Source organism: Ekhidna sp. (assembly GCF_965221965.1).
GTDB lineage: Bacteria > Bacteroidota > Bacteroidia > Cytophagales > Cyclobacteriaceae > Ekhidna.
In genome coordinates this window covers 2,249,034-2,479,719 of record NZ_OZ244926.1, presented here as the reverse complement: position 1 = coordinate 2,479,719, position 230,686 = coordinate 2,249,034, and the positions used below count along the sequence as shown (strand labels likewise).

Below are 230,686 nucleotides of genomic sequence, written 5' to 3'. Positions count from 1 at the left end.
ATGAGTTAGGATATGTGGTGATTGATAGAACAGGGAATGCGCGATAGTTTATTAGTAATTGTCTTATTTTTTTCTTTCATCGCTTGCTCAGAAGAGGACCTTCCCGAAGGGCTATATGATTATCAGGTTGAACGTCTTTTGACCGGTGGGTCTGCTAAAACCTGGGATCAGGTGGTCGGCTCAACAAATTGTACGGACTCATTAAAGTTGTACTTTGAATTGGTCAATGACTCGGTAGACATATCCCAAATAAACCCGGGAAGTGCCTGCGCTTTTGATGATACACTCTTTCTTGGAAGGGCCAATGCTTCAGGTTTTCCCGATAACAACTTATTTACGGATTCATTGAATTTTTCTGATGGTGATTATTGGATGATTCGGAGGATCACTTCAAGTCTTTTACAGATTGAGGTTTATAATAACACTTCAGATTACAGATACGTAGAATAGTCGCAAAAAAGCTTTTACTTACTTTTGGCCGTTCTATCAACAGATAGCCCTTTTTGAACGAAAAGATTATCAATTGATGATATTCTCTTTGTAATTTGATGCTGTATTTACCAAACTATCAGTATGAAATTGAAAGGAACTCTATTTCTAATAGGAAATCTATGTCTATTAATTTCTGTAATTGCTCAAAATAACCCGGCAGGAGTTGGTAGCAATAATATCATTTGGCTGGAAGCCAATGATCTATCAGGGCCCCTCTCAGATAATTTTACATGGTCTGACAAAACAGCAAATGGATTTGATGCTGTAGAAGTTGCTGGTGGAAGTGTTCCAACAATAGTAACTATTAGTGGAAATCAATATCTAAGATTTGCTGGTTCAGCTGGTGAACAGCTACTTATAGCTGATGATGATGCTACCACCAACCTTCTAGATGGAGCAAGTGAATTTTCAGTGATTGTCGTTTTTAACACTGGCTCAACTGATACAAGAGCTCTAATATCAAAAAGACTGAACTCAGGTGGAGGAAGTAGATCATGGACAATGTTCTACAACTCCGGGTTCAACATGTTTGGCTATGCCGGAGCTACTACTGTGGGAGGATCTGGAAATGTAGCTTCAGCAGGAAATCCATATATCGCTACAATGACAGTAGATGCATCCTTATCTGGTGGATCTGTTAAAATGTTTGTGAATACAGACTCTGAAGGGAGTACGGGTTCAAATGTATCAATCCCGGATCGAACAGAAGATATCCTGATTGGAGAATTCAACAATGGAGATGGAAGATATTTTGATGGTGATATTGCTGAGATAATTGTTTACAGAGACGCTCTAAATGGTGGTGAACGAATTGTATTAGAAAATTACCTTGCTGATAAATATGGTATTTCAATTTCAGCAGATTACTTCGGAAACTACGCCAATTACACGTCAACATACAACGATGATATGCGGGGAATTGGAACCGAAGATGGGAGTGAGATCCATGGGACCTCTGGCTTTAGTAGTGGGTTACAAATAGAGGCCACTAGTGGGCTTGATAATTCAGATGAATTCGTGCTATTTGCTCATGACAATGCAGTAGCTCATGCAGACAATTCTACAGCTAATACAGCAGACGTAGACATATTTAATCGATGGCAAAAAGATTATTTTGTTGAGGCTAGCCAAAGTGGCGTGATTGATGCTGCTTCCGTGGAAACGACATTTAGATTCGATTTTGGTGATGCAGGTCTTACACGAACTGGAAGCGTTACAGATTATGTATTGCTTTACCGATCTACCTCCACGGGTGAATTTTCACGTGTTTTTGCAAACAGCTATGCTTTTGAAAATGGTGATCAGGTTGCCGTATCAGTTCCTGCCAGTAGATTGCGCTCTGGGTATTACACATTAGGAAGAGGAAATCAAATAACCAGTCGCACGTGGTACGTATTACAAAATGGTAACTGGTCAAATCCAAATACGTGGACATTGGATGCTGGTTCGGCCCCTATCCCAAACAACCCATTGAATGAGACCCCAGGAAATGAGGATGAGGTGGTTATTCGCAATGGAAAGACAGTTACCATTCAATCCACTACCAATAATTTAAGTTTATCAAGTATTACGATTGATGGAATACTTAACCTTACTACCTCGTCAAGTCATGACTTTAGCATAATAAATGGCCAGGGCACGATAAGAATGAGCGGAAACGGTGGTGTAAGCAACTTCCCTGATGGAGTTACTACCACTTCAGATGGGTTTGGCAACCCTGCAAACGGAGGGCTATTGATTGTAGAAGACGCGTTGGAGTTTGATCAAAGCGAGACATTTAAGGACGTTAGAATACTAACTGATGCGGCTACAGATATTGTTGCACTAGGCGCCAATTTGACTATCAATGGAGATTTTAATGTCAGGTTTGGTACGCTCCAATTTGGGGACGGAACCACCGCAAACCGTGCTTTCACAGTTATTGGAGATTTTTCTGTCGAGAACAATGGGGGCTCACAAGACGGACGGGTGAGCACTGCTGTTGCGAGTAATACGAGGCATGAATTCAACCTGTATGGTGATTTCCTCAATGAAGGAACCGCTCAATTCTCTGACCGAACCACTCCTACATATGGAAGTGAATCGACCAATGGTGTAGTAGATCTCAACTTGATTTCCACCACTCAGAGTCAGCGAGTAGATTGTAATGGATTAACTTATTTCTATCGTATAGAAATTGATAAAGGGTCAACGGATTTTGTTGCTGATATTCAGGCTGATGATCCTGGAAATTTCATCTTAACAGGTTTTGCTAATGATAATGTGGATGGTGATGTGGATGATCCATCAGATAATGACAATGCTTTTGCGTTAATTACTGGTTCTGCCAGTATCGGAACCAACGTAAGTATTAGATTGAACACTACTGGCAACTACTCTATTGGGACTGGAGCTAAACTCATCGTAAATGGCGGGGAGGTTACAAAAACAGGAGGAGCAGCTATCACTCCATATGGGACAATTGAGGTTGCTGCTGGTATTTTAGAAGTACCTTCAGGAAGTGGTATTACTACCAGAGATGCAGGTCAGATTATTGTATCCGGTGGTGAGGTATGGGCTTCACAAATACGTACTTCCATTCAAGGATCCATAGCGCAAGGAGGGTTCCAACAAACAGGAGGAACAGTGAATGTTTGGGACTATTCTGCCGCGGAGAGCCCTATCCTGGGTCTGGCCGCAGGCTCACCAAATGGCACGTATGCGCGTTTCTGTCTTACTTATGAGGGAAACTCCTTCATAATGACCGGAGGAACCTTGAATGTTAAAGACGATACTGGTGTAGGCTTGATCTTTATTAATTCTGATGCATCGAACATTAACGTATCTGGCGGACAAGTGAATGCATACTCTAGTACTACCGGTAATTCCATCATTGCTTCGAGGGCTCCTTTCTGGAATTTAAATATCATAAATGAAGACCCAGGAACTGGAGGGAGAATTAGTTCGGAAACTGCAACTTGTGGTTCCGGTGGTGCAGATGATCGCACAATTACTGATCCGGATTTGAAAGTTCTAAATGATCTTACTATTGAAACCAGTACCACAAGAACCTCGGGTTCAAACACCTATGGTGCATATTTGGATTTGTGTCCATTAAATAACTGTGTGAACCTGGAAGTGGGTGGTGATTTGATGATCGAGGATAGCGGAGTGCTGGATGTCTGGGCATGGGACGGGAGTGATAATGACGGTAGTGCTACTGTTACAATGAATGGAGATGAGAACTCCATGCTTTATGTGGGGGATATAACGACCTACACGAATGCATTGGTTGAATTCGAATACCCTGGCGCTGGACCATGGCCATCTGGATTTGGAAGCGGGGATGAGACATATGGTATATATACGCTACCGTTCTACAATTGGGTCATAGATAAAGATGACGCTATACTTTATCTGGCAGCTAAATTACCAAGTAAAGGAGATGGTAGTCCAGGTGGGACCGCAAGTCTTTATAAAACGTCCAATGGTGGTAAGAATTTAAGTAGATATGCTCAAAGGCTGATTGTAGTAACCAATGAATTCCAGCTCCTCAATGGTACACTGAATCAGGTAGATCCTTTAAGCACATTGCAATTGACAGAAGGGGATGGAACTGAATTTGGTACCGTGGGCGATCCGGTAGCTTATGGTATGTACTTATTGGGTACCATCACAAATCAGGGAAATTGCTTTGTTTATGAAGATGGAGTTACGAGAAAAGAAGGAACCGTAAACATCCGGGCGAGCAACAATGTGACGATTTCCTCAACCGATGGAGCCACTTTTGGGAACCTTGAAATTAACAACGCAGGCTTTGAAATAACACTCACAAGCGACTTAGAAGTAGGTCGGCTTCAATATGCAGCAGGAATCATTGACATTGGAACCCACAATTTAAAAGTGGATGTATTCGAGTTTCTTGACTTGTCGTCTAGTGGTTTTATACCAGAGGTAGGAGGCCAGGGAGTTTACTCTACGGCTGATTATATTCGAATGGCGGGCAATGTATCTGATGGTGGCCTTTCCATTAAACTTCCAAGATCACTAACCCTGTACGAAAGCAGTACACCATCATTTCCCGATGCGAATTATACAGAAGAATACAACATAGTAGATCGCGCGAGCTATTACGTAGATGGCCAGGTTTACAATACGCCTGATAGACTGTGGTTTCCGATTGGAACAGATGCGAATGCAGTTGAAAGATATACTCCTGCAGTTATGCATGTGGTTGATGATGCCAGTGTGACTTATGACGGAGATGAATATGTGACTGTTAGAATTGCTGATAGTGAACTTCAAACTACCGATCTGGCTGGTGGTGATATATTATCCTATTACTGGAATGTAAGTATGGAGGGCTTTGATGGAGGGGTTCCGGATGTATCATGGATATTTCAGTATGATGACGCTGATGTAGATGCCGGAGATGAAACACTTTATGTTCCTGGAAAGGTTGAAGACGCTGGTAATTATTTAAGATATGATGATGGAACTGACCAGGCGGTTAAAGATGGTGGTGCTGCAGGAAATAACGGAAATATCGTGGGTACTGATCCAGCAAACATTATCATGTTCAATGGAGTGAATACGGATGCGGTTGGTGATGATGCAAATGATGAAATCGATACAGGGACAGGTGATGGTGTCTACAATCAAGGGAATGTTGATAATAATTGGACCACCCCATGGCCGGGTGCAGGTTTTCCGTTGGAGAATGCAAACTATACCGCGGGGGAAAGCACTCGATTTGATGGGGCGCCTACGATCTTCTATTCAAGAGAAAGTGGATCAAATGCAGATTGGGATGAGGGTGCATCCTGGAATAGCGAAGTTGAAATTGCAGCTGACCCTGTTGGAAGCCCTGGGGTAACAGATGAATATGATTCGGGTGTGGATCAAATTGCAGGAAATACAGAAGGTGTCGACTACCCAGGACCCGGTGATATTGCTTTGCTGGGAGTTAATCCTGATAATGGTACGCCACATAGTATCAGAATTGAGCGAGGAATAACGGCCAGTGCAGCTGAGTTTAGATTCGTTATCAATGCGACAATCACACAAGCCGGAAGAGGAGGGTATGCATTCCTTCCTGAATTAACGCTCAATAGCGATGGAGGTATTCCTACAATTGCACTTTCACAAATAAAAGGAGTAGGAGTAATTACCGATCGAAATAATACAGATCCTGATCTATCCAGTGTTGATTTAGGCGATTACATAGATGAGAGCGAATCTTTTTATTTGTTAGAAAATTTTGACCCAACTTTTACATATCAGAATATCCCGAGTAGATTTCCTAACCTAATCGTTACCTCAGATGGCTTTGGAAACAACGATAGGACGACTGTCATAGGAGCTGATATTGAAGTAGAAGGTGATCTAATTGTTGCTGGAGACGCAAATCTTGAATTGAATGATGATATAGGTAATCCGAATGATGGAGATATCATTGTAAATGGAGATTTTTTAGTTACAGCTTCGTATGAGGTATTCCCAGGAACTGACATAGGCACAGTAAATGAACGACCTGAATTAATATTCCCTGGTTCAACGTCCGGTGTGATTCCTTCAAGAACCATAGAAGTTGGTGGAGACCTGATATTGAATTTTGGTGAAGCAAGAGCCTATATTGCAAATAGCGGTTCAAATGATGTAAATCATACACTGATCATTCATGGAAATCTCGCAGATAGCAGTGTGGTTGATAATAGTGGATTCGATTTTTATGAGAATACGGATCGTGTGAATCTGGTCTTTGAAGGAACTTCATCTTCTGCATTTACAAGAGGGAATACCAATGCGGGATCAGTTCCTGACTTATACAGTATACAATTAAACAAGGTTGATACCACCACCAAGTTCACGATTAATACTGAATTTACGATCCCTCTACCTGCTACAATTAGTCAGCAACCCATTGAAATTGTAAATGGGCTTTTGGTATTGGATAATGCAGCAATAGATGTGACCTTAACAGACGAGACAAGGGGCAACTTCTTACTCCCGAATACCTTAAATTCTGATGCCTCTTCTGGATCGGGCGGGCTCGAAATTGCCAATGGAATTGTTCGATTGGGTGGTGATGATACCGGGATCATTTTAGATGGACTACTTAGAATTTCAGGAGGTACCTTAGATATGAGTGATGACTCTGGAGACAATGGAAACAACTTTATTCAATATGGTTCATCCGACGAAGCAGTTATTGAGGTAACGGCTGGGTCACTATTGGTCGGTTCACAAGTTCGAAGAGCACTCACAAGCATGACAGGTCTTTTGAATTATTCACAGACCGGAGGTATTGCTCAGTTTGGTATTACTGCAGCTCCGGAAAATACACGAGGAGTTTTTGAGCTGTTGGGATCCGGAAGTGAATTTACCCACACTGGGGGAGAGTTTACCGTGGTTAGAGAAAATGGATCCGCTACCGTTGGTTCCTTGATTATCAAACCAAATGGTGGTGATATAGATGTATCAGGCTCCATAATTACGATTGGAAGTGCTGACACCCCTGCCAATCAGGATGATATTGGCATAGATGCTAATGTTCCGCTCGGTAATGTTTTGGTAACAGGAAACAATAACCTAGCAGCTAAAATCTATAATGTTCAATTGGGACTGGGAGATCTTACCATTCAAGCCGGAGGGACATTTGATGCCAATGGATTTGACCTCACCATCAATGGAGACTTTGCGAATGATGGAACATATTCAAGCGGAGGAACGGACATCAATCAACAAACAACTTCTTTTCCAACTGTAAGCCCACAAGCAATTTCGGGTACTGGAACTACAAACTTCTTTAACCTGGAGAAAGATGGAACTGATGTTCTAACAGTAGGTAAGGATCTTACAATCGACAATGATTTGACCATTTTAGATGGTACAGTTAGCACAGGAACCTCTGCTGTGAATGTCAAAGGAGATATGCAACATGATGCTATTCATGTAAGCGACCCTACAGGTCCAGGGATAGTGTTCAATGGCTCAGACTTACAAAATCTCGATACTTCAACAGGAACAGCTGAGTTTGGAGTACTTACATTGGATAATTCAAATGGCCTTGAGATACCAGGAGATGGAAGAATATTTGAAGTCAATAATAAAGTTGTCCTTAGTTCCGGAGTTTTCAATATAGGAGGCAATCTTTTGATCATGGATGAAGATGCTGTATTTGAGAACGGAGTAGGGGGCCAAGCAAGAGTTGATTTCAATGTGAATAGCATGATATCAGTTAATGCCAGTATTACTGATAATGGAGTAAGGAAAATCTTTACAGATGATTTCAGCGGTACTTATTTATATCCTGTTGGGTTAAATTATTACACACCTGCTGAAGTAAATATTACAGACTTAACTGGTTCTATTGGTGATGACAATCAAATCACGATTAAACCAATCGAGGATATCGCCGGAGGAATTCCGGATGATGCAGATGAAGTGTGCGATAGCTTTACTCAAGACTATGTGGACGTAGATAATATTTTACAGTTTTACTGGTCAATCAGATCAGAAAACATTGAAGATTTTGATGGGTCGATTTTTCTTTACCACGTAGATGAGTTGGAAGCTTTTGATAACACGGAATCACTTGATCTTACAAACTACGCGCCAGCCAGATTGCTGAATGCAAGTTCGTCATGGGATAAGGGGTATGGAGCTGATCAGTTTGATGAAACGAATAATGTGATAGAGTTTAGGCTGATTGGTGGTGGCGATTATACCGGCTTCACCAGTACTGATATAGCCGGAACATATACCGCTGGAATTTATGTTGAGTCCGAATCCAATACGCCACTTTGTGGTGGTGCAATTCCAGATGTAGTGCCTGAGTACGTTACTCTGTCTACGTCTTCATCAGGTGATGTGGATCAAGGTGGTTCATTTGTCGGTGGTGTTCCACCTTCATTAGGTGAGTCTCCCGATTTAAGAGTTGCAGGTGACTTTACGTTGAATCTTACAAGCGCAATTTGGCGCTTTAGAAAAGTGACCATCGAGACAGGTGCGACGCTTACTGTTTCAGGAGCAGGAGTAAACCTTGGAACGGTTGAAGGAGATGGAACACTCAAGTTAATTAACACGAATGCCTTGCCCGCAGGAGATTATGCTTCATTTGAAGCTGATGCCGGATGTACGACAGGAGGAGGATTTGAAATGGAGGTGATAACTGGAAATAGTGTTGATCTGACACTTCCGTTTTCAAGACTAAGAAGATTGATCTTATCTGGTGATGGGGAAAAGGTGATTACCAATGGCACGACTTTAAACATTTGCGAAAATCTGGAAATTTTAAATGATGGAACACTAACAATGGGTGATAATACTACCTTAAATGTCCGAGGCAATATTATTAAAGCTGCTACAGCCACATTTGATGGGGATTTTAGTGATGCAAGAATTGTAATGGAGGGTAGTTCCATTCAACAAATCGATGGTGATTTTACTGGTCTGGAAGCAATCATGTCACTCGAGGTGGATAATGCAGCTGGTCTAACTGTATTGAATGGGTCTGATGATAATGTGGATATTGAAGACCTTATCATGACAAATGGTAAAATATTTACTGATGACAATAATTCCTTAATTATTCTTAGTACTGGAAGTGTCACAGGTAATTTTAGTAATACCACATTTGTTGATGGACCGCTGGTGAGAAGATTGGAAACCTCTACTGATCGACAATTCTTCCCGGTAGGAGATGGGACGGTTTATTTGCCTTTTGAAGTAAGCAATACCCAAGGCTATGTAGGCACGAAAGACTGGACGGTCAGGTATCACGATGCAGACCCGGGATCTAATACAATTATGACTGGTGAAAATGCAACCTATGACTTTTCCACGTGGGGTGGAGAATCCAACTCAGTCAACTCGACTCTTTACAGAGAAGATCTCTTTGAGGTTGAAGTTTCCTCTCCAGCGACTGCAGATGTTAGACCGTATTGGGATAGTGATTCCAATGTTGGAGCAGATGCTAATTCATGGCAGTACCTAAGAGTAATGGTATGGGATGCGGTTGACGGAACCTGGGAAAGCTATGGAAATGCCAATGCTAATTACAGTGGTATGACAGCAAGTAATGGTTCTGTTGTTTCAGATACAGATCTTTCTTTCAGTACAAACTTTGTGACACTAGGATTCAATGAACCGGTTCCACTCCCCGTGGAGTTGCTGATGTTTAGTGGAAAAATTGAAGACAGCAAAACCAAACTTACCTGGCAAACAGCCACCGAAGTGAATAATGATTACTTTGAAGTTCAACATTCTACGAATGGTGATGATTTTAAAACGGTAGGTACGGTTCAGGGTAATGGCAATTCGAATGAGGTGATTACATATAATTTCATTCATCCTTCTCCGGAGGTAGGTTTGAATTACTACCGATTGAAGCAAGTGGATTTTGATGGTTCTGTCGAGTTTCATGAAATCATTCAGCTTGAAAATAGTGCAGGCCGGATTGTTAATGGAATGGAGGTTTCAACCTATCCAAATCCAACTGATCCGAGTAATCTAAATCTTAGGGTTTTGAGTGGGGATAATAAGTCCAGCATAAGTGTGAGAGTGATGAATTTATCCGGACAACTATTTATTGAGGAGGAATTTAAAGGAACTTTGATGCTAGATGAAAAGCTGGCACCATCACGAAGAATGATCCCTGGAATCTATTTTATGGTTGTGCAGCAAGGGAAAGAAACTCAAAAGCACAAGATTATTATCAGGTAGAGTCAAAACTGATTCACGAAATTAACGATGCAGCAGGCCACAAAGCCTGCTGTTTCTGTTCTCAAGGTATTGTGACCAAGAGATACCGGCTTAAAACCTGATTGTGTTGCTGCCGTCACCTCATCTTTTGAAAAATCCCCTTCCGGACCGATAAGCATGGCTACTGAGCTATTTTTTGTTAGATGATCTTGAATATAGTTATGTGACTTATCAACGTGTGCAATCAACTTACATTCATTTTGGCAACCATTGATGAATGTTTTGAAATCGGTTAGTTCATTGAGCCTCAATAAAAAGGGATTACCTGATTGCTTCATTGCACTAATGGCTTTTTTCTCTAATCGATCCATTCTGAGTTTTTTCCGCTCGCTATGTTTAGTCTGGATAAAAGTCACCTCATCAGCACCTATCTCACAGAGCTTTTCAATGAGCCACTCCATTCGGTCCATATTTTTGGTAGGCGCAATAGCAAGGTGAATACTGAAGTTCTTTCCTGGAGATTCCTCAGTCGAGGTTATTTCAAACTCACACGCCTTTTTAGAAATGCTTGTCAGAACCGCATGATGTTTAGCTCCATTTCCATCGAAGATTAAAATTTCATCACCGACCTGATGCCTTAATACCTGAGCACAATGCTTGGATTCATCTTCTGAAAGCCTATTGACACCTTTTTTTATACCTTTTTCGTAAAAAATGGTCATATGAGTTAAAATTTATTCCTTTTGAATCAATTTTTATGAAAATTGATCATTTTTTGGTGCAAAAATGAACGACAAGATTATCTTTTTGCAAAAATCACTTACTTTTGAGCATCAAAATTGATACCTGAAAATATAAACCATGGCAATTTTACGACACCAAGCACTCAATTTAGTGCAAACCAGAAAGAAGGTAGATGTAAAAGCTCCTTCGAAACGCATCTCTGATTATTTTGGAGAAATGGCCTTTACAAAGGCTCAAATGCAGACGACCCTATCGCCTGAAGTGTATAGTCGAGTGACAGACTGTATAAAAAATCGCAAAAAAATTGATATCGAAACGGCTGATGCTGTAGCGGCAGCAGTGAAAAACTGGGCACTGGAACGAGGTGTTACACACTATACGCACTGGTTTCAGCCTCTTACTGGTGCGACAGCTGAAAAGCATGATTCTTTCTTTGATCCGAGTAAGGGAATTGAGAATTTCAAAGCTGAAGCATTGGTACAGCAAGAGCCTGACGCTTCGTCTTTCCCGAACGGTGGGATAAGAAGCACCTTTGAAGCAAGGGGTTATACAGCATGGGACCCATCCTCTCCAATTTTCATCTACGGAAAGACACTTTGTATCCCGACCATCTTTGTTGCTTATACAGGAGAGGCGTTGGATCACAAAGCTCCACTTTTAAAAGCCTTAGAAGCTGTGGATAAGGCTGCTGTAAAAGTGTGCAGAATGTTCGATCGGAATGTATCTAAAGTAAATGCTTCATTAGGATGGGAACAGGAATATTTTGTGGTGGATAAAGCACTTTATAATGCCCGTCCAGATTTGGTTATGGGTGGTCGCACTTTGTACGGTCACAATCCAGCTCGGGGACAGCAACTGGATGATCACTACTTTGGATCAATCCCAACGAGAATTTACGATTTCATGAAAGATTATGAGATCGAAGCGCATAAGCTGGGTATCCCATTAATGACCAGGCACAATGAAGTTGCACCGGCTCAATATGAAGCTGCACCTATGTATGGCCATGTAAATGAAGCTACTGACCAAAATCAGCTTTTGAAAGACGTAATGGAAAAGGTAGCTAACAAGCATGATTTACGTGTCTTGTTTCATGAAAAGCCTTTTGCTGAACTGAATGGCAGTGGTAAGCATAATAACTGGTCATTGGTAACAGACACAGGGGTTAATCTTTTTCAGCCAAGCTCGAGTGCGAAGGATAACCTGTTGTTCTTAACTTTTTTTGTTACCACCATTAAAGCGGTGCATGAATATGCAGACTTGCTCAGGTCAAGCATCGCTTCTGCAGGAAATGATTATCGACTGGGTGCAAATGAAGCACCTCCGGCCATCATTTCAGTTTTCATCGGCTCTACCTTGACAAAGGTGCTGGACAAGCTGGAAAAGTCGGGAGACATCTTGGTGGAGAAAGGAGAAAACCTCTATATGAAGCTAGGTATAGACCAGATTCCATCCATTATTCTTGATAATACGGATAGAAACAGAACATCTCCCTTTGCCTTTACAGGAAACAAGTTTGAGTTCCGTGCGGTAGGTTCTGATGCAAACGTTTCAGATCCAATGATGGTGTTAAATACAATCATGGCTGAGCAGCTTACCGATTTTTACAAAAAGGTAAATAAGCTGATTGATGGAGGAAGAGAGAAACGTCTTGCCATTATTGATGTGCTTCGAGAGTATATTAAAGAATCCAAGCCGATTCGATTTGAAGGAGATGGATACTCTGAAGAGTGGGTCAAGGAAGCACTAAAACGCAAACTATCGAATGAAAGAGAAACCCCAAGGGCACTCGATTTTTCCGTGACGGACAAGGCTATTAAACTTTATGAGAAGCATAAAGTGATGAACAAAGTTGAAATCGAGGCTCGTCATGAGATCAGATTGGAAAACTACATCATGAAAGTGCAGATTGAATCCAGAATGATGGCGGATATCGCTAGCAACATGATTATTCCTACTGCGACAAAATACCAGACGAAGTTGATAGAGAATGCGAAAGGGTTGAAAGATCTGGGATTAGATGCGACCGAAATCAAAAAAACCATCGAACAGGTTTCAACACATATCAACAACGTGAAAAGACTTTCTCATGAGATGACAGAGGAACGGAAACGAGTCAATAAGATTGAGGATATCCGTGAGATGGCCATAGAATACTGTGATAGTGTAAAGGGTAAATATTTTGAACCCCTTAGATATGCAGTGGATAAGTTAGAATTGTTAGTGGACGATGAAGACTGGCCACTGCCTAAATATAGAGAATTGTTGTTTTTGCGGTAATTATCCAAGGTTAGTAATTAAAGTCCCGGCCAATCACCGGGACTTTTTTTATTATTCATATTTCAGATTTTCTGAGGGATTTACCGTGGCTGCTTTGTAAGCCTGAAAACCAGTTGTGAGCATGACAAAGACGGTTACAATAAGTAACACAACGACGAAAAGCATCAAGTTGATCTCTGTATGATATTCGAAATCCCCAAGCCAATTATTCATGATTTCATACCCAATAATGAATGCTGGTAAGGCACCCACTAACACCAGCCAGATAAAATCCTTAACCAGGAGCATAACCAATCCTTTGACATCAGCACCAAGTACTTTCCGCACACTGATTTCCTTGGTTCGTTGCTCTGCGGTGAATGAAGCCAGTCCGAGCAAACCTAATCCGGAAATGATGATCATCATTAAAGCAAAGCCCAAGAACAATTGACCTCTTAACTGGTCGCTTTCGTAATCTTGCATAAAATTCTGATCCAGGAATTGATACTCGAAAGGCATGTTTGGGAATAGTCGTTCCCAGGTCCCTTCAATGTGATTCAGCCCCTCATCAATGTTACCACTTATTTTCACCATTGCCTGGCGGTTATTTAGGTTTGGAAAGATCATGAAAGATTCAATCGGGTTATAAAGCGATCGGTGATGGAAGTCTTTCATCACACCTATAACTTTATGAAATACTGTACTATCCTGATCAAATTGAAATCGCTTTCCGATCGGATTGTCCCATCCCATACGCTCAACCATTGATTCATTCACAAGTACAGCAGTAGCGGTATCGCTAGTAAACTCACGGGAAAAATTTCGTCCGGCGACCATTTCAATACCTAGCACATCCACATAATCATAATCAACTCCGAACCAATCCACGCCATAGGTTTCCATAACACCGTCATTGGTTTCTACTGACATTACGTTTTTCCCGAACCCATTTCCAGGCACTACCATGGAGGTGGACGCATTGGCGATATTGGGGTTTTTAAGTAACTCCGTTCTTAGGGTTTCCCATCGCTCACTAGAATTTCTATTCAGAGTGAAATTGACTACCTGATCTTTGTCAAAACCTAAATCCGCGTTTCTAACATACTGCATTTGCTGATAGATAACCAGTGTGCCAATCAGCATGAAAATGGAGATGGAAAATTGAATTCCGACCAAAACACGTCTTAGCCAAACATTGCCTGTTCGCTTACTTCCAGATCCACCTTTGATCGCTTTAATTGGACTGAATCCGGAAAGATAAAAAGCAGGGTAAGATCCACTGATCAGACCTGTAAATAATAAAATTCCAATCAAAGTAAGGATGATCTCATTCGACACCAAGTCACTCAAGAGCAACGAAGTGCCCAATTGATCATTGATCACAGGAACAGCAATTAGCAAAAGCAAAATGCTGATGAACATAGAGACCAACGCAATCAGAATCGACTCCACAATAAACTGACGAATCAATGCCCCACGCACTGCTCCCATCACTTTCCTTATTCCGACCTCTAATGACCTGCGCATGGATCGGGCAGTTGCCAAATTCATATAGTTGATGCAGGCAATAAGGACAAGAAAAATTGCCACCGCAAGGAAGATGTAGATATAGTCGATGTTCCCCAGAGCTGAGGGCTCTCCTTCAAAGTCCGAATAGAGGTGAATATCCTGAATATTGATTACTTCGTACTTGACTTTAATGTCGAATTGGTCAAAAACTGTTGCTACATATTTTGGGATAATCTCCTCATTCAGCCGCTGTTCAACATAAGCCGGATCGACTCCATCATTTAGAACGACATAGGTGTAAAGACCAAAACCACCCCAGCTTTGTGAGTTGGCATATTGCTCGTTTGTACTAAAGGAGGACAGAGCGTCTGGTCGCATATGTGAGGTAATAGGCATGTCTTCGTATACACCTGTAACCTTGTATGAAAATCGTTCGGTCTCCAGTAGCTGTCCCATGGCGTTTTCTCCTTTAAAAACCCTTTCTGCCAGTGTTTTGCTTAGCACGATGCTGTTTGGTGCTGCAAGAGCAGTTTCAGGATCTCCCTGAATGAAATCAACTTTGAAAACATCAAATACGGTAGAGTCGACCAGATACCAATTTTCTGCTTCGTAGTTACGGTCGTCAAACCGAAAACGCGTATTTCCACCTCCTGCGAAGCGGGTGAATTGCGTGATCTCCTGGAATTCATCATTGACTGTTTTACCAAGGGGAGGTTGAGTTACAGCCCATCGAAAAGCATTGTCCGGCTCGGTGATGTCTGATGAAATCCGATAAATATTTTCCGCATTGGGATGGTGCTTGTCATAGCTTGTTTCCTGGTTTAGGTATAAAACAATCAGTAATGCAGAAGCAATTCCGATGGTTAGTCCTAAAATATTAAGAAGCGCATAGCCGGGCTGGCGTTTGAGGTGACGAATAGCCACCAGAAAGTAGTTCTTGAGCATGGGTTTTTGAGTTTTGTGACAATAGTATGATACTCAGATTCCAATAGATAGTTTCACCGCTTGCCATAATTAAGACTTTTTAACAGATACTTTACTTTTGCAGCTGATATGAAAACTGCAGAAATACATACCAAAAGAGGGGTCATGAAAATTGAGTTCTTCGAGGAAGACGCTCCGAATACCGTAAAAAACTTCATCGACCTGGCAAATGATGGGTATTACGATGGACTGACTTTTCATCGTGTTATCCCAAATTTTGTAATTCAGGGAGGGTGTCCGAAAGGTGATGGAACCGGAGGACCTGGTTATCAAATTGATTGTGAACTGGATGGGGACAATCAATATCACGACAGAGGTGTACTTTCCATGGCTCACGCCGGAAGAAATACCGGTGGTTCACAATTCTTCATTTGTCACAACCGGGATAATACAGCGCATCTGGATCGAAATCACACCGTTTTTGGAAAGGTGGTTGAAGGACTGGATGTAATCGATCAGATTAAGGAAGATGATGTGATGGAGAAGGTAGTTATAAACTAATCCGAAATAGTAAAAACAGAGGCTCACGATTGTGAGCCTTTTTTGTTTGTCTTCAAACAACTTTAACTTCATGGTGTTCTTCTATCAAACCAGAACACAATGAAAAAGACACTTACCATTCTCACTTTTTTTGCCGTTTCACTTTGTGCCTTGGCACAAGGCAGACCTGCTCCGGATCGAATTCCTACAAGTGATGGAGATCTGACTATCCAGCCAATTATCCATGGGACGTTGGTACTGTCATGGAACGATCAAACGATTTACGTAGATCCTTACGGTGGAGCCGAGCGATTTGAGGGACTGGAAGATCCTACATTGATCCTGATTACAGATATTCATGGTGATCATTTAAACCAGGAAACGCTGGATGCACTGGATACGAAAAGAGCGCAGTTTATTGCTCCTCAGGCTGTAAAGGATAAGTTACCAGATGAAATGAAAAGGAGAACGGCTGCATTGGAAAATGGCCAGTCGATCATTTTTGAAGACATGGAAATTCTCGCAATTCCGATGTACAACTTACCAGATACGACAGACTCAAGACATCCGAAGGGGAGAGGAAATGGTTATGTCTTAACGATTGGGGGAAAACGTATTTATATTTCCGGCGATACAGAGGACATCCCAGAAATGCGAAACCTGGAAAACATCGATGTGGCTTTTCTTTGCATGAACTTACCCTACACAATGGATGTAGATCAGGCGGCTAGTGCTGTAAATGAGTTTCAGCCAAAAATGGTCTACCCGTATCACTATCGTGGAAAAGGAGGATTGAGCGATGTAGCATACTTTCAATCACAGGTGAATGCTAAAAGCCCTGAGGTAGAGGTGCGATTGAGGAACTGGTATGGGGAGTGACGACCAACTATCATCTGTAAGCTGGGACTTTTTAAATATCTCTAAAAGTATCTTGTTCCATGAGCCTTTGCAAATAGCTCAGTAAGCTTATGAATGATAGTGTTTGTTACTGCCAGTTTGTTCAACTTTTCCATCTTTAAGAGTTAGATTTCTAAATTGCTCGTCAGTCAGAAGTTTGTCGACCTTTCCATCTTCTGATTTAATAAGGATTTTAGGTTTGCCGTCTCCCTCAATTGTGAAGGTTGTAGTTGAGCGACCATAAGGAATTTTGTATTCGATACCTTTGATGCCGAATAATTCTCCATCGTACTTAATAAAGTGATCAGTTAGAACCCAACATCCGATACCAAAATCATCGTCCATATTCTGATGAATTGGTTGGTTCTCTCTTGAAAAATCAGACATTAGACACTTGATCGATCCATCAGAATTGTAAAAACGATCTAGCTTCATCGTAATTTCCTTGTTCAAAAGATCTTTTTCTTGGAACTTTTGGATTGCTTCTGAAGTCCAAGCATAATTGAATTCACCTTGAGCAAACTCTGGTACTATCATAGTCATGTTAATTATGAAAGTTTTAATTCGACCTTTCTCATCAAGTTCAGTGGAAGGACGAATATTATATAGAGCAATCTCCTTATGAAGCGGGTTGACGGTACTACTTTCGGAGTACTTTTTTGCAGGTTTGGTATAGTCAGTGGCAGAGGCGAAAATTCCTCCTGAAATGTCTAAATCAGTCAATGCACCTTGAAGCTTCTGTAAATCAGGCCTTCCAACTTTTCTTTTGTCAATTGTGTAGTCCTTTGCTTCTATAACCTTTTGTTCATCAACGTTCAATCCGTCTACCTGGTAACTTGTATCACTATACTCACCCCGTAAGCGCTGGTCGTACTTCAGTTCTTGACCAGTTACGATCTTAAATGCTGCTGCAACAAGGAGTTCATACGCTTGTCCAGCTTTGTTCGGATAATATCCATAGAGTTCATGGAAGAGTTCGTCAATTGGAGATTTCTTAATGCTCATAAGCAGTATTGGCTTGCTAACGGTCGTTTAATCGAGTTCCATTTCTGTATTCTTCTTCAACAGTTCATAAATATCTGGTCGATTCTTTCTAACTACATCGTTCATAATGTTTTGGATGAATGGAGCTACAAAATATTCAGAGTTCTCAGGAGGTTCAAGCCCAAGATCCTTGTGATCCATATAATCACTTGATGTCATATAGTGAGCGTTCAAATAAAACAAATAAGCAAGGTGTTGGATTAAAATATCCCTTAGATCCGTAGAAAATCGATCTAAGAATTTTGTTCGTTCAGGAAGTGGAATCTCGTTATCGTTGATTAAAATATTGTGATAAAAATTATAGTGAGTATGATCGTTACATCTATCTCGGATTTTTTCATAGTTACCTTGTTTGTTAACGAGTTCAGTTACCGATTTAAGTTCAGGTGAGTTGCCAATATATTTCGAAATTTGACCAAATCGTGGCATTTTTTCTGTTCCTTTTCTCCAGTTCTCAATCTGTTCTACTACAAATGAATCAAGGCTGAACTCCTGCTTAAGGTAGATGTTGGTGTAAACGTTGATTACTGTTGAGTCATAAAATTTCCTAAGGAGCGCATATGAATCATTGATTCGTCCAAGCAATAGAATCGACCGAATTGATTCGAGAGTTCCTTGCATTGAAGAAAATACGTATGTGTCCATGTTAACAATTCCTGTTGTTCCCATAGTAACGAAACCCATAGTTGAGAATGACAAGCTGGAATAAAAGTCAGAGTATCTTTTAAGTTGTTCGAAAACGTGGTGAGCCTGATATTCCTTGTCAATTTCGAGGTTCATGAGATTGCGATGTGAAAGTGTTGGCGGTAACATCCAGATATAGTGCACTTTTATGCACTATATCCACCTTATGTCATGGGTTATTTGTTTTGTTCTACTTAATGTAGTGCCATTAAATTTAATCACAATTTCACACAATGATCAGCCAAACCGTCAAACATAAAGATGGATAGCTGCTCTCTCATATCAGAACCGGTCAGGCTTTCGATTTTTCGACCTTCAATTTCCACTACAGGGGTGAGTTCGCCCATGGTGCCAGTGGCAAATACTTCATCCGCATTGTAAAACTCGACCAGGCTCAGGTCTTTTTCATGACACGGAATGCCGTTAGCATACGCCAGATCAATCACGTGTCCCCGTGTGATGCCATGCAGGCAAGCGTTCGCATATGGGGTATAAATGATCCCCTCTTTTACCATGAACAAGTTGGTGTCATTCAATTCAGAGACAAATCCCCGGTCGTCCAGCATAATAGCGGCATCTACGCCGGCAACATTGGCTTGTATCTTCGCCAAAATGTTATTTAGCAAGTTGCTGTGATGGATTTTGGAGTCCAGAAACTGCGGACTATTTCTACGTTGCGTGGAAGTGATTACCCGAATACCGGATTCATTGTCATAGACCAGTGGTTTCCACTCTGCCAAAACGATCAGGCAGCTGCCCTTTTGATTCAGGCGAGGATCCATCCCGGAAGTGACTTTCTCCCCGCGACTCAGGGTGAGACGGATATGTACATCTTCATCCATTTTATTAGCTTCCAGGGTTTTTTTAATCGCCTTTTTCACAAAAGCTCGCTCGGGTACGTGATCAAAAGCAAGTGCCTTAGCTGACTCGTACATACGGTCGAGGTGCTTTTCCAGATGTAGGATGCCGTGTTTATATACGCGCAAACCCTCCCATACGGTATCGCCTCCCTGCACAGAGGAGTCAAAGACGGAAACCTTCGCTTCTTCTCTCGGGTAGAGTTTATCACCAACCCATATCTGGATGTTTTTATTTTTAGGATTGAATTTCTGTAGCATTGCTTTTTTTGTTTTGAAGGACTTAAAGTTAAAGGGTCATTTCCGGCCTTGAGCCCGAATCTTCTCCAAACTTTTGTAGTTTCTTATAGTACTGTAGTGATTCTTTATAAAGTTCTTCGCACTGCTGAGGCAAAGGCCTTTCACTGGTTTTTTGTTTGGCAAAACCACTCGAATTGTGCACATTCTTATACCAATATTTTGCCCACACACCATCCTCCGGAATGGCACCTTTTTCCCATGAAAGCATGCCCTCTTCAAATTTGATCCCTAATTCCTGACAAAGCTGGCTTAACCCTTTTTTTGGTTCTTTCAGGATATCGTTTGAGTCGATTACTATTGGGGTTTGTCCATTTTCAACAAGATAATCCAACAAATCAGCCTCGTGTTTCAAGCCAATGTCCTGGAGGGTAGGCTGGGTGATCACCTGTGCGAATGATGCTATGAGTTGTCTTGGATCGCGAATGAGTAAAACGGTTTTCATTTGGAGCAGATAACCCCAATCCAGCCCCTCATGATGATGTGCCATGTTCTTTAGAAAAACAATCTCGTATTCATTTTCCAATGCATTAATCTCATTTAGAATTTGATCAGCATTTGCTGACATGTTTTGGATCGTTTCCTCCCTTCCCGGATGATCAAGCCCGGTATGGATTAAGTAATGTGCGTAGAAGGGCTCATCCACTACTTTGATTTTTGAATGTTGAGCAAATGAATACATCAACGCAGTGGAAATGTTTCTGGGGCCGGAGATGAGGTTGATGATCATTGAATACCTTTTCCGATTACAATCTTATACCCATTCAAGTCTTCGATCACAAATTCTCTCATTTTATAATCTGTGTCGTTGATTGGCTCATAAATTTTAGCTCCGGATTTCACGTACTCATTGTAAACAGCATCAGTATCATGAACGAAAATATATAGCCGAGGGAGTCGCGTTTTCTCAATAGGGGTATCTGATTTGGTGAGGTGAATCCCTACTGCATCATCCCGTTTCAAAACAGCGTAGGAGGGAGGATCTTCCCAGAGAAACTCGATGGAGAAACCGAGCGTGTCCCGATAATATTCAGCGGTTTGTTTAATGTCGTTAACGGGTAGGATGATGGATGAATGAGAAAAGAGCTTCATCCGATAAAGATCATAAAAAAGCCCTATCCAATTTATGAATAGGGCTAAAAAGATTTTTTTCGAATTGACTTATGCCATTTGAGCTGTTAGCTTATCACTAAGTACATTTTTTGGTACAGCACCGATTTGTTTGTCTACGATCTCACCGTTTTTGAAAACGAGTAGGGTAGGGATCGAACGGATACCGAACTTAGCAGATACTTCGGGATTTGCATCCACGTCTACTTTGCCGATTACAGCCTTACCTTCGAAATCTCCTGCGAGCTCTTCCACTACAGGGCCAATCATTTTACATGGACCGCACCACTCTGCCCAGAAGTCAACCAACACCGGCTGATCTGAATTGATAATTTCTTCAAAGTTGCTATCCGTAATTTCTACTGCTTTTGCCATTGTCTTTATGTTGATATTTTGTCTACTTGTGAATCGAACACAAAAGTAATTTGAATAGTTTATTCTCTTTTGATAAAACAGATGTTTGTTAGGTATTTGACATTTAACCACCAAGATAACTGAGATTAATCGCGGAGGAAGCAGTGAGTTTGAACTCTATGATCTCTGTGACTTCTTCGTGCCCTCTGTGGTTAAAAGGTTAATTTTTTTGCAATAAAACTCGATAACGTAGTTCTTCAATTCCCTCCAATTCTTTGATTAACTCGTCTGATGGCTCAATCGTATACTTTCTGCTAAGCATTTCCAGGTTTATCGCTCGCTCCTCATATACGCCAACAAGCGACATTTTCAATAGCGACTTACCCGGATGCTGTTCTGCAATTCGTTCCACTTCATCTACAATGATGGCGTTTACATCCTCCAGTCTCATCTTAATTTCCAGTCCTCTGGTCATCTTTTCACGGATTTCACTCAGGTGTTCGATGTTTTGGATTTTAAACTCCAACTCCTCACTGTTCCATCTATTTTGGATATTACCTGTCAGGTATAAAAACCATCCTTTCTCGAGCATCGGTTTGAATTTGAGGTAATCCTGACCAAATAGATAGAAGGTATAATTGTCATTGAAATCCTCCAGCGTAAACTGTCCAAAAGGATTCCCTTTTTTCGAGGTTCTGTGCTGCACATCACTCACCACTCCGCCAATTCTGATTTCTCTTCCCTGCAGTTTCTCGGGTTCTGAGAGCTGGTGAATGCCGGCGTTGGTCAGATGATCCATTTCAAACTTGAATTGATTCAGCGGGTGGCCGGAGATATAAAGTCCGACCATTTCTTTCTCAATATTCAGCTTTTCTATATCTCCATATGGTTCAATGCGGCCCACTTTAGGTTTGGCAATGTCAGTACCGGTAGCGCCACCAAACAAGGAGGATTGATTGCTGGCCTCTTCTTCCTGCATGCGATTCGCATATCGGATTGCTTTTTCTATCAGCGAAGAGCCTTCTTCATCTGGCTCCACATACTGCCGTCGGTGAAACTCCTCAAAACAGTCAAAACCTCCCGCTTTTGCCAGACTCTCGAACGATTTTTTGTTAACCGTCCTCAGGTTGACACGCTTTGCAAAATCGAAGATATCTGCGAAAGGTCCTTTTTCATCTCTTTCTTCGATGATCGCCTGAACAGCAGATTCACCGGTTCCTTTAATCGCACCCATTCCAAATCGAATCTCTCCCTCGACATTCACAGCAAAGTCAGATTGTGATTCATTTACGTGTGGACCTAGTACAGGAATGTTCCGGTTCTTACACTCTTCCATAAAGAAGCTCACTTTATCAATACTGTTTTGATTATGTGTAAGCACGGAAGCCATGTATTCTGCCGGGTAGTTGGCTTTAAGGTAGCCGGTGTGGTAGGCTACCACTGAGTAGCAGGTACTGTGAGATTTATTGAAGGCGTAGGCTGCAAATGCTTCCCAGTCGGTCCAAACTTTTTCCAGCTTATCTTCCGGATGACCTTTGGCTTTTGCCTGCTCGATGAACTTAGGCTTCATTTCATCCAGCACATCTCGTTTTTTCTTACCCATCGCCTTACGTAAAACATCCGCCTCGCCTTTGGTGAAGCCTGCAAGCGATTGAGAAAGAAGCATCACCTGCTCCTGGTAAACGGTAATGCCATAAGTCTCAGCAAGATATTCCTCCATCTCAGGGATATCATAGCTGATTTTTTCTTTCCCGTGCTTCCTGGCAATGAAGTTTGGAATGTATTCCATCGGGCCTGGGCGATACAGGGCGTTCATGGCTATGAGATCCTCAAACTTATCCGGTTTCAAAGCTCGCAAATGCTTCTGCATACCGGGGGATTCAAACTGGAAAGTACCATTGGTTTCGCCACGTTGGTACAGCTCATACGTCTTCTGATCATCCAGTGGAATCTTATCAATATCGATTTTAATTCCATGCCGCTTCTCCACATTCTCAACTGCAGTTTTAATAATAGACAGGGTTTTTAAACCCAGGAAGTCCATCTTCAGCATTCCAGCTGATTCAACCACACTGTTGTCAAACTGGGTGACAAGTAGTTCCGAATCTTTGGATTTAGCCAGAGGAACATAATTGCTCATATCTGCAGGGGTAATGATTACACCGCATGCATGGATACCCGTATTTCGAAGAGAGCCCTCCAATACCACAGCTTGATTGAGCACCTGAGAGGGGAGGTCTTTGCCTTTTCGTAGATCTTCGAGCTCCTTCACCTCTTCAAATACCTTGGAGAATTTCGTTCCCGGCCGCTCCGGCACCAACTTGGCGATTGCATCTGTTTCGGGTAATGACAGCTCCATCACTCTACCCGCATCACGAATTGCCGATTTTGGAGCCATGGTGCCGTACGTGATGATCTGTGCTACCTGATCAAATCCGTATTTATCGATGACGTATTTGATCACTTTTTCCCGACCTTCATTATCAAAGTCAATATCAATATCGGGGAGGGATACCCGATCCGGATTCAGAAAACGCTCAAAAAGGAGATCATACGCAATCGGATCTACATTGGTGATGCCAATGCAATAGGCGACCACTGATCCGGCTGCAGAACCTCGTCCTGGTCCCACAGCAACACCCATCTCCCTGGCTTTTGCCGTGAAATCCTGTACAATAAGGAAGTAACCCGGATAGCCGGTGTTGGCTATTGTTTCCAGCTCGAAATCTATACGTTCCCGAATCTCATCGGTGATCTCTTCATATCGTTTTTCTGCACCCTGATAAGTAAGATGTCTGAGGTAGGCATTTTCCCCTCGTTTTCCTCCATCTTTTTCATCTTCAGAATCTATGAACTCTTCAGGTATGCCAAATGCAGGAAGTAATACATCTCGCTCCAGGCTGTACTCTTCTATTTTGTCTACCAGCTCTGATATGTTTTCAATGGCCTCCGGAATGTCTCCGAAGGATTCTTTCATCTCCTGCTGGGTCTTGAAATAGTAGTTGTCGTTTGGTAGACCGGGACGGAAACCCCGACCTCTCCCGATAGGAGTACTCTGCTTTTCATTCTCCTTAATGCAAATCAGCACATCATGGGCTTTTGCATCTTCTTTATCCAGGTAGAAATATTCATTAGCAGCTATTAGCTTAATCCCATGCTTTTGAGAAAAATCTACCAGGATTTCATTCAGCCTATTTTCTTCCTCCAATCCGTGCCGGTTGATTTCAAGATAAAAATCTTCACCAAACAAATTTTTCCAGTAGAGCACCGCTTCTTCTGCCTGCGTTTCGCCCACATTCAGTACTAAATGTGGGATTTCGCCACCCAGACTACCACTGAGTGCGATGAGGTCCTCTTTGTATTCCTCGATCAACGCTTTATCAATTCTCGGGTAGAGTCCATAGTTACCCTCCTTGTAGGCAATGGAGCTAAGTTTAATCAGGTTTTCATACCCTTTTTTGGACTTTGCTAATAGAAGCTGTTTGAATCGTTTATCGGGGTTGTCTTTGGTGAACTGTAGCTTGAGCCGCTCCTCAGCTACATAAAATTCACATCCGATGATAGGTTTAATGCCAGCTCCTTTTGCTGCTTTTACAAACTTGAATGCGCCAAACATATTTCCAAGATCGGTCATTGCCACAGCTGGCATATCATAGGATTTCGCTTTAGCTATGATTGCCCCAACATCCGGGGTTGCTTGCAAAACGGAAAATTGGGAGTGACCATGAAGGTGACAAAAAGCACCTTTAATATCCTCAGCTTTTACTTCCTCAGTTCCGATTTTACCTGAAGACTTTTCTCTCTTAGTGGCAAAATTGGCATCATCCAAATCCGGACTTTCATAACTGATATCATTCGGATCAGTTTCATCGATCGTGGGAATAATGGAACGCCTCAGGCATTCAAAAAATGCTTTTGCAGTTGCATCTACATCATAAGCGGCATCATGGGCATCTGCGAATGGCGCACCGAATAATTTTTCGTAGAGCTCTATAAGTCGAGGAGACTTGAGGCGCCCTCCGGGTCCTCCCTGTAGCTGGCAAAATTCCTTGGTGTCTTCTGCCGTATCTATATTTTTGGCATCAGAAAGCAGGTTTTCTTTCTCCGTTCGGAGGTATTCAGCACCAATGATTTTGTTATCGAACTCAATGTTATGACCGACAAGTACCTCAGCACGCTCCACATCTTTTGAGAACTTATCCAGCACTTCAGACAGGTCTTCACCCACTTCGATGGCACGTTTGGTAGAAATACCGTGGATTTTCTCTGCATTGAAAGGAATGGTAAAACCTTCCGGCTTAATGATGTGGTTGCCTACCGAGAGTAATTTTCCCGAATTATCATGAAGCTGCCAGGCAATTTGAACCAATCTAGGCCAATTGTCCAGGTCCTCTACAGGTGCGGTTTTATTATGAGGTAGTCCGGTGGTTTCAGTGTCAAATATGAGGTACATAGGGGTGGCTTATATTCCTTTTCAAAATAACACAAAGCCAACCGATAGCGAATAAAAAAAGCCCCGAAGAATCGAGGCTGTTGATAACTTGTGGATATGTGGATTGATGTTTAGCTATTGACTAATTACATTAAACAATATTTATTCATCCTTTAATGACTTAGCAGGGTTCACCCGTGCCGCTTTCCATGATTGAAAACTTATTGTCACCCAGGCTATTGCTATCGCAATCAGTCCGGAAATGATATATGTTGAAGGCTTGAGATTTGTTCGATAAGCGAAAGCTTCGAGCCAATAACTCATCGCGAGCGAGGCAATCGGGATAGCAATCACTAATGCCACCACAATCAATTTGAGGAAGTTTTTGGATAACAAATTGACAATGCTTGGAATGGATGCTCCTAGTGTTTTTCGGATGCCGATTTCTTTGGTCTTTTGCTCAGCGGTAAAGGCCGCCAGACCAAACAAACCCAGACATGCAATGAATATGGTAAGCACGGCAAACACAGTAAAAATTTTACCTACTTTGTTTTCAGACTCATACATTGCATTGAATTGCTGATTCATGAATTGATATTCAAATGGCTGTCCGGGAGCAAACTTATCCCAGGTGGCTTCCAGGTAATCAATCGTTTCATCGGCATTCTCCATTTGGATTTTAAACAACCCAAACCCGGCATTTTGTCCCAGGTGCATAACTAATGGTTCGATGTTACTGCGAAGTGATTTAAAGTGGAAGTCACTCACTACCCCGATGATCTTATATCCGTCTACCACCGGATTGTCATTGGAGCCACCATAGTTGTAAATCATTGATCCCACAGGTTCATCATAGCCGAAATTTCTGGCAGCTGTCTCGTTGATTAGTACCGCAGTGGAGTCACTGGCAAAATCTTCTGAGAAATACCTACCTTCTTTGATTTCAATTCCCATCGTATTTGCAAAATCATGGTCCACTACAGCTATGCTGATCACCAGGCTTTCATCAGAAGCCGCACTGGCATTTTTAAAGTACAGGTCTGAGTTGTTGGTGTTACCCATAGGGGTGAAGCTGGCGATTGTGCTACTGATCACATTCGCATTTCGTGAAGCTTCGTCCTTGTAAGCATTTACCTGATCACGTAGGATCCATGCGTCATTGACCATCAGAATTTGATCTTTTTCGTATCCCAGTTTTTTGTTTTGAATGAAGGACAACTGATCAAAAACAATGGCTGTTCCAATGATCATGATAATGGAAATGGCAAATTGAAAAATAACGAGTGCGCTACGAATGGGTCCACTTTTCATTCCATGTCTAATCGTCCCCTTCAGCACCTCTACAGGCCTGAACATGGACATGTAGAATGCGGGATAACTTCCGGCTAGTAGCCCTACCAGAATCATAACGCCCAGCATAAACAAAACGAATGAACCGTCAAGAAGACTTAAGAAACTTAGTTCTTTAGAGGCTAATGTATTGAAAGAGGGGATAGCTAAAAATGAAATTAGAAACGCAATAAGGAAGGCCAAAACAGAAATCAATAAAGCTTCGGATACAAACTGATTGATGAGTTGTTTTTTTCTGGCACCCATCGCTTTCCGTACCCCTACTTCTTTGGCCCTGTTAGCTGATCTTGCTGTAGCCAGATTCATGAAGTTGATACAAGCCAGAATCAATATAAAAAGACCAACAGCGGAGAAGATAAATACATATTTAAGATCGCCATTCGCCTCCAAATCGCCTTCTTTATTGGAGTTCAGGTGAATGTCAGTCATTGGAAAAAGTGAAAAACCCACTGCATTTCCACTATTTCTGAATTCCTCCATGTTCATGTTGAGAAACTGCTCAATTAATGGCGCACAATACGTTTGGATCATACCGGGAAACTTAGCTTCAAGTACTTCTCCGGGTGTGCCTTCTTTCATCTTTACATAAGTATTGAAATTAGTGCTTAGCCAGTTTTGATTATTCGCCCAGTCAAACGTGCTCATCGATAGCATCATGTTGTGATGAAAGTGAGTGTTTTTTGGAATGTCCTGATAAACACCTGTTACTTCATAGTCCGTTTGATTATCAAGCACCAATACCTCTCCAATGGGATTGATGTCACCAAAAATCTTTTTTGAAGTGGTGAGATCAATGACTAATGTATTTGGTCTGTTTAATGCCGTTTCAACATCTCCATATACCAGGTCCAAAGAGAAAAATTTGAACAAGTTTGAATCAGCCATTAAGACATGCTCCTCCTTAAAAGTTTCTGTCTGACCTTTTCGTTTCACAAACCAATTTCCAGTTTCTCTAAATCGCACAGCATCTTCTACCTCAGGGTAGTCTGTTTTTAATGCGAGTGCAGTGGGAGCCCCGACTTGTGCTGAGATATGGTCTGATCCGTTAAGGGTTGCACCAAAATCTACCCGATAGATTCTTTCAGCCCCTTCGAAGTGTGTGTCATAGCTCAATTCATCTTTTACAAAAAGTGAAATGAGCATGAAACAGGCTAGGCCGATGGATAATCCAATTACGTTGAGTAATGAATAGAATTTATGCTTTAAGAGATTTCTTAGTGCAACGTTGAAATAGTTTTTGAGCATAGTAGTAGGTGTTAGTTGTGTTAATGATGCCTTTTGAGACAGATGGTTGCTTTCGGTAAAAAAGCCTATCCGCCAGTTGGCGGACAGGCCTTATAGTAGAGTAGGTGAACTTATTCGTCCTTTAATGATCTGGCAGGGTTGACCCGTGCCGCATTCCATGACTGGAAGCTCATGGTGACCCATGCAATCACCAGAGCCACTACTCCAGCCAATATGAAAACCATAAGATTGATATTGGTTCTGTTCTCAAAATCCTGAAGCCACTCACTCATAAAGTAGTAAGCAATTGGAGCAGCAATTAAAAAAGCAATTCCGACAAGCTTCAAAAACTCTTTTGATAACAAAGTGATGATGCTTGCAATGGATGCTCCCAATACTTTTCTGACACCTATTTCTTTTCTTCGTTGCTCTGCTGTAAAAGCAGCCAATCCATAAAGACCTAAACAAGCTATAAAAATGGCCAGGAAGGCAAATACACCGAAAATTTTTCCGAGTTTTTGCTCATTCTCATACATCTCATTAAAACGATCGTCAAGGAAGCTATAAGCAAATGGTTGACTAGGAGCAAACTCATTCCATTTATCTTCCAAGTAGTTGATTGTTGCAGGAATGTCTTCACTTGAAATTTTGAAGGACACGAATCCACGACTTCTCCCGAGTTCAAATATGAGTGGTTCTATCTTCTCTTTGAGAGAGGTGAAGTTGAAATCTTTCACAACTCCAATGACCTTATACGAAACGGTATAAATACTATCCTGGAAGCCGTCAAATGTGGATAGAGTTTTCCCAATGGCTTCCTCTTCAGACCATCCAATTCGATGCATGGCTGCTTCATTAATAACTACCGCCAAGCTATCACTCGGAAAGTCTTTTGAAAAGCTTCTTCCGGTTTTCATTTCAATACCCAGCGTTTCCATATAGTCATGGTCTACCCGGTATTCATGAAATACATATGTTTCGCTCTTCGTAGAATTAGAGCCAGGAAACCAAGCATTATTGTTATCTGCAGTATTCACAGGCAAGAAACTAGACATTGTACCAGTCAGGATATTGGAAAATTGCAAAGCTTCGTTTTTGTATGATTCAGCTTTATCTCCCATCAACCATGGGTCGTGGATCATTAAGATATGATCTTTACTGTATCCAAGCTTTTTATTCTGAATGTAGGAAAGCTGTTGATAGACAATGGCTGTGCCAATAATCATGATGATGCTTACACAGAATTGCAACACAACTAATGTACTTCTAAGTCCACCACCTTTAAGTCCCAGGTTGAGCTTGCCTTTTAAAACTTCAACCGGTCTGAAACGGGAAAGAAAGAATGCCGGGTAACTTCCAGCCAGAAACCCCACGACGATTAGCACACCGGTCATAATAAGTATGAAGGCAGGGGATAGGAGGCCATTGAAAGCCATCTCTTTATCTGCTAAAGTGTTGAACTGACCAAGTAGCAGGAATGATAGACTATATGCAATGACTATCGATATAAATGTGATCAAAAAAGCCTCTGTTAAAAATTGTTTCCTCAATTGGCTTTTATACGCTCCCATTACTTTTCTCACACCAACTTCTTTGGCTCTTCCAGCGGATCGGGCAGTGGAAAGGTTCATGAAATTGATGCATGCCAGGATGAGGATGAACAGAGCGATGGCGGTAAAGATCAATACATATTTGATGTCGCCATTCACAGCAAGTTCTCCCAACTTATCAGAGTAGAGGTGAATGTCTAACAAAGGGAATAGGTAAAAGCCAGCATCGTTTCCTGCTTCGTAAAACTCTTCCAGAGAAGCCCCCATGAAATTCTGAATTTCAGGGCCAATGTATTTTTCAATTAAATCCGGAAATTTCGTTTCTAATAAAGCAGGATCGTATCCCTCCTGAAGTTTCAGATACGTGTTAAAATTGAAACTCATCCACATCTTGGATTTTGCCTCTTCTCTGCTTTCCATGGAAAGTAGCATTTCATAGCTGAAGTGTGAATTTTCAGGCATATCCTCGTAAACCCCCGTAACTTCCCAGTCGTCATTGTTGTCCAATACAATGATCTGACCGACCGGGTCTTCATCTCCGAAAACTTTAGTTGCTAGAGATTTACTAATTACAAGGGTGTTGGGGCGTTCCAGACACGTTTCCGCATTGCCAGTTGTAAGGTCGAAATCCCAAAATGTAAAGAAGTTTTTATCGGCAAAGATTACCTTGTCCTCGTTATAGGCATCTTCTGTGTTCTTTCTTTTAATGATCCAGTTACCTGTGCCTCTTAGCCTTACTGCATCTTCTACTTCCGGAAATTCTGCCACCATCGTTTCGGCTGCTGGTGCGCTGGCGAGCGCCGTTATGAACTCCGACCCATTGATGTTTCCACTGAAATCCATCCGGTAAATCCGTTCGGCATCCGTGTGGAAGTTGTCATAGCTGAGCTCATCCACAACATAGAGAGAGATCATCAAAAAGCACGTTAGTCCAACTGATAGGCCAAGTATATTTATCAGCGAATAAAACTTGTGCTTAAACAGGTTGCGCAGGGCAACATTTAAATAATTTTTTAACATGGTATTGAGTTTTTGTCCTTTGAGTTGGTTTTAGTTCGTAGTTAGTCCAATGAGATTTTCTTTACCCGATCCCATGGAACGTACACTCTTTCCGAGTTGGTTTTAATTAGCACACCCAGATTTTTCTCACTTACATCCTGTCCATTTTCCAGTGTAATCCGATCGTCACTTTTAAGTGTAATCTCCGACTCATCTGATCTGATGGGTTTTATCTCAGAAATGTTGCTAAATGGAATAATAAATTTTGTATCATCCTTTTCGCCATTAAGTAGTTCAAAAGTGTACTCTTCATCCAGATCGAAAATAATTTCACCGGAGTGACGATCTCCATTATCAACTTCCACGGCTCCCCGTATTTTCTTTGGTGATGCGAAAGAGTTGTATGATGGTCCACTATTGGGAGCATCCCGAAAGGTTACACGATCAAAATCATCCCACTCAATATCTACTCTTCCAAGCCCTTTTACGGTTACAATGATTCCTTTATTGTCGTCATCCACATCGTTGGTACCTCTGAGGTCAAGGGTTCGTCCTGATTTTAATCTTACAATACTGCTGCTATACCCATCTCTTTCAATTGATTCGATTTTGTCGAAAGCAATCTCATAGTCATTGCCATCTTCCTCACCGTCCAGTACATCTGTACCAACACGCTCATCGTGATCCCACTGAATAAATCCGGTGAATTCTCCCAAATCGCATATTATCGTTCCGTAAAGTGGCTCTCCAAACTTTTCATTCAGGGAGGAAGGAGTGGGTAAAAATTCAATTTCTTCCAGGCTACTCCAGGAAAGTCGAACACTTCCCAATTCGCGATCCAGTACAGTGATTTTAGCTCCAATGTCATTATATCCCGATCCATCTACTTCTATGTAGTCCCCGTTCTTTAGTTTCACCTCTACACGGTCACCGGATCGAATGCGCAAGGCTGCTAAATTTCCGAATTCTGTTGAAAATTCATGCACAAAACGATTGTCATCATCGTCCCAGGTGATGTTGATAAATCGAGAAACAAGGTTATCGTTATTATCATATCGATCCTCTAATCGATCCAGTTCTCTGCTTGTTAGATAATCCAGATTTTTATTTTCCTTTTTTGAAGCATTGAACATGTCTGTCCAGTAGACTTCTTCTTTACCCCATCTTAGGGATCCTTCATACACCTCACCATCTTCGGTGGTTACTCGTCCGTAAATAAATCCATCATCCTGAGCTTCTGCTGTTAGAAAAAATAGGATTGCAAGCCCGGTTATGGGAAATTTGAAGTAATTCATTAGTCCAGTCATAGTTTTGAGTTTAGGTTTTCTTTTTTGGTTTGATGCCACCTAAAGACAAAAGGTTGCATCGAAGGTTAACTTTTAATGTATTGATTAGTACTTGTTAATACATAGTACGTACGCAGATCGGGTATTTGGGTTTTGAACCGACCTGATCTTTTTTCTAAAACGGTGAGGGAATAGGAGCTATTTCAATATACCGATGATAATCGGTTCACCATCAGGGGTAAAGTTTCCATCTTGATCATAGCCACCCCATGGACTATTCATAATAAAATGAAGAGAGCTATTAATCCATACACCCTGGGTAGGTTCTCCAAGTGCACCGGCCTGTACCAGTGTTTCTTTTTTAGTGAGGGCATCCCCATCTTCGGAGAGGAAATACCGAACGACTCTGTTGGGCTTGGTGCCATTGTGCATTCCAATAAGCGAGTTGTTATCAAAGTAAAGCCCATCAATGCCTTTAATCAGGATATCCTCACTTTGGATTTCCAGCTTTTTTGCTTCTTTCGTTTCTATGTTTAGTTTGAAGATTCCATCAATGTAGTCACTGAGATAAATGTTTTTCTGATCGGAATCAAATGTGAGCCCCTGAAGGTTGAAAACCTGATCTGATAAATCTGCAAAAACCTCGAGTTTTGGATTTTCTTGGCTAATCCAGTAAAGCTTATTCGAATTTCCATCGGAAATAAACACGTTACCATTACGATCTGTAATCAGGTCGCCAAAATTGTGTCCACCCGGAAGAACAAATGTTTCTAAGAGCTGACCGCTTTTCAAGTCGTATTTAAGGATACTGGCATACCCTTCCTCGCTTTGATTGTAATCCTTGTAGTTCTTCATAGAGGAGGTGCAAGCCCAAAGGACTTTGTTGTTTGAGGAAATTGCAAGTCCCATTACAGACCATGAATTTTTCTTGGACTCAGCCCAAACCTTTGGTTCTTTTCCTTCCTGGATTTTCCAAATATTTCCATCTCTAACGCCTCCGAAAAAAAATGCTTTTTCCTTTTTGGAATATTCGATGGATTCAGGATGTGAGTCCAGAATAGGATATTTCAAATTGTCAAACGGTTGTATTTCAGCGGTTAGTTCCTTTTGTTTTTCAACTATTTGAAGAAACGAGGGATTTTTTAGAATTGAATTAAAGTCCTGATCCTGTGAAAAATCCTGAATCGCATCCATTAGGATGTACTTGTTTAAAATCTCAAGTGATTTTTCCGGATTTCCCGTAAGCGCATACCCTCCAGCCAGATTATAAACAACCGCCGGATAGTTAGGTCGCATGCTATCTATGGTGGACATCTTTTGTCTGAAGAGTTCATAATCCTTCTCTTCGTATGCCTTTAGTCCTTCCTGATAAATCTCTCGGAGACCCTGCGCTGAACCAATAATTGTGGATAGTAGAAGTAGTGAGTAGATAAAAATTTTCATAGTAGTTTTTAAAATACATCACCACAACAGGTTTCAATAGAGAAACCATTAACCGCCTGTAAAAATGAATTAAAACTCAATGTCAAAAGTTATTTCTTCTCCTTCGCGGTTTACTTTAACCGTGGTTTTATCCCCCTTTTCAAAAGTAGAAAGTGCTCGCATGTAGCTCATCATATCAGTAATGGAACTATCTCCAAGTTGAATGACAACATCGCCTTTTTGAATACCAGCATTGATGGCTGGCTTATCCTCACTTACCCCGTCGATACGCATGCCTTCTCCATCAAACATGTAATCAGGAACAACACCGAGGGTGACGGTGAATCTAGGATTGTCCGATTCGTCTTTGGTTTTGGTGAAAGCTATTTTCTCATCATCATCCATCAATACAACCATACGCTCAATGATTGAAGCGACTTGAAGTATACCTTCTTCATTTATCTTTTCTGGATCATCCCCTGGCTTGTGGTAGTCTTCATGCTGACCAGTGAAAAAATGTAGAACCGGAATATCCTGTAGGTAAAAAGAAGTATGATCAGAAGGACCAACACCGGATTCGCTTTTAATAAGCTTTAAACTATCTGCATTCACCTCATCCAAAAGCCAGTTCCAAATAGGAGATGTGCCTGTTCCATTTACTGCCAGCCCCTTTGATTCATCTAGCCTTCCAACCATATCCATATTGATCATAAAGTTGACTTTGGTGAGATCAATGGTTGGATTCTTCGAGAAATAGTTCGATCCCCAAAGTCCTTTTTCCTCGCCTGAAAATCCTATGAAGAGTATGTCTCTATTCAGTTCTTTCCTTGAAAGCACACGTGCCAAATGCAACATCGCAGCAATACCACTGGCGTTATCATCAGCTCCATTATGAACAGCAGCCTCTCCTCTGTGCAAAGAAGAGAAGTCCCCCATTCCGAGGTGATCATAGTGTGCACCAATCACCACTAATTGGTCGCTGGGATTATCAATCATTCCAACGACATTATATCCGGTGATTCCATCCTCACCTGACTCTTCCGATGGTTGAGCGTGTGGGTTGTCCTCATCTTTCACAAAAAAGGATTGATAAAAGCCATCTGTGCCTTTTTGCTGAATACCTGCTTTTTTAAGTTCAGAAACGATGTAATCAGCAGCCATTTTTTCACCTTCTGTGCCTACCTCTCGACCTGAGAGTGAGTCGCTTGCCAGAACAGAAATATCAGAAGAAATAGCTTCAATGGGTTGGTACTTTTCGGGTTGCTGACAAAAACAAAAAATGAATATCAGGATAAGAGGGGATAAATGCTTTTTCATACAATTGGATTGTGAGTTAGATTCGCGACTCTAAGTTACCAATGATGAAGAACATTTTTATTTTATTCCTATCGCTGGCTATCATTTCTTGTCAGCAAACTACCAATTCGAAAGAAGAATCGGGTATCTCTAATGAGATCAAGGACACGTTGAAATATGAGCAAGAGGTGCATTTAAAAAATGTACGCCAGCTTACCTGGGGAGGTAATAATGCGGAGGCCTACTGGAGTTTTGATGGGAATAGTCTGGTTTTTCAATCTGATTTTACAGAATGGGGGGTGGAATGTGATCAGATATTTACCTTGAATGTAAAAGAAAATAATGAAGAGGATGAGCCTAGCATGGTTAGTACAGGTTTAGGACGAACAACATGTGCTTATTTTCTTCCCGGGGATTCTTTGATTGTTTATGGGTCTACCCATCTGGCAGACAGCCTTTGTCCTGCCACTCCTGATAGAAGTAGTGGTAAATATGTTTGGCCGATCTATGCGGGTTATGACATTTTTGTGACTGATCTGAATGGGAATATTGTTAATCAATTGACAGATGAAGAGGGGTATGATGCGGAAGCCACCGTTTCTCCAAAAGGAGATCGAATCATTTTTACATCCACACGATCAGGTGATTTAGAACTATATACTATGAAGCTGGACGGTTCAGAAGTGGTGCAAATCACTGATGAACTGGGTTATGATGGAGGTGCCTTCTTTTCTCCTGACGGTAATAAAATTGTCTGGCGGGCTTCTAGACCCCAGACCGAAGAAGAGATTGATGAATACAAAGAATTGTTAGATCAGGGCTTAGTTCAGCCGACTAAAATGGAATTGTATATAGCCAATGCTGACGGATCTGATGCGAAGAAAATCACCAGCCTGGGCAATGCCAACTGGGCTCCATTTTTCACGCCAGATGGTCAGAAAATTCTTTTCTCTTCCAATCATAAATCCAAAAGAGGATTCCCATTTAACCTATTTATGGTGAATGTGGATGGTAGTGGTCTAGAACAAGTCACTTTCGATGATACTTTCGATTCTTTTCCGATGTTTAGCCCAGATGGTAAATACCTGGTTTGGGCTTCTAATCGCAATAACGGAGGCACAAGAGATACCAATCTTTTTGTCGCTGAGTGGGTGGATTAAATAAAAAAAAGTCGTCCCATCAATTGAAGTGGTAGGACGACTTAGTAATGCTTTAGTTATTTAGTTTACATTTCTTCTGAGCCTGCTTCCAATGTGATCGCTCTTTCTACGGAATTAAATGGTCCTGGAATTAGATTTCCTTCAGCATCGATCAGCTCAAGTTTGATTTCATTTCTTCCCATTGGTAATCCTTCGATGTAGTAAGGCGCCCACTCATCGATTACGAACTCATTTCCGTTGATGGTAGCTCGAACTTTATTGCCATCCACTGAAAGTGAAGTATTTAGGAGATAGAAATCCAACATTACTTTTTCCGTATCAGCACCTGTATATGTTCCTTTTGGTCTGCTGTAGAACAGGTGAGGATCTGTTAAATCAGCAGAGTCTGGTTCCACATCTCCTACTACCAGGTTTTCTACGTGATATGCATCAGGGCTTTTTACACTCTCATGGTATGAACGAGATAAGAATGCAAGAACCACATAATTGCCGGCATCTAATTCATCATTAATGCCCGGCATGTAGTGTGCAGCATAAGGTCCATTATTCACAATGAAATGTATGTGCTGTCCTTTTGCGGAATTAGCAATACCTCGGGTTTCATAATCCTCAGTAGGCTCACCCAAATCGTACTCTTGTACGTCAAATGTATAGTTAACCACAAATGAGCTGTCTGTCGGGGTGATGGCAGCATCGCCTCTTTTGATCAGATTTGCAATAGGAAATTCAGGAGATGGAGGGGCTTTTGTCAGCGTAATTTCCGACTCCATCGCCTCACTTCCTTCATCTGCGCTTTCTTCTGATTTCTTAGTGTTGGTACATGAAAACCCGATTAGGGCTATCATTAAGAATGATAATAATGTCAGCTTATTCGTTTTCATATTTAGGTTGTTTCAGTTTGTTTAAAGTTACTATCTGTTAATAACAACAAAAAAACCGGACTTTTGATCCGGTTTTTTTTGATTCGTTATTTTCTGATTAATTATCCTTCAAGAAATTTCTAAGTACGTAGTTAAGTATTCCTCCATGTTTATAGTACTCTACATCTACGCCAGAGTCTAGCCTAACAAGTGCTTTGAATTCAACTTTTGATCCATCCTTCTTCGTTGCTGTCACATCTACCAGTTTACCAGGAGTCAGATCATTTGCAATCCCGGATATATCGTATGTCTCTTCGCCTGTCAGACCTAATGTATCTTGTGTTTCACCCTCCTGAAACTGTAACGGAAGCACTCCCATTCCCACCAGGTTAGATCGGTGGATGCGCTCATAGCTTTCAGTGATAACAGCTTTTACTCCGAGAAGTGTAGTTCCTTTTGCAGCCCAGTCTCTCGATGATCCTGATCCATATTCCTTACCTCCGATCACTACTAATGGTGTTCCTTCTTTCTGGTATTTCATAGATGCATCAAACACTGTCATTTCTTCGCCAGTCGGCTGGTAGGTAGTCCACCCGCCTTCTCTGGAAGCTAGCTTATTCTTAATTCGGACGTTGGCAAATGTTCCTCGCATCATCACCTCATGGTTTCCTCTTCTGGATCCGTATGAGTTGAAATCTTTCTTCTCGACACCATGCTCTACCAGGTATTTACCTGCTGGATGCTCAGGTAGAAATTTACCTGCTGGCGATATGTGATCAGTAGTCACCATATCTCCAAGCTGAAGAAGGACCTTGGCTCCTGAGATATCCTTAGGTTCAGGCACATCCTCTGAAATATCCTTAAAGAATGGCGCCTCCTGGATATACGTTGACTTGCTGTCCCACTCATAGGTTTGCCCTTTAGGAGCTGCTAGTTTTTGCCACGTATCATCACCATCAAAAATTGTTTCGTAATTTGATTTATAGTCATCCGGGCTAAGCACAGAAGTCATCACCTCTTCAATTTCTTTTGATGAAGGCCAAATATCTTTCAGATAGACGTCTTGGCCATCTTTATTCTGTCCCAGAGGCTCATTGTTCATATCAAAATCAGTATGACCTGCAATGGCATAAGCGACCACCAGCATTGGAGAAGCCAGGAAGTTCATTTTAATATTTGGGTGGATACGTGCCTCGAAGTTCCTGTTGCCGGAAAGTACAGAACTAACGATCATATCATTTTCTATGACTGCCTTTTGTACCGATGGGATCATATCTCCTGAGTTACCAATACAAGTTGTGCATCCATACCCTACTGTGTAAAATTTAAGATCTTCAAGGAAAGGAAGAAGCTTTGATTTCTCCAGATACTCAGTCACAACCCGTGAACCGGGTGCTAATGATGTTTTTACCCATGGTTTTACTTCAAGACCTAATTCAACAGCCTTTTTAGCAACTAATCCTGCCCCAATCATCACACTTGGATTGGAAGTGTTGGTACATGAGGTAATAGCCGCTACAACGACAGACGCATCAGATATACAATGTGTTTGACCGTTTATCTCGACATCTACACTTCTCACACCGTTTTTGTTGCTCACTGTTGGTGCTGGCTGACCACCTTCATTTGCCCAGTCGGCAACTCGTTCATTTATAGCGATGTATTCTCTTCCTTGTTGTTTAAGGAGTTCAACCATTTTGCTTTTAGCTTCCCTCAAAAGGATTTTATCTTGTGGTCGCTTAGGACCCGAGATCGTTGGTTCAACTGTTCCAAGATCCAACTCAACCACATCCGTGTACTCTATCTCTGCATTGTCATCCCTCCATAGCATATTTTCCTGAGCATACGCCTTTACCATATCAATGTGATCTTCAGGTCTGCTCGTATTGCGCATATAGTCAAGTGTGCGCTCATCAATAGGCCAGTGAGTATCTGTACATCCAAACTCCGGAGACATGTTTGAAATAGTAGCTCTGTCAGTTACCGCAAGATTTGCAAGTCCAGGACCAAAAACTTCAACGATTTTTCCTACCACGCCATAGTCTCTTAAAAGTCTTGTGATAGTCAGTACTAAATCTGTGGAGGTGGTGCCCTCCCTCATTTTTCCGGTGATTTTTAAGCCAATCACTTGAGGTAAGATCATATAAATAGGTTGTCCTAGCATGGCAGCTTCTGCCTCTATACCTCCAACACCCCATCCAAGCACGCCAATACCGTTGACCATTGGTGTATGGGAGTCTGTTCCTACAAGTGTATCCGGAAACAGATAACCATCTCTTTCGATGACTCCTTTCGCCAGGTATTCAAGGTTTACCTGGTGGCAAATCCCCATACCCGGAGGCACTACGCTAAAGTTTGTGAATGCTTGCTGGCCCCATTTGAGCAGCTTGTATCTTTCTTCATTTCTTTCGTATTCAAGATCCACATTCTTTTGATATGAATCTGCCGCACCAAAGTGATCCACCACCACAGAATGGTCAATAACCATATCTGCAGGAACAACCGGGTTGGTTTTGCTTGTATCTTTACCCTTTCTTGCTACCTCAGCTCGGATAGATGCAATGTCAACTACTGCCGGCACACCGGTGAAGTCCTGCATTAATACTCTTGCTGGGCTGTAAGGAATGTCTTTGACCCCAGCGGTCTCTTTCCAATTCAGAACCGTTTCAATATGTTCCTCAGTTACAGCAAATCCGTCATAGTTACGGATTACATTTTCTAAAAGGATTCTAACGGAGTATGGTAGCTTTTTTACGACAGACTTATTCTTAGCCAATTCTGACAGACTGAAGTATTTGTGTTCTCCTAGTTGACTGGATAGTTGTTTTTCGATTCCTAAAAAATCCTGAGGCATATTTTAATGGTTTAAGATTGAATAAATGTCCCTCCTCAAGAGGGTTGACAAAGATAATTGATTTAAGGATTGCTCAATCATTGCCTAATAAACAAAAAAAACAATGAAATAGGTCACTCTAAAGCCGTTAGAAACTTCATGGTATCAACATTGTCTGCATAGTCCCATAATTCCGGTTGCTGAGCCTTCCCAAATGGAATATAATCCTTACCAACAATACATTGAATTTTATCTTCCTGGTCTTTTAATATTTTCTGAAGGGTTTCTAAACTGTTGTATGCTTGGTGAAATAAAACACTAATGGGGGATACCAATTCATCTGTGGAATTTACAAGAAGGTATCCGGTATCTAAATGTGGTGTCTTATTTACGAGGTAAATGGATTTATAATAGTCGTAATTGTTTCTATACTTATGATGATTAATCACCTCCTGAAAGTACTCAAAATGAGGAAAAGCTTCTCGGAAATCATAACCTTCCGGAGTAAACACTTTAGAAACATTTCGGCATCCCAGTCCATAATAAGAGAAAATATCAGCCCCTAAAGCATTCAATTCCTCATGTGACTCCATACCAGTCAGTATGGCAATTGAAGTGCGGTTCTTTCTTATGATGTTGGGGATATCTTTAAAGTAATACTCAAAATAACGAGCGGTGTTGTCGCTTCCGGTTGCGATCACGGCATCTATATTGGTTAGCTTTTCCCGAATCTCTATATTCTTTTTAAACCGTGGTTCGATTTCTATTATCCAATCAATTATCGTTCGAGTAAGGAACTGATCTTCACTACTGGGTTTTATGGCAGCAAAATGACCTGATATTAAAGCCGATAGAAGATCATGAAATCCGACTAGCGGAATGTTGCCTGCCATGACAATACCAACAACCTTGGGAGTTACATCGTCAATATCGTATCGAGCAATCCAATTGGATAGTTTCTCTTCATCTAGCATGTACTTGATGCCATCCATGGCCTGTGTTACACTTTCTTTAGTAAACCATCCGTTCAAATTTTGAGCTGAGGAAGCCAAAATCTCAATTTCATCAGCTGAAAGTTGTTGAATTTTCTCACCCAGCTTTGAAAAAGCATTGATTCTATCTACGATTTGCATAAAAAATAAAATTGTACGGCATTGCCAGTTGGGCTGCAAACTTATTGGGATTAATTTTGTTCACTCATTTAGAACACGACAAAAAAAGCATTTTATGGCTATAATGATCACCGATGAATGCATCAACTGCGGTGCATGCGAACCCGAATGCCCAAATACAGCCATTTATGAAGGTGGAGTGGAATGGAAGTGGGCTGATGGTACCGATCTTCAGGATATTGAAATGGAAGATGGGTCTAAGGTTGATGCCAAAGAAGTACAGGAGCCTGTTTCGGATGAATTCTACTACATCGTCCCTGGAAAATGCACGGAATGCACGGGCTTTCATGAAGAGCCGCAGTGCGCAGCTGTGTGTCCGGTAGATTGTTGTGTTCCTGATCCTGATTACGTAGAGTCTGAAGAAGAACTAACAGCTAAAAAAGAATGGTTGCACTTGTGATCATCGCATCTTTTTGCGCTTGATCAGGTATGCTCCCAGGATTTTATCGAATGAGTCGTTGGTATTTACAGGAACGAAATCAACTTTCATCATACCGCATTTAATCTTCAGGTCCTGATAAAATTTCGCCATTTCTTTCCGGTAAGCATCCTTCACGTCATGGGGATTTACCTTGATTGATTCATTGGTTTCCATGTCAATGAATTTGTAAGGTCTATCCTCAAACTCAAACTTTAACTCACTGGAGTAATCAGAGACATGGAAAAGTATAACCTCATGTTTATTATGCTTGAGGTGCTGCAATGCGCTAAGAAGATCATCCTCATTGGTATTTTGAAACATGTCAGAGAATATGACTACCAGTGATCTTCTATGGATTTTGTCAGCCATTTCATGCAAAACCGATGATATATCTGTTTGTGAGGATGGGGTAGAATCCTGAAGCTCCGAGAGTTTAGTGAGAATTGTGTTCAAATGTGCTTTCGTACTTCTCAGATCTGTTTCGTGTTCTATTTTGTCAGAAAAAACCGAAAGTCCAACCACATCTCGCTGTTTGGTTAGGAGGTATGAGAGAGCAGATGCCGCAAACACTGAAAATTTCAGTTTGTCTTTTCCAGGCTTGGGATAATGCATTGAGGCAGAATTATCTATTAGAATGCGGCACCTGAGGTTGGTTTCTTCTTCGTATTGTTTGGTATAAAGCCGGTCGGTTCGCGAATAGACTTTCCAATCGATGTGTCGGGTACTTTCTCCATAATTGTAGAGTTTATGTTCAGCAAATTCGACTGAAAATCCGTGATAAGGAGATTTATGTAGCCCGGTGATAAATCCATCAACCAGCTGCTTAGCAATGAGCCCAAGATTATCGTATTGATTAATTTCTGAAATGTTTGTGGTCATATATGGATATTCAAACGGGGAATCAGCTTCATGTTTGCAGATAAAAAATATAAAGCACTATATTTAGCCCCGATTTTAGTTAAAACTAACACCTAACACAAATTTTAAGCAAGTGGAAGATAATAACGAAAAAGGAAGAGACGAGATCTATTCTGAGAGAGTAAAGGCGGGAAAGCGTACTTACTTTTTTGATGTGAAAGCGACACGGTCGAATGATTATTACTTGACGATTACGGAGAGTAAGCGAAAGCCCAAAGACGATGGGTTCTATTACGAAAAGCATAAAATTTTCTTGTACAAGGAAGATTTTCATAAATTTATAAATGCACTGAATTCCACAGTGAGCCATGTGAAGGATGAGTTAATGCCTGAAGTGGATTTTTCACAGTTTGAAAGAGAAAATGATTCTGAAGAGGAAGTGGCGAATGCTGAGGTTTCAGAGTCTGACTCTGAGCTAAAGTGGGACTGATAAGATAACTTTTTTTATAAGTATGAAGAGAGAGGCTCCTCAGCGATATGCTGGGGGGCTTTTTTATTTTACTTTTGCGCCGAAAATTGAAGAGCTAAATTTTATAATAGAATTTTATGGGATTACAGTGTGGAATCGTAGGGCTACCCAACGTAGGTAAATCTACTCTTTTTAATGCCCTTTCAAATGCAAAGGCAGAAGCAGCGAACTTTCCATTTTGCACCATCGAGCCAAATGTTGGGGTCATCACGGTTCCGGATGACCGCCTGCAGGTGCTGGCTGAACTTGTAAACCCTCAGAAGATTCTACCAACAGTAATCGAATTTGTGGATATTGCCGGATTAGTGAAGGGAGCGAGTAAGGGCGAGGGGTTAGGCAATCAGTTCTTGGCCAATATTCGTGAAGTTGATGCAATCATTCATGTAATCAGATGTTTTGACAATGATAACATTGTTCATGTATCAGGAAAAGTTGATCCCATAGAGGATAAAGAAGTGATCGATACGGAACTTCAGTTGAGGGATCTTGAGTCCGTGGATAAACGTATTGAGCGTGTTCAAAAGATAGCTAAATCCGGAGATAAGGATGCGAAAGCAGAATACGATGTTCTTGTAAAATTTAAGTCTCACCTGGAGAGCGGTCAAAATGCTCGTTCATTAGAAATGGACAAAGAGCCCAGGGCCTGGATAAAGGGACTACAGCTCCTTACTGATAAGCCTATTATTTATGTAGCAAATGTAGATGAGGAGTCTATTAATTCAGGCAATGAGTGGAGTAAAAAGCTGGAAGAAAATATTAAACATGAAGATGCCCAGTTGATTTTGGTTTCGGCCGGGTTAGAGGAGCAAATTGCTGAATTTGATGATCCAGAGGAAAAGCAGATGTTTTTGGAAGAGTACGGACTAAAGGAATCAGGTTTGAATCGATTAATTAAGGCATCTTATTCCTTACTTAATTTGATAACCTACTTTACTGCAGGAGAAACAGAGGTTAGGGCCTGGACAATAAAAAAAGGATGGAAAGCGCCTCAAGCTGCAGGTGTCATTCATACGGATTTTGAGAAAGGCTTCATTAAAGCTGAGGTGATAAAAATCCCGGATTATCAACAGTATAAGACTGAAGCTAAATGTCGAGAAGCAGGTAAACTATCTATTGAGGGGAAGGAGTATGTTGTGGAGGATGGCGATGTGATGCATTTCAGGTTCAATGTCTGATTACCGTTCGATAGATCTGAATTTTTTATAGCCTATCAACTCATCATTGATATTCCCCGGCTTTCTGTAGTAGACCAAAATTTCATACTCGTTTTCGGTCTGAAAGTGACTGCCTTCAAAATAATATGGAGGTAGCTGGTCGCTTTCTACATAATACAGATATTCATAATAGCCCTGTTTTAATGGGATAGTTGTTTGATATCTGCCACGTCCATTCTGATCAATATATTTCATTCGGTTTAGGTCATTCATCCTCCAATTATTGTAGCGACCCATTACATACACGTCACCATTTAAAGGCTCAGACTCTAAAGCAAAGGTTACATCAGCATAATCCGCATTTAGGATGGATTCGCCTGGATCATTATTCTGAATAATAAAGTAGCCATTAATATCCTGAAAATTTAGTGTGTATGGGACGTTTTGTCTGGTAGCATCCAACCTGAGTGGTGCGATAATCTTATTGCCTGTATTAACAATTCTTCCGACGTTTCTTCCTGAAACGTTGAGTGTTCTCAAATCAGCAAATCGATATTCATTCCATCCGTAAAAATTTGTTTTTAGATCCAGATGTCGGTATTCGAGGTAACCTTCATTTATTCTCATAAGTGTAGGGGGGATGTTTGATATTGCTGTTTTCCAGTTGTGATTTTGAAGAATAACAGGTGAAATATCCTGAGCTGGCGCATTTACCTGAATATTACCATAATTGATACTAAATTCAATTTGATGATTTTCCTCCCTTTTGTTTATTGTGGTGCTCACGCGCACAGTATGGCTGATATTTGTTTTGCTGTCTACAACCAAAAACCGACGGGTCAAGATTAAGTCATCAGGATTGGCTCTCCTAAAAACGGCGACTATATAATTGCCTGAAATAATCGGCTTAGGGATATCAAAACGATAATTGATATAAGGCTGAACAGTGTTAACCGAGTAGTCAAAATCTGTAATGCGGTAATTGTTGATTTGTGATAAGAATTCCATGTCTCTTAATCTAGATCCGGTCCAATCTTTATTACAGTGATAGATTTTCGCACCTAAATTTTCAAACTGATCGGTTAACAAATCAAATGTGAGGTGTAGTTGATCATTGTCATTCAGGCTGACAACCTGGTTCTCAATTTCTTTTATTTGACCATTTTCTACTGGAACAACCTTGGATATGCCCACAAAGTCCTCGTAATCATAATTGTCGAAAATTATTTTCTTATTTAATGTCGATTGTTGAGGGACAATGGGTTCGCATTGTACTAATAGAAAAGAAATTGTAATTATCGCGAGGTTCTTCATAACTTTAGTGGTACGAACGACCAAATTAGAATTTACAACTATAATATTCGGTATTGGGTCTAATTAAATGCCAACATGAATGTCATTTTCTGAAGAAAAATTGATTAAGGGCTGCCAGAAGGGTAAAAAGCAATTCCAACAAGCACTTTATGATAAGTATTGTGACGGAATGTATCTGGTAGCACTTAGATACTCTAAAATGCAACAAGAGGCTGAAGATATCATTCAGGAAGCATTTATTAAGGTATTTAAGAATATCAAAAACTTCAGAAAGGATTCATCGCTGGCATATTGGATTAAACGAATAGTTGTGAATACAGCACTTAATCATCAACGAAGTAAGCTTTATCTCTATCCAATGGTGGATGTGAATGACCTTGATGGTTGGAGTGAAAAAGAGAGCGCAATTTCTTCATTGAGTTATGAGGAGCTTTTGGAATTGATAAGGGATTTACCAACTGGATGTCAGGTCATTTTTAACCTTTTTGCTATTGAAGGGTATAAGCACCATGAGATTGCTGAGAAGTTGAAGATTAGTGAAGGGACATCCAAATCACAATACTCGAGAGCAAAATCACTTTTGGCAGAAAAGATCATGCAGCGAGATCAGGTAAGGTATGGATCAGGGGAAGTTTGAAGATAACGTAAAGAGTAAGTTTGAAGGACAAACGATTAAGACACCTGAAGGTATTTGGAGTGGAATAGAGAACTCTCTGAATGCTGAACTGGTGACAGTTTATGCATCACAGCATCTAATGTATAAGTGGGTGTCTGTAGCAGCTATGCTAATTGCTGTCGTTCTTCTCGGTGTGTTGTATTTTCCATCCTCTCTAGTCCAATCATACCAAGAGGACGTAGCTAGTTACAATGCTTTACTTTCCAGTGATATTGATTTCAATGATTATTACAGCCATCAATTTAATGGACTATCAGGTAAAGACTTTTCATTTAGTCCATCCGATCGATCGAATGTTGTTTCTAAAAAAACACCTGATAATGCTTCTCACAACTCCACCAATGAAATCTTTCTTTATGGAGAGATCGATGAGATTAAAGGGAAGCGTCCCAACCTATCATTGGCAAACGTTTCTGGAGATATTTACCGGTACAGATCATCTGAGAGTGTTCCACGAAACGTTAATGAGGAAAAGTCGGGTAAAAAAGTGTGGGCTGGAGTAGAGGCTGGAGCAGGAAATTTTAATGCTGATTTTGGAGGAGCCGGTACTTTAGCCAATTCGTTGAATCCGGCAGGATTGGCATCTGCTATTGGTTCAGGAAACTTTGTCAATCCAACAACAAGTGTTTCACAGAATATGAATGAAGCTATTGCTACGACGGTCGGATTAGATTTTGGTGTTCAGTTGGGCAAAAAATGGACGTTGGAAAGTGGAGTTGCTTATACATCTGTTGAAAATAGTGGTACCGCATCTATAAATGTCCTTGATATTTATACTGTTGATAATACTAATTTCATTAGTGAAGGCGGCATAAACGTTCCTTCTGTTGCTCCAGGTAGTTCTGCACGTGAAGCAACTATCGAAGTAAGAGAAAATTATGATTATGAGGTTGCGCTCAATAATAGCGTCCAGTTTGCTTCCATCCCTATTAAGGCTGGTTATTTTATAGTGGATAATAAATTCAGCCTAAGAATTAATGCTGGACTCTCTGCAAATTATTTAGTCGAGGGAAATATTTCAGATCCTACTCGACAAATTTTGAATAGTGATGAGCTCAACCTCTATAATGATTGGTCATTTGATGGAATTAGTGGTTTGGAGTTTGGTTATTCCATCTTTAATAAGTTCGATTTAACAATTGAACCAAATTATAGACACTCTATTACTCCAATAAGTAACTCCTCTAATTCACCTTCAAGATTCCTTGTTCAGACAGGTCTGAGATATACACTCAAGTAGCCTTCTATCATTGAAATAACCTGTTTCGCATAAAAGATGTAACCATTCATCACGGAGGGGGTATTGATTTGCATGTGCAAATGGTAGCAGTTTGCACTTTTTACTCGTCAACTAACTCCATATCATGCTAAGAGGACTTCTTTGTGTCACTCTATTATCTATTCTTTGTCAACTCTCTTTTTCCCAGGAATTTGAAGATCGAAAATCATACACTACAGCCTGGCGTGAAGGTGAAATCATTCTGGATGGAAAATTAAATGATGAAGCCTGGAGCCAGGTAGAGTGGGGAGGTGACTTTGTTGGGCATAGGCCGGACTTTAACGTTGAACCCACACAGCAGACAAAATTCAAGATCTTGTACGATGCTAAATTTTTGTATGTTGGGATTAAAGCTTTAGATACCGACCCGGATCAGATCGTGAAGCGAATGTCTCGAAGAGATGGATTTGACGGTGATTTTGTTGAGATAAACATTGACAGTTACAATGACAAGCGAACGGCGTTTTCATTTACAGCGTCTGTTTCTGGAGTTAAAGGAGATGAGTACGTTTCAAATAACGGAAATGACTGGGACTCTACCTGGGATCCAATATGGTACTTAAGAACTAGCGTGGATGATGAGGGGTGGATAGCTGAGTTTAAAATCCCTCTTTCTCAATTGAGATTTGCTAATAAAGAGAATCATGCGTGGGGTATTCAATTTACTCGACGGATTTTTAGAAATGAAGAACGATCTACCTGGCAAGCAGTGGATCCAAATGCCCCCGGGTGGGTTCATTTGTTTGGGGAGCTAAATGGCATTTCGGGCATTAAGCCGCAGAAACAGCTGGAAATTCAGCCGTATGTTCTCGCTTCCCTTGAAAAATATGAGAAGGAAGAAGAAAATCCTTTCAGAGATACCGGACAAGAATTTAAAGGTAATGTGGGCCTGGATGCAAAAATTGGAATTACCTCAGATATTACGTTAGATCTTACATTTAATCCGGATTTTGGCCAGGTGGATGCTGATCCGTCAGCAGTTAATCTGTCTGCTTTTCAACTCTTTTTTCGGGAAAGAAGGCCGTTTTTCCTGGAGGGGAGCAATCTACTGTCATTTCGCACTAGCGGAAGCTCTAACAACCTCTTCTATTCTAGAAGGGTAGGTGGACGTCCTAACGGGAGCCCAGATAATGTTGAGTATATGGATTTTCCCAATAACACTCGAATATTAGGAGCAGCTAAAATCACCGGGAAAAATGCGAAAGGTTTTTCATGGGGAGTGTTAGAATCTTTAACAAATAGAGAACAAGCGGATGTTCTTTATGAAAATGGAACCAGAGGGGAGGAAGTAGTAGAGCCTTATACGAATTTCCTGGTTGCCAGAGCACAACAGGATATTGACGGTGGTAAAACGGTGGTTGGAGCGATTGCAACCAATGTCAGAAGATTTAATAATCGAAAAAATGGTTTAGAACTTCTGCATGATCAGGCTACCAGTGCGGGTGTCGATATTGATCACAATTTTAGGGGCAGAAAGTACGGAATTGAATTGCGAGCCATGTTTAGTCATGTTGATGGAACGATGGGAGCGATATATCAAACTCAGACAGCTTCTGAACGATTTTTCCAAAGACCGGATAATAATTACAAAGAAGTTGATTCCACCCGAACGAGTCTTGTGGGCTCTGCAGCTACACTTGCTTTTGGTAAACGAAGTGGTAACTGGAGGTGGACCGTTGGAACAAATTATAAATCACCAGAACTGGTGCTCAACGACGCTGGTTTCCTCAGACAGACTGACGATATAAACTACTGGGCATGGACCTCATACAGAATTAATAAAGTTACTAATCTCTTTCGTTGGCAGAATTATAACATCAACCTAGAGTACAACACAGATTTTGGAGGAGCGGTCACAAATCAGGGAGTGAACGTTAATATGAACTGGGAATTCAGCAACTATTGGGGATTTAATCAAGGAGTTTGGGTAGGAGGAACGAGTGTTTCCAATGCTGATTTACGAGGCGGGCCTTCCATTAGATATCCCGGTAATATCAATTACTGGTATTGGATAGGCACCAATAGTCGTAAGAAAGTGAGGGTATCGTTTAATAATTGGTTCAACTGGGGTCAAAATGATTACAACAAAAGCTCAGGTATTTCATTGAACATCAATATGCGTCCAATGGATGCATTACAAATATCTGTTTCTCCAAGTGTTGACTGGAACAGGAATGAACTCCAATATATCACACAAAGAGAATTTGCAGGTGATATCAGATACATATTGGGTAAGGTAGATCAGGAAACCTATGGCATGTCATTAAGAGCGAATTATAATATAACCCCTAATCTTACGCTGGAATTCTGGGGGCAACCATTTATATCTGCCGGTGAATACAGTAAATTTAAACGAGTACACCTACCGAATGCTGAAAGTTATTCAAAGAGATTTCACCTTTATGAAAATAGTCAAATCCTTTTTGACGAAGAAAATAGCTTGTATGAGGTTTTTGAAAATGGAAATTCAGAGCCTGACTACACATTTGATGATCCTAACTTCAATGTGGTTCAGTTCAGGTCAAACTTTGTAATGCGATGGGAATATATTCCGGGCTCAACCTTGTTCATGGTATGGGCAAATAATGGTTCTTATTTTGATCAGTCGAGAAATAACAATTTTAGTGATTTAACCTCGCGTCTTTCAGGACTTACGGGCAACAATACCTTCTTAATTAAATACACCTATCGATTTATTTTGTAAGGAATCTTCCTACTAACTTTGGGACAAAGAAAATAAGCAATATGTCCAAAGTAGTAATAATAGGCGCAGGTGGAGTTGGTCGTGTGACTGCTTTCAAATGCGCACAAAACCCTGAAATCTTTTCTCAAATTGTTCTGGCATCACGAACAAAATCAAAATGCGATGATATCGCCACAGATATAAAAAAGAAGCATGATGTAGTTATTGAAACCGATCAGGTGGATGCAGATCATGTTGATCAGGTAGTTGCGTTATTTAAAAAGCATAATCCTAAAATGGTAATAAATGTGGCACTCCCATACCAGGATCTTACCATTATGGATGCCTGTCTTGAAGCTGGTGTGCATTATCTGGATACAGCGAATTACGAACCACCTGAAGAAGCCAAGTTTGAATATAAATGGCAATGGGCTTATCAGGATAAATTCAAGGATGCAGGTTTGACAGCCGTGCTGGGATGTGGTTTTGATCCGGGAGTTACCGGTGTTTTTACCAATCGTGCTGCGAATCATTTCTTTGATGAAATTCATTATTTGGATATTGTAGATTGCAACGCCGGCGACCATGGGAAAGCGTTTGCTACCAATTTCAACCCGGAGATAAACATTCGCGAGATTACTCAAAAAGGCAAGTACTGGGAAGATGGCAAATGGGTGGAAACCAAACCCTTTGAATTCAGAAAAGACCTGGATTATCCAAACATTGGAAAGCGCCCTTCTTACTTGCTCTATCATGAGGAGCTTGAATCACTGGTTAAGAACTACCCGACGATTAAACGAGCACGATTCTGGATGACTTTTGGTGATGAATACCTTACTCACCTTCGCGTAATTCAAAACATAGGAATGGCTTCTATTGACCCGGTAAACTATGAAGGAAAACAAATTGTACCTCTTCAGTTTTTGAAGGCTGTACTACCTAACCCAGGTGATCTGGGTGAAAATTATGAAGGAGAAACCTCTATAGGATGTCGAATCAAAGGTCTTAAAGACGGAAAAGAAAAAACGTATTATATCTGGAATAACTGTAGCCATAAGGCCGCATACGATGAAACTGGTGCCCAGGGTGTTTCCTATACAACAGGTGTGCCGGCTATGGTAGGTGCGGCGATGATGGTAACCGGCAAATGGACTGGAGCTGGCGTTTTCAATGTGGAAGAGTTCAACTCTGACCCTTTCCTTGAAAAACTAGCAAAATCCGGCCTCCCATGGCACGAAAAAGAGGATATAGAATTAGGAATGGATTGATATGATTGATTTGGTCAATGTTCCTGAATTCTACCAGGGGTATGTGAAGTCTCTAGGTCAGGGGGATCTCGTGCCTCTGTTATTGAAAACCGGAGATGAATTCATTGAATTTGGACGAGGGTTATCCGAAGCACAAGGAGCTTATCGGTACGCTGAAGATAAGTGGAGTATCAAAGAGGTCATCCAGCATGTAATTGATTCTGAGCGCATTTTTGCTTATCGTGCCCTTCGTTTTGCCAGGAATGATAAGACAGAGATTCCGGGTTTCGAACAGAATGATTATGTCCCTGAATCCAATGCCGATAATCGCCCCATACATGGACTGATGACCGAATTCACGAATGTCCGGGCCTCAACGGTAGATTTGTTTACTTCATTTACGAACGAAATGAAACAGCAGACGGGGGTTTCAAACAAAGTAGAAATGTCTGTCGAAGCTTTGGGCTATATTATTTCCGGCCACCAGAACCATCATTTAACCATCATTTACGAAAGGTACTCAAAGTGAAAATTCCATCTCCTTGTTTTGTTCTGGACGAAAAGAAACTTATCCGAAATCTGGAACTGATTGATAGTGTTCAAAAGTCTGCCGGGATAGAGATCATTATGGCATTCAAAGGGTTTGCAATGTGGAGTGCATTTCCGATTGTAAAACAATACATTCAAGGAGCTACGGCCAGCTCACTTAACGAAGTGATGCTATGCAATGAAGAAATGGGTGTAAAATCTCATACCTACTGTGTGGCTTATATGGATGATGAATTCGATGAAATTGTTTCCCGATCATCTCATATAACATTCAATTCACTAACTCAATATCACAAGTTTATTGATAGGGTACCTTCTGATATAAGTGTGGGTCTAAGAGTAAATCCTGAGTGGTCTGATGTGGAAACTGACTTATACAATCCATCCAGTCCGGTTTCAAGGTTGGGAATTACCAGCCCGAATATCACCGAGCTCCCAGAAAGAGTTGAGGGCCTTCACTTTCATGTGCTATGCGAGTCAAATTCAAAAGCACTTGAGCATGTGCTGGAATCTTTCGAGCAAAAGTTTGGGCACCTGTTAGCTCACATAAAGTGGGTGAATATGGGTGGAGGGCATTTGATGACGCGAGAGGGTTATGATACAGACCACTTAGTTAGGCTGTTAAGTGACTTTAAGAAAAAACATAATGTTCACGTGATTTTGGAGCCTGGCAGTGCTTTTGCCTGGCAAACCGGTGATTTGTATACAACCGTCCTCGATATTGTGGAAAATGGAGGCAAAAAGACAGCCATATTCGATGGCTCTTTCACCTGTCATATGCCCGATTGTCTGGAAATGCCTTATCGACCTAAACTTGAGAATGGGTCGGATACTGAGCAGAATGGATGGTACCCCTATCGTCTTGGAGGTGTGAGTTGTCTTGCAGGAGATTTTCTTGATGACTATTGGTTTGAGAAACCACTTAGCCCAGGGGATTCAATCATATTCAAGGATATGATTCATTATACAATGGTAAAAACAAGTACTTTCAATGGAGTGAAGCATCCCTCTATTGGAATACTTAGAAAGGACGGATCACTTGACTTGATCAGAAAGTTTGGGTATGAAGATTTTAAGAATCGCCTGTCCTAGTTTTTTAGTTTCGGCTCCAGATCTCCACGCATAAATTGATTGTATTCTTCACATGAGAGGTACCCTTCCCCTAAAGAATAGGGGCAGGTTTTATACACTTCATCAAAAATTCCTGACTGAACAACTACGCCGGAACCGTGACAAACTGGACAAAGCATTTTTTCAAGTCCTCCACAATCATACTCAGCAGTTTCAAGATCCTTCTCAAATTGTTCAGCCTGTGAGCGCTGAATTTTTAGATATTCGTCTTCAGCATATTGCAAATACTGAATAGCAGGTTCATAGTACATTCCTTTTGTTCCTTTTAATTGAATGTATTTATTCAACCAATTGATGCTTTGCTTGTACTTGCCAAGGTGAAAACTATTTCTCCCAAAGAAGTACGCCATTTCAGAAGGAAGCTTTTCCATATTTTGAAGCACATATTGGAAAAGTACTTGCGCACTGTCATAATTACCTGTTGCCATGAGATTAGCACCATCTTCGATCTTTTTTTGCAACTCATTCTCACGGATAACCTGTCCATGCCCGATGAGAAATGAAATAAGAAATAAAAGGAAGAGAATTTTTCTCATAAACATTGAATAACGACCGGAAAATTAAAATGGTTTGATCACCCAGCCCCTCATTACAGCAAAAGATTAACCAATTTTGTGATAGGAACGAATCTTTTATGACTTTTGACAATAATTTGTGTCTGCGTCGTTTGTGGAGATAGGTGTTATGAAAAGAATTTTACTTGCAATTATTATTAGTCTATTCGGAGTAGGACTACTATTAGCTCAGAATACCCGAACTGTAGAAACTCCCAAGCAGCCCAGACCTCAATATCAAGCGGCTAAGAAAGAGAAAAAGGGTTTGTTTTCATTTCTTAAAAAGAAGGATAAACCACAACTGAAATTCTCAGAAGAAGAAAGATTGGCTTTCAGAAAACGTGTAAGTAAAGCGTATGCTGAAAATGCGAAGATCGAGAGGAAAGCCGATAAGATTAAGCGAAAAGAAGCTAAAAAGGGAGAAAAATTTCATGGGCATAAACGCCCGCCCAAAAAGCGACCTCCTGGTAAGCAGAAGTTTTGCAAAATCTGTCGAATTAAGCACTAACTCGATAGAGGGTCTGAGCTCGCATCCGTAACCCAAAATGGGAAAGTATTGCTCTCCTGATGCTTTGTTTTAAAAACTGATGGTTTACACCTGACTCAGACACGACAAATTTGATAATGGGTCGTCGGATTTCTTTAATCTGAGAAAGGGTTGATATCCATATCGAATACATTTCCTTCCAGTCACTGTCATAGGCTTCCATGTGTGAGCGGCCATCCCACATGATTTCCAACTGATTATCAGCATGATTATGGCGGTAGATAGCTGCCAGGATATCGTAATTATCCTCTAGTAATTCTTTTCCGAGATGAATTTTCTCTCTAAGCTCGATAATAAAATCATCCACCAGCCCCATAGGGTTATGAAGAAGATGATATGCATTTAGAATTTCTTCAAGCCACTGGTTTAACAATGCTTCCTTGGAGAAAGCTTGAACGGACTTTAATAGATAGTTCTTATCCTGGGGGAAGTATTTTTCTTCAATAAGCATAAAAAAAGGGTAACTCAAAGTTACCCTTCAAAATTTAAAAATCTTAATCGATTAGTTACTGAATTCAAATAGCCAAGGCTCATCATATAACCCGGATGTTCTGGCATTTGGATCAGGAACTGTAAATTCCAAGGACAAAGAGGTACCTTGATTATTTACTGTGTAATCCATGGTAATACCATTATTTCCATCTCTTTGGATTGCAGATGCCTGATTATCTGTAAATTCCCAGGAACCATTGGAAGGCCATACATCCTCATATCCTGTTGGAACACCGTTGGTGCTATAATTTCCATTGGCAGTAAAGGTTAAGGTAAACCCTGACCAATCACCTTCTGGTCCCCCATCATATGTGACTTTACTAGCGTTAACAGACCATTGTTGTGAAAGTAATTCTGTTTTTTCTTCAACAACTGTAGGGCCATCATTACCACCACCACCGCCGCACGACATAAAAATAACTAAGGAAGCAAAAACTAAGGCAGCAAGTAAGTTTGATAATCGTTTCATAATTCGGTTTAAAATATTTCTACTATTTGAATCAAAAGTAGGACTTTTTGACTTTTATACCTACTAAACTGAAAAATCCTATCGAAATTATTCAAGTGCCTATCTTTTTTAAAGGTCGAGACGCATTTCACATAAATCAATTTCGCGTCTGTCATTTGAGGCGATAACTCGAATGCTGTCTGATTTTTTTAAAATTTGCTTTTCCCACCAATCGAATCCTTCTCGATCAAGATTTGAAGTTGGTTCATCCATAAAGACTAACTCATTCTCGAAAAAGAAAGCAGTCAACAGCTTAGAACGCTGCTTCATTCCTGTAGAAAATTCAGCAATATGTTTATCTAAAGGTAAAGATGCAGATTCCGCCATTTCATTAATCGGAATAAGGCATTTTTTGAATTTGGAATGGAATTCAAGAAACTCTTTCAAAGTAAACTCTTCAGTGATCTCAGTGTAAGGACCAACAAAAACAGCTTCATGGTAGCCTTCGTCGATCTTTGTCTCATTAACATAAATGTCCCCTTCACTAGGCGTGAGGTATCCGGAAAGGATCTGTAACAAAGTAGATTTACCTGCACCATTTTTTCCGGTTATTGCTGCCGGAGCTCCTACTTCTATTTCAAAATTTTGATGACGAAAGATCCAGTTTCTTCCAAATTTTTTACCAATATTCTCTCCTCTTATAACCATGTGGCTAATGTTTTAGAAGTTCCTTGGGAGCACATAAATAGTGTTTCGTTACAATCTTGCTCATTGCTTTGATGTTTGGGAGGTCTGAGGCATCTGCCACATCTACTACGTTACCATGTTTTCTTAGTATTCTAATAGACTGACCGGAGGCGATATAAGCTGAGTTACTAACGGATCCGATTTTAATGAAGTAGTCTGCTTCTTTTTCACTGATTCCGTATAGCTTTTTGATTTTTTCAATCAAATCATCAGTTACAATCCTGCCTGTTGGCTCATTGGAAAATGAAATACCAAGGAGTTTTCTGTCTAATATCATCTGACTCAGTTTTCTCAAAACCTCATCCTTATGTTCTTGCCAAAATTTAATGGATCCCCATATATCCGCGTCATCCAAAAGGGCGTAGACTTCCAAAATATCCGGGTCTTCCTCAAAGTTCTTATCAGTGATATTTCTTTCCAGAAAAATCTTTAGGGCAGGGGTGGCCATTAGTTTTTCCCCTTGCTGAGTCAGCACTTTCGCTCTTTTAATCAATTCAATGAGCATCACTTCTGCACTGACCGCTGTTTTATGTAGGTACACTTGCCAATACATTAATCGACGAGCACTCAAAAAGTTCTCTATACTATAAATGCCTTTCTCCTCTACGACCAGATGTTCATTGGATACATTCAACATTTTAATAATACGCTCAGATCCGATAGCACCCTCATATACCCCTGTAAAAAAGGAATCTCTTTTCAGATAATCCAGTCGATCAATATCCAACTGGCTAGATACCAACTGATGGAAGAAGGGTCGTTCATACTTGTTTTGGAATATCTGAATAGTTAAGTCAAGTGCACCATCAAACTCTTTATTCAGCCGATCCATCATCCACAAGCCTACTTGCTCATGGTGTACACCTTTGAAGAGTGAAAACTCCAACGTGTGAGAAAAGGGTCCATGTCCTACATCATGCAATAGGATTGCCAGCATGCTAGCTTGTTTTTCCTGATTTGAAATTTCAATGCCCTTATCCTGAAGGGCATTGAGCGCTCTTCGCATGAGATCCATAGCTCCAAGCGCATGGTGGAAACGTGTATGAAGAGCACCCGGGTAAACCAGGTCAGTGAGTCCAAGCTGCTTTATTCTTCTAAGTCGCTGAAAATAACGATGCTCGATGATGTCAAAAATGAGATCGTTGGGTATATTGATGAATCCGTAAACCGGATCATTGAGAATTTTCTTTTTGTTCAACAGCGTTTGTGATTTACTTAGCAAAAGAATGCCAAAACTGAATTAATGCAGCAATTTAAAATCTTATGGGCTGACGATGAAATTGAGCTGTTGAAGCCGCACATTTTGTTCCTTGAACAGAAAGGCTACCTGCTTACTCCTGTCAACAGTGGGGCTGATGCGTTAGAAGAAATTGACCACAATCACTTCGATATTGTATTTCTGGATGAGAATATGCCTGGAATGACTGGTTTGGAAACGCTGAATTATATTAAATCCACACATCCAAATCTACCAGTGGTGATGATCACTAAGAATGAGGCTGAGGAGATCATGGAGGAGGCGATTGGGGCTAAGATTGCCGACTACCTTATAAAGCCACTCAATCCAAATCAGATACTGCTTTCAGTTAAAAGGATTCTTGACAATAAGCGTATAATCTCCGAGAAGACCAATTTGGGTTATCAAAAGGAGTTTCAGCAATTAACCATGAATGTGATGGATGCACAGGATCATCACGAATGGATGAATATCTACAAAAAATTGGTGTATTGGGAGCTAGAGTTGGATGAGACGCAAGATAAAAGCATGGTGGAAGTACTGAATGCACAAAAGGTCGAAGCTGATGGGAACTTCTCCTCGTTTATCACTTCCAACTATCAGGACTGGATCACGGATCCGAATATTGATAGGCCATTGCTCTCTCATAACCTCCTGAAACAGAAAGTTTTTCCTGAAGTAGGTGATGAACCTATTTTCTTAATAGTGATTGATAATCTGAGGTATGATCAATGGAAAATAATAGAACCTGAAGTAGCAGAACTGTTTAGCATTAATTCGGAAGAAATGTACTTTTCAATCTTGCCAACCACCACTTCCTATGCGCGAAATGCCCTTTTCGGAGGGATGACTCCTTTAGAATTGTCGAAGCGATACCCCGATCTATGGGTGGATGAAGAGGAGGATGATGGAAAAAATTTGAGAGAAGCTGAGCTGTTGGAAGCCAACATGGCGCGTAATCAGATACGGGAAAAATTTAGCTACAACAAAATTCTTCGAGCTGAAGAAGGAAAGCAATTGAGTGAAAGCATTCCTAATCTTATGAGCAACGGACTAAATGCTATTGTATTCAACTTTGTTGATATGCTCTCGCATGCTCGTACTGACATGCAAATGATCAGAGAGCTCGCTCCTGATGAATCAGCCTATAGGTCTATTACTAAATCTTGGTTTACGCATTCATCACTTTATGATATGTTGAAAATTCTGGCTGAACAGAAAGTAAAAGTGATGATCACCACCGATCATGGAACGATTCGGGTAAATAAAGCTCAGAAGATTGTCGGTGATCGAAAAACAAATACCAACCTTCGATACAAAGTTGGGAGAAACCTAGCCTTTGATGAAAAATCGGTGTTTTTTACTCGTGAGCCTGAAAATTTCGGCTTACCCAAGCCGCATGTGAGTTCCACCTATGTGTTTGCTATGGATGATCATTTTTTTGCTTATCCAAACAATTTCAATCATTACGTCAGACACTATAAGGACACTTTCCAACATGGAGGCATCTCCATGGAAGAAATTATTATTCCATTTATCACCCTTGCAAATAAATGATCATACCCAATTACAGTGAGGATGAGCTTCAGGAGGTTGCCCGGAAGCTGCTGAGCAACTTTGGAAATATTGATGTTTGGTGCTTCGATGCAGAGATGGGTGCCGGTAAAACCACCTTGATCAAAAAAATCTGTAAGGAAAAAGGTGTGCAGGATGAAATGAGTTCACCTACATTTTCGATAGTAAATGAATACCTGACGGACAAAGGAGAAGAAATCTACCATTTTGATTTTTATCGATTAGAAAATATTGAGGAGGCCATTGATATAGGATTGGAGGACTATCTATTCTCGGGGAACCTTTGTTTACTCGAGTGGCCTGAGATCATCGAACCACTTCTGCCTGATGAATACCTGCAAATAAGCATTAAATTAGTAGGAGATAACACCCGATCACTAACTGCACAACCTAAATGAACGAAACGTCGAAATCCGGATTTGCGGAATTGGCTAAAGAACAGACCCTTTATCCAAAGGAAGCACCTGCGAAAATCTCTAAAAGGCATCAATCCATGCAAGTTGGGGTTCCACAGGAAATAGCCGATCAGGAGAAACGCATGCCAATCAAACCCTCCTCCGTGGGTGTATTGGTGGCAAATGGACATGAGGTGATTATTCAGTCTGAAGCAGGCGAGTCTGCCAATTTTTCTGACCAGGAATATAGCGAGGCAGGTGCCAAAATTGCATATAGCGCGAAGGAGGTTTTTGAATGCAGTACGATTCTTAAAGTAGAACCACCCACCATAAAGGAAATCGATATGATGAAGGCGGGAAGTACCCTTATTTCAGCATTTCAGGCGGGAAAACAAAATGTGAAATACCTGGAAGCAATCAATAAGAAAAAGTTGATCGCGATTGGATATGAGTTTATCCAGGATAAAGTTGGTGGACTTCCACTGGTACGCGCGATGAGTGAGATCGCCGGCAGCACAGTCATGGTCATAGCTGCTGAATGTCTCAGTAGCTCAAATAATGGAAAAGGCATCACACTCGGAGGAATCACTGGAGTACCTCCGACAAGGGTTGTCATCATCGGGGCTGGCACAGTAGCGGAATTTGCCGCACGCGCAGCTCTGGGACATGGTTCGGAAGTGCGGGTATTTGATAACCAGATTTATAAAATGCGCCGACTGAAGCATGTGTTGGGACAGGAAATCTATACGTCTACCTATGATGAAGCGCTGCTAAAAAAAGAAATTCAGGAAGCGGATGTGTTGATAGGAGCTGTACGGTTTGAGAAAGGAAAGCACCGGATGTTGGTAACTGAAGACATGGTGATGAGTATGAAACCCGGTTCTGTGATTATTGATGTAACGATCGATCAGGGTGGGTGCATTGAAACTTCTGAGTTGACGGATCACAATAATCCGACTTTCATCAAACATGACGTAACGCACTATTGTGTGCCGAACATTGCCTCGAGAGTGGCCCGAACAGCTTCATTGGCGATCTCCAATATCTTCACACCTATTTTGCTTGAAGCAGGAGATTGTGGAGGTTTTGATGAAATGATCTACACGCACCCATGGCTACAAAAAGGGGTCTACTCCTATAAGGGCACCCTAACAAATCTCAACCTCGCCAAGCGCTTCAACCTGGCGTTTAAGGATATCAGTCTGTTTATGGCGGCCAGGATTTAGCGTGGGACTTGTCTTTGTCATTCAATCAATACCTTTTGACTTTGAGTCTTTGACTTTTGCCATCCAGCGATAGGTCTTTGACAGAGACTCCTAGCTCCATTATAAGGGATACATTGTTAGTCTGAAATTTTGAGTGATTGGTCTATTATATACCGAATTAGGAGTCTTTTTGATCGTCCTCTGGAGTATTTTTGAATACAAACAATTTTATTAATAATAAATAACCATGAAAAAAATTTCACTACTGTCACTAATCATTGCTTTGATGATTTTCACCAATTGTGGAAGCGATGATTCGGTAACAATCAATCCAGTTGATTTAAATTTCTCAGATTCGGACCTTACGGTTGATGAGTCTGCAGGAACGCAAACGATCACAGTCTCTTTAGGAGATGTTGCTCCCATTGAGGGAACTTTCACAATTACTTTGGGAGGCACTGCTACCTATGGAACAGACTATAGCACTACACCTGCCGCTGAAGATGGAGTAATTACTATTTCTGTTGAAGAGGGTGATGAAAGCAAAGAGCTTACTGTTGAATTAGTTGATGATACTGAGCTTGAGCTTGATGAGACAATTACTTTGAGCATTGCTTCAGACATTGAAACGTTGGAGCTTGGCGCTAATTCTACAGCCACAGTTACATTAACAAGTAATGATCAGGCATTGGTTGCGGTTGAAAGATCATCAGGTAAAATGTATATGGTGAATCTTGAAGATGGGTCTAAAACTGATCTGCTGACTATTACGGGTGTAGAAAGTTCGGGTGGTGAGTTTTTGAGAATGGAAGAATCTAATGTTAACATCAGAAGTTTTGTATATGATCCTTCTTCTGAAAAGGGATACATCGGACAAAATAATCAGGGAGGTTCTAAAATTTACTCAGTAGATATGTCAAGCGGCGCAGCGACGGTTCTATATGGTAATGATAAGGAGGAGTACGATGTGGCTGGAATTACAGACCTTCACATTATGAATAGCGTACTTTACGGTTCTGGTCGTTATTTTGACAATGCTGAGGAACAAAGCGCATTCGGATATTTTAGAGTGAAAAAGAATTCAGATGGACTTAACAATTTTGAAAGCATCATAAATAATCCTGAATTTATCGGTGGAGGTGCTTTTTTACTTGATGATGAATCCGCTTACATGACTCAAATTTTAATGAATTACGGGGAGCTTGCAAGACAGCAAGAAGTGGAAGGATCTGCATTGATAAAAATGGCTCTAAGTGATAATGAAATCACTGAGACTGCCTGGACTACTGATAATATTTCTGCATTCACTGATGCTTTTGAGTCTTTTACTATTGCGGACGTGTACGTTCAAAACTTTGCTTCTTCCGATAACGGAGATGTGTATGCGGTGATCTATCACGAGGGTGAGGGAGAAAGAGCTGCAATGCAAGAGACTGAGGTTTGGATGTTAGCAAAGGTAGATCTTGAAAACGCAAAACTTTCTTATGTTTCAACACTTACAACTGATGGTTCTTTGCAAGTACAAGCTGCAGGATTCCTTCCGGAGGAGGTAGTACTTCTTTTACTTAGCGAATAAGATTAAGATTTAATGAAGATTAAACCCAACCAGAAGCGGTTGGGTTTTTTGTTTCTATTTACAAAGAAGCCAAACTCTCCTCCAGCGTCTTGATCTTCGCCTCTGCATCGGCCAGCTTCTTGCGCTCCATGTCTACTACCTGAGCTGGTGCATTATTCACAAAGCGCTCATTTGATAGCTTTTTCTCTACCGACTTCATGAAGCCTTTTGTGTAGTTCAGTTCTTCCTCAATTTTCTTCTTCTCGGCCTCCATGTCCATATTGTCAGAGGCAGGAATGAAAAACTCATCCGAACCTACAACGAAACTGAATGCATTCTCCGGCTTGTCTCCAGATTTAATATCCGACAGGTTTGCCAATTTTTTCAGTGACTCACTGATAGAACTGACAGCCTTTGCATTGGTGGTCAGGTCTACCGCTTCCTTCGGTGAGATGCCCTTCGAGCTTCGGATATTTCGTATACCTGAGGTGATCTCAAAAAGAAGATCAGCTTCTTTGAGGATGTTGTCATCATAGCTAGCCTCTTTTGGCCATTCAGCCACGATGATGGCCTCACCGTCTTTTCGGTCCTTTAGCTCGTGCCACAATTCCTCCGTAATGAACGGCATGAATGGATGCAATAGCTTCAATACCTGCTCAAACAGCTCGATGGTTTTAGCCTTGGTTGCTACATCAATCGGCTTGCCGTACTCAGGTTTGATCCACTCGAGGTACCAGCTGCAGAAGTCGTTCCATACCAGCTTGTAGGCGGTCATCAATGCATCCGACATACGGAACTTGGAAAAATGATCTTCCAGTTCGGTCAATGCTTTGTTGAGCTTACTTTCAAACCACTTAATGGCTTGCGCATTCACCTCAGGTTGTGCTTCATCGGTTGTTTCCCATCCATTGACCAGCCGGAAGGCATTCCAGATTTTGTTAGAGAAGTTTCTTCCCTGCTCACACAGCTTCTCATCAAACAAAAGATCATTTCCAGCAGGCGAGCTAAACAACATCCCTGTTCGCACCCCGTCTGCTCCGTATTGCTTGATCAAATCAAGTGGGTCAGGGGAGTTACCCAGCGACTTAGACATTTTACGTCGCTGCTTGTCCCGAACGATCCCGGTCAGGTAAACATTTTCGAATGGTTTTTCATCCAGGTACTCATATCCGGCAATGACCATGCGTGCCACCCAGAAGAACAGAATCTCAGGAGCTGTTACCAACGTGTTGGTCGGGTAGAAGAAGTTAAGTTCTTCATTCTTGCTTTTGTCAATCTTCCCGGTGGCCGGATCATAGCATTTTTCGTTAAAGCCATCGAACACCGCGATTGGCCAAAGGTTGGAAGATGCCCAGGTATCCAGCACGTCTTCGTCTTGTTTCAGATCATCGGCTGTCAGGCTATTATTTCCGGTTGTTTTTCGTGCTTCTTCTACAGCCAGCTCAATATTTTCAGCAACCACAAACTCGTCCTCCCTATCACCATAATAGTAAGCAGGAATTCGCTGACCCCACCACAGCTGACGGGAGATACACCAGTCGCGTACATTCTCCATCCAGTGGTTATAGGTATTCTTAAATTTTGAAGGGAATAACTGAATCTCATCACCCATCACTGCCTTGTGGGCCCGTCTGGAGATTTCCTTCATTTTGATGAACCACTGAAGGGAAAGCTTAGGCTCTACGACAGAGTTTGTACGCTCGGAGCGACCAATTTTGGTAATGAATTCTTCCTCATGAACTAGAATACCGGCTTCTTTCAGGTCTTTTACGACCATCTTACGCACTTTGAAACGGTCCTGCCCAACGTACTTGTCTACTTCACACTTTTCATTGAGGGTGCCATCCAGGTTGATGGTATCAATAGTTTCCAGATTATGTCGCTGACCGATCTCATAGTCATTCGGGTCATGTGCAGGTGTCACTTTCAGACAACCGGTACCAAAGTCCAGCTCCACATAATCATCACCGATGATCGGGATTTCACGGTTGATGAAAGGAACCAATGCCTTCTTTCCGATCAGGTGTTTGAATCGGTCATCGTTTGGGTTTACGGCAATACCCGTGTCACCCATGATCGTTTCCGGCCGCTGTGTGGCGATCGTCACAAACTCATCTGAGTCTTTGATTTGGTATTTTACGTGATAAAGGATCGCTTTCTCTCCATCCTCATTGTATATCACTTCCTCATTGGAGATGGTTGTTTGCGCTTCACAGTCCCAGTTGACCATGCGCAAGCCACGGTAGATGTACCCTTTATTGAAAAGGTCGACAAATTGTTTGATTACTGCATCATGATAGCCTTTGTCCATTGTGAAAGCCGTACGCTCCCAGTCACACGAAGCACCTAGTTTCTTCAGTTGCTCCAAGATGATGCCGCCATATTTGTCTTTCCACTCGTAGGCGTGCTTGAGGAAATCTTCTCGTGATAGGTCAGACTTCTTGATGCCTTTTTCACGCAGCATCTTCACCACCTTCGCTTCAGTCGCAATGGAGGCATGATCTGTACCTGGCACCCAACACGCTTCTTTGCCTTCCATGCGGGCCTTCCGAATCAAAACATCCTGAATCGTGTTGTTGAGCATGTGACCCATGTGGAGGACACCCGTGACATTCGGAGGAGGAATGACGATGGTGTATGCTTCTTTGCCGGTTTTAGGAGTGGCGTGAAAGAAGTTTTGATCCATCCAATACTGGTACCATTTGTCTTCTACCTGCGTCGGGTCATATTGTGTGGAAATGCTCATGAGCGCGCTACTGTGTCTTTAAAATTTTAAGAAGCCGCAAAGTTAGTAGCTCTCAAGCTTCTTTTCCCTTTGTCAAAGGAATTATGCCATGCATATTTGTAGAAATGAATCAAAAATTGAAAAATGGAAATAGCTGCAAATAATCCAAAACTAAAATCCTGGGTAGAGGTACCCGCCAATTCTGACTTCCCTATTCAGAATTTACCGTTTGGTATTTTCAAAAAGGAGGGAGTTAAGCGCGTAGGAGTAGCCATAGGAGAAAAGGTTTTGGATCTCGCCGCACTGCAGAATCATGGATTGTTTGATGGGATGGGATTGCCTGATGGGATCTTCGATAAAGAATACCTCAACGATTTCATGAACCTCGGTAAACCGACCGCTCGAAAGGTGAGGGATCGTGTGTCTGAATTATTGCAGGAGGGCAATGAAGAGTTGAAAAACCACTATGCACTTCAGGCAGTATTGAACGACATGGATAAGGTGAAGATGTGCCTGCCAGTACAAGTTGGAGATTATACTGATTTTTATTCGAGTGAGCAGCATGCGTTCAACGTGGGCTCCATGTTTCGTGATCCGGACAATGCGCTGATGCCAAACTGGAAGCACATTCCTGTCGGCTATCATGGTAGAGCGTCATCTATTATTGAGTCAGGAGTACCTATTCACAGACCAAAAGGACAGCAGAAACCCAATGATGATGAGCCACCGGTTTTTGGCCCTTGTAAGCTATTAGATTTCGAATTGGAAATGGCGTTTATCACCTGCGGTGAAAATCAACTCGGAGATTCCATTTCAACTGAGGAGGCCGAAGATCACATATTCGGTATGGTGCTATTCAATGACTGGTCGGCCCGGGATATTCAGAAATGGGAATATGTGCCGCTTGGACCATTCCTTGCTAAGAATTTTGCCTCTTCCATCTCACCATGGATTGTAACACTAGATGCATTGGAGCCATTCCGAATTCCGGGACCGAAGCAAGACCCTGAAGTGCTTCCTTATTTGAAATACAAAGGAAATAAGCATTTCGATATTGATTTGGAGGTAGCAATTCAGCCGGAGGATAGCGAAGAGAAAGTGGTTGGAAACTCCAACTTCAAATACATGTACTGGAACATGGCGCAGCAGCTGGCTCACCAGACGGTAAATGGGTGTAATATTAGAACGGGAGACATGTACGGTAGTGGCACCATCTCAGGGCCGGATGCAAGCCAGTTTGGCTCGATGCTGGAAATCTCCTGGAAAGGAACCAAACCGGTGAAAATGATTGATGGAAGCGAACGTAAGTTTATTCAGGATGGCGATACCGTAATCATGCGTGGACATGGAGAGAAAGATGGTGTGCGCATTGGTTTTGGTGAGGTGAGTACGCAGGTTTTACCAGCTAAGTAATAATGTCATCCTGAGCCTGCCTGCGGTAGGCAGGCTTGTCGAAGGAGACATTGGAAAAACAGGTTTCGACAGGCTCAACCTGACATCTAAAGAGAAATACGTAAATGACAATAGACCCAAAAAAAATACCTGTACCGGAATTACATGGACACCTGCTGGGAGCAGTGGCGCCACGCCCTATTGCCTTTGCCAGCACCGTAGATAAGGAAGGGAAAGTCAACCTGAGCCCCTTTAGCTTTTTTAATGTGTTCAGTGCCAATCCTCCAATCATGATTTTTTCTCCGGCACGGAGAGGGCGAGACAACACGACTAAGCATACGCTGGAAAATGTCAAGGAGCATCCTGAATGTACGATCAATATCGTTTCTTACAACATGGTGCAACAGATGTCGCTGAGTAGCACGGAGTACGAAAAGGGGGTGAATGAATTTGAAAAGGCAGGCTTTACTGAAGAAAAATCACAGCTTGTAAAGCCACCAAGAGTGAAAGAGGCACCCGTTTCTTTTGAGTGTAAGGTCATCGAAGTGAAATCGCTGGGAAAGCAGGGAGGAGCCGGACAACTGGTCATCTGTGAAGTCCAGCTCATGCACATTGCTGATCGGATTTTGGATGAAAATGGAAAAATTCACCCGAACAAACTGGATGCTGTGGCAAGAATGGGAGGAAATTGGTATGCCAGAGCGAGTGGAGATGCTATATTTGAAGTAGCCAAACCTCTGACAACCATGGGAATAGGAGTAGACCAAATACCTGATCAGATTAGAACAAGTACCGTACTCACCGGTAACCATTTAGGAATGCTTGGCAATGTGGAATCACTTCCTTCTGAGGAAGAGGTAAATGATTTTGCAAATGAGCCTGAGGTGCGATCGATCTTGGATTCGTTTGACGATGAGGAGAATATCCAATTGGAACTACATAAGCTGGCCGCAGACCTTCTGAATGACGGAGAAGTGGATACTGCTTGGAAAGTCTTGATGATGGGATAGCCTAGTGATAAGTTTCAAGCTGTAAGAAGAAAGTAACTTGCGGCTCGGAACTCGCAGCTTTTATGAAAGACAACTTTTCCACCCAATCCGCAGACTATGCAAAGTTCCGACCGGTCTATCCACAAGAGCTGATCGATTACCTTATTACGTTGACACAAAGCCACGAGAATTGCTGGGATTGTGGAACGGGGAATGGACAGCTAGCAGTGAAACTCGCTGATACTTTTCAGGTAGTTTACGCCACAGACATCAGCGAGAAACAGCTTGCTAATGCTGTTCAAAAAGCGAATATTAAATATTCAAAACAAACAGCTGAACAAACCAACTTTCCTGATCAGCATTTTGATCTGATCACCGTGGCGCAAGCAGCACACTGGTTTGATCATGAACGATTTAACCAAGAAGTGAACCGAGTGCTTAAACCAGGTGGAGTCATTGCGTTAATTGGATATGGATTGGTTCAGGTTGAAGGTAGCGTAGGAGAGATTATAAAAGAATTTTACTGGAATGTCACTCATCCGTATTGGGATCCTGAGAGGGATCACATTGAGGCTGCCTATCAAACGATCCCGTTTCCATATAATGAAATTGAAGATGTGCCCTCATTTGAAATGAAAAAGGAAATGATGCTGGATGATCTGGTAGGTTACATTAGCACCTGGTCTGCTGTTCAGCACTTTATTAAACAGAATGGTCACTCACCAGTCGATAAATTACATCAAGATTTGAAAGGAGTGTGGAATGGTAAGTTAATCGATGTTGACTTTCCGATTTTCACACGAGTGGGAAAGTCTAGAAAGCAAACCTGCTCTTAAATTCCTCTAACTCTTCTTTAAGCTCACGTGATTGGAATTGATCGATGTGATCAAAAAGTTTACTGTCAGGATTGATTTTCAATTCCCGTAAATTCATGTGCTGATTGGTAAATAGAAATTCCAATGTGGGATAGATTTCTTTGAGTACATCTACTAAATCCAGAATCTGGAGATTCTTATCCACCAGGTTATAGGTTCCGCTTGGAACTGCTTTTGTGATAACCTGAGAAAGTGCGGCACATAAGTAATCCACATGAATGAACGCTCTGGACTGCTTCCCATTGCCATTGATCTGGATGCGGTTGGTGAAGTTGGCATCAAACATAAATCGGTTAATGACCGCATCAAATCGCATGGATTTACTGTAGCCATACACATTTCCACCCCGGATGTTGATGGCGTTCTTTTTTTCAGCCAGACGATTCACGTGTTCTTCTCCGCGCAACTTTGAGATGCCATAAAAGGTCGATGGAGAAGGAGTGGTGGTTTCATCTGATACCTTATCACTCGCCCCATACACAGAAGTACTGCTGAGGTATATGAACTTAGAAATGTCAGATTCCTCAGCACAATACACCACCTCAGCGGTCCCCCAGTGATTGACTTGTTCATAAAAATGAGGATCGGTATTGGCGAAAGGAGTGGTGACAATTGCTGCCAGGTGCACCACCACATCTGCATCTTTCATCAATTTTCGCAACTGCCGGGTATCGAGGATGTCACCGCGCACGGATTGGATTTTCTCTTTATGCTCATATGCTTTACCTAGGAAAAAATTGTAATGCGCTTTACTCAGGTTGTCATAAACAATGACTTTTTCAATTTCTGGGTTTGAAACCAGGTGCTTGACCAGCTTGGTCCCTACATATCCGGCTCCACCGGTGATTAGTACTTTCATGTTTTTGTGTCAGGTTGAGGTTCTTGAAACCTGTCTTTTGAATGTCCATTTCGACAGGCTCAATGTGACAAATTATTTTACTAAATCCGTATGCAAGCCACACTCCACTTTATTTAAGCCAAACCATCTGGCCTCACGCTCTTGCATTTCCAGATCCATTTTTCGGGTACACGGCTCACATCCAATACTGATGTATCCCTGCGCGTCCAGCGGATGTTTAGGGAGATCATGTTCTTTGATGTAGGCAAATATTTTTCGTTTGTCCCAGTCCAGCATGGGGTGAAAGCGAATGCTATCGAATGGAGCTGGCTGCTCTATTTTCATGGCTTTTCTTACAGCGCTTTGATCTCCTCGCACACCATTGATCCACACATCATGGCTTGCCAGCACAGATTCCATAGGCTGTGTTTTATTTAGATAGCAACAATGGTCCGGGTCGGTGGTAAACAACAATTTCCCATTGGTATCACGCTGCATGTATTTAGGTGTATTGGGCTTCAGGTCTACAATTTCTAACCCCAATCGATCAGCAACTTCATCTCTAAAAGAGATTGTTTCAGGAAATAAATATCCGGTATTGATAAAGTAGACGGGGATTGAATTGTCAATCTCACTCAGAATATGGAGCATGGGTATACTGTGTGTCTGGAAAGAGGAGGTGGTGAAAAGACGTTTTCCTTCACGCTTGTATTCTTCGATTTTTTGTTTGATTTCTGGTATCTCCATCTGGTGAGGTTTGAGGCAAAACAAACCCACAAAGAAATAAATTCATAGCAACGCGAAACATCTTTATAAAAGCTGTTGTTATGAGTTCCAGTAATTTTGCTCCATGCCAAGAGTTACCGTAAGTAGAAAAGAACATTTCAATGCAGCACATAGACTGTATAATAAGTCATGGTCTGATGAAAAAAATGAAGCTGTTTTTGGAAAGTGCAATAACCCAAACTGGCATGGTCATAATTATGAAGTGATCGTAAGTTTGACAGGTGAACCGGATACAGATACCGGTTACGTGTACGACATGAAAAAATTGAGTGACCTTATTAAAATCAAAGTACTCGATAGGTTCGATCATAAAAACCTGAATTTGGATGTAACCGAATTCAAAAATTTGAATCCAACAGCAGAAAACATCGTCAAAGTCATCTATGATTTGTTGCGTCCTGAGATAGAAGACGAGTACGAGATGAAAATAACATTATATGAAACAGAAAGAAACTACGTCGAATACCCGGGTTGAGCTTGATGAGTTTGGCGATGATCATGTAGGGACCTCCTATGATACCCCGCTGCGTCCTGATGCATTTGAGCAAGACGATGAGCTAAAAATCGAGTTAATCTCTAAGCACTTTAAAGAGATTATGCAGATTTTGGGTTTGGACCTGGAAGACGATAGTCTCGCAGGTACACCTAAACGTGTAGCGAAAATGTACGTGCAGGAAGTTTTTTCAGGATTGAATCCTGCAAATAAGCCAAAAATCCGCCTGTTTGATAATAAATACAACTATGATCAAATGTTGGTGGAAAAGGATATTACATTCTATTCTCATTGTGAACACCACTTTGTGCCAATCTATGGCAAAGCACATGTTGCTTATTTCTCGAGTGGGAAAGTGATTGGACTCTCGAAGATCAATCGCATCGTTCAGTATTTTGCTAAACGACCCCAAGTACAGGAAAGACTAACTGTTCAAATTGGTAATGAATTGAAATCTATACTGCAAACTGAAGATGTTGCGGTTGTGATGGATGCCTCTCATATGTGTGTATCCTCAAGAGGGGTGAACGATACCAATAGCCGAACAGGAACAGCTTTTTTTGATGGAAAATTCAAAGATCAGGATATCAAAAAAGAGTTCCTGAATTACATCAATACAGAGACAAAAGACTAATCTGTAACTCCATGATTTCTTAATCGCATATTGGGTTTTCTATAAAAGCCTTATACCCTATCTTTGCGCCCTGTTTTTGAAAACCATTTAAAAAATCATGGATAAAATAATCTATTTAGTGCCTGCCCTTGGGCTTCTGGGGCTTCTAGTGATGATCATTAAATCCCGCTGGGTATATAAGCAGGATGCAGGTGATACCAAGATGCAAGATCTTGCAAATCACATTAGAGAAGGGGCATTGGCATTTCTTAGTGCGGAATACCGAATCCTGGCCATCTTCGTTGTTTTGGCAGGTCTTCTTTTAGGAGTCATCTCCTCACTCGTTGAAACCACTCACTGGTTCATTATAGTAGCCTTTGTGATTGGAGCATTTTTCTCAGCATGGGCCGGAAACATTGGTATGCGAATCGCTACTGCTGCGAACGTGAGAACAACCCAGGCGGCAAGAACCAGCCTTCCTCAGGCATTGAAAGTATCATTTACTGGAGGAACAGTAATGGGACTTGGCGTTGCAGGTCTTGCTGTTTTCGGACTAAGTGTCCTATTTATCTTGCTATTCCAATTCTTTATGGGTGGCGAGTGGACAGCCAATGGAGTGAATGACATGACTGTAGTGCTTGAGGCGCTAGCAGGTTTCTCCTTAGGTGCTGAGTCTATTGCTTTATTCGCCAGAGTAGGGGGTGGTATTTACACCAAAGCAGCTGACGTAGGTGCTGACCTTGTGGGTAAGGTAGAAGCGGGAATTCCTGAAGATGATCCAAGAAACCCGGCAACTATCGCTGACAATGTAGGTGATAATGTAGGAGATGTTGCAGGAATGGGAGCTGACCTTTTCGGTTCTTACGTAGCAACCGTATTGGCTTCCATGGTGCTTGGTAACTATGTAATCCGAGACATGGGCGGATCAATCACAGATGAATTCAATGGAATCGGTCCAATCTTGCTTCCGTTGGTTATTGCTGGTCTTGGAATTGTTTTCTCAATTTTTGGAACCATGCTTATTAAAATATCCAGCAATGATGCCAAAGAATCACAGGTTCAGGCAGCTCTAAATAAAGGAAACTGGGGATCAATCATTTTGACAGCTATTGCGTGCTGGTTCGTGATTGACCTTTTATTGCCAGCTGAAATGACTATGGCTTTCTTTGGTGAAGGAAATATTACAGTTACTTCAGGAAATGTATTTGGAGCCGTATTGGTTGGTTTATTTGTAGGAGGAGCTATCTCTTACTTCACCGAATATTATACTGGTTTGGGTAAAAAGCCAGTTTTAGATATTGTTCAAAACTCGGCGACAGGTGCCGCAACAAACATCATTGCCGGCCTTTCTACCGGTATGATTTCAACATTTGCTCCAATTCTTCTTTTCGCAGGTGCGATCTGGGGAGCCTATGAATTAGCAGGATTCTATGGGGTAGGTATCGCCGCATCTGCGATGATGGCCACTACAGCTATGCAATTGGCAATCGATGCATTTGGCCCGATTGCGGATAATGCCGGAGGTATTGCTGAAATGAGTGAACTGCCGGAAGACGTAAGAGAAAAAACAGACATCCTTGATTCAGTGGGTAATACGACCGCTGCAATCGGTAAAGGATTCGCGATTGCTTCTGCAGCATTGACTGCTTTGGCATTATTTGCTGCATATGTAACCTTCACGGGCATTGACGGAATCAACATCTTCAAAGCGGATGTGCTTGCCGCACTCTTCATCGGAGGGATGGTTCCTGTGGTATTCTCTGCATTGGCGATGAGATCCGTTGGAAAAGCCGCCATGGAAATGGTAAAAGAGGTGAGACGCCAGTTCAAAGAAATTCCTGGTATCATGGAAGGAACGGGTAAGCCAGAGTACGGCAAGTGTGTAGACATTTCTACCAAGGCTGCACTAAGAGAAATGATGTTGCCGGGAGCGATTACCATCATTGCACCAATTCTGATTGGATTCTTCATGGGTCCTGAAGCACTTGGTAGTTACATGGCGGGTGTTGCAGTGTCCGGAGTGCTTTGGGCGATCTTCCAAAACAACGCAGGTGGCGCATGGGATAATGCGAAGAAGTCTTTCGAAGCAGGGGTAATGATTGATGGTGAAATGACGTACAAAGGTTCTGAAGCGCATAAGGCTGCAGTGACTGGAGATACCGTAGGAGATCCTTTCAAAGATACCTCCGGTCCTTCCATGAACATTTTGATCAAGCTGACATGCCTTGTTGGTCTTGTCATTGCTCCTATTTTAGGTGAGGTTTATGGATCAGGCCATGGTTCAACAGAAGAAGCGGCTATCGTTGTTGTTGAAGAAGCTGAACCAATCAAAGAAGTATCTAAAGAATTTAAAGTGATGATGGAGTCATTGGAAGATGGGCAAGTGCAAGCAATTGTAACTTCTACCATTATTGAAGCTGGGGAAAGCATGGTTAAAGTTGACACGCTTGTAGGTGAGAAGTCAGCTATTGAAGAACAAATCAAATCAATGAAATAGCCTTCATTCCGAAACAATATTTAAAACCCCGGCTTATTTAAGTCGGGGTTTTTTTGTGCCTTTGCTTAACTTCCTTTTCGTGTCAGATCAAGAACTATTTCAGGTAGCAGAAGAGTGGTTTCAATCGAAGGGTTGGAAGTCATTCGAGTTTCAGCGAAAGACATGGAAAGCGTATTTATCTGGTAAGTCAGGTTTACTGAATGCACCGACAGGTTCCGGGAAAACCTATGCACTCTGGATACCATGTGTGCTTGAGTTCTTGAAAAATCATGAACCTCACGACGTACGACCGGAAGTACAGGTGTTATGGATCACGCCACTCAGAGCTTTAGCCAAGGATATTCAAAGTGCCATGCAAAGTTTTTGTGATGATCTGGATATTCGATGGAAGGTAGGATTGCGGACAGGCGATACCACCACTTCGGAACGGCAGAAGCAAAAGAGGTCTGCTCCGCAGGCACTTGTAATCACCCCGGAAAGCTTGCATGTCTTGCTCAGCCAGAGTGATTATCCGAATTACCTGAGAAGTGTCAAAAGCATCATCGTGGATGAATGGCATGAGCTTATCGGAACCAAACGCGGAGTAGCTACAGAGTTAGCCATCTCTCGACTGAAAAACCTTTCTGTAGGAAAATTAAAAATCTGGGGCATTTCAGCTACCATCGGAAACTTACCACAGGCGAAGCGGGTCTTGCTGGGTGAAGACTTTTACAAAGAGGCCGTTTCAATCAAGTCAGATGTTGAGAAAAAGATCATTGTTGAATCAATCATGCCGGATGAGGTGGAGAAATTTCCATGGTCCGGATATCTGGGGGTAAAGCTAATAGACAAGGTACTGCCCATCATAAAGGGGAGCAACACCACACTTTTATTTACTAACACCCGATCACAGACGGAGCTATGGTATCAGGCTATTTTAAAATCAGCGCCTGATCTTGCGGGTATGATGGCAATGCATCATGGTTCGATGGATCAGCATATTCGAAACTGGGTGGAGGATGCATTGCATGAGGGAAAGCTCAAACTGGTGGTATGCACATCCAGCCTGGATTTAGGAGTGGATTTTCGTCCGGTCGATACGGTGATTCAAATCGGTGGACCGAAGGGAGTCTCACGCTTTCAACAGCGTGCAGGAAGAAGCGGGCATGGCCCGGGGGAAGTAAGCAGGATTTACTTTGTTCCAACGCATTCACTGGAACTCATTGAAGGTGCAGCCCTACGAACAGCGATAGCAGAAGGGAAATTCGAGCAACGCAAACCACTGGAAAAGAGTCTTGACGTATTGATACAATATCTGGTGACACTGGCAGTCAGTGGTGGATTTAGACCATTGGAGCTTTTGGAGGAAATTAAGCAGACGTATTGTTTTCGGTTACTTACTGCAGAAGAATGGAACTGGACGTTGGAATTTATCACAACAGGCGGAAGTACGTTAGGAGAATACGATGAATTTTCTCGTGTGTACAATGATGATGGGGTTTATAAGATCATCAATAAACGAGCGGCACAGCGGCATAAGCTCTCAATCGGAACGATTGTTGGTGATCCTGCCATGAGTGTCAAATTTATTTCGGGTGGGCACCTCGGCACTGTGGAGGAAAGTTTTGTTTCAAAACTTAATCCCGGAGACACCTTTTGGTTTGCAGGCCAAAATCTGGAGTTTGTACGCATCAAGGATTTGACGGTTCTCGTCAAAAAATCAAAACGAAAAAGTGGGCTTACTCCATCATGGGGTGGGGGAAGACTGCCCCTTTCTTCGCTTCTTTCTGATCAAATCCGAAATAAACTTCAGTTAGCGATAAGCGGTGATTATTCAGATCCGGAATTAATGAAAATTAAGCCCATTCTCGATCTGCAGTCACGCATGTCTATGATTCCGGATCGAGACTCATTGCTCATAGAAAAAGTGGAGACAGAGCACGGATATCACCTGTTTTTTTTCACATTCGAAGGCATGTTTGTGCATGAGGTATTAGCCGGACTAATTGCCTATCGCATGAGCAAACTTCAAAAAATCACTTTTTCCATTTCCATGAATGATTATGGTTTTGAATTATTATCTGACCAGGAGATAGCAATTGAAGAAGCATTGGAGCTGGACCTTTTTAGCGAGGAAAATATCTATCAGGATATACAGGAATCCATCAATATGACCGAGATGGCTCAGCGTAAATTTCGAGATGTTGCCACAATTGCCGGGCTAATCTTTCAGGGTTACCCGGGGAAAAATATTCGGGCCAGACACCTTCAGGCATCCTCTGGTATTCTATACAAAGCTTTTAAGGAGTATGATCAAGACAACTTACTAATCAAACAGTCTATGGATGAGGTGATGACATTGCAGCTCGATCAGTCAAGATTTATGGAGGCGGTCCGAAGAATTAACAAGCAAAGGATTATCTTGAAAGAAACCGAAAAACCCACACCTTTTGCATTTCCAATACTTGTGGACATGATCAAAAGGGAGCGGCTAAGCTCCGAAGGTGTGACAGATCGCATTTTAAAAATGCAGATGCAGCTTGAACGATCAGTATCTGGCAATTAAATTTGGAAAATGAAAATATCAATCACTCTCCTTGCACTCATTTGTGCATCGGCTCTTTACGGTCAGTCCATTGTTGGTCAGTGGAAAACAATAGATGATGAATCCGGTAAACCGCGATCTATAGTAGACATCTATGAAAAGGATGGTAGGTATTTTGGAAAGATTATAAAGCTTTTCCGAGAGCCGGGTGAGGAACCTGATCCGGTTTGTGAGGAATGTGATGATCATCGAAAAGGCCAAAAGGTTATTGGCATGGAGATCATTACCGACATGAAATATGATAAAGGAGATGATGAGTACCATAAAGGTGAAATACTTGATCCTGAAAATGGAAATATATATGACTGTAAGCTTTGGGTAGAAGGAGGTAAGCTGAAAGTAAGAGGGTATCTATTATTTTTCTATCGTACCCAAACATGGTTACCATATTTGGAGGATTAACTATGAATGTGAAGTTAGCAGGTGAAGTACTTACACTACTTCCTGAGCGAGCCATACTCTGGGAAAAAGAAAAAACGCTAATCCTCTCAGATCTTCACCTTGGAAAAGCGGGTCATTTTCGAAAGCACGGTATTCCCGTTTCAAGAAAAATTCATTTAAATGACCTTCGAATTCTGGAGTCTCTCATCAAAAAGCATGTGCCCAGGAAAATATTACTATTAGGCGACCTTTTCCATAGCTTTGAAAACAATGAATGGCAGGATTTTTTGACTTTCCTGGAAATCTTTGACGCTATTGATTTTACTTTGGTTGAGGGGAATCACGATATCTTATCAGAATACCCACCTTCACTTTTTACCACTCCAAAGCTGGAAACAGGACCATTTTCATTCACTCATGATAGGATGTCCTCTGAATTGTACAACATATCCGGCCACATCCATCCTGGAGTATTGGTCAGGGGTAAAGGAAGGCAAAGTATTACTATGCCATGTTTTTACTTTGCAAGTGATTTTGGCGTATTGCCTGCCTTCGGTCAATTTACTGGAATAAAGAAAATAAAGCCTAAGGAAGGTGATCGGGTATATGGGATTGCTGAGAGTGAGGTGATTGAATTAACGTGAGTTTTATCGTATTTTACAATTGTAAACCACCCGCTCACCAGGGAAGGGGTTACTTAATGGATATTAATCGTATTAAAAACTGGCTTGGTGTATGAAGGACAGTGAGATACTGGAGCGAATTAGTCGCGGAGATGAGCGCATGCTTGATCATCTGTATAAGAAATATTACAGAATGATGACCAAGATTGTACTCAGTAACAACGGAACTGAGGATGAGGCGAAAGACGTATACCAGGAGGCCTTACTCGCTTTTTGGCAGAAAGCTGTCAGTGGGAAATTGGTCTTGACATCCAAGATCAGTACCTATTTATATAGCATCTGCTTAAATCAGTGGAGGAAGGAGTTGGACAGAAAGAGTCGTTTGAGCAGTGAGGAGGTTGACAGGGAAGAGTTTCAAACGCACGACGCGAAAGAGCGGCTAAAGATTGTGATGGATTGCATCGCTCAGTTGGGTGATGTGTGTAAGAGTGTACTTACCCATTATTATTTCGATGGGATGGGCATGCAGGAGATAGCCGAAAAAATGAATTTTGCCAATACAGATACGGCAAAAACGAAGAAATATAAGTGTAAGAAGAAATTAGATAGTTTAATAAAGAGTAAATACACCACCGAAGACTTTTTTGATTAGACATGACAAACCAACAACTAGAGCAAATCGACAAGTATCATTCCGGTAGGATGAGTGAGTCAGAAATGGCAAGCTTTGAAAAGCAACTGGAGTCAGATCCTTCATTAAAAGCAGAAAGTGATCTGCAAGCAGATATTACCAGTGGCTTGAAGGAGTATCGAAAACTTGAATTAAAAGCACGCATGGATGCCATCAATGTAGGCCCTACATGGATGGAATTTGTTGGGCAATCTGCTTTGATGAAATCAATGGGTGGTGTGATTGTGGCTTCTGTTATTGGTACTGGCATCTATTTATACGGTGATAAAAATGAGGAGACGCAATCCACTGATCCGGTGGAGATCAATGCACCGGTGGCTGAATCCATTGAATATGTTTGGGAGCTAGGAGAAGAAACTGGCAACTCAGAAAATGTGAAACTGGATAAACCAGTAGTAGCGGATGAGGGATCTACGGTGGTTGCAGACCAAATTGCTAAGACAGAAGTTACGCCTGCTGAAAAATCAGAGCTTGTTTCAGAAAAAACTGAAAGTTTCAAGCCAACTTTTGAAGCACCAGTTGTAACAGATGTGGAGGAGAACAATAAGTTCCAGGCATCAGGATTAGATAAACTTCCGGAAACTACAGGAGTGGTGAAATCTGAGGAACCTATTGATGTGGTGACAGAGAGTAATCGCAGCAATACGATCAAATACAAATATTATGATGGTAAGCTCTTCCTAAGTGGAGATTTTGATAAAGCACCATATGAAATCCTTGAGATAAACAGCGCTACAGGCAGACGCATATATGTTCACTATCTGGATACTTATTACAAGGTTGGTGTTACAGACCGGTTGTCTGAGCTGCCGGTAGTTAAAGATCAGGATGTGATCAAGGAACTCAAGCTGCTAAGAGAAAACAAGTAGTATTCCAAAGCATTTCCATTTTGCCTAAATTCGTGGCTCAATGGAAGACAAGAAAACCAGAAAGAAACGTAAGCTCGGAAGCTATCCCTTTGCCAGTGTGGTATTCAGTATCACAGTGGCATTGTTGGTTTTAGGACTTTTCGGATGGTTACTGCTTCATAGTTCCAGGTTGGGAGCACGTATTCAGGAAAACATTGAAGTTCAGGTTTACCTCAACAAAAACATCTCCCAGTCTGATATCACTAAAATCAGAACAGCTATTGCGGCTAAGCCTTACACGTTAGTTAAGGAGACACCACAAATTTCACTCATTACGAAAGAGGAAGCTGCACAAGAATTTGTGGAGGCAACTGGAGAAGAATTTAAAGATTTTCTTGGAGACAATCCACTCCGCGATTTATTCACGGTTAAAATCAAAGGCAGTTACCAGGCGCTTGACAGCTTAAATCAAATAAAGGCGGAGATTGAAGGAATGCGAGGCGTATTTGAAGTCGAATACGAAGAAAGTCTGATTGAAAGTATCAATCAAAACTTGACGAAGATCGGATTTATCCTTTTAGGCATTGCCATTTTTGCCCTTCTTGTGGTAATTATTTTGATCAATAATACGATCAAGTTGGCACTCTTTTCCCAGCGCTTCCTTATTCGAAGTATGCAATTGGTTGGAGCCACCAGCTCCTTTATCCAACGACCTTTCCTTTACCGGTCCATGCTGTATGGATTTTTTGCGGGTGTTTTGGCGTGTGGAATCATCTATGGTTTCACCATGTATATGAACAATATGATAGAAGGGTTGGAAGAGTTGCAGGATGTGAACGGGTTTATTTTACTTTTTGGACTCATCCTTGTAATGGGAATTATCGTAGGATACTTCAGCTCTTTACGGGCAATCAGAAAATATTTAAAAATGTCATTGGACGAACTTTATTAAGACATGTCAGAAAAAAGAAAACTTGCTTTCTCAAAAGTTAATTACATCATCATGATAACCGGGGTAATTGTTTTAGCTCTGGGCTTCATTATTATGACCATGGATTCAGAACCTTACGGGTTTGGATTCCTCGGACTTACGCTTGGACCTATTGTGGTGATGTTAGGCTTTCTTATCCAGTTTGTGGCCATCTTTTATAAACCAAAATCAAACTCAGATTCTAAATGAGTTGGATTGAAGCCCTCATTCTGGGTGTAATACAAGGACTCACAGAATTTTTACCAGTTAGCAGTAGTGGACACTTGGAAATAGGTTCTGTTTTACTAGACGCTCAAAGTTCTGATAACCTTCTTTTTGCAGTTACTGTTCATTTGGCAACTGCCTTAGCAACCATCGCCGTTTTCAAAAATGACATTTTAGAACTTCTGCGTGATATGCTGAAATTTCAGTGGAATGAATCCACGCAATTTGCTGCAAAGATTATTGTATCGATGATTCCGGTTTTTGTGGTTGGTATTTTTTTCAAAGATCAAATTGAGGCATTGTTTATAGGAAACCTCATTTTGGTAGGATCGATGCTGCTAGTAACGGGTGGCTTGCTTTTGTTTGCTCATTATAAGAATAATGGAACTAAATCCGTCGGTTTTTTTAGCGCAATCATCATTGGGATGGCGCAGGCTTTTGCTGTGCTTCCCGGTATTTCCCGCTCCGGGTCAACGATTGCCACAGCTTTGATACTAGGGGTAGAAAGGTCAAAAGCAGCGCGATTTTCCTTTTTGATGGTATTGATTCCCATTCTTGGAGCCAGCCTTCTTGAAATTATTAACTATTCAGAAAATATCGCTGCGCATGCCATTAGTGTTTCAAGTTTGATCATTGGGTTTATAGCAGCTTTTATTTCAGGCTTCATAGCTTGTAAATGGATGATTAAAATAGTGAAAAGGGGTAAGCTGACCTATTTTGCTGTTTATTGTTTTATCGTGGGAATAATTGCGATTATCGCGGCATAAGATGGAAAACACCTACGCCGAAGGAAGACTCTTACTTATCAATAAGCCGGTTGACTGGACCTCCTTTGATGTAGTAAAAAAGCTGCGTTATACGCTAAAAGTAAAAAAAATTGGTCATGCCGGAACGCTCGACCCTTTAGCAACGGGATTACTAATCATTGGGACCGGTAAATTCACGAAGAAGCTCAATGAGCTTCAGGGCCTTGATAAAACCTATGAGGGCATTATTGAAATTGGAAAAACCACTCCTTCCTATGATCTGGAAACGGAATTTGATTCTGAGCAAGGCTGGACAGGAGTAACCAAAGATGCGCTTGAGGAGGCCAAAGAAAAGCTGACGGGAGATATCCAACAGATACCGCCAGCTCATTCCGCCATCAAAGTGGGAGGAGAGCGGGCATATAAGAAAGCAAGAAAGAATAAAGAAGTAAAGCTGGAACCCCGTTCACTGACCATTCATGATTTTCAGATAGATTACTCAAACCTTCCGGAGGTGAAATTCAAAGTGTCTTGCTCTAAGGGAACTTACATTAGGAGTCTGGCACATGATTTTGGACAGCTAATAGGCGTGGGGGCATATTTGAAGAAACTGGTTCGAACCAGCGTTGGAGAATATCAGTTGTCAGATGCAGTAGATTTGAATGAATTCGTTCAACAGCACAATGAAGGTAGTTGATCACTTAGAGTCGTTTGAAAAGCCAACCTATGCGGTGGTTACCATCGGAACATTTGATGGGGTGCATATAGGGCATCAGACTATTTTAAAACGATTAGTTTCCGAGGCAAAGAAGCATAATGGGAAAAGTATCTTAATCACCTTTTGGCCACACCCCCGCTTTATTCTTAATAAAGATGCTGATAAGCTGAAACTGCTTTCCACGTTTGATGAAAAGGTAAATATGGTGGCTGATCTTGGGGTCGATTACATTTTGAAGATTGCCTTTACGCCGGAATTCTCAAACCTCAGTGCTGAAGAGTTTGTGAGACAAATCCTGGTAGACAAGGTAGGCACCAAAAAGCTATTTATTGGCTATGATCATCATTTTGGAAACAATCGGGAAGGTAATATTCACTTTCTTCATAAGCACGCTGATGAATATGGGTTCGAGGTAAATGAGATTTCCAAACAGGAGATTGATCATATTGGGATTAGTTCTACTAAAATCAGGAATACACTGGAAAGTGGGGAGATTCATTTAGCGAACTCACTGCTGGGTAGAAATTACTCCATTAAAGGCAAGGTGATTGATGGGAATAAAAAAGGAAGGTCGATTGGTTTTCCAACCGCAAACATTTCGATTCCGGAATCATATAAACTATTGCCGGCCGATGGCGCATATGCGGTAAAGGCCGTGATTGACTCACAATCTTTCAATGGAATGCTGAATATTGGCTTTAAGCCTACTGTGGATGGTAGTAAGCGAACGATAGAAGTTCATCTGTTTAATTTTGATGCAGATATCTATGGAAAGGAAATTGTCGTTGAATTTGTGAAAGCTTTAAGAAAAGAGCTGAAATTTGCGAGTATTGAAGATCTAAAACTCCAGCTTCAAAAGGATAAAAAAGCCGCAATGGAAATATTATCATGAGGGTTAGCTACTGTATCATATTGATTTCACTTGCATTTGTGTCTTTTGTTGGATGCAAGAAGACAGAGGATCTCATCGATTTCACAGAGGAGGATGAGGTGCTTTTGGGTGAAAAGCTTGCACAGGCAATTTCGGAAAATGCTAATTTCAGCCTTATTCCTTCAGAAGGCAACTCCCTTGCATACGGGTATGTAAATTCCAGGCTGAGTGAAATCACCAATGCTGCATCGATTTCCAAAAGTGAAGATTTCACTTGGAGCGTAACTTTGTTTGACGATGAAACCAGACAGGCCTTTGCATTGCCAGGCGGATATATTTATGTCAGTACCGGGATGATTTTTTACCTGGCAAATGAGGATCAGTTTTCGGGCCTGCTTGCTCACCTTGTCGCACACATAGATCAATCACATGTTACTGAGCGACTTTTCTTTAAATACGGAGTAAATGGTTTGAAGTCCATTACTACCGGCGGAGATGCAGAAAGTCTGAATCAGATTATCGGGGACCTGGACCTACGAGGCACGTATTTACAACTTTCCCGCGCGAATGAATTAGTAGCAGATACGCTAGCCATTTCCTTGCTGACAGGTTCCGGTCAGGCATGCAATTCAAATGGATTGTTCATGGATCGGGCATTGAATGTTCAGGCAGAATTAATCACATCGTTTACAGGTGCTCATAGGCTGGACACAATACGGCTGGGAATCATTGAAGAAACAGTGATTGGGCGAGGTTGTGATACTACTGTAGATGGCGAGTCAGACAATCGTTTTATTTCTTTCAGAAACTCACTTCCTTAGAATCAATCTCCCCCTTTGGAGGGGGTAGGGGGAGGAGGAAAAAAATGCATTAATTATTTATATACATTAACCAAATGAAGAAATCAGAAATCAAATTCGTCGTAGAATTAGACAAGGAGAACATTCCGGAGAAAATCATGTGGGATGCAGACGAAAAAGATCAACCGGGCCTCTCAGAGACCAAATCCATCAGTTTGTCCCTCTGGGATCATGAGAATAAAAACACCATGCGTATTGACTTATGGTCTAAAGACATGCCAATGGATGAAATGAAACACTTCTACATCGATTGCCTGGGTGGTTTGGCACAAAGTGTTTTGAATGCCACCGGTGACGAATATATGAATCAGGAAATTTCCGCATTATGTGATAAACTGGTAGAACATGTAAAAAATGAAGGATAACTCTCTTTTTAGATTTCGATAGCAATTCCTTCTTTTCATGTGATTTTAATTTTTATCATGGCTAAAACCGAACCCCGAGTGGTTCCTTTACGCAGTAGAACCTGAATATTCTTTCAAGCATTCGGTACTGTTGGTATTCATAACTTTTATTGACATTTCATGAAAAATCACTAATATTATGCATGCATAATATATTTCCATTGAAATATTTGTATATGCCGCTTGTCAATTAGTTGGTTTTAGCTGGTTAATTGTGGCCATTTTTAACTATTATTATTATCAAAATTTTAAATCACAAAACATCAACCTTATGATTAGGAATTTGACAAAGATGATTTTTGGGTTGGTCTTAACCGTATGTACGGTTTCGGCTTATGCTCAAACCACTGTGAGTGGAACCATCGTAGACAGTGAGGGCGAACCGCTAATTGGGGTTAACGTTCTCGTTCAGGGTACTGTGCTTGGTACCATTACTGATATTGATGGAAAGTTCACATTGACTGTACAATCTCAACCACCCTTCAATTTGGTGATTTCATACGTTGGTTATGAAACACAGCGAATAGAAGTTTCAGCAAGCACTACTCAAATCGATATACAACTTGAAGAGTCTACACTTCTGGGACAAGAAGTGGTCGTCTCAGCATCGAGAGTAGAGGAAAGCTCACTAAAATCACCTGTTAGTATTGAACGTATGGACATTCTTGATATTCAGAGTGCTCCATCTCCGGATTTCTATTCCGGAATAAAAAACTTAAATGGGGTTGATTTCAGTACACAGAGTTTGACCTTCAAATCTGTGAACGCAAGGGGCTTTGGATCAAACGGTAACACAAGATTTGTTCAGCTTATTGATGGTATTGACAACCAGGCACCAGGTCTAAACTTCCCGGTAGGTAACGTTGTAGGTATCAGTGAATTGGACCTGGAGAGTGTGGAATTGATCCCGGGTGCTGCTTCTGCATTATATGGTCCTAATGCCATCCAGGGAATCTTGCTTATGAAAAGTAAAAGCCCGTTTGACTATCAGGGCCTGGATTTCTACTCAAAGGTTGGTGTAACCCATATAGATGAAGAAGATCATGAAATGTCTCCATACACGGATATAGGCTTACGCTACGCCAAGGCGATTGACAATAAGTGGGCATTCAAGATCAATGCCTCATGGTTAAGAGCGCAGGATTTCATTGGTGTGGATTACAGGGACCAAAGCGGAGCAACAGTAGAAGGAAACCTGGCAAGCAATAGAGAAAACAATAGAACTTATGATGGTATAAACGTCTATGGTGATTTCTTAATTGATGTTGGTACTATTGCAGATTTAACAATAAACAATCCTAATACTGATCCCGGAACTGCTGCAAGTTTGTCTGGCATTAGAAGTTTACTGCCGAATGGTGCTAATGGTGCATTCTCCCCGACCGGTTATAGAGAGTCGGATTATGTAGACAACACCACTGAAAGTTTGAAATTGGGAGGCGCGTTGCATTACCGATTAAATGATAAAATAGAAGCAATCGGTCAGGTAAACTGGGGTCAGGGTAGCTCAGTATACACTGCTAATGACCGCTTTATTCTTGATAATTTCTCTATCTGGACAGGAAAATTGGAGTTAAGAGGTGATAACTTCTTTGTAAGAGGATACACCACTCAGGAAAATTCGGGTGATACTTATGCAGCTAATACTGTTGCATCACTTATCAATCAAAGAAGATATTTGCCTGCTTATTTTGGTGCATATGTTGACTTCCTAACAGGAGGTAACACAACAGGAGCTAACCCTGGTGGTACTCAATATGCACCTAATAATTACACTGCGTTACATGGGGCAGCTCGCGCTGTTGCTGATGCAGCCCAGCCAGGAGCAAACTCAGAAACCTTTCAATCAGATTTTGATGAATTTAGAGGTCGTTCTATAGCAGAAGGTGGAGCCAAGTTTTTAGACAAGTCCGCACTATGGCATTATGAAGGAAGCTATAATTTCAAAAATGAAATTGATTTTGCAGATGTAGTGGTTGGTGCCAATTTCAGAACCTACGCACTAAACTCAGAAGGTACGTTGTTTACTCTTGATGAGAGCGGAGACGAGGTATCCTTTAACGAATTTGGAGGGTATGTGCAAATTTCTAAAAATGTAATCGATAATGTGAAACTTCAGGGTTCCGTTCGATTCGATAAAAACGAAAACTTTGATGGCCAATTCTCACCAAGACTTTCAGGTGTTTGGGAGTTCTTAGCAGATCAGAACCTGAGAGCTTCATTCCAACGAGGATTTAGAATTCCTACTACACAGGATCAGTACATAGATCTTGATGTGGTAACCAGAAGGTTGATTGGACGAAACGATATACTTACTGAAAAGTATAATATTGAAGACAACACCGTTTATACTACACAAAGTGTAATGGCTGCACAGGCAAGCGGTGATGTAAATGATCTGGTTGTCGCAGCAGATGCTTATAAGCCTTTCGAAACGGAGAAAGTAACCACTTGGGAAGTAGGTTATAAAGGCTTACTCCTGGATGGTAAGTTATTGATTGACGCATTCTACTTTAACAGCACTTATCAGGATTTTGGAGCAGAAATCGACATTACTCAAGCGGTAGTTACCGGTGATATCCAGTCTGTTCCTAGTGGATACGATGTTGGTTCAGCAGGTGCCAGACATGACGATGCTGAATTGCAAGCCTTTGTTGACGGAGGTGCTACGGGTGTTAGCCTTCAGCGTTATGGATACGATACCAATATTGATGAAGACATTAATACATATGGTTATGGTTTTGGAGCAGAGTACACGTTCCTTCAAGGATTTAACTTTGGTGCGAATGCTTCCTACAATAAGCTGGAAGATTTGGATGATCTAACAGCAAGAACCTACAACGTGGCGTTCAATACACCTGAGTGGAGATACAACATTACGTTTGGCAATAGAAAAGTAACCGAACGAATTGGATTCGGATTAACGTATAGATGGCAGGATGCATTCTTGTGGCAATCAGCGATTGGATCCAGTGTGATTCCGGATTTCGCAACGTTAGATGCGCAGGTAACATACAGACTTCCAAGTATCAATGGTAGAATCAAGATCGGTGGTTCCAACATTCTCAATGAGCGTTACACCACTTCTCATGCGAACCCGCGAATGGGAGCGTTGTACTATGTACAGTTGAATCTTGATAACATCCTTAGCAACTTTTAAAAAGTACGAAAATGAAAAGCTTATATAATAAATTAATTATTTCAACTTTTGCTCTGGCTGCTTTGGCTTGTAGCAGTGAAGATGATTTGATAGAAGATTGGATTGACGTAAATGAAACGGAGGAACCAGCACCGGGGACATCTGGTGATTTGGATCTTTCCAGTTACATTTCAATTGGCAACTCGCTTACAGCTGGTTTTGCCGATGGAGCTCTTTATAATCAAGGGCAAGAAAATAGCTTTCCTAACCTCCTGGCTGGCCAATTTGCAATGGTTGGTGGAGGTAACTTTAACCAACCGGATATCAATTCTGTGGATGGGTATCATACTTCCTTAAATCCATCGGGTGTGGAAGGATTGATTTTTGGAAGAACTGTTCTTGATCTCTCTGCTCAAGCTCCTGTTCCTACCACGACTGGTGAGGAGATTGGTGCATATACAGGAAATAAAGCTAATCTTGGAAATTTTGGCGTACCGGGCTTAAGACTATCTCAGCTTGAAACTGCTGGATACGGTTTCCCTGGTGCTGGTAATGCATTTTTTACACGTTTTGCAACCGATCCAAATACCTCTAGCGTTCTTGGGGATGCATTGGCTGTGGATCGTTCATTCTTTACGCTTTGGCTAGGTGCCAATGATTATTTGGGTTACGCTACTTCAGGTGGACAGGGAAATACCCCATTGACGGACTTTAGTGGAACCGACTTTGGAACTGCTTTAGGATCGGCTCTAGGGCAGTTGACTGCTGATGGAACACCGGGAGTTGTTCTTGACCTACCTCCGGTAGTTACATTACCATTTTTTCAGGCAATAAGCTGGGATAGAATTGAGTTGGATGCAGCAACTGCTGAAACCCTGAACAATGGTCTAGCATCTGTAAATGGAGCCCTGCAAGGAACTTTAAGTGCTGGATATAGCGATAGTGATGATATTGCTCGTAGACTTATATCATACTCAGAAGGTAATAACCCAATACTTGTTCATGATGAGGAGTTGGTTGATTTGGAGCCATATTTTGATAATCTTGAAGCAGGAATGGCAATTACAGCTCAGCAACGCGCTGCTTTGGTTCCTTATGAGCAATCAAGACCTTTGGTAGATGGTGAGTTGGTGCTTTTAAGTGCTGGGGCTGTTTTGGGTACTGAAGCTGATGGAGATGATACGGTTGAGGATACACCGATTGGTGTAGTGATTCCACTAGGATTTTCGTTTACAGAGGCTGCAAATGGAGATCAGTACTTCTTGAATGCCGCTGAGCAAGCGGCTATTGTTACGGCAAGAGCTACCTATAACGGTGCTATTTCAGCAACCGTAACTGCTCTTAACGATGGAGGTGCAGATATCGGATTGGTTTCTGTTCAGCCTTTGTTTGTTGATATGCTTGGTTTGGATGCGGCTACTGCAACTGCGTTAGCATTGCCGACTGGGTCAGCCGATGGTGTTCAAGGAATTGAAGTTGATGGAGTGACTTTAACTCCTGATTTTGCTCCAAACGGTGTATTTTCATCCGATGGAATTCACCCGAATCCAAGAGGCCATGCCATTGTTGCAAATGAAATCATAGCAGTAATGAATGCCAGATGGAATGCAAACATTCCTACGATCAGTGTTTTGGAGAAACTCGGAGTTACATTTCAACCATGATGTTTTAAATACATTTTTTTCAAACCCCGCTTTTAGCGGGGTTTTTTGTTTAAGTATATTTAAGCCATGTCTCATCCCGACTTCAAATTTCTACCTAACCTCCGTGATCATCTGTTCGAGGTTGTTTTTGGTACGGAAACACGTGCAGGTAAGCTTTTTGATATAGTATTGCTTTGGGCGATTGTACTGAGTGTATTGGCTGTAATGCTGGAGAGTGTTACTGAAATCAGGCAAAGTTTCGGAGATGTTTTTTTAATCCTTGAATGGACCTTTACTGTTCTTTTCACGATAGAGTATCTGTTACGGCTTTTTATTACGGCAAAGCCAGGTAGATATGCTTTTAGCTTCTTTGGGATCATTGATTTGCTGGCAACTGTGCCCACTTATCTAACCTTATTTGTTGCTGGTGGTAGCTACCTGGTGGTGATTCGTTCTATCCGTTTACTTCGAATTTTTCGAATTCTTAAGCTCGGTCGATACCTCCGGGAAGCTTCCGTGCTGTCGAGTGCACTTGTGGCAAGTCGTCATAAGATTTTCGTTTTTTTAGGTGCTGTATTCACTTTGGTCATGATCATGGGCACATTGATGTACATGATTGAGGGGGGTGAGAGTGGCTTTACCAGTATTCCACGGAGTATTTACTGGGCCATCGTAACCATCACCACGGTAGGTTATGGTGATATAGCACCTCAAACGGTTACAGGGCAGGCTGTCGCATCCATGCTGATGCTAATGGGCTATGCAATAATAGCGGTACCTACTGGAATTGTGACATCAGAAATAGCACAAGCGGAGAAGAATAAGAAAACAGAAGAATCAAATGTTCGGCAATGCGTGGCATGCGGTAAAAAAGGTCACGATGAAGATGCCATCTACTGTAAGAATTGCTCAGCTAAGCTTTAGGCAGAAGGTTTGTTTCTGAATGTTCTCACTACCAACCAGATAATGACAATGGAAAAAACAACAATCAGTGTAACGTTAGATACATCTGCCACTGTCAACGAATCAGCCCAATCAGCAAACTTTGTTTCTTTTTCTTCCATTCCTTTTTTTGGCATAAATATAGCATTGATATAATCAACTGACCGAATAGTTTTTGTAACTTACGTATGAAAAATTGTATTAATCTATGAAGTTGATTTTAATCGCTATACTATTTTCGTTTTTTCAATCTCCGGTGACCGTAGTTAAAAACAATGGTGATCAGGTGGTCTTAAATAATCCTGTTTTTTATCAAGACCAAGAGTCCGGAACAAAAGATTCGATTGTCTATTCCTATCGTGGACAGCCCGGAAGTATAAAGATTAGAGAAATAAAGCGAATCAGTTTTAAAGAAACCGTCAGCAAGAAAAAGGGGGTTCCAACATATCGCGTAGTTCTGGTTAGGAACAACAATTCTAAAATCGAAGTTGAATTGGATCTCGTAAAAGTAGAAGGAATAACTTCTGACGGTAAAACTGAATCCATGAACTTTAGTTCTGTCGATAAGATTTCGTTTTAGTCCTGATCATTCTATATTTGCGAACCCAAAATTGCACTCGTAGTTCAACTGGATAGAATACCAGATTTCGGCTCTGGGGGTTGAGGGTTCGAATCCTTCCGAGTGCACATTTAAGCATCTATCAACTGGTAGATGCTTTTTTTATTTGAGATTATTTCAATAAACGCTACAGGAAGGATGAGAACACCGGTTCTAAACCCGTAGGGTTCATGAGGGGCCGAGCGTATGGCTTGGCGAATGAGTAATCCTACCGAGTGCACAAACAAAACAAAAGCCCTCTGACAATCGTCAGGGGGCTTCTTTATTAGCGGTGATTATTTCGATTTTCTTTTAGTTTTTTAGCTCAGCATGACAAGCAAAACAATCACCGTTAATACAGATAAGAAGAATCTAACGTAACTCATAATTGATTTCATTTTGTTGTCATAGGTATGTCCATTGACAAATTAGAAACCCCCAATCGTTTCTTTGAATAGCACAATTAAATCGATGAGTACCTTTATTGGGCTTTTAGAAAGTTCGAAACTCTCCAAAAACTGATCATAAAAAAAGCCTTGATGGAATCCCATCAAGGCCTTAATTAGTTTTCTTTTTTATCTTTTAAGAAAGCACTTCTTTCACTTTCTCTGCTGCGTCTTTCAATACAATAGCAGAGGTTACTTTTAATCCGGATTCTTCAATGATTTTAGCACCTTCTTCTGCATTTGTTCCTTGTAGTCTCACTATGATTGGAACGTTGATGTCTCCAATGTTTTTGTAAGCTTCAACCACACCATTTGCTACTCTGTCACATCGTACAATTCCTCCGAAAATATTGATCAGGATGGCTTTTACATTCGGATCTTTCAGGATAATCCTAAACCCTGCCTCAACCGTTTGAGCATTTGCCCCACCACCTACATCAAGAAAGTTTGCAGGTTCACCACCGGAAAGCTTGATGATATCCATGGTAGCCATTGCCAAGCCGGCACCATTTACCATACACCCGACGTTACCATCTAATTTCACATAGTTCAGCCCGGATTTTCCAGCTTCAACTTCCAACGGATCTTCCTCAGTAAGATCTCTTAGTTCTGCAATGTCTTTGTGTCTGTAAAGTGCATTATCATCGATATTCACTTTTGCATCAACAGCTAGAATTTTATTGTCGGATGTTTTTAGAACCGGGTTGATCTCGAACTGTGAAGCGTCAGTTCCTTCATAAGCTTTGTAGAGGGCGAAAATAAACTTCACCATTCCTTTGAAAGCCTCTCCTTCTAAACCAAGTGCAAATGCCACTTTTCTTGCCTGGAAACCCTGAAGTCCTACAGATGGATCAATCCATTCCTTTACGATTTTATCAGGTGTTTCCTCTGCCACTGTTTCAATGTCCATACCACCTTCAGTGGAAGCCATGATCACATTTTTACCGGTTGCTCTATCAAGTAAGATAGACAGGTAGTATTCCTTCGGATCTGATTCACCAGGATAGTAAACATCCTGGGCAATCAATACTTTGTTTACTTTCTTTCCCTCTGCACCTGTCTGGTGAGTTACTAATGTTCCACCCAGAATATCTTTTGCTTTTGGCCCCACTTCATCCAGGCTTTTAGCCAATACCACACCGTTTGATCCTGTCTCGTTTACCTTTCCCTTACCTCGTCCACCTGCGTGAATTTGAGCCTTGATTACATACCATTCGGTACCTGTCTCTCGATTCAGTTCTTTTGCGGCTTCAATCGCCTTATCTGCAGTATCGGCAACCACACCTTCCTGGATGGTAACGCCGTATGACTTTAAGATTTCTTTGGCTTGGTATTCGTGAATATTCATCTGTTCAGGGGTTTCTTAAATAAGCACTTCGCTACAACTCCAATCTTAGGATTAAGCATCATGCTCATTCATGGAAATAAATTTTCTGCGAAGCTAAATCATCAGGAACGTATAACCAAGTTGAAACCTCTCTGATAGCGTATTTCTGAATGATAAGCATATCTTTGCCGCCATGCTTAAAGCGGAAAATATTCATAAGTCTTACAATGGTCTGGATGTGCTCAAGGGGATCAATCTGGCTATTGATAAAGAGGAAGTTGTGAGCATAGTAGGTGCCTCAGGAGCAGGAAAAAGTACGCTTTTGCATATTCTTGGAACATTGGATTTGCCTGACAAGGGTAAGGTGAGTTTAGACGGGGTAGAAATCTCCTCACTCTCACAGAAAAGAATGTCCAAATTTCGAAATGAAGAGATTGGCTTCATCTTCCAGTTTCATAATTTATTCCCTGAATTCACAGCGATTGAAAATATTTGCATTCCGGCTTACATAAAAGGAGACAGAGGAGCAGAAAAACGAGCGGAAGAGTTACTGAGGGTTTTGAATCTGATTGATAGAAAGGATCATAAGCCGTCAGAGCTTTCGGGAGGTGAGCAACAACGTGTGTCTGTTGCACGTGCTCTCATTAATGACCCATCCATCATATTTGCCGATGAGCCCAGCGGTAATCTGGATTCTCAAAGTGCGGATGAGTTACACAAACTTTTTTTTGATCTGAGAAACAAAATGGGACAAACTTTTGTCATAGTGACTCATAATATGGAGCTCGCAGGCATGGCAGATCGAAAGCTTGAGATTAAGGACGGAATCATAACTTCTTGATAGGTATTGAGTCAGGGAGTTAAATACATGTTATTTGCTTCATTCACTTTCACTATCATGAAAGTATGTGTGAAATTGGTGCCACATATTCCGGCCATCGAAATCATCCTTTTTCGTTCCATTATTTCATTGGTTATAAGTATTCTATTCCTGAGTAAACAACGTGTCAATATTTGGGGGAATAATAAGAAATACCTGATTGGCAGGGGAGTGGCCGGAGCGTTTGCTTTGGTTATATATTTTAGTTTACTGCAACAGATTCCACTTGCCACCGCCTCAACGCTGCAATATCTCGCTCCGATATTCACGGCCGTTTTAGGTATTTTCATCGTAGGTGAAAAAGTAAGAAATATACAATGGCTCTTCTTTGCTCTGAGCTTTGCCGGAATTTTAATTATTCAGGGATTTGATCCTCGAATTTCTTTTGTCCACCTGGTTATGGGTATTACAGCTTCTCTCTTCATGGGACTCGCTTACAACTTCATACGAAAGTTGAAAACGAGTGAGCATCCGTTGGTAATTATCTTCTACTTCCCACTGATCATGCTTCCGATTTCGGCCGTATGGTCTTCATTCGTATGGGTTCAACCGGTCGGCTATGATTGGTTGATTCTAATCATGGTGGGTATTACCACACAAATAGCTCAGTTTTTGATGACCAAAGCGTATCAAAAAGAGGAGCTTAACAAAGTATCTATTCTTACTTACATCGGCATTATCTATTCACTTGCATTCGGCTTTATCATTTTTGATGAGACCTACAATCTGGTAACATATGGAGGTATGGCACTTGTGCTAACAGGTGTCATTTTGAATGTTGTCTGGAAGAAACAGACTGCTTGATTTTGATAGTCCCTTCTGCTTAATTTGCACTCCAAAATCTAACATAGAACATCATGGGACGAGCGTTTGAATATAGGCGTGCAGCCAAAGAAAAGCGATGGGACAAAATGAGCAAAGTGTTCCCCAAGCTGGCAAAAGCCATAACTGTGGCTGTGAAAGAAGGAGGAGAGGATCCGGAAATGAACGCCAAGCTTCGTACAGCTATTCAAAATGCCAAGGCGGAGAACATGCCGAAGGATAATATCGAGAATGCGATCAAACGTGCTTCAGGAAAAGATGTAGATGAAATTCATGAGGTAACATACGAAGGCAAGGGCCCACATGGGGTTTTGGTTTTTGTTGAGGCGGCCACCGATAATACAACCCGTACCGTAGCGAACGTGAAATCATATTTCAATAAGGCTGGTGGCAGCTTTGTTCCCTCCGGATCACTTGAATTTATGTTTGACAGGAAAGCCGTTTTTGAATTTGAAAAAATGGAAGGGATGGACAGGGAAGAACTCGAACTGTCGCTGATTGATGGTGGCCTGGAGGAGCTGGAAGAAAATGAAGGTGTGTTTTATGCCTATGCAGATTATACTCAGTTTGGAGCAATGAGCAAAGTTTTGGAGGATTTGGGCATTGAGGTTAAGAAAGCGACACTTAAGCGGATTTCAAACAACCCTGTAGAGTTTTCAGAAGAAGAATTGGAAGAAATTGAAAAGATGCTCGATAAAATTGAGGATGATGATGATGTGCAGGCGGTTTATACCAATATCGCTTAAATGTTATTGATATTATCAAAACAAGAAAGGGACTCAATCGAGTCCCTTTTTTTGTGAATTATGTTCTACTTATGCAAGCTTAGCAATCAAATCTGCAGCTCTGTTTGAGTAGCCAGCCTCATTATCATACCAGCCGACAACCTTCACAAGATTGCCCTGGCAAGAAGTCAATTTCGCATCAAAGATGTTTGAGTGAGGGTTCCCTACGATATCGATTGATACTATTGGATCCTCTGTGTACTCAAGGATGCCTTTCATAGGACCTTCTGCAGCTGCTTTCATTGCTGCATTCACTTCCTCGGCAGTTACATCTCTGCTTACCGTACACGTAAGGTCAGTTAATGAACCGGTAGGTGTTGGTACTCGCATCGCGATACCATCTAGTTTTCCATTCAGGTGAGGAAGAACTAAACCAACAGCTTTTGCTGCTCCTGTAGAAGTTGGGATAATGGAAACGGCTGCTGCACGTGCCCTTCTCAAATCCTTATGAGGAGCATCCTGAATTCTTTGATCAGCTGTGTAAGCATGCACAGTGGTGATATAACCTTTCTCCAGGCCAAAGGCATCATCAAGAACCTTAGCCATCGGAGCAAGGCAGTTTGTGGTGCATGATGCATTTGAAAGAATCGTTTCATCTCCGGTAAGGATATCATCATTCACTCCCAAAACGACTGTTGGGATGTTGCCTTTTGCTGGTGCTGAAATCACAACCTTTTTTGCGCCAGCTTTAATGTGCTTTCCAGATCCAGCTTCGTCAACGAAAATGCCGGTAGATTCTAATACGATTTCTACTCCCAAGTCGCCCCATGGTAAGTTTTCAGGATCTCTTTCTGCATAAACCGGAATGGCTTTCCCATTCACAATGATATTTTTATCATCAGCTTCTACAGTTCCCGGGAATCGTCCATGATTCGAATCGTATTTTAAAAGGTGAGCCAAAGTATGCGTATCAGTAAGGTCATTGATCGCAACTACATCTACATTGTTTTTTTCAAGGAGCGCTCGGAAACTAAGTCTACCGATACGTCCAAATCCGTTAATACCAATTTTCGTCGACATGTGATCTTGCTTTGATTTTTGAGGTGCAAAAGTAAACCTACTTTTTGAGGTAATCAATTTTAATCCAATACCTCCTTTCAAAGGCTAAGAAGAACCTTTCATATTAAATATCTTCATTCTGTACTTTCTTATGACTATTATGCGTTTTGATAAAAACCTATTTAACTAAAAATGAAAAAATTTAAGAACCTATCTATCATGTTTGTTGCCATGATCGTGTTCATGTCGTCATGTGCACCTTCTGGTGATGGTGGGAATAGTGATGAGCTTTCCCTTGATTATGAAAAGTTTACGCTTGATAATGGACTGGATGTAGTTCTTCATCAGGATGAATCGGATCCGATTGTGGCAGTTTCTATTTTGGTTCATGTCGGCTCAAACAGAGAAAAGCCAGGGAGAACCGGTTTTGCTCACTTCTTTGAGCATATGCTTTTCCAACGTTCAGAAAACGTTCCTGATGGTGGATTTTTTAAGAATATCAACGAATGGGGCGGAACCTTCAATGGCGGAACATGGACAGACGGAACCATATACTACGAAGTGGTGCCTAAAGATGCGTTAGAAAAAGTATTGTGGATGGAGTCCGACAGAATGGGCTTCTTTATCAATGCCGTCTCTCTTGCCAGTCTGGAAGGAGAAAAACCAGTTGTACAGAACGAAAAGAGACAAAGAGTTGATAATCAACCCTATGGACATACTCAGAGCGTGATTTTAAAGGCAATGTACCCCGAAGGTCACCCATATAACTGGACAGTTATTGGTGAGTTGGAAGATCTTCAGAATGCGACACTGGAAGATGTGAAAGATTTTTATGAGCAGTGGTATGGACCAAACAATGCTACATTAGTCATCGCTGGAGATATTAATAAAGAAGAAGTCAAGCAAATGGTTGATAAGTACTTTGGTGAAATTCCTTCCAGAGGGATAGATACACCAATGGACCCTCAACCTGTTACTTTGGATGAAACCAAGACCTTTTACTATGAGGATAATTTTGCTCAATTACCTGAATTAAGAATGACTTATCCTACGGTTGAGCAGTATCATCCTGATCAATGGGCGCTAGATGTTTTAGGTCAGATCCTTGATGATGGTAAACGAGCACCGCTCTACAAGGCAATCGTGGAAGAAGCAAAGGTTGCGCCTGATGTATCTACTTACAATAGCTCAAATGAACTTGCCGGTACATTTACTGTGCGTGTTAGAGCAAATGCAGGGACAGATCTTGATTCTGTACGAACAGTGATCAATCAAACATTCTCGAAATTTGATAAGGAAGGTTTTGATATCAAGGATTTAGAAAGAATCAAAGCTGGTCTCGAGACTAATTTTTACAATGGCATTAGCAGTGTTCTTGGAAAAGCGTTTCAGCTGGCTAGTTACAATGAATATGCAGGAGATCCAGGTTTTATTGAAAAGGATATCGCGAACATTAAAGCGGTAACACAGGACGATGTGATGCGGGTATTTAGGAAGTACATTCTCAACAAGAATCACGTTGTTACAAACTTTGTTCCTAAAGGGGCGGCTGATCTAGCTATGGAAGGAGCTGCAATGGCTGATATCAAAGAGGAAGGAATAAATGAATATGGTCAAAGTGAAGTGATTGAAGAAGAAGGTGATTTTACAATCGTAAAAACTGAGTCTTCTTTTGACCGATCTAAGGAACCAGCTTTTGGAGAAGAACCATTGGTTACACCGCCAGCTATTTGGACAGCTCAGACCGAAAACGGTATAGATGTTTATGGGGTTGAGGCAAATGAGCTTCCGCTTGTTAACTTTTCTATGCGAATTATGGGTGGTCATTACCTTGACAATATGGACAAGGTTGGAGTTGCCAACCTTATGACTGATATCATGATGGAGGGAACGGCAAATAAAACTCCGGAAGAATTGGAAGATGCCATTGGTCAGTTGGGTGCTAATCTCAACATGTTTACAGCAGATGAGTATATCCAGGTTTCAGGGAATTGTCTATCCAGAAACTTTGAAGCAACCATGGAGCTTGTTCAGGAAATCCTTTTAGAGCCTCGATGGGATGAAAAAGAGTTTGATCGCATTATCAATCAAACCCTTCAATCCATCAAGCAGCGAGAGACGAATCCAAATTCTATTGCTACTGTGGTGATGGATAGAAAATTGTATGGTGAAAATCACATTCTTGGACATCCATCTATAGGCTATGAAGATCACGTAAGCAGTATTACGATTGATGATCTGAAAAACTTCTATAACAACTATTTTGCTCCGAATGTGACCAATTATCATGTTGCTGGAAATGTTACTCAGGAAAGAGCGATCCAAGCACTTGGAAGACTGAGAACAGAGTGGGGGCAAAAGGAAATCACCATGCCTTCTTATGAGGTGCCTCCAGTTCCAAGTGAACCTGAAGTTTACTTTGTAGACGTTCCTAATGCTAAACAATCCGTCATTAGAATCGCTCGATTGACAGTACCTTCCGATGATCCGGCATACAATGAGATCATGGTTGCAAATGACCGATTGGGTGATGGCTCTTCAGGTAGACTCTTCCAGATTCTACGTGAAGAAAAACAATATACTTACGGAGCATACTCATTCCCTGGTAGAAACTCGATGACACCAGGTACTTTTACGGCTTTCTCCAGTGTGAAGTCCTCCACAACCAAAGATGCACTTGATACATTCAAGGATGTCATTGGAAACTATGCAGAAACTTACACCGAGGAGGATCTGACTAAGACAAAGACTTCCATGATCAAGGAGAATGCAAGAAACTTTGAGACTTTATTTAACCTTTTGGGAATCCTACACAACATCAGTACGTATGGGCTTCCCCAGGATTATATTGATCAGGAGCAAAAAACAGTGACCAGTGCTACTATTGAGAGTATTCAGGCGACTGCAGATGAATACTTTGATTTAAGCAATTACATATTTGTCATTGTAGGTGACAAGGCAACACAGTATGATCAGCTCAGAGTTGATGGTCCTGGAGACCCGGTACTTGTTGATAAATATGGAAATGAAGAAGGAGTGATGTAATTACTTTTTTAGTTAAAATAAATCTGAAACCCGTTTGGCAAAATGCTGAACGGGTTTTCTTTGTGTTTTAGAATAGAAGGCAGCATGTTTGAAAACCTGAATTTTCCCATTTCTCTTGATGAAGATCGATTTGATACATGGCTCACTGAGGGCAGAGAGAGTCCAATCAGGTATGACTATCTGGTGGTCTTGTGGGATGAAATGGAAAAGGATTACCGTCCGGTCTATGTATCTAATCGTCAGGAGATGAGTAACTACCTGGATGACCCGAGCAAAGTGAGCGTGGTATTTGTGGCTGGTTACGATCTCTTTTCAGAGAGTAAGATTTTATAGTGTCATTCCGATTTCGAATCTACGGTTCTCATCCGCTACCCAATACAAACAAAAAACCCTGATAAATCAGGGTTTAGTTATGAGGCGCTGAGCGGATTATTCATACGCGCAAGTCATGCGCACACCCCCTCATGAAACCTTCGGTTTTCGAACCTACGGTTCTCATCCGCATAAAGCATAAAAAAAGCAACCCTTAAAGGTTGCTTATCTTGAGGCGCTGAGCGGATTCGAACCGCTGTAAAAGGTTTTGCAGACCTCTGCCTAGCCACTCGGCCACAGCGCCATTAAATATGATTGCAAAAGTATAAAAAACGAGTCACCAACCATTGGTCGGTGACTCGTAAATAGATTATTAGTCTTCTTTTTCTTCCTCTTTCTTGGTTTTCGCTTTAGTCGTCTTTTTTGCTGACGATTTTCCAGCGTCTTCCATTTTGTCCTTCAATGCAGAGAGGGCATCCAGGTCACCAAGCGTAGACTTCTCAACTTCTTTGTTGATCTTATCTAGCGTATTGCCTTTCTTACCTCCACCAGACTTCTTAGCAGAAGCTGCTTTAGGCTGCTCGGCATCTTTGTCCCATACAGAAGTGTGTGAAAGAACAATTCTCTTATCATCTTTTGAGAAGTCAAGCACTTTAAACTCAAGTGTTTCTCCCTCAGCAGCGTTTGTTCCATCTTCTTTCTTAAGGTTCTTAGGTAATACCTGACCCTCAAGTCCGTAAGGAAGCTCCACTGTTGCGTTCTTATCGCCTACACTTGTAATTGTGCATTTATGAGTTGATCCTTTGGTAAATACAGTTTCGAATGTATCCCATGGATTCTCCTCAAGGTGCTTGTGGCTAAGAGCAAGTCTTCTGTTCTCAACGTCAAGCTCCATTACTTTCACTTCAAGCTCATCACCAACTTTTACAAACTCTGATGGGTGCTTGATTTTTTTCGTCCATGAAAGGTCTGAAACGTGAACCAACCCATCGATACCTTCTTCAAGTTCAATGAACAAGCCGAAGTTGGTAAGGTTACGTACGGTTCCTTTATGCTCTGTACCGATCGCGTACTTAGTCAGTACATCTTGTTTTGTCCATGGATCTTCAGTAAGCTGCTTGATACCAACAGACATTTTTCTTTCTTCTCTATCGATTGTCAAAACAACCGCTTCGATCTCATCTCCAACATTGATGAAATCAGACGGATTTCTCAAGTGCTGAGACCATGACATTTCAGAAACGTGGATCAATCCTTCTACTCCAGGAATGATTTCAAGGAATGCTCCATAATCAGCTACATTCACAATCTTACCTTTCACTTTAGATCCAACGTCGATATCCTTATCCAGTGAATCCCATGGATGATCAGTAAGCTGCTTCATACCTAGTGAGATTCGCTGTTTGTTGTCGTCGAAATCCAACACAACAACATTTACTTTCTCGTCTAGTGATAGCACTTCTTCCGGATGGTTGATTCGTCCCCAGCTGATGTCTGTAATGTGAAGTAGACCGTCCACACCACCAAGGTCGATGAATACACCGAAGTTGGTCATGTTCTTGATCACTCCTTCCAGTACCTGACCTTTTTCCAAGTTGTTCAGGATTTCAGCTTTTTGCTCTTCAAGGTCTTTCTCGATTAGTACTTTGTGTGAAACAACTACGTTATCGTTGGTGTAGTTGATCTTCACAACTTTCACCTCCATAGACTTTCCAACGAATACGTCAAAGTCTCTGATAGGCTTCACATCGATTTGTGAACCAGGAAGGAAAGCTTCAACACCATACACATCTACGATCAGACCTCCTTTGGTTCTTCTCTTTACGAATCCTTCGATAACAGAATCATTGTCAAGCGCACTTTGGATAGATTCCCATGCTTTAACAATCTTCGCTTTTCTTCTAGAAAGAACAAGTTGCCCGTTCGCATTCTCTTGCTCCTCTATATAAACCTGTACTTCGTCTCCTGCTTTCAGATTTGGCATATCTCTGAATTCTGATAGAGAGACCAGGCCGTCGGACTTGAAGCCGATGTTTACGATCACTTCTCTGTCAGTAACACCTACTACTGTACCGGTAATTAATTCTTTTTCAGTGATTTCTGTGAGAGTATCTTCATAAAGCTTCTCCATAGCCTTACGATCTTCTTCAGAATACTCATCTTCAAAGCCTCCCTCTGAGTCGAAATCGAAATCATCATTTTGTGGTTCGATTTCAGGAGTCTTCTTTTCAGCGACTTTTTTCTCAGCTTTAGGCTCTTCTTTTTTCTCCTCTTCCTTCTCAGCCTTAGACTCCTCAGCTTTCGCTGCTTTCTCCTCCTTCAATTCTTCTTTCTTAGTTTCTGCTTTCGCTTCTTCTTTTTTCTCAGCTTTTGCTTTGGTTTCTTTCTTCGCAGTTGTTTTGGAAGCTTTCTTTTCGTCTTTTACTTCCTCTTTTTTGTCATCTGCTTTTTTGGTTGCTGCCTTTTTTGTTGTGGTTTTTTTAGCAGCAGTTGCTTTTGCTTTGGTTTCTTTTTCCTCCGCTTTAGCAGTTTCTTCTTTTTTTGCCATAATAAAAAATGACTCCCGTTTGGTACACTGTGTCAGTTGGAGTCAGCACTGACCAGCATTTTGGTTTAAACATTCTCTGACGATTTTCGTCAAGAGCCTTCCTTTTGGAAGGGAGCGCAAATTTAGGGAATTTGATTTATAAAACCATTGATAGGCTTAACTTTAAAGCTTAATTCTAAACCATGTCAATCTGATGAAGTACGCATATCTATTCATACTGGTGTTTTCAATATTGTCCTGTCAAAAGCCTGAACCTGAATTGGCAGCAGACACTATCTACTTCAATGGGCCTATCTACACCATGGATGATGCCAATCCGAATGCGGAGGCAGTGGCGATTAAAGCAGATACTTTTCTATATGTAGGCACAAAAGAGGGTGCGGATGCATTTATCGGAAAAGAGACACGAGTTGTAGATCTTAATGGACAGACAGTAATTCCGGGATTGACAGAAGGTCACGCCCATATAATGGGGGTGGGATACAATTTATTAAATGTGGATTTACGTGAAGCAAAGAGCTATGCAGAAGTTGTGAGCATGGTGGCTGAAAGAGCTGCGAATACTCCAGAAGGAACCTGGATTACCGGTAGAGGATGGCATCAGGATAAATGGACGGAAAAGCCGGAAATGACCAATGGGTTTCCAACTCATGACTTATTAAGTGAGGCTGTTCCTAATCATCCTGTCTATTTGAAGCATGCAAGCGGGCATGCTGCACTGGCAAATGCCAAAGCTATGAAGGTTGCTGGAGTAGATGGGAGTACGCCACAACCTGATGGAGGCGAGATATTTATGAGCGTAAGTGGGGAACCAACAGGAATTTTTAATGAGACAGCTCAAGGTCTAATCACTAAAGAGATACCTGATGCAACAAAAGAAAGTGATCAACAAGCATTAAAACTGGCTCTTGAGCAGTGTTTTAAGTATGGTATTACAGGGTTTCATCAGGCAGGTTCGGGTTGGGATCATATTAACCTCTTTAAAGAGTTTGCCGAACATGGTGATTTGAAGCTGAGGCTCTATGTAATGCTGAATGGTAGAGATCAGGATTTGCTGGATGAGTATTTCAAAAACGGCATTGAAGAAGATATTTATAACAATCAATTAACCATTCGATCGGTGAAGCTTTACGCGGATGGTGCCTTGGGCTCACGTGGTGCATGGCTGCTTGAAGAATATTCTGATGCGCCTGGTGTGCATGGGCACAACGTGATGCCAATGGAGGATATTGAAGTGATCACAGCTGAAGCATATAAGGCAGGGTTTCAGGTGTGCATACACGCTATAGGAGATCGAGCGAACAGAGAGGTCTTGGATATTTATGAACGGACATTCAGGCTTTACCCTGAGAGTGCACCGAAAGAACCAAGATTTAGAATTGAACATGCTCAACACTTTCATCCTGATGATATCCCACGATTTGCTGAAATGGGCGTGATTCCTTCCATGCAGGCGATCCACATGGCCTCTGATAGACCCTGGGCCATAGACAGATTAGGGCAACAGCGAATTGAATGGGGCGCGTACATGTGGCAAACGTTGTTGCAGTCAGGAGCGCGAATTGTAAATGGAACGGATGCGCCAGTAGAGCCCATTACACCATTGGCTAGTTTTTATGCTTCAGTGAGTAGAAGGACATTGGAAGGGAATCCAGAGGGTGGCTATGAGCCTTCAGAAAAAATGACAAGAGAACAAGCTCTTCGCTCTTATACATTAGATGCTGCATATGCTGCTTTTAGAGAAGACCGAAAGGGAAGCATTGAAGTTGGAAAGTGGGCTGACCTTACCATTCTTGATAAAGACATCATGACCATTCCGGAAGATGAAATTTTGGATACCAAAGTAACCATGACGGTTATTGGTGGCGAGGTGGTCTACCAGGAATAAAGCACGTGTACACCATTTGTCAACTCACCTTTAAGAACCCAATCCTTCCTTAGCGCGTAATCTTGCTCCATTGAAAATGGACTAGATATGCAAAATGATTTTATGATCAAGTGTGGAGATGGGAAGCTCATAGCAGCCACACATTATGGGGATGAAGGGTTGCCTATGGTTATTGTTTCTTCTGCTCTCGGAACCTCCAGGAGGTTTTATGATGCATTTGCAAAGTTTCTCCTGCAGAAAGGATTTCAGGTATTAACCTTTGACTATCGAGGAGTAGGTGATTCAAAATCCAGAAAGGATGACCCGGATGTAAAAGTATCGAAGTGGGGTAGTGAAGACCTCACAGCCGTTATCAATTGGGTGAAAACTTATGAGCCTGACCAATGGATTGCCCTTGTCGGACATAGTATTGCAGGTCAGATCTTTCCGTTGGCAAAAAACAAAAAGGAAGTGCAGGCGGCCTACTTTGTGGCCAGTCAGACAGCATCTGCCTATTACTGGGATAGTGCACATCGGTGGAAGGTTGAGGTTTTCTGGAACTTACTTTTTCCTGCGACAACTAACCTCACAGGAAAGTTGCCTTCATGGGCGTATGGGGGTAAATATGACATTCCCAAATTTGCTGCAATGGAATGGGCTGAATGGGGTAAACATGTGAACGGTGTACTTCAAAATTCAGAAAACAGAATTCGTGCATTCAGGGATACTCAAATCCCGCTTCGTTTTATTAGCATGGATGATGACAAGATTCTGGCGCCTAAAAGAGCAGTGGAGAGGCTCATGGAGCAGTATGGGGGATCCAGGAAAGAACATCATCATTGGTATGCATCAGACTTTAATAAGCGAAAGATCGGTCACTTTGGATTTTTCCAAAAGGAAAATTTTGAAATGTGGGATGATGTACACCTTTGGTTGAAAAGATATGTTTAAAACTTGGCTATGGATTACTTTCGTGTGAAATTGATTGAACATTGATTGTACAGCAAAACGTATCTTTAAAACCATACAACACATTTGGCCTGAATGAAAACGCAGGTTTTTTGGCAATTGTTGATTCAATTGACGATCTGGATGAAATTTATCAAACGGGGCGTTTTCGGTCACAAAAGAAAATGGTTCTGGGAGGGGGCTCTAATGTACTCTTTACCCGTGGCTTTACAGGTGTAGTTGCCAAAAATGAGATTCGTGGGATTCAGGTTCAAAATGAGACCGAAGAAGATGTGTTGGTCTCTGTTGGGGCCGGTGAGAACTGGCATCAGTTCGTGCTGTGGTGCGTGGAAAGAGGCTATGGTGGAGTAGAAAATCTTTCTTTGATACCGGGGACTGTTGGGGCAGCTCCCATGCAAAACATTGGTGCGTATGGAGTGGAATTGAAAGAAGTCTTTCATTCGCTGGAAGCCTATGAGATCAAAAGCGGAAAGACGGTTCCATTCTATAAGGAAGACTGTAAGTTCGATTATCGATACTCGGTGTTTAAAGGAGAGCTTAAAGATGAGTATGTCATCACAAAGGTTTTTTTCAAACTGTCAAAAAAGCCCAGCTTCAATATTTCATATGGTGCGATTAAAACCACTCTCGAAGAGATGGGCGTTGGTGAACTCACACTCAAAAACGTCAGTCAGGCGGTGATAAATATTCGCCAATCCAAGTTACCTGATCCAATGGATATTGGAAATGCCGGGAGTTTTTTTAAAAATCCAATCATTGAGAAACTTCATTTTGAAGCATTAGAAGCTCAATTTCCAGATATTAAATCATATCCCCTCGATGAGGATCACATAAAAGTACCGGCAGGTTGGTTGATCGAACATGCTGGATGGAAGGGCTACAAAGACGGAGAAATCGGGGTGCATGATAAGCAGGCCCTTGTATTAGTGAATTTTGGTCAGGCTCGAGGAAAGGACTTGTTTAAACTATCACAACACATTCAGAAGTCTATCCAGCAAAAATTCGGTATTGAGCTGGAGCGGGAAGTAAATGTGATATAGTCCTCAAAATTATTTAAGCTAAAATAAAATCAACTGCCATTTCAATATGTAAGTCCGTGGTAGCCAGAGGCGGTAAAGCCAGGTCTGCATCTTTTAATAAAATGGGTAATTCGGTGCAGCCCAGAATGACTCCATCGGCACCCTTGTCTTTAAGGCGTTCCGTCTGCTTAATGAAAAAACCCTTTGCCTCTTTAGAAAAGGTCCCCTGAGTTAGCTCTTTGGCGATGTAGTGGTGCGTTTCTTCAATGTACGCATCGTCCGGAATAAGGGTATTGATGCCAAACTCTAGTGCAAGTTGATCTTGAATAAAGTCTCCAAGCATGGTTGGTCGTGTGCCAAGCAAACCAAGCGTTTTGAGATTCTTAGCTTGAGCTTCTTTTCCGGTGGCATGTGCGATATGGAGAATGGGAATATTGATTTTTGGTTGAACAAAATCATAAACCAGGTGTGGAGTATTGGCACAGATCATAATTCCATCTGCTCCTGCTTGCTCCAGCTTCTTTGATACTTCCAGGTATTTAGCGCGAATTTCGTCCTCATCATGCCGTCTCATCACTTCAATATTGATGCTGTATAGTATGAGCTCCGGGTTGGTCTGTTTTCCCATTCTATCACTGTACACTGAATTGATCCCCTGATAATATTCGACTGTTGAAAACCAGGATGTCCCACCGATTAATCCGAGTTTTTTCATTTGTCCGATTGTTTCTGTTTAGCTTAAATCTAAGCATTTTGCCTTTTAGTACCGACCCGTGGTGATGCGCGATTTGATCATTTCAATCTCATTTTTCTCCCTCTAAATCACTACTTTTGCGCTTGAAAAATTAATCTCAATTCATATAAATAAAATAGATCATGAAGGTAACTGTAGTAGGCGCTGGAGCCGTAGGCGCAAGTTGCGCTGAATACATCGCAATCAAAGATTTTGCAGCAGAAGTTGTTCTTATTGATATCAAAGAAGGCTTTGCTGAAGGTAAAGCCATGGACCTGATGCAGACAGCATCACTTAATGGTTTTGATACAAAAATCACAGGAACAACTAACGACTACTCGAAGACGGCTGGAAGTGATGTTGCAGTTATTACTTCCGGTATTCCAAGAAAGCCTGGAATGACTCGTGAAGAGTTGATCTCGACAAATGCAGGAATTGTAAAATCAGTTGCGGAAAACCTTATCAAACATTCTCCGGATGTTATCATCATTGTGGTATCGAATCCAATGGATACCATGACGTACCTGGCGCATAAAGCTCTAGGTCTTCCTAAGCATCGAATCATCGGAATGGGTGGGGCGTTGGATTCTGCCAGATTCAAATACAGACTTTCAGAGGCATTGGATTGTCCGGCATCTGATGTGGATGGTATGGTAATCGGTGGACATAGCGATACGGGCATGATCCCATTGACCAGATTGGCTACCAGAAATAGTGTACCTGTTTCTAAGTTCTTGAGTGAAGATAAGCTAAACTATGTGTTAGAAGAAACCAAGGTTGGAGGTGCGACACTTACTAAACTTTTAGGTACTTCTGCATGGTACGCCCCAGGAGCAGCAGTTTCAGCTATGGTTCAGGCGATTGCGTGTGATACAAAGAAAATGTTTCCATGCTCATGTATGTTGGAAGGTGAGTACGGGCTTAATGATATTTCAATCGGAGTACCGGCCATCATCGGTAGAAATGGAGTAGAGCAAATAGTGGAAATAGAGCTTGATGATACTGAAAAGTCAAAACTAGAAGAAAGTGCAGCGGCGGTGAGCAAAACCAATGACGTACTCTCTGAGATGAATATTATCTGATAAATATTAAAAATGATAATATAAGCCTGTTTCACATCTGGTGGGGCAGGCTTATTTTTGTTTGACACCCCAATGTATGCAGAATACCCAGGACCTCATAAGCAAAAGCGATCTCATTAGTCGCGATTTAAGCTGGCTCCAGTTCAACCATCGCGTATTGGATCAGGCAAGAAAAGAGAAGCGAAATCTTTTCGAAAAACTGAAATTTCTTGCCATCACTTCCAGTAACGGTGATGAGTTTAATATGATCAGGGTAGGGAGTTTGTATAATTACCTGGATTATGGCAATAGCCGTATAGACTATTCAGGTCTGCACGCAATACCGTTTAAAAATGAACTTCTCGCCGGACTTAAAGAATTTGGAAAGCAACAAAACCAGTTATTTCTGGATTTAAAGCCTTCTTTTAAGAAACATAATTTCGAAATAAAGGGCTTTGAAGAGTTAACGGATAAGCAAAAGAAAACGGCCAGTAAATACTTCGAGAAGACTATCTTCCCAATGCTTACTCCCATGGTTTTTGATCCGTATCATTCTTTTCCGATACTGATGAATAACATCTTGATTTTTGGGGTAGTCACCAAAGCATTACGTTCGAAAGAAAAGAAAAAAATGTCGTTCATTCAGTTGCCTCAAAATCTGCCACGGTTTTTTGAGATCACTGAGAAAGAGAAAGTAATCTTCGTCCCAATTGAGCGTATTGTTCAACAGCACTTTGATCGCGTATTTAAAAGTGTAGATATTATTTCCAGCTCACTTTTCCGGGTAACAAGGAATGGGGATTTTACCCTGGAAGAGTCTGAGGATATAGAGGCAAACTTCCTGGAAGAGATGAAAAAGAAGCTCCGCACCCGGAAGACTGGAAGAGTTGTGAGGATGGAGGTAGAAGAGGGTGGAGATCCCTGGTTGATCAAGCAACTGAAGAAGCGATATGAGATTGGAAATGAAAACATTAAAATTACTCCGGAAGGATCCCTGATTGATTTTACTTGTCTTTGGCAGATTGTGAACCACGAAGAATTTCGGTCTTTTTTGCCGGTTCGACCGAAACCCGTTCCGCCGGTCAGCATGACAGATGTTGAGCATCAGGATATGTTTAAAATCCTGCGGGATCGAGATATCTTGCTACATCATCCGTATAATACCATCGAGCCATTATTGGATTTGCTGGAGCAGGCAGCAGATGATCCATACGTACTTTCTATCAAGTTGACCATTTATCGATTAGCCAAGAATAGTCGAATCGTAGAGGCATTATTGAGAGCTGCTGAAAATGGAAAGCACGTATCCGTCCTCTTTGAAGTTAAAGCTCGCTTTGATGAAGAGAACAACATGAAGCAGGCACAGAAGCTTCAAAAGGCAGGTTGCTTTGTCATTTATGGAGTTGGGTCTTTGAAAACCCATACGAAGTTGCTTTTGATTGTACGAAAGGAAAAAGAGAAGGTAAATCGCTTTGTGCATATGAGTAGCGGAAACTACAATGAAGCTACCGCAAAGCTCTACACAGATATGAGTTTACTTACATCAGATGAGTCATACGCTAATGATGTACAGGAGTTTTTCAATGTGATCACCGGACATTCAATGCCCGAAGATTATGATAATCTTATCACAGCACCTACTCAGATGCGACGCGAATTGATAGCATTGATTAACAGGGAGCGTGAAAATGCTCTGGCGGGTAAGACTAGCGGAGTTGTGATTAAACTCAACTCGCTGCAGGACAAAGATGCTATTTTGGCATTATATGAGGCCTCTAAAGCTGGAGTGCCTATTAAACTAATTGTTCGAGGCATCTGCTGTTTACGACCTGGAAGGCAGGGGCTTAGTGAGAATATCACGGTTCGTTCGATTGTTGGTGAATATCTGGAACACTCACGTATCTTTTATTTCCATAACGAAGGTGATCCAAAAGTTTACTGTGGGAGTGCAGATATGATGGTTCGTTCTTTTGATAGAAGGTTGGAATCACTTTTTATCATTCGGGATACGTTGCTGAAGCAGCAAGCCATTAATATTTTGGCTTATAATCTGAAAGACAATGTAAATACATATGAGATGAAGGAGGACGGCTCCTATGTCCATTTGTCGCCGAATGGTGCGCCACCTTTTGATATTCATCAGGAGTTTTATAAGGTTAAGCGGGAAGTGATTATGAAGGCCAGACTTTTCGACTAGAATTTGGAGAAATCAATCATGCGATTGATGAATCGCTCATTGTAAGGTCTATCAAAACGAATGTATTTGCCTTTGCTTTCGAACCGCAGAGAATGCTCATATTCGATTTTTAAGTCGTTGTAAGGCATTATCCAGGAATATACCTGAAGCTTGTGCCTGAAATGAACAATAATTCCTTTGGGTCGCAATTCAATGCTTGCCGTAGAGACGTAATGATCTGCATTCATGTAGGGTTTGAGGTCTTCACTTATTGCACTCACGGTCATTCTTCTTGATCCGATTCCACCCATCTTCCACCGTTGTTTCCATGAGAATGGAGGACCAACGGAAAGGTTGATTTTTCGGGTTGTTTCTTTGTCGGAATAGGAGGTATCGAAGATCATTTGGCGTTAAATGCAATGGAAGGGATTTCATTCCAGATTGCGTTTCGTTGCTCTTTCACCTGCTCCAACACTTTTTGTCCGGATTTTGTTACCTGGAACAGGTGTTTTCTTCTTCCACCACGTTCAGGAGTTGCACCATCATATCTGGAGTCGACATACCCCTTTGATTGGAGCCGTGCCAGCGCAGCATGAACCGTACTGATGGTTATGGAGCGATTGCACCGCTTCTTTATTTCTTTTTGAATGGCTACACCGTAGGCTTCATCATAGAGGACAGCCACCGTTAGCATGATCAATTCTTCCAGTTCACCAAGGTTTGTTCCCTTCATATTGTCGTATTTTTTTATTCATTGCTTAAGGTTTCAGATGGATTTGTATTGGCTGTTCGTATCGACAGTCCACTAATGATCAGCGTGCTTACTACAATTGTTACTCCTCCGGCTATGATAAACGCAAACGCATTGAGAGAAATCCGATATGCAAATTGATCCAGCCAGTTAGTAATTAGGTAATATGCTACCGGAACGGCCACTATGAAGCTGATAACAATGACTCCAATAAATTGCTTATTAACCAACTTAATCAATGAGGAAATGGAGGCTCCAAGCACTTTTCTGATACTTAACTCTTTCTCTTTTTGCTGAAGCGCAAGGGCGGTCAATCCAAATAATCCTAAACTGCAGAGCACAATGCTGATAATGGAATACATGGTAGCTATTTTGAGAAGCTTTGTTTCTTTTCGATACAGCCCATCGTACCACGAATCAAGAAAATAAAAGTTTATAGGCGTACGATCTGCCAGTTTATCCCAGCTGTTTTGAATGTGGTCAATGGTGCTCAGCACATCTCCGCTCCCGATTTTTATGGAAGTATTTTCATGCCTCGTTGGGTTTAGGAAGAGTATCATGGGTTCCACTTTGCTGGTAGCCAGGGAAAAAATGTGAAAGTCATTTACTACTCCAATAATGGGCAGTGGTTGACTGTCGGGGGACATGCGAATATGCTTTCCGATGGGGTCTTCCCACCCCATAAAGTTGATCATTACCTCATTCACAACAATATTCATTGAATCAGCTGTGGAACCCTTAAGGAAGGTTCTTCCATACTTGGTTTCTATCTCATAGGTTTCAAAAAACTCCTGATCTACCTCGTAGATTCTGGTTCCTAATTCATCAGTATATCCCTCGGGGATGACGGTGGTGGAGTAGCTCCCTGCTCCAATGGCCGACCGGGCGGTAGAGACCTGAAGTATGTTTGGATGTTTGCGAAGCTCCTCTTCAAATACATCACCTTTTTCCAGCATCTCGTTATCCAGCTCCACTACAAGCACACGATCTTTATTGAAGCCTAGCGGACGATCTTTCAAATACTTATTCTGTTGTATAATGATGATTGTACAGATCAATAAAAAGACAGATATCACATATTGAATGGTGAGCAATGATTTTCGGAACCATCCGATCGAACCTAGCTTAGCGGATTTTTGGAGTATGGATGATACGGGAGGAGCCGAAAGTACAATTGCCGGATACAGACCTACAACTAAACTTGTCCCAATAACAAACCCCAAAAGACTTAACAATACAAGGGGCTGTATCACCACATTAGAAAACAGCTCTTTACCAGTCAGCGTGTTTAAATAAGGCAGCAGCAATAGGAGTATTATTACACTGACGATGCAGGCAAAAGTGGTGGTGAGAAAAGTTTCAGTGATAAAGCGCCCGATCAGTTGTGATTTGGTAGAGCCCATCACCTTTCTGATTCCTACTTCGGTTTGTGTCTGTGTGGCTCGTGAAAGCATCATGTTCACATAGTTGAAGCTGGCAATAACGAAAATGAGGAGGGCGGATAGGCCGAGTGTCAAGTCAAATGTGTAACTACCTCTTTTTGTTTTTGATGATCCTGCCGGCATTATTTCTTTGCTGGTCAGGTACATTTCATTTAGTGGCATGAGCTTGAGGAAGTAATGATCTGCTCGTTCTGCAAAGTGGCGCTCCATCATTGCAGGCAGCTTGTTCACCACCACTTCAGGATCTGCTTCAGGCGCAAGTTTTACAAACGTAGAAATCCCTTGTGCCAGCCAGTTATTCATCCACCTGTAGTTAAGTGGGCCAACATCAGGAACGGTCGTACTCCAGGATATCACAGCATGGTATTGTAGAGATGACTGCCTGGGAGGAGCTTTAAAAATTCCTGTAATGGTAAAATCTAAATCATTGATACCAACAATCGTTTTCCCAATCGGATCTTCCTTACCAAAAATTGATTTTGCAAGTTCTTCACTGAGTGCTACAGAAGAAGGAGCATTAAGGATGTTTTTAGCATTGCCCTGAATAATCTCAACATTGAAAAAATCAAAGAAGTTGGAGTCAGCAAAGTATAAATATGGAGTGGCAATATTAGATTTCTCATAACTCAATATCTCCTCGTCCCACCACGGCAATACCCTTACAAAATCGATGATTTCCGGATATTCTTCCCGCATGGTCGGCCCCATCATGCCGGAGGTTTCATAGGTAAGATGATCTACCCCCTCTGGTACATTAATATGGCGTTTGTAAAGCCTGTAAGTCGATTCCGTATCTTCCAGGTGCTTATCAAACTGTAGTTCGTCATTGATAAAAATCAAAGCATAGAGTCCACAGATAATTGCTGTAATTAGCCCCAACAGGTTAATGAATAGGAATGCTTTGTGCCTCTTAAGAGATCGAAAGGAAGTCAGGAGATAGTTGTGCCAGATTGCTTTCATGTTTGATGCTTTTTTTGAACGTTTCTTAAATCGCATCCTGAAAAAGCCGAGCGCCTGAAATAAATAAATGACCTTGGCTTTGGCAGGACCTTTCAATTCTACATTTTCAAAAAACAGCTCTTCCAGATCGCCTGAAATACCTTCAAACAAATATGGCTCACAGTATTTCTCCACCAGTCGTTGTATCCACCCCGGAGGTTTAATTTCATGATTGCTCATAATCCGTTTAACTCACTATCTCTGGCAAGGTTACTAAATCTTTCGTATATGTAGAAATTGAATGTAAGGAAGGAGAAACGGAGATTGGTTTAATATGTTTCGTTTTTGTAGAAATTGATAACAAATTAACTCAAAATGTGAATTACCCCGTTTGCATTAGGCAAATATGTCTGTGACCAGAGAAATGATCAGGAGAATGATGAATATGAAAAAAAGGAATCTGGCAATTCCTGCCGCACCTCTTGAAATTTTAGAGAATCCAAATAATCCGGCTACTATAGCCACAATTAAAAATACTAATGTCCAGGTAAGCATATTAATCTGTTTTGTTTAACTATCTCATTAGTTAGAAAAGTCATACCAACAGGTATTATTATACTCATGACGGTTTTGATTAGGTCGATATTCTCTTATTGACTTGCTATTTCTCAAAATGAGAGCATAATAACTTATTTAACCTGCTTTATTTGTTTGAAGGGCATGTTTTTAAGATTGGTATACTTTCGGATCAATAGATTTCAAAACGTTCATTAATTATTATAACCATGAGATCTATAAACAGCTATTTGAAACTTACAATTAAATCAATTCCTATTCTTACGCTTGTATTCATTATGGCCTGTGGAGGGGCAGAAGAAAAGGAAAAAAGTGAATTTGAAAAGCAAAAGGAGGAGGTAGTGGAAGATTTAGAAAATATGAAATCCAGTATCAATGATGCGATTGAGGACATTGAAGATAAACTAAATATCAATGAGGGTCCTGTAGAGCGTACGCTTGAAGAGGCCAAGGCTGATCTGGAGGAGAAGAAGAAGAATTTGGAAGATTCCATTGAAGAAACCAAAAATGCAACTGAAGAAAACTGGGAAAAAGTAAAAGCCAAGACCAATAAGGCTCTGGAAGATATTGAGAATGAATATAAAGAGTTAAAAGCTGACCTTGAGAAATTGTTTTCGGAATCATAATCGCCAGATAGCGGTTATGTTTGTTGATATGGCAGTACACATTACTAAATCCGAAGTACATACTACTTGCAGAGCATACCTGGAGCAAAAAATTGAAGGTTTGAAAGAAGAATTAGAAGCCGTCAGAGAGTCAGCTATTGCTGAAACCAAAAGCAGCATGGGTGATAAGTATGAGACTGGGCGTGAAATGATGATGCAGGAAAGAAACCGGCTCGGTAAGCAATTGGATATATATACAGATCAATTGACAACCCTTGAATCAATTGATCCTGATAAATCGCATGATGAGGTTAAGCATGGATGTATTGTTTTTACCGATAAGTCTACCTTCTTTATAAGTTCTGCAATTGGTCAGATTGACGTGAATGATCAACAAATTTTCGCTATTTCAAATGAAGCGCCCATTGCAAAAGCGATGAAGGGTATGAGGGCTGGAGATATATTTAATTTTAATGGAACCTCACAGACTATTAAAAAAATTGAATAAAAAAAGCCGGCTAGCGCCGGCTTCTTGGTGAGGGCAATTATTTGCAATTAATAAAGGTATTCAAGTGCTACACGATCATAGTAGCCAAATTCACCATCTTCATTAGCGCTAAAGCAGCTAAGCATCAGTGAGTTAGCATCGAAACCAGTAGGTGTTCCCGGAATGTGAACAGCTCCCACACCTCCTGAACCTTCATTTCCTCCGGATCCACATGAAAGGGAACGGTTGAAGTAATCGGTATGACGAAGACCCAGACAGTGGCCGATTTCGTGACCAATTACGTGTTCAGTAGTGTTAGTACCATAGCTGCTGGTTCCGGACTGAATTTGAACGAACTTGTAAGGATCTCCTCCTGATGGGAATCCGGCAGATCCTCCACCTCCACCACTAACTCGATATACTACGATATCGTAAGATCCGTAGTTTGTGCCATACGTTAGCGTGAAATTAAGTCCGATATTGAGCGCATTGTAGTTATCAATGGCCCATGATAATGCAGTACGCATTGTATTGTCTAGTGCATTAGACCCTCCGGTATACCCAATTACTCGGATTGTCTGATTGTTGCTTACTAGGTTGTTGGTTCTGTACTGCTCACCCATAGCCCCAATGTGAAAAATGTCACTGTCTAACATCTCTCTCATTTGTTGCTCAGGAACCAAGATATCGCCCTCCAGCTGATATTGCTTACTTGATAATCCTGTTAAAGGGTTAAAATGATTGACCATTTGGATGTCACTCACATCGAATCCAAGGTCAGAAAATTGAGCTAAGACTTCATCAGAAATCTCGTCAACTTGTGGCTCATCCTCAGTAGAACACGAGGAAAAACCGAATGCTAGAAACATTACTAGCACGCTCCATAGCGCATAATTTAATCTTCTCATAATAATATTAGGTTAAACATTTACTGCCAATATAAAAAATTCTGTTTTAATAATTGAAAGCAATATTCTGTTTTTTTATCAACATTATCAGTTGATAAACAAAATATAATTCTGGTTTATATGAGAAATATCCAATTTTTATATCATTGCTATGCATTATTGCCATTGTGAATATTGAAAATGTACATTTATCGACGAATAATATTTTTTCATCGATGATATCTTGTGTTTTGTCTAATTTGGCAAATCTATGAGAGGGATAGTTCTAGGTGTATTACTGATTGTTTCGATTTATGGAGCTTACTCACAAAATCCGAGCCGGTGGCGAACATTTATAAAGGAGACCTCCGGCCAAAAAGGACGTGGTGAAACAGGAGTTTTCATGGTGGAAGCATCAAAATCTGAGTTGATTAGAAATCGGTCAATCAGTATTCTAAGGTCTTTTGATAATGAGCATCACATTATTCTGGGATCAGCAGATTCATATGATAAATTATGGGAAGTAGACCATTCGTGGAAACTGAATGTATCTGATAACAATAGTGGAGACAACTACTACATTGTTACTAACTCAGGTTTCAATCTCGATTTGCTAAGTTCTTTCAATGTGGTACGTGCGTATCAATCCAGTCATACTTACTTAATCCAAGGAGACGTAGAAAAAATAAAGAGTCAGTTATTGTCTGATCCGAATGTGATTCATATCACAAATAGAATTTCTATTCCTAAGACAGAAGGTAGAGTCATTGACCTAAATCTTAACCCTAACAGGGTAAATAAAATTCATCATTTTTTCCCGGCTCTTAATGGGTCTACAGAAACTGTCTCTATACAGGAAAATCGATACAATACTGAAGATATTGATCTACTTAACAGAAGTATAGCTTCTGGTTTAGAAAGTGAAATAACAGATAATCATGCCACCGAGATGGCTACAATTGTTGCGGGTAAGGGAAATTCTTTTATTACAGGAAAAGGGGTTGCACGGAGTGTGCAAATCAGTTCTTCAGACTTTTCTGATGTTATGCCTGACCCTGATGATTCATACACAACCTTAGGTATTTTAACACAAAATCATTCATATGGAGTCTCTGATGATAGTAGCCATTATGGTGTCGAGGCAAGAGCATTTGACCTAAGCACTGTGAATAATCCTTCATTGTTGCATGTGTTTTCCAGCGGAAATCAGGGAACAGGGGTTCCTAATGGAGGAAATTATGATGGGTTGGAGGGATTCGCCAACCTCACAGGAAATATAAAAATGTCCAAGAATTCATTGGTGGTAGGTTCTGTAGATACCGTAGGGAATGTGCCTGCTTTTGTTTCGCGAGGGCCAGCCTATGATGGTAGGATAAAGCCTGAAGTAGTCGCATATAGTGTGGTAGGCAGCTCAAATTCTGCAGCACTTGTTTCCGGGGTTGCGACCCTTTTGCAGCAACAATATCGTGAAGACAATGCGGGTTCAGATATGCCATCCGCACTTACAAAAGCTCTATTGATTAACAGTGCAGAGGATGTAGGTCCGGAAGGACTGGATTTTATAACCGGGTATGGAAGCTTGAATGCCTGGAAAAGCTTAGAAGCACTTCAAAATAACCAATACTTTCAAGGAACTGTCATCAATGGAAATGTCGAATCTTTCGTATTGAATATTCCCCCGGATGCTGTCAATTTAAAAGTGACTCTGGTGTGGACCGATCAGGCTGCCAATGTTGATGACTTTACCGCTTTGATCAATGATTTGGATTTGAGACTTGAGGATGGTGGATCAATAGTTACATTACCGTGGGTGCTGGATGCAAGTCCTAATCCAACTGATTTGCAAAAACCTGCTACCAGGGGAGTGGATAATTTGAATAATGTAGAGCAGGTAACTATACCCAATCCATCTACTACTTATACAATCGAAGTGGAGGGAGCCACAGTTTCTGGTTCTCAAGTATTTTACATCGCCTGGCAGTACGACATAGAGGACACTTTCGAGTGGGACTACCCAACTGGCAGTGATAACATGCCCTACAATGGAGAAACCGGATCCTATTTCAGATGGACTACCACCAAATCAGGAACAGGAGAGCTATCTTATACGGAAGATGATATCAATTGGACCGTATTAGACCCAGATGTTGATCTTACATTAGGAAGGTGGCGCTGGAATAACCCTCCGACTATCAATAATTCGGTAAAGGCCAGGATGACAATTGGTGCTGAAGCATTCGAAACTGATTTTTTTACAGTTTCTGAGCCTTTGTCAGCCTCGGTGGGTTTTAATTGTGCTGATTCGTTGATGTTACGCTGGAACCCATCCCCAAATGCGGCTGACTATACAGTTTACAATTTGGGAATGGAGGAGTTGGAGGCTTATGCAACAGTAGCAGATACTTTTTTGGTAATACCTGATACTAGTGTTTTTCCAAATAGACAATTTTCTATTCAACCAAATCTTCCCAGTGGCAGTAAACTCTTACCTGCACCTACTTTCAATTATTCGTTACAAGGGGTAAACTGTTATGTCTTTTCATTTTTCCAAACGGTTGCTTTGGATACAGGGATATATCTGGATTTAAGATTGGGAACAACCTATGGAATGGAGGAGATCGTCTTTGAACGCAATGAACTGGATGATTATGTCGTCATTGAAACCATTAATAATCCGGATAAGGAGGTGATCAGTTTTTTAGACGCATCACCCAATCAGGGATACAATCAGCACAGAGCTACCATACGATTTTCTAACGGTGAGACATTGGTGCTCTCAGCGGGTTCTACTTTTTATCTTTCGGATGTTCCACTTCGCGTCTTTCCTAATCCAGTCATTGCCGGAAATAACCTTCGCATCATTACAAGAGATTTCGAAGATTCCAGTCCACTCTTCGAACTTGTTGATGATAGAGGTGCATTGATACATAAGCAGGAAGTTTTAGGTAATCTGGACAATATTCCTACTGTCGGTCTTCAACCCGGTATATATTTCTACAGACTTTATGCCGATGGAGAAGTATATGTAGGTCGGTTACTTGTTCGCTGAATGGCTACATTATGATCTGATAGACAGATGGTTATGAATTTATTTATAATTTTTTCTGTCTATTAAAACTATTTTTAGCTGAGCATCATCATTGAGGAAACCGAACCAAACATGATGGGAATATTTAAACTAATAATCCGGGGTTATGCAAGTCAATCAGGTGAATGAGACGATGATGTCAGTGGATACCCTGATTGAAAATGCTCAGGCGGGTGATGAACAGGCATTCAATCAATTGGTAAGCTTGTGGTACAAGCGTATTTACAATTACAGCTTAAAGCAATGCTCACATGATGAGATAGCCTCGGAGATCACACAGCAAACGTTTATAGCTGTATTCAGGAGCTTGCCTAAGCTGAAAGAGGTCAAGGCATTTAAGTCCTGGATATATCGAATTGCTACCAATTTCTGTCATGAAGAGGGCAGGAAAAGAGCGAAGGCTAAAACGGTTCCTTTTACAATGACTAAAAATGAAGAGGGAGAAACAGTTATCGCTGAGGAAGGAGAGGCAATGGGAATACTTTTTAACCCTGAAATGTCCTTAAGGCAAATTGAATTGGAAAATATTTTATTCGGCTGCCTTCAGGAGCTCCCTAAAGATCAACGTACAGTCATCATTATGAAGGAATACGAGGGAATGAAATTTAGGGAAATAGCTGAGGTTATGAGTACCTCAGAGAATACGGTTAAAACATGGCTTTACAGAGGATTGAAACTGCTTAAAGCCAAACTTGAAGAAAAAAATATAACGAAAGAAACATTGAGCTATGAGTTATAAACCAGAAGAATCGACACTTATTGCTTACCTGTATGGTGAGCTGTCGGAGGAGGAAAAGGATCGTGTAGAGCAATACCTGTCAGAGCATAATGAAGCTCGTATGGAATTGAACGGCATGAAGGAGGTTCTTGGAATTATGGGACATGCAAAAGATCGTGAGGTAGAAACCCCGGTATTCTCTTTTAATAACCCATCGAAAGTAATTATGGATACAAACAGCAATGGGAATTGGTGGCGATATCCACTTGGTATAGCTGCCAGCATAGCATTGTTGATGGTTGTTGGATATCTCACCTCATTCAAGGTCTCTTCTGAGGAAGGACATGTGAAGATAGCTTTTGGTGAACAAGAGAGTGTGCCGGAAGAAATTTTTACAAAAGATCAGGTGAAGGAAATGATATCACTTGCTTTGAACGAGAACAATAAGCTGGTAAATCAAAAACTGGCAGAGGCTAAAAGTGACCTGATCACTCAGGCCAATCAACAGGCACCTATTGAACTCGATCAACAGCTTTTAAATAATTACATTCAGCGTTTACGACAATATAATGCCGAAACCATGGCTGGACTGCTGGAAGAGTCAGAGCTTGAGCAGCGTAGGTATACCGATCAGGTCTTACAAGATTTTGCAATCTTTCTCGACTTACAAAGACAGGATGATATGGAGCTCATACAATCTCGCATTCAAAATATTTCTGAGGATACGGAAAGATTCAATAGGCAAACCGGTCAAATTTTGACCAGTTTACTTTCAACAGATGAAACTCAAAATAATAATCAATACTAAAATGAAAAGGACAGATATAATAAACATGCAAACACTAAGTAGATTATTTCTGCTGGTAAGCTTCACGGTAATGTCTCTTGGTGCTATGGCGCAAATAGATGAGGAGCGAATGGCTAGAGACTTAAAAATAGCTGAGGATATACTTAGTACATTATCCAATCAGGATAGCAGGGTATGGTACAATGATAATATTGAAAGTAACTACGTGCCGGATTATGGTGTGATCTTCACAATACCACTAAAGCCTTTTGTTATCAAGGCGACCGGAACAGGCAGAGTGGCGTATTCTACTGGCGGTAGTGCGGTTACCATTGTAGATAGGAGGGTAAGACGTGATCGAGATGATGATCCTGACGTGGAGGTAGAAGTCGAGGCAGAAAATGATGAGGAGTCTGAGCTTGACGAATCTGAGATTATTGAGGAAATGGAGTCAGCAACCCGTGATCAGATCATTACTTTTTTAGCAGACTATGCCGATCTAATTGGTCAACTAAAGCCAAGTGATAGAATAGTGGTCCAAACAAAGAGTAGAAGTGAGATCTATTTCTATAATACGCGAAGTGGTAGTTCTAATTCTTCTTCAGGTTTGTCCGCACAAGTTCTTAAAAGTGATATTTCATCTTACAAGCAGGGAAAGCTGGATCGTGATGCATTTGTACAAAAAATAGAATTCACTGAGGGCGGTGAGAAAGCCGCAAAGGATATTGAGCTCTTTGCGACCATTTTTGCCCGCCTATACGAGCCAGACCTTTCATCCACTTATTATTTATCCTCTCGCAGGATTGGGTACACCAGTCTAAAAAATATGGGAGTCACCTTTAATATGAAGTTTTATTCTTCCTCCAGTGATGAGGGGCTACATACCATAAGGACAACTGGCGAGTCTGGATTAACGCAAGAGCAACGAGATGAAAAAGTGAATGCTATGTATCCGGAGTTTGAAAAATCATTCAAAGAAAACCTACTTGATTATGGACGCACAATCAAAAGCCTGGAATCAGATGAAATGCTGATTTTTAAGGTAAGACTTACAGAGTGTCGCAGTTGTGAAATGCCGCAGGAAATTAAAGTCTCTGTAAAAATGAAAACCCTTCAGGATTACGACAAAGGATCACTTTCCAGGAGTAAAGCACTTGAACAGATTCAAGTCTCAAGAAATTAGAATATCCGGATACAAAATAAAAAGCCCGACTGTCTGTGGACGGCCGGGCTTTTTTTATTGCTGAGTGATTTCAATCTTTCTTGCCTAACATTTGGAGCTCATTGAGATTAATCTCAGTGATGTATTTTTTCACGCCATCCTTTTCATAAGATCGGTTGATGAGTTTCCCCTCCAAGGCAATTTCACTCCCTTTCTTGAGGTAGTTTTCCACCACATCTGCCTTCTTACCCCATACCACAATGTTGTGCCATTGGGTATCTGTTACTTTTTCACCTTTATTGTTGTAATATGTTTCGTTGGTGGCGAGTGAGAATGTGGCCATTTTCTTTCCACTGTCGAAAGATCTCACTTCTGGTTGGTTACCTAATCTACCAATTAGTTGTACAGAATTTTTTAGACTTGTCATAATAATAAAATTTAAATTGTAAATGATTCACCTGTTGGTAGATGAATGTGTCGTTTGACGATTGCAAAGGTTGGGTTGTAGTAAATCAGGATTCGGTTTTTAAATGTTTGTAGTCATTTAATATCCGTTTGTAGTCGTTTGTAATTGGATTAATGTCTGTAAATCAATGTTTTATAAAAATGGAGAATAGAGAATGTCCTGAATGTGGGCGACCCGTTCATGGTCGGGTAGATAAGAAGTTTTGTTCCGATGCGTGTCGAAATGCCTTTAACAATAAGGTTAATTCAGTATCAACGAACTACATGCGGAATGTGAATAACACCCTTGCTAAAAATCGTCGGATTTTGGTAGAACTCAATCCAAATGGAAAGAAGAAAACACATAAAGACAAGCTCCTGAAAAAGGGGTTTGATTTTGATTTCTATACCAATACATATACCACAAAAGCAGGAGATGAGTATCGATTTTGTTATGAGCAGGGATATCTATTATTGGATGAGGGTTTTGTTTTGCTAGTAGAGAGAAAGGAAAACGATTAGGTATAATTTTAGTTTTATCTAAACAAATTGCTCGGTTTGGACTTTTTATTAGTAGCCAACAATAACACCAATGGAAAAACCTATAATCGCCGACGTAGCTCCCAAGCCAGTTAAAATAGAAGAGGGGAAGACATACGCGTGGTGCGCATGTGGAAAGTCAGATAATCAACCGTTTTGTGATGGTTCACACGGAGGGACAGCATTCACACCGGTTGTTTTCAAAGCAGGTGAAACTAAAACAGCTTATCTATGTATGTGTAAGCACACCAGTAATCCGGGGTTTTGCGACGGAAGTCACAAATCATTGTGATCACCAGGTCGCATGATCCAGATTCGCATCTACCACAGTGGTTGAATCTGCAACGATCTTAAAAGGTTGACAGTAACATTGATCAGGGCATTGTAATACGTCGCATACCACACTATCACCATCTCGCAGAAAGAGACTATAGGTGCCTGCTCTTAAAATAATGGTATATGATCCGTTTTTATCTGATCTCACACTGTCTATTAACAGTTCCGGTTGGAAATCTTTGCTCAGCTCGGTAATTAATACTGTGTTGGAAATAGGCCTGGGCTCACAAGGTGGTATGCCTGGTCCGGGCATACAGTTACCCTCATAAATTCCAATTGTGCCCTTAAGCTCTCCATATTGCTCATTACTTTTTTGAGCCACACATGATTGAATGGTAAACAAGGAAACAAATAAAATTGTAGTTAACTTCTTAATCATCTTTGCTTTTGCTATTTCGATTGATTATTTCACAATTTATCAATATTCATCTACTAAATTCTAACATTGGTCGATAGAACGAAACATTTATTATCATTTGATAATACAGTTATGTCTTCAATAAGTACAAATATTAAATCTCTCATTCTGTTTCTGATGATTTAAAGGAATATTATTCTTTTAATATTTATTATACGATATAATATATCGATTTTGATTTTGTTAATCAAAGTTTATTGGAAGTCCGAAAAATAATGCCTTATATTCGTCGGATTAATTAGAAACCTAATCGTATTATTATGAGAAGATTAAAGCGATTGGTGAGGGCTATGATCAGTCCTTTCACCTCTCCTCCCTGACATGTATTGTCCTCTTGCTCCAGAGTCAAAAATGGAGCTTCAGCCAGCCCTGAATTTTATTTTTTAACTAATCGTATTACGTATTATGAGAAGAACCGAGCGACTCGTAAAGGCATTGTTGCTAGCCTTTATTGCGTCCACTACTACAACTTTTGCCCAAACCTTACAACAGCGGCAGGAGATCAGCAGCAAGTATGACAAATCAAAACTCACCCAACTAAAACAAGATTTCCGACAGAAAGAGGAAAATCGAAGATCTCAAGCCATTAATATGGCTTCCATGAGAGGTTGGGAAATTTTAAAACCTAATTCGGATGGATCGGTAGATGAATTGGTAGCTGTTTCAAAAGATGGTCACCCAATTTATTACTCCATTTTTAATGCAGATGCGGCCCGATCCACTCGAGCAAATCACCTGAACATTGGTGGCTCACTGGGTCTAAATCTTGACGGTCAGAATATGACTGCTCATGTTTGGGATGGTGGTCCTACCAGGGTTACGCATCAGGAGTTTGACGGTCCTGGGGGAAATAACCGGGTGTCTATCAATGATGGAGTAACAGGCTTAAATGGAAATAGTTTCCATGCCCAGCACGTAACGGGAACAATCGTTGCTTCTGGTGTGCAAGCACAAGCCAAAGGAATGGCACCACAAGCAGATGCACTGACGCATGACTGGAACAACGACCTGTCTGAAGCTACTGCTGAAGCAGCTTCTGGAATGTTGATTTCCAATCACTCTTATGGATACAGGGCCGATCTTGTACCTGATTGGTACTTTGGAGCCTACATAGATGAAACCAGAGACTGGGATAATTTGATGTATAACTCGCCCTATTACCTGATGGTGGTGGCAGCAGGAAACGACGGAAACGATAACTCATCTAACGGAAGTCCACTCGCAGGTGCATCATCTTATGACAAGCTAACAGGACATTCTACTGCTAAGAACAACATGGTAGTGGCCAATGGTCAGGATGCCAATGTGAATAATGATGGTAGCTTCAATTCTGTTACTATTAACAGTAGCAGTAGTGAAGGTCCAACTGATGATTATCGAATCAAGCCGGATATTACCGGAAACGGTACTGGTGTTTATTCAACTTATGACAATAGTGATCAGGCGTACAACTCCATCAGTGGTACTTCCATGGCATCTCCAAACGTAACCGGAACCTTGCTACTTCTACAGCAGCACTACAACAATGTGAATGGATCATTCATGCGTGCGGCCACTCTGAAAGGACTTGCACTCCATACGGCCGATGATGCTGGTATTTCAGGTCCTGATGCCGTTTATGGCTGGGGGCTTTTGAATGCAAAAGCAGCTGCGGAAGTGATCAGCTCCAATGGAGGAGCATCAATTGTTTCTGAGCTTACACTAAGTCCCGGACAGACCTATACACTGAATGTTGATTCAGATGGTAGCAGCCCACTTTTAGCTTCCATATCATGGACAGATCCAGCCGGAACCGCAAACAGTGGTACTACTAATGACGGTACTCCCGTTTTGGTAAATGATTTAGATATCCGAGTTTCTCAGGGAGGAACCACCTACAATCCTTACCGATTGACAGGTGTGAACTCTAACGGAACTGGAGACAATACAGTGGATCCCTACGAGCGAATTGACATTGCAAGTGCTACAGGATCATACACGATTACTGTTACTCACAAAGGATCATTGAGTGGTGGCAGCCAGGATTACTCGTTGGTAGTAACCGGACTGGGAGCATCACAACCGTGTACCGCTACTACGCCAACCGGATTATCTGCTTCCAGCGTAGGATCATCTACAGCATCACTTTCATGGAATGCCGTATCAGGTGCAACATATGATGTGAGATATCGTGAATCAGGTACTTCAACCTGGACAACAGAATCTTCTTCAGGTGCATCGGCTAGCCTTTCCGGATTAACTCCAGAAACAAGCTATGAGGCACAGGTGAGAAGTAAGTGTTCCGATGGATCTAATTCATCTTATTCCAGCTCTGTAAACTTTACAACAACTGAAGTTCAACTGAACTATTGCTCATCCAACGGAAACAATACTAGTGATGAGTATATCAGCAGGGTACAAGTTGGGTCAATTGACAATAGCACTGGAGCTTCATCAGGTGGCTATGGCGACTTTACTGGTCAGTCTACTGATCTGGCGAAGAATGCTTCTGTAAGTATTACTATAACACCAACCTGGACAGGAACGGTTTATAACGAAGCTTATAGTGTATGGATTGATTACAACAAGGATGGTGATTTTACTGATTCTGGTGAGCAGGTGTGGACACAAAGTGCGACACAAAATTCTCCTGTATCCGGAAGCTTTACCGTGCCAAGTGGTGCCACTGAAGGAAACACCCGAATGAGGGTTTCTATGAAGTACAATGGTATTCCAACAGCATGTGAGTCTTTCCAATATGGAGAAGTTGAGGACTATACTGTGAATATTACAGGAAGTACCGGAGATACACAGGCACCAACTGTGCCGACCAATCTTTCTGCTTCCAATGTGACTCAAACTTCCTTAACACTAAACTGGACAGCTTCTTCTGACAATGTAGGAGTTACCGAGTATGATGTGTATCAGGGTAGCTCGAACATTGGTTCAGTTACCGGCACTAGCGCGAATGTCACTGGTTTGTCTGCTGGCACTTCATACACATTCACGGTAAGAGCGAAGGACGCTGCAGGTAATGAGTCAGCAGCCAGCAACCCATTGAATGTAACCACTCAGAGTGCAGGTATGACCTGTTCTTCCACTGTGACCCTTCCATACGCTGAAGGATTCGAAAGTGGTGACGGGTGGACTCAGGTTTCTGGCGATGATGGAAACTGGGTTCGAGATGCAAACGGCACACCTTCATCAGGAACAGGACCAAGCTCAGCTACAGAAGGATCATACTACATGTTCCTTGAAGCATCTACTAATGGAAGTACCGGACAGATTGGTAGCAATGCAACTGCTATCCTTGAAAGTCCATGCATTAATCTATCAGGTGAAAGCGCAGCTACATTCTCATTCCAATACCACATGTATGGAAACAACGTAGGCTCTTTGGTGGTACAGGCTTCAACTGACGGAAATAACTGGACAAACATTTGGTCACTTTCTGGTAATCAGGGTAATTCATGGCAAGGAGCAAACATCAACCTATCTTCTTATTTGGGAGGTGATGTGAAGCTGCGAATGGTGGGAACAACCGGAAACGGATGGTCTAGTGATATCGCCATCGACGATCTTTCTGTAACAGATGGCACGGTGAGTGATACTGACGTAACTCTGACTATTGTACTAGACAACTATCCGGAAGAAACCAGCTGGGAGATTCGAGATGGAAGCACAGTCGTTGCTTCTGGTGGAACATATGGTTCTCAGCCAGATGGATCTACAGTGACTGAAGTGATCACTCTGGCGGATGGTTGCTATGATTTCGTGATCAATGATACGTATGGAGATGGTATTTGCTGCTCTTACGGAAGTGGATCTTATAGTCTTACAGATGGTAGTACGACGCTGGCATCAGGTGGAGCCTTCGGTTCTAGTGAGACGACCAACTTCTGTGTAGGTGGAGCAACTTCATCTTACGCTGTGCAATCATCTTCTTCTGTAGGAATGGCGGTGAGAGTAAGTATGTATCCAAACTATCAGGTAGAAGATCGATTGACCATTTCATCTACTCGAAATGAGGTTTCGTATACGATTACCAACTTGAATGGTCAGGCGGTTGACAGAGGTCAGCTATCTGATGGCAAAGTATATGTTGGTAACCTAAACGCAGGTATGTATATGATTCATCTTAAGGATGAGGGCGGAAAAGCAATCATGAAGAAGTTCGTGAAGAAATAATTCAGTCATAACCTAGTCGTATAAAAGCCCTGTTCCGTTCATTCGGGATGGGGCTTTTTTTAATTGTGCATTCTGATGGTAATCACAATCCGACCATGTGTTGTATCTTCATTGTATGAATTTGAAAGTGCCTCCTGTCGTTATCTTTTTTCTAGGCCTTGGGATCATTTTTGGTGTCTATTATTTGATGCCCAATTTGACATACTCCTTCCCTTACCAAACATTAATATCCAGAATCTTTCTGGCGTTGGGTGTGCTGGTAGTATTTTCCGGAATCATTGCGTTTCGAATGAAAAGAACCACTGCAGATCCTTTACATCCTGAAAAAGCTTCCTTCCTGGTTACAACTGGGATTTATCAGTACACCCGAAACCCGATGTATTTGGGGATGGCATTTGTGCTGATTGGAGGAATCATTCGAATTGGAAATCCACTTAGTTTAATAGGGGTGATTTTTTTTATCTGGTATTTGGATCGGTTTCAGGTCAGGCCAGAGGAAGAGGCACTGAAAAAACACTTTGGTGAAGAGTTTGAGCAGTATCGCGAAAATGTAAGGAGGTGGATGTAGCCGTACTTAATTTCACATCAAAACAATTTATTCAAAACATAATTCTCTATCAATATGTGACCCATAATTTCATGGCTTGTAAAAAGAAATAGCCGAACTAATAAGCTCGGCTAAGTTCATTTTTTAAGCTGAATCACTCCATTCTCAAGGCCTCTGATGGGTTTATGTTCGATATTTTTAGTGACTGAATGGTGATAGATACAAATGTCACAGCCAGTACTGCCATGCCGGAGGTAATGAACATCCAAACTCCTAAATTAATCTTATAAGCAAAATCATTTAACCAATCATGTAGCAACCACCATGCAATAGGGGAGGCAACAAGCGTAGCAATACCTATTAGTATCAGGAATTTTCTAGCCACAAGGAAAATGATGTTTATGGAGGAGGAGCCAAGGACTTTTCGAATCCCCATCTCTTTAAATCGTTTTTGGATGACCAGCCTGGTTAATGCGAGCAAACCCAGCCACGCGATGAAAAGTGAAAAGCCTGCAGCGTAGTTAATAATGGAACTGTACCGCTTTTCTTCTTTATATTTATCATTCAGGATATCATTGACATATTTCATTTCAAAGGGTAAATCCCCGAGCGTAGTTTTCCAAGCTTCTTCGACAGCATCTGCTGTACTGGCTGCATTTCCGGGAGCCACTTTGATCATCACAGTAAAGAGTTGAGGAGGCCATACGTAGGCAGAGATTCCAGACACTCCTTCCCAGATGTAATCAATATCGGTGGCTAGAATCAGCGGAGCTACTTCCGTATGGAGTGAGTTGAAGTTAAAATCTTTTACCACACCGATAATTTCATGGCTTCTTTTGAAATCTTTGCCAGGAATCTGTTTGCCAATCGGGTTTTCCCATCCCATTTTCTTCACTAATGCTTCGTTAACGATGATAGCTTTACCATTATCGTCAGTTCTAAAATCCCGACCGGCAATTAATTCCATGCCCATGGTTTCGAGGTATTCGGGGGTTACAAGGTTGAAGTTGGCACTAAGCAATGATTCATCCTCCTGTTCGAAGCGGAAAGTCGTCCAGCGAACGGATAGGGTAGTCATGGTTGCCGCGGTACTAACAATATCTGTGCTTTTGCTTAGCTCATTTCTAAATAAATCGTAAGCTTTGGCTGCATTTTCTTCATCAGCATTGCTCGGGAGTTCTACTTCTATCAGTTGATTTTTATCAAATCCTAGCAATTTATTTGTCACAAAGTTCATCTGACTTTTAAAAGCGATTGTCCCAATGATCAGTGCTACGCAGAAAGTAAACTGAATAATAATCATTACATTCCTTGTCAGGCTGCTGCCACCCACAGAAAGTGTCCCTTTAAGTGCATTAGTTGTTTTTAGTCTCAGTATGACTCCAGAAGATATGCCACTCGATATGATGGAAACTGTACCAATGAGAATAAGTATAAAGCCAATAAGCTCAGCACTTAACCTGAAAGCGAGCGTGCCGTTTGTCAGTTGGTTGAACGTGGGGATGAAGTGGTAAGTAGCCACGAGTGCCACAAGCGTAGCAATAGTTGCTAAGACTAGCACTTCTAGTAGTAGCTGTGACGATAGTTGCCTTTTGTGGGCACCCATGGTTTTGCGAATGCCAAATTCCTTGATTCTATTGAGCGACTGGCTGCTGGTGAGCATAATGAAATTCAGTACCGCTATCACCAAGACCAACAAGCAAAGTCCTATTAGAATATAGACATAATCGGGATTGTAGGTTTTGGCTTCACCATCTCCATCGTATTCATTGCTCAACCAGTAGAGTGAGCTTATAGGCTGCAACTTAATTTCTACGCGATCTTCTTCAGGTCCGACATTGGCAACTCTTTCATACGTCTCAGTGAGAAGTTCTTCCAGTGCCGTGACATTTTCTTTCGGGTCAAATTTTATGTAAGTCTCCAGGTATGAAACATCGTAATTATTTAGAAAGGACTTGTCTGTAATAAGGTTGTCAATGTGATCCATGTGGATTGCTAAATCAAAGGGGATGCTACTCAAGTCTTCTATAGGATCTGCAACCGCAGAGACAACAAAAGTGTATTCATTATTACCCACAATTAGGTTTATTTCTTCTCCTATGGGGTTGGATGCACCGAAATATTTCTCGGCCATTTTGGGACTCATTACTACTTGTGAAATGTTGGTGAGGGGTTGTTCTTCATTTCCTTCAACGATCGGGAATGAAAACATTTGGAAGAAGTCTGGATCCACGAGAGTTATCCTTTCCGTGAAAGTTTCTGATCCTTTCCTTACATAGCCAGAGCCAGACAAAAGACGTGTAATGTATTGGATGGAAGGAATCTCATTTTCAAAATCAATGGCGAGCTTATTACTTGTAGTTACACTTTTGGATACGACCTCATTCGTTTCTCGGTTTATTTTCTCTTTTGTAAAACGGAAGATGGACTCATGTTCATGGTGAAAAGAGTCATGTTCCACTGCATTTTGTACATAGAAAAAGACTAGCAGACCAAACATGATGCTGAGAGCCAGACCCAACACATTGATTAGTGAGTAAAACTTGTATTTGCGCATGTTTCGTAGCGCCAGTAGTAGATTGATTCGTAACATAGCCTTATTTATTAATTGAGTTTTTGAGTTTCGTAATAGAATTCCAGGTCTGAAAAAGCGAACCGCATTCCATAGCAGCCTCCGGTTCGATTTGATTCTTGAAAAGCGCTCTTTGTCTTTCAGGTATTGCTCCCAGATGTCTCCGACGATGCTTTCAACAAGCTGCGGTGGACAATAAAAATTAATCAACCTGATGATCCACTTTGGTGGCTCCATGCTAAAAAGCGGTGAACTTCAGGTCAGGAATCAAGGACCATAATTGCTGACGTTGCTCTTTCAGTGATTGAAGCATTTCCAGGCCAACATTCGTCACTGTGAATATCCGCTTTCTTCTTCCTCCACGCATGTTGGAAGCGCCCCCCATCTCTGAGGTAACATAGCCCTTGTCTTCCATCCGGTAGAGGGTTACATGTACAGCACTTAGGTTTACCTCGCGCCCGATCTTTTCACTGATTTCATCTACGATTGCATTTCCATAGGCATTTTCTCCCAGCAAAGCCACCATTGTCAGCACCAGTTCTTCAAATTCACCCAGGTATTCTTTTTTCATTACTATATATTTTGTCAAAGTTATACGCATTTGTATATACTTTGTTTAAGAAATATGTTTTTATGTATAAAAAAAGCCGAACCAACTGGTCCGGCTGTAATTTTGGAAATGTCTCAGAATGCCATAAGAGACTATTCCTCTCCCGGCAAATTCAAGGTATCGGGTCCTTCTTTTACCCAGTAGAAATCCGGCGCTTTCTTTTGACGAGGATACATCTCGTCAAGTGTGTTTCCGTTATAAAGCCTACCGTTTTTCATTACATGTGTGATGGTATTAGAGTTTCGGATATTCTCCAGTGGGTTCTTATCCATAATGACCAGATCAGCAAGCTTCCCTGCTTCAATAGAGCCAAGATCCTTACTTAGTCCAATGGCTTTTGCACCCAGAATGGTAGCAACCTTTAATGCATCAAGCTCCGGCATGCCCCCAGACTGTGTAGCCCATAGTTCCCAGTGGTAGCCCAGTCCTTGTAGTTGTCCGTGAGAGCCAACTCCGGCAATACCTCCTGCTTTCACCAGATCACCTACAAACTCACTGTGGCGAGGAAAGATGTGTTCTTCTTCTATGAACCAGGCTCCTCTTCTGCGTGACTTCTGATCCAACTCTCGTTTCGGAGTAAAGAAGTTGATTTTTGCATCTCCCTGTACGTCTTCCGTAGAGTAGTAGTATTCCTCAGCCCACGGTCCTCCGTAGGATACCAAAAGGGTAGGGGTGTAAGCCATTTGTGCTTCAGCCGTCAATGAAAGTACATCGTTATAGATTGGATAGATCGGGTAAGAATGTTCATGCCCGGGGTATCCATCGATCAACTGGGTCATGTTGAGTTTCATATCCAATGCTCCTTCTGTGGTAGGCATCAGCTTTTGTTCTTTAGCTGCCTGGATGATCCACTGTCGGTGCTGACGGTTACCCGTGATGTACATCTTAATCGTTTTGGTATTGAAATATTCAGAGTATTGCTTCAATACATTCTGTGCATGTTCCAGGCTTTTGATATTGTAATACCAAAAGCCAACTCCCGGTCCGGTAGAGTACACTCTAGGTCCCAGAATGTCTCCGGTCTCTACCATGTCAGAATAAGTAAGTACATCCGTTGTTGCTGTTTGGGGATCACGTGTAGTGGTCACGCCATAGGCTAGATTAGCTGCATACACCCACACCTGGTTTTTGTGTAGTCCCCAATTGGGCCACATGTGTGCGTGTGTATCTACAAAACCCGGAGTAATGGTTTTTCCACTCATATCCATTACTTGTGCATTTCCGGCATCAATAGACCCGGAAGCTCCCACAGCTTTGATGCGGGCATTCTCGATCAGGATATCTCCATTCTCAATTACCTCATCACCATTCATAGTAATGATGCGTGCTCCTTTAAGAAGAACAGTTCCCTCTGGAACATCCTTTTCAACTTCTACTTTTATACGAATTTCATTTGGCTTGTAGCCTTCGTCCTCTTCCTCGTCATCGCTGTTTTCTTCATCATCGCCTTCTTTGTTTTCATCTGAGGAGTTATCCTCATCTTCCTCACCATCTTCACCTTCCTCATCTTCTCCCTCTTTCGATTCTTCCTTCTTTTTCTTTTTCTCTTCTGCCTCTTTTTTCTTCTTCTCCTCCAGTTCTTTATTTACTCGCTTCGCCTCTTCCAGATCATAAGCGAAATAAGCATTGCCAAGAGTGAAGTTTACCGTGTTTCCGTCACTATTCCAGTGAGCAAATTCTCCACCGAAAGTGGTGAGCTTCCAGCTTGGGAAAGCAGCATTGTCAGGACTAGAAACTGAGATTGAAACAGTTTCGGCACCTATTGGAGGCACAGTTACCACATATACATCATTGTTGATTTTTGCCAATGCTTTATCACCTCGTGGAGCCATTAAGATGTATTCTGCATTACTTGGTTTACGTCGTGGCTCAGTAGGTCCACCATTCATGAGCATACCGTGATCATGGATCAGCGCAGGGTAAGTCATGATTCCGGAAACTTTTAGATGCTCTTTTTCATCGGTACCATCCCAACGCATGGAGATCAACCCTTTGCCACCGTGATACATATAAACCCGATTATCACTTTCAACGAAGTGAGGTAAGTCTCTGCCACTGGCTGCTTTGATCTTGTTTACATTTCCACCATCTGCACTAATCCAGCCAATGTTTTCCTGGGCCCGGAATGCAAACGGACCAATGGCATCCTCATATGCTTTGGATGTACCATATAAGAAAGCAATTCGATTGGACTTTTTATCCCATGTCAGGCTGGTATACACTCCACTTTGATTGGTAAGCTTCGTTTGTCTACCACCGGAGGCTCTTACCTTGTAGATGTATCCTTTGTCTCCTTTCCAGGTAGAGAATGCGATCATGGATCCATCCGGTGACCAGGTAGGCATGGCCTCTGTAAAATCGTTTTTGGTTACACGCTTCGGTGTGCCATTTGGGTAATCCATCACATACAGTCTGTTCAAAACAGTAAAAGCGATTTTGGATCCGTCTGGTGATCGCTGTGCATCACGAATCTGATTGGCAATCATTTTGGCACTATCATAAATTGGATAGTCAAATTTGACTCTTGGCCCAAAGTCTAGCTCTTCATCTACTTCAAATGGAATTTCAGTTGCTTGACCACCATTGATAGGGATGCGCCAGATTTTGCCTCCGTATGAAGCAATCACAGCTTGGTTATCAGGAGTAAATGACATGGCCGGGTACACACCCAGTCTGGCTCTGGATTCCTGGTCATCTCTTCGAACCGGATATGCGAGCCAGCTTTCTTCTCCGGTTTGCAGGTTTCTTTTTCTAAGTCCTGTTTCGGTATTGTAACGTGATGCATACACCAGCCACTTACCGTCTGAGGATAGCGTGGGAGCGAATGCAGAACCGTATTGATTGGTTTGTGTCGCTATTTCACCGGTTTCTCTGTCATAGGTAGCGATTTGATATTGAGGCATCTGTGCATTGTAATTCCAAGCACCATTTCTTCGTGAGAACCACAGGTAGCGGTCATCGTTTCCGAATGCCGGCTCTATGGTCTGTAGTCCATCCGGCTCTTTTATGATTTGGATACCACCACCACCGTCTTTGTGGTACATGTGCATTTTCAATGTTCGAATGCCTTTTGCTGCAAAAATGTATTTCCCGTCATTTGACCATTCGGCAGCCTGATAGTATTTGTCTGAGTCTTTAGTTATCTGATTAGGCTCGGCTTCTTCATCCGTCAAATCCAGTGTCCAGATATTTTCTGATCCACTTCTGTCTGAAGAGAAGACAATCGAATTTCCATCGGGACTATATCTTGGATGATCATCAAAAGCCATTCCCTCAGTAATACGTGTAGCTTTTCCTCCGGTGATTGGAAGCGTATAAAGGTCACCCATCATATCGAAGATGATTTCCTGTCCGTTAGGATGAACGTCCAATGAGATCCAGGTACCTTCGGTCGTTTTTAATCGAAGGGATCGCTCAGGTTCAAGCGGAAGTTCTTTGGTGGCTTTCTTTTCTTTCGTTGAGTCAGATTCAGATTTTTTGTCCTCTTGGGCAAATAGGATAGTCACACCCAGAATGAGTAGGATTAATAGTAAATTTCGCATAGGTATTATGTTGGATTGGGTCTCAAGATATTTGAAAATGTTGGATAGCGCTATAAAAGTTACATGAGCGGATGGATTAAGAAATTATCAAATACTAGCTACAATGTTTATCAGAGTGTACTTATTCCTATTTTAGTGATAGGTAATATTATGACATGAAAAACATTGGAGTATTTACTTCCGGAGGAGACGCACCAGGCATGAATGCCTGTGTAAGAGCAGTCGTTCGTTCGGGAATTAGTCTGGGATTGAATGTATATGGCATCCGCTATGGATACAACGGCATCATCAGTGGGGACATGAGTCTTATGAAATCTCATTCGGTGAGTAATATCTTGCAAAAAGGGGGAACGATCCTGAAGTCGGCCCGCAGTGAAGAGTTTAAAACGAAAGAAGGACGCAAGAAGGCGTACGAGCAACTCAAAGCCAAAGGCATTGACGGCCTGGTGGCTATCGGAGGGGATGGGACGTTTACCGGGGCGAATATTTTTTATGAAGAATATGGAATTCCTACAGTTGGTGCACCAGGCACGATCGATAATGATCTGTATGGGTCGGATTACACCATTGGGTTTGATACAGCCGTAAACACTGCACTGGAGGCAATAGACAAAATACGAGACACGGCTAATTCACATGATCGGGTGTTTTTCATTGAAGTGATGGGACGTCATTCCGGGTACATTGCGATCCATTCTGGAATAGGTGGGGGAGCGGAGCTGGTAATGGTGCCGGAAACATCTACTACGATTCAGGATGTAATCGATACACTGAATAAAGGCAGAGACAAGGAAAAAACCTCTGCAATCGTGATTGTAGCAGAGGGCGATGAGCAGGGCAATGCGCACGAGATCGCTAATAAGGTCATGCAAAAGCTTCCTAAGTTGGATATTCGTGTATCCACATTAGGACACCTGCAAAGAGGAGGATCGCCTACCTCATTGGATCGGATTCTGGCTTCCCGATTAGGTTTGGCGGCTGTAGAAGGGTTGGTAGATGGAAAATCCAATGTGATGGCAGGTATCATCGATGACAAGGTGGTTTACACCAGCTTCAAACTGGCCATCAGTAAAACCAAGCCGATCAATAGCGAGCTCATGCGATTGGTCGAAGTGATGAATCATTGATTTTTCTGTTAGGCTGCTTCATTCTTATTAAATTGGCTTTATGAAGCATATTTTACTTTCTGCACCCGTTCTGTGTCTTGCATTCCTGGCCATCCTTTTCCTTCAGTCTGGGTTGGATAAAGTGTTCAACTACAAAGGCAATAAGGAATGGCTTTCGGGTCATTTTGCAAACAGCCCTTTGAAAAATATGACTGGACTGATGATTCCGCTCATTACGCTGCTGGAAACCGCATCTGGTGTTTTCTGTGCGGCAGGGATTTACTTTATCATTTTTGAAAATAGCACACAGGTAGGACTGATCGGCGCACAACTTTCTACCCTTTCCATTTTGGCGTTGTTCTTTGGTCAGCGGGTAGCGCAGGATTATGCAGGTGCTGCTACACTCACTTCCTATTTCATCATCTGCATCATGACAATCTACTTGCTTTGGCCGCAGGTCTATTAGATGCAAATCAACCAGGACGTACTTATTCCAATAGCCATTGCCGTTATAATGTGGGGCATTGGCTTAAACCTCACATTCACAAGTTTCAAAAGAGTCTTCATTGAGCCTAAGGCCATTCTGACCGGACTTTCACTCCAGCTTATTATGCTGCCCTTGATTGGTTTTTTGATAGCTTTCGTCTGGAATCTAGATTCGGCGTATAAAGTAGGAATTGTGCTGATAGCCGCTTGTCCGGGCGGTACGGCTTCCAATCTGGTCACGCACATGCTCAACGGCAGAGTAGCACTTTCCATTTCCATGACGGCTTTCAATAGCTTTCTGATCCTGTTCACCATTCCGCTGATCACCAGTGGAGCCATGGAAGTATTCATGCATAGCGAACAGGAGGTGCCGCTTTCATTCTGGCGTACTTTCACGAATATTAGTACTACGGTCATTGTTCCGGTATTGATTGGATTGCTGATGCGTAATTACTTTCCGGATTTTGCGGACAAGCTAAAACCATACTTACGGTTTGTGCTTCCTGGCATTTTGCTGGTAGTGTTCCTGATTGTAGGATTGGACTCCCTGGGCGGAGAAAGTGCCCGTTCACTGACCGAGAAGCTTGTCATTGCCATTCCACTCTTACTGCTCAACCTGGGTACGATCCTCATAGGCTACTGGATAGCCGGACGCTTTCGGATCAACCACGATGGACGATACACCATCGCGATTGAAATGGGATTACAGAACAGTGCATTGGCCATTTTCATCGGCTCACAAATCATCCAAAACCCGCAGGTGGTGCTGGTAGCAATCATCTACAGTAGCTTCTCTTTTTTCACTACGCTGGGGATGGGATACGTGTTAGGGAAGAGAGGTTAGCAATATTATTGATTGTCACCCTGAGCCTGTCGAAGGGTAGACAATCATTTTAGACTCCTTTCATTTTTGCAGCTAACAAAACCAGAACGCCATTCCGGCCCTGCCTACCGCAGGCAGGCTTGAGCCGGGATCTTCAAGATTCTCCACGCCATGGTTTGTGTCTCCACAAACCAAAAGCACATACTTCGTTCTGTGAGGATACAAACCGAGACAGTCGGGATAATGAGCGTTGCTGTGTTGTTAGCAGTCTTCGCTTTGATGTAAGTAGCCATTGTTACGCTGCAAGTAGTCTTTGCTTTGATGTAAGTAGCCATTGCTGCGATGTGAGGGGACATTGCTTTAATGTAAGAGGTCATTGCTGCGCTGCAAGTGGTCATTGTTTTGATGTAAGAGGCCTTTGCTTTAATGTAAGTAGCCTTTGCTACGATGTAATTCCAAAAAATAGTTTAGGATTGTAGCTCAGATACTTTAGTCATGCCAGTCACCATATCCCAAGCTCAACCGGAAGATCATGCAGCCATCGGACAACTGATGGTGGGGGTCTATTCCAGCCTTCCCGGGTTTGCTACACCGGAAGAGCAACCTGCGTACTATCAAATGCTCGCCAACATTGGCGACTTTACCGTAAAGGAAAGTGTAGAGCTGTTGGTGGCAAAGAATGAGGGTGACATACTGGGAGCGGTCGTCTACATTGGAGATATGCAAGACTATGGTGCGGCGATAAACATCGAGGATACGAATGCAGTAGCATTTCGTCTGCTTGCTGTTTCTACAAGTGCCCGTGGACTAGGAGTAGGGAAGTTGCTAACCAACGCATGCCTGGATAAGGCCAGATTACAGGGAAAAAAGCAAATGATCATCCACACCACAGAATCGATGAAGGTGGCCTGGGGCATGTATGAAAAGATCGGGTTTGTACGGTCTACCGCTCTGGATTTTGTGCAAAGTGGACTGCAGGTGTATGGGTTTAAGATGGGGTTGTAAATAAGAAAAGTAAATCAAACCTTACCGTCATCGCGAGCCTGCCTTGGCAGGGTGAAGCGATCTCATTAATACAAGATTGCTTTGGTCATGCTTCCCCGCTTCGGCGGTTCGATCGCAATGACGTAAATAATTCCACTTCGAACCAATTCCAACACACTCCGACCTTATTCGATTGCATCCCGAGGTTTATCCATTACGCTTCGGACTAATTCCAATACACTCCGAGGTTATTCCATTGCATTTCAGGGTTATTCCAACACACTCCGACCTTATTCCATTGCATTCCGGGGTTTATCCATTACACTTCGTGCTCATTCCAGTGCACTTCGGACTTATTCCAACACACTCCAGGGTTAATCCATTGCATTTCGGGGTTATTCCAATGCACTCGGAGGTTATTTCAGTGCTCAACGGGGTTGTTTTAGTGCACTTTGAGGTTATTTTCCGTGCTGTCGGGTGTTTCCACCCGACATAATTAAACGAATTCCCTCTTGGCTATGGTTTGTGTCTTCACAAACCAGCATGCATTTCGTTTCGTGAGGACACGAACCGAGGCTGTTGGGATTATGTAAGCCCATACCCGCGTAAATATATCATCTGAATGTCAGGTGGAAACACCTGACATCACAGTAAATATTACTAAAGTATCGAATTGTAGAGACAGTTGAAAATAGCTCGATGGCGCATTAGCAATACATTTTGTTGGTGATCGTATTATCCTACTTAATCTTTTTGAGTAACCTCCCAATCGATATTGAATCTCTCCTTTAAGTAAGTCTTCAAAGGCCCTAATCCAATTTCTGCCCTTCGTTTGTCTACGTATTCAGGTTCTTCAATTGGATGAGGTACTCGTTCTGAATTCTCAAATTTCCATTGTGTACCAAAAAGTTGTTTTTCACCCTTTTCCACTAACAGGCGATCCTTCATCTTAGCATATCGTAACGGTTGTGCTTCTCCTTTCTTAAAAGCTTCCTCCAGCATAGGAAAATACTTTGATCGAAGCTCGTAAGTAGTATGATTTATAATGAGTGCTGCTCCTGCTGCTGCATATTCAGTCACCTCTGATGCCGTAGGCCAACCATATTTATCCAGAAGTTTCAGCAACATCTCTTCATTTTCTTTCATGTTTTTTTCCTCCATCGCAAGAACAGGAAAGATGGCAGGTGTACTAAAATATCCCCCATTACTCATGTATTTTCTTCTTTCGATATTTCCGACATACATAAAGCCCTGGTCTTTTATGATCATCCTGAACAATTCCTTAGCAAATTCTTCATTTCGAATAGGTTGATAATTAGATTCATATTTTTTGATCTGGGCAGCTTCCACATCTTCCCACCTGGGATCATCGATGAGGCTTAGAAAATCAGGGTCATACAAAGCCTTTAAGGTTGAATCATTTTGGAGAGCATGGTTGAGAAAATAGAAGGCAGTGTCTCTCATTTGAGTAGTCCATAATAGTGCAGCTGTTGAAGCAAGTTGGTAAGACACTTCACTGGAAGGATTCTGTCTCATTGTTTCAGCATATTTCATTAAAGCAGGTACCAGAAGCCCTTGATTTTTTAGACTGTCTGCCTTGATTAAATCAACTTGCCCATATGCAAATTGAAAAAAGACGAGAGATAAAAAAAGTGTGATTATTTTTTTCATGACATATAAATTTTTGACAAGAGTATGACAATTCTGTTATTAAAAATCTAAAAGTAGATGAACAACAGGTTTAACATTGGATATAACAACCTGGCCAGACAAGGCTTGCCAAAAATGGTTTCAAATCAGTAGTTGGTCACTTTCCCTTAATATATCTGTGAGAATTTGTTGCTTCTTTATGATCACCAACATTTATGTAACGCGCACAAACCGCGCAAATCGCTGATTGATGAGCGTTTTATCTGATTGCTATTCATATATACCGTTTTCTGGAAAAGGAGGTTTTTTGGAGAAAACTACCCCTCCGTACTCTTCGAGTTCATCTCCCGAACCGCTCGCTCTATACCGTGGGGGGTGAGGGGGAACATCGGCACCAGCTGTTTCATCGCCTGGATGGTGTAGGTGCCGGGCCAGTATTTGAGTGGCTCTGGGTTGAGCCAGACAGACTTCTTGAATTTCTTTACAATCGCCTGGATGTTTTGGATACTCAAGGCACTCAGCTCATAAGGCGCCATGGCCGAATCCCCTATGAAGAACACCCGGTAGTCTTTGCTGTGCTTCAGTAGCTTATCCACAGAGATGTAGGTAGACCTGCGCTCATCAATCCACACCCGATCGTAAATGGTGTTGTGGAAGTAGTACACCTCCAGGTCATGCGCAAAGCGGGTTTTCATCTTACGGAACAGCTGCTGTACGGTCCGCACATAGGGGGCCATGGAGTAGCCGCCATTGTCTATCAGGACGATGATCTTCAGCTCTTCATTTTTCTCGCTCATCAGCTCGGGGATGAACAGTCCGCCGCGTTTCAGTCCGGACTTGATGGTGTGGGGCACATCCAGTTTTTCGATTGCGCTCTCCTCAATCACCCCTTTGATGGAAGCCAGTGCGGCATCCACGTTGTTGTCATTCAGGATCGCATCCCGGTCAATGGGGAAGTAGTTCTTGTCACCCATGACCTTTCGGGCCATGCGTCCACCCCCTTGTCCGCCAACCCGGATGCCGTTCTTTGCTGCTCCGCCATGGCCATAGGGAGAGATGCCTCCGGTCCCGATCCAGTGGCTTCCGCCGCTGTGCCTCGTGCGTTGCTGATCTTTGACTTTCTCCATGCGTTCCAGCAGCTCCTCCAGCGTGAGGTCGGAGTAGTCGGCCATTTTATCCAGCATTCGTTCGGCCGGTTCGCCATCGATATCTTGTGCGTCTTCATCTTCCAGATCGGGATTGTCTTTGTCCCAGATCTCTTTTCCGTTGATCACTTCTTTGATATCGTAGGAGGTGAGGTGCACCTGATCGAGGAAGGTATTTACCAGCTCCTCTTCCGTCAGATCTATGTCTTTGTCGGCTTCATCGATGTATTTGGTCTTCCACTGTTTGAAGGTCTCTGAGCGCAGAATGGCATCTTCCAGCGTTTGTCCGGGAGCAATGGGGACGTGCAGGAAGTATTCGTAATACGCTTTCGTGAACGGCCCGATATCGGCCGGCTCTTTGACGACAATACCTTTCAATGCATTGTGCAGGTCACCCAGCGTTTTGACCAGCCCTTTCTGCATCGCCTTTCGCAGGATGAGCAAGGTGCGTACGTCGGCCTGGAGGCCGTGCTTTCGAAACGCATGTGGGAGTGAGCTTAACATTAAATATCCTTTCTTCTAATAATGTGTCCCCTTGAGGGGACTATAGGGGTGATTTTCACCCACCTAACCTCCCTCGAGGGAGGGACGACCTCTGGTTAATTCCACGAAGGTCCGCCAAAGTTGTTATCTGCGCCGATCATTCGGTTGACGCGTTCCATATCCGTCTGAGTCTTGATCAGCGCGCCAATGCCTTCCAGCCCTTCGATTTTTTCGATCGCTTTTTTAGGCGCAATATCACTCATGTATTTCAGCCAGTTCAGAATTTCCCTGGTCGTCGGAGAGCGCTCCAGCCCCAGTCTTCGCAGGTGGTAAAATACATCCAGCGCTACTCTCACTACCTTCTCATCGATTCCCGGGTGATGCTTTTCCACGATTTTTTCCATCACATCCTTTTCAGGAAAGTGGATGTAGTAATAGATACACCGTCCCTTGAAAGCGGTCGGGAGTTCCTGCTCCCGGTTGGACGTAATTACGATCGCAGGCATGTCTGCTTCTGAAACTTCGATCACCTCGCCGGATTCCGGCATGATGAATTTTCGGTGACTCAATGCATATAGCAGGTCATTAGGAAACTCTCTGGGTGCCTTATCGATTTCGTCAATCAGTAAAACGGAGTTGGGTTTGCTGTAGGCAACCGCCGCAGGACCTTTCACCACATAGTCTCCCAGGTTTTCCGGGTTTCGGTCGCTAGTATTTCTGGGTTTCAGTCCTTTCTCTTCCCGCTGCGCATTGAGTATTTCAATCTGCGAGTCCCTCAGGTACTTCACATGATCGAAGCGCGCAACAAACTGTTCGACATTACTTTTTGATCCCACCGGATAGACCTCTATATCTAACCCTCTGTCTTTTGCATAATGGATCGGAAGCTCAGTTTTGCCAGTGCCGGGTTCCCCTTCAATGAGTAGGGGCATACCCAATGTACGCGCCATATGAAAGGCCTGTGCCAACTCAGGGTCGCACAAGTATTTATCTGATCCGGTCCAGTGTTTGGTTTCTGCCATGTTTCGTCTCTACTTAACTAATGAGATAAGCATAAATTTTTACAAGTATCGTCATGCTGAATTTATTTCAGCATCTAATTTCACTATTTAAACCATAGACCCTGAAACAAGTTCAGGGTGGCTATCATAATAATATTCAGTGCTGTCATGCTGAGCCTGCCCGCCGGCAAAGGCAGGGAACGAAGCTATTTAGTACTAGCATCTTTTTTAACACCCCTATAATCCCCTCAAGGGGATAATTCCCCCTTTGAAACGGTTCGACGCTTCGAGGGGGTAGAGGGATGTTGTAAAATATCTAATAATTAAAGTTCTTCTCAATTCTTTTTACAACTTTAGTTCACCCGCCTCATTTAGCAGACTTTGAAGCTTAGGATAGTTTTCCTTCATATTCTGCTCAATGAAGTCCAGCGGGACATCCTCGAATGAACCGTAATCATCCAGGTATTCCATAAACTCTTTTCCCTCCTGGTTGAATTCCTGAAAGATCGAATCCCCGGCACCATCAAATTCCAATGGCTCAACACCGGTAAGTCTGCAAAGCTCCTGATTGAATGCAGGTGTGGCTTTGACCCATTTACCATTTAAATATACATCTACCATGCCATGAGGTGTGAGTTCATTGGTGCCAAACTTTTCCGTAAGGCGTTCCACTGCAATGTGGTTTTTCACTTTGGCCAGATGAAGTTTAGCAGGTATCCCAAGCGCCCTGAGTCCGGAAATGTATAAGATAGATTTATCGATGCAATGGCCATGATCCTTTTGAGCAATATGGCTGGATTTTAATGCCTCTTTTCGAAAGCTGATATCGTAGGGATTGTAGCGCCAACCGTCCCTGACTTTCAGGTAGAGCTGCTTCGCTTTTTCCTGATCAGACAGTGAATCAACCTTAAATTCGGCAATTAGGTCCTGAATGACCGGGTGGTCATAATCAAAAAAATAAGTGCTTTCTAAACTCTTAGTCATTCTGAACTTGTTTCAGAATCTATGAATAATAGATCCAATCCATACATCAACCCTTCAATCTCATTAAACGTTCTCCGGCCGCCTGAATGGTTGCTTCGTTTTTAGCAAAACAAAGCCTGATCACTTTATCTCCCGGAGGATTTGTATAGAATGGAGACATAGGAATAGCTGCTACTCCAATTTCAGAAGTCAGGTATTTGGCGAACGCCAGGTCATCCATGTCGCTAACATCCGAGTAATTGTATGCCTGGAAATAGGTGCCTTTTGCCACCTTCGGAGTGAGCGGAACATCCTTTAATAGCTCATTCATTTTGTCGCGTTTCTCCTGGAAGAAGGAGGGCAAGTATTCGTAATTCTTTGGTTCAGCTAGGTAATCCGCTATCGCAAACTGTACGAACGAATTGGTGCAGAAAACATTCCACTGATGAATGGTCTTAAACTCTTTGATCAGGTACTCCGGCCCGACAATGTATCCCATTTTCCATCCGGTGGTATGGAGGGTTTTTCCAAACGAAAACACCGCCAGCGACTGGTTGAACAGTTTTGGAAACCGCATAATGCTTTGATGTTCCTCACCATCGAAGATCAGGTGTTCGTACACTTCATCGCTCAGCACAATGATATTTGTATCCGAAACAATCTCCTCCAACGCCTCCATATCCTGTTTGTTCAGCACTGTTCCACTCGGATTATGTGGGGTATTGATGACAATCATTCGTGTTCTATCATTCACCATTTCCTTTACCTCATCCCAGTCAATGGAGTAATCCGGATAGGTCATGTTGTAGGGCTTTACCACACCGCCGGCCAGCTGGATCTGTGGGGTATAGCAATCGTATGCCGGCTCGAAGATGATAACTTCATCTCCTTTATTTACAAATGCCATGATGGCGGTGTAAAGGGCCTGGGTCGCACCGGCGGTGACACATATCTGTGTTTGAGGATCAATGGGCATGCCATACACACGCTCCATTTTTTTACTCAGTGTTTCATTCAGTTTGGGTAGTCCGGCGAGTGGTGCATACTGATTTTTCCCTTCATTCAGGTGTTTGGCTACCAGTTCCTTGAGCTTTTCATCACACTCAAAGTCCGGGAAGCCCTGTCCCAGGTTGATTGCTTTGTGTTCGGAAGCCAGCTTGGACATCACCGAAAAAATGGTAGCTCCACCACTGGCCAGTTTTGATTGTACCGATACGTTGTTGTTTGACATAGCTTCAAAAATAGGTGGAATGGAAGGATATGAAAAGCCATCCTTGATAAAGTTATTGCCGCCAAAAAAGTGCTTTTAAGAAGCGTCAGAGGGGTTGTGTAACAACTGTTACACACCTCGATTACCCAGCCCCGTACATTTGCTTAAAATCAAAAAATTAAATGAAAAAGTACTATTTGATAACGTTGGGATTGGTGTTTTTGACACTTCAGGGAGTGAGTCAGGATACCCTTCTCATCTCACGATCACAGGTGCTGGAACAAGCGTTGGAGCGTAACCATGAGTCGAGAATATCTGACATGGAAACGGAGATGGCAGCCGCTGATTTCAAGCGATCCAATTCATTGTACCTCCCGCAGGTCTCAGCATCTTATACGGGGATTACGACCAATAATCCATTGATGGCTTTTGGGTCAAAATTGAATCAGGAAATTCTTACACCGGCAGATTTTAATCCGGCATTACTTAATGACCCGGATAATGTGGAGAATTTCGCCACTGAGATATTGGTGCTTCAGCCATTATTGAACCTGGATGGGGTGTACGGCCGGGATGCGGCACGGATCCAAAAAGAAGCTTATGGATTAAAAGCGGAACGATACAGGGAATATCTGTCTTTGGAGGCAACCAAAATGTACATGCAGCTTCAGCTGGCATATCAGGCTGTCAACGTGCTTGAGCGCGCGAAGCTGACCTCTGAAGAAGCACTTGAAATGGTCAATGACTACTTCGATCAGGGGTTGATTCAAAAGGCAGACCTATTGGATGTTCAGGTGAGAGCGAGTGAAGTGGCAAATCAGCTGAGGTATGCTAAATCTAACGTACAGAATACCTCTGATCAGTTGGCCATTTTTATGGGTGAGAAGCCCGGCCTCTCCGTTTATCAGCCAACAGAAGGAAGCCTGCAGGCTGCTCCTCAAACTTCATTTCCGGTCATCCTGCCGGAAAGCAGAAAAGACCTTAGAGCGATGGAAATGTCTGTTCAGGGATATGAAAGCATGCTGAAATCCTCCAGGAGTAAGTTTTTACCTCGAATCAATGCATTTGGCAGCTTTCAGATTTACGATAATCAGCCACTGGGCTTCAATGCCAATGGATATGTAATTGGTGCTAAGCTGTCATGGGAGCTATTCAATGGCTATCAAAACATTGCTAAAACGTCGAAAGCAAAAGTAGAGGCAGAAAAAGCACGGGTGGAGCAGGAGCAATATACGCTGCAGCAGCAGGCGGAGCTGAACAAAGCCAACCGCATGTATGAAGACGCCACCCAAAAGGTTGAGTCATTCAAACTGGCATTCGATCAGGCACAGGAAGCCTACCGGACACGAAAGGATCGATATGAGCAGGGGTTGGAGAAAACCACTGATCTGTTGTCGTCAGAGACGCAGATGTATCAGAAAGAATTAGCGTATCAGCAGGCCGTGTTTGAATTCAACTTCAGCAAGGAATACCTGCAATTTTTAACAAGGCAATAACAAAAAATTCAAAATAGAAAACATGAAAAAATACCTATATAAATTATTGATCGTACCTGTTGTCCTGGGATTGGCGACAGGGTGTGGCTCTGGAGAAGAGCATGTCGCAAATGACCTTCCGGCTGTTCCTGTGAAGGTAGCAACTGCCAGCTCTGTAGAGATGGTGAATGCTATCTCGGTTAGTGGGAAAATAGAAGCAAGTAAGAGTGCCAATATGAGTACTCGAATGATGGGGAACGTGAAGACGGTAAATGTGAAAGCAGGATCACAAGTATCGAAAGGAGACTTGCTGCTGACCATCTCCAGCACTGATCTTTCCGCGAAACAAGCACAGGTAGAAGCCTCAATTACTCAGGCCCGAAGTGTCTATGAAAATGCGAAGAAGGATTTGGAACGATTTGAAGTGCTATTTGAAAAAGGGAGCGCTTCTGAAAAGGAACTGGAAAACATCAAAACCCGATTCGAAATGGCAGAAGCCGGACTAGAGGCTGCTGAGCAGATGAAGCAGGAAGTGGATGCTCAATTCGCTTATACACACTTGAGAGCTCCTTTTTCAGGAGTAGTTGCCAACACGTTCGTAAAAGTCGGTGATATCGCAGCGCCCGGAATGCCACTGGTAACAGTGGAGGGTACTGAGAGCTATCAGGCTGCTTTGCTGGTTCCGGAATCAAGTATTGCAACGGTAAAGGTTGGTGCAGATGTGACCGCACATATCAAATCCCTCGGCAAACGAGTGAAAGGAAAAGTAGTGGAAGTAAGTCCTTCGTCTAAAAATACCGGTAGTCAGTTCATTGTGAAAGTAGACCTCATGGATAAGGAGGGCATCTATCCCGGCATGTTTGTAAGTGCCAGCATTACCACAAAAAATGATGAAGCGTCCAAAAGCCCGCTCATGATCAGCCAAGACGCATTAGTGACTAAAGGTCAGTTGACGGGATTATACACTGTAAGCGCAGATAATAAAGCTGTCCTTCGATGGGTACGAACCGGAAAGTCGATGGATGGAAAAGTAGAGGTACTTACAGGCCTGACAGAGGGAGAGAAGTACGTGGTGAAGGCTGACGGAAAGCTCTTCAATGGTGCGATGGTACAATTGAATTAATCAGACAGTAAAGCTAAAGATCATGCAAGAAGGAATTTCAGGTAAAATCGCCAATTTTTTCATCCATTCGAAGCTGACAGTGCTTCTGATGGTTGCGCTGATGATCATTGGGGTTTACAGTTCTTTTCTCATTCCGAGAGAAGAAGAACCGCAAATCATTGTGCCGATGGCGGATGTGATGATAGGCTATCCGGGTGCTAATCCGGAGGAGGTGGAAAGTCGGGTCGTGGAGCCACTGGAGAAAATCATTTCCAACATCAAAGGAGTGGAACATGTGCACAGTATGTCCATGAATGGGATGGCTGTGATGGTGGTCCAGTTTTATGTAGGAGAAGATACAGAACGCTCTTACGTCAAGCTCTACGATGAGATGATGAAGCATAAGGGAATGCTTCCCGAAACCGTTTATGAGCCGATAGTAAAGACCCGGTCCATCGATGATGTGCCGATGCTTGGTCTGACACTATGGAGTAAAAACTACAGTGATTTTCAACTGAGACAGCTGGCAGAGGAAGTAACGGGTGAAATCGAAAAGGTAAATGATGTGGCCATCACCAAACAAATAGGTGGCCGCCCGCGACAGCTGCGGATCGTGGTTGATAAAGACAAGATGGCTGAAAATGGGGTGGATGTGTTGAGCATCATGCAGATGGTTCGCGCCAGCAACAGTAGCTCACAATCAGGAACGTTTGTCAGTGCAGATGAAGAATACCTGCTCACAACCGGTCATTTTTTATCCTCTGCCGAAGATGTTGAAGGAATTGTAGTCGGGACAAACAGTGGAACACCCGTTTACCTTCATCAGGTAGCTTCTGTTTTGGATGGCCCCTCCAAGCCGAAAGATTATGTAGCCTTTGGTTACGGAAAAGCCAACGAAAGTTATTCAGAAAGCCCGTCTTCATACCCTGCTGTGACCATTTCGATCGCGAAAGTGAAAGGAGCTGACGCCATGAAGGTATCGGATAAGATCCTGGATAAGGTGGAGGGTTTACGCTCGACGTTGATACCCGATGAGGTACAGGTAGAAGTCACACGAAACTATGGGGAAACCGCATCGCATAAGGTGGGGGAGTTGTTGCTACACCTGGCAGTGGCCATCGTAGCGGTTACGGTTTTGGTGATGCTGGCGATGGGATGGCGTGGAGGTTTGGTGGTGTTTTTATCCGTGCCACTCACATTCGCACTGACCCTGTTCAGCTACTACATGCTTGGGTATACACTCAACAGGATCACCCTGTTCGCCCTGGTGTTTGTGGTGGGTATCGTGGTGGATGATAGTATCATCATCGCGGAGAATATGCACCGACATTTCAAGTCGAAGCGGTTGCCATTTGCTCAAGCAGCGATATATGCAATCAACGAGGTAGGGAATCCAACGATTTTGGCCACCTTCACGGTTATTGCGGCCATTCTACCGATGGCATTCGTATCCGGTATGATGGGGCCATATATGAGTCCTATGCCTATCGGAGCTTCGATAGCTATGATGCTTTCGCTTTTCGTGGCATTGACAGTTACCCCGTTTTTGGGTTATCACTTTCTGCGTGAAAAAGATAAAGGCGATAAAAAAGCACATGATGAGCATGGACCGGGATGGATCCATCGCATCTACAATAAAATAGAAAAGCCTTTCCTTGAGAGCGGCGTGAAACGATGGGTGATGCTCGGCATCACAGTGGTTCTGCTTTTTGGATCGATGGTGATGTTCTTCACCAATTCTGTGGTGGTGAAAATGCTGCCTTTCGATAATAAGAATGAATTCCAGGTGGTGATTGATATGCCGGAAGGCACCACGCTAGAGCGGACGTCTGCAGTAACTACGGAAATCGCTCATTTTCTTTCAGAGGTGCCTGAGGTGGTAACCTATCAAACCTACGCCGGAACATCCGCACCGATTACTTTTAATGGGTTGGTTCGGCACTACGACCTGCGAGGGGGCAGCAACATGTCGGATATCCAGGTGAATCTTTTGCCTAAAGAAGAACGATCAGATGATAGTCATACGATTGCGAAACGTGTGCGCCCCGAAATTCAGAAGATTGCGAAGCGATATGGAGCAAACGTAAAAATCGTAGAGGTGCCACCGGGTCCTCCGGTACTTTCTACGCTGGTAGCTGAAGTATATGGACCGGATTATAATGAGCAAATAAAGGTCGCACGGCAGGTGAGGGATATTCTGGAAAACACCCGTGATGTCGTGGATGTGGACTGGAATGTGGAAGCGGGTCAGACGGAATACAGGTTGGATATAGATCGGGAGAAGGCCATGATGCATGGAATCGTTCCTCAGCAGGTGGTGGGTAACCTTACATACTTGCTGGGTAATCATCCGATTTCTACCATGTACGACCAGGATGCTTACAATCCGGTGGGAATGGTGATGGAATTGCCGGATGCAGATCTTGATGGTATGGAGGCCATCCAAAACCTGAAGATCAAGGGCATGAATGGACAGATGGTGCCGCTGGCAGACCTGACACATGTAGAGGAGGACACACTTCATGCGACCATCTACCGAAAAGATCAAAAAAGAGTCGTCTATGTATTGGCCGACATGGCAGGGGAGCTGGAGAGTCCGGCCTATGCCATTTTGGGTATGACAGAAAAGCTGGAGCAGATGAACCTGCCCAAAGGATATACAGTGAGTGAGTTGTACATGAGCCAGCCCACTGATGAGTCAGATTTCACCGTGAAATGGGATGGAGAGTGGCAGATTACCCTGGAGGTTTTCAGGGATCTGGGAGGTGCATTTGTGGTCGTGATTATTGTGATCTATATGCTCATCGTGGGTTGGTTTCAAAACTTCAAAACGCCGATCGTGATGATGTTGGCTATCCCGCTTTCCCTGATCGGCATTGTGCTGGGGCACTGGCTACTGGGCGCATTCTTTACTGCAACCTCCTTTATTGGGATGATTGCCCTGGCAGGAGTGATGGTGAGAAACTCTGTCTTATTGATCGATTTCATCGAAATACGATTGAAAGACGGGATTGATCTCAAGACCGCCATCATAGAGGCAGGCGCAGTACGTACGACTCCTATTTTACTCACCACCGGAGCGGTAGTGATCGGTGCTTCGATCATTTTGTTTGATCCCATCTTCCAGGGATTGGCCATTTCACTTGTGGCAGGAGCCATCGTATCCACGATGCTTACGCTCATCGTGGTGCCGCTGATCTATTACATGACGGAGCGAAAGAAGTGGGAGCAGGGAACAATTGATAAAAATTAAATCCAATGAAAATGGAATTATTGATAATCACAGCGGTGCAGTCATTCGAAAAGGATGTCAAGAAGCTGCTCAAAGAAAACGGAGTAAAGGTTTACTCACATATGGATGTGACAGGTTTCAAGGACCTGTCGGATGAAGCGCAGAATGCCAACTGGTTTGCTTCGGATTCGGGCGAACACCGATCGGCGCTTTTCTATGCTTTTGTGGAAGAGGCGTTTGTAGACAAAGTATTGAAAGCGATAGAAGTGTTGAACAGCACACAGGAGACGAGCTCTTATGTGCATGCGGCGGTATTGAATATTAAAAAGAGTGTTTAACAATTGAGATTATGAAAAACAGATTGATTCGTGCGATAGCAGGTACGTTTATTTTAGTCAGTTTGCTTTTGGCGATTTATGTCAATCAAAACTGGCTGTGGTTCACGGCCTTTGTGGGTGCCAACTTGCTTCAATCTTCGATCACCAAGTGGTGTTTGATGGAGGATATTTTGGCTAAACTTGGTGTGAAAGATTAACAGTAGTGAAAAAGAACAACATAGGAGTGGCGCTGATGCTTTCGTTGACGTTAGGGTTGGCGCCCTTTTTTCCTGAGCCTCACATCTGGGGAAAGCTGAAATGGATTGCCGGTGGAGCAAACGGCATGCAGTTTATGGACTGGTTTGATATCCTGCTGCACGGTGCTCCCTGGGTGTATCTGGTTTGGGTGGTGATTGGGAGGTGGAGGAAGTAGTTCGGGAATAAAAAAAGCACTTTCTAAATCGAAAGTGCTTTTTATTTTGTGGTCCCACCAGGGCTCCCCGTGCTCGTTGCACTCCACGGGGCAGGCTTCTCGCCCGTAATGAGGCATAAAAAAACCCAACCTTACGGTCGGGTTTGAAAGTGGGCCCACCAGGGCTCGAACCTGGGACTTACTGATTATGAGTCAGTTACTCTAACCAACTGAGTTATAGGCCCATTTAAAAGGTTTGGTAGGGACTTACTGATTATGAAGCTACGCGCTCCGGACAGTGACCCTAACCAACTGAGCCTGCCTACCTGCGGTAGGTTATAGGCCCATGAAGAATCGTTCAATAAAGAATATTCTTCTTTTAAAACGGAGCGCAATATTACATATTTGCCATTTAATAGCCAACGAATGTCAGACCTACTGCAAGGCATTGATGCCGTAATTTTTGATTTTGGAAATGTACTCATCGATTTAGACTATCCGAAAGTCATTCGGAAGTTTTCTGAGGTAGCTAAAAAGAACCAGGAAGAGATTGAAGAGCTGGTGGTTACTGCACCTGTACTTCAAAAATTTGAGATGGGAATGATCGGTCCTGAGGAGTTCCGGGCAAATATCAATAAGCTCCTTGGCACAAACATGGGAGAGCGCCAGTTTGAGAGCATCTGGAATACCATGCTGAAGTCCATCACCAAAGAGCGAATGGACAAGGTGTTGAAAATAGGAGAGAAGTTTGATACCTACATCCTGTCCAACACTAACATGATCCATGAGATTGCTTATGAAGAAATGATCATGGAAGAGACGGGGCGAATGAGCTTGCGGGATTTTGTAAAAGAGGTGTATTATTCCCATGAAATTGGCATGCGAAAACCAAACCTGAATTGCTACAAGTTTGTTATAGACGACATTGGAATTTATCCTTCGAGAATGCTGTTTTTAGACGACCGATTGGATAACGTAGAAGGAGCACAACGTGCAGGAATGAAAGCCGTACAGATTTTTGACCCGGACGCACAATTAAACAAAATATTTGGGCTTGAATAAACAACAGAAGACACATTTAATTCAGCTTGGTTTATTCATTGTCACTGTCATCACTACCACATTCGCTGGTGCAGAGTGGACGATAGGCAAGTTTGTCATCATGGGAATGACCTGGGATGATTTTCTGTTCGGGTTCAATTTTTCCATTCCTTTTCTCCTCATCCTCACTGTTCATGAATTTGGCCATTATTTCACGGCTCGGTATCACAAAATCAATGTAACGCTTCCCTACTACATACCCATGTGGTTTGGGTTTATTGGTATGGCTTCCATCGGCACGATGGGAGCTTTCATCCGAATAAAGGAAACCATTTTCAGTAGGGTCAAATATTTTGATGTTGGCGTTTCAGGCCCGATTGCCGGATTTGTATTAGCGATTGCATTTTTAATTTATGGATTTCAGACACTTCCGGAAACGGAATACATCTACGAAATTCATCCGGAATATGAGGTGTTTGGCGAAAACTTTGAGGAGCGGATGGACGGGTTGGATACGCTTATCCTAAAGAAAGATTTAAACCCTGAGCGTATGGCCTATGAGACGCTGCAAGACACTATTGATACCGGCAGGGCAGGAGCAGTTTTCTTTGGAGACAATATTCTGATGAATCTGGGAAGGCAGTACCTGGCTCCCGATGATCGCTATGTACCCAGCTCGAAGGAGCTGATGCATTATCCGGTTTTGCTGGCTGCTTACCTGGCGTTCTTTTTTACTGCACTTAATTTACTTCCCATTGGGCAGCTGGACGGAGGACATGTCCTTTTTGGTTTGTTTGGAGCGAAGAACCATGCGATCATTTCACGTGTGCTGTTTACGGGATTCCTTTTTTATGCTGGCCTAGGGTGGGTCACTTCAGCTGACCTGGCAAACACTTCACCCGAAGGGATTTTCGATTTTGTGATCAGCATTGCCATCTACATAGTTGTAGTTTATTGGAGTGCGTATAGTGTATTCAAACAAAAAAGAGATCGACTGCTTTATGCGACCGTCCTGTTTACGGTGCAGTTCTTTGTCGCCTCTACCCTGAAAGTAGAAGGTTACACAGGATGGTTGTTATTTTCAATCCTGATCGGAAGGTTTATTGGAGTGGATCACCCTCCGGTGGTGGATAACTCTCCTTTGACAACCGGAAGGAAAGTACTAGGCTGGGTCGCACTCATCATCTTCATTTTGAGTTTTAGTCCACAGCCCCTTGTAGTGGAAGGGCTTTAAAGCTCCAGGTAGGCGATAATGCCACCTTCCATGTTACGGACATTGGAGAACCCCTGTGAATTGAGAAACTTCTTAGCTCTTCCTGATCTTGCACCGGACTTGCAATGAACAATCACTTCCTCGTCTTTCATATGTTCTATTTCAGACAGTCGGGCAGGAAGATCGCCTAGAGGAATCAGTTTCGCACCGATATTAGCCTCTTCAAATTCCCATTCTTCCCGCACGTCTATGAAGTGAAATTCTTCTCCGTTCTCCAATCTTACCTTTACTTCTTTACACGTGATATCCTCGTTCATTTTTTGATGATTTTTATGGTTTGATCACCTTCTTTTCGGTGAATAGTGAGCAAATATAAGCCCGCCTCCAAACTTGTAAAATCGTGAACGGTTTGTGTTTTCTGTGAGAGTATTTTTTTGCCGGAAAAATCAATAACGGTGATGGATATATACTCACCATCTACTTTAACTAAACCTGTTGTTGGGTTAGGGTATATTTTTAGCTGTTCCGGTGATTTTGGTGCGAGAATAAAGTCACCAACTTTCGCAAAAACCGGTCGTATCATCAATGCTCCTTTGAGTCGAACGTTTTGTTCCCACTGGCCGGACTTATTTTCATAAATGTATGGGGATGCATCGGGATTGCTTCGGTCAAAACCTACACCGATGTATTCATTTTTACTTTGCTGATAGCCAAGGTAGAAAGTATCAGAAAGCACCAGTGGCCTGTTTAGTTCATATCGTGTGAATTGGTTGATAGCCCCGGCGTTGATTACTGAAATGCCTTGCGTTTGTATGGGATCATCGTCCAGGTCTTCAAAAATCCGAAGCTCAAGTGAACTCCCATTACTTGGGGGATCAATATTTGGAAAGTGAATGTCTACATGCGTAAGGGTATCTTCCTGTTCGAGCCAAAATTTCACGGCAACCTGTCCTCCGTTGATGTTGGTTCCGGCTGCATATTCTGCCGATCCATCATCATATGCGTAGTAATTGTGAAGGAGGTATTGCGTGCGGAGTGTATCATTTATTCGCAAATCAACATTTGTTCCATCCAGGAAATCATCCTTTGAGCTTTTCAGGTATACTTCTGATGAAATAACTAGCGAATCGATGAGAGATATGCTTGTGATATCTATCGAGTCTAAAGTGATGAAACGCTTGTTTGTTATTTTCAAAGGATTTTGATTGCCACTCAACTCTGGTAGATCACCATATTCTATAGAATCAATAATAACATTTGAGTTTAAATCCCTGATTACCAAAATATATTCAGTTGGTTGAAAAAGTCTATCCAAATTGAACGCCTGAACAGCCTGGGTGCTGTATTGTGGTTCATTAGCTTTGAACTGTTGTAATGGCATAGATTTAAAAGGTGTCAGAGGAGATGTGAGTTGTCCGGTTAATCCCCGGTCTAAATAGTAGTAGTCTTCACTTCCTCTATTTTCATTCAGATAAACCCAATCCACATGCCAGGCATCAAACGGGCCGTCCTTATCCCCATAGGATTGATATCTGAAAACAAAATCCTGAGTGAGAAATGTGGATGTTACATTGATAGCCTCCTGAGTGAAAACAGAATCCTGGTCAGATTCCAAATCACCTCCGTCTTTTAACCAAACGGTTCTCCAGCCTTCGTTTGTTTCAATGTTCGGGCTGTAAAATTGGAGTACCAGAGAATCACCCTCATCCGGAATTTCTACATTTCCCCCGGCCTGCCAGTAAAAGGATAGTACAACGTTGGCTTTGCCTTGTAGATCGATCGTGTCAGAAACCAATTGATCAGCCAGGCCAATATCACTGCCTGCATGAAACCCGCCATTAGCATTTAGTCCATCAAATGTTGCGACTTTATAGGAAGGGGGATTTACTGCTAACGTGGCATTCACATACACGTCTTTGCTGAGATCATAATTCCATTGCAGCGTCGTGTCATTTCCCCAGACCCTAATACTGTCCGGGGAGTCTGTTGTGATGGAAAAGTCATCCCAGAAGGGAAGCGCGGCAGGGTTGATGTCCTGAGTTGCGGCTGCTCTTGCACGGCTTTTTTGATTCTGCTCCGGTTTTATGATAGGCTTAATGGTCAGCTGAGAAAAGCCCAACTGAAAAACCATAAAGAAGATCACAAAAGCATACTTTCTCATTGATTATCCAAAATCGTTGCAGTGTTGCTCACTGAGTCCGGTTTGTAAATCCATATATCTATCGGATCACCAATTTTTACACTACGCTCAGGACGTGGATATTGCTGCTGGACCGTTCCCGGCGCGATGCTCCGATACTCCAGGATGTCATTACCTGCCGAATCAAGGGCAGCAAAACCGGCCAGTGCTTTGTCGGTGATTTCAATTTTTCCGATTTTCAATCCGGAACCAATGATCGCCACCTCTGCCTCTTCCTGATCCAAACCAATCAAGTTAGGCGATTGAAATTGTGTATTTCCGTATCCGTCTCCAGCAACCAAATCGATAACTGACCCTTTTTCGATTTTTTCTCCTTCCAACACTGTGCGCCCATTCAGTTTTGCTTCGTGAACCACTCCAAAAAACACATCAGCTACATATTTTACTTCTCCGAGTTTCAAATCATATGATTTTAAAACCATCATGGCGCTCTTGAGTGACAAGTCTTCTACTTTTGGCATCCGCACTTTAGGTGGGCTTTCTGCATTGAGTGTAACGTAGATTTTTCGATTTTCTTTCACCTTGGTGTTTGGCTTGGGCACCTGTCTCAATACCGCCAACGGAGGATGATCGGGTGAGTAGCTGGAGTCAGCAGTCGCCTCAAATCGAAGGTTTCTTTTTCCAAGGAATTCATCCAGTTCATCTACGGTCATCCCTTTGATATCAGGAACAGTAATTGTTTCACCGTGATTCGTAGAGATCGGGAGCCAAACGTAAAAAACGATAATGACAATTAAAGCCGAGCTACCAATAAGCACGCCGAGGTGCAGAAGGAAGTCTTTAATACTGGTTGGTTTTCGAAATGACATAAAACTTATTAATGAGAGGATAAACCTAATGAATTAGCGACTAATAAACAGCTTTTGTGAATGACTGAACCCTTTTCCAATTACTGTAAGGAAATACAAACCCTCTTGATTGGGAGCCATATATTCCAGGATTTGATTCAAGGCATTATCTATTCGTTCCTCAAAAACGATTCTACCACTGATATCTTGTAATCGGATGAGCACAGATTCTTTTTTGGGCAGATTTAATCCAACATTGAATCTTGAAATAGCCGGGTTCGGATAAGTCCTTACAAAGTCTTCATAAAATGGAGGTTCATTGCCTCTAATACTGATATCGTCGATGTAAAGATCATTTCCTCCGCCAGGTGTAAAGACAAAGGCAATTCGAATGTCATCATCAAAGAAAAATGTTGTTGAGAGGTCTATCCTATATTCTTTCCAGTCGGATGCACTGTTTGGTATCCATCTCTCCTCTGATTCTGTTACAGCCAGGGAGTCAGCATCTGCATTCAAAAGAGGTGTGGGGTAGTATGTTTGGCCGCAATCAGTTGAGAGGAGCACTTGAAGATGATCGTCAAAGGTAGACCTGGAAGCATACGATGCTCTGAAATACAGCCCGGCACTATCCAATCCACCTGTATTCAACCGGGGACTTATAAACCAACTTTTTTGACCCAATTCACTGGCGTTAAAACCATTTGCTCGCAATGCTCTGCCAGAAGAGAGGTTAACTCTTCTCCAAAGCGTATCCTGACCACTTGCTGCGAGTTGCCAATTATCAGCGGATTCAAAATCAACCGTCAGGGGATATTCATCCTCAATATCATCTCTATCCAGTATTATCTCAATGATATTTTCATCCACAGATTCATCTTCTGTACCATTCACCCTTGTTACTTTGACTCCAATTTCATTTTCACCCTTTACCAACTCACCTATAAAAAAAGAGAAGACTTTCTGTTCCTTAGATGAGAGGCTCAGGTTGTCAAAGGTGGTAATAGATGTATCTCCATTGACGGAGTATTTGATTTCAAACGAAGTAACCACCTCTGAACCATTATTTCGAACATTCAAGTTTACATTGGATGTCTCTGAGCAGGTGATAAGTGGTGCCGAAAGGGAAATGGGTTTGATGTCGTTTTCAAATAGGTTAGTTTCTACTATCTGAATATCATCCAGATAGATATTATTACCACTTCCATTAATACCCACAAAAGCAAATTGAACCCCGTCGATACCTCTGTAATCCGTAATACTCACCAATGAATCAATCCATTCCAGTTGGTTAGCGGGTGTGAAATAAGCATCAGTTTCCGGAGCAGTGGCTAAGTCAGGACCAAAGCCTGAGAAAAGAATATCCGGAAAAGTTTCTCCACAGTCCACACTCGCTTTGATCATAAAGCCATCGTAAAACCCATTAAGCTTGTTTGCATGTGCATAGCTGAAGCGGATTTCGCCGGAAGAGATGTTGGTCAAATCAAATACTGATGTTTTTAAAATGGTTTCTTCACCAAACCATTGCGTATTGTTGTGAGCTTTAAAGATCAAAGCATTATTGGAGGGCGTCTCTTTCGGTGCATTTACAATCTCCCATGGGTAAGTACTTCCAATTGGCCCGTGCAATGCAGGTGTGGTTTCCATATCCTGATTGAATGGGAGTGAGGAAGAGGAGGTAGCGGTGAGTGTTCTGCTAATTGAGTTATTACTAAGGTTGCCATCGGTACCACCATTTACATTACTTATTTCAAAGGAGATAGATGAGTTAGGACTTATTGATTGCGCACTAAATGCTACTGTATCTGAAGATAATGGCGGTAAGCTTGTAGAAATGGTCTGAGGGCTGCCAATAGGGCTGGAATCTATCAGAAGCTGAACATCATATGAAGTGACTTCATTTATCCCATAGTTTATGACCCTCAATTCGGGAGTAATAAGATTATCACATTCTGCATAATCAGGGCTCAGGATATTCGCTGCAGCCAAATCATCTGAAAATTGGGTGGGTTCTGATAGCCCCGGGCTGGAGATCAATGTCATACGGTTTGGTGCATTGTCCATCACCGTACGCATTCTTGTTTTTTGACCCTCTGTAAACAAATTCATACAGATGTCATTAGTATAGTCCATGTAGTTTTGGAACATTTCTGGATCATCCATTATGCAAATGGTATTGTCATCTTCGTTGGGCCAATCACAAGGAGAACCATATCCTCCATTGTCATCGTCTGCAAGCGGCGTATCATCAACGAAATCATCCACAGAGCAGCCTCCATCGCCCCATATGTGCCTCAGGCCAAGATAATGACCCACCTCATGTGTGAGGGTTCGTCCATAACTATCAAATGAAAGTTCTGGATCAATGTTTACACCAAAGAATTCATAATCAACAAGCACACCATCGAAAGTGAAATCGTCGGAGTTGTTAGTGATGCCTTCTAACGAGGTTAGTGGAAATGATGCAATGCCAAGAAAAGATTGGAGGTCAAGTACAAAAACGTTCAGGTAATGCTCAGCCGGCCAGTAGCTTTCTGATCTTAGTAGTGCCTGATCTGTATTAGCTCTATAGATATTCTTGGATCCTTGTAATCTTACAATTCCATTTGTAGGCTTTCCAGCCGGATCCTGTTTTGCTAAGACAAATTCAATTTCAATGTCAGCGGCAACTGGAAGAAATTCTGCAGGCGTATTTATAGCATCCGCATTCATCCTTCGAAAATCTGCTGTCAGAGAGTCAATTTGAGCCTTAATACGTTCTTCGGACAGGTTTACCCCTGTACCTACAGATTCTCCTTTATGAAATACGTGAACGACAACAGGAATCTGATAAAGTGTAGCCAGTGGCTGTTCTGCTCTGGCTTTTCTTTCTGCTATTTTGGTGCTTATCCAGTTTTCGAACTCACCGGTAGTTGGAGCTTTCGTGCCACACCGCTCTTGAGATTTAAGATGTGTAGTGAACAGGATGGATATAAAGAAGAGTAACCCAAGTCGCATGGGTTCATTAGTTAGCGAACGGAAGCTTAGCGTTCGGATCATCGGGGGAAGTGATATTGACCGCATGTACACTTTTGATTTCCGGTACTTCACGTTTAATAGCTTCTTCTACACCAGCCTTTAGTGTCATTGTAGACATGGGGCATGAGCCACAGTTTCCCATCAACTCTAATACCACGTTCATATCTTTATCTACCTCAAGCACTTTCACATCACCACCATCAGCTTCCAGATAGGGTCTGATGTTATTTAAGGCTTTTTCTACTCTTTCTACTAATTCTGACATATCCTAAACGGTCACTTCTACTTTTTTAGTCTCTGGTGCTGATGCATTTCTGATTGCTACTTGTCTGGCCACATTTTCTGCCAGGTTCCTAAACGCATCCGCAAGCTCTCCATCTTTCATAGCTGCCGGATATCCATTATCCCCACTTTCTCTGATAGACTGTACAATCGGAATTTGCCCGAGCAGCTCTACTTCATTCTTTTCTGCCAGTTTTCGACCTCCACCTTCTCCAAAGATAAAGTATTTATTATCAGGAAGCTCATCCGGAGTAAACCACGCCATATTTTCTACAAGCCCCAGAATTGGGACATTGATTTGAGGTTGCTTGAACATGGAAATACCTTTCTGAGCATCAGCTAGAGCCACTTTCTGTGGAGTGGTCACAACCACAGCACCCGTTACAGGTACCGCCTGTACCAAAGTCAGATGGATGTCACTGGTTCCGGGAGGCAAGTCTATGACCAGGTAATCCAATTCTCCCCACTTTGCATCAGATATAAACTGTCTCAATGCAGAGCTGGCCATTGGACCTCTCCAAACCACAGCATCTTCACTATTAGTCAAAAAGCCAATGGAGATCAATTTGACTCCATACTGTTGGATAGGGACAATTTTATTTTTTCCATCTTCCTGTACGATTCCGGGCTGCTCAAATTCACAGTTGAACATGGTTGGAATGGATGGACCGTAGATATCTGCATCAATTAGCCCTACATCTGCTCCGGATCGTGCTAAAGCAACCGCCAGATTCGCTGCAACGGTAGATTTGCCAACCCCTCCTTTACCGGAAGAGACAGCAATGATATTTTTAACCCCGGGTAAAACCGGTCCTTCATCTCGTTTGGTGGTCACATTGGAAGTCATATTGATGATGGCTTTCACATCACCCAGATGCTTCTGTATTTTTTCCTCACAGTCTTTTTTGATGACTTCCTTTAACGGACAGGCCGGTGTGGTGAGCACCACATCAAAAGCCGCTTTGTTACCGTCAATGTGAATATTTTGTATCATTCCGAGTGATACCAGATCTTTTTTAATATCCGGATCTATGACTTCACTCAGTGCTTTTAGTAGATTTTCCTTCGTCAATTCCATTCGCGCCGCAAGTTAAGATTTATCCTTCAAACTAGCTCTCTCTGAGGTACCCCCAGGCATGTAACTTGTCACTATCTTCAAACCAACGATTACCAATATCAGTTCGGTAATACATGTTAGGAATCATAATATTTTTTATTCTGGTATATAATTGTTGCTGAGCCTGTTTCATGGTCAGTCCCATTCCCGTGACAATCAGGGCAACACCAGTTCCGCCGGTGATGAGCCACTCATTGTTAACCAGTTTGACGTCTTCGATATGCACGCCATCTGTCATTGGCTTTTTAAATATGATTGCTGCGTTTTTTGAAAAGGCTTCAAAAGTTTTAGGGTCTTTATATGGAAAAGGAGGAACCACGATACGTGCTCCAATCTGAAACCCGTTTTTTGTTTTTAAGTTGATCTTCTCACCTTTAGCCAGCTGATACAGAAAATCTCCGATCGGGTTTAACATTCCTTCAGCCTGAATGGAAATGGTAGGATAACCAAATCGAGAGGTAAACTCCAATGGATAAATACCATTGCTGTTTACAATGCAATTCACATCTATGTATCCAACATATCCCTCCTCAGCGAGTGTTGGTTCCATCTTTTTCAGCGTGGAGTTGAAAATTTTATTTGGGCCGCTCCAAAACATGCTGGTACCCATCTCACCTGTTGCTACTCCCAACTCTCCGGGGAATAATTTCTTATGTTCAAAATTGATATTGATGGGATAGATGAATTCCTTTCCATTAAAAAAAGCACCGACACCCACTTCGACACCAGTATCCACTTTCTTTTGTAACTGATAGACTTTCACCTCTTCACTCCATGCATTCTTGTATGCCTCCAGAATTCGCAATACATCGCTACCGTCTTCTTCCTGACCTACAAACAACAACCTCTTAATATTCTGAGCTTCTCCACTGGGCTTCAAGACGTACTTGCCCGGATTGGATCTTATGTGTTCAATTCCTGCGTCGAAGGAATCAAATTCATGATAATTGAGAATGTTGACTTTGTGCTTTTTCAGCTCTGCCTGTCCAAATGAACGGTCATCCTCCAGTTTATCGGTGTATGGAGTGCCACCAACCACGTATTTTCCTTTTTTTCTAAGATTACTGGCCTTTTCTCCCTGACCTAGCACATCATCGAAAACAATTAAGTCAGCCCAGTCAATTTCTGCTTCCCAATCATTTGTTTTAGGCACAAAACCATTTCCAATTTCTTTTTCACTTTCATCTCCAATGAAATATTTGACATTATGTCCTTCTTTGCTGCACATCCATGCGATATCTGTGATTAGTGCAGAAATGGAAACAAAGAGAATATTGATAGGATTTGACGTTTGTTTTGGCATTGAATATTTAGTTTAAAGTCTCTTTCTTGTTATAACTCGGTATCTTATTAATCGGGTAATTTTGCAAACCATTTAGGCGTATGATCCATCCCTCTACCATCGAAGAAATCAAAAACCGAATCGACATTGTCGAGGTGGTAGGGGATTTTGTCACCCTCAAGCGATCTGGTTCAAGTTATAAAGCCCTGAGTCCATTTACCAATGAAAAGACCCCTTCTTTTTATGTAGTTCCATCAAAAGGGATATTTAAAGATTTCAGTTCAGGTAAAGGAGGCGATGCTATTTCATTCGTCATGGAGGTAGATGGCCTCAGCTATGTGGAGGCCCTGAAATACCTGGCAGGAAAATACGGGATTGAAATAAAAGAGGAGGAACAATCAGATGAAGCTCAGCAGGCACAGAACAAGCGGGAGAGTTTATACATCGTTCTCAATTTTGCCAACGAGTATTTTCAGGACGTACTTCATAATACCGACGAAGGCAAATCAATTGGGCTATCCTACTTCAAAGAACGTGGGTTTACTGAGGAAACCATCAAGAAGTTTGAGCTGGGGTACTCAAAAGAACTATGGGATGGACTACTAAATGAGGCAATCAAAAAAGGGTACAATAAAGAGTTATTAGGCGAGGCAGGACTTGTCATTGACAAGGACGGGAAAAACTATGACCGTTTTCGTAGCAGGGTGATGTTTCCCATTCACAATGTGTCAGGGAAAACGATCGCTTTTGGTGGAAGAAAACTTTCAAGTACAGACAAGTCCGCCAAATACATCAACAGCCCGGAAACAGAGCTATACCATAAAAGCAAGGTGCTTTATGGAATGTACCAAAGCAAAAATGCCATTCGCAAAGAGGATAACTGCTACCTGGTAGAAGGGTATACGGATGTAATTTCCATGCACCAGGCAGGTGTGGAGAACGTGGTTGCATCTTCGGGTACTGCATTAACTGAAGATCAGGTAAAACTAATCAGGCGATACTCCGAGAATGTCACGGTTATTTTCGATGGAGATCAGGCTGGCATTAAGGCATCCATGCGTGGAATTGACCTGCTTTTAGAGGGAGACTTGAATGTCAAAGCCGTTGCATTGCCGGAAGGTGAAGACCCTGACAGCTATGCCCGACAGCTAGGAGCATCAGGTTTCCGCGAGTATGTGGGTGAAGAGGCTCAGGATATTATTCGGTTTAAAACGAAAGTTTTGCTTAATGATACGGGCAATGATCCGGTAAAAAAAGCCGGGGTAATTAAGGATATTGTTTCGAGTATTACCAAGATCAATGATCCGGTTAAACGAACGGTTTACATCAAGGACTGTAGTGATCTTCTTGGGATTGCTGAGTCCGTTTTGGTTGCGGAGCAAAATAAGATTCTTATTGAGAATCGAAAGAAACACGGATCTGACCACCGTGCTCAACCAGAGGTTGAGGCACCTCCATTTCCGATGGAGTCGCAAGACGAGTTTATTGATAAGCTCGATATTGGAAAGATCATCGAGTTTCAGGAAAGAGAGAGTATCAGGGTTTTGGTGAACTATGGTAAGAATAAGATTCCAACCAGGGAGATGCAGGATCAGAACCTTATTGATTATTTCCTGAACGAAGCTGACGAAATACAGTTTACCAATCAGACCTATCGGAAAATCATAGAGATTTTTCGTGAGAAGCTAAACGAAGGAGAAGTGATAGATGGTGAATATTTGCTAAGCCACACGGATGAGGATGTTCGGAAAACCGTGATTGATCTTAGTGCGGAAAAGTATGAGATAAGCGAGAACTGGAGCGAGAAATATCACATTCATGTACCTCGTGAGACAGAGTTTCTGCGAGATGTAACTTATACAAATGTGCTGCGGTTGAAATTCAGAATCGTGCAGCAGTTGATTCAGGAGGAAACGGAAAAGTTGAAACATACAACGAATGAAGCCGAAGTAGATGAACTTTTGGATGACATAAATGAGTTGAAGAAAGTGTCGGTGGAGATCGCTAAAATATTAGGGAACGTATTAGTAGGATAATGCTAGATAAAATAGAGGAAGCCATTGAGGCTATAAAAAATGGAGAAGTGATCATCGTGGTAGATGACGAGGACAGGGAAAATGAAGGGGACTTCATTTGCGCTGCAGAAAAAGTCACTCCCGATATCATCAATTTTATGTCCAAAGAGGGCAGGGGTCTCATTTGCGCTTCGTTATTGGAAGACAGATGTAAGGAGCTGGATTTGGATCTGATGGTCGGAAAAAATACTGCCACATTCGAGACACCATTTACTGTTTCAGTTGATTTAATTGGTCATGGGACTACCACAGGAATATCCACATCTGATAGAGCCAAAACTATCCAGGCATTAGTAAATCCTGATACCAAACCAACAGATTTGGGACGTCCGGGACATATTTTCCCATTAAAGGCCAAGCAAGGCGGAGTGCTGAGAAGAGCGGGTCACACAGAAGCGGCTGTTGATTTTTCACGTTTGGCAGGACTTACCCCAGGTGGCGTTTTGGTAGAAATTCTCAAAGATGATGGTACCATGGCTCGTCTGCCTGATTGCCGAAAAATTGCTGATAAGTTTGGATTGAAGCTGGTCTCAATTGCAGACCTCATCGAATACCGCATGGATAAGGAGTCGATGGTGGAGGAAGAAATAGAGGTGAGCATGCCTACCAATTGGGGTGATTTCCAATTGAAAGCATTCAAGCAAAAAAACACAGGTGAGGAGCATTTGGCACTGATAAAAGGAAGCTGGAAAGAAAATGAGCCGGTAATGGTACGCGTACACAGTTCATGTGTAACCGGAGATATTTTTGGTTCATGTCGTTGCGATTGTGGAGGTCAACTTCATGGTGCGATGCAGATGGTGGAGAAAGAAGGTAAAGGAGTAGTGCTTTACATGAATCAGGAAGGACGTGGAATAGGCCTGATGAATAAGCTGAAAGCTTACAAACTTCAGGAAGAGGGGAAAGATACTGTGGAGGCTAATCTGGAACTCGGCTTCAAATCTGATCAACGGGATTATGGAGTGGGCGCACAGATTCTCAGAAAGCTGGGAATTTCTAAATTGCGGTTGATTACAAACAATCCTAAAAAACGGGTAGGTTTGATGGGTTATGGTCTGGAAATTGTAGAAAATATTGCAATAGAAATAGCTCCAAACCAGCATAACCAAAAGTATCTTGAAACTAAAAGGGATAAACTGGGGCACGAAATTTTAAAATGAGAATACGGTTTTTTTTCGTTCTGTTCATCGCTGTGCTTGGTTTGTCCGCACAGCAATTTTCATCTGAGGTCTTCCATGAGGGATTCATGGTCACCACGGATAAGGACACCATCAAAGGTGATTTGAAGTATGATCTTGACGCCAATATCCTAACGGTAATAAATAAAGGTCGGACCAAATCGTTTTCCAGTCATAAGGTATTTTACTTTGAGATTTTCGATAAGATTCTAAATAACTATCGTCAGTTCTATTCGATTCCGTATACCGTAAATGTGGACTATAAGATTCCGGTCTTTTTTGAATTGGTGTATGAGGGTAAACTATCCTTATTGACTCGTGAGCATATTGTGAGTCAGACTGTTAATAGCTCTTCCGCATATTGGGGAGGGGGAACTACCTCCAGATTAGTCATTAAGTATTCATACTATTTCATGGATAGCGAGGGGCACATTACCTTCTTCAATGGGAAAAAGAAAGAGCTGCTTGCTTTCATGGCAAAGAAGCAATCTGAAGTGAAAAAATTCATCAAAGAAAATAAGCTGGACACAGATGAGATGGCGGATCTGGTTCGGATTACTGCATTTTATAATTCAATCTAATTTATGGCTAAACCTCTGATTTTAGTAAGTAACGATGATGGTATTACCTCACGCGGTATCCGAAAGCTGGTGAATGTAGTAAAGGAATTAGGTGAGGTGGTCGTCGTTGCACCCGATAGCCCTCAATCAGGTATGGGTCACGCGATTACGGTTGGGGATACACTAAGACTGAAGAAGAGTGAGTTATTTGAGGGTATTGAAGCTTACGAATGTACCGGAACTCCGGCTGATTGTGTGAAGCTGGCCAAACACTACGTACTTAAGGACCGAAATATTGACCTGGTGGTTTCCGGTGTAAATCATGGAAGTAACAGTTCAATAAGTGTGCTTTATTCGGGCACTATGAGTGCCGCTATTGAGGGAGCGATTGAAGACCTTCCGGCCATAGGTTTTTCGCTTTGTGATTATGATCCGGCTGCCGAAATGGACCATATTGATGAGTATGTGAAAAAGGTGACGCAAGAGGCGCTAAAGAATGGAATTCCAAAGGGGATTGCTCTGAATGTGAATTTCCCTGTTCATCGTGCTGAGCCTATCAAAGGCATAAAGGTGTGTCGCCAGGCCAACGCGAACTGGGAGGAGCAGTTTGATGAGCGAAAAGATCCTTATGGACGAACCTACTTCTGGATGGTGGGTAATTTCGTAAACCACGATAAAGGAGAAGATAATGATGAATGGGCATTGGCAAACAACTATGTCTCAATAGTTCCTTGTCAATTTGATATGACCGGACACCATGCCATTGCTCAGATCAATGAGGAGTGGGATATATAGTCATTTCAAATGCAGTTGACTCAGATCGGATATTCGGTTTTAATTGAGCCTTCTGGATATCTTGCTCATAAATTTTTGCTGCTTTCTTTAGCCTTTCATTCGCTACTATAGACGTTATTAGTCCTGCGATCAGAAAAGTTCCTCCATAAAACCCCGTAAGCACCGCATTTTTTTCATTAGATGGGTCTTGACTGACAAGGAGAGCAAGACCACCACCAAAAAACACATAAGAGACTATTCTTGAAGTATTATGCTTTTTAATCATTTCAAGAGCCATTTCAGACTCGGATTGTGTAATCAAAAGTTTCCTAATTTCCGCAGATGTCATACCTTCAAGACTCTGTGTTTTTTGACCAAAAGCAGGGAAAGTAAAAATTATAATAATTAGTGTAGTGAATAGGTTCTTCATAATTAAGGTGTATGTGATTATTGTATGTTAGTCTATCACATATGTCTATTCCCCTAAAAATGATCCATGCTTACTTCTTCTTCAATTCATATACATCCTTCCTTCGATCCTTGAGATTGTTTACACTCCCAAATTCATGTAGCTCTCTAAGGTCGTCCACATCTACATCTGCGATAAGGATCATCTCCGTGTTTGGCGTGGCTTCTGCTTTGATGCCATTTGTGGGGAAAGCAAAATCGCAAGGGGTAAATACCACCGACTGAGCAAACTGAATGTCCATGTTGTGCACGTTTGGAAGGTTTCCGACACTACCAGCTAATGCCACATAACATTCATTTTCAATAGCCCTGGCTTGTGCGCAGTTTCTCACACGTGAATATCCATTCTGGGTGTCGGTAAGAAATGGCACGAACAAAATGTCCATCTCTTCTTCAGCAAGCAACCTGCTTAGCTCAGGAAACTCCACATCATAGCAGATTAACACGCCAATTCTTCCGCAATCCGTTTCAAATGTCTCTACCGTGCTGCCACCTTCCATTCCCCATATTTTGGATTCGTCAGGGGTGACGTGGATTTTCTCAAAGCGATCAATGGAACCGTCACGGTGGCATACGTACCCAACGTTGAATAGGCGTTCGTCTTTCATCTCCGGCATACTTCCCGTGATGATATTGATATTGTAAGAGACGGCCAGCCTTGAAAAGCGACTCACAATTTCATCGGTATGCCTGGCCAACTCTCTAATGGCATCAGGCTCAGCCATGTGGTTATTTTCTGCCATTAGCGGAGCGTTAAAAAACTCCGGAAACAGGGCAAAGTCAGACCGATAATCGGACACTGCATCGATGAAGTACTCTGCTTGCTGCATGACATCATCCAGGTCTTTATATGGTCGCATCTGCCACTGGATTAATCCTAATCTGACTACCCGTTTGATGCTGCTTGCCTGATCGGATGGCTCCTCATAGTAGATATTGTCCCACTCCAACAAGACCGCATAGTCTTTGGATTCTTTGTCGCCCTCCAGGTATCCCTTCAGGATTTTAGAGACGTGAAAGTCATTGGAAATCTGAAAGTTAAGTACCGGATCGTCGATTTCCTTTTTTCTTACCTTGTCGATATACTGACGTGGCGTATGATCCTCAGCAAACTTGTGATAATTGGGAATACGACCACCGAATGCAATTCCCCGCAAATTCATCCGTTCACACAACTCTTTACGATAGTCATAAAGTCTACGACCTAACCGCAAACCTCGAAATTCAGGTTTGATGAAAAGATCAACGCCATACAAAATATCACCGTTTTTTTCATGCGTGCTAAACGTGTAATTTCCGGTAACCTGTTTATACGTGTGTCGCTTTTGGGCCATGCGACTATTGGTGATCATGGCGAGTGCACACCCCGCAATATCTCCATTTACTTTAATGACAACCTGTCCCTCAGGGAATAGTGAAATAAGTTTTTCCAATTCATGCTTTTCCCAAAAGTTGTCTTCTACCTTTTGGTAGGAAGCGATCATTGCGCGCTTCAATTCCTGGTAGTCATTCAGGCTTAGGTATGACAATTCAATGTTATCAATGTCCATATCTTGCATGTTGCAAAGGTAGGGTGGGAACAGGTATGTTGATAAGGAGTCTTCTAAGTTTGTCCTTGTAAACTGCATTCAGGGACGATGAATAGGTTGGATATAATTGCTTTAAACCTGTTATTTTGGTGTCATAAATCGTAACTATGGAGCGCATCGAATACCAAATTACATTCGTGTCTTTTTTTATTGGTCTTGGCGTAGCAGATCTTTTCACTTCTTTGGTTCGAATGATCAAAGAGAAACATAAAGTCCAATGGCATTGGTTGCCACTTTTTTGGATCGTTATCGCTTTTATGGGACTTATTATTGGCTGGTTTGCCTTTTTTGCAATGTTTCAAAATGAACTTACACGATATGCCTGGGGATTCATTTTTGCAATTGCACCTGCTATTTTCATATTTGCTTTTACTGTAAGTGTGGTTCCGCATAAAATACCGATGGAGGGACTGAATCTTAAGGAATATTACTTTCAGCACCAAAAATTAATCTTCACATTCCTCTCACTGGATTATTTGTTTAGAATACTTACATGGTATTTTATTATTAATCCAATGTATGCCAATTCCGATATTTTGTCACAGCTTATTGTATTTCTAACAATTGAAGTGCTGGTTGTAGGATTGATCTTTATTAAGAATCTTAAATATCATGCTTTTGTGGCAACAGTTGTCTTCTTGTTTTTACTTCTCCAATTAGTGTTCCAGCAAGTTTGATTTTCTAATAAATCACTTTCAAAACCGCTGATTCATTCGTATTCCTACATACTTATGAAAAGTAGCTTCAGTGGTTTCTTTCGTACGCCTGTAATAGAGAAGGGCGAAATCAAACTTGGTCCAGCTGGCCATAATGCCCGCCCGCATCTGGTAGATCCATGGTTCTCTCGTTTCAGTGTATATGGATGCTTCACCAAGCCAGTTGCCCTCTATCGTTGCATTATAGACGGCATACTCTACTCCCGGGCTTAGAAAAAAGTAGAACTCATGATTGCCTGGTCCGGTATTTTCTATACCCAGTACTCCGTTGTACTGAGTTGAGCTTTGAATCGGGTTAAACGTACCGAAACGTACCATGAATTCTTGCCTCACATGCGTGAAGGTGGTACCGAGTGCAAGGTTTGATTCGGATGTGAGATCCAGAATTTCTCCTCGTAGCAGCGTCTGTGCATAGGTTCCATACGCATTAACAATGGGCGCATCATTTATTTCAAATTCCCACCCCAGAGGTAGTTGCATTCCAAAAGCCTTGTGCCACTCATATTGTAAGTCACCGGTTCGTAGTTTTGGTCCCATCCAACCGAGTTCCAATTTGGCTTTGAGGTAAGCGCCCTGTTTGTAGTAATACTCATTGGAAGCAGCTATTGTGATCTGCCCGGCGTAGGGACGATCCATTTGTGAAGAATCTTGCCAAAAAAGATGTCTTGGGCTATATATTCGATGATTCAAATCATACGAGCGGACTACTTTTTCATGATTAGTACTCCACCTCGAGGAGTCCGTAAGCGAGCGGAATCTAAGCGCAACGCCATTGCTGTAGTACTGGTCTCTGGTTCGGTTGAGTGTGTAAGCATCATTATCATTTTCTACCTGAAGTTCTCGGTTGAGATACTTCTTTTGACTGATACAAACGGATGATGTAAGAATTAACAAGAGGGCAAACCAAAACTTCATTATGGCGAAATTAACAAGGTTCGCATTCTTCATCCTGTGTTTCGAATTCAATAGTTGTGTGATTGATACCCAATTTTGAGACGCGTTCCTTGGTTTCCTTTTTGATATTTTCCAGTGCTGAAAGTGGAAGGTCTTCTGCAATGACCAAATGAATAGACAAAATATGATATTCCCCATCCATCGACCAGGTGTGACAGTCGTGAACATCTAGAACTTTAGGAATTGCTGTAATGGCTTCATGTATTTTCCTGATGTTGATATCTGAGGGTGTTCCTTGTAAAATGATCCGAAAGCTCTCTCTTAAATTTTTGAAGACATTGTAGAGGATAAATGCAGCAATTAAGATAGATAGGATAGGATCTATAATTGGCAGATCCCAGAAGTTCATTACAACTGCTCCAATGAGCACAGCTACCCACCCAAGAATATCTTCCAGGAGGTGGGTGTAAACAGCTTTTTCATTCAGGCTATGGCCTTTACTTAGTTTAAAGGCAGCTGCACCATTTACGATTACACCGCCGATGGCCAGGTAGATCATGCCTTCAGTGTTTGGATTGACTGGGTCAAATAATCGTGGAATGGCTTCAATGACAATAAATACGGACCCTGTTACCAGCACAATTGAGTTGATAAGAGCTCCCAGAACAGAAAACCGCTTGTATCCATAGGAGTACTTTCGGTTTCTATCCTTTTTGGCCACTTTGGCAAAGTACCAGGATACGCCAAGGGTCAGGCTGTCGCCGAGATCATGAAGTGCATCGGATAATATGGCAACACTGTTGGTCCACAGTCCACCTATGAACTCGATGATTGCAAAACCGAGATTAAGAAAGAAGGCAACTTTGATGTTGCCTTCCGAATGATCATGATGGTGGTGCGAGTGCCCCACGTAATATTATTATATTCCTCTGTTTAGATCGTATTCTTCCAGATAGTCCGCTACTCTTCGAACAAACATACCTCCGAGTGCTCCATCCACTACACGGTGATCGTAACTATGAGAAAGGAACATTTTGCTACGGATACCAATCATATCACCCTCTGGTGTTTCCACCACAGATGGCTTTTTCTGAATCGCTCCGAGCGCCATAATAGCCACCTGAGGCTGCATAATGATTGGAGTGCCCATTACATTACCAAAGGAACCTACGTTAGAAACTGTGTAAGTACCTCCTTGCAGCTCATCCGGCTTCAATTTGTTTTCTCTGGCTCTTTTTGCCAGATCATTTACCTTCTTAGTAATACCTACGAGGCTTAGTTGATCCGCATTATGGATAACAGGTACGATCAGATTTCCTGAAGGCAGTGCAGTAGCCATTCCAATGTTGATTGCTTTTTTCTTCACAATATTATTTCCATCTATCTGCACATTGATCATAGGGAAATCCTTAATTGCCCGTACAATTGCTTCGATCAGGATAGGAGTGAAGGTTAGTTTTTCGTTTTCTCTGCTAAAGAATTCGTTCTTCACTTTGTTTCTCCAGGCTACCACTTTAGTTACGTCCGCTTCCACGAAGGAGGTAACATGCGGAGAGATATGCTTGGATGCTACCATCCGCTCAGCAATCATCTTGCGCATTCTGTCCATCTCGATGATCTCATCACCACCATCCACAGCAACAGGCATTGGCTGGTGTGAAGCCGATGGCATAGTCGGCGCAGCAGCAGGCTGAGAGGCAGGTGTTGGAGCTCCTCCGGACTTTCTGTTTTCTACGTAGTTCAGAATGTCATTTTTAGTAACTCTTCCCTCTTTTCCTGACCCGTTTATTGATTCAAGTTCGGCAACTGAAATTCCTTCTTCCTTAGCTATACTGCGAACAAGAGGAGAGAAGAATTTACCTGAATCAGAAGTCCTTGGAACAGCTGTTCCATTGCTGGAGGATGCGGTGCTCATGGCCGTTTCAACCATCGCTTCTGCCTGCTCTACCGGTGCAGGCTCTTCTTTTGGTGTTTCTGCTGGTGCCGGGGCTGCACCGTTTGAGTCACCTTCTGTTTCTATGATGGCAATTGGTTTGCCTACTTCCACCACATCACCTTCTTGTGCCAATACTTCTTTCAGCACTCCGGCATGTGTGGCAGGAATTTCAGTATCTACTTTATCTGTAGCCACTTCAAGGATCGATTCGTCTTCTTCTATGGTTTCGCCCACATTCTTCAACCATGCAAGCACGGTCCCCTCCATCACACTTTCGCCCATTTTAGGCATTACCATTTCTACAGTTGCCATATTATATTCTGTTTTAGGTTGTTTATTTAGCTCTCAAAGATAATAATTTTGTTAATCCTTATCTAAGTTTATTCTAATCATGTTTAATGCAGCAATCGCACTGAATTGTATATTGATTGCTCTATCCTTAGTAAACTGGAATTTCTTCGCAACAGTTTTGTCTTTATCAGAATATCCTATCCAGACAGTTCCGACCGGTTTTTCATCCGTGCCACCCGTGGGGCCAGCTACTCCGCTGATAGAAACTGCAACATCTGCGTTAAATTCCTTCCGTACATTTTCTGCCAAAGCTAAAACAACAGGTTCACTGACCGCCCCATGTTCCTCAATGATTTTACTATCAACTTTTAGTTGTTCATTTTTCAATTCATTGGAATAAGGCACAAAACCACCATGAAACCAGGCAGAACTCCCGGCAACAGATGTGATTTTGTGCGAAAGGAAGCCACCCGTGCAGCTTTCAGCTACCGCTAATTTTAGTCCCTTTTCTTTTAACATTCTACCGATCGCTTCTTCGATTTCTTCATCATCAAAACCATATACGTATTTTTCAATTTGAGGCAGTACTTTATCTATCTGCTCTTGTACTTCCTTCTTCGTCGCTTCATTTTCTCCGGAAGTGGTCAGTCGAAGTTTTACGCTCCCCATGGTTGGGAGATAAGCGAGTTTAATGTGCTTGGGTAGATTGTTCTCCCAATCTTTGATTTTTTCAGCTAACACTGATTCGGGAATGCCAATGGTTCGGATCATACGGTGATAGATTTCATCACCAGTAAACATCTTTTTGATCTTTGGAAGAATGGCCTCCTCCATCATCCGCTTCATTTCATAAGGTACACCGGGCATGGAGACAATCACCTTTCCATTTCTTTCAAACCACATACCCGGAGCAGTCCCAAGGGTATTTGGAATAGGTGTGCAGTTAGCTGGCATATCAGCCTGCTGCTCATTCAGTTTTGACATTTCCCTCCCTGCTTTTTCAAACAACCTCTGAATATTTTTCAACATTTCTTCACTTCTTTCCAGATGAGTGTTGAAATATTCTACCAGACACGGCTTGGTAAGGTCATCATTGGTTGGTCCCAGACCACCTGTAATCAACACCATATCAGCCAGATTTTCCGACTCTTCCAGGTAATGAAGAATCTCTTCTCTCGTATCACCAATGGTGATTTTTTTCATTACACGGATTCCAAGACTATCTAACTCGCCACTTATCCAGTGAGAGTTGGTGTCGAGTGTTTGACCGTAAAGAATTTCGTCCCCGATGGATATTAGTATGGCTTTTGCAGGCATGTGATATACTTATGACAGTGAAGAATATTCACTACTTTTATAAAGACTCAAAAATACGATTAAGCAAATGAACTCACGAGTGAAAATCCTACTAATAGCCATCCTTTTTTTTGGATGCACTGCACAACAAATTCAATCCATATCTGATGTAATAGGATATGAAGATGAATTGACAGCTGATCAGGTAGCGAGTGGACTGAAAGAAGCATTGGTAAAAGGTGTTTCGACCGGCACACAGAAGGTTGGGAGAATTGATGGGTATTTTAAGAATCCAAAAATTAAGATTCCCTTTCCGCCTGATGTACAAAAGGTAGAAAACACCTTGCGAGATATTGGTCTGGATAGTGAGGTAGACCGATTTGTAAAGACACTCAACAGAGGTGCAGAAGAGGCGGCAAAAGAAGCTAAACCGGTTTTTGTAAGCGCAATCAAACAAATGACGATCAATGATGCCTGGGATATTTTAAAGGGAAGTGATAAGGAAGCTGCTACGAATTATTTGAGAAGAACAACCAGCGATGAACTTCGAAAAAAGTTTTCACCCATAGTAAAAAGGGCATTGGATCAAACGAATGCAACGAAATACTATTCAGAAATTATTACCAGGTATAATACAATTCCATTAGTCGATGATGTAAATCCTGATCTGGAAAGTTACGCAACACAAAAAGCGATGGATGGATTGTTCGTGATGATTGCGGATGAAGAGAAAAAGATACGGGCTAATCCTGCTGCACGAACTACAGATCTGCTTAAACGAGTCTTTAAAGAACAGGATTAATTATTTTCGCACAAAATCACTGCTTATGCTAACTGAACTGCAAATCAACAAGTTAGAGCGATTTTTCTACATCCTAGACTATGATAGAAATGGAATTATAGAAAAGGAAGATTTTGTAGGAATCGCAGAGAACCTATGCATTTTGTGGAGAATACGTGAAGGTGACTCGAAGTATAAAGAGATCATGCAAAAGTTTGAGACCGGTTGGGATCACTTCAATTTGTTTGTCAACAATAACGATGGTAAAGCCAACTGGGATCACTGGGTTCATTTTGCAGAGGAGGTGATTGTCAATGGAGATGAGGCTGTTTTCAACCAGTATGTGGATGAGTTTGTGGGTGAAATTTTTGACAATTTTGATACAGACAATGACGGATACATAGATTTGGATGAATACATAGACCTGCTTGTCGGTTATCGCATCGAAGTGCGTTTTGCAGCCAAGTCATTCAGAAAGCTTGACCGAAACAAAGACAATTTGATTAGCAGGGGAGAATTAATCAGTGCGGTAAAGGAATTCTTCCGAAGTGATGACGAAGATGCTCCGGGCAACTGGTTATTCGGACTTACCACACTTCCAAACTAACATCTGGTGTAATGGATCTTAATTGAAAAAGGTCGTCAACCATATTCTCAAAACAGTAGCTGGCTTTATCCTGCTATTTAATATTCTGGCTCTTTTTTGGGTCATCATTTATGCCTTCATTCCAATTCCCGTGACAAAACTCATGGTCATAGAAGGGCAGGAAAAGGAGATTAAATATGAGTGGCGTAATCTTGATCATATTTCCGGTCGACTGCAACTGGCCGTGATGTGTGCCGAGGATCAATATTTCCTTCTCCATAATGGCCTGGATTTCAGGTCGATCAAGCAAGCAGAGGAAGTGAATAAGCGAGGAGGAAATATGCGTGGAGCCAGCACGATTAGTCAACAGGTAGCAAAAAATGCATTTTTGTGGCCCGATCGCACATATGCGAGAAAAGCCTCAGAACTCTATTTTGCGCTCCTGATCGAGATGGTATGGAGTAAAGAACGCATCATGGAGGTTTACTTAAATATTGCTGAATTTGGGGATGGGATATTTGGCGCTGAGGCAGCCTCGCAAGCGTATTTCAAACGATCAGCTGATGGCATCAGCATTACTCAGGCAGCCCGACTTGCAGCAATCTTACCTAGCCCAAAACGGTATTCAGCAGTGGCCCCCAGTCCATATGTCCAAAGGCGGGTAGAATGGATCAAGAAACAAATGTGGTATTGGGGATATGAAATGACCTATGAAGAAGAGTTTGTTACAAAAATGACCCAGTGATTACTTGAGTACTAAAGCCGTTTCAAATTCACCTTCATTTGTGTTGATTTTCACTATGTAAAGACCCTTCGGTAGGTTGGATAAGTTAATTTCTTTTGCCGGCTTCTTACTTTTCCAAAGCTCCTTCCCATCAAGGCTTATGATTTGAACTTCTTTCACCGCCGCATTTATTTTTAGTTGAATGAGGCCAGTTGTAGGGTTGGGATAGATAAATTCAGCGGATACATCATTAAATCCGAGGGGAGGCGTAAGATCAATATTCAGCGTGTCTCTTTGGATACATCCTGCATCAGTCAATACCTCTAAAACGATTTCGTTGGGCTGATTATCCAGAAAGAAAGTCGGGTTGTCAATGGTTTCCGAAAGCTGCCCATCTATAAACCATTTGTAAGCGTTGATCGGATTATCGGTAATTGGGAAAAGCTCAATTTCGAATTTGCTACCAATTGGGTTAATGGTGTGGGCAATATCCAAATCATCGTTTTCCTGGTCAATATTTACCTCTATTGGCATACCAGGTAATCCATCATCCAGGCTTACCACATACACCTTATCATATTCACTGGCTGTTAGTTGAGTTCCCTTCTTAATTAGCTGTGTCAATTCTGGATCAGCATAGAAGCCAAAATAAGCCCCATTCTCAGGTGCGATAGTTATAGGGGCACCTGAACACGAAATAACATCCGGATGTGAAGCGAAAGGAGAGGAGCTTATAGATAATGTTTTTTCAACGATTTTTATGCAATTATCCTCACTGGTAATTTCAAGTGAAATGTCAGTTGTTCCTTCTGTTGCCATAATAGCTATGGAGTTTGATGTCCCTGCTAATTCATCATCGACAAACCATCGAATGGATGATCCGTCATCCAGATTGGATGAGGACAGTAGCATTTGATGAGTTTCGGAAGTCGTGTCAGGAATGGCTGTGAAGGTGCCGCTAACCTCCAAAACATCAATTGTTAGAGGCACTTTTTCGCTTTCAAAGGAACTGTAAACCCCACTTACATAAATGGTTGTATCATGGAGAATTGCGTTGATCACCAGGTTGCTTCCGCTAGCAATTGGTTCTTCCTGATTTTGAAAGCGGTAAATATGGATCTTGTCTGCGGTGGGATCATTAATGGTGATGCTTTCGCCTGGACAAATGATTCTGTCTGATAACGTTGGTGCATCTGGTCGATTGGCAACCACCAGGTCTTTGGTGATCATATCTGTACAACCCTGAGCGTTTTCTATTGAAAGTGAAATTTGGTATGTACCAACTTCAGAAAAAGACAAAGAGGGATTTTGTAGCAAGGTAGTAGTGCCCTGATCAAAATTCCATTCCCAGGATATTGCATCCAAGCTTTGGTCTGTGAATTGCACTACATTGGTGGTTGGGTGATCCAGGTATAGTGTATCTGTTGACATCTCAAAATCGGCAATCTCACTCAGGAGCTTCACACGTATTTCGAAAATGTCTGAAGGGTAATTATTGTCCGTATTCTTGACATAAAAGAGGGTGTCTTTTGTGATAGTACCTGGATTAAATGAAGAACTGGAAGTGATAAAATCCTGCGCGAGTGGATCTTCATAAAAGTCATAGTTGGTGCCATCTGCCGGATCTATGATTATTGAAGTGCCATCACATGTAAAATAAGTTTCAAGCACCCTTGGTTTTTGAATGAAATCATTCAGGCGACTCACGGCACTTATAAACTCCCCATCCAGATTTGCTTTGGAATTAGCTACGGCATAAATGACCGAAATATAGATTTCGTCATAAGCGTCTAGTTGGGTGATAGTTGTTCCATTGATGGTGGCAACATCATTGCCTGCGCCAACACCGCCAGCAGAGACTTTATTTTGTGTAACCAAATAGTCATATTTTAATTCGTCAGTGAATGCATCATCAATGTCCTGTGTGTTTCCATTAAAAGCACCCATATCCAGGGCGCTGTATTCAGGGTTATCACCTCCAATGACCTTTACCCCTGCAAATAAATCATTGGTTTCATTTCTTGCATACGTATAATCATTTGCAGGATCGTATTCAGCGAAATTGTTAGTTGGCACATCCAGATCCCAATCAGCAAAAACTCCAAATGACAGATCGTCGATTGCCGAGGCTGAGTTATTCACTATTCGATAACGAATAATTAAATAATCATCACCGTCCCAGGTAGCATTCGATTGTTCAATGATCAGTGGATAATTTAAATCGGTAAACTCAGAATAGCCGAAATGATCCGCTTCCTGGTGGTGGTAGAATTTGTAGTACTGTTGTACCTGGAAATCCTGATTGCGCGATTGAGTACTGTAGTTACTGATGATGTTGTCAGATACGGTGGAGGGGTTTGTCGCCAGCATAACCCCCGAATAGGTCATAAGTGTATCTAGCTGGTATTGAAATCCGGACCCTTCGAAGTTGGGACCATATTCGTTGTAACCAAGGTCTCCGTCACCGCTTATGGTCATGCTTATCTTCTCATTACCAAAATCAGCATAGTCAGGAGATGTTGTGACTGATAAAAACTGAAAATCAGTATAGCCAGCTTCAGCATAATCTATTCGAAGATCAATGGTGGTTTCCGGCTCCAGGTTCTCATCAAGGATGATTTCAAATGATACATCTTTGTTTTCCTGGCTGCCGAAATATCCTGGGAGAATGGTTCCTTCTGTAATAGAAAAATCATCGTTGGGTGAAGAAATGGTCAGCGTTGGATTATTGATGGCAGAGAGATAATTCGTTAAGGTTGTTGAGACATATACGGTATCACCAAAAAAGGCGACATCTCCATAATTTGAGCTTAAAGATGGATTCGAAGCTCTTAATGATTTCACATTGGACTGACTTACAGCACGATATACATTTAATCGTCCTTTTCCCAGTTTACCATCATAATTGTCATTATTCCCAACATCATAAATATCGTCAGCAGTTGCCCGTAAACGTTCCATGATTTGCAGAGCAGAGAGGTTTGGAAAAACATCTTTCACCAGTGCGGCAGCTCCTCCTACCAACGGAGCTGCATAAGAGGTGCCGGGACCACCATTTGCATACCCGTTATTATTGACGGTGGAATACATGGAAACCCCGGGAGCTATCAAATCTACGGCATAGTTGAAGGTAGACCCGGAAGACTTATTGTCATTGGCATCTGATGCGCCAACGGAGAGCACATTGTCATAACTGGCCGGATACCATTTATTTTCTTCTGTGGATTTACCACCCTCATTTCCTGCTGCCGCAACAATAACCACGTCGTGGTTTAGTACTGCATCATTTATAATGTCCTGCTCAGATTGAAGTGGCACACCCATTCTTCCCCACGATAAATTCAGGATTGCAATACCATTTTCAGCGGCATAAGTGATAGCTTCATATAGGCCGCCATCAGTACCTGAGGAAGACTTAAAACCTTTCAAAGCTGCTAGTTTAGTTCTGTATCCCACACCTGCTATGCCCTTGCCATTGTTCGCTGAGGCAGAGGCAATACCACCCACAATCATTCCATGGTTTCCATTCTGAATACTGGGATCATTGTCCAGGTCTGCAAAGTCATAGCCGTAATAATCATCGATATATCCATTTGCATCATTATCTGTCCCGTCAATTGGATCGGCGGTATTTAACCAGAGATTGTTGATAATATCTTCATGATCCAGATCTAGTCCGGAATCAACAACGCCAATCGCAATGTCATCATCTCCTTGGGTAATCTCCCACGCCTCAAATGCATGGATGTTTTCCAAATAATATTGGTTTTCAATCAGTGGGTCAGAGGTACTTAAGAGCTCGTATTTTACTATTGGATCAGCATAGACCAAGTCATTTTTTCTACGAAGTTGATTGCAAAATGTGATTGGATCCATGCCTTCTGGCACACGTAATTTCACCAGATTCTTAATCGGACTTTCTATTCCGGAATTACTTAGTTTCTGAGTTTTGGAAGGCGAAAGGGCAGGATCAATTCCTTGTTTATATTTCACATAAACCCACTCTTCTTTTAATTCCTGACCTTTAAAGTCAATAGGTTTTAATAGTTTCTTATTTTGAGAAAAACTCACAGAAACCACTAGACCCAACACCAATATAGCTAGTAGTTTTTTCACGTCACACGAAGTTTTCTGACTGCTTTCGCTGCTGCTTTTGGCCAGAATCGCTTGAGGTAAATGCCCATTTTTTCTTTTAATCCACCCACATAGAGCTCGTTCTTATTAGCTTCAATCGCTTTAATAATAAGCTTTGCACATTTTTCAGGCGACATACCTTTTTCCTGTCCCGGATCCATTTTGTTTTGTTGACTTCCATCACCCACCAATGCATTGTAGGAGATGTTTGTCTTAATATATCCGGGGAGTACAATGGTAACCTTGATATTATCTTCATGATGTTCAGCTCTTAGCGCATCATAGAAACCGTGAAGTGCATGTTTGGATGCGCCATACCCCGATCGAAAAGGGGTATTGATAATTCCCACGGTTGATGTAACAATAACATGATGTCCTTTCTTTCGCTTCACCATTTCAGGTAGTAACTTTTTTGAAAGTGTGATAGATCCGAAATAATTGATTTCCATTAACTTTCGGTCCACTTCCAGACTGGTGTTGAGGATTGTATCGCGTTGACTGATACCTCCGTTATTAATCAAAATGTCCACCTCTCCATAGATGGTAGATGCTTCTTTCGCCCGTTGCTTCAGCGAAAAGCTATCTTCAAGGTCGAGTGTTAGAATGGTAACATTCTCAGAATTACATTGTGCTTTCACACGTTCGAGTTCCTCTTTTCTTCTGGCAGAAATGATCAGTTTGGCACCTTTTTCAGCCAGCTGATAGGCCAGATGCTCACCAATGCCTGAACTGGCTCCAGTGAGCCAGACCACACTATCCCTGATCTTGGTCATTCTTTTGTTTATTATTTTCTATAAACACATAAATGCTGTATACACCGACTGCTGTACCGAATGGAAAGCTAAAAATGGATACGCATCCAGCAATCAATGCGATCACCACACCCCAGCTTTTCTTTTGAAGGAGACCAATACCACCAATAATGGATGGTAGTGCAGAAAAAATCAATAATAGAACGAATATGACTCTTATGATGGAACTAACCATAAAGAGGATTTCGTCAGCATCTTGCCCTGCATCTTTTGCAATCTCCTCGGAGATAAACGGATAAAAAATGGATACCAGGCTCCCAATAAAAATGAAGGTGATGGCGATCAGTGATCCATAAACAATATGTATAATACCGAGTGTTCTTTTGTGTGATTGAATGTCCATGATTTTGATTATTTCTTTGAATATACAACGAAATCAAATGAATATTTGTGTCGTTCGTCTACCGGGTGATGTTCCCTTGATTCTTCTTTCCAGATATTCGTATCAAACTCCGGGAAGGTTACCTGACCATCAAATGCTCCATTGATCTCAGTGAGGTATATGCGGTCAGCATATTCAAGACCCATTCGATAAATCTCTCCACCTCCTATGATGAAAGCCTCTGGCTCTTTGTTTTTTCTGGCTATATCTAACGCTTCTTCGAGGGATTTGACTACTTGAGCTCCTTCCGGTTGGTAATCTTCCTGACGAGTGATAATGATGTTGGGTCGTGCGGGTAGGGGCTGGAAGGAACGAGGTAGTGACTCCCAGTTTTTACGTCCCATAATCACATGATGACCTTTGGTGGTATTTTTGAAATATTTGAAATCATCCGGCAGATGCCATGGAATGTCATTGTCTTTTCCTATTACTCGGTTGCTGCCCATTGCAGCTATCATAGATATAATCATGTGGGATAACTTTTTAAACTTTCGCTACGTTTTGGAAATAAAACTGACTGAAATGGAAATACTACTTATTGTCTTAATCGCTACTATTTTTCTTAATGTAGTAATTTCTACCCTCAAGAAAGATGATTGGTTTCGTTGGATAACTTTATCAATAATTATTGGTCCACTAAGCCTCCCTTTTCAAATACTCTCATCAAGAGCCTAATTATTAAACTGGTAGCCTCTCAGGAAGTCTTCGACATTCATTCTTTTCTTTCCCTCAAGCTGAAGGTCGAGAATATTCAATGTTCCATCCTTTGTATTTACCCGGATGTAATTTTTCCCGTCTGAGTAAAATTCCCCAATGGGCTTATTGGTTCCTTCTTTGGCTTTCCCAACCTCAAAAATTTTTAGCGTTTTTTTGTGAAATTCTGTCCATGCGGCCGGGTAAGGAGACAGGCCTCTAATGAAATTTCGAATAGTTTCTGATTTTTGCTGCCAGTCAATTTTACAATCCTCCTTGAAAATCTTCGGTGCGTGTTTAATTTCCTGATCCATGTTTTGAGGGAATCGAGGGTTATCCCCCGCCTCAACAGCTCTAACTGTTTTTAAAACCAGATCAGCTCCTTTCTTCATCAATCTATGGTATAAGGTGCCAACATTATCGTCTTCATAGATGGGCTCTTTTTCCTGGAAGATAATCTCTCCGGTATCTATCTCATGTTTGAGGAAGAATGTGGTTACTCCGGTTTCTTTTTCTCCATTCATAATTGCCCAATTAATAGGAGCAGCGCCGCGGTACTGTGGTAAAAGTGAGGCATGGAGGTTGAAAGTTCCTAATGGCGGCATATCCCAAACGGCTACTGGGAGCATGCGAAACGCGACCACAATCTGGAGGTCAGCACGGTAGCTTTTAAGTTCTTCCAGAAATTCATGAGACTTGAGGTTGGTGGGCTGGAGGACAGGAAGCCCAGCCTCCAGCGCATATTCTTTAACAGCGGAAACGCCCAGCTTTTTGCCTCGGCCTTTTGGTTTGTCTGGTGCGGTAATCACTGCTACAACATTCACCTGACTTTCTACTAGCCTTTTGAGACTGGCCGCTGCAAAATCGGGTGTTCCCAAAAATATAATTCGAAGTTCTTTGCTCATATACATGCAAAGAAATCAAACCCTGGCTTTAATCAATCAATGATCGTAGTTTCAATGAGACTGTTTTTTCAGTTCCTCCTTGATTAACCAGTAGCTCGACGGTTTCCCCTTCTTCTTTTAGCATCTTTTTAACCTCAGCCAGATTTACTTCCAACATTGACTTACCGTTGATTTTTACCAATTCATCATTCAGTTTAATACCGGCCTCAGCAGCAGGACTGTCATCAAATACCTGGTGTATCAGCACTCGTTCTTTGTCTTTAGAGAGTTGTACATCTATGCCGCTGCAATTCACTTTGAAGTTTGCATCATATGTATGATCACGTTCCAGGTAAAGCATCTTTGTTCCATAATCAATGGTCATATTGTACATCCGCAGTATTTGAGAGCCAATAATACCAGCTACTTTCTTGTCTGCCTGTATTCCTGAGGTAGCAGTACTTATGCCAATCGGCAGGTCTTCAATTGTTTGGTTTCCAAATTTGAAAGATTGAACGTGCCCTTCGTAATGGGGATTTTCCTCATCGGAAAGACCTTTAACCAGATAGGAGTAATGCTTTCCTGTTTTATGGATCACATCCCATTCCTCGGCATATGGTGAATTAAAATCTAATGTGGTTCCAGCACCTGTCATTACAAAAAAAGTACCATCATGTGGCTCGCCGTTATTCAAAACCACAGTTCCTTCGATAACTGGAATGGAAACATGAAGAGAAAAAGGAATAGCATCTCCACGTTTTGGCGAGTTACTGTGATCGTAAATATTCATTGTTTTCGAATCGAAATTGATATAGACAGAGTGATGCCTTAATAAATCATATCCAATGATTCCATCCAGGTCCATACCTAAACTTATCTCCAGGTGATCAAGGTCAGTGGAGTATACTTTTGTGTTTTTTTCCATAAGGAAATGATTGATGGCGATGGTGTTATGCTTAATTAGATGCCAGGCAGAGGAGGTTTGATTCATCTCAATCTCTTTGCCTGACAGACTTAGCTTTTCAGCAACATCATCATCAATGACTGTGTATCCGGAACCAGTATCGAAAATAAAATCAAGAGGTTCCGAGTCATCTACACTCACCTGAATGATGATGTGATCACCAAATAATTCAAATGGAATTGTGGTGATGGGCGCTTGTGCAAAAACAGTAAAGGATAAGGCCAGAGTTAGTAGATAGGTTAGTTTCTTCATGATTGGTTATTTGAAATGACTGGATGAAGTTAAAAAGTTTAGCTGACAAAGATTATAAAATCAGGCCATTAAAAGTGAATAAAGATTTTGGCTGAACATTTTGAAGGTCATGGATGTTGAGCGATGAAACAAAGATATATATGAGTAAGCGTGTTTGGTTAGTCACAGGATGTTCAACAGGTTTTGGAAGAGAACTGGTGAAAATTGTAGCGGAGAGGGGAGAAATTGTGATAGGGACAGTCAGAAAACAAGAGCAAATTGCAGAGTTAGAGGCGATCAATCCTGATTTGGTTAAAGGTGTGATTTTGGATGTACAAAAGCAAGAGACAATTGATCATACCAAAAATATCATAGAGAAAAATTACGGTCGATTGGATGTGCTGGTAAATAATGCCGGATATGGAACATTAGGTCCAATTGAAGAAACATCCGAGGAAGAAATTCAAAGACAGTTTGATGTGAATGTGTTTGGGTGTATTCGAATGATGAAGTTGGCCTTGCCTTTTATGCGGAAGCAGCGAAACGGAAACATATTGAACATCACGTCCATTGCCGGGCTGAATGGGTTTCCGGGAGTCGGTATTTACAATGGGAGCAAGTTTGCGCTGGAAGGAATAGGAGAAGCTCTAGCAGCGGAAACCAGACACATCGGCATAAAGGTGACTAATATTGAGCCCGGACCTTTCCGGACAGACTGGGCAGGAAGGTCGGCCACATTTAATGAGTCTTCTATTGAAGAATACAATGAAACGGCCACTAAAAATATGGAAAGCATTCGCGAAGTGAGTGGCAACCAATTAGGTGATCCAGTGCGTGCGGCAAAAGCAATGTATGAAGTCACCACTCTGGAAAATCCTCCAGTGCATTTACCGCTAGGTCGTCCAGCGTACAAGCGTGTGGGCATACGATTGCAAGAGTTCAAAGAAGAGATTGAGACGTTCAGAGATTTAGGCGAGCCTACTGATTATACGGAAGAGGAATTGGCTAGCATGGACTAGCATGTCCAGTTATCTCATCAAATTTTAGATTTCAGAAAATTCTCTATTGATTTCTGATCGAGATTCAATGCTTCAAGCATCTTAATCGCAGAAGCTCTATTCTTTTTCAGAGCTCGTTTGAAAGATTCGTACTGGCCGGTGACTTTTAATCGCTGCATGATAGTCATACCGACGTAATTGGATTGTATGGTGCTCATATTTTCTTTTTGTTTTACAGTTAATTAAAAATGAGCTGGTTGTGAAAGTCTATGTAAATAGACACCTAATATAACGAGGTAGTTTGATTCTTGTTGGAAGTTTTTTCAGGTAGTAGATGACATGCATGTTTTGATCGATTAACGTGCACTTTCTGCGTCACTTAATAATACCTATTTACTCATGAGGCTGACTGGTGAAATGCCACTCTGTTACCTTCACTATCTTCAAAGTGAGCAACGAACCCATGTTCACCAATACTCATTTTTTCATTTAGCACTTTACCTCCATTGGAGCTGATTCTTGGAAGCACATCGTTGATTTCCTTCACGGAAAAATAGATCAATGCCCCCTCATGAGAGGGTATGTAGGTTTCCTGTTTTATTAATGTACCGGTAGCCCCACTCTGATCAGTTTCAAAAGGGAAGAATGACATAACCGATGTGCCCATAGCAAAATCATCACCCATGTTTATATCAAATATGGAAGCGTAGAATTTCTTTGCTCGGTCCATGTCGTTTACGGGAAGTTCAAACCAATTTGCTCTCATGGAATTGTTTTTAGGGTAAAGGAATATAGGTGTCATCATTTGGCACCTTAGGGAATTGTTTATTACGCCATCGCTCTTTTGCTTCTTCTATTTTTTCTTTACTTGAAGATACAAAATTCCAGAAAATATGTCGCTCCTCGGGGAAGGGCTTACCTCCAAAAAGGAGCACTCTCGAATTTGGAGCTATCTGCAATCCACATTCATTATCTGTTTTTGAAACGAGCATATTTCCTTTTTCTACCACCTGATCGCATGCGTTGATGCTCCCTTCTACAATGCAAAATCCGATTTCACCCGACAATTGATCTTTCACATGAAGGTCATATGTATCATCCGTTTCTATCTCTATCATGAAGAGGTCTGAATGAACGGGTAGCGGGGATTCTTTGCCAAATCCTTTTCCTGCGACGAGTTTAAAGTGGGCCGTACCATCTTTCCAGGTGGGTAGTTCTGCCCCATCGAGGTGATGAAATACTGGCTCCATCTCTTCTTTTTCTTTGGGAAGAGCTACCCAGATCTGGTATCCATGCATGGTAAACTGCTGCCCATGCCTAAGCTCTGCTGGCGTTCGTTCCGTATGTGTTACGCCTTTACCAGCCGTCATCCAATTGACAGAGCCGGGCTTGATATGTTGATCAGATCCAATGCTGTCTTGATGTCGAGCTTCACCATCAAATAGATAGGTTAAGGTTGAAAGCCCGATGTGCGGGTGTTGATCAATATCGAGGTATGTACCCGGTTTTATCGTAGTGGGGCCCATGTGGTCTATGAAGATGAACGGTCCTACCATCCGCTTTTTTCGAAAGGGGATCAGTCTGCCTACTAAGAAGTCGCCAATGTCACGACTTCTTTCTTCGATGATCATATCTGTATTTGACATATTAAAAAATTGAAGATCCAGTAATCTCAGTCAATAACTCAAGAGCTCGCATACCGGCGGTACTGTTTCCTTTTTCATTGAGCTTCGGACTCCATACAGCCACGCTATACATGTTTGGATAGACCGCTACTATACCACCTCCAACACCACTTTTGCCTGGTAAGCCTACGCGGAAGGAAAACTCTCCAGCCTCATCATAGAACCCACATGTCTGCATGATGGCATTGATACGCTTGGTATGTACTTCGCTTAGTACTCGTTCCTCATCTCTGAGTAGTTTTCCCTGATTTGCAAAAACCACAAATGTCTGAGCTAACTCCCGACACGACATACTTAGTGAGCAGGTATCAAAATAGAAGTCCAATACATCTTCAGGGTCATTATGAATGTTTCCATAGCCTTTCATCAAATTGATCATGGCTCGGTTGCTATAGCCTCCGGCCTTTTCTGAAGCTGCTACCTTTTTGTTGTAGTTGATTGTAGAGTTGCCAGCCATTCTTCTTACAAAGTCCAGGTATTCTTTTTGTGGATCTTTTAGGTGAGTCATCAAGATATCACAGATGACTAATGCACCGGAATTGATCAATGGATTTCGAGGAATCCCATGTTCGTATTCCAGCTGTACCAGGGAGTTAAACGGATCGCCAGAAGGCTCTACATCCACACGTTCCCAGATTTTATCATCTTCTTCTTTGAGTAGTGCCAGCGCGAGTGACATTACTTTTGAAATACTCTGTATCGAAAATCGCTCCTCAGAGTCGCCGAAATGAAACTCTTCACCAATCACACTGTTCAGGTGCATACCTAGTTTATCCGGATTGACTTTGGCTAATTCAGGGATATAGGTGGCCACCTCTCCCTCAAGCTTTTCTCCTGCCAGCTGATCTTCGATTACATTTAATATGCCTTGATAATCCATTTAATCTTTATAAAGCAAATATTGTTTTCTCTTCTTTTTAAAATTCGAAAGTGCTGGCTCCCACGAAGCTCTGACCTCCTCCTCTGTCTGTCCTTCTTCTATCTGTTTTTGCAAGGAATTAGTTCCGGCAAGCCGCTTAAAATAATCATTGAAGAAATCATCACGATTCATTTTTTTATATGCCTCAATTAAAGGCTGTAGCGAAAATGCATAACTCGGTTGCTTTCCAATCCAGGAAAGACCATAGCATCTTTGATCTTCATAAGGTGGCCATTTGGCCCCTTCTCTGGAAACAGGAGTAAATGAATGAGTTGTGTCCGGGTAATCCGGGTGGCCGATTTGCTGAAAAGCATAATCGGTTCCTCGTCCCACGGACATGATGGTTCCCTCAAATAGGCACAGACTGGGATAAAGTGCGATACTTAAATCGTTGGGCAGGTTGGGCGAGGGATTTACTGGTAAGGAGTATCTTTTCTGATGATTCCAGTTTCTTGTTTTGATAATTTTCAGGTCAGTTTTTACTTGATTTTTTAACCACCCTTCTTCATTAATCATTTGCGCGAGCTCACCCACTGTCATGCCATGAACAATCGGAATCGGGTGCATCCCAACAAACGAACTCAAGGCAGTATCTAAAACAGGTCCATCCACATAACTTCCATTTGGGTTGGGGCGATCAAAAATTAGTAACGGGATATCGTTTTCAGCACATGCTTCCATCACATAATGCATGGTGCTGATATAAGTATAAAACCTGGTTCCCACATCCTGGATATCGAATATCATAATTTCTATTCCGTTCATTTGCTCGGTGGATGGCTTCTTGTTTTCACCATAAAGCGAAATCAATTCAAAGGAGGATTCCGAATTTTCGTATTCTACTTTCACTCCATCACTGATCGTTCCGGTGAAGCCATGTTCCGGTGTAAAAACCTTCTTAATGTTGATTCCAAGGCTTTGAAGTGAATCTGTAAGGTGGGTGCCTTCAATGAGGGAGCTGTGATTAACAGTCAGTCCTACTTTTTTGTCTTCAATTAAAGGCAGGTAATCATCCGTTTGATAAGCTCCCGGAAGAATGCTCCTTTGTTGCTCCTGGGCTTGATTGGAACAGCCCAGAGTAATAAAAACAAGTAGAAAATAAAGTCGCTGCATATTAATTCGCCAAGTTAGCTTGTTCTTACAGTATTGAAAACCCTATTTTGCAGTCAGACAATGAACCTTCCTTTTTTCATATCAAAGCGCATTTCAAAAGAAGCCTCGGGTTCTTTTTCGAGTATCATCAATCGAATTGCGGTGGTGAGTATCGGATTGGGTCTGGCTGTTTTGATTTTGGCATTCATGGTGCTCTTTGGCTTTAAAAAGGAAATCAAGGATAAAATTTACAGCTTCAGTGGACACCTGATTATCAATAAATACACATTGTCAACCTCATTTGAAGAGAGCTCTATCACTGTAGATGATTCTTTAATTCAACAATTGAAAAGCTACCCACTAACTGAGCGCATACAACCGTATGCTATGAAGGCAGCCTTGTTGAAAACAGATGAGGAGGTACAGGGGGTGATCGTTAAAGGGGTAGATGAATCCTTTGATACGCTTGGTTTCAATAAACACATGGTAGAGGGAAGGTTTCCCAATCTCACGGGGAAAGAGTATTCCACTGAAGTAGCGTTGAGTAAACGGGTATCCAACTACTTAGAATTGAATGTAGGGGATGAGGTCTTGATTTACTTTGTGCAAAATCCTCCTCGTTTTAGAAGGTTACTGGTAACAGGAATTTATGAGACGGGTTTGGAGGAATTTGATGAAAAAATCATTTTAGGGGATCTGGATTTAGTTAGAAGAATCAATAATTGGCCCGACTCACTTGCGGGTGGAATCGAGGTTTTTCTTACGGATACAGATCAAATAGATAGAGCTGGAGATGACCTTTTCAATAGTCTCGATATTGATTTGTATGTAGATAAAGTTACGAATAGGTATGTTCAGATTTTTGATTGGCTCAACCTACTGAATCGGAATGTGATCATTTTGCTAACCATCATTTTGTTCGTTTCCGGCACCAGTATTATCTCTATTCTTTTGATCCTGATCATGGAGAGAACCCAGATGATTGGTGTTTTAAAATCACTTGGAGCTCAAAACAAATTAATCCGACGAATTTTCATTTTCAATGGGTTTCAACTCATCGTCAGGGGGCTTTTCTGGGGAAATTTGATTGGACTTTCGCTAGGATTCATTCAGTATTATTTTAAAGTGATCCCTCTTGATGCGGCTAATTATTATATGCCTCATGTTCCCATTCAGATCGATGTAGGTACGATCATTGGTTTGAATCTGTTAGTACTGACATTGATCGGGCTAACACTTTTGATTCCGGTTGCTATAATTTCCAGAGTAAGGCCGGTGAAAGCCATTCGGTTCGATTAGTAAACCGGATCGTATTTCTTGAATAGGCTTTTGATTTTCATTTGCAGGACTCCAAATACAGCCTCTTTAAAAATGCCTTTAGACATCTTAGAAGATCCTTTTGTTCGATCAGTAAAAATAATCGGAACTTCAACGATTTTAAATCCGTGCTTCCAGGCATTGAATTTCATTTCGATCTGAAAAGCATATCCAATAAACCTGATCTTGTTCAGATCCAGTTTATCAAATACATGTCGGCTGTAGCATTTGAACCCGGCAGTGCTATCCCGAAACGGCATCCCTGTGATGATGCGGACATAAAAACTTGCGAAGTAGCTCATTAGCACACGCCCCATGGGCCAGTTTACCACGTTTACTCCCGTCACATACCTGCTTCCAATTGCTACATCTGCGCCATCCACACAGGCAGCATGTAGGCGAACAAGATCGTTGGGATCGTGAGAAAAATCAGCATCCATTTCGCAGATGAAGTCATAGCCTTTCTCGATTGCCCACTTGAACCCTGTAATATAAGCTGTACCGAGACCAAGTTTACCTTCACGCTCAATCAAATAAACTCGGTCAGGCGTTTTAGCCATCTCCTCTTTCACAATGTCGGCGGTCCCATCAGGCGAGCCATCATCTACAATTAGGATATCAAACAGTGGAGACAGCACCCGGGTCACATTGATGATGTCGCGGATATTTTCGCATTCATTGTAGGTGGGTATGACAACTAAATTTTTGGACATTCAATGAAATTCAGGCTGATTGAAGTTTAAAAATAACTGGTTTTGATTAACGCACTTTCCTGGAAAAGTGTTTAAAAATCAATACCCTAAAATTTTCATCATGGCCTCACTTTTTTGTTCTGGCGCAAAAAGCTCATGGGTAATATTTCCATCCTCATCTCGATCGATGATAATGTGTTTAGGGGCCGGAATCAGGCAATGCTGAATGCCTCCATATCCACCCAAAGATTCCTGGTATGCTCCTGTATTAAAGAAGCCGAAATATAATGTTTCGTTTTCATCATATTGGGGTAAGAATACTTCACCAATGTGTGCTTCAGAATCATAATAGTCCTGGCTGTCACAAGTCAAACCACCCAGATTCACACGGTGAAATGGGTTTTGCCAATGGTTGATTGCCAGCATGACATACTTTTGATTTAACCCCCAAACATCCGGCATATGTGTGATAAATGAGCCATCCATCATATACCATAGCTCTTTATCGTTTTGTAATTTCTGATCTAGTACAGAATAAATGGTAGCGCCACTTTCGCCAACTGTAAAACTTCCGAATTCAGTAAAAATGTTTGGAACAGGGACATGATTCTTTTTACAAATCCATTGAATGTTTTCGATGATCTGTTCGGCCATGTATGGATAGTCAAACTCGAAGTGTAGTGAGTTTTTAATAGGGAATCCACCGCCGATATCTACGGTATCCAGTTCCGGACAAATCTTTTTCAACTCGCAATACTTATAAATAAACCTGCTCAATTCGCTCCAGTAGTAAGCAGTATCCTTTATGCCGGTATTGATAAAGAAGTGAAGCATTTTGAGCTTTGCTTTAGAATCTTTAATCTGCTCCTTATAGTATGGAAGGATGTCGCTATATCGAATACCTAGTCTGGATGTATAAAAAGCAAAGTTTGGTTCTTCATCAGCTGCGATTCTTATTCCAACCTGAAATTCATCTTTCACATTGGCTTTGTAGTGCTTTAGTTCGTTCAGGTTATCCAGGATAGGAATACAATTTTTGTAGCCTTCATTAAGCAAGGCGGCTACTTCCTGAAGGTAAAGCGGTCGCTTGAAGCCATTGCAAATAATGTAGTGATCCTTGGTGAGTTTACCAGCCTTTAGCATGCTCCTCACAATTGGAATGTCATAGGCGGATGAGGTTTCGATATGAGCATCGTTTGAAAGTGCCTCTTCTACCACAAAGCGGAAGTGCGAGCTTTTGGTGCAATAGGCATAGGTGTAGCTGCCTTCGTACTTATGCTTTTTGATAGCATCATTGAAAATCTTATACGCGTATTTGATGTTTTGCTCAATCTTAGGGAGGTAACTGAGCTTAAGCGGTGTGCCATACTCTTTTATGATTTCCATCAGGTTTACCCCATGGAAGTGCAGATTGTCGTTTTCTACTTTGAATTCTTCAGTGGGGAAATAGAACGTTTGATCTATTAGATCGGCATATTTTCTCATCGGCTTTTAGAAAAATTGGGATGCAATTATCCATTAAAAACAGGATTCATAAAAATAAATACCTTTTGATTTTAGAAATGTTAGGATTAGAGTTTCTACACACTTAATCCTTTGCCATTGGATACTGATAACCTTGATTATTAGCGTTAATTTTGCGTCAATTTTCTAATTGCATGATCACCGTAAGAGTTTTAGACGAAACAGCGCCTCTTGAGGCGGTTATTTTAGGCATTGCTGACAGCATGGGACCAGTCCCAAAAATCGAGGAGACCTATGATCCAAAGTCAAAAGAGCACATTTTGGCTGGCACTTTTCCCAAAGAGCCTGACCTAATCAAGGAAATGGATGGTGTGGTCAAAGTGTTGGAAAAACATGGTGTGAAAGTGTACCGGCCTGAGAATATTTCTGAGCTCAATCAAATTTTTGTCAGAGACATTGCTTTTGTCATTCAGGATAAACTGGTAGTGCCTTGTGTAACACCAGAACGAAAACTTGAATCAGATGGGATTCAATATGTAATAGATGAAGTGGAAAGTGTGTTGCTTCCTGATGAGCATGAGCGCATGGAAGGAGGAGATATTATGCCTTGGAGGGATCATATTTTTGTTGGGTATTCCAAAGCAGAAGATTTTGATAAGTACACTGTTTCCCGAACCAATGAAGCTGCTGTAAACTATCTAAAGAGAACATTTCCTGATTTTATTGTTAAAGCATTTGAATTAAAGAAATCTGATGATGATCCTCGGGAAAATGCACTGCATCTCGATTGTTGTTTTCAGCCGGTTGGAAAGGACAAAGCGGTGATCTATCGCGGCGGATTTAAAAATCCGGAAGATGCAGATTTTTTGATCAACTTTTTCGGAGTGGAAAATATCTTCGAGATCACCAAAGAGGAGATGTATGAAATGAACTCCAACTTTTTTTCCATTTCTCCTGAAGTTGTCATTTCTGATAGCAGCTTTAAACGATTGAATGAACAGTTAAGAAAATGGGGATTGACAGTGGAAGAAGTTTATTATCGAGAAACAGCCAAGATGGAAGGTTTGTTGAGATGTTCAACTATGCCATTGAGAAGAAAATATGAGTAAGCAGATCACCAATCATATCATGATGATTCGTCCGGTTGCATTTTACATGAATGAGCAAACGGCCGTGAATAACTATTATCAGAAAATAGAAGAGGGGGTAAGCCCGGATGAAATTCAAAAACAGGCCGAAAGTCAGTTTGATGGTTTTGTGGAAAAATTGCGAGCTGAAGGAGTGGATGTAACTGTTTTTGATGACACAAAGGATCCTGCAACTCCGGACTCCATTTTTCCAAATAACTGGATCTCTTTTCATCAGGATGGAGTGATACGCCTGTATCCCATGTATGCAGAAAACAGAAGGCTGGAACGAAGGGAAGATATTGTATCCGGACTTAAAGAGAAGTTCAAGGTCACTGATGTAGTTAGCTACACTGACTGGGAGTCTAAAGCAGCTTACCTGGAGGGTACAGGCAGTTTGTTGCTGGATCGTCAGAATAAGATCGCTTATGCAGCAATCTCAGAGCGAACCATGCCAGATGTACTTGAGGACTTTTGTGATGAGGCTGGTTTTGATCCGGTGACTTTTCATGCACTACAAACAGTGAACGGAAAACGGCTTCCAATCTACCATACCAATGTGATGATGTGCTTAGGCGAGGAATTCGCTGTGGTGTGTCTGGATAGCATTGATGATATAGATGAAAGGGAAAACCTACTTGAAACCCTAGAAGAAACCGATAAGGAGGTTATCGAAATATCAGAAGAGCAAAAGGAACAATTCGCAGGTAATATGCTGCAAGTTCTTGGTAAAAACGATCAGCGGTTGATCGTTATGTCTTCAGCAGCTTTCAATTCATTAACGGATGAACAGAAAAAGCAACTTTCCAGGCATGGCAAATTGGTGCATAGTGACATCCACACCATTGAAAAGTTAGGAGGAGGAAGCGCAAGATGTATGATGGCCGAAATTTTCAATCCAACAAAATAGAACCAGGCAGAAAAAATGCTGGAACAAAAAATACAAAAAGCAATTTCCAAGGCTTTCGCCGAGCTGTATGATCATGAGCTAGTGGCAGCACAAGTCAGCTTGCAGCCCACCCGAAAGGAGTTTGAAGGTAGCTACACCTTCGTGGTTTTTCCTTTTCTGAAGATCACCAAAGGAAAACCTGAAGATTCAGGAGCCCAGATTGGAGACTGGTTGAAATCCAACACAGATTTCATCCAAGACTTCAATGTGGTGAAAGGGTTCCTGAATCTGGAAGTAGCAGATTTGACATGGGTGAGTACACTTCAGGATATTTCACTCGACAACACATTCGGGTCACTATCCGCTAATGGACAGAAGGTGATGGTGGAGTTTTCCTCTCCCAACACAAATAAACCGCTTCATTTGGGCCATTTACGTAATAATTTCCTTGGAGATTCTACTGCCCGAATTTTGGCTGCAAATGGCTTTGAAGTGAAGAAAGTGAATTTGGTAAATGATCGTGGAGTTCACATCTGCAAGTCCATGCTGGCCTATCAAAAACTCGGAAATGGAGAGACCCCTGAAAGCGCCGGAATAAAAGGCGACCATCTGATCGGGAAGTACTATGTAAAGTTCGATCAGCTATACAAAGAAGAGATCAACACGCTGGTACATCAGGGGATGGATCCGGAGGAAGCCAAGAAAGAAGCACCATCGATCAAGGCAGCACAAGAGATGCTTCAGAAGTGGGAGAGTGGGGATAAGGAAACCGTGGCGCTTTGGGAAAAAATGAATAACTGGGTTTACGAAGGGTTTGACAAAACCTATGAAACCATGGGCATCCGCTTCGACACCATGTACAAAGAGTCTAACACCTATTTATTAGGTAAAGAGCTGGTAGAAGAAGGACTTCAAAAAGGTGTTTTCTTCAAAAAAGAAAATGGGTCGGTATGGGTAGACCTCACTGACGAAGGGATGGACGAGAAGCTCGTTCTCCGTGCAGATGGTACTGCTGTTTACATGACTCAGGACATGGGAACCTGCGACATGAAACATCAGGATTTTCCGTTTGATAAATCGGTATTTGTGGTAGGCAATGAGCAGGATTATCATTTCAAGGTCTTGTTTGCCATCATGAAAAAATTAGGGAGGAAATATGCTGACGGGTTATACCATTTGTCATACGGCATGGTAGATCTTCCTTCAGGCAAAATGAAATCCAGGGAAGGGACGGTGGTAGATGCTGATGATTTGCTACAGGAGATGTTTGATACAGCTGAACGACATACCAAAGAGCTTGGAAAAATTGAAGGAATGGATCCCGAAGAAGCACAACAACTCTACCGAATGCTGGGGCTGGGTGCTTTGAAGTATTTCCTTTTAAAAGTGGACCCAAAGAAACGCATGCTTTTCAATCCACAGGAGTCCATTGAATTTCAGGGCCATACGGGACCTTTTATTCAATATACACATGCACGTATATCGGCTATTTTACGGAGGGCGAAATCTCTGGAGGTAAGCACATCGTTTGATACGGGGAAAGTTGGAGCGCTCAATAAGCGCGAGGCAGATCTCATTTTCAGAATTACCGAATTCACCAAGGCATTACAAGAGGCAGCCAAAGAATACTCTCCGGCGGTGATAGCGCAGTATGCTTATGACCTGGCAAAAGAATACAACGGCTTTTATCAGGAGGTTCCAATATTCAATGAAGATAACAAGGACAAATTAGCTTTCAGAGTGGTGTTGTCATCATTAGCAGCCAAACTCATCAAGGAAAGTATGAGCCTACTTGGCATTGAAGTACCGGAACGGATGTAACATGAAATCCTGGATCAAAGCTTTTCGATTAAGGACCTTACCACTGGCTTTTTCAGGCTGGCTGGTAGGAGTTTCGCTAGCTGCATCCACAGCAGATTTCAGCTATACTATTGCAGGGTTGACTTTGCTTACAGCGATTCTGCTGCAAATCCTTTCTAACCTGGCAAATGATTACGGAGATGCTTCATCAGGTGTTGATGAAAAAAGGACAGGTGAGCAGCGGATGGTAAGCTCAGGACAGATATCTCCGTCTGCGATGCGAAAGGCCATGATCATATTTTCCATTCTTTCCTTACTTTCCGGATCACTTTTACTTTATATCGCATTTCCTGAAGACTTTATTACGGCAATGGTATTTCTCTCTATTGGACTAATTGGCATTGGAGCGGCGATAAAATATACGGTAGGGAAGAACCCGTACGGTTATGCCGGATTTGGAGATGCATTTGTTTTTGTTTTCTTCGGTGTTGTTCTGGTCTTTGGCACTTACTACCTGCAGGTTCAAAACCTCAACTGGGAAATACTATTGCCGGCAGCCTCCATGGGTTTTTTTAGTGTGGGTGTTCTTAATGTGAACAACATACGTGATATTGAATCAGATCGAGCTGCAGGAAAAAACTCCATCCCCGTTCGAATAGGGAGGAAAGCAGCTGTGCGTTATCATACCTTTCTTTTGGTGTCAGGATTGTTATTTAGTGCTGTTTATGTCCACTTAAACTTCAGCACCGTTTGGGGATTTTTGTTCCTGATGGTTGGTTTTCTGTTCCGGAAAAATATTCGGGCAGTCAATACGCTATCTTCAGCTAAACTTGACCCTTACCTCAAGCAGATGGCTATTTCAACGCTGCTTTTTTCGATTCTTTTTTCCATTGGTCAGCTGGTGCCTTTATTGGCATATTAACAAAAGTCCGTTGTGATTATGATTTTCATCAAAAAAGGAAGATGAAAGTCATTTTTCATTAAATTGGGTGTATTAAAACTCACGACCACATGAAATCGGCTTTAAAAATTTTGTACGAGGCTCACATCTGCCGCAAATGAATTTTTTTCAAAGATTTCGCGTCACTTAATAAAAGATAAACTACATAAAAATGAAACAAATATTAGTACCCTACGATTTCTCAAAAGTGGCTGAGCATGCCCTTGATTTCGCATGCCAAATAGCTGATAAATCTGAAGGAAATATCATCCTTTTGAATGTCATTGAGCATCCTACGGCAGACTCATTCAAAACGATGGGCATTCAAAACGAGGATCCTATGGAGCAACTTTACATCAAAAAGATGTATGAGAAGGTGCAGGAAAAACTCAATAATGTGGTGTCAAATGCAAAGCATTCTGATGATAAAATAGCCACAAAGATTCAGCTTGGTAATGCGTTCAATACAATCATCGATCAGATTACAGAGGAAAATGTGGATTTGCTGATAGTTGGAACCGAGGGTGCCGAAGGATTGAATGAGTTCTTCGTAGGTTCCAATACCGAGAAAATTGTGCGAAAGGCACATTGTCCCGTGATCTCTGTCAGTGAAAAATTCGAACTGGAACCGATTGAAAAAATCGTCTTCGCTTCTGATTTCATGAATACAGATGACTTCCTGATCGAGAAGATAAAAAGTCTGCAAGCTATGATGGATGCGCAGCTAAAGATTGTCAAAATCAATACTCCTGCCAGTTTCACTTCAACAAGACATGACCTGAAGCAAATGAATGAGTTTGTGGATAAATATGGCATTGAGAACTATACCATTGAAATATACAATTACAAAAATGAGGAGGATGGTATCATTCTATACGCTGAAGACTGTGGCGCAGACATGATCGCATTGGGCACCCATCAGCGTAAAGGAGTAGGGCACTTCCTTGCGGGCAGCATTGCCGAAGATGTGGTGAATCATGCCGGTGTTCCGGTTTGGACGGCACATATAAAAGACTAATTTGTGAAAAGGACATTTTCATTTTTGATATTGTTTTTGAGCCTCTGTTTTGCAGAGGCTCAGTCATTTCAGGCAGTCATCCAAAAAGGGCACGGGGAAGCGGTGAAATCAGCACGTTTTTCTCCAGACGGGAAATACCTGATCACAGCCAGTAGAGATAAGACGATTAGAATCTGGGACGCATTGACAGGGAGAGAGATTCGATCATTGGTGGGGCATGATCATACCGTAAATGGATTTTCTCTTTTTAACAATAAACTGGCTTCCAGCAGTGCTGATGGTACCGTAGGGGTGTGGGATATTACCACTGGTGAGATGCTGAAGCAAAGTGGCAAGCTGAAGGGTTATGTAACTTCAGTAAGCTTTAGCTCAGATGGAAAACTTCTGGCTGTAGGAAGCTATGCCGATTCTATTTCTATTTATCAGGTGAGCGATTATTCACTGGTTCAGAAGCTCAAAGCGAACGCAGATAGAGGCGTTGGATATGGCGTAAGTGTTTCGTTTAGTCCGGATGGTAAATACCTGGCGGTGGGAGAAGATAATAGGACAGCCAAGGTCTATAATGTCAAAGATTGGAGTCAAATACACGAACTAAAACCTGAGAAAGGATGGTGCGGTGGTTGCGGAACGCTGACCGATTTTTATGAGGATGAAATCATTAAGCTTTCCAATAACACAACCCTCACTAAATACAATCTCGCTACAGGTGAGCTGACTTTTGAAAGCACTCGAGAGTACGATGATATCGCTTCCGTACATTTTCAGCCGTTAGGCATGCACTTTCTCGCAGCTACTGAAGACTCTGTTTTTCTTTATCATAACAAAAGCGGAGACCTCATCCACAAATGGTCAATGGGGGCTGAAATCAATGATGCGGCTTTTCATCCAACCGCAGAAGAAATTGTCATCGCAGTTGACAAGGTGGTTGTTGTAACGGACTTTGAAGGGAAGGAGCTTAGAAGGTATGATGGTATTCTCAACCGATCCAGCACGGGACTGGATTATGATCTTGGTAGTTATTGGGAACATTACATCGCTAAATGGGTAAAATATAAATCGGCCAGGGCACTAAGTGATAAGTCATTCCTGGTGGGAAAAACTGGAAACAAAGCTCGAAAATGGAATATTAACAGTGCCTCGATTGATATGGAGTATTTAGGCCATGAAAAGGGTGTGCTTTGTTTTGAAGAGCTCGATGAAAATACGATTGCCACTGCAGGTGGAGATGGAAAGATTATCATTTGGGAAAAATCTTCTGGCAAACAAATCAAAATAATTGCTGCCCATCGGGAACCGATATTTGATCTGGAGCTAAGCCACAATGGAAAATACCTTGCCAGCACAGGCTGGGATGGGGTGATTAGTTTGTGGAATACCAGCGATTGGTCACGATATAACTATGTCTACAATGAAGGATCATCTACTTATTCCCTGGCATTCACAGAAAATGATGCATATCTGGTGGTTGGGATGCTGGATAAGACCCTAAAGCTGTACGAGGTAGAGACCAAACGATTTGTAAAGGAGTTTGTCGGGCATACGGATAATGTGACCACTGTTCAGGTTATTGGAAATGAAGTTGTTTCAGTCGGATGGGATGGTAAGGTCATCATCTGGGATCTTCATAGCGGTCTGATCAAAAATCGCATTGATACTAAAAAGCCAGTTTTCGGTATAGCACTTTACAAAGAGCTGTTGGTCTCCGTTGGAGCTGATAGAAAAATTACTTTTTGGAATAAAGATACTGGCGGATTTGTGCGTTCCCTGGGAGGACACCAGGCTGAGATCAATGGGGTAGATATTCAGGAGGATTTGATGCTAACTGCAGATGTGGATGGCGTTACAAAGTTTTGGGACTTAAAAGAAAGTAGAGAACTGTTCGAGCACATTCAGATTGGTAAGAATGACTGGATGGTGAAAACCCCAGAGGGCTACTTTGATGCCACCGATGATGCGATTTCAAATATTCACTTTGTCAGAGGCATGGAAGTGATAGGAGCAGATCAGTTGATGGATGAATTTTATGTACCGGGTCTTGTCGAAGAGATTTTTACTTCTTCCCGATCGGGGAAAAGCTCAGTGGGAAGTATCATGGATAAGGCACCACCGCCAACATTAAAACTCTCAGGTCTTTCAGAAAATGAGATTGCAAAGCTCTATTTAAAAGCAACTGATGAGGGAGGTGGAGTTGAGAATGTGAGACTCTATCATAATGGACGCAGGGTTTCATTAGAACCTCAAATCCAAAAGGTGCGATCGGACAAGAACGCGAAAATTTACAGCATCGAGTTTCCATTGGTAGCTGGCCACAATGAATTTGTAGCTGTGGCGTCTTCCAGTTCCAATTTGGAGTCAAACCGGGCTTCTGTCACCCTTTTTTCAGATTCCAAAGTACCAGGAAGTACCTGTCATATTTTGGCTGTGGGAATCAATGAGTATGAAAATCAGGCCTTAAATCTGAATTATGCTCGCACAGATGCCAGCTCCTTCTCTGAGCAGATGAAGCAACAGGGTGAGGCTATTTATTCGAAAGTAGTGTTGCACCAGGTGTTTGACAGGGAAGCTACGAAAGAAAAAATCTTAAAGAAGATTGAGGAACTAAAGAGTCAAATTTCTGTGAATGATGTCTTTGTCTTCTACTATGCCGGGCATGGGAGTATGGTAGATGGAAATTTTTATTTGGTTTCTTCTGGGGCCAGCAGACTCTATGATAATAGCAGGATAGATGAGTATGGTATTGATGCATCTACTTTGCAGCAGGCCATGCTGGAGATAAAAGCTTTGAAGCAGTTGATTGTGATGGATGCCTGTCAATCCGGTGGGTCAGTGGAGGTGCTTGCGCAACGAGGAGCACCGGAGGAAAAAGCCATTGCACAATTGTCCCGTAGCTCCGGCATTCATGTAATGGCGGCAGCCGGGAGCGAACAGTATGCAACGGAGTTTGAATCACTGGGTCATGGGCTATTCACTTATGCATTATTGAAAGGTCTTTCCGGAGAAGCGGACGGAGCTCCAAAGGATGGTAAGGTCACCATTTATGAACTTAAATCTTACCTTGACGATCAGGTTCCTGAGTTAAGCATTCTATATAAAGGAAGTCCACAATATCCTCATACATTCTCCAGAGGGCAGGATTTCCCTATTGTCATAGTAGGGGGTAAATAAGGTAAATGCAGCTTTTTTGATTTTTTTCGTAAGAAGTGTAATAAATCGGTACATTTTTGGTACTAATTACACCAAACACTGAACGTATTATTATGAAGAGATCTGTCACCAAACCATCGTCACCACTTAAGATCGCATTGCTAATTATCGGTTTTATAGTCAGTGGGTTGATTCTTTCTGAAGGACTTGTTAAAGATGAAAGTCTTGCCGATAAAAAAGGGAAGCACGACTCATTAAAAGAAAACATCGAGTCTAAGAAGAATTTGATAGTAAACACCTATTTAATTGGTGTTTCGATCTATCAGGAGGCGGTAGATTAAGCCGCTGCTAAAGAGACATTTTAAGGGCGAGGAAAAAATCTTCGCTTTTTTTATTTCACTTTTTTGCTAAAATGGGGTGACGGTCTATATTTGCACTCCCAAAACAAACACGGTTCAACAAAAGCCTGTTTATTTGAGGGAATTTTATTGAAACACGGTCCGTTCGTCCCTGCCTACCGGCAGGCAGGTAGGGTTAGGAGATCGAGTTTCTTAAAAAAGAAATGAACAGCTAAAAGAAGTTGTATTTAAAAATATTCGGTCCGTTCGTCTAGGGGTTAGGACGCCAGGTTTTCATCCTGGTAACAGGGGTTCGATTCCCCTACGGACTGCATTATAAGCCTGTAAGTATCTGACTTACAGGCTTTTTCGTTTTAATACTGTCGCTATAACTGTCGCATTAGTTTTTCTTAATTAATCTACCTTTAAATAAGGATGGTGGTGGTTTGTAATCAGTAGGTCATTGGTTCGAATACGACTAAAGGCTCTTGACTAGTCGACAAAAAATCCTCAACCTCAAAATTAAGTATTTGAGATACTAATAAAGCGTAAGATTGGTTGGGCTTGTCTTACTGTTTTCAATGCGAGTGTATTATCTCTATCCATTAACTCTCGAACTCGCTTTGAAAGAGTTTGAATAATCGCATTTTCAGAGGGTATTCCTAGCATTAAATATAAGAAATAAATAGGGGTTTTAGACTACAATCACCTGTTTGTATCCTTCATGGATGGATAAGCAAGCGCTGAGTAAAGTTTTGCTTCTCTGTAGGCAGCTTGAAAGCGAACTCATAGCTAGGAAGAGCCAAAAGTCTGCCCATTATAGGCAAGTCATTCGAAATCCCCAATCAACAGTATGGTCATTTCCGATCACTAATTCTACCTCTAAAGATGCTTAATACTGCAATCTGTTCATTCAAATAATCATCAAACCATAAACTTTAATAAAAATTTCGTAACTTTTTCATGAATACATATAACTAATTTTACGTTGGTGTAGCTAGAAATAGAAAATACTACGTGAAAAGATTTTTAGTAATATTCTTCAGTTTCCTTATCCTCTCTTCATCAGGGGGGTTGGTACTCGCCAAGCATTTTTGCGGTGGAGAACTGATAGAAGCTGGACTTTTCAAAGAACTTCATTCCTGTTGTGGTGGAGAGACGGAAAAGCCATCAGGTTGCTGTGACTTGGAACAAGAGATACTGCAGCACGATGAAAACACCCAAATATCTTTTCAATCGATAGACCCTCCTGAACAGGTATTACTTCAAACAATTGAAATTCCTACACTCGTTCAGGTATTCATTCAAGACAATTTTGTAGACCACTCCTATCTTATTCACCCGCTGACTGTTCCTGACAGACTCGCCAGGCATCAGTCTTTTCTACTTTAATAGTTACACACAATTAAGATGCATCACTGTTCTCCACTTAAGGAGGCCTTAGATTGCACTATTTTGTCTAGTTCTTCTAACTGTTAAAACATATTTCATTATGCTTAATAAACTGATCAGGTTCTTTTTAGAGAACAAGCTGGTTACAGCACTAATTGTGCTAATCTTTGTAGGATGGGGGGTGGCAACTGCACCATTTAACTGGAAGATGGAGAATTTTCCTCGCGACCCGGTACCTGTTGATGCCATCCCTGACATTGGGGAGAATCAGCAAATTGTTTTTACTACATGGATGGGAAGGTCTCCGCAAGATATAGAAGACCAGATTTCTTATCCGTTGACCACTGCGCTTCTGGGTGTGCCCGGAGTAAAAACTATAAGGAGTAATTCAATCTTCGGACTCTCTACAATTTATATCATTTTCGAAGATGATGTAGAATTTTACTGGAGTCGTACCCGAATATTGGAGAAATTGAATTCGCTTCCTGCAGGGACATTACCTCCTGAAGTTCAACCTGCTTTAGGTCCGGATGCTACGGCATTGGGACAAATCTACTGGTACACACTGGAAGGACGAAACCCTGAAACTGGTGAGCCGACAGGTGGTTGGGACCCTCAAGAACTGCGAACCATCCAGGATTTTTATGTAGGATATGCCCTCACCTCTGCTTCGGGGGTATCAGAAGTAGCAGCTATCGGAGGGTTTGTAAAAGAATATCAGGTAGATATTGATCCGGTAGCGATGAAAGAGTACAACGTAAACGTGGCTCAAATCATGCGTGCTGTAAAGGAAAGTAATCTGGATGTGGGTGCCCGCACTATTGAATACAACAAAGCTGAGTACTTAGTCAGAGGTTTGGGGTATATCAGAACCCTGGAAGACCTTGAGGAAGCAGTAATCACGCAGCATAACAATACACCCATTCGAATCAAGGATGTAGCTGTTGTCAATTTTGGTCCATCTACTCGAAGAGGTGGTCTTGATAAAGGAGGGGCAGAAGCTACTGGAGCAGTTGTCGTTTCACGGTATGGTGCCAATCCGCTTGAGGTAATAGAAAATGTAAAAGAAAAAATCAAAGAGATATCTCCGGGGCTGCCATCAAAGGTTCTTTCCGACGGTACTGTTTCAAAAGTGACCGTAGTTCCATTCTATGACCGTACCGGGTTGATTAAGGAAACCTTAGGTACACTGGAAGAGGCACTAACCCTGGAAATACTCATAAGCATCATTGTGGTAATCATTGTTGTTATGAACCTGAGAGCCTCTATTCTCATCTCCAGTTTACTCCCGATTGGAGTTTTAATGACATTTATAGTGATGAGATATGCTGGAGTAGATGCTAACATTGTTGCTCTTTCGGGGATCGCAATTGCCATTGGGGTAATGGTGGATGTTGGAGTTGTATTTACTGAAAATATCCTCCGACATCTGGATTTGCCAGAAAACAAAGGTATTTCGAGCAAGCAAAAACTAGAGGTTATCTATACGGCCACTGCAGAAGTAGCATCGGCGGTTATTACTGCCCTTACCACCACTGTGGTGAGTTTTCTTCCTGTTTTTGCCATGCAAGCAGCAGAAGGTAAACTTTTCAAGCCTCTGGCTTTCACCAAGACATTCGCAATGCTGGCTGCCCTGTTTGTAGGACTCGTTGTGATACCCGCTGCGGCGCACTGGTTGTTTTCCATAAAGGTCGGAAAGGAAAGGACAAAAAGGATATGGAATTCAGCCCTTATCGCACTAGGGTTACTCATTTTAATCTTCGCAGGAAATTGGCTCGGAATGGTCCTTATGGCTCTTGGAATCAACAATATTGTAGAGAAGTTCATCCCTGAAAAATGGACTTGGCTTACTGAATATCTCAATATTGCCATCATTATGCTGACAGTTGCGGCCTTTTTAACTCGTGAATGGCTGCCGCTTGGCGCACAAAATAGTCTATTTACAAATTTTCTGTTTGCTGGAGGAGCAATATTGCTCGTACTTGGTTCATTACTATTGCTGGTAAAATACTATACCCCTATTCTTAGGTGGTGCCTTGACAATAAGTGGAAATTTTTCATACTCCCAATCTTCGTCTTTTTATTCGGAATACTTACCTGGATTGGTTTTGAGGGTGCTTTTGGTGCCATAGGTAATTCCATTGAAAAAACAGGCTGGGAAATTCGACAAACTAGTTTTTGGCAGTCTCTCAATAAAACCCTTCCTGGAATTGGAAAAGAGTTTATGCCTGCTTTGGACGAAGGTTCGTACCTCCTAATGCCCACTACCATGTCCCATTCCGGTATTGAAGAAAATATTGACGTGATTCAAAAGGTAGACGGATATGTGGCCCAGATCCCTGAAGTCCAATCGGTTGTAGGTAAGTGGGGACGGGTGAACTCAGCTCTTGATCCGGCACCCATTTCCATGTTCGAGAATACCATCAATTATAAACCCGAGTACATGGTTGACGAAAATGGGCATAGGATGCAATTTAAAACCGATAAAGAAGGGAACTACTTGTTAAAAGATGGAAGTACCTATCACCCGGAGCGAGATGGTTTTAGAAAAGTCGAGAAAGACGAACTGGTAATTGACAACAAAAAAGGTGAATATTTTAGGCAATGGCGTGATCATATCCGGTCTCCTGATGATATATGGGCAGAGATTGTGAAGGCTACCAATATACCAGGCATGACCTCTGCACCTAAGCTCCAGCCTATCCAGACCCGATTAGTTATGCTGTCCACAGGAATGCGGGCACCCATTGGTATTAAGGTGTTTGGTCCAGATCTGGAGACTATCGAAAGTGTAGGACTTCAACTGGAAAAAATACTACAGCAGGTACCCAGTATCGAGGCTTCATCAGTCTTTGCAGACAGAATTGTGGGCAAGCCCTATATGGAATTTGATGTAGATCGTAAGGCCATAGCGCGTTATGGGCTGACAATGAAAGACTTCCAGAACTATGTGGAAGTAGCCATAGGGGGAATAAAGCTGACCACTACTGTAGAAGGCAGAGAACGTTTTCCGGTTAGGGTAAGATATGCACGTGAGTATCGAGACAATCCGGAGGATGTAAAAAAAGTATTGATCCCTACCCCTTCAGGAGCTCAAGTTCCATTGATAGAGTTGGCGGACATCACTTATCGAAGAGGCCCACAGGTAATCAAGAGTGAAGACACCTTCTTGAACGGTTATGTCATTTTTGATAAAAAGGCAGGTGAAGCAGAGGTGGATGTGGTTGAAGAAGCCCAACGCTTTATTCAGGCAAAAATGGATGCCGGTGAGTTTATGCTTCCTGCTGGTGTGTCTTATAAATTTACCGGTAACTATGAAAATCAGATCAGGGCGACTAAAAGACTTGCTCTGGTTGTCCCGATATGTCTGCTTGCCATTTTTCTTATTCTTTATTTCCAGTTTGGAGATGTCTCTACCACCATGATGGTTTTCTCTGGAGTGTTTGTGGCATTTTCAGGGGGATTCCTTTTGATATGGCTGTTCGGACAAGGTTGGTTTCTAAACTTCTCCCTTGCTGACATAAACCTGAGAGATCTCTTTCAGATAGGCACAGTAAACTTAAGTGTGGCTGTGTGGGTAGGTTTTATTGCCCTATTCGGTGTAGCCTCCGACAATGGCGTCATAATGGCAACCTATCTGAAGCAGATTTTCAAAGAAAGGAAACCGAGTGATGTGGCCGAGGTAAAAGAGGCAGTGCTTCACGCTGGTAAGCTGAGAATCAGGCCGGCCATCATGACAACCGCCACTACACTCATTGCTCTGCTTCCCATCTTTACTTCGACTGGTAAAGGTTCTGATATAATGGTTCCTATGGCCATTCCCACTTTCGGAGGAATGTTAGTCCAAGCCATTACCGTATTTGTCGTACCCGTATTGTATTGTATGTGGCAGGAAAGGTCATTCAAAAAACAATCAAAATCAGTATAACATGAAAACGAAGATAAAAATCAATATAATCATGCTTTTGTGGCTGCTGATCCCGATTGGCAACACAATGGCTCAGACCCAGCAATTAGAGGAACCTTTACAAGGTTATCTCAAAATTGCAGCCGAGAACAATCCTGAGCTTAAGTCGATATTTAATAGCTATCTGGCTACTCTCGAACGTATGCCACAAGCCAGGGCTTTACCGGATCCAACTGTAATGTTCAACATCTTCACCAGTCCGGTAGAAACACGGGTTGGAGCACAGAATGCAGGCATATCACTAAGTCAGGCTTTCCCATGGTTTGGGCAATTGAAGTCTCAGGAACAAGCAGTAGCCATGCTGGCAAAGGCTCGTTTTGAAGCATTTGAAGATGCTAAGAACAGCATTTTCTTTGACGTACGCTCAACCTATTATGATTTATATGTACTTGAAGCAGCGATAGCCATTACAGAGGAAAATGTAAGGTTACTCGAATCATTTAGGGAACTGGCTAATGTCAGATTAGAGTCTAATACAGGAAGTGCGGTTGACTTGCTTAGAGTTGAAATGGATTTAGACGAACTGAATAACCAGTTACTTTACCTGGAAGATTCGCGAATACCGATCCAAGCCAAGTTCAATGAACTGCTCAACGAAGAAACACCAATACGCATAGAGGTGCCGGATACACTGGAAACAATTTTGATTGACGAAGGGAGAAACGTTTTGCTGGATTCAATCATCACACATAATCCAACATTAAGAGGTTTTGAATTTGAAATGTCAGCTTTGGATGCAGAGATTGATGTAGCACAAAAAATGGGCCTACCTTCTTTTAATCTTGGACTTTCGTACACCAGTATCTCTCCAAGAACGGATATGGATGTTCCTGATAACGGAAAAGATGCATTGATTTTCCCTCAAGTTGGGGTCCGTATACCCCTAAACAGGAACAAATATCGCTCGATGATCAAGGAGAAAGAGTTGCTTAAGACTTCTGTGAATTATCGCAAGGAGGACAAAGAAAATGAGTTAGAAACTGTATTAGAGCGAACCTGGCGTGATTACGCAGATGCTCAACGAAGAGTGGCTCTTTATAACAGACTCATTGCCTATGCAACCCAGTCGCTGGACATACTCGTTGCGCAATACACCACTGCGGGTGCAGATTTTGAAGAAGTGCTGAGAATGGAACGACAGCTGCTTAGGTACGAACTCGAATTGGAGAAGGCACGTGCCGATCAAAACACTTTTGTAGCATACATCAATTATATCACTGGAAAACAGCTTTAAAAATGAAGATTCTAGAAATAATAAATAGTAAAAAAACAATTTCATACCTGGGGGTACTGATTGTTGGCATTCTGATTGGCTGGTTGCTCATTGGGGGAAGCGGTAGTGAAAGTCTGGAAGAACTCCCTACTGATCATTCGGCCATGGACCATGCAGATGGGACTACATGGACGTGCTCCATGCACCCACAGATACAAAGGGAGGAGCCGGGAAATTGTCCAATATGTGGCATGGAACTTATCCCAATGAAACAAGATGAGGACGATGGAGAAGCTGGTCAATATTCAGTCAAACTTTCCAATGCAGCCATGAAAATTGCCGAAGTAGAGATGAGCACTATTGAGCGAAAAGCCCCTTATAAGGAAGTGTACTTACCTGGGAAGGTAATGGCGGATGAGCGCAATATTGCCGAACTAACTGCCCGCTATCCGGGTAGGATTGAGAAACTCATGGTAAACTTTACGGGGCAGAAAGTGCGCAAGGGGCAGGTGCTGGCCAAAATCTACTCTCCGGAGCTAGTAACTGCTCAGCGTGAGTTATTTGAAGCGATGAAGTTTAAAGAAACGAACCCAAGCTATTATCGGGCGACAAGAAATAAACTAAAACTATGGGACCTTACGGAAGCACAGATTGACCAAATAGAGCAATCCGGAGATGTAGATTTTTATTTTGATGTGCTGTCACCCATTACAGGTACAGTCACCATGCGTCATGTGACATTGGGCGACTATGTAAAAGAAGGTACGGCACTATTTGAAGTAGTAGACCTCAGTCATGTTTGGGTCATGTTTGATGCGTATGAGTCAGATATTCCATGGATAAAAATGCGTGATAAGATCAAATTCTCAATCAAGTCCATTCCGGGACGTGAGTTTAATGCAACCGTAACATTTATCGATCCGGTACTCAATCCTATGTCAAGAGTTGCCAAAGTAAGGGCAGAACTGGATAATCCTAAAGATCTCCTCAAACCAGAAATGCTTGCAGATGGAATACTAAAAACAATGCTTCCGGGATCAGGGGATCAATTAGTGATACCAAAATCAGCCATTCTATGGACAGGTAAAAAGGCAGTGGTATACGTGATGACCGATGATCACAATAATATGTTTCAGTTTAGGGAAATTGACCTGGGAGCTGATGCAGGTGACTACTACGTGGTAGAATCCGGACTAAGTGAGGGGGAAATGGTAGCTACAAACGGAGTGTTCAAAATTGATGCGGCCGCACAGCTTAGAGGAGAAAAAAGCATGATGAATCCGGAAGGAGGCAAAGTATCTATGGGTCATAATCATGGAGGTTCGAGCGAAGAAAAGAAGCCTGCATCCGGGAGTGAACATGAGGGCCATGATGAGAGCTCTTCAGAAAACACCAAGAAAATGGACATGTCAGTCGATGAAAACTTTAAGCAGCAACTAACCAATGTGTACCAAGTACATCTTGATTTGCAGAAAGCATTTTTAGCAACAGATGCTACGGCAGCCAAGAAACAGGCTGGTAGTGTTAAATCGGCTTTGGACAAAGTGGATATGAGCCTGGTTAAAGGAGAAATGCACAACCAGTGGATGAACAGTCTAAAAACGCTGAAAACAACACTGGGTAACATCGAGTCAGGCAGTGCCATAGAAAAGCAGCGCCTTGCCTTTGCGGATTTTAGCGATGCGCTTTACAGTGCTATCAAGATGTTTGGTACAACTGGTGAAACGATTTATTACCAGTATTGCCCAATGGCCAGGGATAACAAAGGGGCCTACTGGTTGAGTGCGGTAAAAGAGATCAAAAACCCTTATTACGGAGAGGCAATGTTGACTTGTGGTGAAAACAAGGAAGTTATTGAGTGAGTGGTGGTGAGTCCCCGGTCACTGGGTATTCATACCGGGGATTTCACTTTTGAATTAAAAAAGATAAATGAAGGAGTGTTGCAAAACAGGAGATGAAAAGCCTTCGGGACACAGAAAGATCCTGACCCGGGTTTTTTGGGGGATTATAATTTCCATCGTTCTTCTTATTGCGCTGATGGATATGCTCTGACAGCCAGGAAAGGCAGCCTTTTTAAAAATAAGTCCATTTGATAGGCACGAGGATCAGGTCATGGAAAAAAATAGATACGCACCGAGTTTTGCAAACAATCTATTGAATGGAATGAGCCCTACCATCATTCTGGTGGGAGCGGTAACCTTGCTGTATGTGTATTTGATGCAATTTATAGATCATAAACTACTCTGGGTTCAATATGTTGTGCTTTTGTTTGCGATGGTCAAGGCATTGTTTTTTACCTTCTTCACTATCAAGCAAATAAAGCGGTCTATTTTCCAATGTTATTCATTGTACCGATTGATTTGGATATTCGGTCTCTTGGTATCCCTCATCATATTTTCTTTTGCCAGTGATTTTGTGTGCCTGTCCGGTTTTGATAAAAACGCTTTTGCGGGTATTGAGCAATCTGGCTTTCTCAACGATTTTTTTGAGTACTTCTACTTTAGCACCGTAACGTTTGCTTCTATCGGATACGGGGATATAGTTCCGGTTAGCGGTTTAGCCAGAGTGCTGGTCATCATGGAGATCGGACAAAGTTTTATATTGATTGTTTTCGGATTGTCAAACATCAACAATATGCAAATTGATAAAAATTAAAAAACATATAAAAATTACCAGAATAAATTAAAAAACTATTGATAATACTTCGTTTCACTAGTAGGTACTCAAAAAAAACTTATACACATGAAATCGAAAATATCAAGATTGGAATACAGTAAAATAATTCTGGAGAAAGTAAGCTTTAGTCAAGGACTTATGTTAAAAGAATTTCAAAAAGCAATTGGCTTGCTCCCTGAACATGAAGTAGAGGAGCTACAGGTTTGGTTTCAGACAAATTTTAGTACCAGCCTTAGAAGTAATGGAAAATTTGGCTGACACCTTTAATAAACATGTCCTAAAAAACATCATAAACCTAAATCAAAATTACATCAAAATAGGAGCTGTACGACTCGTACTATTAAGCATGTCAAATCTAAACATTAAGAAAATGAAAAGTAGATTCAGTATTTTAAGTATAGCAGTGATTACTCTTTTTGCAATTGGCTGCTCAGTGGTAAAGCCCGGTACACACGCTATGAAATGGAGCCCGTATGGAAATGGATTGAAAACGGAGCAAGTATATAAAGATGGTATTGTGTGGCATATGCCCTGGAATGGGGTCGTGCGTTATAGTGTGCAATGGCAAACTTACACGGAGAATGTGGCTGTTCTCACCAAGGATGAACTCCATATCCCAATCACTGTCTCAGTTACTTTAAGACCGATTGAGGCTGAGCTGGCTCAATTGGAATTAGAGGTTGGTCAGAACTATTACAAGAACGTAGTAAGACCTGAATTTGTGAGCCTTACTAGAAATATTTTCGCGAGTTACGATTACAAAGTAGTCTCGCCAAAGAGCCCGGATATTGAAAAGGAAATTTTCAGGCAGTTGGTCACTAAAATAGAGGGCAAACACCTTGAGATCGATAATGTAACCATCGACCATATTAAATATCCACAGGTTGTTACTTCAGCTGTGGATAGAAAACTGGCAGTTGAGCAGGACATTCAGCAAAAAGACTATGAAATAAAAATTGCGGAGAAGCAGGCAGAGATCCAACGTATTTTAGCAAAAGGCCAGCGAGATGCCCAGCAGATCATAGATGCTGGGCTCACCCAAAAATACCTTCAGTATAAGGCATTGGAGGTACAGGATAAGCTAACGAACAGCCCTAATACCAAATTTTTCTTCATCCCTATGGGCAAAGATGGCCTACCAGTGATAGTGGATACGGGAGGAGATGGAAACTAAAATCAATAATATAGAAAAATACAAGATAATATGAAAAAGCAATTAATAATGATAGTAGCCCTCTTTGTAGCATTGGGGGCTGCCAATGCGCAGCATAATCATGGATCAAATGACAAAAAAGAAGGTTCTAAAATGGATCATTCCATGCATTCAGGGATGAAAATGGAAGAAGGGAAGACAATGTCCTATGATGTAAGCACTGATTTTAAGAAACAGCTTACAAAGGTTTACAATACCTCGTTTGAGTTGGCAGACAGTTTTTTAACCGGTGAAGTGGAAGGCATTTCCAATAGCGGCTTACAGGTAAAGGCGACATTAGGAAAGATAGACATGGGCTTACTCAAGAGCTCCGAAGCGCACATGGAATGGATGATGAATCTGAAGGTGATGAATACAGCTTTGGATAAAATGACAGAATCTAAAGATACCAAAGATCAAAAGGCTGCTTACGATTCTTTTAACCAGGCATTATTTAAAAGCATCAAAACCTTTGGCATAATAGGGGCTTCAGTGTATTACCAGTACTGCCCTATGGCACTTAACAATCAGGGAGCTTATTGGCTAAGCGATACAAAAGAAATACGAAATCCTTATTTCAGTGGCAATATGCTCTCTTGTGGCAGCACGAAAGAAATTATCAACTAAATACCTATAACCATGAAAGCCACAAAAATTATAACGACAGTATTGTTGGGCTTGGCCATTGGCCTCTATTCCTGCAATGATGACGATATGCACAACGGACTTTCTCAAGCAGATTTGGAATCACTGAACGGCTTGAGGGAGGCCTACACAAATGCTGTCAATGAGAATGAAGCCTTCAAAATATCTATTCAGGATGACGATTTGGATGGCATTCATTTGCATGACTCACTGTTTCACCATTTTCAAAACCTTTATGAAGAACATCATGAAAACTATTCGCACGAAAATGGACATGATGACCATCATCACGATACTGATGGTATGCATATGGGTTCAAATGGGATGAACGGACACGATGATCAGGACGGTCATCATGCCGAAGATCACGAGTTAATGGATGGCTTGATGGGCGACCATGAAGCCATCTCTCACTAGAATATTTAAAATCCTGATTAGGGGATGCTTCAAATAGACCAGAAAGAATATGGTTTACAAGCACCCCCTTAGACAGGACAAAAGACACCTGTTATGAAGCGAACAAAACGTTTAAAACAAAAAGAGAAAGAGGTTAAATTGGACAAACAGTCAATCATAGTGCTAGCCTTCTTTGGTATGGTAGTCCTAAGTATAATTGCCTATAACGTATGGAACAATACTTCCCCAACTACATGGGTATCCATAGATGAACAATTACCAAACAACAAAGTGTGCATGGTAAATGACGCCTACATGGGAGTAAATCAGATAGAGGTACCTGTGGAGGGAAAGATATATTACGGATGCTGTGAGATGTGTGTAGACAAGTTAAATAACTTGGAGTCTGTGAGGTATGGGACTGACCCATATACCGGACAGCCGGTGGACAAAGCAGACGCATTCATTGTATTAAAATCAAAAGCTACAGGCGAGGTTTTTTACTTCGAGTCAGAGGAAACCTACACCAAATACAAACAAGAAAAAGGTGAAGGATCTTAACCATGGTCGATAGAGCGGCACATACCAAAATCAAAATTTCGAACATGAAGAAAAAGCATAAAAAAGAAAAGGAATTTATTCCGGCATTAGGTTTTAATTTCCTTACTGGGCTTTATGATTCCACCATCAAACTCACCATGCCGGAGAAGAAATTCAGGAGTCTACTTATCGAAAGGATTGATCCTCAGCCTAATGAAAAAATTCTTGAATTTGGCTATGGAACAGGGACTAACCTAGTACTAGCAACTCAAAAGTCACCTCAGTCACATTTCCATGGATTAGATATTGACCCCAAAGTAAAAGAGATCGCTAACTCAAAATTGAAGGGAAAAGACATTCAAATGGATCTTCAACTATATGGAGGATCGGCCTTTCCTTATGAAGACCATACTTTTGACAAAGTCTACAGTTGCCTGGTCTTTCATCAGTTGAATGAGCAAGCCAAACTGGAAAGCTTAAAAGAGATACACCGTGTTTTGAAGCCAGACGGCAGGCTCATCGTTGGGGATTGGGGCAAGGCAAAGAACCGATGGATGCGCATTTCCTTTTATATTGTACAGTTACTGGACGGTTTCAAAACGACTACTCCCAATGTAAAAGGATTACTGCCTGAATATATACGGAAGGCTGGCTTTACCGATGTAAAGGAGACTGGTTTTATCAATACACGTATCGGGTCGTTCTGTTATTACGTGGGAACAAAGAAAAAATAATGAAGCGCAACACCAACTACTACATCAGAAAAGCACATCGGTATTTAGGTTTGTTTCTAGGCATTCAATTTTTATTTTGGACACTTGGCGGGCTCTACTTTAGTTGGAGTGATATTGATAAGATACATGGAGAGCACTTGGTGATGGAAAAAAAAGGCTTCTCTCCCACATCTGGTCTAATCGCTCCGGATAGCATACTCATTAAGATAAATAGTACGCAACCCTTGAAGCCAATAGCCAAAATCGAACTAGTGGAGGCACTTGGTGAACCCTATTATCAGCTCCAATTGATGACAGGGGAATACAGGTTATTCTCCGCAAAAACGGGGCAAGTAAAACCGCAATTCACTGAAGACGAGGCGAAAGAAATTGCCAAGTCCTATATCACATTCAAAGCGGAAATAAAAGAAGCTCAATTATTGGCAGAAGTAGGTGATCATCATGAATATAGGGAACGCCACCTTCCGGTATGGTCCATTGCATTTGATTATGAGGGAGACCCGGTTGTGTATGTGGATGCTGTCACTGGACAGTTTGAGCGCATCAGACACAACAACTGGAGAGCATTTGATTGGCTCTGGATGATGCACACCATGGATTATGAAACCAGGGATGATTTTGGTAATGGGTTACTCAAGGCGTTTTCAATCCTCGGGCTGATCACTGTACTATCCGGATTTTTTCTTTTTGGAGTTTCATATAACAAAAGAGAATTCAAATTTTTTAAGGTCAGAAAATCATGAAAGCGACAGTAAAAATTCAGCCTGATCTTACACCAACCTTGGATGAATTTTTAATCAAAGATTCCATCGGTAATAGAAATTGATGTCCTTATAGATGAAGGTTTTGGCATTCTCACTGAAATGGTGTAAGAGCTACTCTAAAGAGAACTAGATGTGGATTTCAACCTCTGCCACATCCTGGAATCCATCGTATGCACACAGGCTCTCAGGGCTGAAGACTTTATCTGGTTAATGCTCCTTTGCAACGTGATCGTAAAACAGGAAGCTAATCATATTGATGTAGCCTATGTCCGCTTTTGTCTATGGAAGCTGTGGAAAATGAAAACCTTGGAATGATAGCACTGGAGATTAGAAATAGCTGGAAAACGTTATCAACCATTTGAGCAGATCATCCAGGGAGTTAACAGGGGCTTAATGCCCATTTCTCTCACTAGTAATAATGAATCGGAGCATTCAAAATTCACTAGCAATGGCTATTGTAGGATAATAACTAAAGTCTGTACTTTGTACTATTAAGAATAATTATAAATAACAATTCAAGTCAATGCGAGGCATATATACATTCTTATTAATGATAATATCAGTCTACTCTTTTGCTCAAACCAAAACAATCGAAGGTAGAGTTACTGAAAAGGGAACAAGCAAAGGCATTCCTCATGCAAATGTAAGTGTTGAAAATACCCAAATAGGTACCAGGACTGATGGACAGGGGTATTTCAAAATCGAATATGCTCCGGCCACTTCTGAGGAAATTACTATTTCCTGCATAGGCTTTAATTCGCTGACGATAGCTATTGATAAAGTTGGTACAGGTGATAACATAGAACTAGAGGAAAACATACTCGTCTTGCCTCAATTAGTCATAGAAAGCCAAAGCCTCACGCTCGGGAGAGTTGGGTTAAAGGAAATCCCTGGATCAGTACAATACATTTCTGCTGTAGAGCTGAAAAACTATAACTACACCAACGTGAATGACATCATGAAAATGGTGCCCGGTGTAAACGTCCAGGAAGAAGATGGTTTTGGCCTAAGACCTAACATAGGTCTTAGGGGCTCCAGCCTGGAAAGAAGCGCTCGCATTACCATTATGGAAGACGGGATATTGGCTGCACCGGCACCTTACTCATCACCCTCTGCTTATTATTTTCCCACTATGGGCCGTATGAATAGTGTGGAAGTGCTCAAAGGTGCCAGCCAGATCCGGTTTGGTCCGTTTACAACAGGTGGGGCCATCAACTTAATGTCCACCCCGATTCCAAATCGGTTTGCAAGCAAATTTCAATTGACAAGCGGGAGCTATGGATACAAAAACTTACACGCTTACGTAGGTACCAAATCAGAGCAGGTAGGCTTTCTTGTCGAGACTTTTCAATACGGTGCAGATGGGTTTAAAGAACTTGAAAATGGAGATGATACCGGGTTCGATAAGAAAGACTATCAAATAAAAGTAGGGATTAATACCAAAGCGGATGCTAAGGTGTATCAGTCTTTGAATATGACCATGGGCCAAACATTTGAAGACGCCAACGAAACCTACCTGGGGTTAACTGCATCTGACTTTGATGACAATCCGTATCAGCGATATGCGGCCTCACAGTTGGACAATATGGATGCTGAGCAGTCCAGGTTTTCACTTCAGCATTACATAGAAATGCCCGGTGGTGTCAATATTGTAACTACTGCCTATCGAAATGATTTTGCAAGAAACTGGTACAAATTGCAGGGTATCGTTGATGGCCCCTCACTCTCCTCAGTACTTGATAATCCGGAAACCTTCCCAGCCGCATACCAACTGCTGAGGGGGCAAAGTATTGCTGATACGGCTAGCCTAAGCTTAAGAGCTAATAACAGAGAATACTATGCTCAGGGAGTTCAGTCAGTAGTGGATTATGAATTTGAAACCGGGAACGTTTCGCATGATATTCATGTAAGTGGCAGATGGCATGAGGACGAAGAGGACCGCTATCAATGGGAAGACCTTTATGCCATAAACGATGGTACCATTAAGCTAATACAGCCTGGAACACCCGGTACACAAGCAAATAGAGTAGAATCAGCAAAAGCTTTTGCCGGCTATATACTCTATCAACTAGATGTAAACCGATGGAGTTTTACCCCGGGTATCCGTTATGAGAATATAACTGTGAGCCGGAAAGACTATGGGAAAAATGATGTGGAGAGAACTGGTAGTGATCTACAGACAAGATCAAATAGCTTCAGTGTTTGGTTGCCTGGCGTAGGTGTAAATTATCAGTTATCCGGCCAACTCAATTTGTTCAGCGGTGTGCACAGAGGGTTTGCTCCGGCTGGCAGCTCAGATGATACTGACCCGGAGTTGAGTACGAACTATGAACTGGGGATCAGGAAAACCAATAGTAAAGTGGAAGGATCAGCAGTGTTGTTTTATACAGATTACCAAAGCTTACTTGGCAGGGATATTGCTGCCGCAGGTGGCATAGGTTCAGGAGATGCGTTTAATGCAGGAACGGCCATAACTAGGGGTTTGGAGTTTCAAGTTGGGTTTGATGCGGTAAATACAAGTAGCACTATTTCATTGCCGGTGGTAGCTGCATATACGTATACGGATGCTTATTTTAGTAAGAGTTTTGAATCTGAACTTGAACCCTGGGGAATGGTTAATAAAGGAGATCAGCTGCCCTATATTGCTAATCATCAGGTATATGTCAACGTGGGCATCCAGCATAAACGAGCATCCTTATTTTTTAATACCAAATATCAGGGTGATATTGGTACTGTTCCGGGTGCTGAGGACACAGTTCCCGGTGAGCGCATAGACGGGTTCATGGTTTTTGATCTTTCAGCCAATGTTATTATCAATAAATTTCTTTCAGCCAATATTTCGGTAAGCAATGTTTTTGATAATAAATATGCAGTGGCTGCCCGTCCTGCCGGCCTTAGGCCCGGAGCTCCAAGAATGATCAATTTTGGTGTGAGGGCAGACTTTTAGTCATTAGGTTGAGTGAGGTTTCCCGATCTTTATGGGAAACCTCTTTCAGTTTATTAGGTTTTATTTTTTTCACCAGTGTTCTCAGTATGCTGTAAAGAATCCGTTGTTTTTTCAAAACAAGAAGGGTTTTGAATATTGAGTGATCCTACTTACCTTTAATAAGTAGAATTGAATCCAAAGTGGGAACTTTAAAAAATCGTATTTTCTCCTTTTCCCTGCTTAGTACCTATTTGGGTGCCTTTCTGGTTTATTTTGTCTGTAATCTGGGTGATGTCGCAGGGTTTGACCACAATTACACTCATGAAGAAAAGAGCCATTCAGAAGGCCACCATTCACATGACCATGGTCATGATGCCCATAGTCATGACCATTCAGCATCAGAAGGAGAGGAATGCTGTGATGATTTTACCGCCCAAGTCGTATATGATGCCAAAATTCTTGTTAAAGAATTACAAGTTTCGTTTTCCAATTTTCAACTCAATCAGGTTGAGCATTTTATTGCTCAATTTACCAATAGCTATAAAGAATTAACCACTCTATTATACGAAATAGATAGGCCGCCTCCCCGGCAGGCTTCTATCCTTATTTTATTCCAGGTCTTCCGGATATAATACCTTTATATAAGGTCACTTTTACGTGCAAGGCTTTAGTAATCCACAACTATAAGAACGTTGTGTATCATACCTTTTTTAAAACGTTGGGACAAAAGGTAAGCCTTTTCATATTTTCCCTTTAATCTTTTCAACCGTAAAATAATATTCCAATGAAAAAATCAATTCTATTGGTCTTTCTGACTGTAAGCAGTTGGGGGACTTTCGCACAGCATAGCCATGGAAGCCATGGCAATGAAACTAAAAAAAATACAGATCAAATGGGCCCAATGTTTAAGAGCCAGGAGATGGGTGAAGCATACCTGAAGTATACAGCATTGAAAGACGCCCTTTTTGCGTCAGACGTTTTGAAATCAAATGATGCGGCAGCACAGCTCGTCCTTGCCCTCCAAGAGGTGAAAAATGGCAACAAAGCATTCACTGGCGCAAAAATGGTTTCAGAAGCCAAAAGCATTGAAGATAAGCGAAAGATGTTTGCCATGTTGAGTGCTGAAATGATCGAGTTGGTAAAAAACTCCAAATTAACCATGGGAGCTATTTACGTGGATTATTGCCCCATGGCCAATGACAATGCGGGTGCTTCATGGCTATCAAATGATGCTAAAATTGCAAATCCATATTTTGGTGATAAAATGCCGTCGTGTGGAAGTGTAAAAGAAACCATTGAATAAAATGGAAGCGCTTTTACCGGAATGGATGCCAAATATCCATCCATTGATTATTCACTTTCCTATTGCTCTATGGGCTGTTGCTTTGCTGTTTGATGTGGTTTTTGTCATCAAAAAAAGCACCTGGACACGAAATGGAGCGATGAGTTTGTATGCTTTGGCTGCTGTCAGTGCTTTTGCTGCGTATCTCTCTGGGGACCAGGCCATCGATATGGTTTCCGTCCCATTTCAGGGAGAAGTCACAGCCAGCCAGCACTCAGATTGGGGGCATTACACGCTTTACTTTTTTGCAGGATATGCTGTTTTGCGAGGATTCCTCTATTGGAAAAGCCTGGATACCAAAAAATTGATGGCGATTGGCCTGCTGATATTGGGACTGGTCGGAATGGGCATGGTGGCTAAAACAGCGGACCTTGGGGGAAAGCTGGTTTACAAATACGGCGTGGGAACAAAAAAATAATTATTGAACAATTCAAATAATATAAAAAATGAAAGAACTGAAATCAACAATTTATTCCGCTATCCTCTTCATGCTAATGTTGGGTGTTGCGGCCTGCTCAGGTGGGAAAAAATCTGAAGAGGAAGAATCCGGACACGATCATTCTGAAATGACCGAAAGTGAGGATGGTCATGACCATGGTGAAGCATCAGGGGGTCATGATCATGGTAGTCATGGTGAGGCATCTATGGATGAAGGTGAAGGAAAAACATGGACACCTTCCGGTAACGGCGAGGAGCTCATCCGATCTGACTTTCACTTCATAGCCGGGGCGATGGAAAATATAGCCCCTGAAGTAACAGAGGTTGCAAGCGACAATGTCTTGAAATTAACTGCAAACGGTAAACCAGTGGCGTTTGTATTTCATCAGTCGTATGGAAATATCGGAATGGCTGTCAGTTTAAATGCCAGCTCCTTTCAGGGAACCTATAAACTGATACACCATGCCAGTAATGCCGACAATCATGAATTTGTGGCGGTAAATGGAAACAATATGAAGCTGGGAAGGATCGTGCAGGGAGATGAAATGGTTTTTGACGAGTCAGAATTCGAATCGGATGAGGATTGGATCAACCTTCGTGTGTCAGCTGCCGGAACCCACTATAAAGGATACATCGGAAATAAGACAGTAACTCATGGTCATGGGGACAAGATGAAAAATGGATACGTAGGTATCATGCTAGACGGAACAGGTGAAATCCTGATCAAATCAATAGAAACTGTACCCCTTGAAGACGAATGAGTTTTAAATCAATTATGAATTAACCTATGATTTTGGGAAGCTATAGAAATGCAGTTTGCCCAATCATATCAACCAAAAACAAACATGAAATTTCAAAAGAAAATAATACTACCTGCAGTGCTTATTACATTCATTCTTAGCGCTTGCAATACTTCCACTGACCAGTACGGAAATGTGAACTTGTCGGAAGAAGAAACGAAGGTGAAAGAAGTAATAACTACATACAAGAATGGTATAGAGGCACTAAGCGTGGAAGGTTTAAATGAACTCTTCCTGAAAGACTCTGAAGTATTTGAATCGGGTGGTTCGGAAGGTTCATTTTCGCACTATTTAGATCATCATCTGGCACCAGAGTTAGAAGCTTTTGAGTCATTTGACTTCAATGATCATAAAATCAAAGTGAAAATTGATATGCCGTATGCCTTTACTACGGAGACTTATACCTTCAAAATCGTGGTGAAATCGGATGAACCTGAGGGCCAGGTAATTGAGCGTAAAGGAGTAGCTACATCGGTTTTGAAGTTTGAAAACGACCAATGGAAAATCATGAAGACACACTCTTCTTCCCGGGGGATGAGTAGTTCACATTGATGAATCATTTGCATAAATAACCGATCAAATGGGCGAGAAAAAAATATATCCTTTAGATGTACACAAAGCTCCATCTTTGAAAAAGAGCAAGCAGAGATTTTCTGATAGAAAAGATGAAGAAATTTGGCAAGCCTATTGTGCCGGAGATGATGAAGCATTCGTGTATATCTATAACGAATATGTCCACCGGTTATTTACATTTGGTGTCCAGTTTGCATCCAGGGCCATCGTTCTGGATGCAATTCAGGACCTTTTCTTGTACCTGAAACAAAGGCAAGGTAAAGAACAACGAGTGGAAAAAATTAGGCCATACCTGTACAAGGCCTTGCATCGTACGCTCATGTCCATTCTTAAAAAAGAAACACGACTAAAGTCGTTTGAACCGTCGAATGACCCTCCTGCCAACTGGGCGATAAGCCTGACCAGTGATGTGAAGCTTATTGATGAAGAAAATACCAAGATCCAACGTGGAAGATTAACCAAAGCTCTTAATCAGCTATCTGAAAAGCAAAGACAAGCTATCATTCTTTACTATTATGAAGGGTTCACGTTTGAAGAGATCAAAGACATTATGAATGTGAGTGACAAAAGCTCTGCCAGAAAGTTAGTTGGGAGAGCACTGGATTCTATACGCCATATATTCGTTTAGTATTTGTAAATAATTCGGAATAATGTTCTTTTTTTTATTAAATAGTTGAAGTAAGAATTTTTTCTCTTCAAAAAATGGACACTTTCATTTGGTTTATTCTACTAGATAGGTAGAAACGCATGAAAACCAATGAAATACCGTGACTACAGCGTAGTTGATTTTGTTACAGATGATTTTTTTGTTGCTTGGGTGAAGCACCCAAATGAAGAATCTTCTCTATTTTGGAATGAATACATTATCTCAAACCCTGGCCAACGTCAGGTTATTTCAGATGCCAGATCGCTTGTTTTATCTATTTCGTATGCGAAACCAGAACCTCTAACGTCAGACGAATATTTAGAGACCTTAGAAAATATAATTAAAGGGGCCCCTCGATCTGGTTTTAGGTGGAAGAAGATTATGCTTCCTGTAGCTGCCACAGTAGCATTGATTGTTGCATTCACCTTGATATTACGTCCATTTAATGCGGCAGATGCATCTCCTGCCGAAGAAAAAAGGGTTTTAGTAACCAAAGAAAACCCACGTGGGCAAAAATCCATATCCATTCTGCCAGACGGTACTAAAATTCATCTGAATGCAGAAAGTGAATTAATCATTGATTCACTTTTTGGGCATAGTGAAAGAAAAGTTTATTTGACCGGCGAAGCTTATTTTGATGTCGCTGAGAATAAGTCAAAACCATTTGTTATTTGGACTAAGGAATTAAAGACTACTGTTTTAGGTACCTCCTTCAATATTAGATCCTTTGAAGAAGAAGGGGAAGCAAGCATAGTGGTTGTTAGCGGTAAAGTAGAGGTATCGCATTCCATGGGTGATTCTTACCAGCTTAGACCCTATGACCTGCTCAGGTATGAAAAGAAGAATAACCGGTTTAAAGCGGACAAAACCAATAACCTAACCAGTCATGTTGGTTGGAAGGACGGGATACTCACTTTTGAAAATGACACCTTTGATCAGGTGAAAGAGAAAATAGAAAGGTGGTATGACGTAACTATTCAGGCAGATTTTGGTCACGAAGCAGGAGGGCTGTATTCTGCCAGCTATGACAATAAATCGCTCATAAAAGTATTGGATGGTTGGAGTTATACCTCCGGATTTTCTTATAAAAAGAATAAAGACAATATCATAATATTAACCTTAAAACCCTAACGTGATGGATGCATATGATACAAGTTAAAAAGGAGTTCGTCATCCAATAAGGATGACGAACCAAAAAGGGATTGAGGCATACATCTCCGTCTGCAAACAAAAGATAGTCTACCTCAAAAACCCTGAGCATTGATAAAAACTATGTTTTACCAATAATTAAAAGTATGAACAAGTATATACTAAAACAAACGATAGAAATGTCAAAGACCATGTTTTATGCTTTACTCGTAAACTGTCTCCTTAGCATGACAGTCTATGCAGAAAAAGCTAATGGCCAGGTTAGTTTAAAAGAGATTCCGCTTTCAATTTCAAGTGATAACGTTGAATTGAAGGAAGTGTTCAATTTTCTAAATGAGAAAACAGGATTTTCTTTTTCTTACAATGACAGCAAGGTTGACTTAAAATCAAAAGTCAGCGTCCATATTGAAAATGGGTCATTGTTGGATGCTTTAACGTTGCTTTCACAGCAAAAGGCATTGAATTTCAAACGAATAGACAATAACATCCACGTGCAGCGAGCAAAGAAGAAGTCTGAAGTTGGAGTTTTTGTGATAGAGTTGATTCCGGTTAGTGGAAGAGTCACTGACAGTGAGGGCAATGGTCTTCCCGGCGCAACAGTTGTTATAAAAGGTACAACCAATGGAACAACAACGGATATAGATGGAAATTTTAATCTTGAAGCCGAAGAGGGGGAGACATTAGTGATCAGCTATCTGGGTTTTGAGACAGTTGAAGTTACTGTGGGAAATCAACAAAATTACAATGTCGTTTTAAACGAAGACGTGAGTAACCTTCAAGAGGTGGTAGTGACAGCAACAGGAGTACGAAGAAAGGTTGAAATTGGAAATAGCATTGCTCGACTGGATGTGGATGAGGATGTCAAAGTAAGACCAATAAGCAACGTGTCTGACTTGTTACAAGGACAAGCATCCGGTGTTCAAATCTTCGGAAGTGGAGGATCAGTGGGAATGGGTTCAAGAATAAGGGTTAGGGGATCAAATAGTGCCTCATTGTCCAATGAACCAGTTATTTACATTGATGGAGTGTTAATTAACAACCAGCCCAACTCCATATCTTTTGAAACCGGAGGTCAGTCGCCTTCCAGATTGAATGATATCAATCCTGAGGATATTGAGTCTATTGAGGTAATAAAAGGCCCATCTGCCGCTACACTATACGGATCAATAGCTGCCAATGGGGTGATAAGGATCACAACCAAGAAAGGAAAAAAAGGCAAACCGCGATGGACAGCCTACACGGAAAGAGGTTTTGTAGAGGATGTAGGGAACTACCCTGCCAACTATCAGGCTTATGATGCAAGCGGCAATCCGGGGTTTAATTTTGAAGCAGCGGAAGGTAGTTTTGTTCCTACAAGAGTAGAATCTTACCAGCCATTAAATGATTCAGAAACATCTCCGTTCAGAAAAGGACAGTTGTTTGGATTTGGTGCCAGTGTCTCAGGGGGTAGTGATGCCCTGACCTATTACCTTTCAGGTAACGTAAGTGACAATGAGGGGGTACTTCCGGTAAATAATATCAAAAGGATGAATTTTCGTGCAAACTTTGGTGCCAAAATTACCGAAAGCTTGCAGGCAAATTTCACTAGCGGATACACCAATAGCGACCTGGAACTTCCACTAAATGATAACTTTTCATTGGCCCTTATGGCACAAGGTCTCAATGGTACAGCTGATCCGGAAGTCAATGATGGATGGGGTGAATTTACGCCGGCAGAATTATTTACCATAGATACCAGACAAAGGATTAATCGATACACTACAGGCCTTAACTTAGAGTGGACAAAAGTTGAAAACTTAAGAGTAAGACTTGCAGGGGGTATTGACTACACTAATCGATGGGATACCCAGTTTTTTCCGACCGGTAAAGCTCCGGATTTTCTTAACTATGATGAAGGAGCTCGATTTTCAAACAGGTTTAATGAGTTTGTGTACACCCTTGATGCGGTGGCCACCTATACGAATAAGCTGTCATCTAGTGTCGGCTTAAGATCCTCTGTTGGATTTCAATACCTTGGAAATCTATCCCAAGGGACATTAAGTACCGGACTTCAATTGGTTGCGGGTAGTAGCTCCATTGCCGGTGCAGCCACGACTTTTAGTACCGAGGAAACTATTGAACAAAGAACTGCCGGTGTTTTTATCGAAGAGCAGGTAAGTTTTAATGAGCGACTGTTTGTTACAGGTGCTATTCGTTCAGACAGAGGTAGTTCGTTTGGCTCAGCACTGGATGCGGTTGTTTACCCGAAGGTAAGTGTTTCGTGGGTTCTTTCTGATGAGTCTTTCTTCAATGTCAGTAACAATATAGTGAGTTCACTTAGGCTGAGAGGGGCTTGGGGAGCCTCGGGTGTACAACCAGGTACAAACGATGCACTAAGATTTTTCAATCCTATAGCTGCCACTGTAGATGGAGGAAGTGATGTGACAGGTGTTACGTTTGGAAGCGTGGGTAATGAAGACTTAAGGCCCGAAAGATCTAGGGAGATTGAGTTTGGATTTGATGCCGGGCTTATTTCTAATCGAGTGGACCTTGAAGTAACTTATTTTAATAAGCAAACATCTGATGCACTTATTTTTAGACAACTTCCACAATCATTAGGAGTTGGAACAGGCCGATTTGAAAACCTTGGATCCGTTCAGAATAAGGGGTTAGAAGTGTCACTGAATGCCAGAATATTTGAAGTAGGGAAAACAGCTTTCGACTTAAATTTTGTAGGTGCATTTTTGGACAATGAATTGAAGGAGCTTGGAGAGGGAATTGAACCAGTAATCTTTGGACAGCAACGTCATGTTGAGGGTTATCCGCTGGGAGGTTATTGGGATGAGCCTTACACATTCAATGATGCCAATGGAGATGGGTTTATAGCCCAAAGTGAAGTTCAAGCAGGGGCAGAAGCTGTTTATTTGGGTTCCCCGTTCGCTACTACAGACGTCTCATTTATGCCTTCACTTAAATTTTTGGATGGACAATTGGAGTTGAGGGGCTTACTCAATTTCCGTGGAGGACAGAAACTTTATAACAACACAGGATCCTGGCGAAATGGAAACAACAATACCGATGAATTAAATGATCCAAATGCCTCATTGGCAAGTCAGGCCAGGGCGGTTGCTTCTAAATTTTTAGGTACAAATGCAGGATATATTGAGGATGCGTCTTTTTGGAGACTAAGAGAAATTTCACTTACCTATAGTCTACCGAAGACCCTTATTAGCAATGCAGGGTTAAGTCGGGCGAGCCTTACGCTATCTGGTCAAAACCTTGGAGTATGGACAGATTATTCGGGATTAGATCCTGAAATAAGCTCCGTTGGACAAGCCAACTTCACGACGGAAGAATTTCTTAGCCAGCCTCCTGTAAGGATGTGGAAGGCTCGCCTCAATCTGACATTTTAATTAATCTAAATGATACTATTATGACTAATTATAAAAGCAACAAAATGAAACGAGCGATTAGAAATAGCCTTAGGTTAATTGGGCTACTGACTATGCTGATTTTTGGTATATCGTCATGCGATTCGATGCTGGAGGTAACAGATCCTGATATTGTTACACCAGACAATTTGAATAGTGAGGCCGGGATTGCAACGTTAAGGGCAGGCTCTTTAGGAGATCTTGCAGTCGCCATTAGTGGTTCGGCGGCTGGACACGGTGCTACTACCGGACTTATTATCATGAGTGGTCTTATGGCAGATGAATTTGACTATAGCGGGACATTTCCAACCAGAAGAGAGGCAGATACCAGAATTGTTCAAAATGTTAATTTTGATATTGATAGGATATATGGAAACCTTCATCGTGCCAGGGCATCAGCTGAAGCTACAGTTGACCTTATTAATACTTTTGGTGGATTTGATAACACCAAAAGTGAGATGGAAAGTGTAGTAGGGTATGTTTATATCCTTTTTGCTGAAACCTATTGTTCAGGGATCTCATTTAGCAAAGCACCTGCAGATGGTGGTGATCTGATATTGGGGGAGCCCCAAACAACAGATCAAATGTTTCAGGCTGCCATTAATTGGTTTGATGATGCCATTGCTGATGCCACACCTGGTTCTGACCTTGAGTATCTCGCGAGAGTGGGCAAAGCCAGGGCTTTATTAGGCTTGGGTCAAATCTCTGATGCAGCCGACGAAGTTTCATCAGTGCCTGATGATTTTGTGTACAATGTAGAACACTCTGAAAATAGCCTAAGGCAGCAAAATGGGGTGTATATCATGAGTACGGTAAGGAGGCAATTTTCAATTGCAGATGGAAAAGGAGGGAATGGGTTAATGTATAGAAGTAGCAACGATCCACGGACTCCATGGGAAGACAATGGAGCGTTTGGACAGGATGACATTACGCCATATTACAATCAACTTAAATATGATGATGCAAGTGATCCTATTGTTTTTGCCTCTGGTATCGAAGCAAGACTGATCGAAGCGGAAGCTGCCGCACAGGCAACTCAAAACGCGACGGTTGAGAGCATTCATACTGCACTGAGAGCGACGATCGGATTGCCGCCAGAAGACCTGTCTGGCATGACCCAGAATCAATTACTAAACTATCATTTTGCAGAACGAGCTTTTTGGTTGTACAGTACGGCTCATAGACAGGGTGATTTACGTCGATTGGTGAGGGTTTACGGCAGGTCTGTCTCAGATGTTTTTCCAACGGGTGACTACTTTAAAGGTGGATCGTATGATTCCAATGTAGTTTTCCCGGTTCCTCAGTCTGAGGCAAATAATCCAAACTATGTTGGTTGCCTTGATACTAACCCATAGTTTTTCATTTATAGTAGGTTTAACATTTTAAATGAAGCTTAAGGGGTCTTAATGACCCCTTTTGTTTTAATTTTTACTTAAGAATGGAAAAAAAAGTAATTCTCAACTCCCTTTCACATAGACCCATTGGACTCCTGTTTTTTTTCTCGGGAATGGCAGGTTTGGTAATGCAGGTAGTCTGGATGTACAAACTTGGGCTTGTTTTTGGTAATGCATCCTATGCCGCTGCAGCTACCCTAGCTTCTTTTTTTCTCGGGCTAGCCTTAGGTGGAAAATATTGGGGTAGCAGATCCTCAAAGGTGATACGTCCTCTCAGGCTTTATGGATTGCTGGAATTGGGAATAGCATTATCGGCCCTTTTGTTGATACCAGGACTGAAATTTTATGAAGACATCTATTCAGATGTGGTATTGCTGGCAGGTGACAGCAGGTCTTTGCTTACCCTCATCAAATTCTTCTTTTCCTTGCTTGTTCTATTCGTACCTACGGTACTAATGGGAGGTACTTTTCCAGTTTTATCACAGTTTATTGGCAGAACGCATTTAGCTTCCAGAGGTACTTTACTCTATACACTAAACACCCTCGGTGCAGCGGTTGGTACTTTTTTGGCCGGCTTTTTTTTGTTCATCCAATTGGGGGTTCAAAACACCTACATCGTATCTATTTGCCTGGCCGGTATCATAGGCATCATGGCTATTATTCTTGACTTATATACGGAAGCTCCGCCATCCACTAACCAACCATCACAAGCTAACCCAAAGACAACTTCAGTCTTGAGCATTACACAGTTTCATATAATAGCGTTTGGCTCAGGAATGCTTGCTCTGGCCGCCGAAACGGCATGGATCAAGATGTTTACACAGGTTTTGCAAAACTCAGTATATTCATTTTCGATTGTTTTAGTAGTATTCCTTTTATCACTGGCAATAGGTGGGGCCTTTGCTCACTACCTGGTGAAACGATCCTTTAAAATTCAAAACATCATATTCTTTCTACTGCTATTTTCAATACTTTTAGTTGGTAGTACGCCCTGGGTTTTTGATTTTATGACCAATGGTCTCTCTTATGTTGGGATGACTGCTGCATGGACAGATTATCTGATTTCAATATTTTTTCTTAGTCTGGGGGTGATAGGCATTCCAGCCATAGTACTAGGCACCTTATTTCCATACCTCATCAAATCAAACTCCATATTTAATCTGGTACCAGGAACATTCATTGGCAGAATGGTTTTTCTCAATTCACTCGGGAGTGCAGTTGGCCCCATATTGTTAGGGTTTGTGCTTATAGAAGTGGTTGGTGTATGGGTCTCCATTAAAGTAATTGCCATAGGATATGGTGTTCTGCTTTTCTACTTTCTTAAGTCTTCCGGGATTGGCTACTCTTCAAGAAAGATCACCGTGTCAGCTTTTGCCACCGTTGCGGTCTTGTTTTTCAGCTCTCCACAGGTAGTTCGGTTATCGGACTCAGAGCAGTTGTTGGGAGTCTGGCAGTCTGTCGATGGTATAGTTTCTGTGGTAAAATCTGACAACAATATAGACATGAGATTGAACAATACGTACATCCTCGGCGATGCTCAGTCAACACTGGTGGAGCAGATGCAAGCCAACATACCGTTGCTCATTCATCCAGAACCCGAACAGGTACTTTTCCTCGGGATGGGTACGGGGATTACCGCCGGAGCTGCATTGAACCATGACGTTAAACACGTAGATGTAGCTGAAATTGTGGCAGATGTGATTCCTGCATCAAAGAACTTTTTTTCAGCCTGGACCAATGACCTGTATACCGATCATCGGGTGAAAATCATACATGATGACGCGCGCAATCACCTATTGGGAACAAAGGAGAAATATGATGTGATCATTGGTGATTTGTTCTCTCCCTGGCATAGTGGAACGGGAAGCCTGTACACCCTGGAGCACTTTCAGATGGTCAGGAGTAAGCTGGATTCAGGTGGTCTGTTTGCACAATGGCTTCCCTTATATCAGCTCACTCAGGAAAGTTTTGAATCAATAGTGGCAACCTTCAGCAAGGTTTTCCCAACCACCACGTTTTGGCGTGCAGACTTTTCAAGTGAAAAACCAAGCATTGCCCTGATAGGTCAAAGGACAAATACCAGGCTTAGAAATGAGGTGCTTTTAAAAAATATAGAAAATGTATTGAGTGATGAAAAAAATACATCACTTCATATGGCAGGACTTTTTTATCTGGGCAATATTGAAGCCATTCGTTCCACCATAGAAAATGCGCCGATAAATACAGACGATAAACGAACAATCGAATTCATAGCACCAGTAGCCACCCAGCAGGCCAATGCTGGAAAGGCAACCTTTCTTACTGGGCCAATGCAAGCTCAACTTTATCATAACCTAAGGAAGGTACTCCCAAATAAAGATCCATATCTCGTAAACATGCCTGCGCAAGAACTTTCATACATTGAGGTTGGTCATTTGTATTTCAATTATTTACTGCTACAAAATGAAGATGTAGAAAAAGCAGACTCGATCCTAATGGAGATTAGAACTTTAGCTCCGGATTTTTTGTAGAACAGACATTCAGTTCTATGTTTTGCTTCAATTTATTCTTAAACCCAAGATATTTCCTTGGGATAGTACATGCCCATTGTTTAAATATCATGCAAATGGTTGATAAAAATCATTGTTATAATTATCTTGATGTAGGTCATTTGTAGCATCTTATGTAGCAGAGTGACACTATTATGTTTATGAAAATATTACATAGCAACCGACAGAAACTAGCCACGTGTGTGCTAGCCGTATTTTCAGTTGTTTTTATATGTGATTTTTTATGCGACTTTGGTGTCATTAATAACGCTCACACACACCAAGACAATGGACACCATGATCATGGGGTAGCAATTGAAGAGTCTCATAACCACCATGTTCACGATCATGAAGATATACCACCTGTAGATAAATCCCATGATCACAATAAGTCTTCCGATGAAGACTGCTGCGAAGAAGAGACCAGCCAATTTTACGCAAGTCTGGTAAAACACGAGTTACCCATATTTGACTTAGATAAGATTGTGGTAACGCTTGAACTTCCTTGGAGCCAAACCTACAATATACCCTATACATATAAAGAAATAAACCCTCATACACTTAATAACGCACTTTCACCACCGGTAGCAGGACTGTACGCGCGTATTCTTTTCCAATCATTCCTCTGTTAGACCGACAATATTGATTTCTGTGGGCAAATCCTCATTTGTGCCTGCCTCGAATTTTTCCTTTAACGAAAATCAATATTGTAATGAAAACTTTCACCATACAAATAAAAAACATGGTATGCCCACGATGCATCCATGTAGTAAAACAGATTTTAGCAGAGCTTGAAATCAAATACTTAGAAGTCGAATTAGGTTATGCGGTCATAGCGGCTGACCAGCCTTTAGACCTGGATACTGTAAATCAAAAATTGGAAACACTGGATCTGGGACTCGTCAGAGATCAAAATGAAGTTTTGGTCACAGAAATAGATATGGCCATTCATGATTATTTGGAAAATATTAGTCTTTTGAGTCAAAAGCGCAAGTTATCCGAATACATAGCCCTGGAGCTTGGTCGTAATTACCATCAGTTGAGCAAGATTTATAGTCAATTCAAAGGTGAAACCATAGAACAATGCTTTATTGCATTACGAACAAATAAAGTAAAAGAACTAATTAAGCAAGGCAAACTAAATCTTAGCCAGATAGCTGTGAATGTGGGCTATAGTAGCATTCACTATCTTTCCGGCCAGTTTAAAAAGTATACCGGCATATCCTTGTCCCAATACAAAAGGGAATGGGAAGCATCTTTGACAAATTCCGGCAATGGGAAGGAGCCTTTTGTAAAAAAACCAGAGAAGAAAAATTGCGACTGTGGTTGTGAAGATTGCAATTGTGGTAGAAAAAATGGTTCTTCTAGCATAAGAAAAACATCTAGTAGATCATCCTCAGGAAATAGCAAAAAGGATTTATCGATGACTTCCTTACTAATTTCAGTGGCTAATTCCAGTAAGTATAGCATCCACGTGTCTAGATAGTTGAGATGAAAAATATACAGTCGGGTTTAGAGAAATTCAATTCTTTAAAAGGATATTTTTTGTCTGATAAAAAGGCTTTAGCATATATCAAGCAAAACGTTGGAGCATGGGACATGGACACCCTGAATGGTAAGATAGGTGTGTTAGGATTAAGGCGATTAGTCCCGGATTATCAATACAACTATTTCTTAAATAGTATGGCTGACAGTGATGTGAAAAATGCGGTCAGGGACGGAGATCTCAATATTTTTAAAATACTCGTTCATGACCTTTCTTACCTGGATCGTGCCAAATTCATTACCTCTACCTTTCTATGTGCACATGCCCCGGATCATTTCCCCATATGGGATGAAAGAAAAGCGCTTATTTCCGGGTGGCAAAAAAGGGAAAATAATTTTTCCTATGAAACCCTCAAGGGTAAAATAGATCTTTTTAAGGAAGAGAATAGAATAAATAGCCTGGATTATTTCTATTTTAACAAGCTACTCTGGTACTGTGAGTAGCGAGTTAAATTTAACTGAGTATGTAGAATCTCTTAAATCATACCCAGAATTTGATAAACAGGGGTGGGCAACAAAACCTAAGATTGCATAAAATCTTATTTCCGATACACAACTTTCAACCGGTGTTATTTATATCCTCCCAAAAATATTTTCTGGCTTGCCTGGCGAGTGTGGTTTTCATTTTAGTTGCCTATCACCCTGTAAAAGGGCAAGAGTACTATACCAGTTCCACTGGAAGGGCAAATATCTATTTTGCTGTTTCAGGTGAAATAGCATCAGCCTCAACTGATAAAGTGGAGATTATATACAATAAAAAGAAAGAAACCATTTGGATCACTTTCCCGGTCCGGTCATTTGTAGCAGAAGATAAAAAGCTAACAAAAAAACTCTTTAAGAAAAACAAAGCAGAGTTTGTAATAAGAGGAAATGTATCCAAGAAAAACATTCAAAATGCTGGTGCTGACTTCCTCCAGTTTGCTTTTATTGGCCGAATATTTAATAACAATGTGGGAGGACCTGTCAGAGCAGCAGGTCGCTTTGATTTTTCGCCTGCAAATGAAGCTAAAGGATATGAAGTTACCTTATCCACAGGTATAGAATCCAAATGGTTTGGCGAACCGT

193 protein-coding genes and 4 tRNA genes (2 of these 197 only partly in view) are annotated in these 230,686 nt (G+C 41.8%); 121 read left to right on the top strand and 76 right to left on the bottom strand.

The window, feature by feature from the left end; genetic code table 11:
- From ACOQON_RS11730 to ACOQON_RS11720, 3 genes are all read left to right on the top strand, one after another.
- Window positions 1-47 carry the end of a hypothetical protein gene (locus ACOQON_RS11730; protein WP_420575604.1) on the top strand. The gene continues 1,753 nt to the left of window position 1, outside the view, so 47 of the gene's 1,800 nt are visible here — the last part of the coding sequence; its start codon lies beyond the left edge, outside the window; it ends in the stop codon at window positions 45-47.
- Window positions 37-450, top strand: coding sequence for a hypothetical protein (locus tag ACOQON_RS11725; protein WP_420575603.1), 414 nt, complete (start codon window positions 37-39; stop codon window positions 448-450). The genes ACOQON_RS11730 and ACOQON_RS11725 overlap by 11 nt, the downstream gene beginning before the upstream one ends.
- Before the next feature lie 123 nt (window positions 451-573).
- Entirely contained in the window at window positions 574-10,197 is a 9,624-nt protein-coding gene (locus tag ACOQON_RS11720; RefSeq protein ID WP_420575602.1) for a T9SS type A sorting domain-containing protein, read from the top strand.
- A 2-nt stretch (window positions 10,198-10,199) separates the two neighbouring features.
- On the opposite strand, the gene ACOQON_RS11715 is transcribed toward ACOQON_RS11720, so the two are convergent.
- On the bottom strand, window positions 10,200-10,898 hold the full coding sequence (locus ACOQON_RS11715; protein ID WP_420575601.1) for a 16S rRNA (uracil(1498)-N(3))-methyltransferase: 699 nt from the start codon (window positions 10,896-10,898) through the stop codon (window positions 10,200-10,202).
- 139 nt (window positions 10,899-11,037) lie between these two features.
- Between ACOQON_RS11715 and ACOQON_RS11710 the strand changes: the two genes are divergently transcribed.
- Window positions 11,038-13,200, top strand: coding sequence for a glutamine synthetase III (locus ACOQON_RS11710; RefSeq protein ID WP_420575600.1), 2,163 nt, complete (start codon window positions 11,038-11,040; stop codon window positions 13,198-13,200).
- Between the two features lie 51 nt (window positions 13,201-13,251).
- Here the strand turns inward: ACOQON_RS11710 and ACOQON_RS11705 are convergent, their stop codons facing one another.
- Window positions 13,252-15,633 carry an ABC transporter permease gene (locus ACOQON_RS11705; RefSeq protein ID WP_420575599.1) on the bottom strand — a complete coding sequence of 794 codons (2,382 nt, stop codon included), beginning with the start codon at window positions 15,631-15,633 and terminating at the stop codon, window positions 13,252-13,254.
- A 108-nt stretch (window positions 15,634-15,741) separates the two neighbouring features.
- Between ACOQON_RS11705 and ACOQON_RS11700 the strand changes: the two genes are divergently transcribed.
- Complete coding sequence (locus ACOQON_RS11700) at window positions 15,742-16,173, top strand: peptidylprolyl isomerase (protein ID WP_420575598.1); 432 nt, start codon at window positions 15,742-15,744, stop codon at window positions 16,171-16,173.
- A 99-nt stretch (window positions 16,174-16,272) separates the two neighbouring features.
- Window positions 16,273-17,031 (top strand): MBL fold metallo-hydrolase, encoded by a 759-nt coding sequence (locus ACOQON_RS11695; RefSeq protein WP_420575597.1) that lies wholly within the window; start codon window positions 16,273-16,275, stop codon window positions 17,029-17,031.
- Window positions 17,032-17,118: 87 nt separating this feature from the next.
- On the opposite strand, the gene ACOQON_RS11690 is transcribed toward ACOQON_RS11695, so the two are convergent.
- From ACOQON_RS11690 to ACOQON_RS11635, 12 genes are all read right to left on the bottom strand, one after another.
- Window positions 17,119-18,054, bottom strand: coding sequence for a restriction endonuclease (locus tag ACOQON_RS11690; protein WP_420575596.1), 936 nt, complete (start codon window positions 18,052-18,054; stop codon window positions 17,119-17,121).
- Window positions 18,055-18,081: 27 nt separating this feature from the next.
- Window positions 18,082-18,873 carry a hypothetical protein gene (locus ACOQON_RS11685; RefSeq protein WP_420575595.1) on the bottom strand — a complete coding sequence of 264 codons (792 nt, stop codon included), beginning with the start codon at window positions 18,871-18,873 and terminating at the stop codon, window positions 18,082-18,084.
- Window positions 18,874-18,995: 122 nt separating this feature from the next.
- Window positions 18,996-19,895 carry an aminotransferase class IV gene (locus ACOQON_RS11680; protein WP_420575594.1) on the bottom strand — a complete coding sequence of 300 codons (900 nt, stop codon included), beginning with the start codon at window positions 19,893-19,895 and terminating at the stop codon, window positions 18,996-18,998.
- 28 nt (window positions 19,896-19,923) lie between these two features.
- Window positions 19,924-20,661, bottom strand: coding sequence for a sulfotransferase family protein (locus ACOQON_RS11675; protein ID WP_420575593.1), 738 nt, complete (start codon window positions 20,659-20,661; stop codon window positions 19,924-19,926).
- Complete coding sequence (locus ACOQON_RS11670) at window positions 20,658-21,023, bottom strand: VOC family protein (protein ID WP_420575592.1); 366 nt, start codon at window positions 21,021-21,023, stop codon at window positions 20,658-20,660. The genes ACOQON_RS11675 and ACOQON_RS11670 overlap by 4 nt, the downstream gene beginning before the upstream one ends.
- A 69-nt stretch (window positions 21,024-21,092) precedes the next feature.
- Window positions 21,093-21,416, bottom strand: coding sequence for a thioredoxin (gene trxA / locus ACOQON_RS11665; protein ID WP_420575591.1), 324 nt, complete (start codon window positions 21,414-21,416; stop codon window positions 21,093-21,095).
- Window positions 21,417-21,615: 199 nt separating this feature from the next.
- Window positions 21,616-25,848, bottom strand: coding sequence for a DNA polymerase III subunit alpha (gene dnaE / locus ACOQON_RS11660; RefSeq protein WP_420575590.1), 4,233 nt, complete (start codon window positions 25,846-25,848; stop codon window positions 21,616-21,618).
- Between the two features lie 141 nt (window positions 25,849-25,989).
- On the bottom strand, window positions 25,990-28,422 hold the full coding sequence (locus ACOQON_RS11655) for an ABC transporter permease (protein ID WP_420575589.1): 2,433 nt from the start codon (window positions 28,420-28,422) through the stop codon (window positions 25,990-25,992).
- A gap of 110 nt (window positions 28,423-28,532) precedes the next feature.
- Window positions 28,533-30,866, bottom strand: coding sequence for an FtsX-like permease family protein (locus tag ACOQON_RS11650; protein WP_420575588.1), 2,334 nt, complete (start codon window positions 30,864-30,866; stop codon window positions 28,533-28,535).
- Between the two features lie 146 nt (window positions 30,867-31,012).
- Complete coding sequence (locus tag ACOQON_RS11645; protein ID WP_420575587.1) at window positions 31,013-32,257, bottom strand: hypothetical protein; 1,245 nt, start codon at window positions 32,255-32,257, stop codon at window positions 31,013-31,015.
- Between the two features lie 177 nt (window positions 32,258-32,434).
- Window positions 32,435-33,679, bottom strand: coding sequence for a TPR end-of-group domain-containing protein (locus ACOQON_RS11640; RefSeq protein ID WP_420575586.1), 1,245 nt, complete (start codon window positions 33,677-33,679; stop codon window positions 32,435-32,437).
- Window positions 33,680-33,748: 69 nt separating this feature from the next.
- A complete protein-coding gene (locus tag ACOQON_RS11635; RefSeq protein WP_420575585.1) occupies window positions 33,749-34,975 on the bottom strand; it encodes a M20/M25/M40 family metallo-hydrolase in 1,227 nt (408 codons plus the stop codon).
- A gap of 41 nt (window positions 34,976-35,016) precedes the next feature.
- Here ACOQON_RS11635 and ACOQON_RS11630 point away from each other — a divergent pair, with 41 nt between their 5' ends.
- Window positions 35,017-36,114: a TolB family protein gene (locus ACOQON_RS11630; protein ID WP_420575584.1), complete on the top strand. Its 1,098-nt coding sequence runs from the start codon at window positions 35,017-35,019 to the stop codon at window positions 36,112-36,114.
- Between the two features lie 65 nt (window positions 36,115-36,179).
- Here ACOQON_RS11630 and ACOQON_RS11625 read toward each other — a convergent pair whose 3' ends face one another.
- The 3 genes from ACOQON_RS11625 to ACOQON_RS11615 form a co-directional block, all read right to left on the bottom strand.
- A complete protein-coding gene (locus ACOQON_RS11625; protein WP_420575583.1) occupies window positions 36,180-36,995 on the bottom strand; it encodes a phosphopeptide-binding protein in 816 nt (271 codons plus the stop codon).
- Between the two features lie 97 nt (window positions 36,996-37,092).
- On the bottom strand, window positions 37,093-39,828 hold the full coding sequence (gene acnA, locus ACOQON_RS11620; protein ID WP_420575582.1) for an aconitate hydratase AcnA: 2,736 nt from the start codon (window positions 39,826-39,828) through the stop codon (window positions 37,093-37,095).
- A gap of 113 nt (window positions 39,829-39,941) precedes the next feature.
- Window positions 39,942-40,940 (bottom strand): acyl-CoA reductase, encoded by a 999-nt coding sequence (locus ACOQON_RS11615; RefSeq protein ID WP_420575581.1) that lies wholly within the window; start codon window positions 40,938-40,940, stop codon window positions 39,942-39,944.
- 94 nt (window positions 40,941-41,034) lie between these two features.
- Here ACOQON_RS11615 and ACOQON_RS11610 point away from each other — a divergent pair, with 94 nt between their 5' ends.
- Window positions 41,035-41,379 carry a 4Fe-4S dicluster domain-containing protein gene (locus tag ACOQON_RS11610; protein ID WP_350216332.1) on the top strand — a complete coding sequence of 115 codons (345 nt, stop codon included), beginning with the start codon at window positions 41,035-41,037 and terminating at the stop codon, window positions 41,377-41,379.
- Here ACOQON_RS11610 and ACOQON_RS11605 read toward each other — a convergent pair whose 3' ends face one another.
- On the bottom strand, window positions 41,380-42,279 hold the full coding sequence (locus ACOQON_RS11605; RefSeq protein WP_420575580.1) for a DUF58 domain-containing protein: 900 nt from the start codon (window positions 42,277-42,279) through the stop codon (window positions 41,380-41,382).
- A gap of 112 nt (window positions 42,280-42,391) precedes the next feature.
- Between ACOQON_RS11605 and ACOQON_RS11600 the strand changes: the two genes are divergently transcribed.
- Together ACOQON_RS11600 and ychF are read left to right on the top strand one after the other, a co-directional pair.
- Window positions 42,392-42,748: a DUF3276 family protein gene (locus ACOQON_RS11600; RefSeq protein WP_420575579.1), complete on the top strand. Its 357-nt coding sequence runs from the start codon at window positions 42,392-42,394 to the stop codon at window positions 42,746-42,748.
- Window positions 42,749-42,864: 116 nt separating this feature from the next.
- A complete protein-coding gene (gene ychF / locus ACOQON_RS11595) occupies window positions 42,865-43,962 on the top strand; it encodes a redox-regulated ATPase YchF (protein WP_420575578.1) in 1,098 nt (365 codons plus the stop codon).
- On the opposite strand, the gene ACOQON_RS11590 is transcribed toward ychF, so the two are convergent.
- Window positions 43,963-45,255 carry a type IX secretion system plug protein domain-containing protein gene (locus ACOQON_RS11590; RefSeq protein ID WP_420575577.1) on the bottom strand — a complete coding sequence of 431 codons (1,293 nt, stop codon included), beginning with the start codon at window positions 45,253-45,255 and terminating at the stop codon, window positions 43,963-43,965.
- Between the two features lie 79 nt (window positions 45,256-45,334).
- Between ACOQON_RS11590 and ACOQON_RS11585 the strand changes: the two genes are divergently transcribed.
- The 6 genes from ACOQON_RS11585 to nspC all read left to right on the top strand — a co-directional run bounded on the left by ACOQON_RS11585 (window position 45,335) and on the right by nspC (window position 52,781).
- A complete protein-coding gene (locus ACOQON_RS11585) occupies window positions 45,335-45,892 on the top strand; it encodes an RNA polymerase sigma factor (RefSeq protein ID WP_420575576.1) in 558 nt (185 codons plus the stop codon).
- A complete protein-coding gene (locus ACOQON_RS11580; protein ID WP_420575575.1) occupies window positions 45,873-47,171 on the top strand; it encodes a hypothetical protein in 1,299 nt (432 codons plus the stop codon). The genes ACOQON_RS11585 and ACOQON_RS11580 overlap by 20 nt, the downstream gene beginning before the upstream one ends.
- Before the next feature lie 124 nt (window positions 47,172-47,295).
- Window positions 47,296-49,914 (top strand): DUF5916 domain-containing protein, encoded by a 2,619-nt coding sequence (locus ACOQON_RS11575; RefSeq protein WP_420575574.1) that lies wholly within the window; start codon window positions 47,296-47,298, stop codon window positions 49,912-49,914.
- A gap of 41 nt (window positions 49,915-49,955) precedes the next feature.
- Entirely contained in the window at window positions 49,956-51,161 is a 1,206-nt protein-coding gene (locus ACOQON_RS11570; protein ID WP_420575573.1) for a saccharopine dehydrogenase C-terminal domain-containing protein, read from the top strand.
- 1 nt (window position 51,162) lies between these two features.
- Window positions 51,163-51,669, top strand: coding sequence for a DinB family protein (locus ACOQON_RS11565; protein WP_420575572.1), 507 nt, complete (start codon window positions 51,163-51,165; stop codon window positions 51,667-51,669).
- A complete protein-coding gene (nspC, locus tag ACOQON_RS11560; protein WP_420575571.1) occupies window positions 51,666-52,781 on the top strand; it encodes a carboxynorspermidine decarboxylase in 1,116 nt (371 codons plus the stop codon). Before ACOQON_RS11565 ends, nspC begins: the two co-directional genes overlap by 4 nt.
- Here nspC and ACOQON_RS11555 read toward each other — a convergent pair.
- Window positions 52,778-53,356, bottom strand: coding sequence for a hypothetical protein (locus ACOQON_RS11555; RefSeq protein WP_420575570.1), 579 nt, complete (start codon window positions 53,354-53,356; stop codon window positions 52,778-52,780). The genes nspC and ACOQON_RS11555 overlap by 4 nt on opposite strands.
- A gap of 148 nt (window positions 53,357-53,504) precedes the next feature.
- Between ACOQON_RS11555 and ACOQON_RS11550 the strand changes: the two genes are divergently transcribed.
- The gene (locus ACOQON_RS11550; protein ID WP_420575569.1) at window positions 53,505-53,882 is read left to right on the top strand and encodes a hypothetical protein; all 378 of its coding nucleotides are present in this window, start codon (window positions 53,505-53,507) and stop codon (window positions 53,880-53,882) included.
- On the opposite strand, the gene ACOQON_RS11545 is transcribed toward ACOQON_RS11550, so the two are convergent.
- The 4 genes from ACOQON_RS11545 to ACOQON_RS11530 all read right to left on the bottom strand — a co-directional run bounded on the left by ACOQON_RS11545 (window position 53,872) and on the right by ACOQON_RS11530 (window position 56,806).
- Window positions 53,872-54,372, bottom strand: a complete 501-nt coding sequence (locus ACOQON_RS11545; RefSeq protein WP_420575568.1) for a hypothetical protein — start codon at window positions 54,370-54,372, stop codon at window positions 53,872-53,874. The two genes, ACOQON_RS11550 and ACOQON_RS11545, sit on opposite strands and share 11 nt — an antisense overlap.
- Before the next feature lie 51 nt (window positions 54,373-54,423).
- Window positions 54,424-54,882 (bottom strand): hypothetical protein, encoded by a 459-nt coding sequence (locus ACOQON_RS11540; protein ID WP_420575567.1) that lies wholly within the window; start codon window positions 54,880-54,882, stop codon window positions 54,424-54,426.
- Window positions 54,883-54,990: 108 nt separating this feature from the next.
- A complete protein-coding gene (locus tag ACOQON_RS11535) occupies window positions 54,991-55,569 on the bottom strand; it encodes an ABC transporter ATP-binding protein (protein ID WP_420575566.1) in 579 nt (192 codons plus the stop codon).
- A gap of 4 nt (window positions 55,570-55,573) precedes the next feature.
- Window positions 55,574-56,806: an HD domain-containing protein gene (locus tag ACOQON_RS11530; protein ID WP_420575565.1), complete on the bottom strand. Its 1,233-nt coding sequence runs from the start codon at window positions 56,804-56,806 to the stop codon at window positions 55,574-55,576.
- Window positions 56,807-56,851: 45 nt separating this feature from the next.
- Between ACOQON_RS11530 and ACOQON_RS11525 the strand changes: the two genes are divergently transcribed.
- From ACOQON_RS11525 to ACOQON_RS11510, 4 genes are all read left to right on the top strand, one after another.
- The gene (locus ACOQON_RS11525; RefSeq protein ID WP_420575564.1) at window positions 56,852-58,402 is read left to right on the top strand and encodes a PglZ domain-containing protein; all 1,551 of its coding nucleotides are present in this window, start codon (window positions 56,852-56,854) and stop codon (window positions 58,400-58,402) included.
- Entirely contained in the window at window positions 58,399-58,818 is a 420-nt protein-coding gene (gene tsaE / locus ACOQON_RS11520) for a tRNA (adenosine(37)-N6)-threonylcarbamoyltransferase complex ATPase subunit type 1 TsaE (RefSeq protein ID WP_420575563.1), read from the top strand. The genes ACOQON_RS11525 and tsaE overlap by 4 nt, the downstream gene beginning before the upstream one ends.
- The gene (locus ACOQON_RS11515; protein WP_420575562.1) at window positions 58,815-60,041 is read left to right on the top strand and encodes an alanine dehydrogenase; all 1,227 of its coding nucleotides are present in this window, start codon (window positions 58,815-58,817) and stop codon (window positions 60,039-60,041) included. Before tsaE ends, ACOQON_RS11515 begins: the two co-directional genes overlap by 4 nt.
- Before the next feature lie 226 nt (window positions 60,042-60,267).
- Window positions 60,268-61,596, top strand: coding sequence for a Calx-beta domain-containing protein (locus ACOQON_RS11510; RefSeq protein WP_420575561.1), 1,329 nt, complete (start codon window positions 60,268-60,270; stop codon window positions 61,594-61,596).
- Between the two features lie 58 nt (window positions 61,597-61,654).
- Here ACOQON_RS11510 and ACOQON_RS11505 read toward each other — a convergent pair whose 3' ends face one another.
- Window positions 61,655-64,321, bottom strand: a complete 2,667-nt coding sequence (locus tag ACOQON_RS11505; protein ID WP_420575560.1) for a valine--tRNA ligase — start codon at window positions 64,319-64,321, stop codon at window positions 61,655-61,657.
- Window positions 64,322-64,444: 123 nt separating this feature from the next.
- On the opposite strand from ACOQON_RS11505, the gene fahA reads away from it, so the two are divergent.
- The 3 genes from fahA to ACOQON_RS11490 all read left to right on the top strand — a co-directional run bounded on the left by fahA (window position 64,445) and on the right by ACOQON_RS11490 (window position 67,517).
- Window positions 64,445-65,713 carry a fumarylacetoacetase gene (gene fahA / locus ACOQON_RS11500; RefSeq protein WP_420575559.1) on the top strand — a complete coding sequence of 423 codons (1,269 nt, stop codon included), beginning with the start codon at window positions 64,445-64,447 and terminating at the stop codon, window positions 65,711-65,713.
- 104 nt (window positions 65,714-65,817) lie between these two features.
- Window positions 65,818-66,702 carry a flavin reductase family protein gene (locus ACOQON_RS11495; RefSeq protein WP_420575558.1) on the top strand — a complete coding sequence of 295 codons (885 nt, stop codon included), beginning with the start codon at window positions 65,818-65,820 and terminating at the stop codon, window positions 66,700-66,702.
- A gap of 62 nt (window positions 66,703-66,764) precedes the next feature.
- The gene (locus ACOQON_RS11490) at window positions 66,765-67,517 is read left to right on the top strand and encodes a class I SAM-dependent methyltransferase (RefSeq protein ID WP_420575557.1); all 753 of its coding nucleotides are present in this window, start codon (window positions 66,765-66,767) and stop codon (window positions 67,515-67,517) included.
- Here the strand turns inward: ACOQON_RS11490 and ACOQON_RS11485 are convergent.
- Both ACOQON_RS11485 and ACOQON_RS11480 read right to left on the bottom strand, forming a co-directional pair.
- A complete protein-coding gene (locus ACOQON_RS11485; RefSeq protein ID WP_420575556.1) occupies window positions 67,495-68,415 on the bottom strand; it encodes an NAD-dependent epimerase/dehydratase family protein in 921 nt (306 codons plus the stop codon). The two genes, ACOQON_RS11490 and ACOQON_RS11485, sit on opposite strands and share 23 nt — an antisense overlap.
- Before the next feature lie 72 nt (window positions 68,416-68,487).
- A complete protein-coding gene (locus ACOQON_RS11480; protein ID WP_420575555.1) occupies window positions 68,488-69,141 on the bottom strand; it encodes a phosphoadenylyl-sulfate reductase in 654 nt (217 codons plus the stop codon).
- Window positions 69,142-69,244: 103 nt separating this feature from the next.
- On the opposite strand from ACOQON_RS11480, the gene ACOQON_RS11475 reads away from it, so the two are divergent.
- The 18 genes from ACOQON_RS11475 (at window position 69,245) to ACOQON_RS11390 (ending at window position 88,410) form a co-directional block, all read left to right on the top strand.
- Entirely contained in the window at window positions 69,245-69,655 is a 411-nt protein-coding gene (locus tag ACOQON_RS11475) for a 6-pyruvoyl trahydropterin synthase family protein (RefSeq protein WP_420575554.1), read from the top strand.
- On the top strand, window positions 69,618-70,307 hold the full coding sequence (folE, locus tag ACOQON_RS11470) for a GTP cyclohydrolase I FolE (RefSeq protein ID WP_420575553.1): 690 nt from the start codon (window positions 69,618-69,620) through the stop codon (window positions 70,305-70,307). The genes ACOQON_RS11475 and folE overlap by 38 nt, the downstream gene beginning before the upstream one ends.
- 97 nt (window positions 70,308-70,404) lie before the next feature.
- Window positions 70,405-72,783, top strand: coding sequence for a sodium-translocating pyrophosphatase (locus ACOQON_RS11465; RefSeq protein ID WP_420575552.1), 2,379 nt, complete (start codon window positions 70,405-70,407; stop codon window positions 72,781-72,783).
- A gap of 79 nt (window positions 72,784-72,862) precedes the next feature.
- Window positions 72,863-75,328 (top strand): ligase-associated DNA damage response DEXH box helicase, encoded by a 2,466-nt coding sequence (locus ACOQON_RS11460; protein WP_420575551.1) that lies wholly within the window; start codon window positions 72,863-72,865, stop codon window positions 75,326-75,328.
- Window positions 75,329-75,337: 9 nt separating this feature from the next.
- Window positions 75,338-75,769, top strand: coding sequence for a DUF2147 domain-containing protein (locus ACOQON_RS11455; RefSeq protein WP_420575550.1), 432 nt, complete (start codon window positions 75,338-75,340; stop codon window positions 75,767-75,769).
- Window positions 75,745-76,392: a ligase-associated DNA damage response endonuclease PdeM gene (gene pdeM, locus ACOQON_RS11450; RefSeq protein WP_420575549.1), complete on the top strand. Its 648-nt coding sequence runs from the start codon at window positions 75,745-75,747 to the stop codon at window positions 76,390-76,392. Before ACOQON_RS11455 ends, pdeM begins: the two co-directional genes overlap by 25 nt.
- A 91-nt stretch (window positions 76,393-76,483) precedes the next feature.
- Window positions 76,484-77,023, top strand: a complete 540-nt coding sequence (locus ACOQON_RS11445; RefSeq protein ID WP_420575548.1) for an RNA polymerase sigma factor — start codon at window positions 76,484-76,486, stop codon at window positions 77,021-77,023.
- A 2-nt stretch (window positions 77,024-77,025) separates the two neighbouring features.
- Window positions 77,026-77,931, top strand: a complete 906-nt coding sequence (locus ACOQON_RS11440) for a hypothetical protein (RefSeq protein WP_420575547.1) — start codon at window positions 77,026-77,028, stop codon at window positions 77,929-77,931.
- Window positions 77,932-77,971: 40 nt separating this feature from the next.
- Complete coding sequence (locus tag ACOQON_RS11435; protein ID WP_420575546.1) at window positions 77,972-78,862, top strand: cell division protein FtsX; 891 nt, start codon at window positions 77,972-77,974, stop codon at window positions 78,860-78,862.
- Between the two features lie 3 nt (window positions 78,863-78,865).
- Window positions 78,866-79,090: a DUF3098 domain-containing protein gene (locus ACOQON_RS11430; RefSeq protein WP_420575545.1), complete on the top strand. Its 225-nt coding sequence runs from the start codon at window positions 78,866-78,868 to the stop codon at window positions 79,088-79,090.
- On the top strand, window positions 79,087-79,872 hold the full coding sequence (locus ACOQON_RS11425) for an undecaprenyl-diphosphate phosphatase (protein ID WP_420575544.1): 786 nt from the start codon (window positions 79,087-79,089) through the stop codon (window positions 79,870-79,872). The genes ACOQON_RS11430 and ACOQON_RS11425 overlap by 4 nt, the downstream gene beginning before the upstream one ends.
- 1 nt (window position 79,873) lies before the next feature.
- Window positions 79,874-80,548, top strand: coding sequence for a tRNA pseudouridine(55) synthase TruB (gene truB, locus ACOQON_RS11420; protein WP_420575543.1), 675 nt, complete (start codon window positions 79,874-79,876; stop codon window positions 80,546-80,548).
- Window positions 80,535-81,461, top strand: a complete 927-nt coding sequence (locus ACOQON_RS11415) for a bifunctional riboflavin kinase/FAD synthetase (RefSeq protein WP_420575542.1) — start codon at window positions 80,535-80,537, stop codon at window positions 81,459-81,461. The genes truB and ACOQON_RS11415 overlap by 14 nt, the downstream gene beginning before the upstream one ends.
- Window positions 81,458-82,261 (top strand): M48 family metalloprotease, encoded by an 804-nt coding sequence (locus ACOQON_RS11410; protein WP_420575541.1) that lies wholly within the window; start codon window positions 81,458-81,460, stop codon window positions 82,259-82,261. Before ACOQON_RS11415 ends, ACOQON_RS11410 begins: the two co-directional genes overlap by 4 nt.
- Before the next feature lie 74 nt (window positions 82,262-82,335).
- A complete protein-coding gene (gldC, locus tag ACOQON_RS11405) occupies window positions 82,336-82,665 on the top strand; it encodes a gliding motility protein GldC (RefSeq protein ID WP_420575540.1) in 330 nt (109 codons plus the stop codon).
- 310 nt (window positions 82,666-82,975) lie between these two features.
- Entirely contained in the window at window positions 82,976-85,864 is a 2,889-nt protein-coding gene (locus ACOQON_RS11400) for a TonB-dependent receptor domain-containing protein (protein ID WP_420575539.1), read from the top strand.
- A gap of 11 nt (window positions 85,865-85,875) precedes the next feature.
- On the top strand, window positions 85,876-87,507 hold the full coding sequence (locus ACOQON_RS11395) for a hypothetical protein (protein ID WP_420575538.1): 1,632 nt from the start codon (window positions 85,876-85,878) through the stop codon (window positions 87,505-87,507).
- Window positions 87,508-87,573: 66 nt separating this feature from the next.
- Window positions 87,574-88,410: an ion transporter gene (locus ACOQON_RS11390; RefSeq protein ID WP_420575537.1), complete on the top strand. Its 837-nt coding sequence runs from the start codon at window positions 87,574-87,576 to the stop codon at window positions 88,408-88,410.
- Here ACOQON_RS11390 and ACOQON_RS11385 read toward each other — a convergent pair.
- Complete coding sequence (locus ACOQON_RS11385) at window positions 88,407-88,565, bottom strand: hypothetical protein (RefSeq protein WP_420575536.1); 159 nt, start codon at window positions 88,563-88,565, stop codon at window positions 88,407-88,409. The genes ACOQON_RS11390 and ACOQON_RS11385 overlap by 4 nt on opposite strands.
- 71 nt (window positions 88,566-88,636) lie before the next feature.
- Here ACOQON_RS11385 and ACOQON_RS11380 point away from each other — a divergent pair, with 71 nt between their 5' ends.
- Window positions 88,637-89,008 carry a hypothetical protein gene (locus tag ACOQON_RS11380; RefSeq protein ID WP_420575535.1) on the top strand — a complete coding sequence of 124 codons (372 nt, stop codon included), beginning with the start codon at window positions 88,637-88,639 and terminating at the stop codon, window positions 89,006-89,008.
- Window positions 89,009-89,041: 33 nt separating this feature from the next.
- Window positions 89,042-89,115, top strand: a tRNA-Arg gene (locus ACOQON_RS11375).
- A 493-nt stretch (window positions 89,116-89,608) separates the two neighbouring features.
- On the opposite strand, the gene sucC is transcribed toward ACOQON_RS11375, so the two are convergent.
- Window positions 89,609-90,820 carry an ADP-forming succinate--CoA ligase subunit beta gene (gene sucC, locus ACOQON_RS11370; RefSeq protein WP_420575534.1) on the bottom strand — a complete coding sequence of 404 codons (1,212 nt, stop codon included), beginning with the start codon at window positions 90,818-90,820 and terminating at the stop codon, window positions 89,609-89,611.
- Window positions 90,821-90,992: 172 nt separating this feature from the next.
- Here sucC and ACOQON_RS11365 point away from each other — a divergent pair, with 172 nt between their 5' ends.
- Genes ACOQON_RS11365 through ACOQON_RS11355 form a run of 3 tightly spaced genes read left to right on the top strand, consistent with a single transcriptional unit; the run spans window position 90,993 to window position 93,247 of the window.
- Window positions 90,993-91,640, top strand: a complete 648-nt coding sequence (locus ACOQON_RS11365; protein WP_420575533.1) for an ABC transporter ATP-binding protein — start codon at window positions 90,993-90,995, stop codon at window positions 91,638-91,640.
- A 57-nt stretch (window positions 91,641-91,697) separates the two neighbouring features.
- The gene (locus tag ACOQON_RS11360; protein ID WP_420575532.1) at window positions 91,698-92,483 is read left to right on the top strand and encodes a DMT family transporter; all 786 of its coding nucleotides are present in this window, start codon (window positions 91,698-91,700) and stop codon (window positions 92,481-92,483) included.
- Between the two features lie 53 nt (window positions 92,484-92,536).
- Entirely contained in the window at window positions 92,537-93,247 is a 711-nt protein-coding gene (locus ACOQON_RS11355; protein WP_420575531.1) for a YebC/PmpR family DNA-binding transcriptional regulator, read from the top strand.
- A gap of 69 nt (window positions 93,248-93,316) precedes the next feature.
- Here ACOQON_RS11355 and gap read toward each other — a convergent pair whose 3' ends face one another.
- Window positions 93,317-94,306: a type I glyceraldehyde-3-phosphate dehydrogenase gene (gene gap / locus ACOQON_RS11350; RefSeq protein ID WP_420575530.1), complete on the bottom strand. Its 990-nt coding sequence runs from the start codon at window positions 94,304-94,306 to the stop codon at window positions 93,317-93,319.
- 171 nt (window positions 94,307-94,477) lie between these two features.
- On the opposite strand from gap, the gene ACOQON_RS11345 reads away from it, so the two are divergent.
- The gene (locus tag ACOQON_RS11345; RefSeq protein ID WP_420575529.1) at window positions 94,478-97,330 is read left to right on the top strand and encodes a M16 family metallopeptidase; all 2,853 of its coding nucleotides are present in this window, start codon (window positions 94,478-94,480) and stop codon (window positions 97,328-97,330) included.
- 84 nt (window positions 97,331-97,414) lie between these two features.
- On the top strand, window positions 97,415-97,663 hold the full coding sequence (locus ACOQON_RS11340; RefSeq protein ID WP_420575528.1) for a hypothetical protein: 249 nt from the start codon (window positions 97,415-97,417) through the stop codon (window positions 97,661-97,663).
- A gap of 212 nt (window positions 97,664-97,875) precedes the next feature.
- Here ACOQON_RS11340 and ACOQON_RS11335 read toward each other — a convergent pair.
- A tRNA-Cys gene (locus ACOQON_RS11335) sits at window positions 97,876-97,946 on the bottom strand.
- Window positions 97,947-98,015: 69 nt separating this feature from the next.
- Window positions 98,016-100,190, bottom strand: a complete 2,175-nt coding sequence (gene rpsA / locus ACOQON_RS11330; protein ID WP_420575527.1) for a 30S ribosomal protein S1 — start codon at window positions 100,188-100,190, stop codon at window positions 98,016-98,018.
- A 193-nt stretch (window positions 100,191-100,383) separates the two neighbouring features.
- On the opposite strand from rpsA, the gene ACOQON_RS11325 reads away from it, so the two are divergent.
- The 3 genes from ACOQON_RS11325 (at window position 100,384) to murB (ending at window position 104,066) form a co-directional block, all read left to right on the top strand.
- Window positions 100,384-102,078, top strand: coding sequence for an amidohydrolase (locus ACOQON_RS11325; protein WP_420575526.1), 1,695 nt, complete (start codon window positions 100,384-100,386; stop codon window positions 102,076-102,078).
- A gap of 87 nt (window positions 102,079-102,165) precedes the next feature.
- On the top strand, window positions 102,166-103,008 hold the full coding sequence (locus tag ACOQON_RS11320; RefSeq protein ID WP_420575525.1) for an alpha/beta fold hydrolase: 843 nt from the start codon (window positions 102,166-102,168) through the stop codon (window positions 103,006-103,008).
- Window positions 103,009-103,049: 41 nt separating this feature from the next.
- Window positions 103,050-104,066 (top strand): UDP-N-acetylmuramate dehydrogenase, encoded by a 1,017-nt coding sequence (murB, locus tag ACOQON_RS11315; RefSeq protein ID WP_420575524.1) that lies wholly within the window; start codon window positions 103,050-103,052, stop codon window positions 104,064-104,066.
- 13 nt (window positions 104,067-104,079) lie between these two features.
- Here murB and ACOQON_RS11310 read toward each other — a convergent pair whose 3' ends face one another.
- Window positions 104,080-104,760: an aspartate/glutamate racemase family protein gene (locus ACOQON_RS11310; protein WP_420575523.1), complete on the bottom strand. Its 681-nt coding sequence runs from the start codon at window positions 104,758-104,760 to the stop codon at window positions 104,080-104,082.
- A 161-nt stretch (window positions 104,761-104,921) separates the two neighbouring features.
- Between ACOQON_RS11310 and mdh the strand changes: the two genes are divergently transcribed.
- Together mdh and ppk1 are read left to right on the top strand one after the other, a co-directional pair.
- Entirely contained in the window at window positions 104,922-105,860 is a 939-nt protein-coding gene (gene mdh, locus ACOQON_RS11305) for a malate dehydrogenase (protein WP_420575522.1), read from the top strand.
- Between the two features lie 76 nt (window positions 105,861-105,936).
- Window positions 105,937-108,036 (top strand): polyphosphate kinase 1, encoded by a 2,100-nt coding sequence (ppk1, locus tag ACOQON_RS11300; RefSeq protein WP_420575521.1) that lies wholly within the window; start codon window positions 105,937-105,939, stop codon window positions 108,034-108,036.
- On the opposite strand, the gene ACOQON_RS11295 is transcribed toward ppk1, so the two are convergent.
- The 4 genes from ACOQON_RS11295 to ACOQON_RS11280 form a co-directional block, all read right to left on the bottom strand.
- A complete protein-coding gene (locus tag ACOQON_RS11295; RefSeq protein WP_420575520.1) occupies window positions 108,033-108,419 on the bottom strand; it encodes a hypothetical protein in 387 nt (128 codons plus the stop codon). The two genes, ppk1 and ACOQON_RS11295, sit on opposite strands and share 4 nt — an antisense overlap.
- The gene (locus tag ACOQON_RS11290) at window positions 108,416-108,748 is read right to left on the bottom strand and encodes a PadR family transcriptional regulator (protein ID WP_420575519.1); all 333 of its coding nucleotides are present in this window, start codon (window positions 108,746-108,748) and stop codon (window positions 108,416-108,418) included. The genes ACOQON_RS11295 and ACOQON_RS11290 overlap by 4 nt, the downstream gene beginning before the upstream one ends.
- 14 nt (window positions 108,749-108,762) lie before the next feature.
- On the bottom strand, window positions 108,763-111,387 hold the full coding sequence (locus ACOQON_RS11285; protein ID WP_420575518.1) for an ABC transporter permease: 2,625 nt from the start codon (window positions 111,385-111,387) through the stop codon (window positions 108,763-108,765).
- A 156-nt stretch (window positions 111,388-111,543) separates the two neighbouring features.
- Window positions 111,544-111,702 (bottom strand): DUF1328 domain-containing protein, encoded by a 159-nt coding sequence (locus ACOQON_RS11280; protein WP_420575517.1) that lies wholly within the window; start codon window positions 111,700-111,702, stop codon window positions 111,544-111,546.
- Between the two features lie 230 nt (window positions 111,703-111,932).
- Between ACOQON_RS11280 and ACOQON_RS11275 the strand changes: the two genes are divergently transcribed.
- The gene (locus ACOQON_RS11275; protein WP_420575516.1) at window positions 111,933-112,349 is read left to right on the top strand and encodes a hypothetical protein; all 417 of its coding nucleotides are present in this window, start codon (window positions 111,933-111,935) and stop codon (window positions 112,347-112,349) included.
- Window positions 112,350-112,365: 16 nt separating this feature from the next.
- A complete protein-coding gene (locus ACOQON_RS11270; RefSeq protein ID WP_420575515.1) occupies window positions 112,366-112,836 on the top strand; it encodes a hypothetical protein in 471 nt (156 codons plus the stop codon).
- Between the two features lie 47 nt (window positions 112,837-112,883).
- On the opposite strand, the gene ACOQON_RS11265 is transcribed toward ACOQON_RS11270, so the two are convergent.
- Complete coding sequence (locus tag ACOQON_RS11265) at window positions 112,884-113,723, bottom strand: M57 family metalloprotease (protein ID WP_420575514.1); 840 nt, start codon at window positions 113,721-113,723, stop codon at window positions 112,884-112,886.
- Window positions 113,724-113,973: 250 nt separating this feature from the next.
- Between ACOQON_RS11265 and ACOQON_RS11260 the strand changes: the two genes are divergently transcribed.
- The 4 genes from ACOQON_RS11260 (at window position 113,974) to ACOQON_RS11245 (ending at window position 119,478) form a co-directional block, all read left to right on the top strand.
- A complete protein-coding gene (locus ACOQON_RS11260; RefSeq protein ID WP_420575513.1) occupies window positions 113,974-116,751 on the top strand; it encodes a S8 family peptidase in 2,778 nt (925 codons plus the stop codon).
- A 145-nt stretch (window positions 116,752-116,896) separates the two neighbouring features.
- Window positions 116,897-117,529 carry an RNA polymerase sigma factor gene (locus tag ACOQON_RS11255; protein WP_420575512.1) on the top strand — a complete coding sequence of 211 codons (633 nt, stop codon included), beginning with the start codon at window positions 116,897-116,899 and terminating at the stop codon, window positions 117,527-117,529.
- Entirely contained in the window at window positions 117,519-118,316 is a 798-nt protein-coding gene (locus ACOQON_RS11250; RefSeq protein ID WP_420575511.1) for an anti-sigma factor family protein, read from the top strand. Before ACOQON_RS11255 ends, ACOQON_RS11250 begins: the two co-directional genes overlap by 11 nt.
- A 1-nt stretch (window position 118,317) precedes the next feature.
- The gene (locus ACOQON_RS11245; RefSeq protein ID WP_420575510.1) at window positions 118,318-119,478 is read left to right on the top strand and encodes a hypothetical protein; all 1,161 of its coding nucleotides are present in this window, start codon (window positions 118,318-118,320) and stop codon (window positions 119,476-119,478) included.
- Window positions 119,479-119,548: 70 nt separating this feature from the next.
- Here ACOQON_RS11245 and ACOQON_RS11240 read toward each other — a convergent pair whose 3' ends face one another.
- Entirely contained in the window at window positions 119,549-119,884 is a 336-nt protein-coding gene (locus tag ACOQON_RS11240) for a single-stranded DNA-binding protein (protein ID WP_420575509.1), read from the bottom strand.
- A gap of 179 nt (window positions 119,885-120,063) precedes the next feature.
- Between ACOQON_RS11240 and ACOQON_RS11235 the strand changes: the two genes are divergently transcribed.
- Window positions 120,064-120,423, top strand: coding sequence for a hypothetical protein (locus ACOQON_RS11235; RefSeq protein WP_420575508.1), 360 nt, complete (start codon window positions 120,064-120,066; stop codon window positions 120,421-120,423).
- Between the two features lie 70 nt (window positions 120,424-120,493).
- Complete coding sequence (locus tag ACOQON_RS11230; protein ID WP_420575507.1) at window positions 120,494-120,733, top strand: CDGSH iron-sulfur domain-containing protein; 240 nt, start codon at window positions 120,494-120,496, stop codon at window positions 120,731-120,733.
- On the opposite strand, the gene ACOQON_RS11225 is transcribed toward ACOQON_RS11230, so the two are convergent.
- Window positions 120,734-121,156, bottom strand: coding sequence for a hypothetical protein (locus ACOQON_RS11225; protein ID WP_420575506.1), 423 nt, complete (start codon window positions 121,154-121,156; stop codon window positions 120,734-120,736). It lies immediately after the preceding gene.
- Between the two features lie 444 nt (window positions 121,157-121,600).
- On the opposite strand from ACOQON_RS11225, the gene ACOQON_RS11220 reads away from it, so the two are divergent.
- Window positions 121,601-125,362 carry a S8 family serine peptidase gene (locus tag ACOQON_RS11220; RefSeq protein WP_420575505.1) on the top strand — a complete coding sequence of 1,254 codons (3,762 nt, stop codon included), beginning with the start codon at window positions 121,601-121,603 and terminating at the stop codon, window positions 125,360-125,362.
- Window positions 125,363-125,477: 115 nt separating this feature from the next.
- The gene (locus tag ACOQON_RS11215; protein ID WP_420575504.1) at window positions 125,478-125,930 is read left to right on the top strand and encodes a methyltransferase family protein; all 453 of its coding nucleotides are present in this window, start codon (window positions 125,478-125,480) and stop codon (window positions 125,928-125,930) included.
- 133 nt (window positions 125,931-126,063) lie between these two features.
- Here the strand turns inward: ACOQON_RS11215 and ACOQON_RS11210 are convergent, their stop codons facing one another.
- The 3 genes from ACOQON_RS11210 to ACOQON_RS11200 form a co-directional block, all read right to left on the bottom strand.
- On the bottom strand, window positions 126,064-128,718 hold the full coding sequence (locus ACOQON_RS11210; RefSeq protein WP_420575503.1) for an ABC transporter permease: 2,655 nt from the start codon (window positions 128,716-128,718) through the stop codon (window positions 126,064-126,066).
- Between the two features lies 1 nt (window position 128,719).
- On the bottom strand, window positions 128,720-129,052 hold the full coding sequence (locus ACOQON_RS11205; RefSeq protein WP_420575502.1) for a PadR family transcriptional regulator: 333 nt from the start codon (window positions 129,050-129,052) through the stop codon (window positions 128,720-128,722).
- A gap of 131 nt (window positions 129,053-129,183) precedes the next feature.
- A complete protein-coding gene (locus tag ACOQON_RS11200) occupies window positions 129,184-132,633 on the bottom strand; it encodes an amidohydrolase family protein (protein WP_420575501.1) in 3,450 nt (1,149 codons plus the stop codon).
- Window positions 132,634-132,788: 155 nt separating this feature from the next.
- Here ACOQON_RS11200 and pfkA point away from each other — a divergent pair, with 155 nt between their 5' ends.
- From pfkA to ACOQON_RS11185, 3 genes are read left to right on the top strand one after another with little or no spacing between them, the layout of a single operon-like run.
- Window positions 132,789-133,760, top strand: coding sequence for a 6-phosphofructokinase (gene pfkA, locus ACOQON_RS11195; RefSeq protein ID WP_420575500.1), 972 nt, complete (start codon window positions 132,789-132,791; stop codon window positions 133,758-133,760).
- A gap of 40 nt (window positions 133,761-133,800) precedes the next feature.
- Window positions 133,801-134,205: a DoxX family protein gene (locus ACOQON_RS11190; protein WP_420575499.1), complete on the top strand. Its 405-nt coding sequence runs from the start codon at window positions 133,801-133,803 to the stop codon at window positions 134,203-134,205.
- Entirely contained in the window at window positions 134,206-135,069 is an 864-nt protein-coding gene (locus tag ACOQON_RS11185; protein WP_420575498.1) for a bile acid:sodium symporter family protein, read from the top strand. It abuts the gene before it with no gap.
- Window positions 135,070-135,173: 104 nt separating this feature from the next.
- Here ACOQON_RS11185 and ACOQON_RS11180 read toward each other — a convergent pair whose 3' ends face one another.
- Window positions 135,174-135,446 carry a hypothetical protein gene (locus ACOQON_RS11180; protein WP_420575497.1) on the bottom strand — a complete coding sequence of 91 codons (273 nt, stop codon included), beginning with the start codon at window positions 135,444-135,446 and terminating at the stop codon, window positions 135,174-135,176.
- A 97-nt stretch (window positions 135,447-135,543) separates the two neighbouring features.
- Between ACOQON_RS11180 and ACOQON_RS11175 the strand changes: the two genes are divergently transcribed.
- On the top strand, window positions 135,544-136,053 hold the full coding sequence (locus ACOQON_RS11175) for a GNAT family N-acetyltransferase (RefSeq protein ID WP_420575496.1): 510 nt from the start codon (window positions 135,544-135,546) through the stop codon (window positions 136,051-136,053).
- A 723-nt stretch (window positions 136,054-136,776) separates the two neighbouring features.
- On the opposite strand, the gene ACOQON_RS11170 is transcribed toward ACOQON_RS11175, so the two are convergent.
- The 5 genes from ACOQON_RS11170 to ACOQON_RS11150 all read right to left on the bottom strand — a co-directional run bounded on the left by ACOQON_RS11170 (window position 136,777) and on the right by ACOQON_RS11150 (window position 142,505).
- Window positions 136,777-137,703 carry a DUF6624 domain-containing protein gene (locus tag ACOQON_RS11170; RefSeq protein ID WP_420575495.1) on the bottom strand — a complete coding sequence of 309 codons (927 nt, stop codon included), beginning with the start codon at window positions 137,701-137,703 and terminating at the stop codon, window positions 136,777-136,779.
- 296 nt (window positions 137,704-137,999) lie between these two features.
- Entirely contained in the window at window positions 138,000-139,331 is a 1,332-nt protein-coding gene (locus tag ACOQON_RS11165) for a hypothetical protein (protein WP_420575494.1), read from the bottom strand.
- 95 nt (window positions 139,332-139,426) lie between these two features.
- Complete coding sequence (locus tag ACOQON_RS11160) at window positions 139,427-140,332, bottom strand: AAA family ATPase (RefSeq protein ID WP_420575493.1); 906 nt, start codon at window positions 140,330-140,332, stop codon at window positions 139,427-139,429.
- A 324-nt stretch (window positions 140,333-140,656) separates the two neighbouring features.
- The gene (locus tag ACOQON_RS11155) at window positions 140,657-141,295 is read right to left on the bottom strand and encodes a transglutaminase-like domain-containing protein (RefSeq protein ID WP_420575492.1); all 639 of its coding nucleotides are present in this window, start codon (window positions 141,293-141,295) and stop codon (window positions 140,657-140,659) included.
- A 46-nt stretch (window positions 141,296-141,341) separates the two neighbouring features.
- Entirely contained in the window at window positions 141,342-142,505 is a 1,164-nt protein-coding gene (locus ACOQON_RS11150; RefSeq protein WP_420575491.1) for a methionine aminotransferase, read from the bottom strand.
- 161 nt (window positions 142,506-142,666) lie between these two features.
- On the opposite strand from ACOQON_RS11150, the gene ACOQON_RS11145 reads away from it, so the two are divergent.
- Genes ACOQON_RS11145 through ACOQON_RS11120 form a run of 6 tightly spaced genes read left to right on the top strand, consistent with a single transcriptional unit; the run spans window position 142,667 to window position 149,043 of the window.
- Window positions 142,667-143,980 carry a TolC family protein gene (locus ACOQON_RS11145; protein WP_420575490.1) on the top strand — a complete coding sequence of 438 codons (1,314 nt, stop codon included), beginning with the start codon at window positions 142,667-142,669 and terminating at the stop codon, window positions 143,978-143,980.
- 22 nt (window positions 143,981-144,002) lie between these two features.
- The gene (locus tag ACOQON_RS11140; RefSeq protein WP_420575489.1) at window positions 144,003-145,082 is read left to right on the top strand and encodes an efflux RND transporter periplasmic adaptor subunit; all 1,080 of its coding nucleotides are present in this window, start codon (window positions 144,003-144,005) and stop codon (window positions 145,080-145,082) included.
- A gap of 22 nt (window positions 145,083-145,104) precedes the next feature.
- Window positions 145,105-148,314, top strand: a complete 3,210-nt coding sequence (locus ACOQON_RS11135; RefSeq protein ID WP_420575488.1) for an efflux RND transporter permease subunit — start codon at window positions 145,105-145,107, stop codon at window positions 148,312-148,314.
- An 11-nt stretch (window positions 148,315-148,325) separates the two neighbouring features.
- Complete coding sequence (locus tag ACOQON_RS11130) at window positions 148,326-148,631, top strand: hypothetical protein (RefSeq protein WP_420575487.1); 306 nt, start codon at window positions 148,326-148,328, stop codon at window positions 148,629-148,631.
- 11 nt (window positions 148,632-148,642) lie between these two features.
- Entirely contained in the window at window positions 148,643-148,828 is a 186-nt protein-coding gene (locus ACOQON_RS11125) for a YgaP family membrane protein (RefSeq protein ID WP_420575486.1), read from the top strand.
- Window positions 148,829-148,833: 5 nt separating this feature from the next.
- The gene (locus ACOQON_RS11120; RefSeq protein ID WP_420575485.1) at window positions 148,834-149,043 is read left to right on the top strand and encodes a hypothetical protein; all 210 of its coding nucleotides are present in this window, start codon (window positions 148,834-148,836) and stop codon (window positions 149,041-149,043) included.
- A 150-nt stretch (window positions 149,044-149,193) separates the two neighbouring features.
- Here ACOQON_RS11120 and ACOQON_RS11115 read toward each other — a convergent pair.
- Window positions 149,194-149,267 (bottom strand) — tRNA-Ile (locus ACOQON_RS11115).
- A 181-nt stretch (window positions 149,268-149,448) separates the two neighbouring features.
- Between ACOQON_RS11115 and ACOQON_RS11110 the strand changes: the two genes are divergently transcribed.
- Together ACOQON_RS11110 and ACOQON_RS11105 are read left to right on the top strand one after the other, a co-directional pair.
- Complete coding sequence (locus tag ACOQON_RS11110) at window positions 149,449-150,084, top strand: HAD family hydrolase (RefSeq protein WP_420575484.1); 636 nt, start codon at window positions 149,449-149,451, stop codon at window positions 150,082-150,084.
- On the top strand, window positions 150,077-151,297 hold the full coding sequence (locus ACOQON_RS11105) for a site-2 protease family protein (RefSeq protein WP_420575483.1): 1,221 nt from the start codon (window positions 150,077-150,079) through the stop codon (window positions 151,295-151,297). The genes ACOQON_RS11110 and ACOQON_RS11105 overlap by 8 nt, the downstream gene beginning before the upstream one ends.
- Here the strand turns inward: ACOQON_RS11105 and ACOQON_RS11100 are convergent.
- Genes ACOQON_RS11100 through ACOQON_RS11070 form a run of 7 tightly spaced genes read right to left on the bottom strand, consistent with a single transcriptional unit; the run spans window position 151,294 to window position 159,981 of the window.
- Window positions 151,294-151,593 carry a rhodanese-like domain-containing protein gene (locus ACOQON_RS11100; RefSeq protein WP_420575482.1) on the bottom strand — a complete coding sequence of 100 codons (300 nt, stop codon included), beginning with the start codon at window positions 151,591-151,593 and terminating at the stop codon, window positions 151,294-151,296. The two genes, ACOQON_RS11105 and ACOQON_RS11100, sit on opposite strands and share 4 nt — an antisense overlap.
- Window positions 151,590-153,437, bottom strand: a complete 1,848-nt coding sequence (locus tag ACOQON_RS11095) for a T9SS type A sorting domain-containing protein (RefSeq protein WP_420575481.1) — start codon at window positions 153,435-153,437, stop codon at window positions 151,590-151,592. The genes ACOQON_RS11100 and ACOQON_RS11095 overlap by 4 nt, the downstream gene beginning before the upstream one ends.
- Complete coding sequence (locus tag ACOQON_RS11090; protein WP_420575480.1) at window positions 153,434-154,285, bottom strand: PASTA domain-containing protein; 852 nt, start codon at window positions 154,283-154,285, stop codon at window positions 153,434-153,436. The genes ACOQON_RS11095 and ACOQON_RS11090 overlap by 4 nt, the downstream gene beginning before the upstream one ends.
- 33 nt (window positions 154,286-154,318) lie before the next feature.
- Complete coding sequence (locus tag ACOQON_RS11085; protein WP_420575479.1) at window positions 154,319-157,300, bottom strand: choice-of-anchor J domain-containing protein; 2,982 nt, start codon at window positions 157,298-157,300, stop codon at window positions 154,319-154,321.
- Window positions 157,266-157,544, bottom strand: a complete 279-nt coding sequence (locus ACOQON_RS11080; protein ID WP_089356302.1) for a NifU family protein — start codon at window positions 157,542-157,544, stop codon at window positions 157,266-157,268. The genes ACOQON_RS11085 and ACOQON_RS11080 overlap by 35 nt, the downstream gene beginning before the upstream one ends.
- Before the next feature lie 3 nt (window positions 157,545-157,547).
- Window positions 157,548-158,639, bottom strand: a complete 1,092-nt coding sequence (locus tag ACOQON_RS11075) for an Mrp/NBP35 family ATP-binding protein (RefSeq protein WP_420575478.1) — start codon at window positions 158,637-158,639, stop codon at window positions 157,548-157,550.
- 31 nt (window positions 158,640-158,670) lie between these two features.
- Window positions 158,671-159,981, bottom strand: coding sequence for a hypothetical protein (locus ACOQON_RS11070; RefSeq protein WP_420575477.1), 1,311 nt, complete (start codon window positions 159,979-159,981; stop codon window positions 158,671-158,673).
- A gap of 80 nt (window positions 159,982-160,061) precedes the next feature.
- On the opposite strand from ACOQON_RS11070, the gene dnaG reads away from it, so the two are divergent.
- The 4 genes from dnaG to surE are packed head-to-tail and all read left to right on the top strand — an operon-like array spanning window position 160,062 to window position 164,568.
- Entirely contained in the window at window positions 160,062-161,996 is a 1,935-nt protein-coding gene (gene dnaG / locus ACOQON_RS11065; protein WP_420575476.1) for a DNA primase, read from the top strand.
- On the top strand, window positions 161,996-163,195 hold the full coding sequence (locus ACOQON_RS11060) for a bifunctional 3,4-dihydroxy-2-butanone-4-phosphate synthase/GTP cyclohydrolase II (protein WP_420575475.1): 1,200 nt from the start codon (window positions 161,996-161,998) through the stop codon (window positions 163,193-163,195). The genes dnaG and ACOQON_RS11060 overlap by 1 nt, the downstream gene beginning before the upstream one ends.
- Window positions 163,192-163,794, top strand: a complete 603-nt coding sequence (locus tag ACOQON_RS11055) for a hypothetical protein (protein ID WP_420575474.1) — start codon at window positions 163,192-163,194, stop codon at window positions 163,792-163,794. Before ACOQON_RS11060 ends, ACOQON_RS11055 begins: the two co-directional genes overlap by 4 nt.
- Window positions 163,795-163,797: 3 nt before the next feature.
- Window positions 163,798-164,568 (top strand): 5'/3'-nucleotidase SurE, encoded by a 771-nt coding sequence (surE, locus tag ACOQON_RS11050; RefSeq protein ID WP_420575473.1) that lies wholly within the window; start codon window positions 163,798-163,800, stop codon window positions 164,566-164,568.
- On the opposite strand, the gene ACOQON_RS11045 is transcribed toward surE, so the two are convergent.
- Both ACOQON_RS11045 and ACOQON_RS11040 read right to left on the bottom strand, forming a co-directional pair.
- Window positions 164,546-164,977, bottom strand: a complete 432-nt coding sequence (locus ACOQON_RS11045) for a hypothetical protein (RefSeq protein ID WP_420575472.1) — start codon at window positions 164,975-164,977, stop codon at window positions 164,546-164,548. The two genes, surE and ACOQON_RS11045, sit on opposite strands and share 23 nt — an antisense overlap.
- Before the next feature lie 70 nt (window positions 164,978-165,047).
- Window positions 165,048-166,565, bottom strand: coding sequence for a bifunctional GNAT family N-acetyltransferase/carbon-nitrogen hydrolase family protein (locus tag ACOQON_RS11040; protein ID WP_420575471.1), 1,518 nt, complete (start codon window positions 166,563-166,565; stop codon window positions 165,048-165,050).
- 146 nt (window positions 166,566-166,711) lie between these two features.
- Between ACOQON_RS11040 and ACOQON_RS11035 the strand changes: the two genes are divergently transcribed.
- Entirely contained in the window at window positions 166,712-167,281 is a 570-nt protein-coding gene (locus tag ACOQON_RS11035) for a hypothetical protein (RefSeq protein ID WP_420575470.1), read from the top strand.
- Between the two features lie 18 nt (window positions 167,282-167,299).
- Here the strand turns inward: ACOQON_RS11035 and ACOQON_RS11030 are convergent, their stop codons facing one another.
- From ACOQON_RS11030 to ACOQON_RS11015, 4 genes are read right to left on the bottom strand one after another with little or no spacing between them, the layout of a single operon-like run.
- Window positions 167,300-168,235, bottom strand: coding sequence for a lipid A-modifier LpxR family protein (locus ACOQON_RS11030; protein ID WP_420575469.1), 936 nt, complete (start codon window positions 168,233-168,235; stop codon window positions 167,300-167,302).
- 10 nt (window positions 168,236-168,245) lie between these two features.
- Window positions 168,246-169,124 carry a cation diffusion facilitator family transporter gene (locus ACOQON_RS11025; RefSeq protein ID WP_420575468.1) on the bottom strand — a complete coding sequence of 293 codons (879 nt, stop codon included), beginning with the start codon at window positions 169,122-169,124 and terminating at the stop codon, window positions 168,246-168,248.
- A 9-nt stretch (window positions 169,125-169,133) separates the two neighbouring features.
- A complete protein-coding gene (locus tag ACOQON_RS11020; protein ID WP_420575467.1) occupies window positions 169,134-170,462 on the bottom strand; it encodes a dihydrolipoamide acetyltransferase family protein in 1,329 nt (442 codons plus the stop codon).
- 51 nt (window positions 170,463-170,513) lie between these two features.
- On the bottom strand, window positions 170,514-171,758 hold the full coding sequence (locus tag ACOQON_RS11015) for a competence/damage-inducible protein A (protein ID WP_420575466.1): 1,245 nt from the start codon (window positions 171,756-171,758) through the stop codon (window positions 170,514-170,516).
- A gap of 67 nt (window positions 171,759-171,825) precedes the next feature.
- Here ACOQON_RS11015 and ACOQON_RS11010 point away from each other — a divergent pair, with 67 nt between their 5' ends.
- The 3 genes from ACOQON_RS11010 to mtgA are packed head-to-tail and all read left to right on the top strand — an operon-like array spanning window position 171,826 to window position 173,849.
- Window positions 171,826-172,539 carry a DUF4197 domain-containing protein gene (locus ACOQON_RS11010; protein ID WP_420575465.1) on the top strand — a complete coding sequence of 238 codons (714 nt, stop codon included), beginning with the start codon at window positions 171,826-171,828 and terminating at the stop codon, window positions 172,537-172,539.
- 25 nt (window positions 172,540-172,564) lie between these two features.
- Window positions 172,565-173,125 (top strand): EF-hand domain-containing protein, encoded by a 561-nt coding sequence (locus ACOQON_RS11005; protein ID WP_420575464.1) that lies wholly within the window; start codon window positions 172,565-172,567, stop codon window positions 173,123-173,125.
- Between the two features lie 22 nt (window positions 173,126-173,147).
- Complete coding sequence (gene mtgA / locus ACOQON_RS11000) at window positions 173,148-173,849, top strand: monofunctional biosynthetic peptidoglycan transglycosylase (RefSeq protein ID WP_420575463.1); 702 nt, start codon at window positions 173,148-173,150, stop codon at window positions 173,847-173,849.
- Here the strand turns inward: mtgA and ACOQON_RS10995 are convergent, their stop codons facing one another.
- The 6 genes from ACOQON_RS10995 to ACOQON_RS10970 form a co-directional block, all read right to left on the bottom strand.
- Window positions 173,850-177,944: a S8 family serine peptidase gene (locus ACOQON_RS10995; protein WP_420575462.1), complete on the bottom strand. Its 4,095-nt coding sequence runs from the start codon at window positions 177,942-177,944 to the stop codon at window positions 173,850-173,852.
- On the bottom strand, window positions 177,941-178,735 hold the full coding sequence (locus ACOQON_RS10990) for an SDR family oxidoreductase (protein WP_420575461.1): 795 nt from the start codon (window positions 178,733-178,735) through the stop codon (window positions 177,941-177,943). Before ACOQON_RS10990 ends, ACOQON_RS10995 begins: the two co-directional genes overlap by 4 nt.
- Window positions 178,716-179,117 carry a hypothetical protein gene (locus tag ACOQON_RS10985; RefSeq protein ID WP_420575460.1) on the bottom strand — a complete coding sequence of 134 codons (402 nt, stop codon included), beginning with the start codon at window positions 179,115-179,117 and terminating at the stop codon, window positions 178,716-178,718. Before ACOQON_RS10985 ends, ACOQON_RS10990 begins: the two co-directional genes overlap by 20 nt.
- A gap of 8 nt (window positions 179,118-179,125) precedes the next feature.
- Window positions 179,126-179,626 (bottom strand): dihydrofolate reductase, encoded by a 501-nt coding sequence (locus ACOQON_RS10980; protein WP_420575459.1) that lies wholly within the window; start codon window positions 179,624-179,626, stop codon window positions 179,126-179,128.
- 201 nt (window positions 179,627-179,827) lie between these two features.
- Window positions 179,828-180,754 (bottom strand): methionyl-tRNA formyltransferase, encoded by a 927-nt coding sequence (fmt, locus tag ACOQON_RS10975; protein ID WP_420575458.1) that lies wholly within the window; start codon window positions 180,752-180,754, stop codon window positions 179,828-179,830.
- A gap of 28 nt (window positions 180,755-180,782) precedes the next feature.
- Window positions 180,783-181,949 carry an aspartyl protease family protein gene (locus ACOQON_RS10970; protein WP_420575457.1) on the bottom strand — a complete coding sequence of 389 codons (1,167 nt, stop codon included), beginning with the start codon at window positions 181,947-181,949 and terminating at the stop codon, window positions 180,783-180,785.
- Between the two features lie 140 nt (window positions 181,950-182,089).
- Here ACOQON_RS10970 and ACOQON_RS10965 point away from each other — a divergent pair, with 140 nt between their 5' ends.
- Window positions 182,090-182,947 (top strand): oxidoreductase, encoded by an 858-nt coding sequence (locus tag ACOQON_RS10965; RefSeq protein ID WP_420575456.1) that lies wholly within the window; start codon window positions 182,090-182,092, stop codon window positions 182,945-182,947.
- Window positions 182,948-182,964: 17 nt separating this feature from the next.
- On the opposite strand, the gene ACOQON_RS10960 is transcribed toward ACOQON_RS10965, so the two are convergent.
- The 5 genes from ACOQON_RS10960 to ACOQON_RS10940 form a co-directional block, all read right to left on the bottom strand.
- Window positions 182,965-183,144 carry a hypothetical protein gene (locus ACOQON_RS10960; RefSeq protein ID WP_420575455.1) on the bottom strand — a complete coding sequence of 60 codons (180 nt, stop codon included), beginning with the start codon at window positions 183,142-183,144 and terminating at the stop codon, window positions 182,965-182,967.
- A gap of 179 nt (window positions 183,145-183,323) precedes the next feature.
- On the bottom strand, window positions 183,324-183,692 hold the full coding sequence (locus tag ACOQON_RS10955; protein WP_420575454.1) for a VOC family protein: 369 nt from the start codon (window positions 183,690-183,692) through the stop codon (window positions 183,324-183,326).
- A gap of 10 nt (window positions 183,693-183,702) precedes the next feature.
- Window positions 183,703-184,572, bottom strand: coding sequence for a pirin family protein (locus ACOQON_RS10950; RefSeq protein ID WP_420575453.1), 870 nt, complete (start codon window positions 184,570-184,572; stop codon window positions 183,703-183,705).
- Window position 184,573: 1 nt separating this feature from the next.
- Window positions 184,574-185,491 (bottom strand): glutaminase, encoded by a 918-nt coding sequence (locus tag ACOQON_RS10945; protein WP_420575452.1) that lies wholly within the window; start codon window positions 185,489-185,491, stop codon window positions 184,574-184,576.
- Entirely contained in the window at window positions 185,492-186,643 is a 1,152-nt protein-coding gene (locus ACOQON_RS10940) for an exo-beta-N-acetylmuramidase NamZ domain-containing protein (RefSeq protein ID WP_420575451.1), read from the bottom strand.
- 60 nt (window positions 186,644-186,703) lie between these two features.
- On the opposite strand from ACOQON_RS10940, the gene ACOQON_RS10935 reads away from it, so the two are divergent.
- On the top strand, window positions 186,704-187,921 hold the full coding sequence (locus tag ACOQON_RS10935; protein WP_420575450.1) for an ABC transporter permease: 1,218 nt from the start codon (window positions 186,704-186,706) through the stop codon (window positions 187,919-187,921).
- Here the strand turns inward: ACOQON_RS10935 and ACOQON_RS10930 are convergent.
- Window positions 187,918-188,652, bottom strand: a complete 735-nt coding sequence (locus tag ACOQON_RS10930) for a polyprenol monophosphomannose synthase (RefSeq protein ID WP_420575449.1) — start codon at window positions 188,650-188,652, stop codon at window positions 187,918-187,920. The genes ACOQON_RS10935 and ACOQON_RS10930 overlap by 4 nt on opposite strands.
- A 78-nt stretch (window positions 188,653-188,730) precedes the next feature.
- Complete coding sequence (locus ACOQON_RS10925) at window positions 188,731-190,116, bottom strand: arginine decarboxylase (RefSeq protein ID WP_420575448.1); 1,386 nt, start codon at window positions 190,114-190,116, stop codon at window positions 188,731-188,733.
- Window positions 190,117-190,289: 173 nt separating this feature from the next.
- Between ACOQON_RS10925 and ACOQON_RS10920 the strand changes: the two genes are divergently transcribed.
- The 35 genes from ACOQON_RS10920 to ACOQON_RS10750 all read left to right on the top strand — a co-directional run.
- Complete coding sequence (locus ACOQON_RS10920; RefSeq protein WP_420575447.1) at window positions 190,290-191,204, top strand: dimethylarginine dimethylaminohydrolase family protein; 915 nt, start codon at window positions 190,290-190,292, stop codon at window positions 191,202-191,204.
- Window positions 191,197-192,132, top strand: a complete 936-nt coding sequence (ctlX, locus tag ACOQON_RS10915) for a citrulline utilization hydrolase CtlX (protein ID WP_420575446.1) — start codon at window positions 191,197-191,199, stop codon at window positions 192,130-192,132. The genes ACOQON_RS10920 and ctlX overlap by 8 nt, the downstream gene beginning before the upstream one ends.
- 15 nt (window positions 192,133-192,147) lie before the next feature.
- Entirely contained in the window at window positions 192,148-193,932 is a 1,785-nt protein-coding gene (argS, locus tag ACOQON_RS10910; protein ID WP_420575445.1) for an arginine--tRNA ligase, read from the top strand.
- 1 nt (window position 193,933) lies between these two features.
- Entirely contained in the window at window positions 193,934-194,833 is a 900-nt protein-coding gene (menA, locus tag ACOQON_RS10905; protein ID WP_420575444.1) for a 1,4-dihydroxy-2-naphthoate octaprenyltransferase, read from the top strand.
- Window positions 194,834-195,023: 190 nt separating this feature from the next.
- Window positions 195,024-195,869 (top strand): universal stress protein, encoded by an 846-nt coding sequence (locus ACOQON_RS10900; protein WP_420575443.1) that lies wholly within the window; start codon window positions 195,024-195,026, stop codon window positions 195,867-195,869.
- 3 nt (window positions 195,870-195,872) lie between these two features.
- Window positions 195,873-199,034, top strand: a complete 3,162-nt coding sequence (locus ACOQON_RS10895) for a caspase family protein (RefSeq protein WP_420575442.1) — start codon at window positions 195,873-195,875, stop codon at window positions 199,032-199,034.
- Window positions 199,035-199,126: 92 nt separating this feature from the next.
- Window positions 199,127-199,354, top strand: a complete 228-nt coding sequence (locus ACOQON_RS10890; RefSeq protein WP_420575441.1) for a hypothetical protein — start codon at window positions 199,127-199,129, stop codon at window positions 199,352-199,354.
- Between the two features lie 257 nt (window positions 199,355-199,611).
- Window positions 199,612-199,683: transfer RNA gene (locus tag ACOQON_RS10885), tRNA-Glu, on the top strand.
- Window positions 199,684-200,368: 685 nt separating this feature from the next.
- Window positions 200,369-200,743: an HYC_CC_PP family protein gene (locus ACOQON_RS10880; RefSeq protein WP_350206094.1), complete on the top strand. Its 375-nt coding sequence runs from the start codon at window positions 200,369-200,371 to the stop codon at window positions 200,741-200,743.
- A gap of 100 nt (window positions 200,744-200,843) precedes the next feature.
- Window positions 200,844-204,671 carry an efflux RND transporter permease subunit gene (locus tag ACOQON_RS10875; protein ID WP_350206093.1) on the top strand — a complete coding sequence of 1,276 codons (3,828 nt, stop codon included), beginning with the start codon at window positions 200,844-200,846 and terminating at the stop codon, window positions 204,669-204,671.
- A gap of 1 nt (window position 204,672) precedes the next feature.
- Entirely contained in the window at window positions 204,673-205,944 is a 1,272-nt protein-coding gene (locus ACOQON_RS10870) for a TolC family protein (protein WP_350206092.1), read from the top strand.
- Between the two features lie 2 nt (window positions 205,945-205,946).
- A complete protein-coding gene (locus ACOQON_RS10865) occupies window positions 205,947-207,785 on the top strand; it encodes an efflux RND transporter periplasmic adaptor subunit (protein ID WP_420575440.1) in 1,839 nt (612 codons plus the stop codon).
- Window positions 207,786-208,035: 250 nt separating this feature from the next.
- Window positions 208,036-208,578 carry a potassium channel family protein gene (locus ACOQON_RS10860; RefSeq protein ID WP_420575439.1) on the top strand — a complete coding sequence of 181 codons (543 nt, stop codon included), beginning with the start codon at window positions 208,036-208,038 and terminating at the stop codon, window positions 208,576-208,578.
- Window positions 208,579-208,665: 87 nt separating this feature from the next.
- A complete protein-coding gene (locus ACOQON_RS10855) occupies window positions 208,666-208,857 on the top strand; it encodes a hypothetical protein (protein WP_420575438.1) in 192 nt (63 codons plus the stop codon).
- Window positions 208,858-208,969: 112 nt separating this feature from the next.
- Window positions 208,970-209,773 (top strand): prohibitin family protein, encoded by an 804-nt coding sequence (locus tag ACOQON_RS10850; protein ID WP_348284239.1) that lies wholly within the window; start codon window positions 208,970-208,972, stop codon window positions 209,771-209,773.
- Window positions 209,774-209,803: 30 nt separating this feature from the next.
- Complete coding sequence (locus ACOQON_RS10845) at window positions 209,804-210,418, top strand: DUF3347 domain-containing protein (protein WP_420575437.1); 615 nt, start codon at window positions 209,804-209,806, stop codon at window positions 210,416-210,418.
- 12 nt (window positions 210,419-210,430) lie between these two features.
- Window positions 210,431-210,853, top strand: a complete 423-nt coding sequence (locus tag ACOQON_RS10840; protein ID WP_420575436.1) for a hypothetical protein — start codon at window positions 210,431-210,433, stop codon at window positions 210,851-210,853.
- A 93-nt stretch (window positions 210,854-210,946) separates the two neighbouring features.
- The gene (locus ACOQON_RS10835; protein WP_348284242.1) at window positions 210,947-211,393 is read left to right on the top strand and encodes a hypothetical protein; all 447 of its coding nucleotides are present in this window, start codon (window positions 210,947-210,949) and stop codon (window positions 211,391-211,393) included.
- 44 nt (window positions 211,394-211,437) lie between these two features.
- Window positions 211,438-212,106: a class I SAM-dependent methyltransferase gene (locus ACOQON_RS10830; protein ID WP_420575435.1), complete on the top strand. Its 669-nt coding sequence runs from the start codon at window positions 211,438-211,440 to the stop codon at window positions 212,104-212,106.
- Complete coding sequence (locus ACOQON_RS10825) at window positions 212,106-212,849, top strand: PepSY domain-containing protein (protein WP_350206085.1); 744 nt, start codon at window positions 212,106-212,108, stop codon at window positions 212,847-212,849. Before ACOQON_RS10830 ends, ACOQON_RS10825 begins: the two co-directional genes overlap by 1 nt.
- A 571-nt stretch (window positions 212,850-213,420) precedes the next feature.
- A complete protein-coding gene (locus ACOQON_RS10820; RefSeq protein WP_350222555.1) occupies window positions 213,421-215,817 on the top strand; it encodes a TonB-dependent receptor domain-containing protein in 2,397 nt (798 codons plus the stop codon).
- A gap of 179 nt (window positions 215,818-215,996) precedes the next feature.
- Entirely contained in the window at window positions 215,997-216,428 is a 432-nt protein-coding gene (locus tag ACOQON_RS10815; protein WP_350204893.1) for a hypothetical protein, read from the top strand.
- Between the two features lie 152 nt (window positions 216,429-216,580).
- On the top strand, window positions 216,581-217,099 hold the full coding sequence (locus ACOQON_RS10810; RefSeq protein ID WP_350113910.1) for a DUF3347 domain-containing protein: 519 nt from the start codon (window positions 216,581-216,583) through the stop codon (window positions 217,097-217,099).
- Window position 217,100: 1 nt separating this feature from the next.
- Window positions 217,101-217,556, top strand: coding sequence for a DUF2231 domain-containing protein (locus ACOQON_RS10805; protein ID WP_350204894.1), 456 nt, complete (start codon window positions 217,101-217,103; stop codon window positions 217,554-217,556).
- 28 nt (window positions 217,557-217,584) lie between these two features.
- On the top strand, window positions 217,585-218,337 hold the full coding sequence (locus tag ACOQON_RS10800; RefSeq protein WP_420575434.1) for a hypothetical protein: 753 nt from the start codon (window positions 217,585-217,587) through the stop codon (window positions 218,335-218,337).
- A gap of 84 nt (window positions 218,338-218,421) precedes the next feature.
- The gene (locus ACOQON_RS10795; protein ID WP_350204896.1) at window positions 218,422-218,928 is read left to right on the top strand and encodes a nuclear transport factor 2 family protein; all 507 of its coding nucleotides are present in this window, start codon (window positions 218,422-218,424) and stop codon (window positions 218,926-218,928) included.
- A gap of 28 nt (window positions 218,929-218,956) precedes the next feature.
- Window positions 218,957-219,577: an RNA polymerase sigma factor gene (locus ACOQON_RS10790; RefSeq protein ID WP_420575433.1), complete on the top strand. Its 621-nt coding sequence runs from the start codon at window positions 218,957-218,959 to the stop codon at window positions 219,575-219,577.
- Between the two features lie 129 nt (window positions 219,578-219,706).
- Window positions 219,707-220,726 carry a FecR family protein gene (locus ACOQON_RS10785; RefSeq protein WP_420575432.1) on the top strand — a complete coding sequence of 340 codons (1,020 nt, stop codon included), beginning with the start codon at window positions 219,707-219,709 and terminating at the stop codon, window positions 220,724-220,726.
- 164 nt (window positions 220,727-220,890) lie between these two features.
- Entirely contained in the window at window positions 220,891-224,136 is a 3,246-nt protein-coding gene (locus ACOQON_RS10780) for a SusC/RagA family TonB-linked outer membrane protein (RefSeq protein ID WP_420575431.1), read from the top strand.
- Between the two features lie 44 nt (window positions 224,137-224,180).
- Window positions 224,181-225,509, top strand: coding sequence for a hypothetical protein (locus ACOQON_RS10775; protein ID WP_420575430.1), 1,329 nt, complete (start codon window positions 224,181-224,183; stop codon window positions 225,507-225,509).
- An 83-nt stretch (window positions 225,510-225,592) separates the two neighbouring features.
- Window positions 225,593-228,058: a fused MFS/spermidine synthase gene (locus ACOQON_RS10770; protein ID WP_420575429.1), complete on the top strand. Its 2,466-nt coding sequence runs from the start codon at window positions 225,593-225,595 to the stop codon at window positions 228,056-228,058.
- Between the two features lie 179 nt (window positions 228,059-228,237).
- Entirely contained in the window at window positions 228,238-228,708 is a 471-nt protein-coding gene (locus ACOQON_RS10765; protein WP_420575428.1) for a hypothetical protein, read from the top strand.
- An 80-nt stretch (window positions 228,709-228,788) separates the two neighbouring features.
- The gene (locus tag ACOQON_RS10760) at window positions 228,789-229,562 is read left to right on the top strand and encodes an AraC family transcriptional regulator (protein WP_350204903.1); all 774 of its coding nucleotides are present in this window, start codon (window positions 228,789-228,791) and stop codon (window positions 229,560-229,562) included.
- A 5-nt stretch (window positions 229,563-229,567) separates the two neighbouring features.
- Window positions 229,568-230,065 carry a hypothetical protein gene (locus ACOQON_RS10755; protein WP_350204904.1) on the top strand — a complete coding sequence of 166 codons (498 nt, stop codon included), beginning with the start codon at window positions 229,568-229,570 and terminating at the stop codon, window positions 230,063-230,065.
- Between the two features lie 122 nt (window positions 230,066-230,187).
- Window positions 230,188-230,686, top strand: the 5' portion of a protein-coding gene (locus ACOQON_RS10750) for a hypothetical protein (protein ID WP_420575427.1). The gene runs 95 nt beyond the window's last position; the window shows 499 of its 594 coding nt (coding positions 1-499); the start codon lies at window positions 230,188-230,190; its stop codon lies off the right edge, out of view.

Coding starts and splice junctions, on each gene's coding strand:
- fmt (WP_420575458.1), bottom strand. CDS start 180,754: ATGAGCAAAGAACTTCGAATTATATTTTTGGGAACACCCGATTTTGCA.
- ACOQON_RS10955 (WP_420575454.1), bottom strand. CDS start 183,692: ATGAGAGCAAATTGGTTTGAACTTCCCGTAAACGACATGGACCGAGCA.
- truB (WP_420575543.1), top strand. CDS start 79,874: ATGGAAAACACCTACGCCGAAGGAAGACTCTTACTTATCAATAAGCCG.
- ACOQON_RS11175 (WP_420575496.1), top strand. CDS start 135,544: ATGCCAGTCACCATATCCCAAGCTCAACCGGAAGATCATGCAGCCATC.
- ACOQON_RS11425 (WP_420575544.1), top strand. CDS start 79,087: ATGAGTTGGATTGAAGCCCTCATTCTGGGTGTAATACAAGGACTCACA.
- ACOQON_RS11040 (WP_420575471.1), bottom strand. CDS start 166,565: ATGGACATTGATAACATTGAATTGTCATACCTAAGCCTGAATGACTAC.
- ACOQON_RS11475 (WP_420575554.1), top strand. CDS start 69,245: ATGCCAAGAGTTACCGTAAGTAGAAAAGAACATTTCAATGCAGCACAT.
- ACOQON_RS11695 (WP_420575597.1), top strand. CDS start 16,273: ATGAAAAAGACACTTACCATTCTCACTTTTTTTGCCGTTTCACTTTGT.
- ACOQON_RS11480 (WP_420575555.1), bottom strand. CDS start 69,141: ATGGAGATACCAGAAATCAAACAAAAAATCGAAGAATACAAGCGTGAA.
- ACOQON_RS11720 (WP_420575602.1), top strand. CDS start 574: ATGAAATTGAAAGGAACTCTATTTCTAATAGGAAATCTATGTCTATTA.
- ACOQON_RS10760 (WP_350204903.1), top strand. CDS start 228,789: ATGAAAACTTTCACCATACAAATAAAAAACATGGTATGCCCACGATGC.
- ACOQON_RS10830 (WP_420575435.1), top strand. CDS start 211,438: ATGAAGAAAAAGCATAAAAAAGAAAAGGAATTTATTCCGGCATTAGGT.
- ACOQON_RS11005 (WP_420575464.1), top strand. CDS start 172,565: ATGCTAACTGAACTGCAAATCAACAAGTTAGAGCGATTTTTCTACATC.
- ACOQON_RS11180 (WP_420575497.1), bottom strand. CDS start 135,446: ATGACCACTTGCAGCGCAGCAATGACCTCTTACATTAAAGCAATGTCC.
- ACOQON_RS10890 (WP_420575441.1), top strand. CDS start 199,127: ATGAAGAGATCTGTCACCAAACCATCGTCACCACTTAAGATCGCATTG.
- ACOQON_RS11070 (WP_420575477.1), bottom strand. CDS start 159,981: ATGCCAAAACAAACGTCAAATCCTATCAATATTCTCTTTGTTTCCATT.
- trxA (WP_420575591.1), bottom strand. CDS start 21,416: ATGGCAAAAGCAGTAGAAATTACGGATAGCAACTTTGAAGAAATTATC.
- ACOQON_RS10780 (WP_420575431.1), top strand. CDS start 220,891: ATGAACAAGTATATACTAAAACAAACGATAGAAATGTCAAAGACCATG.
- ACOQON_RS11165 (WP_420575494.1), bottom strand. CDS start 139,331: ATGTTAAGCTCACTCCCACATGCGTTTCGAAAGCACGGCCTCCAGGCC.
- ACOQON_RS11615 (WP_420575581.1), bottom strand. CDS start 40,940: ATGCAAATCGTAGATAGAATCAATGCTTTTTCAAAGCTGGGTGAGAAA.
- ACOQON_RS11580 (WP_420575575.1), top strand. CDS start 45,873: ATGGATCAGGGGAAGTTTGAAGATAACGTAAAGAGTAAGTTTGAAGGA.
- ACOQON_RS10940 (WP_420575451.1), bottom strand. CDS start 186,643: ATGCAGCGACTTTATTTTCTACTTGTTTTTATTACTCTGGGCTGTTCC.
- ACOQON_RS10990 (WP_420575461.1), bottom strand. CDS start 178,735: ATGACCAAGATCAGGGATAGTGTGGTCTGGCTCACTGGAGCCAGTTCA.
- ACOQON_RS11705 (WP_420575599.1), bottom strand. CDS start 15,633: ATGCTCAAGAACTACTTTCTGGTGGCTATTCGTCACCTCAAACGCCAG.
- ACOQON_RS11645 (WP_420575587.1), bottom strand. CDS start 32,257: ATGACTGGACTAATGAATTACTTCAAATTTCCCATAACCGGGCTTGCA.
- mdh (WP_420575522.1), top strand. CDS start 104,922: ATGAAGGTAACTGTAGTAGGCGCTGGAGCCGTAGGCGCAAGTTGCGCT.
- ACOQON_RS11555 (WP_420575570.1), bottom strand. CDS start 53,356: ATGAGAAAAATTCTCTTCCTTTTATTTCTTATTTCATTTCTCATCGGG.
- gap (WP_420575530.1), bottom strand. CDS start 94,306: ATGTCGACGAAAATTGGTATTAACGGATTTGGACGTATCGGTAGACTT.
- ACOQON_RS10790 (WP_420575433.1), top strand. CDS start 218,957: ATGGGCGAGAAAAAAATATATCCTTTAGATGTACACAAAGCTCCATCT.
- ACOQON_RS11235 (WP_420575508.1), top strand. CDS start 120,064: ATGGAGAATAGAGAATGTCCTGAATGTGGGCGACCCGTTCATGGTCGG.
- ACOQON_RS11155 (WP_420575492.1), bottom strand. CDS start 141,295: ATGACTAAGAGTTTAGAAAGCACTTATTTTTTTGATTATGACCACCCG.
- ACOQON_RS11435 (WP_420575546.1), top strand. CDS start 77,972: ATGGAAGACAAGAAAACCAGAAAGAAACGTAAGCTCGGAAGCTATCCC.
- ACOQON_RS11715 (WP_420575601.1), bottom strand. CDS start 10,898: ATGACCATTTTTTACGAAAAAGGTATAAAAAAAGGTGTCAATAGGCTT.
- ACOQON_RS10765 (WP_420575428.1), top strand. CDS start 228,238: ATGAAAATATTACATAGCAACCGACAGAAACTAGCCACGTGTGTGCTA.
- ACOQON_RS11265 (WP_420575514.1), bottom strand. CDS start 113,723: ATGAGAAGATTAAATTATGCGCTATGGAGCGTGCTAGTAATGTTTCTA.
- ACOQON_RS10785 (WP_420575432.1), top strand. CDS start 219,707: ATGAAATACCGTGACTACAGCGTAGTTGATTTTGTTACAGATGATTTT.
- ACOQON_RS10810 (WP_350113910.1), top strand. CDS start 216,581: ATGAAAAAATCAATTCTATTGGTCTTTCTGACTGTAAGCAGTTGGGGG.
- ACOQON_RS11680 (WP_420575594.1), bottom strand. CDS start 19,895: ATGCTACAGAAATTCAATCCTAAAAATAAAAACATCCAGATATGGGTT.
- ACOQON_RS11225 (WP_420575506.1), bottom strand. CDS start 121,156: ATGATTAAGAAGTTAACTACAATTTTATTTGTTTCCTTGTTTACCATT.
- ACOQON_RS11690 (WP_420575596.1), bottom strand. CDS start 18,054: ATGAGCATTAAGAAATCTCCAATTGACGAACTCTTCCATGAACTCTAT.
- ACOQON_RS10800 (WP_420575434.1), top strand. CDS start 217,585: ATGAAAGAACTGAAATCAACAATTTATTCCGCTATCCTCTTCATGCTA.
- ACOQON_RS11440 (WP_420575547.1), top strand. CDS start 77,026: ATGACAAACCAACAACTAGAGCAAATCGACAAGTATCATTCCGGTAGG.
- ACOQON_RS11415 (WP_420575542.1), top strand. CDS start 80,535: ATGAAGGTAGTTGATCACTTAGAGTCGTTTGAAAAGCCAACCTATGCG.
- ACOQON_RS11430 (WP_420575545.1), top strand. CDS start 78,866: ATGTCAGAAAAAAGAAAACTTGCTTTCTCAAAAGTTAATTACATCATC.
- ACOQON_RS11075 (WP_420575478.1), bottom strand. CDS start 158,639: ATGGAATTGACGAAGGAAAATCTACTAAAAGCACTGAGTGAAGTCATA.
- ACOQON_RS11540 (WP_420575567.1), bottom strand. CDS start 54,882: ATGAAACGATTATCAAACTTACTTGCTGCCTTAGTTTTTGCTTCCTTA.
- ACOQON_RS11465 (WP_420575552.1), top strand. CDS start 70,405: ATGGATAAAATAATCTATTTAGTGCCTGCCCTTGGGCTTCTGGGGCTT.
- ACOQON_RS11150 (WP_420575491.1), bottom strand. CDS start 142,505: ATGTCAAACAACAACGTATCGGTACAATCAAAACTGGCCAGTGGTGGA.
- ACOQON_RS11260 (WP_420575513.1), top strand. CDS start 113,974: ATGAGAGGGATAGTTCTAGGTGTATTACTGATTGTTTCGATTTATGGA.
- ACOQON_RS11060 (WP_420575475.1), top strand. CDS start 161,996: ATGCTAGATAAAATAGAGGAAGCCATTGAGGCTATAAAAAATGGAGAA.
- ACOQON_RS10770 (WP_420575429.1), top strand. CDS start 225,593: ATGGAAAAAAAAGTAATTCTCAACTCCCTTTCACATAGACCCATTGGA.
- ACOQON_RS10865 (WP_420575440.1), top strand. CDS start 205,947: ATGAAGATTCTAGAAATAATAAATAGTAAAAAAACAATTTCATACCTG.
- ACOQON_RS11295 (WP_420575520.1), bottom strand. CDS start 108,419: ATGATCTTCGATACCTCCTATTCCGACAAAGAAACAACCCGAAAAATC.
- ACOQON_RS11525 (WP_420575564.1), top strand. CDS start 56,852: ATGCAGCAATTTAAAATCTTATGGGCTGACGATGAAATTGAGCTGTTG.
- ACOQON_RS11485 (WP_420575556.1), bottom strand. CDS start 68,415: ATGAAAGTACTAATCACCGGTGGAGCCGGATATGTAGGGACCAAGCTG.
- ACOQON_RS11140 (WP_420575489.1), top strand. CDS start 144,003: ATGAAAAAATACCTATATAAATTATTGATCGTACCTGTTGTCCTGGGA.
- ACOQON_RS11310 (WP_420575523.1), bottom strand. CDS start 104,760: ATGAAAAAACTCGGATTAATCGGTGGGACATCCTGGTTTTCAACAGTC.
- gldC (WP_420575540.1), top strand. CDS start 82,336: ATGAAGAAATCAGAAATCAAATTCGTCGTAGAATTAGACAAGGAGAAC.
- ACOQON_RS11110 (WP_420575484.1), top strand. CDS start 149,449: ATGTCAGACCTACTGCAAGGCATTGATGCCGTAATTTTTGATTTTGGA.
- tsaE (WP_420575563.1), top strand. CDS start 58,399: ATGATCATACCCAATTACAGTGAGGATGAGCTTCAGGAGGTTGCCCGG.
- ACOQON_RS11185 (WP_420575498.1), top strand. CDS start 134,206: ATGCAAATCAACCAGGACGTACTTATTCCAATAGCCATTGCCGTTATA.
- ACOQON_RS11565 (WP_420575572.1), top strand. CDS start 51,163: ATGATTGATTTGGTCAATGTTCCTGAATTCTACCAGGGGTATGTGAAG.
- ACOQON_RS11570 (WP_420575573.1), top strand. CDS start 49,956: ATGTCCAAAGTAGTAATAATAGGCGCAGGTGGAGTTGGTCGTGTGACT.
- ACOQON_RS11240 (WP_420575509.1), bottom strand. CDS start 119,884: ATGACAAGTCTAAAAAATTCTGTACAACTAATTGGTAGATTAGGTAAC.
- ACOQON_RS11250 (WP_420575511.1), top strand. CDS start 117,519: ATGAGTTATAAACCAGAAGAATCGACACTTATTGCTTACCTGTATGGT.
- dnaG (WP_420575476.1), top strand. CDS start 160,062: ATGATCCATCCCTCTACCATCGAAGAAATCAAAAACCGAATCGACATT.
- ACOQON_RS11385 (WP_420575536.1), bottom strand. CDS start 88,565: ATGCCAAAAAAAGGAATGGAAGAAAAAGAAACAAAGTTTGCTGATTGG.
- ACOQON_RS11395 (WP_420575538.1), top strand. CDS start 85,876: ATGAAAAGCTTATATAATAAATTAATTATTTCAACTTTTGCTCTGGCT.
- ctlX (WP_420575446.1), top strand. CDS start 191,197: ATGAGTAAGCAGATCACCAATCATATCATGATGATTCGTCCGGTTGCA.
- ACOQON_RS11585 (WP_420575576.1), top strand. CDS start 45,335: ATGTCATTTTCTGAAGAAAAATTGATTAAGGGCTGCCAGAAGGGTAAA.
- ACOQON_RS11640 (WP_420575586.1), bottom strand. CDS start 33,679: ATGAAAATTTTTATCTACTCACTACTTCTACTATCCACAATTATTGGT.
- ACOQON_RS10930 (WP_420575449.1), bottom strand. CDS start 188,652: ATGTCCAAAAATTTAGTTGTCATACCCACCTACAATGAATGCGAAAAT.
- ACOQON_RS11380 (WP_420575535.1), top strand. CDS start 88,637: ATGAAGTTGATTTTAATCGCTATACTATTTTCGTTTTTTCAATCTCCG.
- ACOQON_RS11360 (WP_420575532.1), top strand. CDS start 91,698: ATGAAAGTATGTGTGAAATTGGTGCCACATATTCCGGCCATCGAAATC.
- ACOQON_RS11270 (WP_420575515.1), top strand. CDS start 112,366: ATGTTTGTTGATATGGCAGTACACATTACTAAATCCGAAGTACATACT.
- ACOQON_RS11365 (WP_420575533.1), top strand. CDS start 90,993: ATGCTTAAAGCGGAAAATATTCATAAGTCTTACAATGGTCTGGATGTG.
- ACOQON_RS11535 (WP_420575566.1), bottom strand. CDS start 55,569: ATGGTTATAAGAGGAGAGAATATTGGTAAAAAATTTGGAAGAAACTGG.
- ACOQON_RS11045 (WP_420575472.1), bottom strand. CDS start 164,977: ATGAAGAACCTATTCACTACACTAATTATTATAATTTTTACTTTCCCT.
- ACOQON_RS11445 (WP_420575548.1), top strand. CDS start 76,484: ATGAAGGACAGTGAGATACTGGAGCGAATTAGTCGCGGAGATGAGCGC.
- fahA (WP_420575559.1), top strand. CDS start 64,445: ATGGAAATAGCTGCAAATAATCCAAAACTAAAATCCTGGGTAGAGGTA.
- ACOQON_RS11510 (WP_420575561.1), top strand. CDS start 60,268: ATGAAAAAAATTTCACTACTGTCACTAATCATTGCTTTGATGATTTTC.
- ACOQON_RS11285 (WP_420575518.1), bottom strand. CDS start 111,387: ATGAGCAATCATGAAATTAAACCTCCGGGGTGGATACAACGACTGGTG.
- ACOQON_RS11675 (WP_420575593.1), bottom strand. CDS start 20,661: ATGATCATCAACCTCATCTCCGGCCCCAGAAACATTTCCACTGCGTTG.
- rpsA (WP_420575527.1), bottom strand. CDS start 100,190: ATGGCAAAAAAAGAAGAAACTGCTAAAGCGGAGGAAAAAGAAACCAAA.
- ACOQON_RS10755 (WP_350204904.1), top strand. CDS start 229,568: ATGAAAAATATACAGTCGGGTTTAGAGAAATTCAATTCTTTAAAAGGA.
- ACOQON_RS11610 (WP_350216332.1), top strand. CDS start 41,035: ATGGCTATAATGATCACCGATGAATGCATCAACTGCGGTGCATGCGAA.
- ACOQON_RS11010 (WP_420575465.1), top strand. CDS start 171,826: ATGAACTCACGAGTGAAAATCCTACTAATAGCCATCCTTTTTTTTGGA.
- ACOQON_RS11625 (WP_420575583.1), bottom strand. CDS start 36,995: ATGAAAACGAATAAGCTGACATTATTATCATTCTTAATGATAGCCCTA.
- ACOQON_RS11135 (WP_420575488.1), top strand. CDS start 145,105: ATGCAAGAAGGAATTTCAGGTAAAATCGCCAATTTTTTCATCCATTCG.
- ACOQON_RS10825 (WP_350206085.1), top strand. CDS start 212,106: ATGAAGCGCAACACCAACTACTACATCAGAAAAGCACATCGGTATTTA.
- ACOQON_RS11080 (WP_089356302.1), bottom strand. CDS start 157,544: ATGTCAGAATTAGTAGAAAGAGTAGAAAAAGCCTTAAATAACATCAGA.
- ACOQON_RS11210 (WP_420575503.1), bottom strand. CDS start 128,718: ATGGAGCCACCAAAGTGGATCATCAGGTTGATTAATTTTTATTGTCCA.
- ACOQON_RS11355 (WP_420575531.1), top strand. CDS start 92,537: ATGGGACGAGCGTTTGAATATAGGCGTGCAGCCAAAGAAAAGCGATGG.
- ACOQON_RS10935 (WP_420575450.1), top strand. CDS start 186,704: ATGAACCTTCCTTTTTTCATATCAAAGCGCATTTCAAAAGAAGCCTCG.
- ACOQON_RS11390 (WP_420575537.1), top strand. CDS start 87,574: ATGTCTCATCCCGACTTCAAATTTCTACCTAACCTCCGTGATCATCTG.
- ACOQON_RS10950 (WP_420575453.1), bottom strand. CDS start 184,572: ATGTCAAATACAGATATGATCATCGAAGAAAGAAGTCGTGACATTGGC.
- ACOQON_RS11215 (WP_420575504.1), top strand. CDS start 125,478: ATGAATTTGAAAGTGCCTCCTGTCGTTATCTTTTTTCTAGGCCTTGGG.
- ACOQON_RS10805 (WP_350204894.1), top strand. CDS start 217,101: ATGGAAGCGCTTTTACCGGAATGGATGCCAAATATCCATCCATTGATT.
- ACOQON_RS11605 (WP_420575580.1), bottom strand. CDS start 42,279: ATGACCACAAACATTTCAGAAATTAATCAATACGATAATCTTGGGCTC.
- ACOQON_RS11650 (WP_420575588.1), bottom strand. CDS start 30,866: ATGATCTCTCTCTATGTTGTGGATGAGCTCAGCTATGACAACTTCCAC.
- ychF (WP_420575578.1), top strand. CDS start 42,865: ATGGGATTACAGTGTGGAATCGTAGGGCTACCCAACGTAGGTAAATCT.
- ACOQON_RS11410 (WP_420575541.1), top strand. CDS start 81,458: ATGAGGGTTAGCTACTGTATCATATTGATTTCACTTGCATTTGTGTCT.
- ACOQON_RS10970 (WP_420575457.1), bottom strand. CDS start 181,949: ATGAAGAAACTAACCTATCTACTAACTCTGGCCTTATCCTTTACTGTT.
- ACOQON_RS11095 (WP_420575481.1), bottom strand. CDS start 153,437: ATGAGAAAGTATGCTTTTGTGATCTTCTTTATGGTTTTTCAGTTGGGC.
- ACOQON_RS11515 (WP_420575562.1), top strand. CDS start 58,815: ATGAACGAAACGTCGAAATCCGGATTTGCGGAATTGGCTAAAGAACAG.
- ACOQON_RS11170 (WP_420575495.1), bottom strand. CDS start 137,703: ATGAAAAAAATAATCACACTTTTTTTATCTCTCGTCTTTTTTCAATTT.
- ACOQON_RS10860 (WP_420575439.1), top strand. CDS start 208,036: ATGGAAAAAAATAGATACGCACCGAGTTTTGCAAACAATCTATTGAAT.
- ACOQON_RS11055 (WP_420575474.1), top strand. CDS start 163,192: ATGAGAATACGGTTTTTTTTCGTTCTGTTCATCGCTGTGCTTGGTTTG.
- ACOQON_RS11220 (WP_420575505.1), top strand. CDS start 121,601: ATGAGAAGAACCGAGCGACTCGTAAAGGCATTGTTGCTAGCCTTTATT.
- ACOQON_RS10870 (WP_350206092.1), top strand. CDS start 204,673: ATGAAAACGAAGATAAAAATCAATATAATCATGCTTTTGTGGCTGCTG.
- ACOQON_RS11400 (WP_420575539.1), top strand. CDS start 82,976: ATGATTAGGAATTTGACAAAGATGATTTTTGGGTTGGTCTTAACCGTA.
- ppk1 (WP_420575521.1), top strand. CDS start 105,937: ATGCAGAATACCCAGGACCTCATAAGCAAAAGCGATCTCATTAGTCGC.
- ACOQON_RS11545 (WP_420575568.1), bottom strand. CDS start 54,372: ATGCTTATTGAAGAAAAATACTTCCCCCAGGATAAGAACTATCTATTA.
- ACOQON_RS10945 (WP_420575452.1), bottom strand. CDS start 185,491: ATGGATTATCAAGGCATATTAAATGTAATCGAAGATCAGCTGGCAGGA.
- pdeM (WP_420575549.1), top strand. CDS start 75,745: ATGGTTACCATATTTGGAGGATTAACTATGAATGTGAAGTTAGCAGGT.
- ACOQON_RS10775 (WP_420575430.1), top strand. CDS start 224,181: ATGAAACGAGCGATTAGAAATAGCCTTAGGTTAATTGGGCTACTGACT.
- ACOQON_RS11490 (WP_420575557.1), top strand. CDS start 66,765: ATGAAAGACAACTTTTCCACCCAATCCGCAGACTATGCAAAGTTCCGA.
- ACOQON_RS11325 (WP_420575526.1), top strand. CDS start 100,384: ATGAAGTACGCATATCTATTCATACTGGTGTTTTCAATATTGTCCTGT.
- ACOQON_RS11635 (WP_420575585.1), bottom strand. CDS start 34,975: ATGAAAAAGCATTTATCCCCTCTTATCCTGATATTCATTTTTTGTTTT.
- ACOQON_RS10960 (WP_420575455.1), bottom strand. CDS start 183,144: ATGAGCACCATACAATCCAATTACGTCGGTATGACTATCATGCAGCGA.
- ACOQON_RS11550 (WP_420575569.1), top strand. CDS start 53,505: ATGAAAAGAATTTTACTTGCAATTATTATTAGTCTATTCGGAGTAGGA.
- ACOQON_RS11015 (WP_420575466.1), bottom strand. CDS start 171,758: ATGCCTGCAAAAGCCATACTAATATCCATCGGGGACGAAATTCTTTAC.
- ACOQON_RS11100 (WP_420575482.1), bottom strand. CDS start 151,593: ATGAACGAGGATATCACGTGTAAAGAAGTAAAGGTAAGATTGGAGAAC.
- ACOQON_RS10855 (WP_420575438.1), top strand. CDS start 208,666: ATGAAATCGAAAATATCAAGATTGGAATACAGTAAAATAATTCTGGAG.
- ACOQON_RS10840 (WP_420575436.1), top strand. CDS start 210,431: ATGAAAGCCACAAAAATTATAACGACAGTATTGTTGGGCTTGGCCATT.
- folE (WP_420575553.1), top strand. CDS start 69,618: ATGAAACAGAAAGAAACTACGTCGAATACCCGGGTTGAGCTTGATGAG.
- menA (WP_420575444.1), top strand. CDS start 193,934: ATGAAATCCTGGATCAAAGCTTTTCGATTAAGGACCTTACCACTGGCT.
- ACOQON_RS11655 (WP_420575589.1), bottom strand. CDS start 28,422: ATGCTCAAAAACTATTTCAACGTTGCACTAAGAAATCTCTTAAAGCAT.
- ACOQON_RS11030 (WP_420575469.1), bottom strand. CDS start 168,235: ATGAAGTTTTGGTTTGCCCTCTTGTTAATTCTTACATCATCCGTTTGT.
- ACOQON_RS11630 (WP_420575584.1), top strand. CDS start 35,017: ATGATGAAGAACATTTTTATTTTATTCCTATCGCTGGCTATCATTTCT.
- ACOQON_RS11125 (WP_420575486.1), top strand. CDS start 148,643: ATGAAAAACAGATTGATTCGTGCGATAGCAGGTACGTTTATTTTAGTC.
- ACOQON_RS11495 (WP_420575558.1), top strand. CDS start 65,818: ATGACAATAGACCCAAAAAAAATACCTGTACCGGAATTACATGGACAC.
- ACOQON_RS11345 (WP_420575529.1), top strand. CDS start 94,478: ATGAAAAAATTTAAGAACCTATCTATCATGTTTGTTGCCATGATCGTG.
- pfkA (WP_420575500.1), top strand. CDS start 132,789: ATGAAAAACATTGGAGTATTTACTTCCGGAGGAGACGCACCAGGCATG.
- ACOQON_RS11320 (WP_420575525.1), top strand. CDS start 102,166: ATGCAAAATGATTTTATGATCAAGTGTGGAGATGGGAAGCTCATAGCA.
- ACOQON_RS11085 (WP_420575479.1), bottom strand. CDS start 157,300: ATGATCCGAACGCTAAGCTTCCGTTCGCTAACTAATGAACCCATGCGA.
- ACOQON_RS11505 (WP_420575560.1), bottom strand. CDS start 64,321: ATGAGCATTTCCACACAATATGACCCGACGCAGGTAGAAGACAAATGG.
- ACOQON_RS10850 (WP_348284239.1), top strand. CDS start 208,970: ATGAAAAGTAGATTCAGTATTTTAAGTATAGCAGTGATTACTCTTTTT.
- ACOQON_RS11090 (WP_420575480.1), bottom strand. CDS start 154,285: ATGTCATTTCGAAAACCAACCAGTATTAAAGACTTCCTTCTGCACCTC.
- ACOQON_RS11280 (WP_420575517.1), bottom strand. CDS start 111,702: ATGCTTACCTGGACATTAGTATTTTTAATTGTGGCTATAGTAGCCGGA.
- ACOQON_RS10795 (WP_350204896.1), top strand. CDS start 218,422: ATGAAATTTCAAAAGAAAATAATACTACCTGCAGTGCTTATTACATTC.
- sucC (WP_420575534.1), bottom strand. CDS start 90,820: ATGAATATTCACGAATACCAAGCCAAAGAAATCTTAAAGTCATACGGC.
- ACOQON_RS11160 (WP_420575493.1), bottom strand. CDS start 140,332: ATGGCAGAAACCAAACACTGGACCGGATCAGATAAATACTTGTGCGAC.
- surE (WP_420575473.1), top strand. CDS start 163,798: ATGGCTAAACCTCTGATTTTAGTAAGTAACGATGATGGTATTACCTCA.
- ACOQON_RS11230 (WP_420575507.1), top strand. CDS start 120,494: ATGGAAAAACCTATAATCGCCGACGTAGCTCCCAAGCCAGTTAAAATA.
- ACOQON_RS10835 (WP_348284242.1), top strand. CDS start 210,947: ATGAAGCGAACAAAACGTTTAAAACAAAAAGAGAAAGAGGTTAAATTG.
- ACOQON_RS11685 (WP_420575595.1), bottom strand. CDS start 18,873: ATGAACCTCGAAATTGACAAGGAATATCAGGCTCACCACGTTTTCGAA.
- ACOQON_RS10845 (WP_420575437.1), top strand. CDS start 209,804: ATGAAAAAGCAATTAATAATGATAGTAGCCCTCTTTGTAGCATTGGGG.
- ACOQON_RS10920 (WP_420575447.1), top strand. CDS start 190,290: ATGATCACCGTAAGAGTTTTAGACGAAACAGCGCCTCTTGAGGCGGTT.
- ACOQON_RS11275 (WP_420575516.1), top strand. CDS start 111,933: ATGAGATCTATAAACAGCTATTTGAAACTTACAATTAAATCAATTCCT.
- ACOQON_RS11455 (WP_420575550.1), top strand. CDS start 75,338: ATGAAAATATCAATCACTCTCCTTGCACTCATTTGTGCATCGGCTCTT.
- ACOQON_RS11575 (WP_420575574.1), top strand. CDS start 47,296: ATGCTAAGAGGACTTCTTTGTGTCACTCTATTATCTATTCTTTGTCAA.
- dnaE (WP_420575590.1), bottom strand. CDS start 25,848: ATGTACCTCATATTTGACACTGAAACCACCGGACTACCTCATAATAAA.
- ACOQON_RS11205 (WP_420575502.1), bottom strand. CDS start 129,052: ATGAAAAAAGAATACCTGGGTGAATTTGAAGAACTGGTGCTGACAATG.
- argS (WP_420575445.1), top strand. CDS start 192,148: ATGCTGGAACAAAAAATACAAAAAGCAATTTCCAAGGCTTTCGCCGAG.
- ACOQON_RS11340 (WP_420575528.1), top strand. CDS start 97,415: ATGTTTGAAAACCTGAATTTTCCCATTTCTCTTGATGAAGATCGATTT.
- ACOQON_RS11200 (WP_420575501.1), bottom strand. CDS start 132,633: ATGCGAAATTTACTATTAATCCTACTCATTCTGGGTGTGACTATCCTA.
- ACOQON_RS10900 (WP_420575443.1), top strand. CDS start 195,024: ATGAAACAAATATTAGTACCCTACGATTTCTCAAAAGTGGCTGAGCAT.
- ACOQON_RS11700 (WP_420575598.1), top strand. CDS start 15,742: ATGAAAACTGCAGAAATACATACCAAAAGAGGGGTCATGAAAATTGAG.
- ACOQON_RS11255 (WP_420575512.1), top strand. CDS start 116,897: ATGCAAGTCAATCAGGTGAATGAGACGATGATGTCAGTGGATACCCTG.
- ACOQON_RS11710 (WP_420575600.1), top strand. CDS start 11,038: ATGGCAATTTTACGACACCAAGCACTCAATTTAGTGCAAACCAGAAAG.
- ACOQON_RS10965 (WP_420575456.1), top strand. CDS start 182,090: ATGAGTAAGCGTGTTTGGTTAGTCACAGGATGTTCAACAGGTTTTGGA.
- ACOQON_RS11245 (WP_420575510.1), top strand. CDS start 118,318: ATGAAAAGGACAGATATAATAAACATGCAAACACTAAGTAGATTATTT.
- ACOQON_RS10985 (WP_420575460.1), bottom strand. CDS start 179,117: ATGGACATTCAATCACACAAAAGAACACTCGGTATTATACATATTGTT.
- ACOQON_RS11670 (WP_420575592.1), bottom strand. CDS start 21,023: ATGAAGCTCTTTTCTCATTCATCCATCATCCTACCCGTTAACGACATT.
- acnA (WP_420575582.1), bottom strand. CDS start 39,828: ATGCCTCAGGATTTTTTAGGAATCGAAAAACAACTATCCAGTCAACTA.
- ACOQON_RS11590 (WP_420575577.1), bottom strand. CDS start 45,255: ATGAAGAACCTCGCGATAATTACAATTTCTTTTCTATTAGTACAATGC.
- ACOQON_RS11020 (WP_420575467.1), bottom strand. CDS start 170,462: ATGGCAACTGTAGAAATGGTAATGCCTAAAATGGGCGAAAGTGTGATG.
- ACOQON_RS11290 (WP_420575519.1), bottom strand. CDS start 108,748: ATGAAGGGAACAAACCTTGGTGAACTGGAAGAATTGATCATGCTAACG.
- ACOQON_RS11035 (WP_420575470.1), top strand. CDS start 166,712: ATGGAGCGCATCGAATACCAAATTACATTCGTGTCTTTTTTTATTGGT.
- ACOQON_RS10925 (WP_420575448.1), bottom strand. CDS start 190,116: ATGAGAAAATATGCCGATCTAATAGATCAAACGTTCTATTTCCCCACT.
- ACOQON_RS11130 (WP_420575487.1), top strand. CDS start 148,326: ATGGAATTATTGATAATCACAGCGGTGCAGTCATTCGAAAAGGATGTC.
- ACOQON_RS10980 (WP_420575459.1), bottom strand. CDS start 179,626: ATGATTATATCTATGATAGCTGCAATGGGCAGCAACCGAGTAATAGGA.
- ACOQON_RS11190 (WP_420575499.1), top strand. CDS start 133,801: ATGAAGCATATTTTACTTTCTGCACCCGTTCTGTGTCTTGCATTCCTG.
- ACOQON_RS10875 (WP_350206093.1), top strand. CDS start 200,844: ATGCTTAATAAACTGATCAGGTTCTTTTTAGAGAACAAGCTGGTTACA.
- ACOQON_RS10820 (WP_350222555.1), top strand. CDS start 213,421: ATGATAATATCAGTCTACTCTTTTGCTCAAACCAAAACAATCGAAGGT.
- ACOQON_RS11725 (WP_420575603.1), top strand. CDS start 37: ATGCGCGATAGTTTATTAGTAATTGTCTTATTTTTTTCTTTCATCGCT.
- ACOQON_RS11145 (WP_420575490.1), top strand. CDS start 142,667: ATGAAAAAGTACTATTTGATAACGTTGGGATTGGTGTTTTTGACACTT.